216 protein-coding genes, 27 tRNA genes, 5 rRNA genes, 5 pseudogenes and 1 riboswitch (1 of these 254 running past the window's edge) are annotated in these 230,686 nt (G+C 49.9%); of the genes and pseudogenes, 46 read left to right on the plus strand and 207 right to left on the minus strand.

All coding sequences use genetic code 11. The features are described 5' to 3' along the window. On the minus strand, positions 1–436 hold the beginning of the coding sequence (locus VK70_RS18520; RefSeq protein WP_025696595.1) for an aldo/keto reductase. The gene continues 548 nt to the left of window position 1, outside the view; only the first 436 of its 984 coding nucleotides appear in the window; it begins with the start codon at positions 434–436; its stop codon lies off the left edge, out of view. Positions 437–448: 12 nt separating this feature from the next. Then, entirely contained in the window at positions 449–778 is a 330-nt protein-coding gene (locus VK70_RS18525) for a carboxymuconolactone decarboxylase family protein (protein ID WP_025696596.1), read from the minus strand. A 190-nt stretch (positions 779–968) separates the two neighbouring features. On the opposite strand from VK70_RS18525, the gene VK70_RS18530 reads away from it, so the two are divergent. Further along, complete coding sequence (locus VK70_RS18530) at positions 969–1,514, plus strand: TetR/AcrR family transcriptional regulator (RefSeq protein ID WP_025696598.1); 546 nt, start codon at positions 969–971, stop codon at positions 1,512–1,514. A gap of 132 nt (positions 1,515–1,646) precedes the next feature. Then, a complete protein-coding gene (locus VK70_RS18535) occupies positions 1,647–2,687 on the plus strand; it encodes an NAD(P)-dependent alcohol dehydrogenase (RefSeq protein WP_025696601.1) in 1,041 nt (346 codons plus the stop codon). A gap of 70 nt (positions 2,688–2,757) precedes the next feature. Here the strand turns inward: VK70_RS18535 and VK70_RS27350 are convergent, their stop codons facing one another. Both VK70_RS27350 and VK70_RS18540 read right to left on the minus strand, forming a co-directional pair. Next, on the minus strand, positions 2,758–3,138 hold the full coding sequence (locus tag VK70_RS27350; protein ID WP_233277705.1) for a cyclophilin-like fold protein: 381 nt from the start codon (positions 3,136–3,138) through the stop codon (positions 2,758–2,760). A 56-nt stretch (positions 3,139–3,194) separates the two neighbouring features. Beyond that, positions 3,195–4,367: an MFS transporter gene (locus tag VK70_RS18540; RefSeq protein WP_025696603.1), complete on the minus strand. Its 1,173-nt coding sequence runs from the start codon at positions 4,365–4,367 to the stop codon at positions 3,195–3,197. 253 nt (positions 4,368–4,620) lie between these two features. Here VK70_RS18540 and VK70_RS18545 point away from each other — a divergent pair, with 253 nt between their 5' ends. Continuing rightward, complete coding sequence (locus VK70_RS18545; protein WP_025696605.1) at positions 4,621–5,166, plus strand: TetR/AcrR family transcriptional regulator; 546 nt, start codon at positions 4,621–4,623, stop codon at positions 5,164–5,166. Between the two features lie 526 nt (positions 5,167–5,692). Here VK70_RS18545 and VK70_RS18550 read toward each other — a convergent pair. The 7 genes from VK70_RS18550 to VK70_RS18575 form a co-directional block, all read right to left on the minus strand. Next, a complete protein-coding gene (locus VK70_RS18550; protein ID WP_158454079.1) occupies positions 5,693–8,083 on the minus strand; it encodes a S8 family peptidase in 2,391 nt (796 codons plus the stop codon). A gap of 5 nt (positions 8,084–8,088) precedes the next feature. After that, entirely contained in the window at positions 8,089–9,243 is a 1,155-nt protein-coding gene (locus VK70_RS18555; RefSeq protein WP_025696608.1) for an AAA family ATPase, read from the minus strand. Positions 9,244–9,477: 234 nt separating this feature from the next. Further along, positions 9,478–9,639, minus strand: coding sequence for a hypothetical protein (locus VK70_RS28405; RefSeq protein WP_155986936.1), 162 nt, complete (start codon positions 9,637–9,639; stop codon positions 9,478–9,480). 83 nt (positions 9,640–9,722) lie between these two features. Beyond that, the gene (locus VK70_RS18560; RefSeq protein WP_025696609.1) at positions 9,723–10,475 is read right to left on the minus strand and encodes a zeta toxin family protein; all 753 of its coding nucleotides are present in this window, start codon (positions 10,473–10,475) and stop codon (positions 9,723–9,725) included. Positions 10,476–11,199: 724 nt separating this feature from the next. Then, on the minus strand, positions 11,200–11,532 hold the full coding sequence (locus tag VK70_RS29580; protein WP_081754909.1) for a helix-turn-helix domain-containing protein: 333 nt from the start codon (positions 11,530–11,532) through the stop codon (positions 11,200–11,202). A 245-nt stretch (positions 11,533–11,777) separates the two neighbouring features. Then, positions 11,778–12,566 carry a TrmH family RNA methyltransferase gene (locus VK70_RS18570; RefSeq protein ID WP_046724389.1) on the minus strand — a complete coding sequence of 263 codons (789 nt, stop codon included), beginning with the start codon at positions 12,564–12,566 and terminating at the stop codon, positions 11,778–11,780. A gap of 29 nt (positions 12,567–12,595) precedes the next feature. Further along, positions 12,596–13,276, minus strand: coding sequence for a potassium channel family protein (locus VK70_RS18575; protein WP_267885661.1), 681 nt, complete (start codon positions 13,274–13,276; stop codon positions 12,596–12,598). Positions 13,277–13,389: 113 nt separating this feature from the next. On the opposite strand from VK70_RS18575, the gene sspI reads away from it, so the two are divergent. After that, a complete protein-coding gene (sspI, locus tag VK70_RS18580; RefSeq protein WP_025695597.1) occupies positions 13,390–13,632 on the plus strand; it encodes a small acid-soluble spore protein SspI in 243 nt (80 codons plus the stop codon). A 100-nt stretch (positions 13,633–13,732) separates the two neighbouring features. Here sspI and VK70_RS18585 read toward each other — a convergent pair whose 3' ends face one another. The 12 genes from VK70_RS18585 to VK70_RS18640 all read right to left on the minus strand — a co-directional run bounded on the left by VK70_RS18585 (position 13,733) and on the right by VK70_RS18640 (position 25,239). Further along, positions 13,733–15,319, minus strand: coding sequence for a peptide chain release factor 3 (locus VK70_RS18585; RefSeq protein ID WP_025695596.1), 1,587 nt, complete (start codon positions 15,317–15,319; stop codon positions 13,733–13,735). Between the two features lie 299 nt (positions 15,320–15,618). Further along, entirely contained in the window at positions 15,619–17,169 is a 1,551-nt protein-coding gene (gene zwf / locus VK70_RS18590) for a glucose-6-phosphate dehydrogenase (RefSeq protein ID WP_025695595.1), read from the minus strand. Between the two features lie 206 nt (positions 17,170–17,375). After that, on the minus strand, positions 17,376–18,218 hold the full coding sequence (locus tag VK70_RS18595; RefSeq protein WP_025695594.1) for a YwmB family TATA-box binding protein: 843 nt from the start codon (positions 18,216–18,218) through the stop codon (positions 17,376–17,378). A gap of 297 nt (positions 18,219–18,515) precedes the next feature. Further along, on the minus strand, positions 18,516–19,169 hold the full coding sequence (locus tag VK70_RS18600; protein ID WP_025695593.1) for a response regulator: 654 nt from the start codon (positions 19,167–19,169) through the stop codon (positions 18,516–18,518). Between the two features lie 283 nt (positions 19,170–19,452). Then, positions 19,453–20,499, minus strand: coding sequence for a sensor histidine kinase (locus tag VK70_RS18605; protein ID WP_046723618.1), 1,047 nt, complete (start codon positions 20,497–20,499; stop codon positions 19,453–19,455). A gap of 24 nt (positions 20,500–20,523) precedes the next feature. After that, on the minus strand, positions 20,524–21,171 hold the full coding sequence (gene liaF / locus VK70_RS18610) for a cell wall-active antibiotics response protein LiaF (protein ID WP_025699779.1): 648 nt from the start codon (positions 21,169–21,171) through the stop codon (positions 20,524–20,526). A gap of 176 nt (positions 21,172–21,347) precedes the next feature. Then, complete coding sequence (locus VK70_RS18615; protein WP_025699781.1) at positions 21,348–22,049, minus strand: PspA/IM30 family protein; 702 nt, start codon at positions 22,047–22,049, stop codon at positions 21,348–21,350. Positions 22,050–22,052: 3 nt separating this feature from the next. Beyond that, positions 22,053–22,544: a PspC domain-containing protein gene (locus tag VK70_RS18620; RefSeq protein ID WP_046723619.1), complete on the minus strand. Its 492-nt coding sequence runs from the start codon at positions 22,542–22,544 to the stop codon at positions 22,053–22,055. 4 nt (positions 22,545–22,548) lie between these two features. Then, positions 22,549–23,223, minus strand: a complete 675-nt coding sequence (locus VK70_RS18625) for a PspA/IM30 family protein (protein ID WP_025694995.1) — start codon at positions 23,221–23,223, stop codon at positions 22,549–22,551. Between the two features lie 50 nt (positions 23,224–23,273). After that, positions 23,274–23,576, minus strand: coding sequence for a LiaF transmembrane domain-containing protein (locus VK70_RS18630; RefSeq protein WP_025690037.1), 303 nt, complete (start codon positions 23,574–23,576; stop codon positions 23,274–23,276). 232 nt (positions 23,577–23,808) lie between these two features. After that, positions 23,809–24,696 (minus strand): nitrogenase iron protein, encoded by an 888-nt coding sequence (gene nifH / locus VK70_RS18635; protein ID WP_046723620.1) that lies wholly within the window; start codon positions 24,694–24,696, stop codon positions 23,809–23,811. Between the two features lie 72 nt (positions 24,697–24,768). Then, the gene (locus VK70_RS18640) at positions 24,769–25,239 is read right to left on the minus strand and encodes a NifB/NifX family molybdenum-iron cluster-binding protein (protein WP_025697370.1); all 471 of its coding nucleotides are present in this window, start codon (positions 25,237–25,239) and stop codon (positions 24,769–24,771) included. 517 nt (positions 25,240–25,756) lie between these two features. Here VK70_RS18640 and VK70_RS18650 point away from each other — a divergent pair. Genes VK70_RS18650 through VK70_RS18660 form a run of 3 tightly spaced genes read left to right on the plus strand, consistent with a single transcriptional unit; the run spans position 25,757 to position 28,541 of the window. Then, complete coding sequence (locus tag VK70_RS18650) at positions 25,757–26,884, plus strand: glycerol dehydrogenase (RefSeq protein WP_036641551.1); 1,128 nt, start codon at positions 25,757–25,759, stop codon at positions 26,882–26,884. Next, positions 26,885–28,063 (plus strand): MFS transporter, encoded by a 1,179-nt coding sequence (locus tag VK70_RS18655; protein WP_025697377.1) that lies wholly within the window; start codon positions 26,885–26,887, stop codon positions 28,061–28,063. 13 nt (positions 28,064–28,076) lie between these two features. Continuing rightward, positions 28,077–28,541, plus strand: coding sequence for a heme-binding protein (locus VK70_RS18660; RefSeq protein ID WP_025697379.1), 465 nt, complete (start codon positions 28,077–28,079; stop codon positions 28,539–28,541). Positions 28,542–28,548: 7 nt separating this feature from the next. Here VK70_RS18660 and VK70_RS18665 read toward each other — a convergent pair whose 3' ends face one another. The 24 genes from VK70_RS18665 to VK70_RS18780 all read right to left on the minus strand — a co-directional run bounded on the left by VK70_RS18665 (position 28,549) and on the right by VK70_RS18780 (position 40,107). Then, a complete protein-coding gene (locus VK70_RS18665; RefSeq protein WP_081754937.1) occupies positions 28,549–29,295 on the minus strand; it encodes an IclR family transcriptional regulator in 747 nt (248 codons plus the stop codon). An 86-nt stretch (positions 29,296–29,381) separates the two neighbouring features. Beyond that, on the minus strand, positions 29,382–30,113 hold the full coding sequence (locus VK70_RS18670) for a LysM peptidoglycan-binding domain-containing protein (protein ID WP_233277706.1): 732 nt from the start codon (positions 30,111–30,113) through the stop codon (positions 29,382–29,384). A gap of 72 nt (positions 30,114–30,185) precedes the next feature. Then, positions 30,186–30,467, minus strand: coding sequence for a GNAT family N-acetyltransferase (locus VK70_RS18675; protein WP_025697384.1), 282 nt, complete (start codon positions 30,465–30,467; stop codon positions 30,186–30,188). Between the two features lie 2 nt (positions 30,468–30,469). After that, positions 30,470–30,715: a (4Fe-4S)-binding protein gene (locus VK70_RS18680; RefSeq protein WP_025697385.1), complete on the minus strand. Its 246-nt coding sequence runs from the start codon at positions 30,713–30,715 to the stop codon at positions 30,470–30,472. A gap of 13 nt (positions 30,716–30,728) precedes the next feature. Continuing rightward, positions 30,729–31,304: an NADPH-dependent FMN reductase gene (locus tag VK70_RS18685; protein ID WP_036641556.1), complete on the minus strand. Its 576-nt coding sequence runs from the start codon at positions 31,302–31,304 to the stop codon at positions 30,729–30,731. 25 nt (positions 31,305–31,329) lie between these two features. Continuing rightward, positions 31,330–32,424: a low temperature requirement protein A gene (locus VK70_RS18690; protein ID WP_025697389.1), complete on the minus strand. Its 1,095-nt coding sequence runs from the start codon at positions 32,422–32,424 to the stop codon at positions 31,330–31,332. Positions 32,425–32,610: 186 nt separating this feature from the next. Further along, positions 32,611–32,690: transfer RNA gene (locus VK70_RS18695), tRNA-Leu, on the minus strand. Between the two features lie 37 nt (positions 32,691–32,727). Further along, a tRNA-Cys gene (locus VK70_RS18700) sits at positions 32,728–32,801 on the minus strand. A 9-nt stretch (positions 32,802–32,810) separates the two neighbouring features. Then, positions 32,811–32,885 (minus strand) — tRNA-Gly (locus VK70_RS18705). 4 nt (positions 32,886–32,889) lie between these two features. Then, positions 32,890–32,964: transfer RNA gene (locus tag VK70_RS18710), tRNA-Gln, on the minus strand. Positions 32,965–32,985: 21 nt separating this feature from the next. Next, positions 32,986–33,061: transfer RNA gene (locus tag VK70_RS18715), tRNA-His, on the minus strand. 26 nt (positions 33,062–33,087) lie between these two features. Further along, positions 33,088–33,161: transfer RNA gene (locus VK70_RS18720), tRNA-Trp, on the minus strand. A gap of 4 nt (positions 33,162–33,165) precedes the next feature. After that, a tRNA-Tyr gene (locus VK70_RS18725) sits at positions 33,166–33,251 on the minus strand. Positions 33,252–33,258: 7 nt separating this feature from the next. Continuing rightward, a tRNA-Thr gene (locus VK70_RS18730) sits at positions 33,259–33,334 on the minus strand. Between the two features lie 20 nt (positions 33,335–33,354). Beyond that, a tRNA-Phe gene (locus tag VK70_RS18735) sits at positions 33,355–33,430 on the minus strand. A gap of 20 nt (positions 33,431–33,450) precedes the next feature. Then, positions 33,451–33,527, minus strand: a tRNA-Asp gene (locus VK70_RS18740). A gap of 31 nt (positions 33,528–33,558) precedes the next feature. Continuing rightward, positions 33,559–33,635, minus strand: a tRNA-Met gene (locus tag VK70_RS18745). Positions 33,636–33,658: 23 nt separating this feature from the next. Then, positions 33,659–33,734: transfer RNA gene (locus VK70_RS18750), tRNA-Val, on the minus strand. A 7-nt stretch (positions 33,735–33,741) separates the two neighbouring features. Further along, positions 33,742–33,816 (minus strand) — tRNA-Glu (locus VK70_RS18755). Between the two features lie 12 nt (positions 33,817–33,828). Further along, positions 33,829–33,920, minus strand: a tRNA-Ser gene (locus VK70_RS18760). 4 nt (positions 33,921–33,924) lie between these two features. After that, a tRNA-Asn gene (locus VK70_RS18765) sits at positions 33,925–34,000 on the minus strand. 134 nt (positions 34,001–34,134) lie between these two features. Next, positions 34,135–37,062, minus strand: a 23S ribosomal RNA gene (locus tag VK70_RS18770). Positions 37,063–37,273: 211 nt separating this feature from the next. After that, a 16S ribosomal RNA gene (locus tag VK70_RS18775) occupies positions 37,274–38,828 on the minus strand. The 16S and 23S rRNA genes sit together here with 15 tRNA genes alongside, the layout of an rRNA operon. Before the next feature lie 406 nt (positions 38,829–39,234). Beyond that, positions 39,235–40,107 carry a nucleotidyltransferase-like protein gene (locus VK70_RS18780; protein ID WP_025700790.1) on the minus strand — a complete coding sequence of 291 codons (873 nt, stop codon included), beginning with the start codon at positions 40,105–40,107 and terminating at the stop codon, positions 39,235–39,237. A gap of 136 nt (positions 40,108–40,243) precedes the next feature. Between VK70_RS18780 and VK70_RS18785 the strand changes: the two genes are divergently transcribed. Further along, the gene (locus VK70_RS18785) at positions 40,244–40,609 is read left to right on the plus strand and encodes a DUF2614 family zinc ribbon-containing protein (RefSeq protein ID WP_025700788.1); all 366 of its coding nucleotides are present in this window, start codon (positions 40,244–40,246) and stop codon (positions 40,607–40,609) included. Between the two features lie 108 nt (positions 40,610–40,717). On the opposite strand, the gene VK70_RS18790 is transcribed toward VK70_RS18785, so the two are convergent. The 17 genes from VK70_RS18790 to uptA form a co-directional block, all read right to left on the minus strand. Next, complete coding sequence (locus VK70_RS18790) at positions 40,718–42,430, minus strand: glycosyl hydrolase family 18 protein (protein WP_025700786.1); 1,713 nt, start codon at positions 42,428–42,430, stop codon at positions 40,718–40,720. Positions 42,431–42,703: 273 nt separating this feature from the next. Next, entirely contained in the window at positions 42,704–43,135 is a 432-nt protein-coding gene (locus VK70_RS18795; RefSeq protein WP_025690305.1) for a Fur family transcriptional regulator, read from the minus strand. 132 nt (positions 43,136–43,267) lie between these two features. Further along, on the minus strand, positions 43,268–45,184 hold the full coding sequence (locus tag VK70_RS18800) for a DUF4097 family beta strand repeat-containing protein (RefSeq protein WP_025700784.1): 1,917 nt from the start codon (positions 45,182–45,184) through the stop codon (positions 43,268–43,270). 35 nt (positions 45,185–45,219) lie between these two features. After that, positions 45,220–45,690, minus strand: a complete 471-nt coding sequence (locus VK70_RS18805; protein ID WP_036643295.1) for a GNAT family N-acetyltransferase — start codon at positions 45,688–45,690, stop codon at positions 45,220–45,222. 82 nt (positions 45,691–45,772) lie between these two features. After that, positions 45,773–47,212, minus strand: coding sequence for an Asp-tRNA(Asn)/Glu-tRNA(Gln) amidotransferase subunit GatB (gene gatB, locus VK70_RS18810; RefSeq protein ID WP_036643293.1), 1,440 nt, complete (start codon positions 47,210–47,212; stop codon positions 45,773–45,775). Between the two features lie 29 nt (positions 47,213–47,241). After that, positions 47,242–48,699 carry an Asp-tRNA(Asn)/Glu-tRNA(Gln) amidotransferase subunit GatA gene (gene gatA / locus VK70_RS18815; RefSeq protein WP_025700780.1) on the minus strand — a complete coding sequence of 486 codons (1,458 nt, stop codon included), beginning with the start codon at positions 48,697–48,699 and terminating at the stop codon, positions 47,242–47,244. A 25-nt stretch (positions 48,700–48,724) separates the two neighbouring features. Continuing rightward, on the minus strand, positions 48,725–49,012 hold the full coding sequence (gene gatC, locus VK70_RS18820; RefSeq protein WP_025700779.1) for an Asp-tRNA(Asn)/Glu-tRNA(Gln) amidotransferase subunit GatC: 288 nt from the start codon (positions 49,010–49,012) through the stop codon (positions 48,725–48,727). A gap of 232 nt (positions 49,013–49,244) precedes the next feature. Beyond that, positions 49,245–49,628, minus strand: coding sequence for a hypothetical protein (locus tag VK70_RS18825; protein ID WP_025700778.1), 384 nt, complete (start codon positions 49,626–49,628; stop codon positions 49,245–49,247). Positions 49,629–49,781: 153 nt separating this feature from the next. Then, positions 49,782–50,564 (minus strand): ABC transporter permease subunit, encoded by a 783-nt coding sequence (locus tag VK70_RS18830; protein WP_025700776.1) that lies wholly within the window; start codon positions 50,562–50,564, stop codon positions 49,782–49,784. Then, the gene (locus tag VK70_RS18835; RefSeq protein ID WP_036643291.1) at positions 50,561–51,481 is read right to left on the minus strand and encodes an ABC transporter ATP-binding protein; all 921 of its coding nucleotides are present in this window, start codon (positions 51,479–51,481) and stop codon (positions 50,561–50,563) included. The genes VK70_RS18830 and VK70_RS18835 overlap by 4 nt, the downstream gene beginning before the upstream one ends. Next, on the minus strand, positions 51,481–51,669 hold the full coding sequence (locus VK70_RS18840) for a PLD nuclease N-terminal domain-containing protein (RefSeq protein WP_025700791.1): 189 nt from the start codon (positions 51,667–51,669) through the stop codon (positions 51,481–51,483). Before VK70_RS18840 ends, VK70_RS18835 begins: the two co-directional genes overlap by 1 nt. A 22-nt stretch (positions 51,670–51,691) precedes the next feature. Then, complete coding sequence (locus tag VK70_RS18845; RefSeq protein WP_233277707.1) at positions 51,692–51,940, minus strand: hypothetical protein; 249 nt, start codon at positions 51,938–51,940, stop codon at positions 51,692–51,694. Then, on the minus strand, positions 51,931–52,338 hold the full coding sequence (locus VK70_RS18850; RefSeq protein ID WP_025700771.1) for a YxlC family protein: 408 nt from the start codon (positions 52,336–52,338) through the stop codon (positions 51,931–51,933). Before VK70_RS18850 ends, VK70_RS18845 begins: the two co-directional genes overlap by 10 nt. Further along, a complete protein-coding gene (sigY, locus tag VK70_RS18855; RefSeq protein ID WP_025700770.1) occupies positions 52,331–52,861 on the minus strand; it encodes an RNA polymerase sigma factor SigY in 531 nt (176 codons plus the stop codon). The genes VK70_RS18850 and sigY overlap by 8 nt, the downstream gene beginning before the upstream one ends. A 538-nt stretch (positions 52,862–53,399) precedes the next feature. Then, positions 53,400–54,026 carry an MBL fold metallo-hydrolase gene (locus VK70_RS18865; protein WP_025700767.1) on the minus strand — a complete coding sequence of 209 codons (627 nt, stop codon included), beginning with the start codon at positions 54,024–54,026 and terminating at the stop codon, positions 53,400–53,402. A 4-nt stretch (positions 54,027–54,030) separates the two neighbouring features. Next, complete coding sequence (locus VK70_RS18870) at positions 54,031–54,597, minus strand: thioredoxin family protein (protein WP_025700765.1); 567 nt, start codon at positions 54,595–54,597, stop codon at positions 54,031–54,033. Continuing rightward, positions 54,594–55,211 carry an undecaprenyl phosphate transporter UptA gene (gene uptA, locus VK70_RS18875; RefSeq protein ID WP_025700763.1) on the minus strand — a complete coding sequence of 206 codons (618 nt, stop codon included), beginning with the start codon at positions 55,209–55,211 and terminating at the stop codon, positions 54,594–54,596. Before uptA ends, VK70_RS18870 begins: the two co-directional genes overlap by 4 nt. A gap of 240 nt (positions 55,212–55,451) precedes the next feature. On the opposite strand from uptA, the gene VK70_RS18880 reads away from it, so the two are divergent. Together VK70_RS18880 and VK70_RS18885 are read left to right on the plus strand one after the other, a co-directional pair. Then, positions 55,452–55,748, plus strand: coding sequence for an autorepressor SdpR family transcription factor (locus VK70_RS18880; RefSeq protein WP_025700762.1), 297 nt, complete (start codon positions 55,452–55,454; stop codon positions 55,746–55,748). A gap of 53 nt (positions 55,749–55,801) precedes the next feature. Next, a complete protein-coding gene (locus tag VK70_RS18885) occupies positions 55,802–56,455 on the plus strand; it encodes an SdpI family protein (RefSeq protein WP_025700760.1) in 654 nt (217 codons plus the stop codon). Here the strand turns inward: VK70_RS18885 and VK70_RS26680 are convergent. Together VK70_RS26680 and VK70_RS18895 are read right to left on the minus strand one after the other, a co-directional pair. Next, on the minus strand, positions 56,434–58,872 hold the full coding sequence (locus VK70_RS26680) for an O-antigen ligase family protein (protein ID WP_052756017.1): 2,439 nt from the start codon (positions 58,870–58,872) through the stop codon (positions 56,434–56,436). The two genes, VK70_RS18885 and VK70_RS26680, sit on opposite strands and share 22 nt — an antisense overlap. 248 nt (positions 58,873–59,120) lie before the next feature. Continuing rightward, positions 59,121–60,314, minus strand: a complete 1,194-nt coding sequence (locus tag VK70_RS18895; RefSeq protein ID WP_025693966.1) for an NADH-dependent flavin oxidoreductase — start codon at positions 60,312–60,314, stop codon at positions 59,121–59,123. Between the two features lie 121 nt (positions 60,315–60,435). On the opposite strand from VK70_RS18895, the gene VK70_RS18900 reads away from it, so the two are divergent. Beyond that, positions 60,436–60,822, plus strand: a complete 387-nt coding sequence (locus VK70_RS18900) for a winged helix-turn-helix transcriptional regulator (RefSeq protein ID WP_046723623.1) — start codon at positions 60,436–60,438, stop codon at positions 60,820–60,822. Positions 60,823–60,851: 29 nt separating this feature from the next. On the opposite strand, the gene VK70_RS18905 is transcribed toward VK70_RS18900, so the two are convergent. From VK70_RS18905 to yyaC, 6 genes are all read right to left on the minus strand, one after another. Then, on the minus strand, positions 60,852–62,117 hold the full coding sequence (locus VK70_RS18905; protein ID WP_411431682.1) for a class I SAM-dependent methyltransferase: 1,266 nt from the start codon (positions 62,115–62,117) through the stop codon (positions 60,852–60,854). Between the two features lie 82 nt (positions 62,118–62,199). Continuing rightward, the gene (locus tag VK70_RS29020; RefSeq protein WP_324608002.1) at positions 62,200–62,496 is read right to left on the minus strand and encodes a PhzF family phenazine biosynthesis protein; all 297 of its coding nucleotides are present in this window, start codon (positions 62,494–62,496) and stop codon (positions 62,200–62,202) included. After that, positions 62,493–63,005, minus strand: a complete 513-nt coding sequence (locus tag VK70_RS29025) for a PhzF family phenazine biosynthesis protein (RefSeq protein WP_233277708.1) — start codon at positions 63,003–63,005, stop codon at positions 62,493–62,495. The genes VK70_RS29020 and VK70_RS29025 overlap by 4 nt, the downstream gene beginning before the upstream one ends. Next, positions 63,002–63,676 (minus strand): DUF6483 family protein, encoded by a 675-nt coding sequence (locus VK70_RS18915; RefSeq protein ID WP_025696781.1) that lies wholly within the window; start codon positions 63,674–63,676, stop codon positions 63,002–63,004. The genes VK70_RS29025 and VK70_RS18915 overlap by 4 nt, the downstream gene beginning before the upstream one ends. Positions 63,677–64,016: 340 nt before the next feature. After that, positions 64,017–64,808, minus strand: a complete 792-nt coding sequence (locus VK70_RS18920; protein WP_025696783.1) for an alpha/beta fold hydrolase — start codon at positions 64,806–64,808, stop codon at positions 64,017–64,019. A gap of 93 nt (positions 64,809–64,901) precedes the next feature. Beyond that, positions 64,902–65,432, minus strand: coding sequence for a spore protease YyaC (yyaC, locus tag VK70_RS18925; protein WP_046723624.1), 531 nt, complete (start codon positions 65,430–65,432; stop codon positions 64,902–64,904). A 190-nt stretch (positions 65,433–65,622) separates the two neighbouring features. On the opposite strand from yyaC, the gene VK70_RS18930 reads away from it, so the two are divergent. Next, positions 65,623–65,844 carry a DUF1128 domain-containing protein gene (locus VK70_RS18930; RefSeq protein ID WP_025690018.1) on the plus strand — a complete coding sequence of 74 codons (222 nt, stop codon included), beginning with the start codon at positions 65,623–65,625 and terminating at the stop codon, positions 65,842–65,844. A gap of 89 nt (positions 65,845–65,933) precedes the next feature. On the opposite strand, the gene VK70_RS18935 is transcribed toward VK70_RS18930, so the two are convergent. Beyond that, positions 65,934–66,935 (minus strand): asparaginase, encoded by a 1,002-nt coding sequence (locus VK70_RS18935; RefSeq protein WP_025698805.1) that lies wholly within the window; start codon positions 66,933–66,935, stop codon positions 65,934–65,936. A gap of 381 nt (positions 66,936–67,316) precedes the next feature. Here VK70_RS18935 and VK70_RS18940 point away from each other — a divergent pair, with 381 nt between their 5' ends. Further along, complete coding sequence (locus tag VK70_RS18940; protein ID WP_025698806.1) at positions 67,317–67,808, plus strand: YtxH domain-containing protein; 492 nt, start codon at positions 67,317–67,319, stop codon at positions 67,806–67,808. 146 nt (positions 67,809–67,954) lie between these two features. Then, positions 67,955–68,287, plus strand: coding sequence for a DUF5665 domain-containing protein (locus VK70_RS18945; protein WP_025698807.1), 333 nt, complete (start codon positions 67,955–67,957; stop codon positions 68,285–68,287). 78 nt (positions 68,288–68,365) lie between these two features. Here the strand turns inward: VK70_RS18945 and VK70_RS18950 are convergent, their stop codons facing one another. From VK70_RS18950 to VK70_RS18985, 8 genes are all read right to left on the minus strand, one after another. Further along, complete coding sequence (locus VK70_RS18950) at positions 68,366–69,136, minus strand: sigma-70 family RNA polymerase sigma factor (RefSeq protein ID WP_025690014.1); 771 nt, start codon at positions 69,134–69,136, stop codon at positions 68,366–68,368. Then, the gene (gene rsbW, locus VK70_RS18955) at positions 69,133–69,585 is read right to left on the minus strand and encodes an anti-sigma B factor RsbW (protein WP_025698808.1); all 453 of its coding nucleotides are present in this window, start codon (positions 69,583–69,585) and stop codon (positions 69,133–69,135) included. The genes VK70_RS18950 and rsbW overlap by 4 nt, the downstream gene beginning before the upstream one ends. A gap of 18 nt (positions 69,586–69,603) precedes the next feature. After that, the gene (locus VK70_RS18960) at positions 69,604–69,942 is read right to left on the minus strand and encodes an STAS domain-containing protein (RefSeq protein ID WP_025698810.1); all 339 of its coding nucleotides are present in this window, start codon (positions 69,940–69,942) and stop codon (positions 69,604–69,606) included. A 211-nt stretch (positions 69,943–70,153) separates the two neighbouring features. Continuing rightward, entirely contained in the window at positions 70,154–71,023 is an 870-nt protein-coding gene (locus VK70_RS18965) for a CheR family methyltransferase (RefSeq protein WP_025698812.1), read from the minus strand. Positions 71,024–71,129: 106 nt separating this feature from the next. After that, a complete protein-coding gene (locus VK70_RS18970) occupies positions 71,130–72,290 on the minus strand; it encodes a PP2C family protein-serine/threonine phosphatase (protein ID WP_025698814.1) in 1,161 nt (386 codons plus the stop codon). Between the two features lie 220 nt (positions 72,291–72,510). Continuing rightward, on the minus strand, positions 72,511–73,020 hold the full coding sequence (locus tag VK70_RS18975) for a DUF948 domain-containing protein (protein WP_025698817.1): 510 nt from the start codon (positions 73,018–73,020) through the stop codon (positions 72,511–72,513). A 235-nt stretch (positions 73,021–73,255) separates the two neighbouring features. Next, positions 73,256–73,873: a hypothetical protein gene (locus tag VK70_RS26685; protein ID WP_025698819.1), complete on the minus strand. Its 618-nt coding sequence runs from the start codon at positions 73,871–73,873 to the stop codon at positions 73,256–73,258. A gap of 185 nt (positions 73,874–74,058) precedes the next feature. Next, a complete protein-coding gene (locus VK70_RS18985; RefSeq protein WP_025698820.1) occupies positions 74,059–74,880 on the minus strand; it encodes a C40 family peptidase in 822 nt (273 codons plus the stop codon). 282 nt (positions 74,881–75,162) lie between these two features. On the opposite strand from VK70_RS18985, the gene VK70_RS18990 reads away from it, so the two are divergent. Next, positions 75,163–75,345, plus strand: a complete 183-nt coding sequence (locus VK70_RS18990) for a hypothetical protein (RefSeq protein ID WP_046723626.1) — start codon at positions 75,163–75,165, stop codon at positions 75,343–75,345. A 155-nt stretch (positions 75,346–75,500) separates the two neighbouring features. Then, a complete protein-coding gene (locus tag VK70_RS18995) occupies positions 75,501–76,118 on the plus strand; it encodes a cyclase family protein (protein WP_025694444.1) in 618 nt (205 codons plus the stop codon). Between the two features lie 105 nt (positions 76,119–76,223). Here VK70_RS18995 and VK70_RS19000 read toward each other — a convergent pair whose 3' ends face one another. Next, positions 76,224–77,849 carry an ABC-F family ATP-binding cassette domain-containing protein gene (locus VK70_RS19000; RefSeq protein WP_025694445.1) on the minus strand — a complete coding sequence of 542 codons (1,626 nt, stop codon included), beginning with the start codon at positions 77,847–77,849 and terminating at the stop codon, positions 76,224–76,226. A gap of 286 nt (positions 77,850–78,135) precedes the next feature. On the opposite strand from VK70_RS19000, the gene VK70_RS19005 reads away from it, so the two are divergent. Beyond that, positions 78,136–79,275, plus strand: a complete 1,140-nt coding sequence (locus VK70_RS19005) for a virulence factor (protein ID WP_025694446.1) — start codon at positions 78,136–78,138, stop codon at positions 79,273–79,275. A gap of 203 nt (positions 79,276–79,478) precedes the next feature. Here the strand turns inward: VK70_RS19005 and VK70_RS19010 are convergent, their stop codons facing one another. Beyond that, positions 79,479–80,603, minus strand: coding sequence for a transglutaminase domain-containing protein (locus VK70_RS19010; protein WP_025694447.1), 1,125 nt, complete (start codon positions 80,601–80,603; stop codon positions 79,479–79,481). A 312-nt stretch (positions 80,604–80,915) separates the two neighbouring features. Between VK70_RS19010 and VK70_RS19015 the strand changes: the two genes are divergently transcribed. Then, positions 80,916–81,116, plus strand: coding sequence for a hypothetical protein (locus VK70_RS19015; protein ID WP_025694448.1), 201 nt, complete (start codon positions 80,916–80,918; stop codon positions 81,114–81,116). An 85-nt stretch (positions 81,117–81,201) separates the two neighbouring features. On the opposite strand, the gene VK70_RS19020 is transcribed toward VK70_RS19015, so the two are convergent. The 9 genes from VK70_RS19020 to VK70_RS19060 all read right to left on the minus strand — a co-directional run bounded on the left by VK70_RS19020 (position 81,202) and on the right by VK70_RS19060 (position 91,575). Continuing rightward, positions 81,202–81,438: a glutaredoxin family protein gene (locus tag VK70_RS19020; RefSeq protein WP_025690422.1), complete on the minus strand. Its 237-nt coding sequence runs from the start codon at positions 81,436–81,438 to the stop codon at positions 81,202–81,204. Between the two features lie 62 nt (positions 81,439–81,500). Then, entirely contained in the window at positions 81,501–82,442 is a 942-nt protein-coding gene (gene trxB / locus VK70_RS19025) for a thioredoxin-disulfide reductase (RefSeq protein WP_025694449.1), read from the minus strand. Between the two features lie 175 nt (positions 82,443–82,617). After that, positions 82,618–84,669, minus strand: coding sequence for a heavy metal translocating P-type ATPase (locus VK70_RS19030; protein ID WP_025694450.1), 2,052 nt, complete (start codon positions 84,667–84,669; stop codon positions 82,618–82,620). Between the two features lie 582 nt (positions 84,670–85,251). Then, a complete protein-coding gene (locus VK70_RS19035; protein WP_046723628.1) occupies positions 85,252–86,223 on the minus strand; it encodes a hypothetical protein in 972 nt (323 codons plus the stop codon). A gap of 314 nt (positions 86,224–86,537) precedes the next feature. Then, a complete protein-coding gene (locus tag VK70_RS19040; protein ID WP_025700045.1) occupies positions 86,538–87,842 on the minus strand; it encodes a homocysteine synthase in 1,305 nt (434 codons plus the stop codon). 205 nt (positions 87,843–88,047) lie between these two features. After that, positions 88,048–88,725 (minus strand): deoxyribose-phosphate aldolase, encoded by a 678-nt coding sequence (gene deoC / locus VK70_RS19045; protein ID WP_025700042.1) that lies wholly within the window; start codon positions 88,723–88,725, stop codon positions 88,048–88,050. Positions 88,726–88,954: 229 nt separating this feature from the next. Beyond that, entirely contained in the window at positions 88,955–89,785 is an 831-nt protein-coding gene (locus VK70_RS19050) for a prohibitin family protein (RefSeq protein WP_025700040.1), read from the minus strand. Between the two features lie 302 nt (positions 89,786–90,087). Continuing rightward, positions 90,088–90,336, minus strand: a complete 249-nt coding sequence (locus tag VK70_RS19055; RefSeq protein WP_025700038.1) for an HPr family phosphocarrier protein — start codon at positions 90,334–90,336, stop codon at positions 90,088–90,090. A 159-nt stretch (positions 90,337–90,495) separates the two neighbouring features. Continuing rightward, complete coding sequence (locus tag VK70_RS19060) at positions 90,496–91,575, minus strand: bifunctional 3-deoxy-7-phosphoheptulonate synthase/chorismate mutase (protein WP_025700037.1); 1,080 nt, start codon at positions 91,573–91,575, stop codon at positions 90,496–90,498. A gap of 486 nt (positions 91,576–92,061) precedes the next feature. On the opposite strand from VK70_RS19060, the gene VK70_RS19065 reads away from it, so the two are divergent. Beyond that, complete coding sequence (locus tag VK70_RS19065; RefSeq protein WP_025700033.1) at positions 92,062–92,694, plus strand: LysE family translocator; 633 nt, start codon at positions 92,062–92,064, stop codon at positions 92,692–92,694. Positions 92,695–92,724: 30 nt separating this feature from the next. Here the strand turns inward: VK70_RS19065 and VK70_RS19070 are convergent, their stop codons facing one another. Further along, complete coding sequence (locus VK70_RS19070; RefSeq protein ID WP_025700031.1) at positions 92,725–94,161, minus strand: amino acid permease; 1,437 nt, start codon at positions 94,159–94,161, stop codon at positions 92,725–92,727. A gap of 128 nt (positions 94,162–94,289) precedes the next feature. Here VK70_RS19070 and VK70_RS19075 point away from each other — a divergent pair, with 128 nt between their 5' ends. Continuing rightward, the gene (locus VK70_RS19075; protein WP_025700030.1) at positions 94,290–94,922 is read left to right on the plus strand and encodes a GGDEF domain-containing protein; all 633 of its coding nucleotides are present in this window, start codon (positions 94,290–94,292) and stop codon (positions 94,920–94,922) included. 84 nt (positions 94,923–95,006) lie between these two features. Here the strand turns inward: VK70_RS19075 and VK70_RS19080 are convergent, their stop codons facing one another. The 8 genes from VK70_RS19080 to VK70_RS19110 all read right to left on the minus strand — a co-directional run bounded on the left by VK70_RS19080 (position 95,007) and on the right by VK70_RS19110 (position 103,723). After that, positions 95,007–96,413, minus strand: a complete 1,407-nt coding sequence (locus VK70_RS19080) for a nitrogenase component 1 (RefSeq protein WP_025700029.1) — start codon at positions 96,411–96,413, stop codon at positions 95,007–95,009. Position 96,414: 1 nt separating this feature from the next. Then, positions 96,415–97,818 carry a nitrogenase component 1 gene (locus tag VK70_RS19085; RefSeq protein WP_025700028.1) on the minus strand — a complete coding sequence of 468 codons (1,404 nt, stop codon included), beginning with the start codon at positions 97,816–97,818 and terminating at the stop codon, positions 96,415–96,417. Positions 97,819–97,829: 11 nt separating this feature from the next. Next, positions 97,830–98,696 (minus strand): nucleotide-binding protein, encoded by an 867-nt coding sequence (locus tag VK70_RS19090; protein ID WP_025700027.1) that lies wholly within the window; start codon positions 98,694–98,696, stop codon positions 97,830–97,832. Between the two features lie 64 nt (positions 98,697–98,760). Continuing rightward, positions 98,761–99,987, minus strand: coding sequence for a methionine adenosyltransferase (metK, locus tag VK70_RS19095; protein WP_025700025.1), 1,227 nt, complete (start codon positions 99,985–99,987; stop codon positions 98,761–98,763). A 238-nt stretch (positions 99,988–100,225) separates the two neighbouring features. Further along, positions 100,226–101,560 carry an outer membrane protein assembly factor BamB family protein gene (locus VK70_RS19100; protein ID WP_025700023.1) on the minus strand — a complete coding sequence of 445 codons (1,335 nt, stop codon included), beginning with the start codon at positions 101,558–101,560 and terminating at the stop codon, positions 100,226–100,228. Between the two features lie 66 nt (positions 101,561–101,626). Further along, positions 101,627–101,812, minus strand: coding sequence for a hypothetical protein (locus tag VK70_RS28410; RefSeq protein ID WP_155986983.1), 186 nt, complete (start codon positions 101,810–101,812; stop codon positions 101,627–101,629). Positions 101,813–102,045: 233 nt separating this feature from the next. Next, positions 102,046–102,909, minus strand: coding sequence for a fumarylacetoacetate hydrolase family protein (locus VK70_RS19105; protein ID WP_046723630.1), 864 nt, complete (start codon positions 102,907–102,909; stop codon positions 102,046–102,048). A 40-nt stretch (positions 102,910–102,949) separates the two neighbouring features. Then, the gene (locus tag VK70_RS19110) at positions 102,950–103,723 is read right to left on the minus strand and encodes a Cof-type HAD-IIB family hydrolase (RefSeq protein WP_025695982.1); all 774 of its coding nucleotides are present in this window, start codon (positions 103,721–103,723) and stop codon (positions 102,950–102,952) included. A gap of 178 nt (positions 103,724–103,901) precedes the next feature. Here VK70_RS19110 and VK70_RS19115 point away from each other — a divergent pair, with 178 nt between their 5' ends. The 3 genes from VK70_RS19115 (at position 103,902) to VK70_RS19125 (ending at position 106,592) form a co-directional block, all read left to right on the plus strand. Further along, a complete protein-coding gene (locus tag VK70_RS19115; RefSeq protein WP_046723632.1) occupies positions 103,902–104,999 on the plus strand; it encodes an LLM class flavin-dependent oxidoreductase in 1,098 nt (365 codons plus the stop codon). A gap of 25 nt (positions 105,000–105,024) precedes the next feature. Next, positions 105,025–106,230, plus strand: a complete 1,206-nt coding sequence (locus tag VK70_RS19120) for an N-acetylmuramoyl-L-alanine amidase family protein (RefSeq protein ID WP_158454080.1) — start codon at positions 105,025–105,027, stop codon at positions 106,228–106,230. Between the two features lie 158 nt (positions 106,231–106,388). Continuing rightward, complete coding sequence (locus tag VK70_RS19125) at positions 106,389–106,592, plus strand: hypothetical protein (RefSeq protein WP_025695397.1); 204 nt, start codon at positions 106,389–106,391, stop codon at positions 106,590–106,592. A gap of 110 nt (positions 106,593–106,702) precedes the next feature. Here VK70_RS19125 and VK70_RS19130 read toward each other — a convergent pair whose 3' ends face one another. The 3 genes and pseudogenes from VK70_RS19130 to VK70_RS19140 form a co-directional block, all read right to left on the minus strand. After that, positions 106,703–107,737 carry an NADH:flavin oxidoreductase/NADH oxidase gene (locus VK70_RS19130; protein ID WP_025695398.1) on the minus strand — a complete coding sequence of 345 codons (1,035 nt, stop codon included), beginning with the start codon at positions 107,735–107,737 and terminating at the stop codon, positions 106,703–106,705. A 156-nt stretch (positions 107,738–107,893) separates the two neighbouring features. After that, positions 107,894–109,030, minus strand: coding sequence for a Ger(x)C family spore germination protein (locus VK70_RS19135; protein ID WP_081754825.1), 1,137 nt, complete (start codon positions 109,028–109,030; stop codon positions 107,894–107,896). Beyond that, positions 109,027–110,570, minus strand: a pseudogene (locus VK70_RS19140) (spore germination protein). The gene VK70_RS19135 and the pseudogene VK70_RS19140 overlap by 4 nt, the downstream one beginning before the upstream one ends. Here VK70_RS19140 and VK70_RS19145 point away from each other — a divergent pair. Further along, positions 110,547–111,662, plus strand: a complete 1,116-nt coding sequence (locus VK70_RS19145) for a GerAB/ArcD/ProY family transporter (protein ID WP_025695400.1) — start codon at positions 110,547–110,549, stop codon at positions 111,660–111,662. The pseudogene VK70_RS19140 and the gene VK70_RS19145 sit on opposite strands and share 24 nt — an antisense overlap. A 63-nt stretch (positions 111,663–111,725) precedes the next feature. Here the strand turns inward: VK70_RS19145 and VK70_RS19150 are convergent, their stop codons facing one another. From VK70_RS19150 to VK70_RS19195, 13 genes are all read right to left on the minus strand, one after another. Next, on the minus strand, positions 111,726–112,316 hold the full coding sequence (locus tag VK70_RS19150) for a hypothetical protein (protein ID WP_025695401.1): 591 nt from the start codon (positions 112,314–112,316) through the stop codon (positions 111,726–111,728). Between the two features lie 107 nt (positions 112,317–112,423). Further along, positions 112,424–112,771 carry a hypothetical protein gene (locus tag VK70_RS19155; protein WP_025695402.1) on the minus strand — a complete coding sequence of 116 codons (348 nt, stop codon included), beginning with the start codon at positions 112,769–112,771 and terminating at the stop codon, positions 112,424–112,426. Between the two features lie 162 nt (positions 112,772–112,933). Beyond that, positions 112,934–113,623, minus strand: coding sequence for a hypothetical protein (locus tag VK70_RS19160; RefSeq protein ID WP_025695403.1), 690 nt, complete (start codon positions 113,621–113,623; stop codon positions 112,934–112,936). A 251-nt stretch (positions 113,624–113,874) separates the two neighbouring features. After that, positions 113,875–114,027, minus strand: a complete 153-nt coding sequence (locus VK70_RS28415; RefSeq protein ID WP_155986903.1) for a hypothetical protein — start codon at positions 114,025–114,027, stop codon at positions 113,875–113,877. A 375-nt stretch (positions 114,028–114,402) separates the two neighbouring features. After that, positions 114,403–115,332, minus strand: coding sequence for a hypothetical protein (locus VK70_RS19165; protein ID WP_025695404.1), 930 nt, complete (start codon positions 115,330–115,332; stop codon positions 114,403–114,405). A 133-nt stretch (positions 115,333–115,465) separates the two neighbouring features. Further along, positions 115,466–115,945, minus strand: a complete 480-nt coding sequence (locus VK70_RS19170; protein ID WP_025695405.1) for a hypothetical protein — start codon at positions 115,943–115,945, stop codon at positions 115,466–115,468. Between the two features lie 314 nt (positions 115,946–116,259). After that, entirely contained in the window at positions 116,260–116,511 is a 252-nt protein-coding gene (locus VK70_RS19175; protein ID WP_025695406.1) for a hypothetical protein, read from the minus strand. 50 nt (positions 116,512–116,561) lie between these two features. Beyond that, complete coding sequence (locus tag VK70_RS27355; RefSeq protein WP_081754828.1) at positions 116,562–116,897, minus strand: HYD1 signature containing ADP-ribosyltransferase family protein; 336 nt, start codon at positions 116,895–116,897, stop codon at positions 116,562–116,564. Positions 116,898–116,937: 40 nt separating this feature from the next. Further along, positions 116,938–117,393, minus strand: a complete 456-nt coding sequence (locus tag VK70_RS19180; RefSeq protein WP_158454081.1) for an RHS repeat-associated core domain-containing protein — start codon at positions 117,391–117,393, stop codon at positions 116,938–116,940. Next, positions 117,300–117,626, minus strand: coding sequence for a hypothetical protein (locus VK70_RS28645; RefSeq protein WP_162488714.1), 327 nt, complete (start codon positions 117,624–117,626; stop codon positions 117,300–117,302). Before VK70_RS28645 ends, VK70_RS19180 begins: the two co-directional genes overlap by 94 nt. A gap of 353 nt (positions 117,627–117,979) precedes the next feature. Beyond that, a complete protein-coding gene (locus VK70_RS19185) occupies positions 117,980–118,303 on the minus strand; it encodes a hypothetical protein (protein ID WP_025695328.1) in 324 nt (107 codons plus the stop codon). 34 nt (positions 118,304–118,337) lie between these two features. Then, on the minus strand, positions 118,338–124,451 hold the full coding sequence (locus tag VK70_RS28420) for a DUF6531 domain-containing protein (protein ID WP_046723637.1): 6,114 nt from the start codon (positions 124,449–124,451) through the stop codon (positions 118,338–118,340). Further along, the gene (locus VK70_RS19195) at positions 124,448–126,442 is read right to left on the minus strand and encodes an S-layer homology domain-containing protein (protein WP_046723640.1); all 1,995 of its coding nucleotides are present in this window, start codon (positions 126,440–126,442) and stop codon (positions 124,448–124,450) included. The genes VK70_RS28420 and VK70_RS19195 overlap by 4 nt, the downstream gene beginning before the upstream one ends. A gap of 44 nt (positions 126,443–126,486) precedes the next feature. Further along, positions 126,487–126,580: riboswitch (cyclic di-GMP riboswitch) on the minus strand. A gap of 222 nt (positions 126,581–126,802) precedes the next feature. Between VK70_RS19195 and VK70_RS19200 the strand changes: the two genes are divergently transcribed. Then, the gene (locus VK70_RS19200) at positions 126,803–127,828 is read left to right on the plus strand and encodes an aldo/keto reductase (protein WP_025694313.1); all 1,026 of its coding nucleotides are present in this window, start codon (positions 126,803–126,805) and stop codon (positions 127,826–127,828) included. Positions 127,829–127,886: 58 nt separating this feature from the next. Here VK70_RS19200 and VK70_RS19205 read toward each other — a convergent pair whose 3' ends face one another. Then, entirely contained in the window at positions 127,887–128,285 is a 399-nt protein-coding gene (locus VK70_RS19205) for a MerR family transcriptional regulator (RefSeq protein ID WP_051504978.1), read from the minus strand. A gap of 239 nt (positions 128,286–128,524) precedes the next feature. Continuing rightward, positions 128,525–130,159 carry a response regulator transcription factor gene (locus tag VK70_RS19210; protein WP_025694311.1) on the minus strand — a complete coding sequence of 545 codons (1,635 nt, stop codon included), beginning with the start codon at positions 130,157–130,159 and terminating at the stop codon, positions 128,525–128,527. A 616-nt stretch (positions 130,160–130,775) separates the two neighbouring features. Between VK70_RS19210 and VK70_RS19220 the strand changes: the two genes are divergently transcribed. Then, positions 130,776–133,385 carry a glycoside hydrolase family 31 protein gene (locus VK70_RS19220; RefSeq protein ID WP_025694309.1) on the plus strand — a complete coding sequence of 870 codons (2,610 nt, stop codon included), beginning with the start codon at positions 130,776–130,778 and terminating at the stop codon, positions 133,383–133,385. A 74-nt stretch (positions 133,386–133,459) separates the two neighbouring features. On the opposite strand, the gene VK70_RS19225 is transcribed toward VK70_RS19220, so the two are convergent. The 20 genes and pseudogenes from VK70_RS19225 to VK70_RS19320 form a co-directional block, all read right to left on the minus strand. Further along, on the minus strand, positions 133,460–134,734 hold the full coding sequence (locus VK70_RS19225; RefSeq protein WP_025694308.1) for an extracellular solute-binding protein: 1,275 nt from the start codon (positions 134,732–134,734) through the stop codon (positions 133,460–133,462). Next, on the minus strand, positions 134,734–136,536 hold the full coding sequence (locus tag VK70_RS19230) for a cache domain-containing sensor histidine kinase (protein ID WP_025694307.1): 1,803 nt from the start codon (positions 136,534–136,536) through the stop codon (positions 134,734–134,736). The genes VK70_RS19225 and VK70_RS19230 overlap by 1 nt, the downstream gene beginning before the upstream one ends. A 159-nt stretch (positions 136,537–136,695) precedes the next feature. Beyond that, entirely contained in the window at positions 136,696–138,120 is a 1,425-nt protein-coding gene (locus tag VK70_RS19235; protein WP_025694306.1) for an MFS transporter, read from the minus strand. 198 nt (positions 138,121–138,318) lie between these two features. Next, positions 138,319–138,729: a hypothetical protein gene (locus tag VK70_RS19240; RefSeq protein ID WP_233277710.1), complete on the minus strand. Its 411-nt coding sequence runs from the start codon at positions 138,727–138,729 to the stop codon at positions 138,319–138,321. Between the two features lie 73 nt (positions 138,730–138,802). Next, a protein-coding gene (locus VK70_RS27995) for an IS630 family transposase (protein WP_144415158.1) occupies positions 138,803–139,943 on the minus strand; the annotation gives its coding sequence in 2 pieces (ribosomal slippage) (positions 138,803–139,505 and positions 139,504–139,943; 1,143 coding nt in all). Positions 139,944–140,014: 71 nt separating this feature from the next. Beyond that, positions 140,015–140,125: pseudogene (locus tag VK70_RS28000) on the minus strand (TetR/AcrR family transcriptional regulator); the annotation flags it as partial. Between the two features lie 62 nt (positions 140,126–140,187). Beyond that, complete coding sequence (locus tag VK70_RS19255; protein WP_025700526.1) at positions 140,188–140,652, minus strand: nuclear transport factor 2 family protein; 465 nt, start codon at positions 140,650–140,652, stop codon at positions 140,188–140,190. A gap of 189 nt (positions 140,653–140,841) precedes the next feature. Continuing rightward, positions 140,842–141,261, minus strand: coding sequence for an arsenate reductase (thioredoxin) (arsC, locus tag VK70_RS19260; protein WP_025700528.1), 420 nt, complete (start codon positions 141,259–141,261; stop codon positions 140,842–140,844). 23 nt (positions 141,262–141,284) lie between these two features. Further along, positions 141,285–142,595, minus strand: coding sequence for an arsenic transporter (locus VK70_RS19265; protein WP_169733352.1), 1,311 nt, complete (start codon positions 142,593–142,595; stop codon positions 141,285–141,287). Then, a complete protein-coding gene (locus VK70_RS19270) occupies positions 142,596–142,937 on the minus strand; it encodes an ArsR/SmtB family transcription factor (protein WP_025700532.1) in 342 nt (113 codons plus the stop codon). Positions 142,938–143,213: 276 nt separating this feature from the next. Next, positions 143,214–144,113 (minus strand): dihydrodipicolinate synthase family protein, encoded by a 900-nt coding sequence (locus tag VK70_RS19275; protein WP_025699848.1) that lies wholly within the window; start codon positions 144,111–144,113, stop codon positions 143,214–143,216. A gap of 17 nt (positions 144,114–144,130) precedes the next feature. Then, positions 144,131–145,333, minus strand: a complete 1,203-nt coding sequence (locus tag VK70_RS19280; RefSeq protein WP_025699849.1) for a pyridoxal phosphate-dependent aminotransferase — start codon at positions 145,331–145,333, stop codon at positions 144,131–144,133. Positions 145,334–145,352: 19 nt separating this feature from the next. Next, complete coding sequence (locus VK70_RS19285) at positions 145,353–146,534, minus strand: M20 family metallopeptidase (RefSeq protein WP_052756018.1); 1,182 nt, start codon at positions 146,532–146,534, stop codon at positions 145,353–145,355. Next, a complete protein-coding gene (locus tag VK70_RS19290; protein ID WP_025696415.1) occupies positions 146,531–147,316 on the minus strand; it encodes an SDR family oxidoreductase in 786 nt (261 codons plus the stop codon). The genes VK70_RS19285 and VK70_RS19290 overlap by 4 nt, the downstream gene beginning before the upstream one ends. Further along, positions 147,313–148,488 (minus strand): M24 family metallopeptidase, encoded by a 1,176-nt coding sequence (locus VK70_RS19295; RefSeq protein WP_025696417.1) that lies wholly within the window; start codon positions 148,486–148,488, stop codon positions 147,313–147,315. Before VK70_RS19295 ends, VK70_RS19290 begins: the two co-directional genes overlap by 4 nt. A 33-nt stretch (positions 148,489–148,521) precedes the next feature. Next, entirely contained in the window at positions 148,522–149,322 is an 801-nt protein-coding gene (locus VK70_RS19300) for a nitrilase-related carbon-nitrogen hydrolase (protein WP_025696419.1), read from the minus strand. A gap of 63 nt (positions 149,323–149,385) precedes the next feature. Beyond that, complete coding sequence (locus VK70_RS19305; RefSeq protein ID WP_025696421.1) at positions 149,386–150,102, minus strand: amino acid ABC transporter ATP-binding protein; 717 nt, start codon at positions 150,100–150,102, stop codon at positions 149,386–149,388. Positions 150,103–150,131: 29 nt separating this feature from the next. After that, a complete protein-coding gene (locus tag VK70_RS19310) occupies positions 150,132–150,848 on the minus strand; it encodes an amino acid ABC transporter permease (protein WP_025696422.1) in 717 nt (238 codons plus the stop codon). A 94-nt stretch (positions 150,849–150,942) separates the two neighbouring features. Beyond that, entirely contained in the window at positions 150,943–151,821 is an 879-nt protein-coding gene (locus VK70_RS19315) for an ABC transporter substrate-binding protein (protein WP_025696424.1), read from the minus strand. A 15-nt stretch (positions 151,822–151,836) separates the two neighbouring features. Continuing rightward, entirely contained in the window at positions 151,837–152,508 is a 672-nt protein-coding gene (locus tag VK70_RS19320) for a GntR family transcriptional regulator (RefSeq protein ID WP_025696425.1), read from the minus strand. Between the two features lie 454 nt (positions 152,509–152,962). Here VK70_RS19320 and VK70_RS19325 point away from each other — a divergent pair, with 454 nt between their 5' ends. After that, the gene (locus VK70_RS19325; RefSeq protein ID WP_046723642.1) at positions 152,963–154,096 is read left to right on the plus strand and encodes a mandelate racemase/muconate lactonizing enzyme family protein; all 1,134 of its coding nucleotides are present in this window, start codon (positions 152,963–152,965) and stop codon (positions 154,094–154,096) included. Positions 154,097–154,194: 98 nt separating this feature from the next. On the opposite strand, the gene VK70_RS19330 is transcribed toward VK70_RS19325, so the two are convergent. Beyond that, positions 154,195–155,187, minus strand: a complete 993-nt coding sequence (locus VK70_RS19330) for a quinone oxidoreductase family protein (RefSeq protein ID WP_025699429.1) — start codon at positions 155,185–155,187, stop codon at positions 154,195–154,197. Positions 155,188–155,327: 140 nt separating this feature from the next. Next, positions 155,328–156,170: a helix-turn-helix transcriptional regulator gene (locus tag VK70_RS19335; protein ID WP_036642605.1), complete on the minus strand. Its 843-nt coding sequence runs from the start codon at positions 156,168–156,170 to the stop codon at positions 155,328–155,330. Positions 156,171–156,426: 256 nt separating this feature from the next. Here VK70_RS19335 and VK70_RS19340 point away from each other — a divergent pair, with 256 nt between their 5' ends. The 4 genes from VK70_RS19340 (at position 156,427) to VK70_RS28595 (ending at position 160,255) form a co-directional block, all read left to right on the plus strand. Further along, positions 156,427–157,152: a hypothetical protein gene (locus tag VK70_RS19340; RefSeq protein WP_233277711.1), complete on the plus strand. Its 726-nt coding sequence runs from the start codon at positions 156,427–156,429 to the stop codon at positions 157,150–157,152. A 13-nt stretch (positions 157,153–157,165) separates the two neighbouring features. Further along, positions 157,166–158,854 carry a vWA domain-containing protein gene (locus VK70_RS19345; RefSeq protein ID WP_025699422.1) on the plus strand — a complete coding sequence of 563 codons (1,689 nt, stop codon included), beginning with the start codon at positions 157,166–157,168 and terminating at the stop codon, positions 158,852–158,854. A 23-nt stretch (positions 158,855–158,877) separates the two neighbouring features. Further along, positions 158,878–160,017: a toxic anion resistance protein gene (locus tag VK70_RS19350; RefSeq protein ID WP_025699421.1), complete on the plus strand. Its 1,140-nt coding sequence runs from the start codon at positions 158,878–158,880 to the stop codon at positions 160,015–160,017. 67 nt (positions 160,018–160,084) lie between these two features. Continuing rightward, positions 160,085–160,255: a hypothetical protein gene (locus VK70_RS28595; protein ID WP_169733346.1), complete on the plus strand. Its 171-nt coding sequence runs from the start codon at positions 160,085–160,087 to the stop codon at positions 160,253–160,255. 383 nt (positions 160,256–160,638) lie between these two features. Here VK70_RS28595 and VK70_RS19355 read toward each other — a convergent pair whose 3' ends face one another. The 3 genes from VK70_RS19355 to VK70_RS19365 form a co-directional block, all read right to left on the minus strand. Then, a complete protein-coding gene (locus VK70_RS19355) occupies positions 160,639–161,622 on the minus strand; it encodes a hypothetical protein (RefSeq protein WP_025699418.1) in 984 nt (327 codons plus the stop codon). 144 nt (positions 161,623–161,766) lie between these two features. Next, entirely contained in the window at positions 161,767–162,942 is a 1,176-nt protein-coding gene (locus tag VK70_RS19360) for an abortive infection system toxin AbiGii family protein (protein ID WP_025699416.1), read from the minus strand. 4 nt (positions 162,943–162,946) lie between these two features. After that, entirely contained in the window at positions 162,947–163,795 is an 849-nt protein-coding gene (locus VK70_RS19365) for an abortive infection system antitoxin AbiGi family protein (RefSeq protein WP_025699414.1), read from the minus strand. Between the two features lie 234 nt (positions 163,796–164,029). Here VK70_RS19365 and VK70_RS27395 point away from each other — a divergent pair. Then, positions 164,030–164,137 (plus strand): annotated as a pseudogene (locus VK70_RS27395) (excalibur calcium-binding domain-containing protein); the annotation flags it as partial. A 353-nt stretch (positions 164,138–164,490) separates the two neighbouring features. On the opposite strand, the gene VK70_RS19370 reads toward VK70_RS27395, so the two are convergent. Genes VK70_RS19370 through VK70_RS19400 form a run of 7 tightly spaced genes read right to left on the minus strand, consistent with a single transcriptional unit; the run spans position 164,491 to position 171,782 of the window. Then, a complete protein-coding gene (locus VK70_RS19370) occupies positions 164,491–164,997 on the minus strand; it encodes a hypothetical protein (protein WP_025699412.1) in 507 nt (168 codons plus the stop codon). Positions 164,998–165,013: 16 nt separating this feature from the next. Further along, positions 165,014–167,488: a contractile injection system protein, VgrG/Pvc8 family gene (locus tag VK70_RS19375; protein ID WP_025699410.1), complete on the minus strand. Its 2,475-nt coding sequence runs from the start codon at positions 167,486–167,488 to the stop codon at positions 165,014–165,016. Between the two features lie 44 nt (positions 167,489–167,532). After that, a complete protein-coding gene (locus tag VK70_RS26695) occupies positions 167,533–167,973 on the minus strand; it encodes a DUF4280 domain-containing protein (RefSeq protein ID WP_025699408.1) in 441 nt (146 codons plus the stop codon). A 2-nt stretch (positions 167,974–167,975) separates the two neighbouring features. Beyond that, complete coding sequence (locus VK70_RS19385) at positions 167,976–168,497, minus strand: hypothetical protein (protein ID WP_025699407.1); 522 nt, start codon at positions 168,495–168,497, stop codon at positions 167,976–167,978. 17 nt (positions 168,498–168,514) lie between these two features. After that, complete coding sequence (locus VK70_RS19390) at positions 168,515–169,669, minus strand: pentapeptide repeat-containing protein (RefSeq protein WP_025699405.1); 1,155 nt, start codon at positions 169,667–169,669, stop codon at positions 168,515–168,517. Between the two features lie 14 nt (positions 169,670–169,683). Beyond that, a complete protein-coding gene (locus tag VK70_RS19395; protein WP_025699404.1) occupies positions 169,684–171,144 on the minus strand; it encodes a contractile injection system protein, VgrG/Pvc8 family in 1,461 nt (486 codons plus the stop codon). 20 nt (positions 171,145–171,164) lie between these two features. Next, the gene (locus VK70_RS19400) at positions 171,165–171,782 is read right to left on the minus strand and encodes a hypothetical protein (RefSeq protein WP_025699403.1); all 618 of its coding nucleotides are present in this window, start codon (positions 171,780–171,782) and stop codon (positions 171,165–171,167) included. Between the two features lie 365 nt (positions 171,783–172,147). Here VK70_RS19400 and VK70_RS19405 point away from each other — a divergent pair, with 365 nt between their 5' ends. Continuing rightward, positions 172,148–173,527 carry a helix-turn-helix domain-containing protein gene (locus VK70_RS19405; protein ID WP_025699402.1) on the plus strand — a complete coding sequence of 460 codons (1,380 nt, stop codon included), beginning with the start codon at positions 172,148–172,150 and terminating at the stop codon, positions 173,525–173,527. Between the two features lie 239 nt (positions 173,528–173,766). On the opposite strand, the gene VK70_RS19410 is transcribed toward VK70_RS19405, so the two are convergent. From VK70_RS19410 to VK70_RS19420, 3 genes are all read right to left on the minus strand, one after another. Further along, positions 173,767–174,069 carry a Dabb family protein gene (locus VK70_RS19410; protein ID WP_233277712.1) on the minus strand — a complete coding sequence of 101 codons (303 nt, stop codon included), beginning with the start codon at positions 174,067–174,069 and terminating at the stop codon, positions 173,767–173,769. A gap of 30 nt (positions 174,070–174,099) precedes the next feature. Next, positions 174,100–174,459, minus strand: coding sequence for a GNAT family N-acetyltransferase (locus tag VK70_RS19415; protein WP_036642609.1), 360 nt, complete (start codon positions 174,457–174,459; stop codon positions 174,100–174,102). 166 nt (positions 174,460–174,625) lie between these two features. After that, positions 174,626–176,098 (minus strand): protein adenylyltransferase SelO, encoded by a 1,473-nt coding sequence (locus VK70_RS19420; protein ID WP_025699396.1) that lies wholly within the window; start codon positions 176,096–176,098, stop codon positions 174,626–174,628. A gap of 170 nt (positions 176,099–176,268) precedes the next feature. Between VK70_RS19420 and VK70_RS19425 the strand changes: the two genes are divergently transcribed. Then, on the plus strand, positions 176,269–178,086 hold the full coding sequence (locus tag VK70_RS19425) for a LysM peptidoglycan-binding domain-containing protein (RefSeq protein ID WP_025699395.1): 1,818 nt from the start codon (positions 176,269–176,271) through the stop codon (positions 178,084–178,086). A gap of 302 nt (positions 178,087–178,388) precedes the next feature. Here the strand turns inward: VK70_RS19425 and VK70_RS19430 are convergent, their stop codons facing one another. Continuing rightward, the gene (locus tag VK70_RS19430) at positions 178,389–178,832 is read right to left on the minus strand and encodes an Lrp/AsnC family transcriptional regulator (RefSeq protein ID WP_036642603.1); all 444 of its coding nucleotides are present in this window, start codon (positions 178,830–178,832) and stop codon (positions 178,389–178,391) included. 149 nt (positions 178,833–178,981) lie between these two features. Here VK70_RS19430 and VK70_RS19435 point away from each other — a divergent pair, with 149 nt between their 5' ends. The 3 genes from VK70_RS19435 to VK70_RS19445 all read left to right on the plus strand — a co-directional run bounded on the left by VK70_RS19435 (position 178,982) and on the right by VK70_RS19445 (position 182,317). Continuing rightward, positions 178,982–179,986 carry an oxidoreductase gene (locus VK70_RS19435; RefSeq protein WP_025699393.1) on the plus strand — a complete coding sequence of 335 codons (1,005 nt, stop codon included), beginning with the start codon at positions 178,982–178,984 and terminating at the stop codon, positions 179,984–179,986. A 223-nt stretch (positions 179,987–180,209) separates the two neighbouring features. Further along, entirely contained in the window at positions 180,210–181,109 is a 900-nt protein-coding gene (locus VK70_RS19440; RefSeq protein ID WP_025699391.1) for a radical SAM protein, read from the plus strand. 23 nt (positions 181,110–181,132) lie between these two features. After that, positions 181,133–182,317, plus strand: coding sequence for a pyridoxal phosphate-dependent aminotransferase (locus VK70_RS19445; protein WP_025699389.1), 1,185 nt, complete (start codon positions 181,133–181,135; stop codon positions 182,315–182,317). A gap of 16 nt (positions 182,318–182,333) precedes the next feature. Here the strand turns inward: VK70_RS19445 and VK70_RS19450 are convergent, their stop codons facing one another. Both VK70_RS19450 and VK70_RS19455 read right to left on the minus strand, forming a co-directional pair. Then, a complete protein-coding gene (locus VK70_RS19450) occupies positions 182,334–183,371 on the minus strand; it encodes a threonine aldolase family protein (protein WP_025699387.1) in 1,038 nt (345 codons plus the stop codon). Continuing rightward, positions 183,372–183,815: a MarR family winged helix-turn-helix transcriptional regulator gene (locus VK70_RS19455; RefSeq protein WP_036642600.1), complete on the minus strand. Its 444-nt coding sequence runs from the start codon at positions 183,813–183,815 to the stop codon at positions 183,372–183,374. A 364-nt stretch (positions 183,816–184,179) separates the two neighbouring features. On the opposite strand from VK70_RS19455, the gene VK70_RS19460 reads away from it, so the two are divergent. Beyond that, the gene (locus tag VK70_RS19460) at positions 184,180–184,710 is read left to right on the plus strand and encodes a DinB family protein (protein WP_025699382.1); all 531 of its coding nucleotides are present in this window, start codon (positions 184,180–184,182) and stop codon (positions 184,708–184,710) included. Positions 184,711–185,011: 301 nt separating this feature from the next. On the opposite strand, the gene VK70_RS19465 is transcribed toward VK70_RS19460, so the two are convergent. Together VK70_RS19465 and VK70_RS19470 are read right to left on the minus strand one after the other, a co-directional pair. After that, positions 185,012–185,761 (minus strand): arginase family protein, encoded by a 750-nt coding sequence (locus tag VK70_RS19465; protein ID WP_233277713.1) that lies wholly within the window; start codon positions 185,759–185,761, stop codon positions 185,012–185,014. Positions 185,762–185,952: 191 nt separating this feature from the next. After that, positions 185,953–186,921: an NAD(P)H-dependent flavin oxidoreductase gene (locus VK70_RS19470; RefSeq protein WP_025700651.1), complete on the minus strand. Its 969-nt coding sequence runs from the start codon at positions 186,919–186,921 to the stop codon at positions 185,953–185,955. Between the two features lie 177 nt (positions 186,922–187,098). On the opposite strand from VK70_RS19470, the gene VK70_RS19475 reads away from it, so the two are divergent. Both VK70_RS19475 and VK70_RS19480 read left to right on the plus strand, forming a co-directional pair. Next, a complete protein-coding gene (locus VK70_RS19475) occupies positions 187,099–187,935 on the plus strand; it encodes a MerR family transcriptional regulator (RefSeq protein WP_025700649.1) in 837 nt (278 codons plus the stop codon). A 100-nt stretch (positions 187,936–188,035) separates the two neighbouring features. After that, positions 188,036–188,491 carry an AraC family transcriptional regulator gene (locus tag VK70_RS19480; protein ID WP_025700646.1) on the plus strand — a complete coding sequence of 152 codons (456 nt, stop codon included), beginning with the start codon at positions 188,036–188,038 and terminating at the stop codon, positions 188,489–188,491. A gap of 287 nt (positions 188,492–188,778) precedes the next feature. Here VK70_RS19480 and VK70_RS19485 read toward each other — a convergent pair whose 3' ends face one another. Further along, positions 188,779–189,798, minus strand: a complete 1,020-nt coding sequence (locus tag VK70_RS19485) for an aldo/keto reductase (RefSeq protein ID WP_025700644.1) — start codon at positions 189,796–189,798, stop codon at positions 188,779–188,781. Positions 189,799–190,013: 215 nt separating this feature from the next. Here VK70_RS19485 and VK70_RS19490 point away from each other — a divergent pair, with 215 nt between their 5' ends. After that, positions 190,014–190,868 (plus strand): helix-turn-helix transcriptional regulator, encoded by an 855-nt coding sequence (locus VK70_RS19490; protein ID WP_025700643.1) that lies wholly within the window; start codon positions 190,014–190,016, stop codon positions 190,866–190,868. A 176-nt stretch (positions 190,869–191,044) separates the two neighbouring features. Here the strand turns inward: VK70_RS19490 and VK70_RS19495 are convergent, their stop codons facing one another. Next, positions 191,045–191,485 carry a DMT family transporter gene (locus tag VK70_RS19495; protein WP_025700642.1) on the minus strand — a complete coding sequence of 147 codons (441 nt, stop codon included), beginning with the start codon at positions 191,483–191,485 and terminating at the stop codon, positions 191,045–191,047. Positions 191,486–191,650: 165 nt separating this feature from the next. Further along, positions 191,651–192,256 carry a TetR/AcrR family transcriptional regulator gene (locus tag VK70_RS19500; RefSeq protein ID WP_025700641.1) on the minus strand — a complete coding sequence of 202 codons (606 nt, stop codon included), beginning with the start codon at positions 192,254–192,256 and terminating at the stop codon, positions 191,651–191,653. Positions 192,257–192,421: 165 nt separating this feature from the next. On the opposite strand from VK70_RS19500, the pseudogene VK70_RS19505 reads away from it, so the two are divergent. Then, positions 192,422–193,359, plus strand: a pseudogene (locus tag VK70_RS19505) (solute symporter family protein); the annotation flags it as partial. A gap of 288 nt (positions 193,360–193,647) precedes the next feature. Here VK70_RS19505 and VK70_RS19510 read toward each other — a convergent pair. Beyond that, positions 193,648–194,502, minus strand: coding sequence for an AraC family transcriptional regulator (locus VK70_RS19510; protein WP_025700639.1), 855 nt, complete (start codon positions 194,500–194,502; stop codon positions 193,648–193,650). Positions 194,503–194,612: 110 nt separating this feature from the next. On the opposite strand from VK70_RS19510, the gene VK70_RS19515 reads away from it, so the two are divergent. Further along, positions 194,613–195,770 (plus strand): epoxide hydrolase family protein, encoded by a 1,158-nt coding sequence (locus VK70_RS19515; RefSeq protein WP_025700637.1) that lies wholly within the window; start codon positions 194,613–194,615, stop codon positions 195,768–195,770. 317 nt (positions 195,771–196,087) lie between these two features. Further along, a pseudogene (locus tag VK70_RS28005) lies at positions 196,088–196,851 on the plus strand (IS5 family transposase). A 247-nt stretch (positions 196,852–197,098) separates the two neighbouring features. Here the strand turns inward: VK70_RS28005 and VK70_RS29030 are convergent. From VK70_RS29030 to VK70_RS19665, 29 genes are all read right to left on the minus strand, one after another. Continuing rightward, positions 197,099–197,227: a DUF6254 family protein gene (locus tag VK70_RS29030; RefSeq protein WP_233277714.1), complete on the minus strand. Its 129-nt coding sequence runs from the start codon at positions 197,225–197,227 to the stop codon at positions 197,099–197,101. 800 nt (positions 197,228–198,027) lie between these two features. Further along, on the minus strand, positions 198,028–198,159 hold the full coding sequence (locus VK70_RS27400) for a helix-turn-helix domain-containing protein (protein WP_081754850.1): 132 nt from the start codon (positions 198,157–198,159) through the stop codon (positions 198,028–198,030). Between the two features lie 226 nt (positions 198,160–198,385). Then, positions 198,386–200,218, minus strand: coding sequence for a glutamine--fructose-6-phosphate transaminase (isomerizing) (gene glmS / locus VK70_RS19535; RefSeq protein ID WP_025695670.1), 1,833 nt, complete (start codon positions 200,216–200,218; stop codon positions 198,386–198,388). A gap of 678 nt (positions 200,219–200,896) precedes the next feature. Continuing rightward, positions 200,897–202,237: a phosphoglucosamine mutase gene (gene glmM / locus VK70_RS19545; RefSeq protein ID WP_025695672.1), complete on the minus strand. Its 1,341-nt coding sequence runs from the start codon at positions 202,235–202,237 to the stop codon at positions 200,897–200,899. 91 nt (positions 202,238–202,328) lie between these two features. Further along, positions 202,329–203,753, minus strand: a complete 1,425-nt coding sequence (locus VK70_RS19550) for a CdaR family protein (RefSeq protein WP_025695673.1) — start codon at positions 203,751–203,753, stop codon at positions 202,329–202,331. After that, the gene (cdaA, locus tag VK70_RS19555) at positions 203,746–204,579 is read right to left on the minus strand and encodes a diadenylate cyclase CdaA (RefSeq protein ID WP_025695674.1); all 834 of its coding nucleotides are present in this window, start codon (positions 204,577–204,579) and stop codon (positions 203,746–203,748) included. Before cdaA ends, VK70_RS19550 begins: the two co-directional genes overlap by 8 nt. A 258-nt stretch (positions 204,580–204,837) precedes the next feature. Further along, on the minus strand, positions 204,838–205,452 hold the full coding sequence (locus VK70_RS19560) for a zf-HC2 domain-containing protein (RefSeq protein WP_025695675.1): 615 nt from the start codon (positions 205,450–205,452) through the stop codon (positions 204,838–204,840). Positions 205,453–205,568: 116 nt separating this feature from the next. Continuing rightward, positions 205,569–206,135: an RNA polymerase sigma factor SigW gene (sigW, locus tag VK70_RS19565; protein WP_025695676.1), complete on the minus strand. Its 567-nt coding sequence runs from the start codon at positions 206,133–206,135 to the stop codon at positions 205,569–205,571. Between the two features lie 205 nt (positions 206,136–206,340). After that, positions 206,341–209,133 (minus strand): phosphoenolpyruvate carboxylase, encoded by a 2,793-nt coding sequence (gene ppc, locus VK70_RS19570; RefSeq protein WP_025695677.1) that lies wholly within the window; start codon positions 209,131–209,133, stop codon positions 206,341–206,343. A 300-nt stretch (positions 209,134–209,433) separates the two neighbouring features. Next, complete coding sequence (locus VK70_RS19575; RefSeq protein WP_025695678.1) at positions 209,434–210,135, minus strand: M15 family metallopeptidase; 702 nt, start codon at positions 210,133–210,135, stop codon at positions 209,434–209,436. Beyond that, positions 210,107–210,502 carry a hypothetical protein gene (locus VK70_RS19580; protein ID WP_025695679.1) on the minus strand — a complete coding sequence of 132 codons (396 nt, stop codon included), beginning with the start codon at positions 210,500–210,502 and terminating at the stop codon, positions 210,107–210,109. The genes VK70_RS19575 and VK70_RS19580 overlap by 29 nt, the downstream gene beginning before the upstream one ends. Further along, on the minus strand, positions 210,489–210,689 hold the full coding sequence (locus VK70_RS19585; RefSeq protein WP_025691969.1) for a hypothetical protein: 201 nt from the start codon (positions 210,687–210,689) through the stop codon (positions 210,489–210,491). Before VK70_RS19585 ends, VK70_RS19580 begins: the two co-directional genes overlap by 14 nt. A gap of 3 nt (positions 210,690–210,692) precedes the next feature. Next, positions 210,693–210,974, minus strand: a complete 282-nt coding sequence (locus tag VK70_RS19590) for a hypothetical protein (protein ID WP_036640606.1) — start codon at positions 210,972–210,974, stop codon at positions 210,693–210,695. A 222-nt stretch (positions 210,975–211,196) separates the two neighbouring features. After that, positions 211,197–211,301, minus strand: coding sequence for a CD1375 family protein (locus tag VK70_RS28740; protein ID WP_201778736.1), 105 nt, complete (start codon positions 211,299–211,301; stop codon positions 211,197–211,199). Then, positions 211,294–211,662 carry an XkdW family protein gene (locus VK70_RS19595; RefSeq protein ID WP_025695681.1) on the minus strand — a complete coding sequence of 123 codons (369 nt, stop codon included), beginning with the start codon at positions 211,660–211,662 and terminating at the stop codon, positions 211,294–211,296. The genes VK70_RS28740 and VK70_RS19595 overlap by 8 nt, the downstream gene beginning before the upstream one ends. A 14-nt stretch (positions 211,663–211,676) precedes the next feature. Further along, positions 211,677–212,996 carry a complement C1q domain-containing protein gene (locus tag VK70_RS19600; protein WP_025695682.1) on the minus strand — a complete coding sequence of 440 codons (1,320 nt, stop codon included), beginning with the start codon at positions 212,994–212,996 and terminating at the stop codon, positions 211,677–211,679. Between the two features lie 11 nt (positions 212,997–213,007). Beyond that, on the minus strand, positions 213,008–213,559 hold the full coding sequence (locus VK70_RS19605) for a putative phage tail protein (protein WP_025695683.1): 552 nt from the start codon (positions 213,557–213,559) through the stop codon (positions 213,008–213,010). After that, positions 213,549–214,616: a baseplate J/gp47 family protein gene (locus VK70_RS19610; RefSeq protein WP_025695684.1), complete on the minus strand. Its 1,068-nt coding sequence runs from the start codon at positions 214,614–214,616 to the stop codon at positions 213,549–213,551. Before VK70_RS19610 ends, VK70_RS19605 begins: the two co-directional genes overlap by 11 nt. Next, positions 214,609–215,028 (minus strand): DUF2634 domain-containing protein, encoded by a 420-nt coding sequence (locus tag VK70_RS19615; protein ID WP_025695685.1) that lies wholly within the window; start codon positions 215,026–215,028, stop codon positions 214,609–214,611. Before VK70_RS19615 ends, VK70_RS19610 begins: the two co-directional genes overlap by 8 nt. Then, entirely contained in the window at positions 215,025–215,321 is a 297-nt protein-coding gene (locus tag VK70_RS19620) for a DUF2577 domain-containing protein (RefSeq protein WP_025695686.1), read from the minus strand. Before VK70_RS19620 ends, VK70_RS19615 begins: the two co-directional genes overlap by 4 nt. 3 nt (positions 215,322–215,324) lie before the next feature. Further along, the gene (locus tag VK70_RS19625; RefSeq protein ID WP_025695687.1) at positions 215,325–216,287 is read right to left on the minus strand and encodes an XkdQ/YqbQ family protein; all 963 of its coding nucleotides are present in this window, start codon (positions 216,285–216,287) and stop codon (positions 215,325–215,327) included. Positions 216,288–216,326: 39 nt separating this feature from the next. Beyond that, positions 216,327–217,076, minus strand: coding sequence for a LysM peptidoglycan-binding domain-containing protein (locus VK70_RS19630; RefSeq protein WP_025695688.1), 750 nt, complete (start codon positions 217,074–217,076; stop codon positions 216,327–216,329). Further along, complete coding sequence (locus tag VK70_RS19635) at positions 217,073–218,950, minus strand: phage tail tape measure protein (RefSeq protein WP_025695689.1); 1,878 nt, start codon at positions 218,948–218,950, stop codon at positions 217,073–217,075. The genes VK70_RS19630 and VK70_RS19635 overlap by 4 nt, the downstream gene beginning before the upstream one ends. 192 nt (positions 218,951–219,142) lie before the next feature. Continuing rightward, on the minus strand, positions 219,143–219,565 hold the full coding sequence (locus VK70_RS19645; protein ID WP_025695690.1) for a phage tail assembly chaperone: 423 nt from the start codon (positions 219,563–219,565) through the stop codon (positions 219,143–219,145). A gap of 106 nt (positions 219,566–219,671) precedes the next feature. Further along, positions 219,672–220,130: a phage tail tube protein gene (locus VK70_RS19650; RefSeq protein WP_025691980.1), complete on the minus strand. Its 459-nt coding sequence runs from the start codon at positions 220,128–220,130 to the stop codon at positions 219,672–219,674. Position 220,131: 1 nt separating this feature from the next. Beyond that, positions 220,132–221,454 carry a phage tail sheath family protein gene (locus VK70_RS19655; RefSeq protein WP_025695691.1) on the minus strand — a complete coding sequence of 441 codons (1,323 nt, stop codon included), beginning with the start codon at positions 221,452–221,454 and terminating at the stop codon, positions 220,132–220,134. Then, positions 221,454–221,630, minus strand: coding sequence for a hypothetical protein (locus VK70_RS28425; RefSeq protein ID WP_155986910.1), 177 nt, complete (start codon positions 221,628–221,630; stop codon positions 221,454–221,456). Before VK70_RS28425 ends, VK70_RS19655 begins: the two co-directional genes overlap by 1 nt. Next, positions 221,627–222,040: a phage tail terminator family protein gene (locus VK70_RS19660; RefSeq protein ID WP_025695692.1), complete on the minus strand. Its 414-nt coding sequence runs from the start codon at positions 222,038–222,040 to the stop codon at positions 221,627–221,629. Before VK70_RS19660 ends, VK70_RS28425 begins: the two co-directional genes overlap by 4 nt. A 527-nt stretch (positions 222,041–222,567) precedes the next feature. After that, entirely contained in the window at positions 222,568–223,077 is a 510-nt protein-coding gene (locus VK70_RS19665; RefSeq protein WP_036640611.1) for an ArpU family phage packaging/lysis transcriptional regulator, read from the minus strand. 284 nt (positions 223,078–223,361) lie between these two features. Between VK70_RS19665 and VK70_RS19670 the strand changes: the two genes are divergently transcribed. Then, a complete protein-coding gene (locus tag VK70_RS19670; protein WP_025695694.1) occupies positions 223,362–223,802 on the plus strand; it encodes a transcriptional regulator in 441 nt (146 codons plus the stop codon). A gap of 36 nt (positions 223,803–223,838) precedes the next feature. Further along, positions 223,839–224,252: an ImmA/IrrE family metallo-endopeptidase gene (locus VK70_RS19675; protein WP_025695695.1), complete on the plus strand. Its 414-nt coding sequence runs from the start codon at positions 223,839–223,841 to the stop codon at positions 224,250–224,252. Between the two features lie 160 nt (positions 224,253–224,412). On the opposite strand, the gene VK70_RS19680 is transcribed toward VK70_RS19675, so the two are convergent. The 15 genes from VK70_RS19680 to VK70_RS19750 all read right to left on the minus strand — a co-directional run bounded on the left by VK70_RS19680 (position 224,413) and on the right by VK70_RS19750 (position 230,680). Beyond that, positions 224,413–224,486, minus strand: a tRNA-Gly gene (locus VK70_RS19680). Positions 224,487–224,497: 11 nt separating this feature from the next. Then, positions 224,498–224,571, minus strand: a tRNA-Pro gene (locus VK70_RS19685). Positions 224,572–224,580: 9 nt separating this feature from the next. Next, positions 224,581–224,657: transfer RNA gene (locus VK70_RS19690), tRNA-Arg, on the minus strand. 6 nt (positions 224,658–224,663) lie between these two features. Further along, a tRNA-Gly gene (locus VK70_RS19695) sits at positions 224,664–224,738 on the minus strand. 7 nt (positions 224,739–224,745) lie between these two features. Beyond that, positions 224,746–224,829 (minus strand) — tRNA-Leu (locus tag VK70_RS19700). A 14-nt stretch (positions 224,830–224,843) separates the two neighbouring features. After that, positions 224,844–224,916 (minus strand) — tRNA-Lys (locus VK70_RS19705). Between the two features lie 71 nt (positions 224,917–224,987). Further along, positions 224,988–225,062, minus strand: a tRNA-Gln gene (locus VK70_RS19710). Positions 225,063–225,114: 52 nt separating this feature from the next. Beyond that, positions 225,115–225,190, minus strand: a tRNA-Val gene (locus VK70_RS19715). A gap of 65 nt (positions 225,191–225,255) precedes the next feature. Continuing rightward, positions 225,256–225,330: transfer RNA gene (locus VK70_RS19720), tRNA-Glu, on the minus strand. Between the two features lie 9 nt (positions 225,331–225,339). Next, positions 225,340–225,415, minus strand: a tRNA-Thr gene (locus VK70_RS19725). 1 nt (position 225,416) lies between these two features. Then, positions 225,417–225,492: transfer RNA gene (locus VK70_RS19730), tRNA-Asn, on the minus strand. A gap of 10 nt (positions 225,493–225,502) precedes the next feature. Next, positions 225,503–225,619, minus strand: a 5S ribosomal RNA gene (gene rrf / locus VK70_RS19735). A gap of 129 nt (positions 225,620–225,748) precedes the next feature. After that, a 23S ribosomal RNA gene (locus VK70_RS19740) occupies positions 225,749–228,677 on the minus strand. A gap of 234 nt (positions 228,678–228,911) precedes the next feature. Further along, positions 228,912–228,987, minus strand: a tRNA-Ala gene (locus VK70_RS19745). A 138-nt stretch (positions 228,988–229,125) separates the two neighbouring features. Then, positions 229,126–230,680 (minus strand): 16S ribosomal RNA (locus VK70_RS19750). Positions 230,681–230,686: the final 6 nt, after the last annotated feature.

A 230,686-nucleotide genomic window follows, 5' to 3' on the forward strand; every position in this document is an offset into this window, starting at 1 on the left:
GATAAAGAATTTTCCCTTGTGCCTGAAGGTCGTCCAGCGCACGGAGCGTTTCTTCCATCGGAGTGTTCTCATCGAACATATGCACAAAGTAAAAATCGATCCGATCCGTCTTCAACCGCCGCAGACTATTTTCCACTTCAAGCAGAATATGACGGCGGGAGAGGCCACCGGCATTGATATCTTTTCCCATCGGATAGAACACTTTCGTGCTCAACACAATCTCATCCCGGCAGTCGGCGATACACTCACCCAGGATTTCTTCGGACCGCCCCCCGCTATAAACATTGGCCGTATCAAAAAAATTAATCCCCGCTTCACGGCAGCGCTTGAACATGGCTTTGGACGTTCCTTCGTCCGCGTTCCCGCCAAAAGACATCGTGCCGAAGCATAGCTTCGAGACCTGAATCCCCGTTTTTCCGACTGTGCGGTATTTCATGATAAAACCTCCCTATTTCCCTTTCAAAAACACTTCTTTGGCTACCATAATGGCAGACATGGCTTTCGGCCATCCGGCGTAAAAAGCAAGATGGATAATGACTTCTTTGAGCTCTTCCTCCGACAGACCGTTCTCTTTGGCTTTGTTCAAATGAAATCCCAGTTGTTCCGTATTCCCGCCCGCGATCAGGCTCGCTACGGTAATCAAGCTGCGTTCACGCGGAGCAAGCTCCTTCCGTTCCCAGACATCGCCGAACAGAACCTCGTCGGTAAGCTCCACAAGTTTCGGCGCGAAATCTCCGATCGCTCTTTGTGCGCCAGTCAGTTCTTTTTCATTAGACATATTTCAACCTTCCTTCCCTCATATAATAAACATAAAAACAATAATAATTCTTGATGTATTAATGAACTCACGTCTATAATTATAAACAACTGCACAACGTATTCAATTGTACGATTAGCATGATTTGTTAAGTAATGAACAATTATGCTATGGTTGTTTAATAATTTTTTTGGAAAGTAGGGCACCTTTGATGTCTAAAGTGGACCGAAGAATTCTCAAAACCCAGGAAGCGTTGAAAAAGGCTGTAATTGAATTGATGTCCGAGAAAAACTTTGATGACATTACGATACAGGATATTTCCGACAGGGCAAATGTAAGCCGGGGGACCATCTATCTTCATTACCTGGATAAGTTTGATCTGCTGGATAAGCTTATTGAGGAGCATATTAACGAACTGCGGAAGCTGTGCGAATCGGCATGTCAATTGGATTTTATCGAGGCGACGCTGATCTTCTGCGAATACTTCGAAAGTCATTATTCATTCTTTTCGCTGATGCTGGCGAGCAAAGGGGCTCCTTATTTCCGCAATCGGTTCCTGAACTTTCTTATCGAAGAGTTTGGGAAGGAAGTGGACGTAACCGGAGGAAAAAACGAGGGATTACATGAAGAGGTCATCGTTAGATTCGTTTCATCGGCTTACGTTGGTGTAGTGGAGTGGTGGTTCACGAATGAGAAACCTTTCCCCCATCATGTTTTGGCTGAACAACTGGGGACGTTATTAGACAGAAATATATAATCTGTTCATTAATCAACAAATTCTAATGATTTGACAATTGCAAGTATCATGCATAGCTTTATAATAATAAACGTATGTACATTAAAATATAAATGTTATTTATCCTCATGAGAAAGGGAGTAGAGAACAAACATGTGCCAAACTCGTGTTCTAAGTGTCCCCAGCGCAAAAGCGCCATTTGAAAAAACCACAATTGAGCGGAGAGAATTACGCCCGCACGACGTCCTGATCGATATTCAGTTTAGCGGGATTTGCCACTCCGACATCCACAGTGCATTCGACGAATGGGGCGGCGGCATTTTCCCCATGGTTCCCGGTCACGAAATCGCCGGAATTGTGGCGGCCGTAGGAACTGAGGTTACCAAATTTGCCGTTGGCGATCGTGTTGGCGTTGGCTGCTTTGTTGACTCCTGCGGGGAATGCGAATACTGCCTTAAGGGAGAGGAGCAATATTGTACGAAAGGCTTTGTCGCAACCTACAACTCCCTGGACTATGACGGCAATCCGACCTACGGCGGATACAGCCAAAAAATCGTAGTAACAGAAGGATTCGTTGTCCGTATCCCGGACCGTCTGAATCTGGATGTGGCAAGCCCGCTGCTGTGCGCAGGCATTACGACATACTCGCCGCTGAAACATTGGAACGCCGGCCCGGGCAAGAAAGTTGCCATTGTGGGAATGGGAGGTCTTGGCCACCTGGCGATCCAATATGCGCATGCCCTGGGTGCTGAAGTCACCGTCTTGAGCCGTTCTATCGGTAAAAAAGAGGAAGCCCTGAGCTTTGGCGCCGATCATTACTTTGCGACCAGTGATCCCGCCACATTCAAAACATTGGCCAGTCAATTCGACCTTATCTTAAATACCGTGTCCGCAAATCTTGACGTTGATGCCTATTTATCGCTGCTTCGCATCGATGGAACGCTTGTCAATGTCGGTGCGCCGGCTGAACCGGACAAGTACCAGGTATTTTCCCTGATCATGGGCCGCCGCAGCATCGCAGGTTCACTCGTTGGCGGAATCCGGGAAACGCAAGAGATGCTCGATTTCTCTGCAGAGCACGGCATTACCCCCAAAATCGAGGTGATTCGCGCGGACCAAGTGGACGAAGCGTATCAGCGTGTCCTCCGCAGCGATGTGCGTTATCGGTTTGTCATTGATGTAGCTACTTTGTAACTTTGCTTGGATGAAAGATGGGCCGACTCAATGAGTTGGCCCATTTTTTTCTGGAATCCCTGCACTCTTCTTACATTTTTTCAATGCTCACTGTAAAATCGCCGCGAATACTTGCAAGCTTTTCTATCCCGGATTCAATATGACCTAATTTTATAAGTCCATTTGCATAACCAAAATCCCGATAAAATATAGCCAAATTCCCCCAAGGGGAATAATAAGTGAAATCTCCAACTGAAGGATTACTGCCTGATGGTGCATCTTTTGTAGATAATCTTTTTGCCAGACTGCTAATTTTTTCGGTTCCTGCATAATCTTCTAAAGTTAAGGTTAACGGGAATAATGTTAAAAAATCTCTGCTTGTTGGATTATCATACATTTTTACAAACACTTCTTCGTTGTTAAAAGAAACTTTTATTCTAACGTCTTCTCCAATACTTGAATGATTATTCACAGTATTCCCTCCATCGGTATTAAATCTACTTTCCCTCACCGAATTCCAAAGAGCCCTCACTTCGTTGCTATACTATTGCTGGTCGCGCGGGAAAAACTAAATGATGCCGCCGCAATACATACAGCAATCGCAACGGATACAGCCCCGATCCAACTGACCGTCAGCATCGATCCGTTTCCCACGGCAATCCCCCCGATTCCGGCTGCCGCGGCTATGCTGAGCTGCAAGATGGAACCGTACAGGCTGAGCATGATTCCGGAAGCTTCCGGAGCAAGCAGGACCAGGTTATACTGCATACCCGGGCCGGACGACCATGCCGAAAAAGCCCACAGCATCAAGAGCGGAATGGTGACAATGGTTGATCCAGCGATAGTCGACAGCAGCACAAGAGCGATGACATGGACTACCATGCCGCCCACAAGCGACCTGGGGATACCGATCCGATCCGTTATGAATCCGCCGAGCTTTGAACCTATTAAGGTAGCAATGCCAAAGGCAAAGAGAGCAGCACTCACTTCCGGTTCGCTCATGGATGTAACGGCGAGCAGGAAAGGAGCAATATATGAAAAGAGCACGGCATATCCTAACTGCCAGAAGAACGTTATCACAATAGCCATTACGACTTTCGAGTTCTTCAGCAGAGCGAGCTGATTGCCCAGAGGGACGGTCTCCTCGCTATTTGTGGCTGGAATCATCCGCGCGACAGCGAAGATCGCCAGTAAGCTAAGAATACCGATGCCCCAGAAGATTACCTTCCAGTTGTATGCCGCGGCTACAACACGGCCAATGGGAACCCCGACGATGAGAGCTGCGCTAAACCCCGTAATAATGGTCGCAATCGCCCCGGCCCGGCGTTCAGGCGGCGCGAGATTTGACGCAATCGTCTTGGCGATGGTGACAAAAACCCCGCTTCCTAAAGCAAGCAGAATGCGAGAGAAGATTAGAAAGCCAAAGCCAGGAAGGGCAAATGTCAACACGCTGCCGAGCACAAGTATGGCGAGAGAAAGCATTAATAGCTTGCGCCGATCCATTTTCGCCGTCGACATCATCACAACAGGCGTGCCGATTGCATTAGCAATCGCGAATACGGTGATAAGCTGTCCAGCCGCCGATACCGATACATTCGCAGAAGCGGCTACCTTGTCAAGAATGCCTGCAATGATGAACTCCGTTGTAGCGACCATGAAGGTAATCAGGGCCAGCATGTAAATTTTCCGAGTATTCCTCATATTTTCACTATCCATTCTCTACAAATATTTCGAGCCGCCTGCCAAATCGGTCCAGCAGCCCTCCAACGATCGGACGCCAAATAGCCAAATCCAACAGGTGTAAAAAAAAATATATCGATCAATTAATATACATCTGTCTATAATTATAAAAAGAAACCGATTCCTTGCAATGGTTAAATGAACGTAATCTGTTCGATAGTGAACAAACCCTGAAAAAGTGTCAATTAAATGAGAAAGTTTGGTGATTCCTACAATGTCCAAAGTGGATCGAAGAATCCTTAAAACTCAAGATGCGATTAAAAAAGCTATGATTGAACTGATGTCTGAAAAAAACTTTGATGATATTACGATACAGAATATTTGTGATCGGGCAAACGTGAACAGAGGAACCATCTATTTTCACTACCAGGATAAATTTGATTTGCTGGACAAGATTATCGAAAGCCATATAAACGAACTTGGGGAAATGTGCGAATGGGCATGTGAAATGGATTGGAAAGATGCGACCCTGGTCTTTTTCGAATACTTTGGGCGTAATTATTTATTCTTTTCGACGATGTTAGCGAGTAAAGGAGCCCCTTTTTTTCGCAGCCGATTCCTTCAGTTTCTTATTCAAGCGTTCAAAGATGAGGTGGATTTAACAAAAGAGGAAAGTTCCAATTTAAGTGAACAAGTTATTCTTCAATTCATGGGAACGGCTTACGTAGGGGTATTGGAATGGTGGTTAACGAATGGAATGCCTTATCCGCCTCATGTCATGGCAGAACAAGTGGGGACATTATTGGATAGAAGTGTATAATCGAGTCTTCAAAAGACTTGATGTAAACCCACATAAACCAAATGGCAGCCAAGCCTTGTATTACAAGGGCTTTGATGCCATCTGGTTGTCTCGTTTTGATGTTATAAACAGTCTCAATTTACGTTATAACTAACACACATGGAGGTGTGAGTTGTATTTCAACTTGGCACAAAAAGAGCCTGTTTCCGGTGTTTTTGTAACGTAGTTTTGGCATAGTTTGTAATGACAATTGGCATAAACCGTTAAATAGTGTATTGACTTTTGACACAAATCAGCAACCTTTTAAAGATTCAGCATGTTCTACATACAATTCTTTCTACGTCATCCATAGAAAAATAAATTTCATCAACTGTAGTAACCAGTTCTCTATATTTAACACCATAAAGATTTTTCATCTTGATTTGGAATATTAAAGCCTCGATTTCCATATTTCCCAACTTGTTTGCATTGATTTAGTAATATGAATTTATCATGATTTACAGTAAAACAGAAAAGCTCCAATATCTCGGAGCTTTTTTTGCTTTTATTAACTTCTCCCCCTAGAACTGATCCGTGTAGGTTCATAACGCAATTTCACATCATTAGATTGAAAAGACATTAGGAGGGCCTTAGATACATCATTATATACGGGGGCTTCTTTCTTCGGATCACGGATTGTAATTACGATCGCAAATGGTATCTCCTTTTTTTCGCTCAAGTTACGCCAAGTGGGGTAAAGCTCCAGTCGAATATCACTTGAACCTTCCCTTCCTCGAGGGGCTTTGAATACAAACTGCTTAGCTGCCGACCATTTTAGTTCCCTAGTCATTTGATCTTTTTCCCACATAGCACTATCAGAACCTTCACCTGCGGAACTTCCTTTGGTTATTGTGTCATACCCACCTTTAGCACGAGAGGTTCGAAGTCTAAAATCCAAATTAGCTCTACAATATTCACTACCTCGTTGCGGATTCAGATGAGGTTCATAAACAACCGTAGCAAGAATTTCTCCTCTTATTTTCCCTCCATCATGTAACGATTCTGGGAAAGGAAAATCAGATATTCTAATCCAATTCCTATTCTGAGTAGGATTTAGTTTACCTTCAAATATAAGAGTGATTTCATGCTCATTCCCATAAAGCACATCATTAATTCTACGTGGTAATCCAAATCCGTATAAATAGTGATCATTCAAAGTAGTTATATATTTTTTCGTTGCAGGATGTTTACTCCCATGTAGTAGCAATGCTTTTGCCATTGTCTTTGTGAGCGTACCCGGGAATTGTTCATAGCATTCGGCCAATACCGCTGATACAAGTGGGACAGAAAAACTCGTTCCATAATCAGATACGATATGGCCGAAAGTATCAATAGAGTGTATTGGGAAATTATCTGGATTCCCACTGTAATGAACAACATCTGGTTTTATTGATAAACCTACACCAGGTCCTCTTCTTGAATAAGGAACTGCTTCCCCTTTGCTTACTAGATTGGTCGAATCATTATTGTATGCAACAGCCCCGACAGTTATAGCTCTAATTGAATCTGCTGGAAGGCTTATTCGATCCATCTCATTTAAAAATGGATCTTTTATTGGCCAAACATTTCTCATCTCCATGTAATTACCTGCTGCGATCACAAATGAAACTTTGAAGCGATCTTGAAGTTCATCTATTGAAGCAGTAAATTCGCTAATCATTCCAGAACATAATCTGCTGCTACCTAAAGAAAGATTCCACACTCGAAATTCTTTGGAATAGGTACGTAATGCATCTTCCAGTGCATCAATAAGGTCATCTTCTCGTATTGATTCATATTTTTTATTCGGTAAAACAATGACATCAAGAACTTTGACCCCAGTATCTACCACATCCTTTAAAAAAGGATTGGCAAGGTGCGCATATATGAGTAAGCCTCCAACAAATTCCCCATGATAATTATCCTGCCGATTAAATGGAACATACACTTCCTCTGATTCAATCCATGGAGCCAAGTGTGCATTACTTGACCCTATTCCGGAATCAACTAGTGCTACCTTGGGATAAGTTTTCCCTTGTTCTGGCTGAACTACATCTAAAACTTGAGTATCTTGCATTAAATTAGCATTCGTTACACGAAATCGTGTAAAACTTGATATGGACTCCACCCCAGGAAAGCTTGCCATCTGTTGAATAATTTCTTGATTCACATAAGGAATGGTATATGTAGAAAGATTGTGTGAATATTTCAACCGATTAATTTTCTGATTTTCTAAGCCTCGGTGGTGAAAATAGGATGTAAAGTTGAATAGCACTTCTCTATCCATTTGATCATCATAAGAAAAAAATCTAACTTTAAACTCTCCATCTTTCTCACAAGCCTTATAATCCTCTGCACCCATTGCTTCCAGAACTTCATTGGCTGAATAAGCCTGGATAACATCTATACAAGTTAATTCGTGTATTAAATCATATTCTCGATTTTTTTCTTTTTCAACACTTTGAACTGGAGCACCAGATTTACTTTTGCCCCAAACAATCCAATCTTCTCTTTTCTTGGGGACAATTTTTATTAATTCATCAATCATAATTATAAATTGCTTGAGATAATCTTCAGTTATAGCAACTATAATTTTCCCAAGCGCATGAACAGCAATAACTTCACTTGATAGTTCTTTTAAAATCTGGTCAGGTCTGTGAGATTTTGCGAGTTTATTCATTTTCAAAACAATTGGGTAAGCGTAGCTTCTACGACTAGTCAGTTTTGCTTTTGCAGTTGGTAAATACGTTTGGGTAATAATTTTTAATTGATAGATCAAAGACTGAAAATGCCTAACAATTTGCTCCCTAGTTTCGTACTCCCATCTTGCCGGCGCAGGAATAGGAACAGGCGTCCTTCCGTATTCGAAATCCGATGGTCTTAAACTCACTAATTTTGCCGGATATTTCTCATCACTCAATGTCATTACCTCTCATTAGTTTGAATTTTTTCCATGTCACTGCTGACCGTATTGTGATGACATCTTAACAATTCACCTATTGTTCTTCTACTCGGTTTATTCAATTTCTCCATCAAATATTTTATTTTTCCCCTTCTTGATTCATCTATATCTCCAACCTCAAAATCCATCTGAATAAAAGAGAAGTAACTTTCGACAATATCAGCTAGCTGCATTTCTCTATCTTCGATAATGGATTTGCGTATTCCTTTCTTTGTAATTTGTTCAATGTCAGATATAGACTGCCCTACAAATAATTCAGCAAGCAGATCTATTTGTTTGCCTTCAAAAAATACGTTTAGATCTGCAGAGTATTGCTTTAGTACCGTTTTAATCATGTCTTCAGTAGGCAACTTGATATGCACTCGGGTAGCAAATCTCCTCCAAATTGCCTTATCGAGTAGTTTATCATGATTCGTAGCTCCTATTAAAATACATTTGTCACCAAGATTATCTATATTCTGAAGTAAAGAATTTACTACTCGTTTTAATTCCCCCATCTCGTGTTGGTCATCCCTCAATTTAGCTACCGCATCAAACTCATCTAAGAATAAAATACATGGAGTTTGACTGGCGTATTCAAAGAGAAGACGTATATTTTTTGATGTACTACCTAAGTACGAAGAAATCAAAGTATCCAAACGTGCAATAACGAGCGGTAAAGATAAGGTTTGAGCAACATAAAAGGCGGTTTTCGTTTTTCCACACCCGGGAGGGCCAAACAGTAACAGTGTTGTTGCAACGTCTAAACCATGTGAAGCTAATTTATCTGAATAAACATATGACTTTGTGAAATCATCTATTTGTTGCTGGTTACTCTTAGACAAAATGAGTGGCTTATTTTCGATTTGATAGGGTTCATAATAGTCAGCAATTTCAAGCTTAGATTCTTGATCAAAAGGTAATTGCCTGGCCTGTTTAGAATATCTAGCTGAGCCTATGATTTGATTGTCTTGAAAAGCTATTTGGCTGCTTAATAATTTGAGTATCCGTTCTGCTTTTATTTCTTCCCCTGTAGAGCGTAACTTTTCTGCTAACAGTAATGAATAATCATAAACTTTTTTCGGGTCGTTTTTAAGGCCACCATCAATAATTTTCATAATCTCCGCATAATTTTTCAATGTTAATCCCTCCAATGCGATTATTCCATAATTCCTCCATTTTAACAACAAGAACATCCAAACTTAACCTTTTTTTATCCAATATTCCCGATAAATCTCCACATAATAAATTCCTTTATACTTAGAGTTTCTATTTTCCACGTTTGCTAAACACACACTTCTCATTTATGCGTATTAAACAACCAAGCACAAAAAAACACGCCCTTTATTAGGCGTGTTTTTAATTTATGCAATTTATTTTAACTTTGCTGCCTGAAGTGTAGTTTGTTTGTGTTGGTTCTGAATGTTCATCCGACCATCCGAGTTGTTTTTTTCCATAGCCTCTGCTGCTTTCATTCTTTCCAAAAAAGAACCTTTATTTTTCTCAATATACTCCATTGTTTCTTTAAGGCTCATTATTATCGCCTCCTATTTCCATCCTTATTGTACCACATAAAAAGCATTTTTCCAAACACAGGGGTCTGCTTATTATAAATTATTTATGGCGATGTAATACCATCAATCATTTTTAGATTTGACTTTTCTAAAAACACTTGCAGTCGAGCTTGATTCTTAAAAACTTCTCCTTCATCCACATTTTTATAGGCGAAAACGGTATAATCGTCAAATGTATCGTAGAGTAAATACTCATCGACTTGATCTTTTAGCTTCAGAAATACTTCCGCAACACGCACGTGACTATTAATAAGTTCGACTTTTGGAACAAGACGCTTTGTAGCCTTGAATCTTTCATCATTTCGACGAATTGCCTCATCTATATCAACATCAGCAATCACAATTCTGATAATATACCCATAATCTTTTAATAGTGAAATTATTCTATGGTACTTGGAATAGTTTTTCATGGTTCCATCATAGATAAGATTATGACTTTTTTGGGCTGATGAATCCAGCAATTTACTGGCAATGTCACTACTTTCATCGTGTAGAACAGACGCAGCTTGCTCCGGATATTTCTGTATTAACTCAGAATGTTCAGGAAGCAATTCTTTGATTTCATCCGCATCTATTATTAAGAACTCATTTCCGAGTTCTGATTGTTCTTCACAAATTAATTTACGCAGCCACGATTTCCCTGAAGCTGAGCCTCCTCCCATTAAAAAGGCAATCGGCTTCTCTTGTGATGGAAATCCATCTTGCTTTCCCGCTAATATGTTCTCATGCAAAAAAAGCCTCGGTTTTACGTATTCCCCCTCAACAGAAAACCTGTCTTTTGTTTTTGTGATGCGCATATCAATCATCCTTTTCCAATAACATTTCCAGTAATTTCATTATACCAATATTATGTTTTAGTGCAATAAATTCGTTATTACAAAATACCTATGTACAGAACTCTACTGTTCAACACAACTACATTTTCAGCATTTTAACTACAATAAGATAATTAATGACTTCAAGAATGGTTCCCATAATATTTTCGAATTTATGGATTATTTGAAACCGTTGATTGACTTATGTTTAGTTCTCTTGCGAGCGCTCTTTTCGTAATGATTTTCCCAGCCTTTTCGAATTCCGTAATTTTCAACTTTAGTTGATCTGCAAGCTGTACATCAGTATGCTCTCTATAGTTTTTCTTATGCTCTGCTTCTTGCTCTTTTAACCATTCTCCAAACTCAGGAAAATTTTTATATACAAATGTTTTTGTCTTGCCAATACTCTTAAAAAAATCTATTATATGTATTCCTTTGCTAGATTGCTTCTGTCTTACATATTTCGCAGCTTTCTGATAGAAATCATTTCGATAATCTCTTTTTGCCTATTTTGATACTTTTTGATCAACTGCTTTCTATTTAATATAATTTTACTATTATCCTGCTCAATTTGGTGTTGTCATACATATACTTAAAAATAGTCTTACTTTTTTTATAACTCAAGGCTTGTATATTATAAATATATTAAAGCAATTGCTTTTTTTTTGGTTTAACATTAATTTCTTGATAACCATCGAAAATCTATTTAGGAGAACTTATTTCTTTTTAGATATATTTTTGCGATCTCTAATAACTCTAGCTGCTCAATATGGTTTAGTTCTTTAATAATTTGCACTAATTCGTTTATTGTATTATTTATATTCCCAGCAGTAGAATATTCCATCCCAGTCAAAAGCCATTCATAAGAACACCCGAATACAGAGCAAATTGAAATAACCATCTCTATAGCCGGCTTACTTTTCCCAGACTCCAAATCACTAAGACTGCCTTGAGAAACACCTATTCTATTAGCAAACTCAGTTTGATTAAGATCATGAATCTGCCGTAATCGTTTAATATTTGTCCCGATAGTGGTAATTTAAACCACCTTCATACTACGATTTATGCCATACATCATTACAAGAGTTTTTGAACCTAAAATCAGCACCTGCCAATTTATCATTCTAAGAAAAACCAGTGTAACTTTAGTTAAGAATTCAAAAAAGTCCTGATACATCAAGGTTTCTTGACCATCAGGACTGAGTTTTTTGTGCCAAAACTACGTTACAAACCAGTGCCAAACTGAATTACAACTCACAATGGAGGGTGAGGAAACAATCAGCGTTACCCCCGCTGCCGCATCGACTCAAACAATAAAATCGTCGCCGCCATCGCCGCGTTCAGCGATTCGGCCCGGCCCTTCATCGGGATGATGATGCTCTTATCCACCATCTGCGCCGTCTCCGGCGAGATGCCCCGGCCCTCGCTGCCGATCAGCAGCCACTGGCTGCCGCTGCGAAAATCGTGGCTGTAGCAGGAGTCCACGCCTTGCAGCGAGGTGCTGACCAGCAGCACACCGCGCTGCCGGGCCTGCGGCAGAATCTCTGCCAGATCGCCTTCCACAACCGGCAGATGGAACATCGAGCCCATCGTGGAACGGATGGTCTTCGGATTGTACAGATCAGCGCAGCCACGTCCCAGAATGACGCCGTCCGCTCCCGCCGCGTCCGCGCTGCGGATAATAGTGCCGACATTGCCGGGGTCCTGCACGCCGTCCAGCACAACAACGAGGCTGTCCGGCTTGTCCAGCACTGCTTCCGCTCCATCCCGTTCTTTGCGGATTACCGCAAATACAGGTTGCGGCGTATTGGTGCTGCTGCATTTGGCAATGACCGCTGCCGAGACCGCGATGGTCTCCATGCCCTGAGCAGATTGCAGCAGACCGCTAAGCTCCGCAGGCATACCTTTATCGATGTCGTAAGCCAGAATTTCAACATCCGCTTCCGCCATCAACGCCTCTTGGACAAGATGAACACCCTCAACGATATATTTTCCGCTCCTGTCACGGTGTTTCTTATCAAGTAATCCGGCCCACTCTTTAACCCGCGCATTTTGCGGAGACATAATTTCCATCGAATTCAACCTTTCCGAACCATTCATTCTTATTGATAGGCCATTTCCAGCCGGGTTAGATTATCCTTGTGTCCGACAATGACCAGCACGTCGCCGCTCACCAGCCGGTCGTCCGCGTTCGGGGTAATGTTCATTTCGCCCCCCCGGCGGATCGCTATAACGTTGCAGCCATATTTGGCGCGGATATCAAGTTCTTTCAGGTTCTTACCGAACATCGCTCCGGGCACCTTCATATCCAGAATACTGTAATCCGGCGACAGCTCGATGTAATCGAGAATATTCGGCGAGGCCAGATGATACGCCACCCGCATCCCCATATCCCTTTCCGGATAAATGACCTTGTCTGCTCCGATCTTGCTCAGCACTTTACCGTGGAGTTCGCTCTTGGCCTTGACGAGAATGGCTGGCACGCCGAGATCCTTCAGAATGAGCGTGGTCAGAATACTGGACTGAATATCCTCGCCGATCGCCACCACGACCACGTCAAAATTGCGGACGCCCAGCGCGCGCAGCGCTTCCTCATCCGTCGAATCCGCCGATACGGCATGCGTTACGATTGCGGAAATTTCCTGCACCCGCTGCTCGTCCGAATCAATAGCCAGCACATCATAGCCCATACCGCTGAGCGCTTTAGCGACGCTGGAACCGAACCGGCCCATTCCGATAATGGCGAATTGCTTTTTGGCCATCTGCTCTCCCCCCGTATGCAGTCGATTGTCTCAAAACAGTATAGCACAAGGCGAATTAAACTTGAATTTTAAGCCCCGGGGCAGGGCATATTATGTTCAGCATATACACACTTTTGAAAAAAGGAGCCCTCCACATGTCCATTATGCTCGACTTACGCCAGGCGGTCATCCATAAAGTCCAGGGCCATTCCAAAGAGGAACTGCGGGAGATGATCGATGGTTCGGTTGACGGTCCGGAAACCGCGCTGCCAGGACTTGGCGTAGTATTTGAAATCATTTGGAAAGACCTTGATCCCGCCAAAAAAGATAATCTCGTTACGATGCTGCACGAACATCTGAAGTCCTCCGCTCCGGGCTCGCCTACCAGCGGCAGTTGAAGCATTGGAAAAAGCCTCCGTCTCTTCTTGCGCCAAACGCGCGAGAGATGGAGGCTTTTGTCCGCTTTCATTCCGGCAGCACATGCCGGTTATCTTAAACTTAAGGCGCCGTTTCCAGAAACTTCGCTGTCGGATTCTTCTCGATCGCCGTCCGCATCGCGTACTCGTTCTCGAACAGCACAACGAAATTCCCCTTTTTGTCCGTAACGAGCGTCGAATTGATCCGGAACTTGCTTGGGTCCGGCTTGTTCTCGTCCACAATCCAGCGCGCGAACTGATACGGCATCCGCTGAAGCTGCACATCCACGCCGTACTCGCCCTTCATCCGGTACTCGAACACTTCAAATTGCAGCTGTCCGACGACACCCAGCAGAATATCGTCAAAGCTGACCGTACGGAACACCTGAATCATACCTTCCTCCGTCAACTGATCGATTCCCTTCTGGAACTGCTTCGACTTCAGCGCATTTTTAATGCTGACCTTGGCGAAAATCTCGGGGGAGAAGGTCGGCAGCTCGTCGAACACCACATCGCCCGCTTGGCTGAGCGAATCGCCGATGCGGAAAATGCCCGGGTCGAACAGACCGATAATATCTCCCGGATACGCCTCCTCGACGATATCGCGGTCCTGGGCAAGAAACTGCTGCGGCTGGGACAGCTTGATGTCCTTGCCAACGCGCACATGCTTTACGCTCATGCCCCGCTGGAACTTGCCGGAGACGATCCGCAGAAAAGCAATCCGGTCGCGGTGAGCCGGGTTCATATTCGCCTGGATTTTGAAGACATAGCCGGTGAATTTCTCATTTGTCGGCTCCACAACCCCCGCCGTGCTGCGGCGCGGTTCCGGCTTCGGAGCGAGCTGCAGGAAGTTCTCCAGGAACGTCTGCACGCCGAAGTTATTGATCGCACTTCCGAAGAACACCGGCGTCAGCTCGCCGCGCAGTACCTTCTCGTAATCGAAGGGATCACCCGCAACATCAAGCAGCTCTAGATCCTGGCACAGCTGATCGTGCAGATAGTCGCCCGCCATCTCGCGGATGACGGGATCGCTGTAGTCTTCCACCTTCTGCACTTTGATAACCGAATGATCGTCGCCTTGGAACAGCTCCACCTGATTCTTCATGCGGTCGTAGACCCCGCACAGCTCACGCCCCGTACCGATCGGCCAGTTCATCGGCACCGAGCGGATGCCCAGCACCTGCTCCAACTCTTCCATCAGCTCAAAGGGATTACGGCCCTCGCGGTCGAGCTTGTTGATGAATGTAAAGATCGGAATGCCCCGCTTCGCGCATACCTGGAACAGCTTGATGGTCTGCGCTTCGACGCCTTTGGCGACGTCAATCAGCATGACCGCACTGTCGGCGGCAGTCAATGTGCGGTAGGTATCCTCACTGAAGTCTTGGTGACCCGGGGTATCCAGAATGTTTATCCGGTGGCCTTCATAATCGAACTGCATAACCGAGGAAGTAACGGAGATTCCGCGCTGCTTCTCGATCTCCATCCAGTCGCTTGTCGCATGCTTGCTTGCTTTGCGGGCCTTGACCGTTCCCGCCAGCCGGATCGCACCGCCGAACAGCAGCAGCTTCTCCGTGAGCGTCGTTTTACCTGCGTCAGGGTGGGAAATAATCGCGAATGTTCTGCGTTTGTCCACTTCCTGCTGCAAATTCTGATCCATCGTTTGACTCATTATACATATCCCTTCATATCTGAATTGTTCACGTTCCGTTTATCGTCTTAAGAATAACACTGTATCAAATCGGCTGAATGGCCATATTCTTAGCTCCTATCGTTAAGTTAACCGTCCTTTCCCGCTGCCTGTCAGCCCTCATCTCTTACAGCCGAAGGACATATTAAAGCGGGCATCCTTTAAAGTATATCAAAATCGGTGCGGCATTATCTACCTAAATACAAGCTCCGAGAAAAAAATCTCCCCGCCCTAGAGCTCTAGGGCAGGGAGATTTCTGAATATCTATCCGACTAACATTATTAATTGTTCACTGACCATACAACATTGCTTTCTTTCTGCCCGTTGACCGGCCACCAGTGGAAGCCGTCCTGTTCAAGCAGTTCAGTAGCTTCAACCGGACCCCAAGCGCCTGCCGGATAAGAAGCCAGATCGCTGGAATCCTCTTTCCAGGCTTTGGCGATATGGTCCACGAACGACCAGGCCGAGGATACCTCGTCCCAGCGGGTGAAGTATGTGGAATCGCCCCGCGCAGCATCATTTAGTAGGCGCTCGTAGGCTTCCGGCGAGTTGATGCCGACCAGGCAGCTTTGGCAGAAATCCATAGCCAGCGGTTGAATTTCCGATTCCGAGCCCGGCTTCTTGGCATTGATCTTCACATAAATACCTTCCATCGGGTTAACGCGAATAACGAGCAGATTAGGCTCGAGGTTATGCTTCTGACCTAAGTAGACATTGGTAGGCATCCGTTTGAACTCCACGACCACCTCTGTCGTCTTTGCCGGCAGGCGTTTGCCTGTGCGGATGTAGAACGGTACGCCCGCCCAGCGGAAATTATCCACGAATACCCGGGCCGCAAAATACGTTTCCGTGATGGATTCCGGATTCACCTTGTCTTCCTGACGGTAAGCAGGCGCGGACTTACCATTGAACAGGCCCTGTGTATACTGCCCGCGCACCACATTCTGGCGCACTTCTTCCCCGGTTGCATACGGACGAAGCGAACGCAGCACCTTGACCTTCTCGTCGCGGATATCTTCTGGCAGCAGACGGCTTGGCGGCTCCATTGCAATCATGGTCAACAATTGAAGCATATGGTTCTGAGCCATATCCCGCAGCGCACCGGCATGATCATAATAGCCGCCGCGCTCTTCGACACCGACGGTTTCAGCAAGCGTAATCTGGATGTTGGAAATATACTGCTTGTTCCAGAGCGGCTCGAAAAAGGCGTTGGCAAACCGGATCACTTCGATGTTCTGCACCATTTCCTTGCCAAGATAATGGTCGATCCGGTAAATTTCCTCTTCCTTAAACACCTGGCGGATCTGCTCGTTCAGCTTCTCGGCCGATTCCAGATCGTAGCCGAACGGCTTCTCAATCACCAGACGGTTCCAGCCCTGTCCGTCCAGCATTCCTCCGGCTTTCAGGTTGAAGGAGACGCCGCCGAACAGCTCTGGGGCGAGCGCCAGATAGAACAGCCGGTTACCCGGAATGCGGAACCGCTCTTCCAGCGCTTCCGTCTGCGCCTTCAGCTCGCGGAACCCGTCAACATTGTTGATATCGAGTGATTTATACTCAAAATGATTAACAAACTTTGCCCATTCGTTGTCGTCGGTTGCCTGATAACGGCTAAACTCGCGTATCGAGGCCTGCACATCTTCTCTGAACTCCTCCGGAGTCCGGGGACGGCGCGCCACGCCGATTACCGCAAAATCCTCAGCCAGCTTTCCCTCGCGGTACAAGCTGTAAATAGCTGGAAAAAGTTTACGCCGGGCCAAGTCGCCAGTCGCACCAAAAATAAAAAAAACAGCACCTGGTGTATTCAATTCGTCAAAGGTTTGATTTTCAGCCATGGCTCCTCATCTTTCTCTATAATATAGTTTATTAAAATCCATTCTCACGTCTATTTTTAGAAAAAGATTATAACGACGTGATGCCATTTTATCATATTCCGAAAAAGGATGCCATTACATTCCTGACAGCTTCCCTCGGATTTCGGGAAAGTTTGATTACTGTTTCTTATCATTCTCTATAATTGAGCTTATATAAGCCGAAAAAATCAAAATTCAATCGTAATCAGCGGGAACCCGAGAGTCACCCGGCTCCTGCCTTTGGCTACGTCTTTGTGAATCGCTGCCTGTAGGGCTAAGCGATGCGCTCCGCTCTGCACGGTATGCAGTATGGATGGCACCGTATAGGAGGTGCTGGCGGTTGTCTCGTCCTCATAAGTTTCGGCAGCGCTCATTCCCTGCAGCTTGCCTGCAAGCATATGCTCCGTCAGCTTCAGCGCCCGACTGGCATCCCCGTGCTCCTTGGCAGCTCCCTGCAGGGAGACATTCCAGTCGGCGGCAACGCCTGCGGATGTCACCATCATCCCGGCCTGTTGAATAGACCCGGCCAGTCCCGCAGTACGGGACAGATCGGCCGTTTCCACCGTCACGATGACGTAGCTCTCTCCCTCCCCCATTTCACTCCAGAATAATGAGGTCTTCATTTCTCCAGACTTGGAGGAGGAACGGTAAGCGGCATGGCCTTCTTCTTCCGACCCGACAACGGCTGGCAGCCCGAGCGACTTCGAGAGGGAGTTTGCGGCAGAGAATGCTTTGCCCGCATCCCCTGTATAGCTGCCCTGCCATTTAAAGACAAGCCGTATCGGTGAGTCCGGTTCTGTCACACTACGGCCGAGATCTGTTAGCAGCAGGACCGCTGCGGACGGTGTACCCGCCAATCCAGCTCGGTCCTCCGTTTCCAGTGCAGCATTTGGCTGCTGAGCTTTGGAATAGACCCCAGCTGCGGGACTGGCCTCTACTCCGTTCCGAAAGCCCGCCAGCAGCAGTACCGCACAGCACAGACCAACCATCAGCAGCGTTCCCTTGTTTGAGCTCTTTCCCCGGTTTTCCATCGTCTCTCTCCCTCTCGGTTCCGTTCTAGCAATCTACTAGACAGGATAACCGTTTTGAGAGATTTTATACGGGAATGCAAAAAGAAACGCCTGACAGCGTCCCTGAAGGACACAAGTACGTTTCTTGTAGAAATATAATCGTTCTGGCTGGCATTAACGCGTGTTACGTAAGCTTGCCCGGTACTGCGGATATCGCAGCAGTATTGATACACGTGATGAAAACGCCGGTCCGCATTGCTTCAACCGTCCGGTTAATGGCTGGCTCGCGCCAGGCCAACGGCCGCCTGTCCGGCGATATTACTCGGCCAGTCCATTCTTATAAGCATAAATGGCCGCCTGCGTGCGGTCTTCCACACCCAGCTTGGCGAGAATGTTCGTGACGTGAAACTTCACCGTCTTGATGCCGATAATGAGCTGGTCGGCAATATCCTGATTGGATTTGCCCTGCGCCAGCAGCTTCAGCACTTCCATCTCCCGGTCCGTCAGCTCCGAATGAGCTGGAGCCTCAATCCGGGCATCGCTGCGGAACCGGTTCATCATTTTGGAGGCGACCTCCGAGACCAGGACCGATTGTCCCCGGGCCGCCGCCCGGATTGCATCCGCCACTTCACTGGCGCGCGAGGTTTTGAGCAGGTAGCTGAAAGCGCCGGCCTCGATGACCGGGTACATTTTTTCATCATCCAAATAGCTTGTCAGCACAATCACCTTGCAATCGGGGTACAGCCTCATTACCTGCCTTGTTGTCTCAATGCCGTCCATTCCTTCCATCACCAGGTCCATGAGCACAACATCCGGCTTGTACTCCTGCGCCAAGCGAACGCCTTCCTCGCCGCTTCCGGCCTCCCCAACTACTTCAATTCCTTCCTCAGTCCCAAGCACTGCAGCCAGTCCGATTCTGACCATTTCGTGGTCGTCCACCAGCAGCACTTTAATCGGTTCGCCATTCTCCATGGCCAATCCCCTCCCAAAAGTTTGTGAGCACAGATATCTTCCGGGTTGCTTCAAGCAGAATTCAGCTCCGAAAAGGCAGCCTGGCAAGCCTCTAATTGGAGTGCTGTGCCTGTAACCAGAGTTCTCCCCTCTAATTCTCCTAAACTGGATGCGGCCCGTAATCTGACCGTTCATTCACCTTATACATCACAGGCAGGCTGATCCTGATTCTCTGTTACGAAAGGATCTATTAGCTGAAAATTAGACGAAAGAATTCCTGCTGTTATGAAAAAGCATGCTTGAGCTAGATCCCCTTGTCCTCGCTGAGCAGCGGCACCGTAATCTCGATACGGGTACCTTTGCCCGGCGCCGTGATGAACTGGATCGACCCTCCCGTTTCCGTAATACGCTCCTGCATATTGGAAAGGCCGTATGACGTCTGCTTGGAATCATCCATTTCAAAGCCGATGCCGTCATCGCGAATGGTCATCCGAACCGTGTCGCCACGCCGGTGGATGCGAATTTCCAGTTTCTCCGCCTTGGCATGCCTCAGCGTGTTGGAAATGGCCTCCTGAACAATGCGGAACAGGTGGTTCTCAACGCCCTTCACCAGTTGTATGCCGGAATCCATCTCGAACAGGATCTCTATCGGCACCTTCACCTTGAGCTCTTTGATCAGCTCCCGAATGCCCTGTTCCAGACCTTTTCCATCCAGATAAACTGGACGCAAATGCAGCAGCAGCGCTCTCATCTCCGACTGGGCCACGGCAGCCATCTCCTCAATCAGGGCGATCTGGCGCTGGGCCTTGTCGAAGTCCTTTTCAAGCGTCCGGCCGACCGCTGTCGCCGTCATCGAAATAGCGAACAGCTGCTGGGAGACCGCATCATGCAGTTCCCTGGCCAGACGCTGCCGCTCCTCCACAATTGCCGTCAGCCTCGCCTGTTCGGCAAGCTGGGCGTTATTCGTCGACAGCCGCTGAAGCGTCGTCACCTGATTCTCCCACTTGCCGCCGATCACGTTGAGCTGTTCCGCGAGCCTGCCCAATTCGTCCTCGCCGAGCGTCGGCATGGAGAGCGTCAGATTGCCTTTTTCCCACAGAAGCAGCGTTTCCCGCATTCGTTCAAGCCTGCGCTTAACGCGGAAGCTCTGATAGAACCCGAAGCCCACGCCAAGACCGACCGGCAGAAGCACGACCGAAGCCGTCTGCAGCCCATAGCTCCAACTTTCAAAAGGGCGCATAAATCCATATGTATACATCATATACAGGACAACCAGCAGCAGGACGAAGGAGAACAAGGCTCCCTCGCCCATACTGCGCGATATGATGTTGCCATTCTTTTTATGATCCATCCGGAGTTCTCCCCTCCTTATCCGCTATGGCATTCTTACATCCAAATCTCCCATCAGATAGGAAACGCTGACTTTCACCCGGTGTTCGCTGCTCTCATAGCCCGGCGATTTCCAGTTCAACCGGTTCAGCATGCCCGCATCGCGCTGGCTGCCGAATTCAATGGAGCCGAACAGTACGAAGGCTTCGATCTCCACGCCGTAGCCATCCGCCAGATGCAGGTCCATATCGCCAAAAATCCCATGAAACAGCATAATCGTTTCCTTATCCTCCGCCATCGCGAGCGACAGGTCCAGATCCGTTTCTCCCAGCACATGCCAGGCGCTGAGGCTATGCATCACCCAGGGCGACCGGTCCCAGTTAAAGCTTGAGGAGAAATTCTGCTTCTGAAGATGGTTTCTCCCCTGCTGCAGCCCTTTGGATTTGACAAAAAAGATGCCAAGCGAGATCAGGCAGATTCCCAGCACCAGCACCAGATGATCCAGCAGCAGCAGCACCGCGCCGATTCCCAGCAGCGTATAGCCCTGTTTGATTTTCCCCGACGTTGTCCGGTAAATGCCCAGCAGCAGAAATACAAGGGCGACAATGGAAAAAAAACCGATCCACCTGCCAAAAATCATTAAGCATCCGACAGCAATCAGTCCTATGGCTATCAAACGGTTTCGCTTCTCCATCCTCGCACCTCCTAATGTATTATAGTTCGGACACTCCCGCTCAAGCCCAGGACCAAACGGCCGGAAAAGCCATGACGGCATGGTGATCCATCCGTATGGCTTTACCCTCGCTTCAGCATATCACATCAACCTGTATTTATGGAACAGTCATTATCCTGCCAACTGTATATTCCGCCCTATTCTTCGTTGCTCACAGAAGGAGCGGCAGAGCCGTTAAGCTTGCTCTTCAGCGCGTTCAGTTGTTCCTCCACCTTCAGCTGCTTCTCGGCGTCGATCGGACTGTACGCGGCCGCGGCCGCCGGGCGATAAGGAGCGCGCAGCACATCGGCTTCGGCCTCAAGCTGCATGATCTTCTCTTCCATGCGGTGGAATCCAAGCGAAGCGCTGCCGCTTTCGATGCTGTGAACGCTGCTGATTTGCGACATTTGCTTCTTCGCTTTCGCCATTTGGGCCCGGGATACGAGCTCATTGCGCTTGTTACGCAGCTTGTAGAATTCATCCTTCATGTCGTGCAGCTGCTGAACCAATTCCTTGGCACGGGCATCCGCCTGAGTATGCAGCTCACTGTATTCGCTGTACTTTTGGTCGAAATAAATTTTCTCCTCAAGCAGCTTGCGCGCCACTTCTTCCTGGCCGTTCTTCAGGGCAAGCTCGGCTTGCGCGCCGCGCTGGCCGGACAATTTCTCGGCTTCATCCACGCGCTGCTTCATCCGGCGTTCATTGGCCATTTGCTTGGCAACCGTAACTTCCGCCTCGTGGATCTCTCCCTCCATGTCGCGCAAATACTGGTTCAGCATGACAACCGGGTCTTCCACCTTATCCAGCAGATCGTTAACGGATGCTTTGGTCATATCTTTAATTCTTTTAAAAACTCCCATGTTTTACACTTCTCCCTTCTTGTCCTCGTATTTGGCAAGCTTGCGTTTCAGCTCTTCGATTTCTTTTTGCATCGCTTTTTTCTCAATATCCTTCATCATATCGTCCAGACCGGAGTCTTGCGCGGAATAGCCTGCTGCTTTGCTGTATCGCGGATCATAATGGTCGCTGCGGCCATAAGGACGCGAGCCGGACGGACCGAATGGGCCTCGCGGACCGCAGCCCCGGCGTCCATATCCGTCTTCGCCTCTATAATGCGGACCATACCCGCCGTCCGCCATTTCAGGGCCGAAGCCGTACGGCGGATAAGGCCCCGGCTCCTTAGGAATGATCAGCGCTGCGATGAAATACACCGGGATAACAGCGCCGCCCGTAAATGGAATGCTGATTAGCAGCAGTATCCGCAGCAGCGTGGAGTCGATGCCGACCGACTCCGCCAATCCGCCGGTGAGTCCTGTAAGCACTTTGTCGCGGGTAGATCGATATAACCTCGTCATAACGCTACTCCTTTCCATCTTTGTTCAGCTTCTCCTTCAGTTTGGCCAGTTCCCGCTCCAGGACAGTAGCGACCGTCTCGCCTGCCTGAACCGCGTACTCCTGGCCCATTCGCCGCAGGTCGCGAAGACTTTTGGCTTCGAGCTCCCAGTCGGTAAGCCGGTCTTCCAAGCGTCCGAACATTTTTGGAATGTCGCCTCCGCCGTAAGCGGCGGCCCGCTGGTTCATCCGCTGCTGCAGCCGAAGCGTCTCCATCCGGGCCGCATAATACTGGCGCTTGCTGTAGACCGACTGGTACTCCATCTTCAATTCACCGAGCTGCTGCTCGAGTTCCAGCAGAGATTGCCGGCTCTGCTCCAGAAGACCGCCGTACTGCTCCAGCTTTTCCTCGTGAATGATTTTCTCCTGCAGAGCCAGCTTTGCCAGATTGTCTTCGCCCGCTTTCAGCGCCAGCAGCGCCTGCTCCTCCCGTCTATTCCTCATGGAAGTCGCCTGGTCAACCTGATGCTGAAGCTGCTTCGTATGATTCGCGTACTGCTGATACAATCTTTCGGCTTCGTTTATTTCCTCACGGGTCGTGTACAGAAATTGATCAATCAGCTTCACAGGGTCCTGACTTTGTTCAAGCTTTTCATTTAGATTGGCTACGGTAATATCCCGCATGCGACGAAAAACGCTCATAGTGTGCCGCTCCCTCCTTGCCGTTATTTTAATTTGAATTCTCTAAAGCTTTAGTAATATGTTCCTCTCTTGCCTTTAAGTACGGATATTCCCCATACGACCAGCGCAATACCCAGCAGCGGTCCGATCAGCCACGACAGCTTGGCGATCAGGGACATGACCCCGATAAACATTACGATCCAGCCGATTACCTTGCGTCCGCTCTTAATTCCGTAGTAACCAAGAACAACCAGCAATACCGGGAACAGCAGCCTGAAAATCCCGTGTATCAGCGGAAGCGCAATACCCAGCAGCATAATGGCGCCGATGATAATCAATACAACCGCAAGACCGTTTCCTCTGTTTCTTTGCATTTTTTTCACCGCCTTTCGTTGTCCTTCACCTTATGCTCTTATTGTAGGCTGAATCCAGTCCGCCCAAAACGGACCGGGGACGGTTTTTGAAACTGGACCTTAGGCGGGGCAGCTGTAAGACTGCCGTCCGAAAGAACGGTAAATAACACAAACAGGCTTGTAAAACCGCTGATCCAGCCGTTTTACAAGCCTGTTCCATTAATCGATGGACAATCGCAGATATTCTTTCCGATTAAGCGCCGGTTGCTTCTTTTTCTCCCAGTTTCTTCAGAGCTGTTTCTTCGTCCTCTACCACACCGAAATCGATCAGCAGTTGTTCCAGTTCGTCCATTTCGATCGGAGTCGGAATGTTCAGCATTTCGTTGTGCAGGATTTTGTCAGCGAGTTGCTTGTACTCGTTGGCTTGGTTGTGCTCAGGGTTGTACTGAGTAACCGTCATTCTTCTCAGCTCGGCATGTTGTACGACGTTGTCGCGAGGTACGAAGTGGATCATTTGCGTGTTCAGACGACGCGCAAGTTCCATGATCAGCTCATCTTCACGGTCCGTGTTACGGCTGTTACAGATCAGGCCGCCCAGACGAACACTGCCGCTTTGTGCATATTTCAGGATACCGCGTGCGATGTTGTTGGCTGCGTACATAGCCATCATTTCACCGGAACACACGATGTAGATCTCTTGGGCTTTGTTCTCACGGATTGGCATTGCGAAACCGCCGCATACAACGTCACCGAGTACGTCGTAGGAGATGAAGTCCATACCGTCATAAGCGCCTTGCTCTTCCAGGAAGTTGATGGAAGTGATGATACCGCGGCCTGCGCAGCCTACGCCTGGTTCCGGACCGCCGGACTCTACGCAGAGGATGTCGCCAAAGCCAGTTGCTAGTACGTCTTCGAGTTCGAGGTCTTCGACCGAACCCAATTCAGCGGCCATGTGAAGTACCGTTTGTTGAGCTTTCGTATTCAGGATCAGACGGGTGGAGTCGGCTTTAGGGTCACAGCCTACGATCATGATTTTTTGACCGAAAGTCGTTGCCAGCTGAGCCAAAGTGTTCTGGGAAGTCGTGGATTTACCGATACCGCCTTTACCGTAGAATGCGATTTGTCTTGGTTTCTTACTCATGAATAATCATCCTCCATATTAAATTTATTTAGATTATTATTAATGCAAATGAATGCAAAATTCTGACGGACATCATCTTGATAAACCCAAACTGGCATAGAACTCGGCGCTTTCCAGCAGCAGTTCTTCAATGTCTCCTTTGCCGGAAATTGCTGCTATCCCTCTCTGCAAAAGCTTACTGCGCGGAGAATCGCCAATTCCGGAACAGAGAATCGCCTGACAGTCCGCGAACAAAGCGGCCGTATCGTCAAAAATCTTCTTCTTGTCGACCGGTTCGCCGCTCTCTGCTCTCCCGGTGCAATAGGCGTCAACGTGACGGACTTCCAAAAACGTGGTTGTCTGACCCGCAACATCGTAAACCCAAAATTCACTCGCATGTCCAAAGTGGACATTAACTTTGCCGCCGCCCCGTGTCGCAACAGCTATTCTAATTCCCGGGGTCTCGGTGGTGAGATGATCGGCCGATTCATTCTTTCGCTCGGCGTCCGCATTGGCTACCTCCGTCTGATTCCGGCTTGCTCCGTCGTCACCGATTAATTCCACTCGACCGCCTCTCCTTCAAATGAGATTTGCGAATAACAGAGATACGAGTGACAAATGTTACATTTCTTAACTTTCCATGTAGATGTTGTTGTTCTTTAGAGATATATTATCCTTTCAGTTCAAATCCCGTCAATGAATGTTAAGCGCATACATTCATCGTTGACAAATCGTTCAAGATTGGCGTTAGGTTACATAACATAAAACTGCGATTTTCCACTTTTTTCACCCGAAGGTAGCGCTTCCATAAATTATTTCCAACGATTGATATATTTGCAAAGGGATTGCCATGCCTCTACACCGTTCCTAACGGGCATTAATTGTTCACAAACCTGCCTTATCCACTGCTATTTGACGGCGACGAAAAAAACGGATTGCGGCTCTTCCTCGTTTCTATTTTTGAAACTTTTCAGCAGATTTTGATATATATCGGTTGCCTGGATACCATAGAAATCAGATTCATCAGCTGCGCATTTCCAATCAAAGCCGCAGCCAATTATTAAAGAAGGGAATGAACAACATGGGACAAATTAGAACAAGCACACGCGGATTTCTGGCTCCGGCCAAGTATATTCAAGGCTACGGAGAAATAAGCAAGCTTGAGAATTACACGAATTCATTCGGCACGAAGCTCCTGGCTTACATTGATTCTTTTTTATTCGAAGCCTTATCTTCCAGACTGTACAGTGCGTACGGCACCGCCAGCATTATTTGTGAACCTTTTGAGGGTCAGGTTTCCATTGAAAATTCGGATAAGTATATCCATACAGCCCGCAGTGGAAATTATGATGCGATTATCGGCATCGGCGGAGGAAGAACGCTTGATATGACCAAGCTGGTGGCTAATACCCTGAATTTACCCTTAGTGATTATACCTACATCTGCGGCAACCGATGCGCCTACCAGCGCTTTATCGGTCATTTACTCCCCTGCGGGAGAGCATATTAACGAAATGTTTTACGACAAAGGGCCCGATCTGGTTATAGTCGATACCGAAATCATCTCGAGCGCTCCTGTTAGGCTGCTGGTGGCCGGTATGGGCGATGCGTTAGCGACCTTCTTCGAGGCTCGGGCGTGCAAGGAGTCCGACTCGCAGAATAACATCAAAGGGGAATTCAAACGAACTCTCGCCTCCTATGCCATCGCGAAGGAATGCTACAGCGTTCTATTACAAGACGGGTTAAAAGCGAAGCCGGATGCGGAAGCGGGCATTTGCTCTCCATCTATGGAAAATATTATTGAGGTCAACACTCTGCTCAGCGGCATTGGAGCCGAGAGCAACGGAGCAGCAGGCGCGCATGCTTTTCATGACGGCTTTACCGCTTTGGAGGAATGCAAGCCTTATCTTCACGGAGAGCGTGTTGCCTTTGGCGTATTGTGCCAGCTTGTGTTGGAAAATCGCGATACAAACGAGCTTGAGCAGGTGATCCGGTTCAGTCTAAGCGTCGGGCTGCCAGTAACATTGCGGGAAATCGGAGTTGCGGAGCCGACAGAGGAGAAAATACGAACGGCTGCAAAAGCGGTGCTGCAATCCCCCCTTATTTTGCGCGAGCCGCTTGATGTAACGGAAGACATGCTGTACCATGCCATCCGTTCTGCCGATTTATTGGGGAATCATTACAGGAAGAGAGGTCATCAATACATTTAAATGTCTACGAAAATCTATATTGCCTTATTTTCTCTTGCCCTTAGCGCCTTCGCCATAGGGACGACCGAGTTTGTGTTGGTCGGGTTGCTTCAAACTGTAGCGAGTGATCTCCAGATTAGCATCACGCGTGCAGGGACACTCATATCCGGTTATGCTGTCGCCATTGCCGTGGGAACTCCGCTTATCGCGATCCTTTCAGGGAAAGTGCCCAAAAGAAGATTTTTAATCATTCTGATGGCTGTATTTACCCTGGGTAATTTGCTAAGCGCGTTCTCTTATTCCTATCATCTGCTTATGCTGTCACGGGTTCTAACGGCTATTGCCCACGGAGTGTTTTTTGCGGTGGCGGCAACTGTTGCTGTGGACCTGGTTCCAGAGAATAAAAAAGGGACTGCGGTATCCATCATGTTTACAGGGCTGACCGTAGCAACCATTGCGGGAGTCCCGCTAGGAACATATATTGGCCAACATTACGGCTGGCGAGCAACCTTTGGTGTTGTGGCTGCACTTGGGCTGATCGCTCTTGTCGGCAATTTCTTGGCTATTGACAAAATTAAAGATCAATCGAGCGCCCTCCGCCTTAGAGATATTGTAAAAATAATATCGAATAGCCGAATCTTGCTGGCTTTATTGATGACTGCATTAGGTTTTGGCGGAACTTTTTCCTTGTTCACATACCTTACGCCTATTTTGGAAGACATCAGCGGATTCTCCGCAAGCTCGGTCACACTTCTGTTGTTGGTATACGGGATTGCAGTGGCTGCGGGTAATCTGGCAGGCGGAAAAATCGCTAATACTCACCCTGTCAAAAATTTAAGACTCGTATTTCTATTTCAGAGCGTTGCCTTGTTGCTGCAAATCCTGCTATTACCAAACAAGGTTCTGACGATCGCAGGACTTATTATCATGGGTTTCTTTTCCTTCATGATGTCTCCGGGTGTGCAGGCTTATATCTTGTCACTCTCAGAAAAGCTGGCGCCCTCCGCCAAAGACTTAGGATCAGCTCTGAATATTTCAGCCTTTAATATTGGCATTGCCGCCGGCTCTACACTCGGAGGCTATGCTGTTGACTACCTGGATTATCTGGATACGGCTTGGATTGGAGCAGTCATGGTGATTGCAGCCATGCTTCTAGCCATAATCAATTATCGATTGGATAAACAACAAAATCTCTTTTAGGAGCGAAATCACAATGAACCTTCAAGCATTGGAACAACTGGAAAATGAACTGGTATTGCCGCAATTCACTAACGAGGATGCCCTGGAATTGGGGCTGATGATTATTAACTACGCAAAAGAACAAGGAACCGCGGTCGCCGTCCATATTGAACGGAACCGGGTTCCTCTGTTCACCCATCTGATGGATGGCACCTCTGAAGAAAATGTCCATTGGCTGTATCGAAAAAAACGGGTAGTAGATCATTACAACAAAAGTTCCGCCTATATTGCCGCACGCTTCGAGCAAAACGGAACCACTCACGCGGAAAGCTCGCTCCTGCCGCCTGCCGAATATCAGGCTGTCGGAGGTTCGCTGCCTCTGCGGATGAAACATTCAGGCAGCATCGGTTCCGTTACGGTTGCCGGATTAACCGGCCCGCTAGACCATGATTACGCAGTAGAAGGTTTGAAAAGATTTCTGGCAGCACGCAAATCTTAATGGATGCTTACTTGTCCAGCAGGCTTGAAATTTGTGCGCTGCATGCCAGCAGCTTTTTGCTTAGAGCCCGGTCCTTCTTTTTCGTCAGACGCGCAGAGGGACCGGATAAAGCAACCGCAGCGATGGCCTCACCCTTGTGAAAAATAGGAGCGGCAATACAACGAAGCCCGATTTCCGTCTCTTCATCATCAATGGCATAACCTTGCTGCCGAATCACCTTGAGATGCTCCCGTAATAAATGCAAATCGGCAAATGTATTTTTCGTATTTTTTTGCAGCGTTATGTTGTTCAGAACGGTTTCCCGTTTGCCTTCATCCAAATGAGCCAGGATGACTTTGCCAAAAGCACTAAGATGAACATACGCATAATCGCCAACCTTGGAATGGATACGCATGGAATGGGTGCCTTCAACTACTTGGGTTGTTACCACATTGATGCCGTTCAGGATGCCGATATATAGGGTCTCCCCAACTTCTTGGCTGAGTTGATGCAGCGGAGGGACAGCGATCCAGTCCAGTCTGGGATTGGCAGAAGCAGCGGTCCCTCCGCCCACTTTTTCAGTAAGGCTGTATAAATGCTCTTCCTTCTTTACATATCCTGTAATCTCAAGTGTGTACAGCAGCCGAAATGTAGTCGATTTATTTAGGCCAAGCAGCCGCATGATGTCTGTCAGCTTCATCGGCTCCGATTGCTGCAACGCCTCCAAAATCGACAGCCCTTTTTTTAGTGTGGCCGATTCATATTGCTTCATCATTCCACCTCTTTATATGTGAAGCAATAATAAATCAAACGCAATTAAAGATCAACTATCGATAGACTGGGAAACGCTAATCATTCATTTTATTTGACGAACAAATTTGGAAACTGTTTTACTATTCCAGCCGTAAAGGCATCCGCCATTCCCAGCGCCTGCTTCTCAATCTGATCGAATATTTCGATATCCGATTTATAATTTCCGGATAGCCGGAAAACTGCTTCATCTTTGGTCAGCCGTATATGTTCATGCAGCATCTTCATCAAGACCCGCTTTGGCCAGTTTGGGTTGATACTGCTTAAGAAAGCAGCGATTTCATCCGCATTGGCATACCATTTTTTCTCCGCTTCCGAGGCTGCCTTCTTATCGCCGGCCTTGGCCGCTTTAACAAGTTGTGCCGCCAACACAAGATGTTCTTTCATTAAAGCGCTGAATCGTGCGGCAACCTCGTCACCATAGTAACGTCTCATCACGGCACCCATCTCCGAAGGATTGCGGAGAAGACGTTCAGTCACCAGCGCCTCATCCGGCAAACCCGCCGCAATGCTTATGATAAGCATTCTCGTCCATGCTATATGCTGCTCCCAGAGCATCCGCCAGACTTGGTTTAATTCAACTTCTGCCTTACTAATACACGCAGAGCTTTGCACTGGAACAGCTTCACTCCTTAAAAATGGGACTAACGGTTGCGCATAAGGAATGCCATTTATCTGCCCATAGTGAAAACTGTAGGGGTAAACTCCTGGATAGACACCCTCCGCTGGATAAAACGATGATTGATACCGCGGATCTGCCGCCCACGGCGCTGAGTAGAACATGGTTGTTTCCTCCCCGACATAGTTATTTGCCTAATATCTATATGTGAGGGAGGGGTTGTTGGGCACTGACTTTTATTTATTGAGAACATCCACGTATTCGGAGTAATGCTCAAATCTTCCCTTGGCAAACGGACATAAGGGTATAATCTTAATACCGTTTTCCCGCGCGTATTCCACCATTGCTATGAAAAGCTTGTCACCAAGCCCCTGTCCCCGGTAAGCATTGTCCACCAAAGTATGATCAACAATATAAAGTTCCGGACTTGAGGGGACATACGTCATTTCGGCAGCAATTGCGCCGTTATCTCGAATAAGAAATCTTTTATTAGCTGTTTCATGATCTACAATATACATATTTATTCCTCTTTCTTTAGTGAATTTTCGGTGTCCAGACGTTTATACGTCAGTGCTCCGCTTGGACATTTATCAATATGCCGGGCGATTTCCTCTGCAGGGGCGGCATCAGGATTAACCCACGGGCGTTTGCTTAAATCAAAAACGGCAGGAAACCCCTTTACGCAAATACCGGAATGCGTGCATATCTCCGAATTAAACATTACCTCAATATCTTTACCGTAGTACAATTTCTGTTGACTCATCATTCCTGCACACCTTTCACTTTTGAGATTGTTTAAAGATTAAGATCCATTGTTCGAAAGCTATCAGAAATTTTTCCAAATGGCGAAGCGTTGCTTCATCGTCCAACTCCCCGGTAGTTTCATTCAGCTTTTCGTGAACGCTGCCAATGAGAACTTTCGGCCCCGGCATCGTATAGGCATTCATAGCTAGCAGCGTCTGCCTAACCTGTGCTTGTGACTGTGCTGTTCCCCCGCTCCCCGGTGTCGCTCCTGCAATCGCAAAAGGTTTTTGAATCAGCACGGAGCTTTTAACCGGACGCGAGGCCCAATCCAAAGCGTTTTTCAAAACGCCCGGAATTCCCATGTTATACTCGGGAGTCACGATCAACACTCCGTCCGCTCTTCGAATGCTTTCTTTAAATTGGGCAACCGAGTGAGGATCGCCTTGACTTTCGATATCCGCATTGTACAGTGGAATCGCAGATATATCGGCGTGATGAATTTCCCAATGCTTTGGTGCAAGCCCTTCCATAGCCTTTAGCACTCTCCGATTGAAAGAACCTTCACGAAGACTTCCACATATAGCTGTGATAGTAAGTTTGTTTTCGCTCATCTTGCTCTCCTCTTCTTGGTTTAGTCTAGGTCGTTGTTAATTTAGCATAGACGGTAAAAAACAGAGTTAATTGGGCCAGGATTATGATGTTTGGAACGACTAGAATTAGATTGATCGCTAGAAAAGCGGCTAAAATCGCTGTGAACAGCCCGAGATGATTGATCCTTAACCGTTGGTGCTCATACCTGTATTTATGGAAGACAAGGGAAGTAGCAATGAAATAAATAAACACTGAACCAAATAAATAGTACAGGATAAATGAATAATGGACCTCCTGCAAGTACAATAACTGTATAGACGAGGCAATCATGCTCAAGGACATTAAAATAAACAGATGCCCGTAAATAACAGTTTGGCCGGCGGTTTGGACCGACTTGTCCACTTTCTTCTCCACATTATCGTAATACTGCCACCAGATAGAGACAATCAGCGTAAATGCTAGGATCGAAAACGAGATCGAATCCCAGTCCCCCTTTTGCGGCTGCAGCACTGAAAGTGTACTGACGACTGACTCGCCAAAAAGAATTAGAGTCAATAAACCAAAGCGTTCCAACAAGTGCCCCGTATGGGTCGGCGATTTCATCAAATGCTTGCGTCCCGCAAGAGGTACAATCATTTCAACAATAATACCTGCGTACAGCGCAGCATATCGAATCCATGAATCAAAAAAGAGGGAAGATACGGAAATAAGGATTCCAAACCAAAAGCGCGTCCCTAAATAGTGTGCTGTGTTTCTTCGACTTCCTTTTTCTTCTGACCTCAAAACAACGAGATATTGGACCGCTGTCATGACTCTAAGTCCAACATAACCAGTAAGGAAGGGGATATAGTATTGATCAAAATCTACCGACAGGCTGGATGTCATGATAAGTACAAATAACATTTGTAAAATCAAAAACATCCGCTGATGCCAAAAGTCCTCTCCAAAGCGATTAATAAACATCGTTTGTCCAACCCAGGCCCACCAAATCGGGATAAAAATTAAGATAAATTTTAATAAATACTCTAAATGAATATACCCCGCTTCAACATGAAGCAAAACATGCGTTGATTTCGAAAAAGCGGCCACAAATATCAGATCATAAAAGAGCTCTAGCCATGTAACTTTCTTTTCTCCCAAGCTACAACTCCTTTCTTATTTCGTATATGACTATTATATAATAATTTAAATCATCTGTATTTGCATCTGCAAATTCTAGCTGTACTAACCCTCTTTCACTTCCGCGTCATGAGCAGCTGCTTGAGAGTATAGAAAAACAGACTTATAAAACTGCATAAAAGCAATTTTATAAGTCTGTTTTAGTGATGCCGGTGAGAGGACTCGAACCTCCACGGTTTCCCTCACGATTTTGAGTCGCGCGCGTCTGCCAGTTCCGCCACACCGGCGCAGAATAAATTAGAAACATATGCTTATTAAAAGCAATGGAGGCGCCACCCAGATTCGAACTGGGGATAGAGCTTTTGCAGAGCTGTGCCTTACCACTTGGCTATGGCGCCGTATTAAGATGGAGCGGACGACGGGAATCGAACCCGCGACCCTCGCCTTGGCAAGGCGATGCTCTACCGCTGAGCCACGTCCGCAAAATGGCTGGGGATATAGGATTCGAACCTATGCGTGACGGAGTCAAAGTCCGTTGCCTTACCGCTTGGCTAATCCCCAATGCACTCCAATTTGAAAATATGGGGCGATCGATGGGACTTGAACCCACGAATGCCGGAGCCACAATCCGGTGCGTTAACCCCTTCGCCACGACCGCCATATAATATAAATGCTAAATTACATTGGCAGGGGCAGCAGGAATTGAACCCACACTAACGGTTTTGGAGACCGCTGTTCTACCTTTAAACTATGCCCCTAAACTGGTGGAGGATGATGGATTCGAACCACCGAACTCGTAAGAGAACAGATTTACAGTCTGCTGCGTTTGGCCACTTCGCTAATCCTCCAAGAAAATGGTGCCGGCGAGAGGACTTGAACCCCCAACCTACTGATTACAAGTCAGTTGCTCTACCAATTGAGCTACACCGGCGTATTCAGTTGTTATACTCATGGTGGCTCGGGACGGAATCGAACCGCCGACACGAGGATTTTCAGTCCTCTGCTCTACCGACTGAGCTACCGAGCCAAACATTGAAATCATCAAAATGGCGGAACCGACGGGATTCGAACCCGCGATCTCCTGCGTGACAGGCAGGCATGTTAGGCCTCTACACCACGGTTCCACGAGGCACTTCTTATTCTTTTAAGAAGATTTGGTTGCGGGGGCAGGATTTGAACCTGCGACCTTCGGGTTATGAGCCCGACGAGCTACCGAGCTGCTCCACCCCGCGTCAGTAATAAGAGTATTGATTTATGGTGGAGGCTGAGGGGATCGAACCCCCGACCCTCTGCTTGTAAGGCAGATGCTCTCCCAGCTGAGCTAAGCCTCCATATAGTTGGTGACCCGTAGGGGATTCGAACCCCTGTTACCTCCGTGAAAGGGAGGTGTCTTAACCCCTTGACCAACGGGCCACATTTAAATGATGGCGGAGAGAGAGGGATTCGAACCCTCGAGACGCTTTTGACGCCTACACGATTTCCAATCGTGCTCCTTCGGCCAACTCGGACACCTCTCCATAATGGCTCCCCGAACAGGACTCGAACCTGTGACAACTCGATTAACAGTCGAGTGCTCTACCAACTGAGCTATCAGGGAACAATATTCAATTCAGGCTTGATCGCCTGAAAACTGGATTCGAAACGAAACATTGCGTTTCCCCCTGTGCCCGGGGTCCCCGAAAAGTATTCGGCATACTCTTCGAAGCCTCCGCTTCACTTTTTGGGGTGAATTTGGATAAGCCCTCGACCGATTAGTATTGGTCAGCTCCACACGTTGCCGTGCTTCCACCTCCAACCTATCTACCTCGTCGTCTTCAAGGGGTCTTACATACTGGGAAATCTCATCTTGAGGGGGGCTTCACGCTTAGATGCTTTCAGCGCTTATCCCGTCCGTACGTAGCTACCCAGCCATGCTCCTGGCGGAACAACTGGTGCACCAGCGGTACGTCCATCCCGGTCCTCTCGTACTAAGGACAGCTCCTCTCAAATTTCCTACGCCCACGACAGATAGGGACCGAACTGTCTCACGACGTTCTGAACCCAGCTCGCGTACCGCTTTAATGGGCGAACAGCCCAACCCTTGGGACCTACTTCAGCCCCAGGATGCGATGAGCCGACATCGAGGTGCCAAACCTCCCCGTCGATGTGGACTCTTGGGGGAGATAAGCCTGTTATCCCCAGGGTAGCTTTTATCCGTTGAGCGATGGCCCTTCCATGCGGTACCACCGGATCACTAAGCCCGACTTTCGTCCCTGCTCGACTTGTAGGTCTCGCAGTCAAGCTCCCTTCTGCCTTTGCACTCTTCGAATGATTTCCAACCATTCTGAGGGAACCTTGGGACGCCTCCGTTACTCTTTAGGAGGCGACCGCCCCAGTCAAACTGCCCGCCTGACACGGTCCCCGTACCCGCTTAGGGTACCAGGTTAGAACCTAGATACGATCAGGGTGGTATCCCAACGGCGCCTCCACCGAAGCTGGCGCTCCGGCTTCCAAGGCTCCCACCTATCCTGTACAGATCGTACCCAAGTTCAATATCAAGCTGCAGTAAAGCTCCATGGGGTCTTTCCGTCTTGTCGCGGGTAACCTGCATCTTCACAGGTATTAAAATTTCACCGGATCTCTCGTTGAGACAGCGCCCAAGTCGTTACGCCATTCGTGCGGGTCAGAATTTACCTGACAAGGAATTTCGCTACCTTAGGACCGTTATAGTTACGGCCGCCGTTTACTGGGGCTTCGGTTCACAGCTTCGGGTTACCCCTAACCGCTCCCCTTAACCTTCCAGCACCGGGCAGGCGTCAGCCCGTATACTTCGCCTTGCGGCTTCGCACAGACCTGTGTTTTTGCTAAACAGTCGCTTGGGCCTTTTCACTGCGGCCCCCTCGGGCTATTCACCCTACCGAGGCACCCCTTCTCCCGAAGTTACGGGGTCATTTTGCCGAGTTCCTTAACGAGAGTTCTTCCGCGCGCCTTAGAATTCTCTTCTCGCCTACCTGTGTCGGTTTGCGGTACGGGCACCTTCTCCTGGCTAGAGGCTTTTCTTGGCAGTGTGAGATCATGACCTTCGCTACTGTAATTTTCGCTCCCCATCACAGCCTGGCCTTAAAGTGTGCGGATTTACCTACACACCAGCCTCACTGCTTGGACGGACATCCATCAGTCCGCGTCACTACCCTCCTGCGTCCCCCCATCGCTCGATAGCGGATTACGGTGGTACAGGAATATCAACCTGTTGTCCTTCGACTACGCCTGTCGGCCTCGCCTTAGGTCCCGACTTACCCTGAGCGGACGAGCCTTCCTCAGGAAACCTTGGGCTTTCGGCGGATCAGATTCTCACTGATCTTTTCGTTACTCATACCGGCATTCTCACTTGTATGCAGTCCAGCTGTCCTTACAGTCAACCTTCAATCCGCATACAACGCTCCCCTACCCCTGATGCAAGCATCAAGCCATAGCTTCGGTGGTGTGTTTAGCCCCGTTACATTTTCGGCGCAGAGTCACTCGACCAGTGAGCTATTACGCACTCTTTCAATGGTGGCTGCTTCTAAGCCAACATCCTGGTTGTCTGTGCAACTCCACATCCTTTCCCACTTAACACACACTTGGGGACCTTAGCTGATGGTCTGGGCTGTTTCCCTTTTGACAATGGATCTTAGCACTCACTGTCTGACTCCCGGCGACAAGTAGATGGCATTCGGAGTTTGACTGAGCTTGGTAACCCTTGCGGGCCCCGCACCCAATCAGTGCTCTACCTCCATTACTCTCATTCACCGAGGCTAGCCCTAAAGCTATTTCGGGGAGAACCAGCTATCTCCGAGTTCGATTGGAATTTCTCCGCTACCCCCACCTCATCCCCGAACTTTTCAACGTTCGTGGGTTCGGGCCTCCAGTGCGTGTTACCGCACCTTCACCCTGGACAGGGGTAGATCACCCGGTTTCGGGTCTACGCCCACGTACTTAAGCGCCCTATTCAGACTCGCTTTCGCTGCGGCTCCGGCTCCTCGCCTTAACCTTGCACGTTAAACGTAACTCGCCGGTTCATTCTACAAAAGGCACGCCATCACCCCTAAAATGGGCTCTGACTTCTTGTAAGCACACGGTTTCAGGCACTGTTTCACTCCCCTTCCGGGGTGCTTTTCACCTTTCCCTCACGGTACTGTTTCACTATCGGTCGCCAGGGAGTATTTAGCCTTGGCAGATGGTCCTGCCGGATTCATACGGGGTTTCACGTGCCCCGCACTACTCGGGATCCGTCTTGGAGGGAATAGACTTTCAATTACAGGGCTGTTACCTTCTCTGGCGGGCCTTTCCAGACCTCTTCGTTTACCCTATTCCTTTGTAACTCCATGTAAGACGTCCCACAACCCCGAAGAGCAAGCTCCTCGGTTTAGGCTGTTCCGCGTTCGCTCGCCGCTACTGACGGAATCACTCTTGTTTTCTCTTCCTCAGGGTACTTAGATGTTTCAGTTCCCCTGGTCTGCCTCTATCCATCCTATGTATTCAGATGGAAGTGACTGTGCATTACCACAGCCGGGTTTCCCCATTCGGACACCCCCGGATCAAAGCTTGCTTACAGCTCCCCGAGGCCTTTTCGTTGTTCGCCACGTCCTTCGTCGGCTCCTGGCGCCTAGGCATCCTCCGTGTGCTCTTAGTAGCTTAACCAACTAAGCACTCTTACTTCACTTGATCAATCGCTTGACACAAGTTTCAGCTAAAAGATGTTCTAAAACGCAATTTTCGTTTCGGTATCCAGTTTTCAAGGATCAAGACTTGAGAGATTGAACTCTCAAAACTGAGCAACGAGTGAGCAACTAGCCAATCCGGCTAGATTTAAGATTTGAATGTTTCCGCTGCGGGAAACGATTCTCCATAGAAAGGAGGTGATCCAGCCGCACCTTCCGATACGGCTACCTTGTTACGACTTCACCCCAATCATCTACCCCACCTTCGGCGGCTGGCTCCCTTACGGGTTACCCCACCGACTTCGGGTGTTGTAAACTCTCGTGGTGTGACGGGCGGTGTGTACAAGACCCGGGAACGTATTCACCGCGGCATGCTGATCCGCGATTACTAGCAATTCCGACTTCATGCAGGCGAGTTGCAGCCTGCAATCCGAACTGAGACCGGCTTTATAAGATTGGCTCCGCCTCGCGGCTTCGCTTCCCGTTGTACCGGCCATTGTAGTACGTGTGTAGCCCAGGTCATAAGGGGCATGATGATTTGACGTCATCCCCACCTTCCTCCGGTTTGTCACCGGCAGTCACTCTAGAGTGCCCAGCTTGACCTGCTGGCAACTAAAGTCAAGGGTTGCGCTCGTTGCGGGACTTAACCCAACATCTCACGACACGAGCTGACGACAACCATGCACCACCTGTCTCCTCTGTCCCGAAGGCCTACGCTATCTCTAACGTATTCAGAGGGATGTCAAGACCTGGTAAGGTTCTTCGCGTTGCTTCGAATTAAACCACATACTCCACTGCTTGTGCGGGTCCCCGTCAATTCCTTTGAGTTTCAGTCTTGCGACCGTACTCCCCAGGCGGAGTGCTTACTGTGTTAACTTCGGCACCAAGGGTATCGAAACCCCTAACACCTAGCACTCATCGTTTACGGCGTGGACTACCAGGGTATCTAATCCTGTTTGCTCCCCACGCTTTCGCGCCTCAGCGTCAGTTACAGCCCAGAAAGTCGCCTTCGCCACTGGTGTTCCTCCACATCTCTACGCATTTCACCGCTACACGTGGAATTCCACTTTCCTCTTCTGCACTCAAGCTGTCCAGTTTCCAGTGCGACCACAGGTTGAGCCCATGGTTTAAACACCAGACTTAAACAGCCGCCTGCGCGCGCTTTACGCCCAATAATTCCGGACAACGCTTGCCCCCTACGTATTACCGCGGCTGCTGGCACGTAGTTAGCCGGGGCTTTCTTCTCAGGTACCGTCACTTCTCTAGCAGTTACTCTAGAGAACGTTCTTCCCTGGCAACAGAGCTTTACGATCCGAAAACCTTCATCACTCACGCGGCGTTGCTCCGTCAGGCTTTCGCCCATTGCGGAAGATTCCCTACTGCTGCCTCCCGTAGGAGTCTGGGCCGTGTCTCAGTCCCAGTGTGGCCGTTCACCCTCTCAGGTCGGCTACGCATCGTCGCCTTGGTGAGCCGTTACCCCACCAACTAGCTAATGCGCCGCAGGCCCATCCCTTGGTGACAGATTGCTCCGCCTTTCAGCCTCCTAGCAGGAGCTAAGAGGAATTATCCGGTATTAGCTACCGTTTCCGGTAGTTATCCCAGTCCAAGGGGCAGGTTGCCTACGTGTTACTCACCCGTCCGCCGCTAAGTTGATTAGGAGCAAGCTCCATCACAACTCCGCTCGACTTGCATGTATTAGGCACGCCGCCAGCGTTCGTCCTGAGCCAGGATCAAACTCTCCAATAAAGTATTGAAAGAGCGATTCGCTCAATTTGAAACATCTGACGAGAATTTCTTCTCTTCATTTTGGAACTCGCCAAGCGAATTCCTACTCACTCGTTGTTCAGTTTTCAAAGATCAATGTCTCTCTCAGTGCATCATCGCGTCTCACGCGGCGACCTTTATAATATATCACGTCGCCCCTGAATTAGTCAACCTTTTTTTTGAATTAATTTTATTTCGGTTGCTTCTTCAAACGTTGTATCGCTGTTCATTCCCGAGGGACGAGTTATAATGTATCACATGAACGACTAGGCAGTCAACAATAAATATTATTGTCACCCTTTCCCATTTCCGCAATAAAATGAAAAAAAGAGAGCGCTACGCCTCTCCAGTTCAAAAACAAGCTCGATATTCAAGATTAGAGAATGGACTACAAAGTATATCGCACCTGATATCCGCCGCCTGCGTCGCTCCACGACACGATTTCCCGAATCAGTGACCGGGATGCCAGCTTGCGAAGAACAAACGGCAGTTCCGCTTCAACATATTTTAATTCGGAAAGTTCGAGAAGCTCCTCTATACTCCACGATCCCTTCCGCTCCTTCAGGAGGTCAAGGAACCATTTGCAGCAGTCGCCCATTTTGGACACAAGGGAAAACTCACAAGCAAGCTGAACAAGCTGAATTCTCTGATCCATCGTTTCACCGCTGATTGTCAGCTCCTCGTACAGCTTATATACCGAGTTGTTCAGACTCTTCACCTGTTCCCATACCGCCGGTGTCGGATAGTGACCAGCCTCGCCGACCTCCATTCGCGCCCAATGATACAGAGCCATTAGAATGCAATTGTACGAATCCATTATACAACCGGCCTGCAAATAACGTTTCGACTTCACATACATATGCAAAAACCGGGCAAACTCTATAAACAATATCCGCTCCCTTAGCGGCTGCTCAAAGGAATTCACATCTGCTCGAAGCTGCTCCAGAACTTCCTGAGGGTCCCAAATAATCTCGCCTTCCAGCAGACAGGTAATAAGCTCATTATTGTCTCCTGTTATAATGGAGCGCTTTAACATCGAAAGCCCGACTCTAAGAGTTTGGGTCCGCAACTCGCCTGTAATCATGCTGCCAACAAGCGGATTCTCTTCCCCATCCTCGCGCAGAAGCATTACAACCCTATCGAACTCATAAAGAAGGGCGCTCTGAAAAGGAGCCTTGCCTTGGGAATCCAAAGCAATCGCTCCAAGGGCGTTCTCGTCAAAAATATCTCCATTTAATAATGTCAGATTGGATAATTCCATTATCGTCCTCCATCAAATTTGGCGATTTTGCGTCAATTCAGTTATAATTCTCTTATCTTATCATCTAATTATTCTACATCCCCATGTTAGTTCCTTCCGGACGACCGAACTATATTTTAGCTGGGAGAAATGACTCATGACCTTTAAATCCGCTAAGATTAACGCTTTTCGCACATGGGGCCTGCTGCTGACGATGCTCGGCATGGGGCTCATGATACTGGGAACAGCCGGCATTGTATTTTGGGGTCAGACAGGCAAAATTTTCGCGGCATTCGGGCTTGTGGTTGGTTTGGTTTCCATGATGGCTAGTCTTGCGATTTATTTTTGGGCAGGCATGCTGTCTACAAGCGCCGTTCAGATTGAATGCCCGGAATGCGGCAAGCTGACTAAAATGCTCGGAAAAACGGATCGCTGTATGTTCTGTCATACGATTCTTACATTGGACCAGCAGCAGGCGACCATAACCTCCGAACAGCTAGAAAGCGAACAACTCAAACAATAACCCCAGAATCCGGCGCACAAAGGGAACAAAATCTGCAGTAGGGTCAGTACCGGCTGTAACAGAAAAAGAGGCCCCCGCTCCGGGAAGCCTCTTTTGTTATTTGCATTATTATTGATGAATTCCGCTCAGTGTTTCCCATGTCCCGTCTCCCGCAAAGCTGCGGTTCCAGGCCGCAATACCTCCCAAGTTCAAAGACTTGGCCAGCTTCACTCTCGACTGCAGCGACACCTTGTCCTCAATCCAAATTTTACGGAGAACTCCTTCTTCCTTGTATTCCACATAGTTTTGTCCAGTATCTTTGGAAAGGACGGGTGCCAGCTTCTTGGAGCGGATAATATCAGCTACAGCATCCATGCTGACCGCTTTGGAGCTTACTTCCGTCTTCCCTCCGGCCATTTTTTCTGTCCAAATACGGGTATACAGCGGAACGCCCAAAACAAGCTTCTTCGCTGGCACCGCGTCTTCTTCAAGAATGCGCTCCACCGAGTTCCGCGACCAGGAGAGCGATGCCACCGAACCGGCCTCGGGGCTGGAAGCCCAATGCTCATCATAGGCCATCACAATCATAAAATCAGCCAATGCTCCCAGCGAGCGCCGGTCGAGAAAGAGCGACCACATTTCGCTGTTCGATTTGGGAGTGACGTCGATGGATAAAATGAGATTTTTCGCTTGGGCCATTGGCTTCAGTTCGCGCATAAACTGCGTTACATTATCGCCATCCTTCGTATATACATTTTCAAAATCGATATTAATGCCGTCCAGATTGTAAAGATCGCAGTATTCCAGCATTTGTACGATCGTTCGCATCCGCTTTTCATAGGTGGCCAAAGCTTGTGTAGTCAAGTCGGGATCGAAGTCATTGCTTAGTAGTCCCCACACTTCCATCCCCTTGCCATGCGCCCATTTCACATAGGCCTGATTTGCTTGGCTGCGCACGTTTCCTTCGCTATCCACGATTTTGAACCATGTAGGGCTCACAACATTAACACCGTTCAGCTTGCCGATGGAACCAGGATTCGGACTCCTGTCGTAGACGGCTTCCCAGGTCAAGCTCACGGCTTTGCCGTCCCAACTGCGCTCGGCCCGGGTTGGTTCGGTTGCTGTCTTCTCCACCGTCTTAACTCCGGTCTCCGTGATATCCGCCGCCTGTACATAACCGGCAAGTCCGTTATTCATTTGAGCGTACAGCCACTCCCCGTGCCGGCTCCAGATTCTCACCTTCGTCCCGGGCGTCATGTCGGCTAGGGCAGGCGCGTGAATCGTCGCCTCGGTGCGCAGTGCGACCTTATCTTCCTTCACTTCTCCGAGCGGCACCGTTTCGCCGGCGGTCATTAACAGAACTGCTCCCGTATCCGCGTTCTCCTGCACATCAAGGCCATATAAGCTTTTAAGCGGTTCGGCCGGCAAATAGGTGACTCCATCCCGTTCTTCGGGAGCCAGCCGAAGCTGAATCGGCTTATTGTTAAGGCTGGCCGTCGTCTTGTCCGCCTGCATATATAGAAGCTTGCTGTCCGTCGAAAGAATGACCGACTTCGTCCCAGATTCGTACCGGATAGAGGAATCTACCGATTTCTCCAACAGCGGAAGAGGCAGCAGCAAGTTCTCTCCGGTTCCAGAAGCGGAAAATCCGGTATATTGGCCTTTGACGAAAATAGGCTTGTCCGCCCCCTTCCACTCCGGATCGACGTGAAGAGGATTTGGCAGCACAAAAAAGATTAGTGCACATACCGCCGCCGCAACGATTAACAATCCTGAAAGTCTGCGAAGAACACCGCTCCGCTGGGCGGCGCGTCCCCGTCCATGCTTCTGTCTTCTGTTCAAAATAGGTCCTCCATACTCTGCTGAATTTAAAGTAAGGAAAATGCTGCCAAGAAGAAACGCCTAACGGCGTCCTTGAAGAACGCAAGTACGTTTCTCGTAGAAATATAAGGCCATTGATAAGCTTGAAACTTATAAATTTAATATTTTAAAAAAAGAAAACGTGAGTTATCCGCTGTATTTTCGGACTCCGCACGTTCTCGTTACTTTTTGGCAAAAGCGTCTTCCGCCTTCCAAGACAGCGGGAGTCTTACGCTATGCATTATTAATTCTACATCAATGCCGCTTACCCGCACAGCAGCTGCAAATACCGTAGAGTTCCATGCGCAATCCGTTCACGATGAAACCGGTAGTTAACTCCGCCTGGCGTTCAACCTCATGCAGCGGCGGATAACTAAAATCCTCGATTTTGCCGCAATCCTGGCATATGATATGGTAATGATCGGTTACATTAGCATCGAAGCGGCTGGAATTGTCGCCATAGGTTAGTTCGCGAACCATTCCGGCTTCCATGAACATTTTCAAGTTATTGTAAACGGTCGCCACGCTCATGCTCGGAAACTTCGGCTCCAGCGCACGATAAATCTCATCTGCGGTAGGATGATTCATCGATTCCATCAAATAAGTTAAAATCGCATGACGCTGAGGCGTAATACGGACACCGGTTGTCTTCAATTGTTCCAATGCGTGCTGTACGCCGCTTCCCATCCCTGTCACCGCCTTTACATGTCGATCTTGTAGTAAGTAAACGCTCTTGTATTTATTGTAAGACCGACCTTTCAATGTTGTCAACGCAGTCAGTTAATTATATTGATTATTATTTAATAAAAATTAGTTTGTTCAATTTTCTATCACATTTAAGTTGCTGTTCCCTTCAACCTCCACCTTATATTCACCAATTCCCACTTTGCCGGAGATCGTTTTTTTGTCAATGACGAGCCCGGGTATGTCGGAAATGATGTCGCCATAGCTGCTGGAACCCTTCAAGGAATAGCTCCCCTCCGCAGGCAGGTGGAGATTGATATCGCCAACCGCGCTGTAAATATTCCAGTCACCCTGTACATAAGGAGAACGGATGTCAATGATTCCATTTAGAGACTGAGCGGTAACTGACGATCTGGCCTCGTTCACTGCCACATTCCCGTTCTTGGTGGAGACATCGATATCGGTTCCGCTGCGATCAGCGCTGATATTGCCGACGGCCGTTGAAAGCTTCAGAGCCCCCGTAACGTCCCAAGCCCGCATATCGCCTCCGTTCGTGGAAAGATCCACATCGCCCTCAATTTCTCTGACTTTTACTTCTCCATTGTGGGTCTTCCCTTTGATATTGCCGAACACCTTATGCAAAATGATCGATCCATTGCCGGTTTCCAGTGAAATGTCCTGGATCGCCTCCGTATTTTGCAGCGTAATACCGCCATTCATTGTTCTGATTTCCAGATTGAAACGGCGGTTCTCCGGAAGGGCTATATCCAAATCGACACGCGGCTGGCGCTTGCCCGATTCACCATAGGCTTTGCCCTTGGTCGTCAGGTTTATGGTCGCCCCTTCGGTAACTTCAATGAACGATTGATCCGAGATGGCTTCCGCTCTTGCCCCTTCCAACTGGTCAACCCACACGGTAGATGTAACCTCTATTTGATCAATCGGACTTCGGTGCACCACGATATCCCCGTTGATCGCGTCAACGGCAAGCTTGGCGGATTTCAATTCCACCGGAACCGTCAGCACAGGCTTCTGAAATTTACTGCCTTTCGCCTCCCCGTAGTCAACGGCGGCTGCAGTCAAATTCAGGCTGACCTTATTCCACAGATGCAGGTAATGCTCCTGCTCCGATACGATAAACACGCTTGCGCTAAGCAGGATGGCAGGCAGAAGACCCCGAAAATCCAGACGGAATCTTGAACCGGTTGCGGCTGTGCCGGACCACCGGGAAATAAAGAAATGAGATAGGTACTCCAAACCCCACAATACAGGGAGCGCCGGCCACCATTTTAACAGCAGCAGCAGATTGTCGGTTCCCCATTGCCAGTCCCGGAACAGCAAAATGCCGACTCCAATCAGCAGGAAGGAAGCGGTATACCGTCCGATCCGGTCTTCTTGCCGCCTGCGGAATATTTTTATGCCAATCTCCCTTGCCGCAAGGAACACTCCTCCCGCGATCAAGAGAATTCCCACGGCCGCGCCTGCCTGATGCTCGATAAAGTACCGCAGCCAGACTGGTCTTTGCCGGAAAAAGAACAGCATGATTCCTCCGAGCAGCAGGAGCAGACCAAATGAGATCCCCGGTTCGCTGATGAAACGCCGGCGCCGCTCCTGAGCGGAATCCATGGCGGTGTCCGCAGCCCCAGGCATTTTGCGGAGACGAATCAACCGGTCGGCCGATTGCAGAGCATTATATACATTATAGAAATAGACAGCCGGAATAAACAGGGCCAGCAAAATAAGAAGAGGCACATTGATCTGCATGCCGATGGAGGAAAAATACAGCAGCGCCGCTATATCCAGCACAATCACAAAGGGAAAGGAAATCCCTTTCCGAAGAAGGCCCAAATACAAATGACCGGTCCCGGGGACTATCGCTGCCAGCAGACCGGCTATGAATTTGCGCTTGATCGGACGCTGCTTTTTGCGGGGAGGAATAACTTCTGCGCCGCCGCTCTCTTCTACAATGACAAGCTGCTTGTCACCGCGCTCCATTGCGGAATAACTTTCCTGTTGCTTCGCTGGCAACGGTATACGCGATTCATTTTTCATACGGGCCTTCTCCTTTCTTGTGTAGATTCGCCGAATCAACGTTTGCCGTTCCTGTTAAATTCGATCAGTTCGACGCCGGGGGCTACTTCCGAGGAAGTTATCGGGACAAAACCATGCTTGCGGTATAAAGAGACCGCCGGCACATTCTTTTTGCCCGTGGATACGATAAAACGCTCCTTATTCGGATAAAGCGCAAATACATGCTCCAGCAGCCGGCCGGCAATTCCTTTACGGAAATGATCCGGACTGACCATCATACGTGTAATCGTTAAGCTACCCGGACGCTCTTCTGCCGTGGCTACAGCACCCGACAGTTCCCCGTCTTCACTCAGGCAGCCGTAAAAATCCTCGCCGCAATTTCTGAGTGTATCCCGAGTCTCAAGCAGCGGAGGAATGGCGCTAAACCCGATCCACTCCGCTTCCAGGCGGTAAGCTTTATGCTGAAGGCTCCACAGGTCACTAAGCGTTCCCTCGTCCAGGAGGTCCAGCTTTACTATTTTGCTCATACCGGGTATCTCCTTATATTGCAGAAGGCCTGCCGCTGCCGACAAGCCTTCAGTATTAATTACCCATTTATTTCATCTTATGTCAACCGTTCAACACTTCGCCTAAAAGCTTGTTAACCAGCCCCGGATTCGCTTTGCCTTTGCTTTCCTTCATGACTTGGCCGACAAGGAAGCCGATCGCTTTCTGCTTGCCTGCCTTGTAGTCCTCTACGGATTGCGGGTTGGCTGCCACGACCGCTTCCACGATTCCCTTGATCGCGCCTTCGTCGCTGATCTGTACAAGCCCCTTCTCTTCCACAATCTGTGCCGGAAGCTTGCCGGATTCGAGCATTTCTTTGAATACGGTCTTGGCAATCTTGCTGCTGATGGTCCCCTTGGCGATAAGCCCGATCATTTCACCAAGTCCCTGCGGCGTGATCTTGACCTGGGACAGTTCCAGATTGTTTCCGTTCAGGTAGGCGAGCAGGTCGCCCATAATCCAGTTGGCAACAGCCTTGGCATCGCCCGTGAAATTCAAGCTGCCTTCAAAGAAATCAGCGACCGGCTTGGATGCGGTAAGTACCCCTGCGTCGTATGCGGGCAGGCCGTACTCTTCGCTGTAGCGGACCCGCCGCGCATCCGGAAGCTCAGGAATGGAAGACCGGATGGCTTCCTTCCAAGCGTCATCAATATGCAGTACAATCAGGTCCGGATCGGGAAAATACCGGTAGTCATGGGCTTCTTCCTTACCACGCATGGAAAAAGTCTTGCCCTGAGCGTCATCCCAGCGGCGGGTTTCCTGCACGACTTCGCCGCCTCCATCGAGAATGTCCGCCTGGCGGAACTCCTCATACTCCAGACCACGCTGCACGCCGCGGAAGGAGTTCATGTTCTTCAGCTCGGCACGGGTGCCGAACTCCTGTTGGCCCACAGGCCGCAGGCTGATGTTCGCGTCGCAGCGCATGGAGCCTTCTTCCATCTTGACGTCGGATACGTCGCAATACTGAATAATCGCCCGCATCTTCTCCAGATAAGCGCGGGCTTCTTCAGGGGAGCGCAGATCCGGCTCGGAGACGATTTCAATCAGCGGAGTTCCTCCCCGGTTGAAGTCAACAAGCGTGCCGAATCCACCGTCCACATGCGTAAGCTTGCTGGCATCCTCTTCCAAATGCAGCCGGGTAATACCGATTCGCTTCGTTTCGCCGTTCACTTCGATATCGATCCACCCGTTCAGGCCGATCGGCTGGTCATACTGCGAAATCTGGTAAGCCTTCGGCAAGTCGGGATAGAAATAGTTCTTGCGGTCAAACTTGCTGACGTCGCTGATCGTGCAGTTTAGCGCCATGGCGGCTTTCATCGCATATTCCACCGCCTGGCGGTTTAATACGGGCAATACTCCAGGATGTCCCAGACAGACGGGACAGGTATGCGTATTGGGCGGCGCGCCGAATTCCGTGGAGCAGCCGCAGAAAATTTTGGACTTCGTGTGAAGCTCGACGTGAACCTCCAGTCCAATGACTGTTTCATACTTGGATGATGGCATGGTAATCTCTTTCCCTCCTTATCGGCCGTTTACAGCTGCGGACGCTGCTTATGGTAATCGGTATGCTGTTCATAGGCGTGCGCGACGCGCAGCACCGTGCTCTCATCAAATTCTTTGCCGATAATCTGCAGCCCGACAGGCAGTCCTTCGGCAAAACCGCAAGGAATGCTAACGGCTGGAATACCCGCCAGATTAACCGGAATAGTCAAAATATCGTTCAAATACATGGTAAGCGGGTCCTCGGTCTGAGAGCCGAGCTTGAACGCCGTTGTCGGGGCGGTCGGTCCAATTACCACGTCATACTTCTTAAATACTTCATCAAAATCCTGCTTGATCAGTGTCCGTACCTTCTGCGCCTTCAAATAGTAAGCATCGTAATAACCCGAGCTTAGCGCATACGTTCCAAGCATAATCCGGCGCTTGACTTCCGGGCCGAAGCCCCGGCTGCGCGAATTAAGATACAGATCGAGCAGACCGCCGCCCTCGTCGACACGCACGCCGTAGCGCACCCCGTCGAAGCGGGCCAGATTAGAGGAAGCCTCCGAGGAAGCCAGCAGATAGTAAGTCGCTACCGCATATTCCGTATGCGGCAGGGAAACCTCTTCCCAGACCGCGCCGAGCTCTTCCAGCACTTTAAGCGCAGACAGCACGGTCTCGCGGACGGAAGCATCCACGCCCTCGCCCAGATATTCCTTAGGCACGGCAATGCGAAGACCTTTGATGTCTCCGGTAAGGGCGCTCAAATAATCGGGAATGTCGACCTTGGCGGACGTGGAGTCCTGGGCGTCATAACCGGCAATCGCCTGCAGAACGTAGGCGGAATCCTCAACGGTCCGCGTTAGCGGCCCGATCTGATCAAGCGAGGAGGCAAACGCCACGAGGCCGTAACGGGAGACAAGGCCGTAGGTCGGCTTCAGGCCGACAACGCCGCAGTACGAAGCGGGCTGGCGGATCGAGCCGCCGGTGTCGGAGCCAAGAGCAAAGAACACCTCGCCCGCAGCCACCGCCGCGGCAGAGCCGCCGCTGGAGCCGCCCGGGACGCGTTCCAAATCCCAAGGATTTCGGACCGGCCCGTAGGCCGAGTTCTCATTCGAGCCGCCCATGGCGAACTCGTCCATATTCAGCTTGCCGATTGTTACGGCGTCCGCCTGGCGCAGCTTGGCGGCAACGGTCGCGTCATAAATCGGCTGGTAATTATCAAGAAAACGGCTCGCGCAGGTCGTGCGCAGCCCTTTGGTCACAATATTGTCCTTAACGCCGACAGGCAGCCCGAAGAGCAGCCCCCGGGACGCTCCCGAAGCGAGCTTGTCGTCCAGGGCACGGGCATCAGCGCGGGCGCCTTCTTCATTCAGCGTAAGAAAGGCGTTCACCTTATCGTCCAGCCGCGCAATAGCGGACAGCGATTCCTCGGTCAGCTCGCTGACCGAGGCTTGCCCCGCATGCAGCATATTATGTAATTCGGACAACCGATATTGAAACAGGCTCAAAATGTCATCTCCCTACCTATTTAGATTATTCCAAAACCGCCGGAACTTTGAACTGTCCGTCTTCTTCTTCCGGCGCGTTAAGCAGTGCTTCCTCAAGCGAAAGGCTCTCCTTCACGACATCCTCGCGCATTACATTGCTGACATGCAGCACATGAGTCGTCGGCTGAACGCCTTCCGTATTAAGTCCGCTCAATTTCTCCGCATATTGTAAAATGGCGTTCATCTGCTCCGTAAACATAGCCTCTTCCTCCGGGCTTAAATGTAGACGGGCCAGACGGGCCACATGCTGCACATCCTTGACGGTAATGCTCATTTTGGGAATCCCTCCTGTTTAAAGGGCTAAAGCGCCCGGATAACGTTACTAATTATATTGTAGAAACGTGGACAATTCAATGCGGTTATACCAGCAGATGTAGGGAACAACCCCTCACAGAAACCGATGAAAACAAGAAAAGCACCGATGGGTGCTTTGGTAAAAGGCTGCTGAATCCCTCTATAGCCAAGACTCTGATATTACAAAAAAAACCGGCTTGCGCCGGCTTTCTTTAAATCCAGGCCCGAAGATTCACCTGCTTGATGAATTCCGCCTGGGACATGTTCTCCTTGGGACTGGTCTCTGCATCTTCCGTCTGCTCGGCCTCACCGTTCATCAATTGGTAAAACAATTTCTCGTTGTGCGTGGACAATGCAAAATCAATCAATGCTTCTTGCGTAGTTCTCTCCGCTTCCTCAGTGAGCAGATCCGCTTCCGTCTCAACGTCTTCCGCCGTGACGTAAAAGTTCCGGTTCGCCTGAGGGATGCGAATGACATAATCAAACGCATTATCAGGATTACGGTCGTAAGCAATCACGTATCCATAGTCCCCGATAGGAAGATTCTGCTCGAAAGCGTCCGCGACAATGACAACCTTTTCTCCTAAACGCAGCATCGCCCTACCTCCTGAGCCAATATCTTTCGTGTTGTGCTTTTTCACAGTCTACTAAAAAAAGATAGACATGTCTACAGGAAGAAACGGCGCAAAATTGAAAATATACGTAAAAATATGAAATTGAAAAAAAGTTGTTACATTTTGCAGCGGGGCCTAGAACCGGGGCAGTTTGTTACGGCCAAAGAGAAGCGAAGCACCCAAAAAGCAAAGAACAATCAGCGCGATCCCCGACAGTACCGGAAAAACCCAAGCATACGCAGCGGCCCCCTGCTGCATAAGCGCCTCCGCGGACAGCTGCGGCAGAGCGGCGGGCGACCAGCGCAGCGGCCGGGGAAGCAGCGTATGCAGCAGCGCCAAACCCGCTGCGGCCGCGAGCGATAGAAAGGCAGCCGCCGGAGCGCGGAGACAGGCGCTGAACAGCAGCGTAAAAGAAACCACGCACAGAAGCCATAATCCGTACAGCGCCGATGCCGCCAGCACCGCACTCCAGGAGAGGCCGCCGATTAATCGGACGGTATAATAGCCTGCACATGCGGCGCCCAGCCCCAAAGACAACGCGAGCAGGGTCAATTGCGCCAGCCATTTAGCGGAAGCGGCGGCAAGCGGAGTCAGCGGCCTGGCCAGCACCAGTTCTGCGGTTCCGCCCTCCCGCTCGCCAGCAAAGCTGTTCATTGCCGAAAGCGCGAGCACCAGCAGGCCAACCATGCCGTACTGCCCGAGCGATTTGACCATGGTCTCCGCCGCGCCCGGCAGCTTATACAGTTCCAGCATCCCCGGAGGCACATCACCAGACATTTTCAGAATCTCGGGCATATAGTAAGCCGAAATCGGCTGCATGATGCCAAGGATAATGAATACGACCGGTATCCACAGCAGCTTGTAGCTCCGGGTCATCTCCAGCATTTCTTTACGGTAAAAAAACCAAGCGCTTCTCATCCTCCCACCGCCTCCATAAATACATCCTCCAGCGACAAGGAACCGGCTTCGAAACGCAGCAGCGGAATTCCGCGCTCCGCCGCCTCACGGAGAATCACGGACCTTGCCGACTCCATGTCTTCCACCTTTAGAAGCACGGAGCCGTCAGCTTCCCTACGGCCCTCAAGGATGAAAGAACGGGTGTGGAGTGACTCCAGCCACTGCAAGGCTGCCTCCCGTTCTTCTACGCGCAGAGTAATAACCGGCCTATTGTACTTCAATCGAAGGGAAGACAGCGTTCCGTGTTCGGCAATCCTTCCCCGGTTCATCATGATAATGTCGTCGCATACTTCTTCGGCATCATGCAGCACATGTGTAGAAAAAATCACGCTCGTCTCTCTGCCGATTTCCCGCAGCAGATCCATAATCTCGCGGCGGCCGATGGGATCTAGCGCCGATACCGGCTCATCCAGCAGCAGCAGGCGCGGAGCGTGGACAAGCGCCTGCGCAAGCCCCAGGCGCTGCTTCATGCCTCCGGAGTAGCCGCCGATCCGCCTTTTTGCGGCATCTTCAAGCCCCATCCGCTCAAGCATGACGGCAGCCCGGCCCGCTGCCTCTTTCCCGCCCATGCCGCTAAGTCTTGAGGCAAAGTGCATATATTCTTCCCCGGTCATCCAGTTATAAAAAGAAGGCGACTGGGGAAGATACCCAATCTGCTTGCGGTAATCCTTTCCAATCGGCTTACCGTCGAACAAAATACTGCCCCGGCTGGGGTCCAACAGGCCCGCAAGCATGCGCAGCGTGGTCGTCTTCCCTGCGCCATTGGGTCCAAGCAGGGCGACACAGCGCCCCTGCTCCATATCAAAGCTGATTCCGTCCACAGAAGTTTGCCCGTGGAAAACCTTGTGAAGCCCCGAAACTTGCAGCAGCGGCGGCATTATTCTTTCCTCCCTATCGTAAAATAGACAAGGCTGCCAAGCAGATTGCCAAGCAAAATAATAATTGCCCACATCCACTTCGGTCCGCGTACACTACGCGCCCTGGCCAGTGACACGAGTCCGATGACGGCCAGCAATCCCTGCAGCGCAAAAAGCGGCCATAACAACGACAGATCGAGTGTCTTCATACCGTATTCCACCCTTGACCCTTTATTTTCTGATCTTCTTATCCTGTTCCGTGATTTCCTTCTGTTTCCGGCGGTATTCAGGAAATACAACAAGCAATAAGTAGAGAATCGTCGGCAGCGGAAACGTTGTCATCCCCCATAGGCCCCAGAACCAACGCCATCTCCCAAGGTCGCGGGCGGTGCGGAACAACAGCGTACCCTGGGACATCAGCAGTACAGCCAGGACGGTCCAAGCCCAAAGCGGCAGATTGGAATGCTCTTTCATCTCCATTCACCGCGCCCTTTCCGTCCAAGACGTATTACGAGCGCTATTATGCCTGCGATGGGAACAAGCCCCTGGATCATCCAGTACAGCGGCGGCGCAGAAGTAATCGCCAGCAGCGACAACCCCAGAAGAAACAGAGAGATAAGCCAGAACAACAGCCACTCCTTCAACATGCGGCGCCTATGTCTTTCGGACGCGGCAATCAGCTGCGCCTGAAGCTCGCCAAGCGAAGGCGGTGCAGCTTCATTGGCATATACACGGTCCAGTTGTTCCAATCCCGCTATAAGCTCCGGCAGCGCAAATTCAGAGGATGCGTGATCCTCCGCCGCCCTTGCCTTGCCGTCCTTGTCAGGTGTTTCCCCCCATTGGCTGCCGTTATCCGGCCCGGTATTATCCTTAGTCATCCTCTTTCAACTCCTCTCGCAGCTGCCGCAGTCCATACGCCGCGCGCGACTTGGCCGTCCCTTCGGGAATTCCCAAAATCCTGCCGATCTCCCCGTAGCTGTAGCCGTAATAATGTTTAAGCAGTAGCGCTATCCGCTGCGGCAAGGGAACTCGGGACAGGGCATCCAGCACATCGCTCCACTCTTCGCCCTGAGCTTCGAACCGCCAGCGGATCGACCGGATGCCCTTTTCACGCCGAATCCATTCTTCTTCCCGGCTTCGCCGCCTCATCCTGTCGATATACAGCCGGGTCGCGATCGTAATCATCCAGGAAGAGAAAGAAGACGAGCCGTTGTATAACGCGATCTTTTCCATACATCTGACTATCGTATCCTGGGTAACATCTTCCGCCAGCGCGGGGTCCATCGTCAGCTTCAGCAAATACTTATACATAAAGGAATAATGATTCTGAAGCAGCTGCGCCAGTGCTTGACGGTCACCTCGCTGCGCCTTGCGGATGATTTGAGATTCCTCGTCGCTCATCGGTTCTCCCGCCGTTTATTTTTTTCATATGTAATACGTCTGGCCTGAACGAATCGTTCAAAGGCTTCATGAAAAAATTATAACTGGTCTCTCTGGTGCTCCCACAACCTGCTCCGCCACGGCTGCCTGACTCCTCTTCCTTGCGGGAAGCTCCAGAATAAAGAGAGGGTTGGCTGTGGTGTAACGGATTCACTGTCATCCCCCGTGCTATCATAGGCTTCCGCTTCCTCCCGGATACTGCCCGGCTCGTTAGATACCGCATGCTTACCAATACATTTATTTTCTTCATCACCTGAAAGTGGGGGGTTACCGCAGTATTCCCCGTAATCAAGAAGATGGCGTATTCTGCTCTTCAACAAAAGCTCCTCCGTTCGATCTTCACCTTAAAAAAGACAAAAAAAGAACGCAAACCGGGATGATTCCGCAGTCTGCGTGCTTCGCTTAGGTAAATGTTACATTTAATTAACGTCATTGTAGCAAGTTTGTATCCTTTTGTCTAGCCTATTTCTCGCTTTTTGTCGATCACCGTTGTCTTCTGTCAAGACACATAAGGATTGTTCGCCCGTTCGAAACCGATCCTTGTGCGCGGGCCGTGTCCCGGATGTACAGTGACATCGTCATCCAGCTTGAACAGCTTGCCCTGAATCGAATCCAGCAGATCGCGCTCTCTTCCGCCCGGTAGGTCAGTCCGCCCAACCCCAAGTCTGAAGAGCACATCGCCGGCGAACAAGTCGCTTCCGCACAAAAAGCTTACGCTGCCCGGAGAATGTCCCGGGGTGTGGAAGGCGCGGAACGTATTCCCTATCAGCTCAAGCGTCTGTCCTTCGTCCAGATCGAACTCGGCGGGGTCCGTCGTAATCGGAGGCGACACGTTCGGCCACATAAGCGAGCCGTTCAGTTTGGCGCTTGTCAGCCAGTCGCTCTCCAAGGCATGGAGATAGACCGGGCAGTTCTTCAGCTTGCGAATTTCGTCAACGCCGCCGATATGATCAAAATGCGCATGCGTCAGCAGAATCGCCTCGATCTCCATATCCTGAATGGCCCGCACAAGCGGGGCCGGGTTCATGCCGGGGTCGATAATAATGCCTTTGGCAGGGTTCGCTCCCGTCAGCAAATAGGCATTGGTCTGCAAAGGACCAAGACTAAAACTCCGAATGTTCAACATCGCATTAAAACCCGGAAATCAGTTCGCGCAGTTCCTTGGCGATCACTGCCTGATATTCCGTTCCTTCCCCGTAGGCTTGGCCCATCGCCTTGCGGACCTCCGCGATTTTACCTTCGTAGTCCGGAGCCTCTCGGTCCGGATTCTCTTTTTTGAAATCGTTCATCAGCTTCTGCACATGCTGCGGGCGCGGACCCCAATGTCCCAGAACATGCCCGCCCGTATCCGCGATAATAACAATCGGCACGGCGCGTCCGCCCATCGTCAGATAATCGTCCATCACATCCTGATTATCTTCCAGAATAAGCACTTCCGCCCGGATGCCCGCCGTCTCAAAAATCCGGAATACCGCAGGCACATTGCGGACGACGTCGCCGCACCAGTCGGCGGCCAAAATAAGCGAGCGCAGATCGTCGCGGTGGTTAAGGCTTTCAAAAAACTCCCGGTCGCTCTCGTCCTGCCAGGAAAAAGCTTCATACCATGATTCAAATGCCTGCTGATTCTTCGTCATGCCCTCCACAAATTGACGGGGCGTCAGACCCTGTCCGAATTTGGAAGCCAGATTTTGCTTCATGCCGCATTCCCTCTTTTCTTTTTGGATTGGAGCCACTTGAACAGAAAATAAACGACGATCAGCGCGATGGCGCCGATGATGATTTCATGCGTATACGCAGCGGCTTTTTCGTCAATATTCTTCCAATTTTCACCCAGGCTCATGCCGAGATAGACAAACAATACGCTCCAGGGAATAACGGCCAGCGTTGTGAGCACAATAAACCGCCAAAGCGGCATACGGGAAATTCCCGCAGGGACGGAAATGGCGTGCCGGACCACCGGTATAAACCGCGCCGTAAAAATAACGCCCGTGCCGTACTTCTCAAACCAGGCTTCCGCGTGGTCGATATGATGCTTTCTGATTAAAATGTATTTGCCGTACCGCTCCAGCACCGGCCTGCCGCCGTAACGTCCGATCCAGTACACGAAAATCTGCGCGATAACCCCGCCTATCGTACCGAAGAGAACAGCCCCGAAGAAATTAATCTCTCCCAGATGAACCAAATAACCGCCGTAGGCCAGGACGATTTCGCTGGGGATAACTTCAATCATAAGTCCAATCATAATACCGAAGTAACCTAGACTCTGAATCCATTCGAACAGCTGCGAGACAAAATCAGAAATGACATGCAACTCTCGTTCCTCCTCCCGTTTTTTTCGGAATGCTATCCGCTCGCCCAATGTATAACCCCGGCTCCCGCTCGCACCCTTGTCTATGCAGTAGGTTTCTACTATTAATTTATTCTAGCATAGGGATGCTTACGACTTCTAGTTTGGTGGGTGAGAAGGCATGGAAACGATTGACAAATGGGAACGTTAATAATTATTATATATTTAAGCAATTATCTAAATATCGAAAGGTTATTGAAAGTGATGAACGAATCCTTTAAAGCACTGGCCGACCCTACACGTCGGCAAATCATCCGCCTGCTGCGTGACAAGGATCGAACCGCCGGGGAAATCGCTGAATACTTCAACATGTCCAAACCGAGCATTTCCCATCATCTGAACGCCCTTAAAACTGCGGGACTCGTACAGGACGAGCGGCAGGGACAGTTCATCCGGTACACGCTCAATACCACCGTTCTGGAAGAGGTGCTCGGCTGGCTGCTGGAGCTTACGGGCGGCGTTCAGGGCAGAAACGGGAAACAGAAAAAGCGAGGAAATTAAAATCGGCAAAACCGGAAGACGGATCTTCCGCCCGCTCTTAGGAGGATGAAGCGATGAAAGATTTTAAATGGAAATGGCAGGATACCTTTGCCGTTGCGGTGGGTCTGCTTACGGTCGGCTTCGCGCTGGTCAACTATCACCGGCTGCCCGCGCAGCTCCCGGCCCATATCGGTATATCGGGAGAATTCGACGGATTTCAGAGCAAAGGCTCGGCAATTTTGCTGTTTGGCGGACTTGGAGTTCTGCTGCCGGTGTTGATGCAGATTACGCGTCCTCTTGATCCGAAAAAAGAACGTTACGCCAAATTCGAAAATGCTTATGCGATGATCCGTCTGGCCATATCCCTGATCTTCGACTCCGCGCTTGCCGCTTCCGTATTATACGGGCTTGGCTTCTCCTTGCCGAGCTCCAGAATTGCGATTGCCGTGTTGGGAGCGGCCTTTATTGTCATCGGCAATTACATGCCGCAGGTCAAGGACAACTACTTCCTCGGCGTGAAGACGCCATGGACGCTGGCCAGTCCCGAAGTGTGGCGCAGGACCCACCGTCTCGCCGGAGTACTCTGGGCAATTGCGGGCATCATTATGATCATTAGCGCGTTTCTTCCTGGAAAATGGTTCACCTATACGATGATCGCCGCGCTGCTGTTTGCGGTTGTACTCCCTTGTGTATATTCATGGCTGGATTACCGCCGTTTAAAAGCATAGGCTTCGGCCACCGTGCGTTGTTCCTTCAGCCCTGAGGCCTCCCGCTTCAGGGTTTCCATTCGATCGTGAAGGGCGCGGGCTTCGGCTGTGAACCGGAAATTCCGGTCGTTATGCCAGGCTGTTCCCGCCGTTTCAGCCGCAAGCAAAAAATACTGCCTCAGCAGTTCTTGCCCCATCTCCGCGCAGCGCAGCGCTTCTCCCCCGTCTCCCTCCGCCAGATGACGCTCACCCAACGTCAACATTCGTCCTACGGCTTCTGTCCGTTTAATGTAATTAAAGACGTCAAGCTGCTGGCTGCGGCGGAGCCAGTATAATGCTTGGCCCGAAGGTCCTTCCTCCGAGACGGCTTCGGCCATCGCCCAGCTCAGCGCCGGATTTGCCGGGGAATAACGAAGGGCTGCTGTTAATATCCGCTTCCTCTGCCCCGGTTCAAGAAAAGAGGACAGAGCTAAAGCGCTCTTCGGAGACAGCGGGTTCCAGGAGAGCGACCGTTCCAGCAGCGCAAGCGTCTCCTGCGGCTGGCGGGCCGATGCCGCAGCGCGGTACAGCGCTTCTCCCTGGTATGCCCGGAAAGACAGCAGGCTGAGTGTAAGCAGCAGACAGCAGGCTGCCGCCGCCGGCAGTTTCCTTATAGTGGATTCCGGGTTATGGGGGCGGATATCGGCCGGGCGCTCCGCAGCAAAATGATCCCCAGACGGAAATCCTGGAGTTAAACATTTAGCAGGTAAAGGATCTGTGAGCAGAGGCTTCGGGATTAAATATTTACCAGCAGATGAACTTTGACCGGAAAGCCTTCTGGCCCTGACGGCCTCGGCTCTGGCCAGCGCGGGCAGCCAGAACAGCAGCAGCCAGAACAGGCCGTAGCTCCAGTCGAAATCGACGGCGCCGTGCAGGATGATGACGAGAAACGGAGGCAAGAGCCGCCGCGAGTGCGTCTTGATCAGCCAACCCGCCGCCGCGAGGCTTAAGGCGGCGGCCGCTGCTCCGATCACTCCGACATTCAGGAGGAGATCGAGGTATCCGCTGTGCACCTGGCTGCCCACATAGGGGCGGGACTGGACAGCGAGGTAGGCGCTGCGCCAGGTCTCCCCGCCCCGGCCCAGCCAGGGCGCCTCCGCCGCGAACCGCAGAGCGTCGCGGTACATCAGTCCGCGCGCGGCGACCGTCGAGGACGGTCCCGTTCCCCGCGCGCGCACAAGCGTCAGGACGGCGGCTCCGCCCGCCGTCCAGGCCAGCGCCGCCAGCGTGAGCGCGGCGGCGCGCCCCCGGCCGGCCGCATGCTGCGCGCGGCGGCCCAGCCACAGGCCGGCGGCCAGCGCGCCGGCCCAGAGCCCGGCCAGCAGCAGGCCGGGCAGCGGAGCCGCGGGCAGGGCAGCCAGTCCGCGGTAGAGCAGCGCCGCCGCCGCTAGGGGGGCGGCGCCAGCGGCGAGCAGCGGCAGGGCAAGCCGCCGCTGCAGGGGCAGGGCGGCGGCGGCAGCGCAGGCCGCCGCGAGCCACGCGCCGCGCGACTCGCTGAGCAGCAGCGCGGCGGCGTAGGGGAACAGCGGCGCCAGGCGAAGCAGCTCGCCGCGCAGCGACCCTTTGGCCGGGACGCGGCGGCTAACAGGCCCCGGCTGGGCCATCCTCCGCCCCACGCCCTTTCCGCTGTAACCCACACTGCCTGCCTCTTCACCCTCCCGGCCGGGCCGCTCGCTATTCTCATCGGCATAGCTCTGAGCGGCCGCGAACAGACGCTCCAGCAGAAATACAGCCATCGCCGCGCCGAAGGCGTTCGGATACTGCAGCAATCCTCCAAGCCTTGCACCCGAGGCGCTGACTTCGGGCGAGGCGCTGTGAAGCACCGCATACGGGATCGGAAGCGCCCCGCAAAAGGACAGCAGCCCGCTCAGACATAAAAGCATGCCCGCCGCGTGCCAGGCTGCCGAGAGCATCCGGCCTGCGTTGGCACCGGACGCTGCCTTCCAGGCCAGTATGGCGAAGCTGCCGCAGCCGCTCCAGCGCAGCAGTTCATTCACAGTTCCCTGTACCGACAGGGGACCTCTCAGCCATGCGGCGGCATACAATGCAGCCATGATCACCGGACCGCCCAGCATGACCGTCCGAGCCCAGCTCTTTTTTCCCGCAAGCTTGCTCTCCTTTCCCCGTTCTAAATCTCCTGCCAGACTACACTCCACCCTCTGCGCCTTGCCCAGACCCCCTATCCCTCCGGGCCGCCGCTCATCCCCCTTATGGAGACGGCTTGCCGCAACAGCTCCGCAGAGCAAGAACCAGACGGTCAGAACAGGATACCAATCCTCGGAGAAAAACAGGCCACGCTTCAGCCAAGCCGCAGCCCCAAGTCCCGCGGCCATGACCGCGCATATATCCGTCAACTGCAGCTTTGCAGCCCGCCTTCCGTACCCGCCGCTCTTTCGCATCGCATTGTCTCCCAAATGGTTGATAGCTTCATTGTTTCCGGTTTTCCCCCTTGGGAAACAACATAACGCTGTACCCGCTCGAAAGGCCCTGAAACCGAAGTTCCGCGGCTATTCCAATAAGCTTAGCGAGTGGAAGGAAGCGGGCAATCAACCTCAACGAACGGCATAAAAAGAAGAAACGGCTGCGCCGTCCTCGCAGGAGAAGGTTGCCCGTTTCTCTTAGAAATATAAGGCCAGATATATGACAATTATAATTTTTTCTCGAAGCCTTCCATTGGTGCAAGCTCTGTTTCATAACTCGTCTGGGGGTCACCGTCTGTAGTGAAGCGCATTACTTCTCGAAACGAATCTTTGAGATACATCTGCATAGCTAGCGGAATACGCAGCTCGTCCAGTTCAAACGGCGAAAGCTCGTAGCGAATACTTTTTAAATCACCGGCTTGCACTTTTTGCACCCATTTCGGTTCACGGATAAGCTCTCTGCCTATTCCTACCAGGGTTGCCCCGCTTTGAATTACAGCTTCCGCGTCCTCCGGCCGTTCAACCGAGCCTCCTCCGATCAACGGTTTGCTATGCTGCAATGCCTTTACAAATTTTTCAAGGACAGGTTCTTTATCTGACGTTTCATTCAAGGAGGTACGCTTGTAGCTTCCGATTGACAAATGAATGTAGTCAACAGGGGTGCTTACCAGAGCTTGGGCAAAGGCTAATGTATCTTCGAGCCGAATCCCGGGGGTTTCCAATTCTTCGGGAGAAAGACGGTATCCCAGGATAAAGGGTCTGTCGGCATGGGCCTCAATGACAGAGGAAACCTCATGGATAACCCTTAGCGGAAACCTCATGCGGTTTTCAAAGCTGCCTCCCCACTGATCTTGCCGCCGATTGGAATGCTCAGAGAAGAATTGCTGTAAAAGATACGTATTGGCCCCGTGCAGTTCAACTCCGTCAAACCCCGCTTGAATAGCGCGCAATGTTGCCTTGCCGAAATCCTGAGTGATGCTTTCGATTTCATCGTGGCTTAACTCGCGAGGCGTCTCCGAATCTTTGGGATACTCCGCAGCAACCGGACTTGCGCTTACAGGTTGTGAGCCTCTCAGAACCCTGGAATTTGCCTTGCGGCCAGCGTGGAAAATTTGGATTATGGCCTTGGTGCCATCCTTTTGAATGGCTTTCGCAATTTTGGACAATCCTTGGACATTGCTATCATGGGCAATGGACAGTTCGCCTTCAAAGCCTTTGCCGCCCTCTGTAACGTAAGCCACGCCTGTAATAATCATGCCTGGTCCGCCCGCTCTTGCAGCGTAATACTCCACTTCATCTTGGGTGATGGAGCCGTCAAAAAAGCTGGACATGGTGGTCATTGGTGCCATGACGATACGGTTTTTCAATGCAAGGCCTTTGGCCGAGAAAAGATAAGGTTCCAGAAAATGCTGTGCACTCATATTGGCTCTCCTTGTTATAGGGAATTTCCCCGTGATTGGTTTTCGGGATGATTATATTACCTTTGTATGTTATAAAGAAAGTATGCACTTTAAAGGTAGATACTATCAAAAAGGAGAGTAAATGATGATAAAAGAGGAAAATACGGTAGATGTTAGACCGTTTGCTTTTGCGATGTCATTAATCGAGGGAAAATGGAACATGTATATTTTGTTTTGGCTATGGAAACGGGAAGTCATGCGATATGGAGAATTGAAAAGGGAACTCGGTAAGATTACACATAAAATGTTAAGCACTCAATTAAAACACCTGGAAAACAACAATCTTATTGTCCGCAAGGAATATCCGCAAGTACCGCCTAAAGTAGAATATTTTCTTTCACCTAAAGGTTTAACCTTGATGCCTGTGTTGGAGTCACTGTGTGCATGGGGGAAGGAGCATACTACGGACAAACAACAAGAAGAAACGGCTGCGCCGTCCTCGCAGGAGAAGGGCACCCGTTTCTCGTAGAAATATAAGGCCAGCGATAAGCGCGAAGCTTATAAAAAACAGCCTCCCACACAGAAGGCTGCCCGTTTCCCAACCGGGATCGGCGTATATCCTTTACGGAAATTTTCAATGGATCTTCGGGACGGCTGCTTCCCCCGGAAGCAGGTCGGTACACGCGCGCTCCAGATAAGGCTTCGCTCCCAAAAAATCGCGGAATGCCGTATACTCGCGCCATTTGGCGCCTGCATCGCCGCTCTGCTTTTTACCGCGCGGATCAATATATTTTTGGGCGTGTGCTCCATGTCGATAAATTCGAGCAGTTGGGTGCGGTAGCCCATGAGGTCAAGCAGCTTCGCCCGGATTGCGTCGGTCGCCAGAGCGGAAAAGCGCTCCTTGAGAATGCCATGCGACAGCAGCGGCTCCATGACTTCATTCTCAATCTGGGCAAACAGCTCATGCTGGCAGCAGGGAACCGACAGGATCACCGAGGCGCCCCAGCGTACCGCTTTTTCCAGCGCGGCATCGGTCGCGGTATCGCAGGCATGCAGCGTCACAACCATATCCACCCGGTCCAGCTCGTTGTACTCAGCAATGTCGCCGACAAGAAAACGAAGCTTATCATAGCCCAGCTTGTCCGCAAGAGCGCCGCAGTGAGCAATGACATCGGCTTTGAGATCGAGTCCGACAATGTTCAGCTCCCGCTTTTCCCGGACGGCCAAATAGTGATACAGCGCAAACGTCAGATACGATTTGCCGCAGCCAAAATCGACGATCGTCAGCGGCCTGCCCGCCGGGAGAGAAGGCAGCACGTCCTCCACCATCTCAAGAAAGCGGTTGATCTGGCGGAACTTGTCATATTTCTTGGCATGTACCTTTCCGCTGTCGTTCATTATGCCAAGCTCGATGAGAAACGGCACTGGCTCGCCCTCCTCCAGCACATAGCGCTTGCGCCGGTTATGGGAGAGGTCGTCGGCCGCTTTTTTCGTCGGCGGTTTGGTCAGGATCGTTACTTTTTGCTTTTTGCTGATCAGCACCTGGTAATCCGCTTCCTCTGTGCAGAGCAGTCCCTGGCGGAAAATATCGCCCAGCAGCGATTCCAGCTCATCCGCCGCGGAATCAGCGGGGATATTTCTATGCTCCACCTGGGTGCCGGTATAGTAAGCAAACTGGTAATGCAGTCCATTTTTTAGCTGCACGGGCTTGACGACTACCTTGGTGTAAGTGGCGCCTTCCTTGTTACGAAGCTGGCTCAGGGTCCCCGTAATCAGGGAACGGCCAGCGATTATACGTTCAATCAGAGTATTCAGGGATTCCACAATCATAACCCGCTTTCAAGTTTTTAAAATGGAGCCAGGAGCATATTCGCGGCTGACGGATTGATCCCTCTTGGATTCCTCATTAGGGCCGGGCATGAAACAATCCGCTGACAACCGTCACCGCGTGTCCGGACAGGAAGACTTTGTCTTCGGTTAATCTAAGCCGGAGTGTCCCGCCTCGGCGGGACGCCTGGTAAGCGGTCAACTCTGTACGCTTCAGCCTGTCCGCCCAGAAGGGAGCCAGAGCCGTATGCGCGGAGCCGGTTACGGGGTCTTCGTTCACGCCGATGCCGGGCGCAAAGAAACGGGAGACAAAGTCGATCCCCTCCCCGCCGCTTTCGGCGGTTACCGCAATGGCACGGGGCGGCAGACTTTTCAGTGCGGCAAAATCCGACTTAAGGTTCGAAGCACAGCTTCATCCCGGAGGCGGACCAGCGCATTATCGGCATAGAAAAATACTTCCTTAATATCTCTCTCTTCCACTCCGAGCGCGGCGGCCAGACCCGGTAAAGGCTCCGCCGGGACCAGCTTGTATGCGGGGAAGCATAGCGTTATGAGGTCGCCTTCCCGCTCCGCCGTAAGCACACCGCTCAGGGTGTAAAATTCCGCTCTCTTGTCACGCGGAAGGCGTCCAGTCTCCCATAGTGTATGGGCGCTGGCGAGCGTGGCGTGCCCGCACAGCTTCACCTCGGCCGCCGGCGTAAACCAGCGCAGCCGGTAGCCTCCGTTCTCCGGCCACAGAAACGCCGTTTCCGACAGATTCATTTCCGCCGCCGTCTGCGACATGAATGGTTCGGAGGCGGGCTGCTCCAGCAGGCATACCGCAGCCGGATTGCCGGCAAAGGGATGCTCGGTAAAAGCATCGACGATATAAATGGGAACGCTCATTGGATACCTGCCTCCTTCGTCTCTCTATTCAGCTTCAACCATTCCTGCCGTCCTTGTCTTACTTCTTCCAGAGGGAGATTGCCCCGTTCCAGCTCGGCGGGATCTTTGTCAAGCAGCCGATCATACAGCTCCTCGCCTTCCTTCGCGACCGGCTCGCCCTGCTCCTTCAGACGGTAGAGCGAATCCTCCGCCTTTCCATAACGGCCGATGGATTCCATGTAGGACATGAGAAGCCGCTCGGTCTTCGCCGGAAGGCGGTACGCTTCCACATTCTTCAGACAATCGTCAATCTCCTCCGGCAGGCCCAGAAGCTCGCGGTCTGCGCCGTGAAGCGCGGCATACAGATACAGGTGCAGCGCCTTCATCATCCTCGGCAGCGCTTCGGGGATCTGATCCGCTGCGGCATAAATGCTTCCTTCCTCATAAAGCAGGCGGGCCATCCCCTGCAGCTTGTCGACTTCTATTCCTCCGCCGAGGCGGAATATTTCGATAATATCCTCTACGGACAGCGAATTCAGCAAGCGGGAGTTCAGTCTGAAATGCTTGTTCAGCAGCTCGTCAACCTCCCATAACGCTTCCGTGGTCTTGCGCTGCTGTTTCAGATCGAATACCTTGGCGATCATCGCCGTCATGTCCTCAATCATCCGAACGATATAATCTCTGCGGAACATCCGCTTTTCCTCCCTCCACAGCATAGCTTCACACGCCTTATCTTAAACGATTCCCCTGCGTAATTCCACCATCCACCGGCGCCCGGAATTTGAAACGGAGAGGCCGATTCCCAGACCTTTTGCGAAGGGCTTGATTTGGGATGATTGCCTGCAATGACAAATTGGAGGAGGCAGCGGATTTTCCTGCCCGGCATGAAAGCTAAAGGGATTTTAAAGAGCATAGCTGAAGTGGGGCGGATTCGAGGACCAGATGTACTGTGGAATGATCAGGGCAGATGTTGAACAAACAGAAGGCATGCGAAAAAAGAGGGCCTCTCGCCCTCTTCTTAAACAACAGCCGTCATCTTACCAGGACAGCGGCAAAATCTTTAATCACATCGGCAAGCTGCTCCGGCTCTTCAAACAGGCTCATATGGCCTGCGCCGGAAATGACCGCCTTCGTTACGTTCCGCTTGTCCGAGGTGAAGGTCCTCTCCACCGGTACAAGACCGTCCTTCTCCCCTGCCACAAGCAGCACCGGCAGCTCGCTGGCCGATATCACATCGCGCCGGTCGGGACGCTCGCGCATAGCCAGGGCAGCTCCAATCGCCCCTTGGGGCGGCGTCTTAAAGCCGATTTCCCGGGCGCGCTGCAGCAGCTCAGGCGAGGACTCCGTCGTCTCCGGCGCGAACAGTCCGGGTACGAATCCATCCACAAAATCGGTGATTCCCTGGGACCCGATCGCAGCGACCGCCTTGAGCCGCTTCTCCTTCGCCTCGATGCTGTCCGGGTAGGCTGTGGAATGAATCAGTCCAAAGGCAGTCAGGCGCGAGGCATAACGCTGAGCGAACGAAAGTGTAATATACCCGCCTAATGAATGGCCCAGCAGCGTAACCTTAGGAATGTCAAGAGCATCCAGCAGCGAAAGCACGTCATCGGCCATTTGCTCAATCGTATAGGCGCCAAGCGGCGCATCGGAAGAACCATGCCCCCGCAGGTCGGGCGCAATGACGCGGTAGCTTCCGCTCAAAATCGGGATAACCTTCTCCCAGTATTCCGCGCTGCCGCAGAAACCGTGAAGCAGAACAATAACTTCACCCTGCCCTTGATCACTGTAACTAATGTGTACTCCTTCACGACGCACTGTTTCCATGACAGCCTCCTTCTTTCTTCTTAAATAATTACCCAATGATCTACCTAATTGGGTAGTATTTATTTAAGCCAAACGAGTGAAATTGAAACGCCTTCAGCGTAACAGCCCGAATCCCTCAGCCGCTGCGGCGGCAATGGTTCCCGCCATGCCTATCACACGGTGCAGCGGCGTAGTCTGAAGCGTCCGGTACGGCTTCGGTCCGCTAGCGTCAACGACGGCGGCCAGGCTGTAATGCCCTACTGCGGGCAGGGCCAGCCCTACGGATTTAGCCGGATGCAGCGGTTCCATGGAGGCGTAATAATAACCTACGGCCGCGTGCGGACCAAGGCAGGCATCGACGGCGATCACGATATGCGCCGAAGGAATTTCAGCCATCCTTTTTGTCAGATTATCCGCATCGCATGGGAACGGAAGCGTGCCGATCACATGGGGAAATCCGTATTCCAGCAGCCGGGTTCCCGTTAACGGTCCAAGCGAGTCTCCGGTGGAACGGTCGGTGCCAACGCACAGGAAGGTAATCTCTTCCGGCTTATGCAGCCCTTCGATTTCGCGAAAGAAAGCAGTCAAGCCTTCGGCATCCACCTTTCTTTTGCCGCTCCCCTGCCCCTGTTCCCTGATTGCCATGCCTGTGTTCCCCCCTTTGGTAGTGTTCTTATGGAAGCATGCCACCGTCACCGCGTCACCGTTCTAGCAGATAGCCGCTTTTTCCATCCATTCTACATTAAATTAATTTCATCGACAAAATATGGTGTCCCCAGCGTTAACCATGGTAAAATACATAGATTAACGCGCAGAAAGGAAGAACGTGAACTTTATGGATCTATCGACCCCGAGCCAGAGCAATGTGGAATATATGATCGAAAGCATTAAGACCAAACTGAAAATGGCCAGCGCCGCCGCCATGCAGTCCTCCGCCTTCTCGCTGGACAAATATGAAGACATCCGGGATATTTACGAAGTCGTTATGGATAGCGACAGACTCAGCATCTCGCAGGTGGAGGCTCTCGTCTCCGAACTGGGACGCTTGCGGAAATAAAAACGGCGCACCCAGCGAACAGGCCCCTCGCCATCGATCCGTGAAAATAAGGTTCGACGGGAGGGGCCTGTGTCTTGTGCTTGGAACAATCAAATTAACTCCAGTTTGAATACCGTCTCCGCATGACCGACACGCATTCCTTCATCATTCTCGATATAGCCCGGGAAAGCCGCCGTAAGCTTACTTAATGTCGACCGGTTCGCATATCCGATCTGCTCCAGAATACCGCGTACAATCAGACCCCATTCTTCTTCGGAGCCGTCAAGTATCTTAAAGGCAAACCCGAGACGTTCATTCCGCAGCCCGAAGCAGTACACGCCCTTGAAGCCGCCTTTGGACACAATATTGTAGTCTTCCAGCAGTATGGAGTCCAGCCGTCCGTATCCGGCTACCATCTCCGGATGAGCATGCATGGCCGATGTGATGACCTTTACCGCTTCTCTCGTCGCCTTATCTTCGATCAGCTCGGGACAGGCCAGCTTCAAATAGGCGTGGGCCAATCCGGTTAGAGGGAGAGCGAACACCGGCAGGCCGCAGCCGTCCGTTCCCAGGCTGATATCCTTCGGCGCCAGGCCGGCCATATAGGCGACCGTCTGGAGAATCTCCTGCTGAACCGGATGGTCCGGCTGCGCGTATCCTTCCAGCGGCAGTGCCTTCGATTTACTGTAAGACAGCAGCCCCAGATGCTTGCCGGAGCAGTTATGGTACAGCTTTCGCCTGCCTGTGCCGCGGATTGCCTCCTCGCGGCTTCCTTCGTCAAGCGGATAGCTGGAAGCGCAGATCATGCAGCTTTCCGTTACACCCGTCTTGGCCGCAATGCTCTCCAAGGCCTGAAGATGGTAGCTCTCCCCGCGGTGCGAAGCGGTCATAAGGGCGATTTCGGCCGCACTCAGGCCGTATTTATCCATAATTCCGCCGCGAATGCCCGGAATCGCCTGCAGCGGCTTCGCCGAAGAACGGGTAAAGGAAACAAAGCCAGGGTCCCCCGCATATCCTTTTAACACGCCATTCTCCCCTACTATGGCAATATGCCCGCTGTGGGCGCATTCCATCAGATTGGCCCGATACTCCTTTACCAAAACCGTCTCCATGTTGCTCTCTCCCTTATCCTCTATGTGTTTTTCTATAATATAGAAACTGTTTAAATCATCTAGTTTTGAAAGAACTATATAATCTAGCAGTCAAGTGATGTATTTTGTAAAGGATCAAAAAAGACGATTTACTCTATACTTTCGCATCCGTTCTTCTCTTTCAGCAGCTATACTCCACCAGTCTTTCCCATACGTCCTTGCTGTTTCAGGGCATACGCCAAAGTTTATATACGAAGTAAGAAGTTTAGTTAAATTCATCGTAATACCGACTTCCAAACGATGGAGACGATTCGTTATGGGGAATCGGGTCTAGTCCCCAGACTCATGCGACGCGCCGCCTGACTTTGGATTCACTTTATTTTTCCTGAGGAGTGATTTGTGATGAGTAAAGAAGAACTGGAATATCCTGCGCAAAACGGAACAACCTTCGCGAAGGGTCTTCTTATTGGCGGTCTGATCGGAGCGGCGGCGGCCCTCCTCTTCGCACCCAAGCCGGGACGCGAAATGCGCAGCGACCTCTCCAATAAGCTGAGCATAGCAACCGACAAGACCAAAGAATTCTCCGGTACGGTTACCGATAAGACGAAATCTCTTGCTACGGCAGTCGGTGGAAAAGTGGCTGATTTGGCCGGCACCGTATCCAGCAAGGTCTCCGATTTGGCTAGTACTGTATCGTCCAAAGCCTCCGACATTAGGACAAGCGTCAGCGACAGCAAGCAGGAAATTGCCGCTACCTTGCAGGAAACCGGGAAGAAAATCTCGGATACGGTCGAAGCGGCTTCCACAGAAGTAAGCGATGATGTTAAGGATGCTTCCAAGGATATCTCCGAAGCAGCAAAGAACGCTTCGGACGAGGTCAAAGCTGGCTATTAAGCGGCTTGCCTGAAAGCACGGTTGATTTAAGCTTTATTCTTCCTCCAGCCGGCAGCCAGCAGCAATCAGCTGGCTGCCGGTATGCACGACGCCTGATTCCCAGAGCAGCCAGGGCCCGTTCAGCTATAAGAAAGCAGGAGGACTTTATGGGAAAGCTGACAGGAAAGACAAGGGACTACGAAGTGAACGATCACCCGTTCGAGCTCCGCCATGAAGTGAAGCGGCTCAATACCCGGCTGGACCAAATCGCCGAATCACTGGAGAAATCAGAGATTAAGGATATACTCGAGAATTATACCGATCCCAAGAAGCGGATCATGACCAATCTCATGGCCGGTATTTCCCGGGGGGTCGGCCTATCTCTCGGCACCTTCATTGTGCTGGGCATACTGGGTTATATCGTTAGTCTGTTTATTAACGTGCCGGTCATCGGCGAGTATCTTGCCGAAATTAAGAAGTACATTGACGCCAACAGTTGAAGGGCGTACCGAATAAAGGGCATGGTTCCGCTCCTGCGGTTCCATGCCCTATTGTATTTTATAAGAGAAGTTTGTCTATCAATAAGCCGAATTAGACATAATCTGTTTCAGCTTCTCGGTAGCCCGTTTCTGGATTCGCGATACGCTCATCTGCGATACACCGAGCTTCTGGGCGATCGCCCGCTGAGACTGCCCTTCCTGGAATGCCAGCAGCAGCACCTTCTGCTCCTGCTCCTTCAATTGTCCAAGCGCCTGCTGAAGGTCCATGCGCCGCTCTACGGTATCGTAGTCGTTCGCATCCGAGCTGATCAGTTCGCCCAGCGTAGCGCCGGTCTCTTCCTGAGACAGCGGGGAATCGAGCGATACGTAATGGTAACATTCCCTTCCAGCAAGAACTTCCACCGCTTCCTCCACAGACAGATCAAGGTAACTCGCGATTTCGCCTACATCGGGTGAACGTTCCAGCTTGACGGTCAGTTCGTCAATCGCCTGCTGGACCAATGCGCCTTTTTCTTTAATGCGTCTGGGAACCTGTATGTACCAGGATTTATCGCGGAGAAAATTCTTCATGTGCCCGATCATGCTCTTCATGGCATAGGGTTCAAAGGGAATGCCAAGGCTGATATCGTATTGCTGCAGAAGGCGGATCAGAGCCATCTGACCGACCTGATAGAGGTCTTCATAAAGATCGGGGCGGTTGCGGGCAATCTTGCCTGCGGCCATCTTGACCATCGGCTCGTATCTATGAATCAATACGGTGGCAATATCGTTATCTTTGGTCTGCTGATATTCCCAAATAAGAGAGACGGATTCGTCCAAGGACTCTGGGGGAGTCACTCTCTCATTCATACTCTCTCCTCGCTGAGATGAAGCTTTTTAGTCAAAGTTACGACTGTCCCCTTCCCGGACTCGCTTATGACGTTAACCTCATCCATAAGCGCCTGCATCAGATAGAAGCCGAGCCCCCCGACTTGAACATCGCTTAGTTCCTTGTCATGCAGGGTCATGCGCTCTCCGGATGCTTTTACATTGTCAAAGCTCTCCCCCTCGTCTTTGACGGTGATCGACAGGGCAAAAGGACTTACTTCAAAGATGACGTCGACTAATCCATCCTCCTGCTCGTAGGCGTAGAGAACTGAATTGTTACAAGCCTCGGAAACCGCTACTTTCATATCTTCTATATCTTCGTACGAAAAGCCCATTTTCGAGGCAATTCCGTATAAATTGAGTCTCACAATATCGACATATTCTGCACTGGCAGGCAACTGGATTATCACTTTTTGTATATCATCACTCATTCTTTGTTCGGTCCTTTCCTAGTGGGAGTTCTCTTGGGAGGTGAAAAATTTGGCGATACCGGTCATATCGAACAGCTTCTGTATATGCGGCGGAACTTCCTCCACGGTGAATTTGACATCCAAGCCGTGTCTTGCCTTGAGGATCGATAAAAGAATTCCGATGCCCGTGCTGTCAATATATTTCAATTCTTTCATATTAATGGCTAGATTTAGCGCTGTATCCCCCACAAGCGGCTCCATCACCAACCGAAAATCGTCAGCAACCGACAAATCGAGCTCGCCTCTCAAGTAGACTGTGCAAACGCCATCCTCGGTTTTTGTCGTTGCATGAAACTTTTCGCTCTTATGTGTATTCATAGACAATCTCTCCTGATTCATGTTTTCTTTACCAATAACCCTAAAGTCACGCTCATGAAACAAAAAACCGGACTTCATACTCTGGAAATTGCTAGGTTAAGCGGCTCTTCCTTGCAAAGTGAGGAACCGGTTCCCTTCTCCGGAAGGCTGCTTTCGGCCTGAAGCGCAGGGCCTCTTAGCCGGAATATGCTTTAATTAAATGTTAAACACATCATTTGATTTTGCGATAGATCTTTTCCACTCTGTCGAGTGGCTCGTAACTGTCGCTGTACCTGTTGAAATGAATGGACTCTTTGGTTCCGAGAACAAGCAATCCGAATCGGCTGAGGCTTTCGAAAAACAGGCTGTGGACATGCTCTCGAAGCTCATCGTTAAAGTAAATCATGACATTCCGGCAAAATATAACATGGAACTCGTTGAATGAAGTATCGGTCGCCAGGTTATGCTCGGCAAAGGTAATATTTTTGCGTAATTCCGGCTGCAAAATGACCGAATTAGACTTCGCTGTATAATATTCCGAAAAGGCGCGCTTACCCCCCGCCTCCATGTGGTTTTGGCTGTACTGCTGCATTTTACTGATTTCGTACACGCCTTCCTTGGCCTGCTGAAGCGATCTGTTGTTGATATCGGTGGCGTAAATACGCGCTTTGTCGTACAAGCCCTCCTCCTTTAGCAGAATCGCCATGGAGTACACCTCTTCGCCAGTAGAGCAGCCGGCATGCCAGATCCGGATAGACGGGCAGTTCCTCAGAAGCGGCACGGCCTTCTGGCGGAAAGTCCGGAACATGCTGGGGTCCCGAAACATCTCCGTGACCGGTATGGAAAGGCTGTAAATCAGACGTTCGAAGCAGGCCCGGTCATGAAGCACCTTCTCCTGCAGCGCGGAGATGCTGGACAGGTTCTCCCCATGAACACGATGCCAGATTCGTCTCCTTAGGGAAGGTAGCGAGTAGTTTCGGAAATCGTATCCGTATAGGCGATGAATACCGCAGAGCAGAAGCTCGATTTCGATATTTTCCAGCTCGTTCTTATCGGTTCCTGCAAGGGGCTGCTCATCGCTTCCTCGTCCTGTTGCAGTCATTGATTCCAAGCTCCCTTGCGGCGCCGTCTTCTTAGCAAACGGCTGATTATTTTGCCTGTAAGACTATTACCCTAAATCCGGAATTACGAATACAGGCATATCCGCATTAATAAGTTCTCAGTGAAATCCACACCAGACACTTGTCGTCATCACGCTCTCCCGGGGCCTTGTTATCGAAGAAAGCGGCCTTCATCGGCTCTTCGCGCCACTCATGCTCCCCCGCAAGCTCGCCGATCAGGAATTTCAGTTGTTCCTCCTGATCTCCCTCCACCATCTCCAGAAGCCCGTCGGTATACATCGCCAAATGGCCTTCCTGCTCATAAGTGAGCGTTTGAGGCGAAGCCTCGATTCGGTCGAACACTCCTACCGGATGACAGTTGCTCTCCAGCAGCACCGGTTCGGCGGCGTTCCCTTCAAAGAACAGGGCAGGGGGATGGCCTGCATTCACATAGTCAATGCGCTGCAATTTGGTATCAATGACAAGATAAATGGCTGTAAAATAGTATTGTACAAGCTGTTTTTCGATATAGAGCTGGTTGAAGCGCCGGTTCAGTTCCTGAATGACTTTCTCCGGCTCGACATAAGTCGTGACCGTGTCCTTGAGCACGGAAGCAATGAACATGCAGAACAGAGAGGATGAAATGCCGTGTCCCATCATATCCAGCAAAATGACCCCATAACGCCCGTCTCCCAGCGCGTACCAGGCATACAAATCCCCGGCTAGCTCAAATGAAGGCTGATAAATGGCATGTACCTCGAACAGTTCCTCTTTCAGCGGCAGGCTGAGCACTGCATTTTGCACGAGTGCCGCCAGCTTCAATTCGTACTGAATGCGCTGATCCCTTTCCTTATGCCAATCCTTCTCGGCCTTCAGCCGCAGAGCCAAGCGGATTCGCGCCATCAGCTCGACCTTGTTGATCGGCTTGGTTACATAATCGACCGCGCCGGCATCCAGCGCTTCCGCCAATTTCTTGGAGTCGCCGACGGCGGTTACCATGATAATCGGAATATCCTTCAAATTCGCGTACTGCTGCACGATCCGGCAAGCCTCGATACCGTCCATTTCGGGCATCATCATATCGAGAAGAATCAGATCGACATCGGGATGCTTTGGCCTAAGTTCGCTATTCTCGCCGCGGGCTCCGAGCAGCTCCAGCATTTCAATTGCGGAAGCCGCCGTAATCACATTGCGATAAGCCTCTTTTTTTAGGATTTCACGGATGATGATAATATTGGTAGGATTGTCGTCAACAATTAGTATTTTCATTACTTCACCTCACCGTCTCATAATTCGACCGAAAAATCCAAAATGCGCATATTATTATGATACGATATTTAGCTGGGTATTTTCCATCCGCAACATTTGCAGGCATCGCCTTTTCTTTCCTTGGATTGACAAAAAGGCATATTCCCATTAAAAGTAACCCCCAGCCATAGTGGAACTGGAGGTTGCGTTAATGACGATTTCTCATCAGGAGGCCTGGGCGCTACTTCCGGTATCTCTGCCAGAGACCGGCGGCGACATCGACTCCTTTGAGGACGGCGTCCAATCTCCCCTTCTTGCTGTTTACCGCATTAACCGCATTATAGGAATTTACCGTCCGCTCCTCAGCAGGGGTCGCCTTGACGTTGTTGACCGATACAAGCTCCGCTTTCTCTTTCAGCTCCCGGTTTTTGCGGAATCTCTCAATGACTGTTACCGATACCTGCTTCACGGTCATTGTCAGCTCGCTGAGCACCTCGCCCAGATTCTGGACCGAGTCCATAATAGGATCGATTTTCTCTATTTTACCCTGCACATCCGCCGTAATCTTGTTGGCGTGTCTTACCGTAGCTTTCACTTCATAAGTGAGCTCATCGACTGTCTTCTGTACCTCCTGAAGCGTCTGGCTCACTTTGTCGAGAGAAGCCTTGGCGGAATTCAGAGTCTTAATCAAAAAGAACACGAGAACTGCGAATGCGACAGCTATAAGCGCCACGCTGAGGCTAATGATCATGGGTATAAACTCCTTCCGATTCGTAATATTATCGGCCTCAAGTCTGCCTTAATATTGCATAGTTACCCCTGGGGTCTACAGCCGAAACAACCGTTCGGTCAGGCGTCTGGCGCAAGGGCGGTCAATATAATTGTATGATCGTATGCTGAAAAAAAGGGCATAGGGCTGCCCGGCAAACTAAAATAAGCTGAAGCAAGTCCGGGCGCCCTCCCTCGTAAAGGGCGGATTCCCGGGCTTATTTCAGCTTTATTAGCGAACGGAGCAGATTGCTCCAATCTACAGCAAAGGAGACGCGCATTCCGCTCTCCAGCAGTTCAATCTTGCGGACCTCCACCATAAACGGCATATGCTCCCGCAAGCGGACCGAAATCGGCGGAAAGGACAGCACGCCTTTCGGCACCTTCCGATTCCGGATCGATGTATAGTCGTGATGCAGCTTAATCATTCCGCCCGAATCCGGCGAAACCTCCATGATCATGCCGACTTCCGCACCGAACGGCACCGGACCCGCCAGCCCGTTAATATCCGCAGTCAGCCGGTCTCCGCTCTGCCGGAACCGGGCTCCGGTAATCCAGACAAAGGATGAAGGATGCTCAGACAGATAGTCGTTCAATCCTTTTTTAAAGAGGTTGTTCAGCTCGTCTTCGGTCAACGTCAGCACGGGGCTTCTGTCTCTGACCATTTGGAGCAGCTTCGGATCAAAATCTACCCGGTCATAAGACAGATCCAGCTTATTCACCGGCGCGGCGTACCAGGCGGCGGCCGCTCCGGCAAGGAGCAGGAGCAGCACAATTCCGGCAAACGTCCGGAAAAGGATTTTGCCCGGCGTACTCTTTTTATTGTGATGAGGCATATCTTCTCTTCCCTTCGTTGTCCTGCAACGATTCTAATAACTATCTCTAAGTATACCGGGCTGCCTGCCCCCAGCGCAAAAAGGGCATCCCCATTAGCACCTGCCGCTGGAAACACCCTTTTTTCATGTACTGCACCCGTCACAAACTGTACTACTGTCGCTTCCGCACTAGGCAAGCTGTATAATCAGTGGATAACCGAGCCTCCGAAGAGGAATCGGTTGGTCCAAGAAGCGCTTAATTTATCTACTCTGACACCCCCGGAAGATACGGAATACGTATGCAAAATCTGTCCGTCTCCCAAATATAGAGCGACATGCGTAATCCTTTCCGCAGACTTGTCAATCCCGGCATAAGCGGCGGCTGAGCTTCCTTTGTAGCTCATAAAGAACATCAGATCGCCCCGTTTGAGACCCGATATATCCGTTACGGCTGAACGGCTCTCCCTGACCCATTTCCCCTGCTGTCTGGAATCAGCCGGCAGCTTAATATTCGCCGCTTCAAGATAAATCTGCCGGACAAAATCCGAGCAATCGAAGGTGGATATGTCGCTGCGGCTTGACCCGAATTCATAAGGTGTGCCGAGATAGGACATCCCTCTAGCAATGACCTGCTCGATACTCGCTGTAGCTGTGCTTGCCGCAGGAGCAGCCGGTACAGGCTGTGGAGCCGCTTCGGCCGCTGTCAGAGCGATATACTTGTCCTGAGAGCTGCAATAGCCGATTTCTCCGTTCGCCGTGCGGACCTTGTAGAAATAGGCATTCGTCTTTTCCAGAATCAGCACCTTCTCCCCTTCTTTTACATAGGAGAGCACCTTGCTGCCTGCGGAAGGCGCGCTGCGGAGCCGGACTGTTGACTGAATGACGGCCGATTGCGAGGCGGCACTGGACAGTACAGCGGCCGAATTCTTAGCCGCATGGACAGAATTAGCCCCGAACCCGCCCGAAGAAGCGCAAACTGCGGTTGACAATAATAACGCGGCAAGTAGCTGCTTGGTTAATTGGTTCATACCGTCCCCCGAATGGATATGATTAGAACTCAACAATGGTGGCGCCGCCGTTATTGTTTTCTGCAATAATTATAGGCTTCCCCCGGATATGGGAACATGCACCAAATTTCACAAATCGGAATACCAATTCATGGTAAAGGACGGGTCTATAGTCTTGATTTCTACTTGGATTTGGCGGGAATTGTTAATATTTAGGTTTCACCGCCTCAAAGTATCCCTTGTCGGCGTTTTCAAAAACCATTAAAATATTCTCATTACAAGCTTCAAGGAGGATTAACGCAAATGACCGAGAGCAGTGACAAGCCCAAAATCAACCTCGCCGATGCCATCCGGCAAAAGCTGGAGCAGAAGAAGCAGCAGAACAACTCCAAACCGGGCGCTTTTCAAGCGGGTGCAGCCAAAACGTTTAAAACCCAGAACAACAAGAAACCGAATAACCAGCGCCGCCGCACCGGCGGGTCCTGACCCGTGCAGCTCACTGCAAGTTTACGCAGGCGCAGCCTGCTAAGGGGTTAGAAAACCGAACGAGGTCGTCCTAAACGCAGCTTGCTTAAGCTCCCGCTGCTTTCAGAACTGCCTCGTTTTTATTTTGATTCCAAAGTAAAGGAGCCCAAAAAGCCATGATCATCGATCTGACCCACCCCATCCGGGACGGGCTGCCGGTCTATCCGGGAGATCAGCCAACGCAGCTTGCAAGATCCGCCGAATTCGCCCGGGATGGCTATAACAATCATCGCCTGACCATTAACATGCATTCAGGAACGCATATCGACGGGCATATGCACATGACGGACTGCACGGAGTATTTGAACGGGTATCCGCTGAGCACGTTTATCGGGGAGGGCTGCTTGCTGGATGTCCGGGGAGCCGGAGCAATTGGATATAAACCCGAATACGAACAGCTCATTCACGAAGGGCAGATCGTAATCCTGTACACCGGACATAGCGATTTGTTCGGAGAACCCGCCTATTTTGCCGATTTTCCGGTTCTGACACCGGAGCTTGCGGATCTTCTGATTCGAAAAAAAATTAAAATGGTCGGCATGGACACTCCATCGCCGGACAGACATCCTTTCGATATACACCGGATGCTGTTCAGCCGCCGCATTCCAATCATCGAGAATCTGACGGATCTTGCGGCGCTGCTTCCCTTATCCCGGTTTGAAGTGACCGCCCTTCCGCTGAATATCAACGCCGATTCCTCCATAGCCCGGGTGATTGCCCGCACTTTCCAGTAACTTAAAGAGCCGGCCGGATACCCATCCGGTCGGCTCTAATAAGCATATGCCCGCCCCGTGCGCGGCAGAGACTTTCCCCGTCCCGCGCCTGCTTACGGCTTTATTTTACACTTCCACCGGATACATCCGCTGGCGCAGTTCCTTGACTTCGTCGCTTTCGAGGTACTCATCATAGCTCATCACGCGATCGATAATGCCATTTGGCGTAATCTCGATGATCCGGTTCGCAATCGTCTGAATGAACTGATGGTCATGCGATGTGAACAGAATCGTGCCGTCGAAGTCGATCAGCCCGTTGTTCAGCGCCGTGATGGACTCGAGGTCCAAGTGGTTCGTCGGCTCGTCGAAGACGAGGACGTTCGCGCCGTTCAGCATCATCTTCGCCAGCATGCAGCGCACCTTCTCGCCCCCGGACAATACGCTCGCCTTCTTCAGCGCTTCCTCGCCGGAGAACAGCATGCGTCCCAGGAAGCCGCGCAGGAACGTCTCGTCCTGGTCCTTCGAGTATTGGCGTAGCCATTCCACCAGATTCAGCTCCACGCCATCGAAATAATTGGAGTTATCTTTCGGGAAGTAAGCTTGGGATGTCGTAACGCCCCAGGTGTATTCGCCCGATTCCACTTCCGTTTCGCCCATGATGACATCGAACAGCGTTGATTTGGGCAGCCCGTTCGGACCGACAAAAGCAATCTTGTCGCCTTTATTCACGACAAAGCCGACTTCGTCCAGCACCTTCTCGCCTTCAATGCTCTTGGTCAGATTGCTGATCGTCAGCAATTGCTTCCCGGCTTCGCGCTCCGGCTTGAAGTTCAGGAACGGATATTTCCGGTTGGACGGGCGAATGTCGTCGAGCGTGATCTTGTCGAGCTGCTTCTTCCGCGACGTCGCCTGCTTCGACTTGGAGGCGTTAGCCGAGAAGCGCTGAATGAACGCCTGCAGCTCCTTGATCTTCTCTTCCTTCTTCTTGTTCGATTCCCGCTGAAGCTGGAGAGCGAGTTGACTGGACTCGTACCAGAAGTCATAGTTGCCGACATACATCTGGATTTTGCCGAAGTCGATGTCCGCGATGTGCGTACATACTTTGTTCAGGAAGTGACGGTCATGGGATACGACGATAACGGTGCCTTCATAGTCCATGAGGAAGTTCTCCAGCCACTGAATGGATTCGAGGTCCAAGTGGTTGGTAGGTTCGTCAAGGAGCAGGTTGTTCGGACGGCCGAACAGCGCCTGGGCAAGCAGTACCCGGACCTTCTCGTTGCCGCTTAGCTCCGCCATCTTTTTGTCGTGCAGATCACGCGGAATGCCGAGGCCGATCAGGAGCGCGGCGGCGTCCGGTTCAGCGTCCCAGCCGTTCAGTTCGGCGAATTCGCCTTCCAGCTCGCCGGCCCGCAGACCGTCGGCTTCGGAGAAGTCGGACTTGGCGTACAGCGCGTCCTTCTCCTTCATAATGTCATACAGGCGCGCGTGGCCCATAATGACCGTTTCCAGCACCGGGTTTTCGTCATATTCGAAGTGGTTCTGCTTCAATATGGCCATGCGTTCGCCGGGCGTGATATGAACTTCGCCGGAGTTGGCTTCGATCTCACCGGACAGAATTTTCAGAAACGTCGATTTGCCGGCGCCGTTGGCCCCGATCAGGCCGTAGCAGTTGCCGGGAGTAAACTTTATATTTACATCTTCAAAAAGTGCGCGCTTTCCGTAACGGAGTGTCACGCCGCTTGTACTGATCATTTTTGCATACCATCCTTTACACATAGGTTTCCGGCATATTATAGCACAAAAATGGACCGAAAAGCCCGTAAACTCCTTGATTTGCCGCGAAAAGGGCAAAAATGGGCAGACAACGGCAATGAGATTCCGGCGCTTGACGCCGCCAGCGGGCCGGAACGTGCCGACTGTTTGTGTATTTTCAATCAAATTTGATGTAAAATGCGAGTAAACGCCCCTTGCTGACCTATACCCTTGCTGACCTATATAAGTAAATGCGGCGGCTGCCGTCCTAAGGAGGTTTACCCGAATGAAGATTACATTTATAGAACCGACCCCGAGTCCGCATACGATGAAGCTTCATCTGGATGAAAGTCTGGAGCCGGGAATACGCCGAACCTATACCCTGGAAAGTCAGCACGCTGCGCCAGCCTGGGCGCGGGAGATGCTGACCATTCCGGGAGTGGAAAATATCTTTCATACCGCCGACTTCGCGGCGCTAGAGCGGAGGCCCTCCGCAGACTGGGCGGAGATATTCCGCGAGCTGAAGTCCCGCTTCGGCGGCGAAGCGGCCGGAGCGCAGGACTGGGCGCTAACAGACGAGAACGACGGTGCGCATTTCGGTGAGGCGCAGGTGTTCGTCCAAATGTTCCGCGCCATCCCGATGCAGATTCGGGTGAAGAGCGGAGCGCGCGAGGAACGCATCGCGCTGTCGCCGCGATTCACCGAGGCGGTGACGAATGTAGCGAGCGCGGTCCTGATCAAAGAGCGCAAGCTGACGGATTACGGCGTACGCTACGGCGAGCTACCCGAGATCGCGCGCGAAGTTGAGCAGGAGTTGGAGGCCGCGTATCCGCAGGAGCGCCTTGATTCGCTGGTGCAGCAGGCTATCGCGCACGGAACGGCCGGCGGCGAATTCATCGAGCATCGCAGCAAGCGCGGTCAGGACGAGCTGCTGCGAGACCTGACGAGCGAAAACTGGCGGGTACGCTACGCGGCGCTTGAAGATTTGACGCCTACGCCCGAGCTGCTCCCGCAAATATCAGCGGCGCTGCGAGACCCGAAGCTGCTGATCCGGCGGTTAGCCGTCGTCTATCTGGGCGATCTCCGCACCCCCGAAGCGAAGGAACTGCTGTACGAGGCAATGAGAGACAACGCTCCCGCCGTGCGGCGCACCGCCGGGGATACCCTGTCCGATATCGGCGATCCCGCCGCCACGCCGGTCATGACCCGGGCGCTGAAGGACAGCAGCAAAATCGTCCGCTGGCGCGCCGCCCGGTTTCTGTACGAGGTCGGCACAGCTGAAGCGCGGAACGCGCTGGAAGCCGCGGTGAACGATCCCGAGTTCGAAGTCGGGCTTCAGGCGCGCATGGCGCTGGAGCGCATTGAGTCCGGCGAGGAAGCGGCCGGAACGGTCTGGCAGCAGATGGCGGGACGCGGACGCAGCTGAGGCTGCGGCATAAATAACGGCATCCTACGTTAGGTGCCCGGCCCCCCGCCGCTCCGCAAGAGCAGGATCGCGCCGAGGGCCGAATTCGGCCTCACTCCGTATCCGGAGTGGCACATGCACTTTCGGTCCATTTCTATGAATAAAGATCGCCCTCCCCGTCCTTTCGAACGGATGGAAGAGCGATCTTTTTCACGTCATCGTTATTACTGCCAGTAGAGTTCCACTTTCAAATCCCCTGTATTCTCAAACGAAGATGTCTTATAGCTCAAGCCCTTAAAGCCTTTCTCGTACAGCTGCTGCAGGTCGCGCACCAGCCTGCTCTCGCTTCCGTTATAGCGGAACAGCAGCGAAGCTTCTCCCTTCTTCCGCGCCTGCTGCGCTAGTGTGGTCAGCTCGGCCGCGTTATCGACGATTCCGCTCTCCTCGTATAGGTCGTACCGGAGCGCCTGCTGCAGCTTCTGATAGGCCGTCTGCTTCTCTCCTTTGACGCTTGCCAGTTCGCTGAGCGTACGGGAGTACTCCACAGCCGCTGCCGGATAGGAACGGGTCCAAGTGTGATCCCGGCGCATCTGGCTGTCTGTGCGCAGATAATAGGTCGTGCTGACGGCCCCCGCTTTATCCGGAGAGGGATCGTCCCAAGTCGTATCCAGATGGTACCAGCGTCCGTTCAGCTGAACCAGATTCCACGCGTGCGATTGGCCCGAGCCGTCCTGCCACGCGGTGCCTTCCACGATTTTATTCGGAATTCCCGCGCCCTTCAGCAGCTTGTAGGTCAGCAGGGAATAGCCCTGGCAGACGGCGCTGCCGCTTTTCAGCCCTTCGTAAGCCGTATATTTGGTGTAGGTCGTGTCATATTTCAGGTTCAGCACCACCCAATCGTGGACCGCCTTTACCTTTTCATCGCCTGTCATCCCCGGGGTTATAATTTCGTTCAAAATCGTCTTGACCCGCCCGTTGACATAAGCGGTCTGCTGAAGCGACTCACGGTAGGAAAGCTTGACGCTTACCGCCGCCGAGCGGGAACCGCCCCGGTAGGAAAAGCTGTAGCTGCTCACAATATAGTTCAAGTAAGGATCGTTCGACATCGCCTGGTCCAGCGCGGTCTGCAGCTGCGACTTCAAGCGTGAGGTATTTCCTTCATATGTAAAAGCAACACTCTCTCTGCGGTTATTCATCGCTGCCGTCAACTGCTGGGTCATGTCGCTGACGGAACGTATGGAGGTTCCCTTCACCCCGGCGTAGGCATAATCCATCCCCCAATGCACAGCCGGCGGCACAGCGGCGGCAACCAGCATTCCCAATACTATCGCCTTCGTTAACTTCCCCATCCTTGCTTTAGCCCCCTTGGCGCGAGTTTGCCTGCTCAACGGTTGAATCCTGGTTTACACTTCCATATATTAGATGCGTCCAACAACATTTCCAATACTGCTTAAGTGCTAAAATTCACAAAAAAATATGCCTTTGTTTCTCTATTATCGGATAGGATTGATATTTCCATAAGTGCTCAAATGTATTGAACATGCTGAAGCGGCGCTTCGCATCTCGCGGTCCTAAAGTGAAAATGCTATATTTAGCATATAATTGAATTCAGCAAAAGAGCAAGCCCAATCCTATTTACATACAAAATGGAGTGAGCCTTCATGACCTATGTGGATACTTCCGATGTTTCAGTCCGGATGTTTATCACCGTACTGCTCGTTCTGCTCATCATCGCACCAATGATCAGCCTCGGCGTGCTGCGTCTGTTCCAGTCCAGACAAAAGGCGGGGCTCCTGCTAATCGGCGGCGGCATCGCCGTGTACGCGGTATTTCGGATCGCAATGTCCCTTATCCCGGCCTAGCTGAACCTCATCTCCCGTTTAATCTCACGCTAAAAAGGGCGCCCCCGCTGCCGGAGACGCCCATCCCTTTGACCAATAGCCGTAATTATTGTGCAGCCGCCAATACTTTGTCGAACTGCGTTTTGTTCATGCCCACGATTTTATGTTCGCCGATCACGGTAACCGGAACAGCGCGCATGCCCATATCCCATACCTGCTGCGCGAACTCTTCGTTCTGCTCGATATTGCGCTCCTCGAAAGAAATTCCCTTCTCATTCAAAAAGCTTTTGACCTGACGGCAGTGCGGACAGTTAGTCGATGTATATACCACAACATTTTCCATAGTTGATTCCCTCCTAGTAATTTTTGCTTAATATTATATCACTTGCGGCGTTTCGATGAAACTTACAGCGCAACCGCGCTGTGCTCCAGGCTCTCAATGTATTTCTCAGCGTCCATGGCAGCCTTGCAGCCGCTGCCCGCCGCCGTAATCGCCTGTCTGTACCGGGTATCCTGAACATCGCCGCAGGCGAATACGCCCGGAATGTTCGTCTCGGAAGTGCCCGGATTCGTTACGATATAACCGTTCGAATCGACGGTAATCTGACCGCCAAGGAAAGCCGTATTCGGGTGATGACCGATCGCCACGAACACGCCGCCCGCTTCAATGAATTCTTCTTGGCCGGTCTCGTTGTTCAGCACCTTCAGACCGGTAACGCCATTATCGCCTGCCACCACTTCAAGCGGTGTACGGTCCAGCGCCCATTCCACTTTCTCATTGGCGCGTACCCGATCTTGCATAATCTTGGAAGCGCGCAGTTCATTCCGGCGATGCACCAGTGTCACCTTCGAAGCGAAGCGGGTCAGGAAGCCGGCTTCCTCCAGCGCCGAATCCCCGCCGCCCACAACGATAATTTCCTTGTTACGGAAAAAGAAGCCGTCGCAGGTCGCGCAGGTGCTGACGCCCCGGCCCACATTGTCCTGCTCTCCCGGGATGCCCAGGTACTTCGCGGTAGCGCCGGTGGAAATGATCAGCGTATCGGTCTCAAGCGTGCCCATGTCTTCAACGTTTAGCTTGAACGGACGCTCTCCCAGCTCCACGCTGTTCACCCAGCCGGTAACGAATTTCGCTCCGAAACGCTCCGCCTGTGCGCGCATATTGTCCATCAGCTCCGAACCGAGAATTCCTTCCGGGAATCCCGGGAAGTTCTCGATCTCGGTGGTCGTGGTAAGCTGGCCTCCCGGCTGCGGGCCTTCAATAACCAGCGGATTCATATTGGCCCGGGCCAAATAGATAGCGGCAGTCAGACCCGCAGGTCCGGTACCGACAATGATTGATTTATACATAATTACATCCTCCTCTTTATGGACTACCACATATGTGAAATCTTAATTAGAATTATTCTAAAGTAACTCCATTATGCTCTTCAAGGATGAAAATGTCAATATGCCAGACTCCATAGTCCGGGGACTATTTTGTGAACAATTTAATTTTTAAAAACTTTCAGTAAAAACGTCCCAACTACCGCAGCAGCCGCAATCCGTTCAGGATCACGAGAATGGTGCTGCCTTCATGGCCGATGACGCCAAAGGGAAGCGCGATGCCATTGATAAAATTACTTGCAATGAGCAGGACGATGACGCTTATGGCAAAAGTCATATTCTGCTTCACAATTCGCTGGCAGCGGCGGGCGAGCGAGATGGTCGAAGCAATCTCCCCGATATTGTCATTCATCAGCACCACATCGGCGACTTCAAGCGCCGCGCCGCTGCCCTTCATGCCCATTCCCATGCCTACCGTCGCCTGCGCGAGCGCGGGCGCATCGTTGACGCCATCGCCAACCATGATCGTATGACCGTACTGCTCCCGCAGCGCGGCGATATGCTTCACTTTATCTTCCGGGAGCAGGTCGGAAAAGACGAGATCGACCCCCGTCTTCGCGCCGATCGCCTGCGCCGTGGCTGCCCGGTCCCCGGTCAGCATTGCCACCTTGATGCCCAGCTCCTGCAGCTTCCGCACCGCGTCCTCCGCCTCCGGGCGCACCGTATCCTGAAGCGCGATCATGCCCGCCACTGTATCTCCGTCCAGAATAACGGATACGGTCTTGCCATCCTTCTCCAGGCTCGTGCGCTGCTCTCGCCAGAACGCCAGATCTTCGCTGCGCAGTGCTGCCGGTTCGCCGTCTGTCATGCCGCTGTCAGATCCGGTTCCGTCAGCGGCGGCGGTATCCGCTGCTGTCTCTGCGCGCTGAACCGGAATTTTTCCATCATCCAAAATGTTGGATTTGCCGATCCTCCACAGCTTGCCGCTCACTTGGCCTTCCACTCCCCAGCCGGTCAAAGAACGGGAATCCTGCACATTCCACAGCTCCAGGCATTCGTCTTCGGCTTTGCGGACAATCGCTTCGGCCAGCGGATGGCGCGACATACTCTCAATCGATGCGCTGACCGTCAGCAGCTCAAGCCGGTTATAACCTTTGCCGATGATGAAATCGGTCACCTCGGGCGTCCCTGCCGTCAAGGTTCCCGTCTTGTCAAAGGCGACGACGGCGGTACGCGCCATATTTTCCAGATGCGCTCCGCCCTTGAACAGAATGCCTTTGCGCGCGCTCCTCGAAATCGCAGACAGCATCGCGGGCATGATGGACGACATCAGGGCGCATGGAGAGGCGACAACGAGGAAGACCATCGCTTTATAAAACGTAGTGCCCCAAGACCAGCCCAGCACAAATGGAGGCAGGACAACGAGAACAAGCGTCAGAGCGACCACAGCCCGGGCGTAAATCGCCTCGAACCGCTTGATAAAGCGCTGGGATTCCGGAACCTCGGCTTCCGCGTCCTCCACCATTTTGACGATTTTGGCAAACAGCGAGTTCTCCGCCGATTTCGTCACCTCAATGTACAGCGCGCCTTCACCGTTCAGCGTGCCCGCGAATACTTCATCCCCGTAAACCTTCTCGACCGGCACCGATTCGCCGGTAATCGAGGCCTGATCGACCGACGATTCCCCCCGGTACACGGTTCCGTCGGCAGGAATCAGCTCGCCAGGACGCACCAGCAACAGATCGCCGATGACCAGCTTGTCGATCGTCACCTCGTTCATGGCTCCCTGCTCGATGCGCAGCGCCGTCGCCGGCTTGAGCGCCATCAGTGAAGAGATGTCCTTGCGGCTGCGGTCCATCGTATAGCTCTCCAGCGCTCCGCTGAGGGAAAAAATAAAGATCAGCATCGCCCCTTCGTTCCAGTAGCCGATCGACGCCGCTCCAAGCGCCGCCGCGATCATCAGCAGGTTGACATCGAGATCATGCTCCTTGACGAGTGTCTCCACTCCCTCTTTGGCTTTGATCCACCCTCCAACCGTATACGCGGCCGTATAGACGATGACCGACAGCACCGGCAGCCAGCCGCTTAGTCCCCAGGCCAGAAGCATAAGCAGCCCGCTTCCAAGCGCAGCCTGCATTTCCGTATTTTGAATCATCGCTTTTGGATCGAATTTTCTTCCTTTGGGCGCTCCGGGTTTCTTCGCTTGCCCATTCAAAGAAGAGATACGCGGCAGTTGTTTCGCATCTTGCATTGAAAATCACCCTCCTCAAAGTTTGATGTTGGAACAGGTCCATTCGGACGGTTTCGGAAACATAATTGAAATTCATCCCCTGCTGATAATGAAAGCCATTCTTAGAGCCCTTAAAATGACACATGCTGCCCCGGCTACGCCGGGACAGCATGATAAATGAGAATGAAATTCATTGTTTCATTAGTACAAAATGTTTTCCTTAGTGCAACACATAATTATAATATACCCCTATCCGCCGATTGTAAACCGGTGTACAGGCCTGAATTTTACAGATATTGGAGAATGATTCTCTATCTCGCTCCCGTCCGTCGGCAGCCCTTCCGATTGGTATAAGATATGCTGCTTGTATAATGCCTGATTTTTCGATTCCCATTATGGGGAACCGTACCTAATGAATACAAAGAGGGAGCGTTGCAATTCGGCGCTCCCTCTTTGTATTCATGCATCCTCCCGTTGATCCGGCCAATGCCGGACAGACTTCCCTGCTCGCCCTGTGCAAATTGATTCGTCCCAAACTTTACGTTAGCGGCGAATCAGCGTCTGGATCGGCTAACCGTAGAACGGCGCTTCTCTCGTGCGCCGTTACAGCCAGCCTGTAGCCGTGTCCGCGCTTTCGTGGCGGTCCATCCAGACCAGGCAGGCTGCCCGAAGCAGAGCCTCTGTCCGGTGCTCGGCGCCGCAAAAGATCCCGTTCAGGCCGATCCGGTACAGATCGGCCAGCGCAGCCGCCGCCGAGCCGCCGGCGGCGAACACGACCGCCGCCGGCTTCACGCCCCGCACGGCGGCGAGAATGCTCTCCGCCGCGGAGACCAGGTCCGCGGCGGCGCTTTCCTCCGGCGCGGACCCGTCCGCCGCGCCGTCCAGCACGAGGAAATCGGCGATGCGCCCGATTTCCTCTGCGGCGGCGGGACTGATATCGGGGGCGAACAGCGCCCCGATACGGCACGCCGCCGCGAAGCGGTGGCCGAGAGTCTGTTCGGCCACCGTCTCGATGAATTCGCGCGCAGCAGCGAATTCATGCGCGCTGGCGGGATGGGGCGCCAGCAGATCCAGGCGGCAGTCGCCGCCCTCGCGCTGCCGCTCCGCCAGCGCGTTAAAAAGCGCTTCCAATAATATGTCCTGAAGCTCGGCAAGCCGATCAGGGCGGGAGTCAAGCTCCGGAACGGCCGGCAGGCTCACTGCGGCCCACTCTCCGTCCGCCGATCCGAGCAGCGCGGACGCTTCGTCGCGCAGCCGGTAATAAATCCGGCGCAGCGCCAGATCCGCCTCCGGTCCATCCCCGGTTGCAAGCCAGGCGGTAAATAGCGGGTCCGCCTGTTTCAGCCAGTCTTCACTTCTAACCAGGCAGGGTCCTGCCGCAGCGGTGCCCGGTTCGCGGACAGACGGACGGTTCTCGCGGCCTTCCGGCAGCACTAGAAAAACCGGACGCAACGCACGGGAAGAATCATGCAGATACGGACTCTCCGTGTCTGCTGGTTTTTCCGCCGCCGTTCCGGATGTAAACGGATATTCTCTGCCAGTTCTTACGTTATCCTGCCCAAGTTTATCCCTCATCTTCGCACCCACCTTTTTCGGTTATGAGTTGCCGCCGGGCGCTTTCTGCCCTGCTTCCCGCCGGCTGTTATTTTACGGCCTCTCTAATGCATACGGAGCCGGATCATGAAATATGCGGGTACGGGCATCCCTTTATCCAAGAGAATACTTTCCTCCCCCGCAGCCTTCTCCCGCGCCCAAGCCTGGATGAGCCCAGGAAGCGGCGCGGACACGCCATTCCGAGGAGTAACGTCCGCGCCATACGAGCTTAACGATTGCCGGATACTGATATAGCCCGGCTACATGATAGCCGGGCGGATAAGAGAAGGGCCTATTTATTGGGCGGTTACTCCCTGACTGGCCGCAATGGCCTGGCGCAAATCATCCAATATATCTGCGATCGCCTCCGTACCGATCGACAGGCGGATCAGCTCGGGCGTTACACCCGCAGACCGCTGTTCATCTTCCGACAGCTGCTGATGGGTTGTGCTGGCCGGATGAATGATCAGCGACTTGGAATCGCCGACATTCGCCAGATGTGAGAACAGCTTCACGTTCTCGATAACCTTGCGGCCCGCCTCGCTTCCTCCCTTGATGCCAAAGGTCAGGATCGCTCCCTGCCCTTTCGGCAAATACTTCTGCGCGAGCTGGTAGGATGGATGGCTCGGCAGCCCCGGATAGCTTACCCATTCCACATCTTCATGGGCTTCCAGAAATTCCGCCACCTTCTGCGCATTCTGGCTGTGGCGCTCCACCCGCAGATGCAGCGTTTCAAGCCCCTGCAGCAGCAGCCAGGAGTTAAACGGCGAGATCGACGCGCCAATATCGCGGAGCAGCTGAACGCGGGCCTTAATAATGTAGGCGATCGTTCCTAGTGCTTCGGTATAGACCAGGCCGTGGTAGCTGGGGTCGGGCTCCGTCAGGCCCGGAAACTTGCCGCTGGCCTTCCAGTCAAATTTGCCCCCGTCCACAATCACTCCGCCGATAGAGGTGCCGTGGCCCCCGATGAATTTGGTCGCCGAATGGACGACAATGTCGGCTCCGTGCTCAATCGGACGGAGCAGATATGGGCTCGGAAACGTATTGTCGACAATAAGCGGGATACCATGCTCATGCGCGATGGCAGCCACCGCCTCGATGTCCAGCACATTCCCCTGCGGATTGCCGATCGTTTCCGCGAACAGCGCCTTGGTATTCTCGGTAATAGCGCTGCGGAAATTCTCCGGATTATCCGAGTCCACGAAATGGACCTTAATGCCAAGCTTAGGCAGTGTAGTGGAGAACAGATTGTATGTGCCCCCGTACAGGCTTGCCGAGGATACAATTTCATCTCCGGCTCCGGCAATATTCAGAATAGAGAAGGAAATAGCCGCCGCGCCAGAAGCTGTCGCCAGCGCTGCCGCCCCGCCTTCCAGCGCCGCAATCCGCTGCTCGAACACATCGGTCGTCGGATTCGTCAAACGTGTATAAATGTTCCCAAACTCTTTCAATCCGAACAGATTGGCCGCATGCTCCGCATCCCTGAATCCGTAAGAAGTGGTCTGATAAAGCGGAACGGCGCGGGCGAACGTAGCCGGATCGATTTGCTGTCCGGCATGGACGGCGAGCGTTTCAAACGACAGGTTGGCTTGTTCTGACATAGTTATTTCCTCCCTAATTTCAATTAGAAAAAAATGGTTAGAAGTAAGAGTTGCACCTATTCTCTCACAAAGAATGTCATTTGAAAAGACTTATTCTTATTATTCCACTAAGAATTATAAGAAAGAATGAAAAAATTCAAAAAAACAAGCTGCGGCCGAGACGGTTTCCCGCTTCAGCCGCAGCTTGTTTGGTCCAAAATATCATTTAATAACCGGAAATATTCCGCTCCCCTTTGGCAATCGCCACACCGCCGCTGGTGCCGATCCGCGTTGCGCCCGCGCCGATCATAACCAGAGCGTCCTCCACGCTGCGCACGCCGCCGGAGGCTTTGACGCCAATATCCGGCCCTACTACACTTCGCATTAACGCAATATCTTCTTTGGTTGCCCCGCCGGTAGAGAAGCCTGTCGAGGTCTTCACATAATCGGCCCCGGCTTCCACCGCCAGCTTGCAGGCCCGAATCTTCTCTTCTTCCGTAAGCAGGCTAGTCTCAATAATAACCTTGGTCAGCGCCTTCCCGCGCGCCTCTTCCACCACGATGGCGATATCGCGCTTCACCAGTTCGTCGTTACCGTCTTTTAGAGCGCCGATGTTGATGACCATATCGACTTCTTCCGCGCCGTTTCGGATCGCGTTCACCGTTTCAAAAGCCTTTGTCTCCGGCGTCGTAGCACCCAGCGGAAAGCCGATTACCGTGCATACCTTTACCTCCGGCGTGTCCTTTAACACCTCATGGGCAACGGAAACCCACCCAGGGTTAACGCATACGGAGGCGAATTTATAGCTTTTGGCTTCTTCCGCCAGTTTTACGATGTCTTCTTTTCGAGCATCCGCTTTCAGCAGCGTATGATCGATCATTCGGGTTAGATTGATTTCGCTCATTTGCACGTTCCTCCAGAATAAATATGACTTCTTGCACTTCTATTAATCATACCAATTAGGTAACTTTTTGCAAAGCGAACAGCCTTCAAAAGTCCTACGGATAGACATTTTATCCTAAATCAGCCGATCACATTGGAACACTAAGAGAACCTCCGATTCAGCTCTCGCTGCTCTGAGGTTCTCTTGTGTTTCAAGCTTGGTTCAACCCACGCCGGTGATGAGGATGAGCTTATTTGGCGGCCAAAGAATTGAGGTCGATAAACGGAGTCGCGCCGCCGGTAACGGCCGGCAGCTTCCCATCCCATTTGTCCAGCGCCTTCTCCTGAACCTCGATCTGCTTCAGCTGTACCAGCTCCGGCGTCACTTCCTGTTTCTTCAGTTTGAGCGACTGGGCTTCCGCCTGCGCCTGTGCAACCTTCTGCTTCGCCTCGATTTCAATCCGCTTCAGATCGTTCTCCGCTTTCAGCGCCTGCTGCTGAGCCACCTGCTTCGCTTCAATCGAATCGTTAAATGCTTCGGAGAATTTGAAATTTACAATATTAATATCATTTACAATCAAATCGTATTTAGCTAGCCGGTTCTTCAAATGATCGCTAATCTCGCTGGCAACCACATCTCGGCGGGCAATGAGATCCTCCGCGGGATACCTTGCCGTAACTTCCTTGACGATTTCCTGGATAGCGGGATTAATGATGACCGAATCGAAGCTTCCGCCGATATTATTCATCAGGTTGTACGCCGACTCCTTGTTCACGGAAAAGTTAACCGCCACATGCGTGGATACGGGCTGAAGATCTTTCGACGAAGCCGATGTGTCGGTTTCCGCCTTGGTCACCTGCGTGTTGACCTGGATGATGGACTGAATGAAGGGTATTTTATAATGGATACCCGGCGACAATACATTGTCATTCAGCTTCCCGAATGTCTTGTACAGCCCCACATGTCCGTATTCCACTGTCGAAAAAGCATTTCCCCCGATCAGCAGCACGATGAGTATGGCAGCAACCGTGCTGATTATTTTTCCGGAACGAAACGACCTTTGCTTTGGATTGATTTCCATATTCACAAACATTCCCCCTAAATAATTTGCGGGAAGCCCTTGCCGGGATATTGCGCCCTAATACCCAAAGTCATTATTGTCCCAGCCTGCCGGCCTTCCGCTATAACCAAGTATACGGCCGGCCCGCGTAAAAGGTGGCACGCCCGCAAGAAAAAAGGCTCGGCATTCATAAACGAAGCGCAAAGGCCGCTTATCAATTACGGTCCGGCTGCCCCGGCTCCAATCCCCACATGACAAAAAAGCGCAAGATCAAGGGCTGTATAGCCCATGAGCCTGCGCTTTCCGGTTCACTAAGCACCGCTTTAGCGGGAATCCATAATCTCGCACATAAAGTCCAGCGCTTCTTCTTCATCCTTGCCTTTTGTGCGGATGGTGATGACAAAGCCTTTTTTGAGCGGATACAGCATCATTCCCAGCAAGCTTTTCACATCGATGACCGCATCCGGCTTGAGCAGAATAATCTCGGAAAGGTAACGTCCCGCTTTCATGGATATGCACTTGAGGTCATCGGAGGAAAAGTCGCGGGTCAAAGTAATATCGTGAACGCGCATAAAGAGATCCCTCCCAAGGTTGTTACCCCAAATTTTAGCACTGGCTGCAGCAGCTTGAAAGGTCGTCCGGCCTATTAATCATGACAAAATCGGGACATTGCGCTTTCTGTCGGCTTCGGGTGAAGCTGTAAGACAGCCCCGCTGCACTTTTACGGACGATTATTGACGGTACAGGCCCGACGCCTTTACTTCGTCGAAGAACGTGTTGAACTCATCGATGTTAAGCTGCTGCGCCGCATCGGACAGCGCCGTCGCCGGATCGGGATGAACCTCGACCATAATGCCGTCGGCTCCCGCCGCAAGCGCAGCCTTCGCGCATGGAACGAGAATATCCTTGCGGCCGGTAGAGTGGGTTACGTCGACCAGCACCGGCAGATGGCTCTCCTGCTTCAGAATCGGCACGGCGGAAATATCGAGCGTGTTGCGCGTCCATTTCTCGTAGGTGCGGATGCCGCGTTCAATCAGCATGACCTGCGTATTGCCGCGGGACATAATGTACTCCGCCGCATGCAGGAACTCCTCCATCGTCGCCGCAAGTCCGCGTTTCAGTAGCACCGGCTTGTTCACTTCTCCGGCAGCCTTCAGCAGCTCGAAGTTCTGCATGTTGCGCGCGCCGATCTGGATGATATCGACATAATCGAGCGATGGCTCGATGTGCGCCGGGTCCACGATTTCGCTGATGGTCAGAAGGCCGTATTCATCCGCGGCTTCACGTAGAATACGCAGTCCGTCCATGCCGAGCCCTTGGAAATCGTAAGGCGAGGTGCGAGGCTTGAACGCGCCGCCACGCATGACGCGAACGCCCGCCTTTTGCAGCGCTGCGGCTACCGCCCGGGTCTGCTTCTCACTCTCGATCGAGCAGGGACCGGCCACCATCAGCGAAGCTCTGCCGCCCACCACTACATCCTGAGGAAGAAGGATAACGGTGTCTTCCTTGCGGGTCTTGCGGCTTACAAGCAGGCTCTTCTTGTGCTCAGCGCTTTGCAGGTCAAGCGATGCCTTGAAGATCTGCTTGAACAGCGTGCGGATTGTGCTTTCGGTGAAGGGTCCCTTGTTTTCGGCAACGAGCTTCTCTAGCATCTTCTTTTCACGCTCGGGATCGAATTTCGGCACTCCCTGCTTCTCCTTGACAACTCCGATGTCTCTTACAACCGTCGCCCGTTCGGAAATCAGCGCGAGCAGTTCGCTGTTGATCTCATCCAGCCTGTTTCTTAATTGTTCCAATTCCGCATTACTCATATTGTGCTGCACTCCCTCTTCTTTTTTTATATCAACGCAAAAAAAGCTCTCCGTCAAGGGACGAGGAGCCGTGGTACCACCCTTATTTAGAGCCGTTCTTCAAAGGCGGAAGAATTAGCTCTGTCTTAAACCCGGTAACGCGGGGCGCGGGCTTCCCTACCCATACCCTGCAAAGGGCACTTCAGGAACCGACTACGAAGTGAACTTCGGCGGCAGTCGTCTCAGAGGCAGCTCTCAGTCTTCGGCATGCCTTCCCTGTTCAGATCCGGAATTTGCGCTTACTCTCTTCATCAACGTCTTTACGGTTATTTCTTCTGGTATCTTAATGGATATTATATTTTGTTGCAATAGATTTAATCAACGCGTTAAAGTGCCGAATGATTGGTCATGGCTAAAAATCCTGTTTTCCCAAAAAATGTAGTACCTGTCCATCGCGCTGAATACGATAAAATATACCATCCATTCGGCTGACGAGGAGACGTGACCGTGGAAATCTTTATCGGCTACATTATTCTTGGTCTATCGCTTTCCGCCCCCATAGGACCCATTAACGCCGCACAATTGGACAAAGGCATACGCAGCGGCTTTTGGCACGCCTGGTTTGTCGGGCTTGGCGCCATTTGCGCGGATATTTTATATATGCTGCTTGTCTATTTAGGCGTCATTCATCTGCTGGAGTCCCCTTATATCAAGGCTTTCCTTTGGCTGTTCGGCTTTCTTGTGCTGACCTACACCGGCGTTGAAAGTATTAAGGATGCCGGACATATTTCATTATCGGATTCAAGACGGGAGGAGAACCGGCTCAGTAAGTCCCTGCTGTCCGGATTTCTAATGTCCCTGTTCAATCCGCTGTCGATCCTGTTCTGGCTGGGCATATACGGCTCCGTATTGGCCAAGGCAGCCGAAGAATATCCCATGCGGCAGCTGCTTCTTTACAGCAGCGGTATAGTTCTGGGCATTCTTCTATGGGACATCAGCATGGCCGGCGCCGCCAGCTTTTTCCGTAAACTCTTGACGAATCGTGTGTTAAAAGGTCTGTCCGTATTATCCGGGCTGTCGCTGGTCGGCTTCGGTCTTTACTTTGGCTTGGAAGCGGCCCGGCTGCTCTTTCCCCGCTAAGTCGCACAGGTCCGGGTGCAGCCCGCATGTTTAAGAGCGCGATTTGCGCAGACGGATCGCCTTAACGCGAAGACCGCCGGCCAAGCTTCCGTCCAGGGGTACATTGACCGGCGTCTGCTGCTCATCCGCTTCCTCCCGCTCGCTGCTCCGTTTTTTACGCACATGCTGGACAATCGCGTCACAGCTGGCAATCAGCGCCACAAGCAGCAGGCTGATGAATAACCCGGGCCGGCTCTCATGGTGAAATAACGTTCCGGCGGCCGCAGCGAAGATCAGTATCAGCCCGCACCAGCGTTTGACTCTGCCGAGCTTGGCGGGCTTCAGCAGCTTGGCGGAAGACAGCAATATAAACGTCCAGTTGTACAGCAGCATCAGACCAGCCGCCGTGGTGATGTATTCATATACTTTTCCCGGCATCAGAAGAGACATAACGATGGTAGCCGAAAGACCAGCCGCGATCAGCCCGAGCGCAGACAGCGGATATTTGCCTTTCAGCTTCCTCGAGAATGCCCCTGGAGCGTCGCCTTCCTGCGCAAGGGTGATGATCATGGAAGTAACGGCATACAGCGAAGCGGTCATCGTTGAGAAGCCGGCAACGATCAGCACCCCGTTAAAGACATGGGGAACAAAAGCCAGGTTGTCGCTGCTTAAAGCCAGTACAAACGGGCTCTCTTTCGAGTTGAATTTGGAATACGGTACCATCGTGACGGCCAGGGCGATCGACAGGGCATACACCACGGCCAGGGCCAGCAGCATGATCTTCCCCGCTTTGGGAGCTTCCTCCGGCTTGCGGAGCCGGTAAGACATGATGCCAAGCACCTCAATGCCTCCATAAGCGTAAAAGGCAAAAATAAAGGACGACCACAACCCCGCTGCGCCCCTTGGGAAAATCTCGGCAGCTGTCAGCGGCACATTCGGCTTATACCGCCCGCCGTCGATCCAGCCTGTAAGAAGTCCTATCGCAATAATCAGAAACATGAGTATCGCGGCGATTTTGATGACGGCAAGCACATTCTCAACCCTATCAAACCCCTTGTTCCCAAAAAAAACGATAATCAGGCTGAGCAAACCGAAACCGGCGGCGAATATCCACATCGGAACAGATGAAAACCAGAACCGCGAGAAGATGGACAAGGCTGTAAGCTGGCTGCCCATAATAAGCAGTTCGGAGCACAAGTATACATATCCGCTCCCGAATCCCGCCCATCCCCCGAACGCCTTCTGCGCATAGGAACGGAACGAGCCCTGCTCCGGGTGATCCGCCGTCATCCGCGCCAGTGCGTCAAAGACAACATAGGTTCCGGCCGCAGCCAGAAGATAAGCGATCAGTACAGACGGTCCTCCGATCATAATCGCCAGACCCGACCCCAAAAAATAGCCGGTTCCAATCGTTCCCGCGACTCCCAGCAAAGACAGCTGCCACCACTTGAGTTTCCCGCTGTCTTTCGCAGCCGAGTGTTTTCCCATATTCCTTTCCTCGCTTGAAGTCATTTTCATGATTTTTTTATCATGCCATTATTTCAAATAATAATTCGTTGAACAGTATGATATACTTACTAAAATAGGTCTATCAGCCTACTTATGAGGTGCTTTATATGAAATATACAGGAAGGATTCTAGCCATAAGCATTTATCTCACGGCGCACAGCTTCTACCTCCTTTACTACATTCTTAGCGGCAGAGGCATCACAATGCTGGATTGGCTAGGGTATCCCCTATTTACGGTGATATGCTACCTGGCGGGTCTTCAATTCGACCGGGCCGTTTTTAATTCCGAGAGAGATCCTTTGACCGGGCTATTTAACCGCAGAAATATGGAAGCCCGAATCGCCAAAATGATGGCAGCCGCAGACCGCAACGGGCATAAAGTATTTGTCCTCGCCATCGACTGTGATAATTTCAAGTGGATCAATGATACGCTGAATCATGGGACCGGAGACACCGTACTTATTGAAATCAGCAAGATCCTGCTGCTGGAGAGGGGCAAGCGCACAATTGCCATCCGCTGGGGAGGAGATGAGTTTCTGCTGTGCGGGCTATGCTCCGGTCCATCCGAGGTGGAGGAGATTAAGCTCCGGATCCAGAATGGCATCAGCCGCTTGTCCGGCAAGATGAATCTGCCCGTCAATATCTCCATTGGCTCCGCCCTCTATCCCGACGACGACAAGACCGTATCCGCGCTGATTAATCTCGCCGATCTCAATATGTACACCCAGAAAAAATCATGAAAATAGCTGTCTCATCCGTAGAATAGTCTACTTTTGAGACAGCCTGCTTTAGATCCGGCTTATATTCGAGACTTTCGCTCAATTTCATTTTCCCTGAAACTGAATCTCTCCGCCCACTCCTGAAAAAGCCGGCTTCAGATTTGTTCCCTGCCCGTCCCTGTCACTCCCCGCATTGCCTAGAATGGCGTCTCCGACATCCTCAAGCAGCGTGAATGCGCCGTCAAAGCCGGCATATCCTTTCGTAAGCACGATTCTCTCTGCAAGCGGAAACGATACAGGAATAAACGGAATCCCTTTAAGTTCCGCCGCGCGGCGCTCAATCGAGCTTCCGAGCAGCAGCTCAATTTCTTCTGCGATCAGCAGTTCTTCAATGATTTTCGCGTCGCTCTCAAATACAATTCCCGCATCGGAATCCGGCTGCCATTCCTTCCATTGCCGGACAATCGAATCGCGAACCTGCTGCGGGAGATCATCGGTAACGACAATCAGGGAAGGCAGCAGGCCGAGCGGATCGGTCAGAAAGCGGGCCGGTCCGAGAACGGCAGCGCTGTCGCCAACGAGGGCGAACCTTTTCTGGAAGCCATACTTGTAGTAAGCATCCAGAAACTGCAGGATGTAGTATCTCTCGCTATTTTCCTTGCGGGCGATCCAAGCCTCGACCTTCTCTTGCTCCAGATCCAGCTGCTTCCCGACGCATCTTAACAGTTCCCCGGTCTGCTGTGCACCTACCGGATATCCGTCGAAGTGAACATAGGGAATGCCCGCGTTGCTTTCCAGCCATTCGCAGACATCCAGACTGTGCGCGGAGAAAGAGACATTCAGTGCCGCGTTAAAAATGGTTGTCCACTCCTGAACGTCCGCTTCCGGTCCAAACAGCACATTTGCGTCGGCGCCGATCCCCTTCAGGCTATCCTTGAGTCCCTTCAGATTTCCGCGCCAGAACACATCCTGCTCGGGAATGATGCCAAGCAGATTCACAAGCCGGTCATTTTTCCGGATAGGCCGCTGCTCTCCGTCCGTGCGGGCGATCTTGTCGAACTGGCGCAGCAGGCCGGTCAACGCAGCCGTATAACCGTTATGGACGCTTCCCTTAAAGCCCGGAGTACTGATATGAATAGCTTTGTACTGCTGCTCCTGCAGCTCCTTGGTCATCGCCGGCACATCGTCGCCGACAAGCTCGGGCGTACAGCCGGTCAGCACCACGTAGAAGTCGCCGTCCTTGATCTTCACCGTATTTTTGAGCTGCTCTCTGAGTCTTGAGCTTCCGCCGAACACGACCTGTCTTTCCAGAAAATTGGTTGACGGGATACCAAGCCCGCCCGTGTAGCCGGAACCGCCGTTTCCGCTTAGGCTGCTGACCCCGGCATACTGCTGAACGCCGCAGCCCGAGGTGGAATGGATGATCGGCACAGCGCCTTCAATCGACTTGATCGTCTGGACCGCTCCATGCAGCAAGCAGCTGTTCCGGTTTCCCGCCGTCGTCGTTCCCATCCTATTTCACCTCCTGCTTAATATGCCAGTTCGCGCTTTTACTCAGCCAGCCCGCCCGGTAAGAGGAGCCTCCGGCACTTAAATAACGGCTAAGCGCAGAGTTGCGCAGCGCTTTGGCAAACAGCGGGGCAAGCTCCTGAACGCCCCCGAAGCCGTATAAATCCACCGAATCGACAGCGGCAGCGGCGATCCCCGCTCTTGCCGCCCATACGGCGGCCTCGCCCTTCCCGATATACAGAGCGGGCTTCAATTTCCCCAGCGCGTTGGTCTTCTCAAAAGGCTGACCCGGCTGAATGTATACCTGCGGATTACTCCGGCTGGCCCATTCCCTGAGTCTTGGGCCATGCGAAATGTCGGCGTGAGTCAAACTTAACGCCACCACAACTCCCCCCAGCTCTTCCACGAATTCCGCTATCCCGAACGCTTGCTCCGGAGGGAGGTCGACAATGACGGAGACTCCATCCAGCCGCTGCCGCTCCAAAGCTTGCGCCGCCGCAGCTTTCTCCTCTTCAATATAAGCCCGCGCCTGTCCGGTTGAGCCTCCGGCTCCGGCGGCGGCGAGCAGCCACCGCTCCGTTCCGGCAAGTCCGATCGGCGCGGTCTCCTCCAAATGAACGACGCCATGCGCCGCTTCCAGCCATTCCAGCAGGAAACGGGCGTCGTCCTGATCAATGGCAATGGATGCGGAGGCGCCCAGCGATTGCTGTAATGCAGAAATTGATATACTCCCTAATACGTTGTTATACGAAACTCCTGCTCCATTTAGATCTTTGATAATATTACCCGTTCTTGTTTCGGCTGCACCGATTAAGTTAACAGCCGGAATGGGGGATGCGCCAGGGTCACCCTTCAATACGTATTTGGCCAGCGCATGAAAGACCAGATCATAGCCGTACACAGCAGTCCTGGAGCGGAAGCCTGCGGCAAATACCGGTACTACCGGAATGTTATAGAGGTCTTCCTTTTCCGTCGCTGCGGACAGAATATCGTCATTGTTAATAGCCACCACGGGCGTTGTAAGGATAAAAATAATTTCAGGACGCCATGTCCGGTACGCAAGGTCCACCGCTTCCCTGAGCTTGTCATCGGCGCCCAGGATCGAGTCATTCTCTTCAATATTCGTAATCAGCCAAGGACTGCCGCCTGCCTTAAGCTCATCTTCAAGCTTGATTGCACCGCAGCCCGGCGGACTGTGAATAATGGTGACACTGCCGCGGATTCGGCCCAGCAGCCGAATGGCGAAGGTAACCTCGTCAGCGTCCGTTTCCGAATACGTGCGGATTCTTTGCCTTGGCTCTTCCTGCTCCAGTTCATCCGCCAGGGCTGCGCAGTCGCCGTAGTAAGCCGTCAGCGCTCCCCTGCGCTTTTCCCTAGTACGGGGAAGCCGTTGTCTGATCTCGTTCATTGTTCTTCTCCTTACCGTGCCGAGGCGGAGAAAGAAGCCGCCTCCTGGTTGATGGCGTCTCCCCAGCTTCTGGCCCAATCGCGAAGGTCGGTGACATTCAGCGGATTCGGAACGGACAGATTCTCGTTGCCGGCTACATGCGCGGCCAGCTTCCGGTACACATCGGCCTGCTCCGAGCCAGGGCTCGCTTCAATCACCGTCTTGCCATAGAGCTCGCTCTGGGCAACCACGGGTGAACGGGGCACGAACCCGGCTACGGCTGCGCCTGTCCGCTCCGCGAAATCCGTAATCAGCGATTCCGGGTAACCGGGCAGAATACTGTTTCCAATGATGCCGCCGAGCTTCGCTCCTCCGGACGGAGCATATTTGCCGATCGCCTTGAACAGATTGTTGGCGGCGTAGATCGCCATGAAGTCCGAGGAGCTGACCACATAGGCTCTGTCGGTAATTCCGTCGCGGATCGGTACGGCGAAGCCGCCGCACACCACATCTCCCAGGACGTCATACAGCACATAATCGGCTTCGTATTCTTCAAAGACATTAAGCTCTTGAAGCAGGCTGACGGCGGCGTTGATGCCGCGCCCCGCGCAGCCCACGCCTGGCACCGGTCCGCCCGCTTCGATGCAGAGCACACCCTTAAACCCGATCGCCGACACATCCTGCAGCTTCACTTTGGAGCTGTCTCTCAGGCTGTCAATCACCGTCGGCAAATAGTCGCCGCCTCTTAGCGTATTGGTGGAATCGCTTTTGGGATCGCATCCGATCTGGATCACCCGATAGCCCGCTTCTGCGAGAGCGGCGCTAATATTGGATGTCGTAGTCGACTTCCCGATGCCGCCCTTGCCGTAGATTGCAATATGCTTTGTTGCTTTCGCCATCCTTATATCCTCCTGTCTGCATATCCTTCTGGTCTGCCGCCATTACTCCGGTTCAGCTTTGTGACTATTTGGCGGAGGATGATTCGCCCGCGCCAATAACTTGCTTGGCGGCTGCGACTTTTAACGCCTCCGCCTTATCTGTACGCTCCCAAGGCAAACTCAGATCGCTTCTTCCAAAATGTCCGTAGGCCGCCGTCTGTCTGTAGATCGGCTGTCTGAGATCAAGCGCCTTAATGATGGCTCCCGGTCTCAGGTCGAACGTCGCCTTCACGATTTCCGAGATCCGGTCATCCGGAATAATTCCGGTTCCGAAGCTGTTCACCGTAACGGAAACCGGACTCGCCACTCCAATCGCATAGGCGAGCTGGATTTCGGCTCTGCGCGCCAGACCGGCCGCCACGATATTCTTGGCTACATAACGCGCGGCGTATGCAGCGCTTCTGTCCACCTTCGTCGGGTCCTTCCCGCTGAACGCGCCACCGCCATGCCGGGCGTAGCCGCCGTAGGTATCGACGATGATTTTTCTGCCGGTCAGTCCGGCGTCACCGTTCGGCCCGCCCACAACAAAGCGTCCCGTCGGATTGATATAGTATTTGGTGTTCTCGTCCAGCAGCTCCTCCGGAACCGTCGGCTCCACCACATGCTGAACAATATCCTTCCAGATTTGATCAAGTCCAATTTCAGGGGCATGCTGCGTCGAAACAACGATCGTATCCACCCGTACCGCACGGTCTCCATCGTATTCCACGGTCACCTGCGTCTTGCCGTCCGGCCGCAGATAGGGCAGCAGTCCGCTCTTTCTTGCCTCCGCCAGCCTTCTCGCCAGCTGGTGGGCCAGTGAAATCGGCAGCGGGAACAGCTCCGGCGTCTCATCCGTCGCGTAGCCGAACATCAGGCCCTGATCGCCGGCCCCGATTTCGCCGTCGTTCTCTTCCGCGTTCTCAAGCTGTCTGGTTTCCAGCGCATTGTCCACGCCTCTGGCGATATCGGCGGATTGCTCATCGAGCGAGCTGAGAATAGCGCAGGTATTGCCGTCGAAGCCAAGAGAGGAATGGTCATAACCGATCCGTACGATCGTCTCCCGGGCAATTGCCGGAATATTGACGGTCGCAGAAGTCGAAATTTCTCCTGCGATCAGCACCAGGCCCGTAGTCACCGCCACCTCGCAAGCCACCCGGCCGTTTGTGTCCTGCTCCAGAATCGCATCCAAAATCGCATCCGATATTTGGTCGCAAATTTTATCCGGATGTCCTTCCGTTACAGACTCCGATGTGAACAGATACTTAGTCATTGCATCTACCCCGTTTCATTGTGATATTATTCACTTCTGTAGACGACAAGGATGTCTATGCCTCCGGATTAAAACAAGAAAGGCCCTGAAAATTACAGCAACTATACGCATAAGTGCAGTGCTGTTCTTTCAGAGCCTCCGGTTATCCGGTCAACTTTTATCCAACTAAGTTTATAGGATTAATAAACATATTTTACGATTGCCAGGCAAAGTTTGTCAATAGAATAATTCGTGTTCCCTATTTCATTTTGAGACTGTCCGGCTCTTTGAAAGCCTGCACCTTTCCTTTGCTCTGCACAATAATCATTCCGTCCACGGAGAGGCTAGGACCAAATACATTGCCGCCCGTCTTCAACTGCACAACCGGCATGGCCGTGCGGAGATGCATCGCGATCAGCCTGCCGTCGGTCTGAATAATATATATGCCATGACCGATCAGATCAAAGCGGGCAATGTCGTTTCGGAGCCCTCCGTAATATACCGTCGATTTATCGGTGGTTTTAACGCCGTACAACCCGGAATTATTCGTAAAAAGAATCCGCTCATCATAGGGTCCGGCCGCATACCTCAAGTCCTTGAAACCGACGCTCTCAACGGAATACGTATCTCTGGTCGCCTTGGCGGGATCGGCATCCGCCGGATAGCTGTATAATTTGTTTCCGGCGTTCAGATAAACCCTGTTGCCGCTATACCAGGCGGGGAAGTCCCCTGCCCCAGGCCCTTGATCCTTAAGGTTCATATTCTGCGGATTATAGATCACCGTCTTGAGCACTTTACCGGTCTTGCCGTCCAGAATATCGAGCGTGGTCAAGTCCACCGCCTCCACCAAAGTGCCTTCTCTTTGGGAAATGACCGTCCCGTCTTTGACCACGGCGGGAAGATCATGGTTACCCTCCTTCCACAACTGCTTGCCCGTCACCGCATCATAAGCATGCAAAATATCGTATGTATAGGCTCCGGACACCGAATTTTGGCCCAGTACCAGGCCGCCATCCGCTACAATCGGCTGGATGAAGCCATTTTCTTCATGGACACGCCACAGCAGCTTTCCGTCCTTTAAATCATAAGCCTGAATATCTCCGTTGTTCACCAGCAACCGTTCCCCGTCCGCCACAAGCTGCACGGCGCCCTGGCTGGCCGCTTGGGAACCCCACACCTTTTTGCCGTTCGAGGCATTGACCGCATATACCGCTCCCGTCTTCGATGCCGCATACAGCACGCCACTCCGGTAGAGCAGCGGAGCCTGAAGTCCTGAGCCGAATTTCCATGCCCGCGCTCCGGTCTGCACATTGAGGGCCGCCAGTTGTCCGGATTGAATAATAAACACCTTTCCCCCGCCGGCCGCCACAACGCCCTTGCCCATGGCATAATCGTCGGATACCGTATCCATTGCCGTCGTCCACTGCGCCTTGATTTCTTTCGCCGGGATGGATGCCGAGGACGTATCATAATTATTTCCCACGTACGAGGTACGCGGATCGCTTTGAGCCGACACTGCCGTACCGGCTGCGGCCAGCAGGCATAGAGATACCACGGCCGCTGATAGGCGGATTTTCCATGTAAAAGTTTCCATTACTTAGTTCCCTCCCAATCGTTTCATTAATGTTTGCCTGATATCGGTTAATCCTCTCCGCTAAAATCAGTCAGTCAAGCCCGTCATCCCAAAAGCCGTCCAGCGCCCATACACTTGCGGTGGACCTCCAGCCAGGTCGCCAGACAGGAACAGCAGATCCCAGTAAGGATGATAGGTGAATGAAGCTACAGCCCGATCCGTGTAGGCCCGGAAGACGCTGAATTTCATGGACTGGAACGGGAATGCCGCCAAGTCCGGCGATCCATTTCAGCGTAAATAAAAAAGGAAAACGGCCTTTCAATGCTTAAAGACCTGAGTTCCAGGATCAACCGCATTCAGGCCGCTAAATCTTAATACCGTTAACACTTCACTTCGTTAGTAGCACACAAAAATACCACTACCCGCTGCGCATCCGGCGATACGAGGGTGAGCGCGGATTCCCGCGCCCGATAAGCGGCATGAGCGTCACGAATAATATGCAATCGTTAGCCAAGCCGGTTCTCCAGCGTACCCAGTCCTTCAATCGTAACCGCAAGCTCATCGCCGGCCCGAAGCCATACCCGCTTTTCCTCGGGATATCCAAGAATGACGCCTTCCGGCGTGCCTGTAAAGATCAGGTCTCCCGGTTCAAGTGTTATGTATGCCGAAATATAACTGACCAGCTCCGCGCAGTCAAAGATCATATCCCGCGTATTCGCCGACTGCCGCAGTTCCCCGTTGACCCGGCACTCGATGTTCAGGCTTCCGGGATCGACTTCATCGGTGGTAACGACGCAGGGGCCGACCGGGGCAAAGCCGTCCAGCGATTTGCCGACCAGCCACTGGCTTGTGCGGAACTGCAAATCTCTTGCCGACAAATCGTTGCCGACCGTATATCCGAATACGCAGGAAAGAGCCTCCTCCTTCGTCACCCCGGACGTCCGCTTTCCGATGACCAGCACAAGCTCCGCTTCGTAATCAATCTGGACCGGGCCATCCGGCAGGGCGATCGTCTCACGGTGAGCGGCCAGACTGTTGTTAAATTTGCTGAACAGCACCGGAACAGAAGGCGCCGCAAGCCCCGATTCAGCCGCATGGCTTCTGTAATTCAGTCCTACGCAGATGATTTTCTGCGGGCGCGTGACGCAGGGTGCATACCGAATCTCCTCTTCCTCCACCCGCTGCGGATCACCGGCCAGCAGCTCTTGAAGCCGGGGAATGGCCGCCGCGCTGTCCCGAATGACTTCTTCCATAGAAAAAGAAAGCTCCAGCCCGCTGCGCCGGGCCGTTAATTCCACATCCATAATTCCTTCTGCGGTCTTCACTCCAAGTCTTGCCTGTCCGTCCTTCATAAATTGGAGCAGCTTCATTGTCCTTCCTCCTCGCTTTTGCCCGGAACCAGTGCCCCGGTTAAATCAAACCCGCTTTCACCAGGCCGTTATAGATGCCGCCTTCGTCCACATGGCTGGTTACGTAATCCGCATAGGGAATCAGCTCTTCATGCGCGTTCCCCATGGCAATGCCCATACCGACCAGCTCCAGCATCTCCTTATCGTTCAAGCCGTCGCCGAATGCGACCGACTCCTCGGTGCTTATGCCAAGCATGTCCAGCATGGCTTCGATACCCTTGGCCTTGGAGCTTCCTGGCGGCAGCACATCCATGGCAAGCGGATGCCAGCGGATCAGCCGAAGCTGGGACAGCAGTTCTTCGTACAGCGCTTCCTCATGGCTCTCACAGTGGAGGAACATCTGATAAATCTCGTTGTTTTTCCAGAATTCAGGGTCATGTCCCGGCTGATCTACCTTAAGCGTATTGACGGACTCGGTTACGAACGGATGGTTCTCGCTGTCCGCAAAATAGGTATGTTCGCCTTCGAACACCAGCGCATGCCGATGCCGGGCCGCCAGCGTAATCAGCGCCTGAATCGTCTCCTTGGACAAAGGCCGCTTGTACAGCGTCTTCCCTTTATACACGACATAAGCTCCGTTCAGGCATACATAAGAGTCGATGCCCAGCGCTTCCGCCAAAGGCTTGATAAAATAAGGCGCACGCCCCGTGGCGATTACCGGTTCCACACCATTATTCTTTAGCTCGGAAACCGCTTTAAGCGTATCCTGCGGAATCTCCTTCTCCTCATTGACCAATGTTCCGTCGATATCAAAAAACACAATTTTATAAGCCATTCTTCCTGCTCCTATCCCTTCGCCGAGCGGGAAATGCCGGCGGTTTCTTATTCCTCTCGCAATCCCTAACTTACCATGATTTATTTCCCAAGGGCAAGAAATTGAAGGCGTTTCATCTGGAAACTGTTATAATAATCACAACCAATCAAGTTCACAGACCGCAAAAGGAGCCATCTTTATGACAATTCAAAATAATGCAGCGGCACTTCCCGGCAGCTTCGAATTTGGTGTGTATACCTTGGGAGATATCGTCCCGGACCCCGTAACAGGACAGGCCGTTAGCCAGCAGCGCCGTCTCCAGAATATTGTAGCCGCCGCCAAGCTGGCCGATGAGGCCGGACTTGACGTATTCGGCGTGGGAGAGCATCACCGGCTGGATTTTGCCGTTTCCTCGGTTCCCGTCGTGCTTGCGGCCATTTCCCAGGTGACGAGCCGGATCAAGCTGGCCAGCACAACGATGGTGCTTGGCACTATCGACCCCGTTAGGCTGTTCGAGGATTTCGCCACGCTGGACCTTCTGTCGGAAGGACGTGCGGAAATCATGGCCGGACGCGGCGCATTCACGGAATCCTTCCCTCTATTCGGCTACGACCTGAATGACTACCAGCAGCTGTTCGCCGAGAATCTCGCTCTCCTGCAGCAGCTTGGCGAGCATGAGACCGTGAACTGGCAGGGCTCGTACCGTCCGCCGCTCAAGGATGCCGAGATTTCTCCCCGTCCCCTGCAGCCAAGGCTCCCGCTCTGGATCGGCGTAGGCGGCACTCCGGCGAGTGCGGAAAGAGCTGGAAGACTTGGAACCGGTATGGCGATCGCCATCCTCTCCGGCCGCCCGGAAAGGTTCAGGCATCTGGCGGAACTGTACCGGCAAACCGCCGCCGAAGCCGGACGCTCGCCGGAGAGCCTCAAGATTGCCGTCACCAGTCACGGGTATATCGCCAAGTCCTCCAAGCAGGCGCTTGATGATTTCTACCCTTACTATTTGAATTATCTTAACGGCATCATGGCCCGGCCGGGTACTGAATTCCGGTTCACGCGCGAAGACTTCGAAGGCTACACTCAGCCTGGCGAAGCGCTGGCCGTCGGCAGTCCGCAGCAGATCATTGAGAAAATTCTGTACCAGCATGAGCTGTTCGGACATACCCGCTTCATGGCCCAGATGGATGTCGGCGGCATGCCTTTCTCCAAGGTCGCTTCAGCCATCGAGCTGCTTGCGGCGGAAGTTGCGCCGGTCGTTCGCCGGGAAATTGCCCGCAAGAAGAGTTCTTCCCTGTCTTAAAATTCAACATAAAGCGAGGCTAAAGATGAATAAACAAATCTATCATTTTCTTAGGCCAAATGCGGTCAAGCAGTTGGCCCGACCTGGCCGTCCAGCGCTGTTCAAGCGAATGGCCGCAGCGGCGGCGATAACCCTTCTTAGTCTTATGCTTACTTCACATACTGCACAGGCGGACAGCTATACCGCCAAGGTATACGCAACTTCGCTTAATGTGCGCAGCGAGCCAGCGGGCGGCGCGGCGGTCACGGGGGCGGTCAAAGGAGGGGCGCTTGTTACCGTCACGGACGAGCAGCATGGCTGGCTCAAGATTCGGACCGGAAATACAACCGGGTGGGTAGCGGGTTATTATCTCAAAAAGGCTGGTGGGACAGCCGCTTCAAGCCAAGCAACCGTTACTGCGGTGAAGAAGAGTGCTGCCCCACGCTCTTCCACGGCAATCGTTACGGCAGGCTCGCTGCGTATCCGCAGCGGACCCGGCACCGGCTATGACGTTATCGGTTCGCTGGCGGCCCGCGACGCCGTTACCGTCCTCTCCCGCAGGTCCGGGTGGCTGAACATACGGACCGAGGGCGGCGCCATCGGCTGGGTAGCGGAGCCGTATGTGACCGCCGGAGCATCGGCCGCCCCCGCTGCCGGCATAAGACGGACAAGCAGCAGCGCCGCCGCCAGCAGACCCGCGTCAGCAAGTCTTCGCGGCAAGCGGATTGTCGTCGATCCCGGCCATGGCGGAGACGATCCGGGGATGATCGGCACAACCTACGGCACGATGGAAAAAGACCTGAATCTGCAGACGGCGCTGTACCTGCACGATGATTTGGAAGCCGCAGGCGCACGGGTGACCATGACGCGGACACGGGACGATGAGCGGCCTTCGCTGTCTGCCCGGTCAGAGCTTGCCCAGTCGGTTTCTGCGGACGCTTTTATCAGCATTCATTTCAATTCCTCACCGAAAAAAATATCGGGGACGCTGACATTTTTTTATTCGGAGTCCGATGACCTGAAGCTGGCCCGCGCCATTGAGAACCGACTTGGCGAGGGCATCGCCCTAAAAAGCAACGGGGTGTCCTTCGGCGATTACCATATTCTGAGAACCAATGAAACGCCGGCGGCTTTGGTCGAACTAGGGTTTCTGACCAACCCAGACGACGAGTCCATCGTCCGCAGAGCTTCGTACCAGAGGAAAGCGGCTCAGGCAATCGCGGAGGGCATCGCCGATTATTTGTCCCAATAGGCTTTTTTTCATCCATCCATAGAAAACAATCGAAAAATCTATTGACTAAATTTATAAGATCGATTAAAGTTGCTTTATCGCCTAAAAGCGCAAAAGCATAAAAGCTTAAAAGCGCCAAAGAAAGATTTTATCAAATCCGGGAAAGGGAGGTTTCAGTGATGATGATCGTTGCATCCAGCCAACAGGAAGAACTTCAGGCCATTATTAGCATTCTTGAAAGTGAGGGTCTGAAGGTCTATACGCAGCCTGAAACCCACCGGACGCTTATCGGCATGGTCGGCAGCATCAAGCCCCGCCTGGCTGATCTGCTGCATCAGATGAAGGGCGTAGAGAACGTCATCGCCAACAGCTTCGCCAACTAGACCCATACATCACATAAAATAACCCCGCTTCAAGACGCTCGTCTTGAAACGGGGTTTTCGGTTTATTACCCGGGTTTATTACCGGCTTAACGGAAGCAGCGCAGCCGCTCTTATCTAGACAAGGCAAAGCCGCGCTCATACTGTTTTGGAATAACCGTCTCTTTATGCAGCTCGGCAGCTGCCGTCAGCGCCCAATAAGGGTTCTTCAGCATGCCGCGTCCCACGGCAACCAGATCGGCTTCCTCGTTGCCGATGACCGCATTGGCAAGCGCAGAATCATCCAGACGGCCAACCGCGATGACCGGAACGTTCAGCCCCTCTTTGATGGCTCTCGCAAGCGGAACCTGGTATGCGGCATGCGTACCCGGGCGTCCGTCCGCAGCGATCGGGCCTTCGCCTCCGGCGCTGATATGGAACATGTCTACGCCGGCTTCCTTAAATACCTTGCTGAATTTCAAGCTATCCTCGATACCATAACCGCCTTCAACGTACTCCTGAGCGGAAATACGCAGAATAAGCGGCATGTCTTCCGGCATTTCGCCCTTAACCGCGGCGATCACTTCACAGCCGAATCTCGTCAAATCCTTCCCGTACTCGTCACTTCTCCGGTTGGTAAGGGGTGAGGTGAACTGGTGGATCAAATACCCGTGAGCGCCATGCAGCTCAATGGTGTCAAATCCCGCCTGAATCGCCCGGCGCGCCGCCAGCCGGAACTTCTCCACCATCTCTTTCACTTCATCGGTCGACAGCTCGCGCGGAGTCTTCGACTGCTCGTTGAACGGAACCGGTGATGAGGAGACAGGAACCGGCGCATCTTGGGCTTTGCGGCCGGCGTGTGCGATTTGAATGCCGACCTTCGCGCCATACCGGTGGCAGTCCTCCACAATGCGGGCCAGTGCCGGGATTTGTTCGTCGGACCACAGCCCCAGGTCATAGTCCGTAATCCGCCCGTCCGGCTCGACATCGGTCATTTCGATAATAATTAGTCCCGTCCCGCCAACCGCCCGGCTTACATAGTGGGTATGATGCCACTCGCCTGCTATGCCATCTTTATTCGTCACCGAATACTGGCACATCGGAGGCAGGACAATCCGGTTCTTGAGTTCCAATCCTTTAAGCTTGTACGGAGTAAATAAATCGGTCAATGGAATCTCTCCTTATTATGTAAAATGCATGCTCATGCATATGGTATCGCAAGAAGACAGCGAAAGTCAACTTGCCTTCCGGCAGTCTTCCCCCGCATCCACAAGCGGCGATAGATCAGCGCTGAATAACGGACGCTGCGGCGAATACGCCTTTCTTTAGGTTGCGTCCCTAACCGCAGATGTCCCGGTAATATTCACCTTAAAATCGATTTGCAGTTCCGTATTTTCAATAATGTTTTTCCTTTTGTCGGCTGGATATTTGCGTTCAAACTTCTCCTGAACTTCAAAAATATCAACCTTTTTATTCTTCCATTCCTGGAACATCTTCTGGCAGTTCCGCTCCAGCTTTTCCTCCATCGTTTCCTCCATTTTGGCAATCGCTTCGTCCGTCAGTTCGAGCCTGCCTTGGATAGCGGATATTTCTGTGCTGAGCTTTACTTTGACTTTTAGCTTCAAGACATCGTTTTCAAGCTTAACCTCCGACTTATAGCGCTTATTATTTTGCAGCATCAGAGATACGGTCTTCGTCTCATCTTCGGGATTCTTCGTGTTGATATTACCCGATACCTCTTTGCCCACCAAAAAGTTATAGTAACCGGTCTCTTCGCTGTTCAATTTGCCGATGAGCTTATAATTCTTAATCAGTCCCAGACCATCCAGATAATATTGGCCTTCAGTTACCTCATCTTTGGACACATTGATAATCGGGACGGTGTTAATGTGACTTCCAAGGTATTTTTGGCTCATGAATTCCTTAATATTGATCTTAACCCCATTCGACGTCACGGATTGCATATCGCCGAGCATGTCGTACAGGTACAGTCCTGTCATCATTTCGTCCTGATGGTTCGGCTTAACATAGAAATCGGGATCCCCCACGAAAATCCCCAGCAGGGTGCGCGCACTGGAGTCCTGCCATCTTTCGAACAGCTCAAAGGCCTGATCAAGGCCGCCCCGGGCAAATCTCTCCGTAAACATCAGCACTTTATTATGAGCCAGGGTGATGGGCGCGCTAGTATAAGTTTCCAGATCGTTAAGCGCATCGCCGGGGTTCTGGATTCCGATTTTATAGATAATTCTCCTCTCCTTATTCGCTTCCATGGAAGAACTGCGGATGGAGTTAAGGGTTTCAAAATAGAACACGATATTATTCTCATCATCCCGGTCAAGCAGAATGGAGGTTACAAACACGACATGATCCAAATCCCTGTATCCAAGGCACGAGGTCAGCAAACACGACGGTATCAATAGAACCAGCAGGAGTGCCGTTACTTTCTTTATGTACTTCATCATTTTCTGCCCCTGTAAACAAAGGATTTCGATATCTTTCTGAGAGGGCCGCGTACAAATACATCCTTATTCGCAGCACGAAACGACTTCTCGGTCCCAAGCGGAAATAAATAGGGATAGTCACAGCTTCTAAGCGAAGCCAGATGAGCGACCAGCAGAATGAAGCCCAGATAAAATCCGTGCAGTCCGAAGCAAGCCGACATAATGATTGAGAAAATCGACCACACAGACACCGCAGAGGTGAATCTGGGGTTGATAAAAGAGGTTATGGCATAAATCCCGGTGACCACAACGGTCGTTTGTGAAGTAAGCCCCGCGCCTACGGCGGCATCTCCCAGAATCAACGCGCCGACAATACTGAGCGACTGTCCAATTTGGCTCGGAAGCCGCCGTCCGGTTCTCTGGAGAGCTCGAAGAACAGAAACATCAAGATAACCTCAACGACGGTCGGAAAGGGAACACCTGAGCGGGACACCGCCAGCTTAAAGACAAAAGCCGAGGGGATGAGCGAAAAATGATGGGTCGTCAGCGCGACATAAAACCCCGGCAGCAGCAGCGAAATCATAACGGACCCCAGTCTGACGAAACGCAGCAAGGAGGCAAAGAGCATATTCGTGGAATAGTCGTCCTGAGCCTGAAGGTTCTCAAAAAAAAAGCACGGCGCGGTCAGCGCAAACGGAGTGCCGTTTACCATAACTGAAATTCTTCCCTCAAAAAGCTTGGCGACCACGGAGTCCGGCTTGTCCGAAAACCCTATTGTGTCAAATAAAGTGCCCCCCGGACTTAGCGCTTCCGCCACATAATGAATATCCAGCACAATCTCATTGTCCATGTCCTGCAGCTTTTTCCGTACCGTTGCCACAAGATCATCGGGCGCTGACCCTTCAACATACAACAGCACCGCCTGCGTCTTTGATTGCTTGCCCAGAGGATAGGCTTCCAACTTGAGCTTGTCTGTGGCCATTCTTTTTCTGATTAAGCTGATATTGTCGGCCAATAACTCGTTGAAGCTTTCATTTGAACCCACCAGGGAGGATTCATATTGTGATTTTTCGATGGCTCGGGTTTCAATCTTTTTGGCGTCACAGGAAATGGCATAATCCATGGCTTCAAAAATGACCACAGGGCTCCCTGACAGAATACTCTCAAAAGCCTGCTTGGTATCCGATACTTCATCATATTTAGAGACGCGAATAGCCGTGGTGATCTCTTCTTTGGCCACAGGGTACTCCTGCAATTGAGCTAAAGGATCGATGATATATTGGCTGATATAGGTTGAATCGCAAATGGTCTCGATATAGAACAAGATGATCTTACTCTGCTTAACATAAATTTCCCGCTTAATAAAATCGAAACAACCGTTTAACCGGGCTGTTATTTCAGCTTCCTTTACTGCCATCATCCTCCCCGCCCTTCTCTGCCTTTTGCTGTAGTATGCCAAGAATCCGGAATAATATTCCTGATTATTGACAATACTGGGAGCGAGAAGTATCTCTATTTCCGAAAGTAGGCGTTTTATATGGGAAGCATGAATTCCAAACATTTATTTTTTATTATTACCAGTCTGGCCGTTGTAACATTGAAAACATTTCCTACTGCTTTTATCAAGCTTGGCGGGAGAGACACCTGGATTGCGATGATTCTGGCGTCCCTGCTAATCCTTCTGTATGTTTGGCTGATTCTGAAGATCCATAAAAAAACAGGGAATTATAATCTGCTGGATATTTATTCAAAAACGCTGGGGAAGTGGGTCGGGGCTTTTTTCGCATGCTTATTTCTGCTGACCATTCTATTAACTATATTTGAAAGCGCCGGAGCGGAGGCCATTGTCATTCATACGGGCTTTCAGCTGCTTACTCCGGTATGGGTGTATGTCGCCGTTACTGCCCTGTCCGGGGTTTATATTGTCAAAAAGGGGATTGCCTCCGTGACCATTACGACGATGGTTGTCATCTTTTTCATCAGCATATCCGGTATTACACTGGGATTCCTTACGCATAAGTATAAAGAAATAAAGCATATCTATCCCATTCTGGAGCATGGAATGACCGCCGGTTTTCTTCTGTCCACCATCAAAATTTTGGGCGCGCTCAGCTGCGTCATTATTTTTATTCCCTATCTTGACAGTGTCCGGGACAAAACCAAACTCATTAAGCACAGCACCATCGCTCTCTTATTCATCATCCAGATGCTGATCTTCTCCATGCTGGGGGTGATTACGACTTTTGGACCCGAGCGGGCGGAAGACCTTCTCTTTCCCAAACTGACCCAGACGCAGATTATCAGCGCTTTCGGTTTTTTGGAAGCCGGTGAGCTGTTTGTCATGCTGCAGGTTGTCGCGGGCTGGTATATCCGGTATGTCGTCTGCTTATTTGCGTTCATGGAGCTAATCAGGCTGTCGGGAATGAAGATAAGATTTAAAGAGTATTATGTCTGCGGACTAACGATCGTCTTCTCTTATCTATTTTCCAAAAATCTGTTCGATATGTTCCACATTCTTGATTACCTGCTGTATGTGCAGTTGATCAATTTCTTCGTGATCCCGCTGATCATCTACATTCTTTACTATTTCAAGAAGACTTGGGCCTCCGAAAGCTTAAACCCAAACAAAAAGAAACGGCTGCCCGCTCCTTAGAAGAGTGGCATCCGTTTCTCTTAGCCCGCTAATGGCGCATCGACAGTCTGCACCTTTTTTGTGCTAAAATGTGCTTTTGCCGGATTTATAATATTTCTGCTTGTACTCGTCAAACGTAATATTCTCCGTCTTGCCTTCAGCGTACGATTCATGAACGAACTTCCAATAGGATACGAGATCCGCATGTCTGCCCTGGTAGTCCGCCGGAATTTTGTATAAATATTCGAGTGACTTCTCATCGTCCCCGTCCTGCCCGTAAATATTGTACATGGCAAAGTTATACATGGCGGTGAGGTCCTCGCTTGGATTGGGAACTTTCTCAAATTCCGCCGCAATGGATCGGTAATCTTCACTTTCGAGCTCTTTATCCAGTTTCGCCCAAAACTCCGCACTCTCCCCAGCCGCTGGTGGAGCTAGCGTCGGGACCGCCGATGGGGCTACTACCCTAGGATCTGCCGTTCCGATTGCTGCCGGAGATGCCGATGGGATAGCCGTTGGAGCCGCTGATGGGATTGCTGCCGGAGCTGCCGATTCGATTGCATTTAGAGCCGCCGTCCCGTTTGGACTCTGCTTTGACGCTGAAGTGGTACCGTTACCGCATCCGGACGAAATAAGAAGGATAATGAGAATCGAAACGCATTTCAGTAGTTTCATAGCAATGACCCCTAGCTTGTTCTTTTACTTTATCCTGATAGGAAAACAAAAACCAGCCATGCACTCTGCCTGCGCATTGACCGGTTGCTTGTCCTGAATCCCTTTTTTTAAAATGCCAGCTCTACCGAACCGTCCTCGTAAATATCGACCCGCTGGGCGCACAGCAGCATGCCCAAACCGTTCGCAAAGCCCTTCTCCTTAATATCTCTTTCTCTGCGTTCCCATCTCTCGCGGTCATGAATAATGTCGTATAGGTAGTAGAATTCTGTTTCATTCGCCGCTTTCGTCTTCTCTACAAAGATGAAGTCGTCCCCGAACAGCTCCTTGAACCAGTTAGCCGCCTCCTCATGTGCCGAAAACTTAGGGAGATCCGCCTGAAATTGTTTTGTCAGAAAATTCTGCTGCAGTCTGCCCTTCTTCTCATAATAGCTTTCAAGCGTCTGTTGATTAATCATCAAGATGCCTCCTCTATAACATTGCTACTGTGGTTTCCATCAAAAACCATCAATTTTTATGAAAATTTTATCGTATTTCTGAAAATGATGATGTGACATTGCGCATGCAGGGCGGTCTTCGGAATATCTTCTCCCGGTTGGTTAATAAGCTGAAAACAATTTTTAATCTAAATCATAAATCTTGAAAGGTTCTAAAGACGCACCATTGATAACACGTGATAAGACAGCAACTATTTTACCGTCTTTATCCTCAATCTCTATAGCCCATTTTTGATCTGGACTCATCTCCATTTTGATTATTTTGTTCCCTTTTATATTTGAGGAGTTCGAATGCTGCATCCTTTTCATCATTATATTTAACAATACTTCGTCTAACACGACTGGTTTTCCATTATTCACGATATGATTATCTTTAATTTCTATTGTTTCCAATCCTATCTCAGTTAAAATTTGAAATTTCCCGTTTAGTACATACTCTCTGGGTTCAAAAATTTTTTGAATTAAATAGGCTATCCAATCTAAAATATAATCGGAGTCATCAGGCCCCTCCCATATTAAACTGCAACCATCATTAGCGGGTATCCAAAACAGCCATAGGTCAGGTTGGCAACCCGGAGGGGTATTGTAATCCAGTATAGAATCATCTATTTTTTGACCATTATTACTGAAATCATTGGGCTCAAAATAAAACTCTCCTTCTACACCATAATTCGCCTCGATATCCCCCTGTACGTACAGCATACTAACGTCTCTCTTCATTCTACGCGTACGTGCTAAACCAGTGATAAGAGCATAAGTTTCAGTGTCTAAGCGTTTATTAAGGACCAGTTCTTTCTTATACTTATCCTTCAACAGAATCCAACTCCTTACCAAATATTACGACTCGTACACTTGATAAATGTCTCCCATTATAATGACCTAATACGGCAGGCTATTCTATATTACATTTTATATTTTACGGGCCCACTACTAATTTCGGTATTTTCCTTCGCTCTTTTATCCAGTCTTGAAAGGTTTGCTTGAAGACACTAATCTTTTCAGCTACTTCTTTGTACTCCATGTGAAATGTATCTGCTATATTTCAACCAGACATACTCAGGATGTCAAATGTTTTTTATTAAGAAAAAACCACTCAGTTGACTTTCTAGTTTTGATTCTTCTTCGCCTTTGTTTTTAGAAGTAACTATATATATATTTTCTTTTATAATTTCAACAACATCACCATCGAAATAATTTTTTTTGAATTTCTTATTCAATGTTTCTCGATCTTTCTCTAATGCTTTCTTATCATTGTATTCATAAATGAATATTAGATTTAAAGTGGGAGTAACAATAACAATCCGGTAGTTGCTAACTGACTTTTCATTGTATTAGAATTTGGATTACGTGTCTCTCTGAATGGAAAATTGTTCTCAATTAACTTATTCAACACTTCATCTAAATTCATCGTAGGACGAATCCCTTTTTTATCGTTTGGGGCACAAGATATTAAGCAAAAAATTATAATCATAAATAACACGAATTTTTTGAAAAATGAACGGTGACTGTTTCCAATCTCCGTCCATCAGATTATATCATTCAACCTTATTGTGTATCGAAAATAAGCCATATCGGATAACTAACCTATTTTGCTACTCAAGCCTAAAAGATCTACTTGTAATCTCCACATCAGGATTTAGTTCCTTCAATTGCAATCCATAGTCTTTTTTCATCTGTGAGATATGCAGTGATTCTATATTCGGAAAGTTCTCTTTCAGGTTGATTAAATCGACCTTCACATTACATAAAATGAAATCTATATGCTTGACGTATTTCAACCCCCTGATCTCTGTAAGATTCATTTCCTTGGTACAGCTATTTACAATTAACACTTCAATTCCCTCGAAAGTTTTTAGCGTACTTAAATCCAGCTTTTTGCTGCCATCCAAAACCAGCCGTTTGATGTTGCTGTTATCTCCTGTGAAACGTTCCAGGCTGCGACAACCCAGTACACTGATATCATCTAAGCCTGAGATCGCAGCTATATTTCCCAATTCTTTGAATTTGCAGCTTTTAAATGACAGACTTTCAAACCGAACATCTTTCCATTCCTCTAAATCAGGCTCCATCGAGTGATAAATATCTACGGTTTTAAGATCCTTGCACCTTGCAAGAGCCGTGAAATCTTCTTTTCGTTCTACAAAAAGATCAATGTTTTTTACTTTTGTATTCGAAAGCTGAGAGAGATCTCTGCGCCGGTTGCGGTGGGTTTGAATTTTAATATATTCACCTTTACTAAATGATTCTATCCCATCCAATGATTGAATATGATGTCCATAGATAAATAAAGACTTCAGATTAGTAAATGCGCTTAATATACTAATATTTTCCAAAGAGGAGTTATAGTCGATTATCAATTTTTCAATTTTATCTATGCCTTTTATCCGTTTCAGATGCGTAATTAAAGCCTCGACATCTACTTGTATTTCCGACGGATTGCTTATGCTCAAACTCTCATATTGCGGTTCTATGGTTGTGAGTTCTGTGAATTTAGACTCATCTACGATTAGCTCTTCTGACAATATATTCATCCTTCCTAATCAAAGTTATTTGGTAGTACGGGGTTTAATAATCCTGGAACAAAAATTTCCCATGCATCCAAATATCCCTAAAGCTCTTTCTCCCTCAGCCTTCCAGAAATTATACTCTTCCTTATCATAATTTATTTCCTTGAGACGGACCTGACTGATAGGTTTTATGATATTTAGTTTTGGAGAACCAGCCTTCTTTCGAGTATCCAATATCGTCCTGCATATAATAAGGAGCGTATATAAATTGTGATTTTCTCAAATCCATAGCTGTTTTATAAATATCGAATACTCCAATAGCAGAGTTTATTCGATTACCACCTTTTAAAGCCAATTTTGAAGATCTAATATCGAATTTAACCGAATGACGAGGTTTCCAGGTGCTCATATTTTCTTTAGTAGCGGCATTATCTACATTTAGTAAGTTTATCTTCTGTTGTTTATATTTATTGATGACTTCTTGCTCGGCGGCCCTTAATGCTTCATTTCTAGCACTAAAATATGTGCCTTTACCCGACACTTTTATATCAAGGTCAGCGTTTACTTCAATAGCTTTTACGGTGGTATCAGGATGTTGAACTATCTCTTTCCATTTGTGATTCCCCATCCGTTTCTTAAAAAACTGGAGCCATACCACTCGGATCTACATAAAAGAGTGAATTATTTTGCACATACGTATAAAGATTCTGGCTCTGTGGATTCTAAGCATTTCCTTTATACGAATCCTCACTTACAAACCTGTCAATCTCAGGCTCGTAGTAACGCGGTCGGGATACGAATTTGTCGTAGTGGTGATACGATCTATTTTCCATGTTCTACATCAGCCCGTACATATACTGCTAGATTTCTTTATTGCAAATGCATCAACGCAAGAGAGAAAAACCACAAGCGAGTGTAAGTCGCTTGTGGTTTTGTAATTAGTTAGGTAATTGATCTATAAACTAATTCCTCCAAATAGTAGATAGTCATAAATGCATCTTCATTAAATGCGAATTTTCTTTCCTTGACTAAATACTCTTTTTCAAAAATCTCAATATTATCATCTGTAATAAGTGTGGGGATAGGGAATTTAGTTTCTTGTTCGTATACTAATTTTTTACTTTTATTATCAAAGAATCTAGTTATAAAGACACTGATTGGAGAAAATTCAGGCTCATATTTTAAGAACTCCATAGTTTTTCCATCTCCTTCAATGATATTGTTATTCCACTTCTATGTGACATTTATGGTTTTATATTTGGGGCAGTTGTTCCTCGATTGTAACCTGCATTGACAAGTCGATCACTTATATCAAGTGGCGTTTGTGATAAGTAAATATATACGTTATCCCTTCCGTATTTAATTATAAGATCGGTGATATCAATGGCAATAAAATAATAGGTCTTATTAGTTTGATTTCTATTATTATAGAGTTTCTGTGATAGATCTTGGTATGACATTGTATTTGGAGCAATATCAGTTAGATAAACCCCATCTCCATATCGTGCATCCTTTGGTCTTACAGATTTAAGTGAAGGATTTATCTGACGACTGCTTAATATACCTTCATATCCCTTCATATCCCTTCATATCCCTTTTTATCAGTATAATGATAGAGTATTACTCTATTTTTATCATTCCTGTCCTCATCCTTATTAGGTTGAACTTTTGGTGTAGGTACCTGTCGAGTCTGATTTTTATTATTAGAGTTCTTCCCCCCTCTATTACTGTAAGCTTGGGTTTATCCGTTCCAGGTACTTCTACTGGAGCAGCATTTGAATGATTCCATATAATTATGCTTGAAGCCCCTATTACAAATATGCCCCCCTCAACTAATGCCGCAGCCGCAGTTCCCTCTAAGATACAAGCATCCCAAAAACAATTACCCGAAGGATCAGTATATTTAGGAGGATTATTCCCCACATACGTATACAAATTCAAACTCTGCGGATCATCAATCTGCCCTCTATACGTATCCTCACTTACAAACCTGCCGATCTCAGGCTCGTAGTAACGCGCTCTGGCATACGTATTGCTGCTGGTAAAATCATAACCCAGTCCCGTGTAACCGAACAAGTTATCCGGCCCCGGCCAGTTAAGATCGAACTTCTTCGCGTCCTGCGGCACGCCGAATTCGCGTAATGGTAGCGGGAGGATACACGCCCATCCTTCTCCACAAGTCCCAAGGTGCTGCCAAGCGCATCTTGCATGTACCATAGCGTCTTCGGCTGCACACCCGGTTCAGCTCCGCCAGCTCCAGACGTCGGTTCCCAGCCGTTGTTATCATCGTAAGCTGGCAGGTAGGTCATGCTGAGGCGCTCTCCCCCGGCTCCATAGACATAGGACTGTTTCCATTTACTGCTGTCATAGTGAACTACCTGTTTTATTTGGCTAATACTTGTTACTCTCTATGACCGGCGAATACCGTTTTGCTTTACGAAAATTGCGTTTAAGACATTTTGCCGTTTGTCTTAGTCCCAGTTTAACTCGCTACATGTTACATGTATCTTGTAAGAAATTAATAAATTGATTACGTTTTGTAATTTTATTATGATTTATCGTTTCATCATGTATTAAATAAAGAAAAAACAAACCACAGGGAATAAAAAATTCGCATGTAGTTTGTTTTAGAGGAAACTAATCAATAATTTTAAACCATTTTTTATGCCCCTTCATTCTGTAAAGCTTTCCCAAATATATTCCTCATCTTTTCTCTCATTTTACTAATATAAGGAGTGAATCTTTTTTTATCTTCTTCTGGTACATATCTTGATTGAGTACCTAATTGTGTATAAATCAAAAATAAAATAGCTACTAGATCTTTTTCAACTTTTTTCTCATTGCGAAGCAAATCCTGTAACTCATCCATTATTTCATACAGTTTATTGAACGCAGGTTCATTTATGATTTTACTTCTTAATGGGACAATGATCTCAGTAGCAATTGAATCAAGCAAAATCATTATTTCTTCCATTCTCTCATCCATGTATTTTCCTCCTTATTTCTTAGAGTGTTTATCATTAGTTAGAAAATATAACACCAACAATTGCACTTTGAGGGATACTATATTTAATTAAAATCTCTTTATCTTCATAAGCTAATTTGTAAGCTCTAGTACCAGGCTTTAAATTTAATATGGAGAAATACAGTTTATTGCTTTGTATTTTACTAAGATCTATCACTATAACGCCATTTCGATTACCATTATATTTATTAAATGCAACTGTTGGATCTGCTGTGGTTGAAAGCCATGGATCATTTACCCATGCCTCTTCGTCACTCCCATAAAGTATATGTTCTTCAGCAGACCAAGTTCCCATAGGGTCTTTTGCTATAATCCCCTTCCCAGCTGCTATCATATCTATATCCACATCATTAATCGACCTATATGCATAAAAACCACCATTATTTTTGTTTAATTTCTCGAGTTGTTCAGGACTAATCAACGGCAGATTCAATCTTTCTGCTTTATTCTGATTTATTGATTGCTGGCTTTCACCTGCTGGAGTAGCATTTAAGAATAATGCTCCGATAATCCCTCCAACAATAGTTCCCAAAGCACCACCTTTCTTACCTTGTTTAGCTCCTTTACCTGCACCCCCAATTATAAGCCTAAACTCTTTCATTGCCTCTTCAACAGACTTTTCTAATGCTTGATGGCCTGTTGGGTCCACATATCTTAGAGGATTGTTATTAACATAATTATACAAATTCAAACTCTGCGGATTCCAAATATCCCCTCTATACGTATCCTCACTTACAAACCTGCCAAACTCAGGCTTATAGTATCGTGCTCTGGCATACGTATTGCTGCTGGTAAAATCATAACCCAGTCCCGTGTAACCGAACAAGTTATCCGGCCCCGGCCAGTTGAGATCGAATTTCTTCGCGTCCTGCGGTACGCCGAATTCGTCGTAGTGGTAGCGTGAGGATACACGTCCGTCTTTCTCCACAAGTCCAAGAGTGCTGCCAAGCGCATCTTGCATGTACCATAGCGTCTTCGGCTGCACACCCGGTTCAGCTCCACCAGCTCCAGGCGTCGGTTCCCAGCCGTTGTTATCATCGTAAGCTGGCAGGTAGGTCATGCTGAGGCGCTCGCCCCCGGCTCCGTATACATAGGACTCTTTCCATTTACTGCTGTCTGCTTCCGTAACCTGGAGAGGCTCAGGCAGCGCCAGACTGACGTCATTGGTGAAGTTCAGTTCCCAGTGCTCTTTCTTGTACTGCTTCTCCCATCCGTCCCGCGGTCCGCCCGGATGCAGATCCGGATATTCTTCATCCGTCTGACCGCACTTCTTGGCAAGTCCCGGTGGAATGAAGCCCGGCGGCACGACTTTGCAGTTATCCCACCCATTTCCGTTACCGTTACCATTGTTACCATTACCATTACCATTACCATTACCATTACCATTTCCATTGCCGTTACCATTGTTACCATTACCGTTTCCATTGCCGTTTCCGTTGCCATTCCCTTTTCCGCCATGGGCATAGTCGATGGTCATCTTCATCCGGTTTCCATCGCCGTCGTAGGCATAGCGGGTAATATCGCCTTTGGCATTGGTTTGCTGGATTAGCCGGTTGGCTCCGTTCCATACATATTGCTCGATGGATTCCGGCTCCGACCATGACTCAGCGTCCTTAGCGGCAAGAAGCGGGGCAGTACCCGTCACCTCAGCAGCCTTGTCAGATGGCGCTTCATAAACGTCATCGGTTACCGAAGGATGTTCATCATCTTCTTCTACCTCCGGCAGCTGCAGGCGCTTCTGCAGGACTTCCAGCAAATTGCCACGAGGGTCATACAGGTAGTCATTAATCTCGTCATCGGTCGCCAACTCCGTCAGATGATCCGCTTCATCATAGGTGTAGGACTCCTTTTGCGCCAATTCGCCCCACTGGCTCGTTTTCTGCATCCGGTTCCCCACAGCATCATACTTATAGCGAGTGATTGCAGGCTGATCAGCGGACTGCGGATTCTGTGTCTGTACCTCTACCAGTTGGTTCAACGCATCATACGCATAATCCGTTACGATTCGTTCCTCACTGTCATTTTCGTCCGAATCCTCTTCATCGTTGCCGTCTGATTTCCGTTCACTGCGTATACGGTTGCCGACAGGATCGTACGAATAGGTCAACTGCTCCAAGATCTTCTGGAACTGATTGCTGTGTGTCAGCTGAAGCAGTTGGCCAGCGTCGTCATAGGTGTAGGTGCTCTCTCCCAGAGTCGGAAGCTTCTTGGAAACAAGCAATCCCCGGGCATCGTAGTCATAGGTCGTCGTCCGGCCCTCGGCATCGGTTACTCCGGTCATTCTGTCCAGCAGATCATACTGGTAAGAGACGGAAGTGCCATCCGGATATTCGATCCGGCTGCGCTGACCGGTTGCCGTCCAGTCATACTTAATCGTTCTCTGATTAGAATCTGTAACCTGCGTAAGACGGTTCAGGGCATCGTAAGCATACGTTGTCGTTCCCAATTCATCCGTCATCCGTGTTCTGCGGCCGGCAGCGTCATACTCGTAACCGACTTCTTTTCCATCCGGGTATGCGATACCCGTCAATCTGCTCAGTTTGTCATAAGCATAACTGGTCAGCTTACCATCCGGCGCTGTCATACCAGTCATGTTGCCCATACTATCGTAGGCAAGTTCCGTTATACGTCCCAGCGGACCCGCCTCACGAATCAGTTCACTGCGGCGATTATAACCATATGTCGTAACCCGACCCAAAGCATCCGTTTTAGATGTAATATTGCCTAGCGCGTCATATTTGTAGGCTGTCGTATGGCCAAGCGCATTCGTTACCTCCAGCAGGCGGCCCAGCGCATCATAGTCATACCGGGTCGACTGCCCTTTGGCATCCTTAAGACCTGTCAGTTGTCCACGGGCATCATAGGTGAGCTCCGTCACATGTCCCAGCGGATCAACGAGTCTTGTTACCCTGCCAAGCGCGTCATACTCATAAGACGTTACCTTGCCGGCCTCATCAGCCAGTCCGGTTACTTGACCCAATGCGTCACGATTCATTGTCGACGTCTGGCCCAAAGGATCGGTAACCTTCACCAGCATGCCCCGGGCATCGTAATCCAGCTTCCACTCCGCACCGTTCGGCTTCACGGTTCGGACCAACTGGCCGGCTTCGTCATATCCATAGGACGTGACTTGGCCCAGCGCGTCCTTCTCCTCGGTCAGCCTTCCTAATGCGTCGTAAGCATAGTGCACTCCGTGACCGAGCGGGTCTATCTCCTGCGTCAGCTGGCCTGCCGCATCGTAGCTGAAGGTGGTTACTCCGCCAGCCGCATCGGTCATCTTCACAGGCAGATTTCGTTTGTCATATTCAATCCGGATCGTGCTGTCATTAGGCTGATTTACGACGATTACGTTCCCGTTGCCATCGTACTCATATGTGCTGACATTCCCTTCCGGATCTGTCATGGACGCGATCCGGTTGCTCGAATCATACTCATAAACTGTCTTCGAGCCTGCCGCATCCGTCTGTTCGATCATATTTCCGACCTTATCATACGAATAACTGGTCGTGTTGCCCAGGGCATCGGTCTCGGACGACAGTCTGGCATAGCTATCGTAGCCGTATGCGGTTCGGGAACCGCCAGTATCGGTATAGCCGATAAGATTGCTGTCCTTATCATATTCATATCGTTCCGTATGTCCCAGCGCATCAATCCGCGCCGTAACCCGGTCCCTCGGATCGTATTGGAGCTTCGTCCGGTGCCCGAGCGCATCCACGATCTCTGTGACTCGGTGAAGCGGATCACGCACCAACTCCTGCCGGTTGCCAAGCGGGTCCGTAAACAGACTGGCGAATCCGTGCGGATCGTTCTGAATCGATGTCGTCTCGCCCTTGGCGTTAATGGTTGATTCCGGAACTCCCTTATCATTGACTGTGATCTTGGAAACTCCGCCGAGCGCATCGGTGATGGCGGTGAGATTTCCTTTGCCGTCATAGCTCAGTACCGTCTTGCGTCCAAGCGGGTCTGTGATCTCCTCCGGAAGATTGAAGTCATTGTATCTGATTTCCGTCTGATAGCCTTCCGGGTCCTGCGCCCGAATGAGATTGCCGTTTCCATCATACTGATAATCCCATTCCGAACCGTTGCGGTCGGTCATCCGGGTCATGTTATCATTCTTGTCGTATTGGAACCGCTCGGTCGTGCCATCGTCATAGGTTACCGCTGTTTTACGGTACCGCTCGTCATACTCGTACACGGTCTTTCGGCCAAGCGCATCCGTCGTTACCGTCTTTTTGGAATCAGGAATATATTCAATGTCTCCCCAGACGCCGGCGAAATCCCGCTGCCGTACAACCCGGTCCTGATCGTCGTACTCGTTAAGCAGCTCCGACGTTTCATTCGGGTTTTTAATGCCCGTCATGCGATGCTTCTCATCGTAGGTATAGGCGATTCTGGCGCCGTCCGGTAAAATCATCGCCGTCAGATCATGATTTACGGCATCGTACTCATAGTCTGCGTGCCGGCCCGTATTATCGGTTACCCGGACGATTTTACCGCCTGATCCGTAAGTGAGCGTAAGCTTCGCGCCCTCCGTGGCGATCTCGGTGAGCAGGCTGCCATAATAAGACAACTGAATTCGGTTCCCGTTGCTATCATCGATTCGGTACAGCTTTCCGTCTCTGCGATAGGTATAGGTAAGCCTATCCGGCGTTTGCTGCGTATAGGTACCGTCGCTATTGCGGACAAGGGTATCGTACAAGCCGTCCGGTCCTTCGTAACGGCCGTCTCCGGCCGGGTCGAAGCGATGTCTTGCTCCTTCCGGCGATATGACATACAGCACACCGTTCTCCCGGAATTCGAGCTTACGCTCAAAGGAATGATGCCAGCCTACCCCAAAGTCACCGTCATAACGGTCCCTGCTGTGGTAGGTAAGCGTCATGTCAAGCGGCATGACCGCTTGTACGCTGAGGTTCGTCTGTGTAAAAACAAAGTCGCCTGTTGCCAAATTAATCGGGTCAAACGCATCAGAGATTGGATATCCGTTTCGGTTTGCAAACTCTTCTTTTATTCGCTCATCGTCTTTACGCCCGATCTCCCCCGCCTGCTGCGGGTTCATGATCAACAGGTTAACGCCCTCATCAATTGGACCGTAGCAGATCTGATCGTTGCAGTCCTCAACCGGGAAGCCGTTGAAGCTGGCAATCTCGCCGATTTTTCCCACGATGGCATCTTTCTCGATTACATTATAATAATAGCTAGCTACAACGGCCCAGTTGATACCCCAGGAAGGAGCGGGATAACGAAGCACACGAAGCGTCTCCGATCCTGCTGACCGTTTGTGGTCAAAATCCCTTGTAGCAAAGGCCTGAATCTCCGCAATTTCGTATGCGGGAAGCTTGACCTCTATTTCCCACTCCCCGATATATTTTGAGGCCGGGTTGTCCGTCCGTTCCGGGAACACACCATCACCAAAGTAGGTCTGGTCAGCAGATATATCCAGCGCCCAGGAAGACGTTCGGGGCTTAACCTCAACTCCCGAAACCAAGGTCTCTACCCGGCCGTCATCAAAGGTCGTATTATCGCCTACCCGCCGAATCCGCTTCATTTTAAGCTCAATTTTGGTGCCGATCTCCGCAATGCCGCGGATAATGTGCTTCTCACTTGCCGGGTTTGGAATAACCTGCAAGCCTTTGGGCGCGGGTGGTTTCGGATTGACAACCTCAACCCTCCCTGAATTGCCGTTATTGGGAAACCGGGTGGGCGCTACTCGAATCGTATAGCTGCCTTCCGGTGCGGGCTCGCCGCTTATCTTGCCGTTCCATACAAAGGTGTTATTCGTCTCGGTCGGATAGCTGCCGGAATTTAATGTAGCCACCGTAGAACCGCTACGCTCAAGTTTAATAACCGTATCATGAGATGTCTGCGTTGGATCCGTCGGATCAGGATTATCAAAGCGGAAATTTACCGCAGCCTGTCCGCCATACACCGAACTAAAGCTGGCAGGGTTAATCTGTAGCGAAGTGTCCGCGTAGGCTCTCGGCAGGTCTTGATTCGGCAGCAGAGGCAATCCCGTCAGTACGATAATAACGGATAGAAAATATCTCATTGCCGGTCCAAGCCGCTTGCCCCACCTTTGTAATAGGCTTCTTCCATACCTTCTCTTAATCATTGAAACACTTCCCCTTTCTTACCCAGCCATCTGTAAATAACGGCCGCAGCCTCTGCTCTTGTGCAGGTAGCTCTTGGATTCAAACGGTCGCCGCTGCCTTGAATGAGTCCGCTCTTGATTGCAGCCAATACGGACGGCTGGGCCCATGAATGGACCTTGGCGGCATCGGCGTAGGCGTTCAACGCCTCGCTTGGCTCTTCCTTCCGAAGTGACGCAGCATTCGTCAGCATGACCATCATTTCCTCACGGGTGATGGAGGCGTTCGGTTTAAACAAACTTCCTTCGTAGCCTTTGATCCAGCCCGCCGCTGCCGCTTGTTCCACGGCATCCGAAGCCCAGTGGCCCGCAGGAACATCCTTAAATGAAGATGTCCCCTGCTTCGGGCCTCTGAGACCCGCAGCTTCAACCAGCATCTTGGCAAACTGGGCACGCGTAACCGATTGGCCGGGCTCGAAGCGTCCTGTATTCATGCCATTCACGATCCATCTGGATGCCAGCACTTCAACCTCGTCTTTTGCCCAATGGGTCTTCATATCCGTGAATGAAGGCTCGTATAGGAACAGAGCGTACAAACCAGGCTCTTGAACTTGGGTCCGAATGTTCCGCCAAGAGACGTCGAATGTTCCGCCGACGTAAATCCACTTTCCGGTATCCTCGTTATAACGGTAAATGCCTGTCCGGTTAGCACGGTCAGCCGTTGCAGCGGCTTGCTCTAATTCAAAGGTAAGCAGGGCAGGCTTTTCAAGCTTCGCTTCGGACGTCCATGTCCAGGCCACTCCAAGCCATGTCATTGCTTTATTAGGCGCTGTGACCGCTCTGCTTGGCTTCAATACGACTCGTGTATCCTTGCCGAAGGTTCCCGGTTCGAACACGAGCCGTACGGCTTGTCCACTCGCTGCCACTCCGCCACCCGGGCCGATAAGATCGCCTTCCGGCTGAAGCGCAGCGCCCCCAGCGGTCGAAGCAGCCGATTCGCTCCGAACGATTTCCCGGCTAGCCAGCTTGCCGCCCGCAACCAGAGCAAGCTCTTCTCCATTGAAGCCGATGAATTGCGAAGGTGTGATAACGCCCAAGCTGTACAGGTTCCCGGTCGCTAAATCCGCGCTCCGTACTATAGCCTTGTCGCCGCTGGCCTCCAGCCAGGCTGCCGTTCCGCCAGAAATACTCATTTCCGCGTATTCGGTTTTGCCTGGCGGAACCGGCTGGGTCAAATCCACCGGCTGCGGATTACTTACTCCCAGATCAAGAAACGTATACTTCCCATTTCCGTCCAGGTCACGCTGCTTCCATAAAATTTCTTCGCCATTGAATACGAACCGCTCTACATAAGAGGTGCCCGGCAGGTCAAGAAGCTTCCGGCTTGTCCCGGACGAAATCTCATATTCATACAGATCGCCATCCAAAGCCCCTTTGTAGACAATGCGTCCTTTCCCAACGATCGGGTCTCGCCCTTCTCCCAGATCCTTCAAGGTGCCATTCGCCAGGTCATATAAGTACATTTCGTATTGAGGATTTGTCTGCCAGACAACATAATTGCCGTCTATGGAAGGTATGCGATGCTGGCCGACATCCGTATTTAGTTTGGACTCGGTTCTTGTCTTGACATTGTAGCTGTAGATATCCCAGTTCAGATTGCCGGCGCCGGCGTTTTGGTCTCTTTTGTCAGCCCATACGACGATCGGCTCCCCTTTTCCATTAACGCCGACGACAGGCGTATCGGTTGGTTTGCCATGGCTCGTTATCTCTAGCTTTTGACCGGTATCCGTGTTGCCATAATAGATTTGTCCGGCATAATTTGCGGCTCTGGACCGCCAGACCACATGTGTCCCCGATATTCGGACATTGCTTCCCTCAACAGTGAACGAGGACAATTTATCCTTGTAGGTGTAGACCGTCTCAGCGGATACCGGCTGCCCGGAGGATACTGTCCCTGCCGCTAGTAATCCCGTGACTAATAATCCCACCATGCATTTCTTCAATACGCTCCTCATAAATCTCCAATCCCCCCACTAATGACAACAAAAAACCAAGCCTCTTGAGCAACCCGGCTGCCAGGTCATGATTGGATCATGACGGTAGGCCCGTGGCTTTGCGCCCCCGACTTTCGAACGGGTTTGCCTTTGTTCAAGCACTTGGTTTCTTTATAACTAGTGCTTTATATGTAGTCAAAAAGTTTTACTTTCCCCAAAATTGTACAATAGGTTGCAAATTTCTGCCATGCTATTTTTCCCAAATACTACTTTGTTCCCAATAAGAATAATCGCCAAAATACAAGTCTTGACCTAGAGTAAACTCTAGGTATTATGATGATTTTGCTAGGACATAATCAATCAGCAAGGGAGAGATGAAGCATGAAATACAAACAGCTAGGCGGCACGGGTCTGATGGTATCGGAATTCTGTCTCGGCACGATGACGTTCGGCGGCAAAAATGATCCGATGAGTTCTGTAATGGGGGCTCTTGATGAGCAGGCGGCTGGGCAGCTTGTGAATAAAGCGCTCGAAGCAGGCCTTAATTTTTTTGATACCGCTAATGTGTACGGCGTGGGTGAGTCGGAAGAGATTTTGGGGCGTTCGCTCAAAGGCAAGCGGCATGAAGCGGTGATCGCGACCAAGGTAAGATTCCGAATGGGGCCGGGTCCGAACCAGGTAGGATTATCGAGAGGCCATATTATCCAGCAAGCGGAAGAAAGCCTCAAGCGTCTTGGAACAGATTACATCGACCTTTATCAGATTCATGCCCCCGACCCGCTTACGGACTGGGAAGAGACCTTGCGCGCGCTGGACGATCTCGTTCGCAGCGGTAAAGTAAGATATATCGGCTGCTCCAACCTGCAGGGCTGGCAGATGATGAAGGCGAACGGCGTTTCCCGTCAACTGGGCCTGCATGCCTTCCAAACGACCCAATCTTATTATTCGCTCGCCGGACGCGACGTTGAGCGGGATATCATCCCTGTGCTTCAGGATCAGAAGATGGGCCTGCTTGTGTGGAGTCCGTTGGCCGGTGGATTTCTGTCGGGCAAGTATACGCGGGACAACCAAGGCGGGGCGGATGACCGGCGCAACAAATTCGATTTTCCTCCGGTTGACCGGGAGAAGGGTTATGTCCTGATTGACGTCTTGCAGGAGATCGCCAAGACGCGGGAAACCTCGGTCGCCAGAATCGCACTGGCCTGGCTGCTGAATCAACCGGCCGTCACAAGCGTGATTGTCGGAGCCAAACGTCCTGACCAGCTTCAGGACAATCTTGGAGCATCCGGTATTGTTTTGAACGAGGATGAATTGTCCCGTCTTGATCAAGTCAGCCGTCTGCAGCCGGAGTATCCATTATGGAACCCAAGCGTTTATATTGAAGATCGTTACCCAATTCAGAAATAAGCAGCATAAAAAAGGGATGAGCCGAAACACTTCGGTTCGTCCCTTTTGTATAGGATTTTTACTCTGGTTGTCCGGTGCTCTTGATCCCGTCTTTTTCTTTGGAATACCTATCGATCTTGAAGTCAATCATCCCGATATAGGACATCAGGGTGTTGACCTGGTCTTGAACGGTTTTCTTCTGCAGCTCAAGCATTTGTATACGCTCTTCGATGGTTGCGTCGCCCTGCACGGTAAGCTCGACAAATTCCTTCAGCTGTGATATGGACATGCCCGTATCGCGGAGGCAGCATATGAATTTAAGCCACTCGATATGCTCATCTTCATAAATGCGGATGCCACTCTCGTTTCGTTTGATGAACGGCAGGATGCCCTCTTTTTCATAATATCTTAAGGTGTGGATCGACAAATTGGACTTCTCTGCCACTTGGCCAATCGTATACTGTATGTTGAGGCTCATAGGGTTTGACCTCCGCCTTATTTTAGGTGAACCTTGGATTCAGGTACGTTATCTTCATTATAGGCCCTAGAGCAAGATCGAAGTCAAGTGCAGCGGGATTCGCTTGCCGACAGAATGCCGGACAATAAGAGTAGAACAAGAGTAACTCTCATCGTTCCGCTAAACGACCAAAAACTCCAAGCTGCAGCTTGCCAGAACAAGCGGACTTGGAGTTCACATGAATTCGTGTATGATCTGGTTTACTTCACTTCCAACGACACTTCATTCACAGCCGTCTTTTCACTAATTTGTTTAGTCACCTGCTCCAACTGCGAATCTGTTCCCTGATGTCTTTCCCTGTATTCCAAAGGGGTCAAACCGGTCATTTTTTTAAAAAGTTTTCTGAAATAATTCACATCATTGAACCCTGCGATTTCAGAGATATCAGTTATGCGGACGTCCTCCTCAGCCAAAAGGCGCTTTGCTTCCCGAATCCGCAGCTCAATCAGATAATCGATAAAGTTTTGACCCGTTTGTTTTTTGAAAAGGAGACTGAAATAATTTTTACTGAGATGCACAGTATCCGCTACGATCTGCAGCGTCAAGTTCTCGCTATAATGATTGGTTATATATTCCAGCGCCTTCGTGATGAGTTGCCCTCCGTTTCCTTTATCGGCCAGTTTCGGAATAAAGGTCTTCCCGATATCTTCGAGTCCGCGTTTCAGAAGCGATAAGATTTGATCCAGCGTCTCCGTCCGTTCAAGCAAATCAAGCAGTTCGGAAAGTGGTGGTCCTGCGTCTGCCTGCAGTTCATAAATATCCGTGAGAAGATCGTTAGCCTCGTGCTTTACTTGTTCCGGATTCGACCCCATGCCTTTCCAACGTTCCACTGCATTCTCCATCGCAGAGGAAATCGGATCCCCGTTGCGGATGATTTCAAAAAAAGACTTCCAATCAGGCGGTTCCGATTCAGTCGTCGACACTTGTGCTATTCCCTTGTTTTCTGTTGATTCTTCCCACACATTTATGCCGCCCAGGCCTTCCAAAAATCTTCTTTGGCAGGCCATGCGGCTGCCGACAAATCCATTCGGAATTCGGCAGATTCCTTGCTCAATAGTGAAGCCGGCAGATATGGAAATTTCCAATTCCGTTTCCACGAATTGCTTCCAATAACGGAGTCGAAGCTCAGCGTCCCCGACGTTGTTCGGAAATACAAGAAACATGCCGCTTTCCCCCATCAGCATTGCGGCTCCCTCATCCACCTGCACATAAAACAACTCCTGCAAATCCTCCATCAGTAATTGCACATTCAAACATCCACAATTTTCCTTTAATTCCTCTGCTCCATCCAGTATAAGATAGACACAAGCATAGCGTTGTTCGAACCATGCGGGAGCCCAATCGATTAAAGAAAGCAGGTCCTGTTCTTGAACGATCAGCCTTTTGATTTCCTGTTCGATAGATTTCCGTTCCCGGTAGATGACCCCCTGTTGGAATTCCGTTTCCTTCCGGCGTTCTTCATTCAGCATGGAGATACATCTATGAAGGACGGCAAGAAGCTCTCCCGGTTTCAATGCCGACTTCAGCAAGTAATCGACGGCGCCTAGTTTGAGACCCTCTTTTACATATTCAAAATCACTGTAACTGCTGATCATGATCACTTTAAGCCAAGGGTAAAGCTCGAACGCTTGCTTCATTAGTTCAATGCCGCTCATTAAAGGCATTTGGATATCCGTGATGAGAATATCGACGGGACGGTTCTCCAGAGCAGTCAGAGCCACTGTCCCGTTGGCACAAATGGCTTCCACCGACAACCCCTCATTTTCCCAATCGATAAAGGCTTCAATTCCGTTGCGGATGATCGGCTCATCATCCACGATTAGAACTCGGTACATTGCATTCCCCCCAGATCTGCTAATTTCAAGAAGCTTATTCCCGTAGTTTGATGGTATTCCTTACCATTAAGTTTACATAATGGGGTGAATAGTACAACCAACTGGAATATTTGGTGCTGGCATGCGAGGTTTTTACACTTTACTGTTTTATTGTATATTAAGTTAATTTTGTCGGCGCAATGCAAAATATTACTCAAATTATATTGATATAGTAAAGCAGCACAAAATTCTTTATCATCCATTCCCGAATTTCCCACATTCTAAAGAACTACTGAATCCCATATTTCTCCATTCAAAAGAGTAGAGAATAAATTTTTTTCGGCAGCATTCCATATTTCATTAAGCTGTACAAATCCGCTATGTACCAACATTTACGTCACCTCACCCAAACCAAAACAAATTTACTAACAAGCGCTTCCAATTCACTCTGACGTCCTCAGATACTTTTTTGGTACGAACTCTCCATTGTATCGGTTGAGTTTAACATCTACCCTTTTATTAGCCCCACTTTCAGGGGTAATTCCCGGACGGAGAGAGGGGAGAATTTAAACAATCAATTTATTTTAAGTCAACGTTTATCATACTTATTAAATTTAATGACAAGGAGAGAAGTCAAATGAAGCTAACGAAGAAATTGTCGCCAATAATTTTGGCAACTACAGTTTTACTCTCAGGTAGTACCCTTTCACAGCTCTATCTTGCCCAACCGGTGTATGCGGACATGCAGCCGCACGATGAAAGGCCCCTCGTTAAAAGCAATCTGCAAAAACCGATGACAGTACAAAGTGTAGAGAAGTTGGAAAATGGCGTGAAGCTGAATTTAGGTGAACAGGAAGCTTACATCCGGATGCTCACATCCGATATGTCCAAGGTGTCCCTCTTACCTAAAGGAGAGAAGGAATATACCTCCGTTGGGATTGCTAAGAAAGATTGGCCTACTCCGAAAAAGTTAAAAGTGGTGGAAAACAATGAAAATATCGTTATCACCACCGACAGCTTAACGGTAGACATCAAGAAAAGCCCGTTCGGCGTCAAATATATGGATAAAGACGGGAATGTGATTAACGAGGACGCGGAGCAAGGCGTTGGTTACGAAAACGGGAAGCCGTACGTGTTCAAGAAAACCGATAACAGCGAAAACTTTTACGGTTTCGGCGAGAAAGCCTCCGGCTTGAACCACCGCGGTGACGAAATCGGCGTATGGCATCAGGACCCGTACCCGTATGAGTCGAAATACGGTTACTCCTCCATTCCGTTCTTTATCGGTTTGAAAGACAAAAAGGCGTACGGTATTTTATTCGATAATACATGGCGCTCTTATTATAACTTGGCAAAAGAAAGCGACGATTACTATTACTTCTACGCCGATGGCGGGAAATTGACTTATTATTTCTTCAATGGGCCGGAGATCAAAGACGTCGTTGACCGTTATACTGATTTGACAGGCAAAATCGAAATGCCTCCAGAGTGGGCGTTGGGCTTTCACCAGGCAAGCTGGGGTTATCATCAGTCCGACGTTGAGGAGGTAGCCAGAACATACCGCGAAAAGAAAATACCGGCGGATAATCTTTTTCTGGATATCGAATGGATGAACGACTATAAAAATTTTGAATGGGGAGAAAATTTCCCCAATCCCGACGGGCTGAACAAACTGATGGATGAGTTGAATTTCCATCACACCACGATCATAGATCCGGCTATCAGGGTACCTGACCCGGGACAACCTGAATACCGTCCTTATACGGAAGGGACCCAGAAAGATCTCTGGGTTAAAAATCCCGACGGCAGCAACTTTTTGGGTAAAGTTTGGCCGTGGGGCGTCCCGTCTAAATCCGTTTTCCCTAATTTCCTGAAAAAAGAAACACGCGATTGGTGGGCGTTGCAGCAAAAAGCGATGTTTGACAAAGGCGTGGATGGCATTTGGAACGACATGAATGAACCGGTCAATTTCAGTGAAGAAGACCACTGGACGTTGCCGCTGGATAAAATCTTTGAAGCTGACGACGGCAGCAAAAAAACGCATGAAGAAGTTCATAACATTTATGCGCATCTGGAGGACGAAGCGACACACGACGCATTCAAGCTCCTTAAACCGAATGTCCGACCGTTTGTGCTATCGCGGGCTGTATTTACGGGAACACAGCGGTATACTGCAACCTGGACCGGCGATAACCACAGCACTTGGGAACATCTCAAATTGACAATGTCGCAGAATGCCAATAGTGGATTGGCAGGTTACCCGTTCATCGGCAACGATATTGGCGGTTTTTCGAAAAATGCATATTTAGGTGAAAAAGCTACTCCGGAATTGTTTGCACGCTGGGTTGAACTCGGTGCCTTCACGCCGCTCGCTCGCGACCATTATAATAATGACGGTAAGAGCCCCGCGACGACAGAGTCTTACATGCAAAGGCAAGAACCGTGGCAATTCGGCAAGGAAGTAGAGGATATCAGCCGTAAATATATTTCTTTACGGTATGAACTGATGCCATATCTGTACAACGCATTCAAACGTGCGCATGATACCGGTAATCTCATTCAGCAGCCGCTTGTGTTTCAATTCCAGGATGACCCGAACACCTATAACATCGAAGACCAAGTTATGTTCGGTGACTCGATTATGATCGCTCCGGTGGTTACTCAAGGCGCAACGTCCCGCAGCGTTTACTTCCCGGCCGGCGCTAGATGGGTGGATTACTGGACCGGCGAAGAGTTTGAAGGCGGCCAATCGATTATGAAACAAGCCGACCTTGGAACGCTTCCGATCTACGTAAAGCAAGACTCGATCATCCCACGCCGCGAAGTTCAGCAGTACACCGGGGAGAAAAAGCTGACGAATCTGACGCTGGACACCTATCTTAACAACGATGCATCTTATAGCTTTTATGAGGACGATGCAAGCACAGAGGATTACACAAGAGGCGAGTTCAATGTTACCGACTTCCATGTGGAAAAGAAGGGCAACCATATCGAATTCGAGCAGTACAAAAAAGCTCAAAACTTCGCATCCGACATTCAGTCCTACACGTTAAAGCTGCATGGGGCAGAAGAGCCGAAAAAAGTGCAGGCAGCTGAAAACAAATACTCGAGAGCAGGCAGTATCGAGGAACTGAACCAACAAGAAAGAGCATACTATTTCGATGCTAAAGAAAACGTACTGTATGTCAAAATCCCTGTAAACGAGAACCACAAAGTGAACATTCAAACGAATTTCGGAAACAATTAATACGAACCGCAGGCATAAGCCTGACACAGAAAACGGGTTGGAGACGCTTGATCTCCAACCCGTTTTTTATGCAATCACTCATAACCGGGAACGGACAACAACCGGTCGATTTCTTCTGCGGCACGCGTCAGTCCATCCTTCACTGAGATTTCACCCCCGAATATTTGACGCATATAGAGGGTGTAGACCTCATCGATTTCACCCCAATTTTTTATCGACGGCCTCTGGAAAGCATAGTCCAGAGCCTCTTGATAGGGATAGATGTACGAATCCCGATCCTTTTTCATCGATTTGGAAGCTTCCAAATTAGTCGGGAAAAGCCCGGTTCTCGACATCGTTAACTGAGCTTCTTTGCCGGTCATCCATTTCAGAAATGTCCAAGCAGCCTCCGGTTGCTTGCTTCCCTTCATGATGACCAAATCTTCGCCTGCTATAATAGGAGAAGGCCCTTTGTCATGGGGAAAAGGTATAGGGATTGTACAATTCAAAGCCCTATGCAATTCCGTATCGGTCCAAATGTTATAAAACCAAGGACCCTCGCCCGTTATCAGCACGTTGCCACTTTTTACGCCCTCCCAGTTGTCGCCGCCTTCTTCCCCCACCGTCCGGTCAATCAGCCCTTCCTTATAAAGGAACCGCAGTTTCTCTACGGCCCGGACCGTCGCTTCTCCGTTTAAATAACCGGTTGCCTTGCTGAACGTGGCGTCAGTCAGTGAACCTCCAAGGCTGTATATGAAAGGGAGCGTTCTCCAAGTATCCAGTCCCCCGAGTCCGATGATATAGCGCTTTTGCCTGGCCAACTCCAGAATTTCCTCCATTGTCCGAGGGGGCTCCGAATATCCCGACCGCTTCAAGAGTTCCCGGTTAAAGATGGCCGCCTGTACATACATATCCATGGGGAGGGAATAAATCTGATTCTGATGAAAGCCTGCCGATATAGCCTTACGGTTGTTAAGCGCTTCGCTGACTTTCCGGAAATCAGGAAATTTATTTAAACGCATAAGCAACTTGTTTTGATAAAAATCAGGAACCCATTCCATGTGCATCCGGACCACATCAGGTACCCGATTGGAAGAAGCACGGGCAATCAATGTGTTTTTCAACCCATTGTTATACGCTTGACGTACAGATATTATTTTAATGTCGGGAAATTGGCGTTCAAAAGAAGGAATCAGCTCCCGATCCAAAATCCGATTTTCTTTGTCGCTATAAGTATGCCAAAACTCGATCACCCGCACTTTATTCCCGTGAAGGGTTTGAACCTCATCCGGATTGGTGATGACCTTCCAACTTCCGCACCCGGAGACAAGAATTACGATCAGTAAAATGGATATCCATCGTCTTGCCATTATGACTCTCTCCTTCCAAGCAGGATGCGGATGGTTGTCCCTTGCCCGGGCTCACTCGTGATCGACCACTCCGAGCATCCGGCATAATAGAATCGGAGCGTATCGTAAACATGCCGCAGACCGATCCCCATTTCCCCTTTGGCTATAGCTGTCTCAGGTTCGGCCAATAACTTCAGCTTCTCTTCCCCGATACCCAGGCCATCGTCCGTCACGAAAAATTCTGTATGTACGCCCCATGTACGAATCCGGATCGAAATGCGGCCGTCCGCATCTTTAGGAACGATTCCATGGAAAATGGCGTTTTCCACCAATGGCTGCAGCAGCATACGGGGAATGATGAGTTTCTCCGCACCCTGTTCCACGTCTAAATCCAGCGTGAAGGTCTTTTCGTATCGCAGCTCCAATATGGCGATATATTTCTGCAGGAAGTCCAGTTCCTCCTCCAACGTGATCATGATCCCGCTTTTCCCCATATGCGCTTCCAACAGGCGTATTAATGCCGACAGGCCTTGAGAAAGACGATCATTCTGATTCGATTGGATCAGCCACCAGAACATACTCAGCGTATTTAACAGGAAGTGGGGATGAATCCGGTGCATGAAGGCCCGCAGCTCCGCCTGAAGCTTCTGGCCCTGCTCTTCCTCAACCTGATGCATGAGCTGTTCGATTTCCTGAAGCATACTGTTGAACTGCCTGCTCAAGAGACCAATTTCATCAGTAGACTTAACGTCCGTCCTCACCTTTAAATCACCCTGCTGTACCTTCCGCATATCCAGGGTTAGCTGCTTGATGGGCTTCGTTACCCTGCCGACGATCAGCAGGCCGATGCCTATTGCAAGTATGGCGAGAAACCCGGAGGAGAATAAGATGAAGGTTTGCAGCCGATCCAACTGTCCAACGACTTCACGAACGGGCACTGTCCCCACGATCATCCATCCGTTGCTCAGCAGCTGCTTAACCCCATAATACGGGACTCCCTTTAAGACATATTCGAATTCCACATCATCGTTCCCCACAATTTGTTTGAGTAAATCGGGGTTTTCCACCCGCTTGTTGATTAGGCTGAGATCGGAATCGATCATAATTTTGCCTTTCGAATCCACTACGAAAAACTTCCCCGTCTCCCCAAGCTTTAGCTGCTCGATGATGTTTAAGATAGAACGCCCGTTCAAATTTACCAGCATAAACCCTACACGATTCATATTCTTAAAGTCTTTGAGAACTCTCCCGACAGGAAGAATCAGGTCCGTATCGCCGCCCCCCCCTGCCAACCGGTCATACTGCAGCCCCTGCCATACCAGATCGCCGTCCTTCCGTTCAGCTTCCTTAATCCATTCCTGATCGGACATGCGTATCCGCATCAGCTTGTACATGGACGGATTATACACGTATGGAGAAAATGTGCCGCTCCCCCAGCCGCTGCTCTCTTCCTTCATCACATAAATAATTTTGACGAAGGAGTTCGAGGAGATGGCTTGGTTCAACATGGTGTTCATTTTTTGAAAAATTCGACCCTGCTCTTCAGGCAGGCTGCTGTCTATCTTGACGATCGCGCTCTGAATGTCCGGGTTGCTAAAAATAAAATCCGATGTGTCGCTTCCTGCGTTAAAAATAAAGGAGAGAGAATCCGCAGTCTGTTTGCTGATTTGAAGGGCAGATTCGCGAACGTTTTTCTTTACGACGGAAGCGGATTTCATATTAAAAGCCACACTTAGAAAAAAGGTTGGAAATAAAATCACGAATAAAAAGGCCAGTACTATTTTAAAAGCAAAGCGGTTCGAAAACAGGAAATATCGAATCATAGATGAGTTCCACCTTATCCTTTTCTCTCCTATAAGTGTACCTGATATACAAGACGAATCATATGTACCGCCAGTCCCACATCTTGCAAGTTGATCGTTGGAACCAAAAAATCCTACCCATGAAGGGCAGGAAGGTCTTAACATTCCGAATTTTGAACTCTACTCGCGCAGCGACTTCGCTTGCATAACAGCGGCATTTTTTTGCTTAAACGCTATGAACGATACGAGAATGCCCAGAAGCGCAATAACCGCGTCAATGATGAATGCCATGCGAATCGATCCGGTTAAATCCGAAGGCTCCATCGTTTCCAGAGTAGCGTTAGAACCGAGGGTTGCGGAGATAATAGCCATAATGACAGCTAAGCCGACCGCTCCGCCAATTTGCTGCCCGGTAGAAACGATTGCGGATGCAACACCCTGTTCTTTCATATCAATTCCCGAGCTTGCCGCGATAAACATCGTCGTAAAAATAAAGGCCTGACCAATACCTATGATAACGGTACCCGGAATAATCCCCCATGCCGATCCGTGTTCGGAGAGCTGGGTAAGCAGCATAAAACCAATCGCGCCAAGTCCCATACCGCTTGCTATTGTACCGGCTGCACCGACGGTTGCCAGCATTTTGTTAATCAACTTCGCCCCTACAAAAGCGCTAATGGTCAGCGGCAGGAAGCTTAATCCGGATTGAATGGCAGAGTAATGCAGCACCTCTTGCGTGTATAGCGTGAGGAAATAGTATAATGTACCGAATGATGCGGAGAACAATGCTGCGGTAATCGCGGCCCCAGTCAAACTCAGTATCCGAAACAGTCTGAAGGGGATCAAAGGATCTTTCGTGCGATTTTCAATGACTACGAACAACAGGAGCAGAATAGCGCCGATAATGCCAGGAATTATAGCTGTTGGATGAAGCCAGCCAACGACCGGGGCTTGAATAAGATAATTTACAAGCAAGATCATACCGGTCGTTACGGAAATCGCGCCTGCTATGTCAAAATGGCGTTTTGACGATGCCGCCTTGCTCTCCAAAAGCGTGATCGGAGCGAGGATAATAACGAAGACGGCTATTGGAACATTGACAAAAAAGGTGGCTTCCCATCCGATAAAGCTTGTTAACACACCGCCAAGCAATAACCCGACGGACATGCCCACCCCGCCCATTGCCGCCCAAGTGCCTAATGCACGGTTACGTTCCGGGCCTTCTTCAAAATTGGACATAATCAGTGACAGTGTAGCCGGTGACAGCAGCGCTCCGCCTAGACCTTGGAGTCCCCTTGCAATAATGAGGAATAGCTGAGAGTCTGCGATACCGCCAAGCAGAGAACCTAAACCGAAGATCCCCATGGCAATGATGAACATCCGCCGTCTGCCCAGCAAATCGGACAATCTTCCACCGATAAGCAGGAAACCTCCAAAGGCCAGGGAGAACGCGCTGATGACCCATTGCAGTTGGTTCGCACTAAAGCCCAAGTCTGCTGCAAGGGAAGGCAGTGCCACGAAGATAATCGTGTAATCAAGAGCCAAAATTAATTGGGATAAAGCGAGGATCGTCAATGCCAATCCTTTGTGTCTAGTCGAATTCATAAAATCCGCTCCTTTTCTTTATCAGATCTTTCAGTCTAAAAAATAGATAAAAAATTTCTTCCTATTTAATACAGTGGGAATAGGGCCAACAAATGGTCGACTCTACCCCCCGAATTCTACTCACATAAGAGCCTATCACATTCTAGACCATTCGATCTAAAAATCCGAAAATATAATGAAGCGTCCATCAGCGCTCCATTAATTGTCCAGCTTAGAAAGAGTAACAGCAGCAATATCATCCAAAACTTTAGGGTCCGTGGTTAATTTAGCCACTTGGGTCAGCGAATATCTTTCATGGTACAAATACCGTGCAAGAGCAAGCAAATCACGGTCTCCACTCAGTTCACCTTGATTTCGTGCGCGAACCAGTGCTTCATAAAAGGCTTGTATCAAACGCGTCATATCCCGTTCAAAAAACGCCGCAATTTCCGGATCATGAGGAACTTGATCAATGGCGCTGTGCATAATGAAGCATTCGTTACGGCGCAGATCATCTTGCAGAACGGCCACAATTTCATGAAAAATATCAGCAATAGCTTTCTTAACTGAGTCTGAACGCTCCAAATACGAAATGACCGCATCCGATTTCTCATTTACATAATGTTTCACAGCCTTGATGAAGAGATCCCGCTTGGTACCGTAGGTGTCGTACAGACTTTGGCGCGCTATGCCTAGTACTTCATCAGTCTTTAAATTGTGGATATAAGCGTTTCAGTTTGATTCGGGCGTCTTCCGTGGTGAATTGCCAGTCTACTCCCTTTTGAGACGCATTGCGTCCCGCTTCCCATGCGGTAAGTTCATGGGCCAAATCTTCTAAAGAAGGAATCCGGCGTCCCAGACACTGGCGGGTCATGACACTGAGTTCGATTTCGGCCACATTAAGCCAACTACCGTGTTTTGGTGTGTAATGGATTTCCAGGCGTTTCGCCAGACGCAAAGCCACTTCCGGTTCGAATGCCTGGTACAGGGAGGCGATAGAATGCGTGTTCAGGTTATCCATCACGAGGCGCACTTTCGGAGCCTCCGGGTAATGAACATCCAACAGATCGCGGACTTGTTCCGCCCATTCCACCCGCGTGCGCTGTGGACGAACACTCACATGTCGCCAGCCCGCAAGTGGTTCCGTAAAAATGAAAATGCTGCACGTTCCATTGCGCACGTACTCCGCATCTTCTCGCAGCGGTTTAGCGGGTTTCATCGGAATGGGCACCCGGGTTTCATCCAGAAGCTGGTACGGTTTTTCGTCCATGCAGATGACGGGACAAGCCGGATCGTAAGGCAGTCGATACACTTCCAATACATCTTCCATGGTGGCAACGAACGCGGCATTTTGCTTTGGCGGAATGCACCAGCATTTACGAAGATGAGGCTTGAGCTCGTTTTTTTAAAATTTTATCTACCGTGTCATAGGAAAGACTTTCGATGTAGTTCAGTTCAACGGCTTTGTCGGCCAGCATCCGCAAGGACCAGCGGCTCTTTCCTTCGGGCGGTGGACTGCAACTGAGTGCAATGATTTGGGCTTCCAGTTCGCCTGTAACTTTGGGAGGATTCGGTGGGGTTAACCGCTTTTTTCGCTCAAGCGTGGCCTGAAGGCCTTGCTCGGCAAACCGTTTTCGAACGAGATGGACCGTGTTGGTATGCACGTTTGAGCGTTCGGCGATTTCCACATCCGAAAGTTTACCGCCTGGCCGATTTTCATCGGCCCACAGCAGAATTTGGGCTCGCCGCAACGCGCGCGCCGTCGACTTTCCTTGGCTACACATACGTTTCAGTTCCTCTTGTTGTTCAGCGTTTAGACTTACGATATAGTCTCGTTTTTTCATCGGCTCGACCTCTTTTACTTTGACTATATCATAGATTCCATGATTTAACTGCTTTTAGACTGATGAAGTACTAGCCCATCGAGTAAATTTTGCAGCGAAGTGCCTTCGTAACCGTAATGCCCGAAGACCTCCATAGCCTTGTGCAGAACAAGCGTTGTATCGAATTCTTTACTTCTTGCCATTGTTGACGAGCACTCCTCCCTTGTGACATTTATATTATCTTTTCCAGATTATTCAGTCAACATTACTTTTGAGGCCCAGAGAATTGAATAACCTCATTCATGCTGCCAGTCGATTCAATCGCCACTAGCGGATTCCAGAAGTCCCGGTAGCGCGTAATGAGGCCGTCTTTCGTTTCAACGACACTGATGTACGTCTGATTGTAAGGGTTCCCGGTTTCTCTGTGCTTCCCGGTCGATTTGAATTCTGCAATCACAAGCTCGGGGTCGACAGCCGGATGGAACTCAAGATCTGTAAATTGCACTTCGAAGTGTTTCGGAAAGTTCAGCATATATTCGTACATATCGGCTTTCCCTTGTTTGTATTCAGGAAATCCTGCCGGGCCGTATGGGAATTCCAGGATTCCGTCTTCGTGCCAAAGACCGATCCACGCTTCAATATCGCCACCCGACAAATATTTCAAATGATTCCGAAACGCCTCCTGTGCTCGCTCGCGAATGGCTCCTGCTGTAAGTTTGTTGTTGTTCATTTTATTTTCCTCCTTTTAATTTAGACTGTTTAGTCTGTAATGTTCAAAAAAATAACATCTTCCATTAAGTATTAAAGTTTCCCTCCTGCGATTATTGTTGACCACCTCCTTGTTGATTACATCTTACCTTTTGTAGATCGTTTAGTCAAGAATTATTTTTAAAAAAGCCGGGGGATTCCCCCGACTGAATTATTCGCCGGTTTCGGCGAATTGTTTAATGCGTGCTCCAACCTGATCACGGACCCGCTGGAACACCGCCCATTTCTCTTCTTCCGTTCCTTGCGCCTTGGCCGGATCATCAAATCCCCAATGTTCGCGCTTCACCTTCGGAGGGGTAACCGGGCATTTGTCCGCGGCATCTCCGCATAACGTGATGACCAGATCGGCGTTATTCAGCAGCTCAGGATCAATAATATCGGAGGTCTGCCCCGAGATATCAATGCCCACTTCACTCATGGCTTGCACAGCTTTGGGATTAAGGCCATGCGCTTCAATACCGGCGCTGTAAATATTCCAGCCATCACTGAGGTATTTTTTTGCCCAGCCTTCCGCCATCTGGCTTCGACAGGAGTTTCCTGTACATAGAAAGTAAATGGTTTTCTTGTCCATCCGCGTAATCATCTCCTTTAAATTTAAAATAGGACTAGCCTTAAATACAGTCCCAAAAGGGTGATAAACAGGGTGGGAATGGTCAGAATGATCCCTGTTCTAAAATACGTTCCCCAAGAGATCTTCACCCCTTTGGCCGAAAGCACATGCAGCCACAACAGGGTAGCGAGCGAACCAATCGGCGTAATCTTCGGCCCTAAATCCGAACCAATGACATTTGCGTAAATCAAAGCTTCCTTAATAAGCCCCGTGGTATGCGCGGCGTCGATGGCCAGTGCGTCAATCATAACCGTAGGCATGTTATTCATCACCGATGAAATGACCGCTGCAATAAAGCCCATCCCCATCGTCGCGGCGAATAGACCTTGATTGGCAGCCGCCTGAATCACATCCGCCAGAATATCCGTGAGACCGGCATTTCGCAGCCCGTACACCACGACATACATCCCGATGGAAAAGAATACAATCGCCCAAGGCGCCCCTTTGACCACTTCCATTGCAGGTACGAAAGGACTCTTTTTTGCCATAAGCAGAAAAAAGATCGCAATCACCCCGGCTATAACGGAAACGGGAATGTTCAGGAACTCACTAACGAAGTACCCGGCCAGCAGAACCGCAAGGACTATCCAGGATAGCTTGAACATGTTCTTGTCCTTGATGGCCTCTTCGGGATTTTTTAGCTGTGAGCCGTCAAACTTTCTTGGGATGCTTTTGCGGAAAAAGAGGTACAGAACCAAGATACTGGCCGCCAATGAAAACAGGGTAGGCATAATCATATGCCCCGCATATTCCATAAAGGTCACGCCGAAGAAATCAGCGGACACAATGTTGACCAGATTGCTGACGACGAGGGGCAGCGAGGTTGTATCGGCAATAAACCCGCTGGCGATGATGAACGGAAATACCTTTTTCTCGTCAAAATGGAGCGCACGCACCATAGCCAGCACAATCGGAGTCAGGATAAGCGCCGCGCCGTCGTTGGCAAAAAATGCGGCCACAACCGCACCAAGAATAGTAACATAGATGAACATCCGAATTCCGTTCCCGCGCGCGGATCTAGCCATATGTAGGGCAGCCCATTCGAAAAAGCCGATTTTGTCGAGAATTAAGGAAATGAGAATAATCGCAATAAAAGCTAACGTGGCATTCCACACAATCAGGGTCACATGGAGCACATCATTAAAACTCACAACACCCGCAAGCAGAGCCAAAACAGCCCCGCCGCAGGCCGACCATCCAATTGATAAATTTCGAGGCTGCCAAATAACAAAGATTAAAGTAACAACAAAAATAAAACCCGCTAACAATACCGAAACCAATCCGCTAACCTCCATTTATTCACATGAAATCACGCCTTTCTTACTTAGCTCTTCCATTGCATGATCTTGTGAAGGAACGAAGGCAATCAATTTTTGAATGAACTCATACTGAGCACTGCTTGGATTGACCGAATAAAAAATCCACTGGCCCCTCCGGTTCTCCTTAACCAGCCCCGCATCTTTCAGTTTCCGCAAATGCTGGCTGATTGACGGCTGACTCATCTTAAAAAATTCAACAAGCTCGCATACACAGCGTTCCTGGTTCTCCAGCAGCTTCATAATCGTCAGCCTTGTCTTATCTCCCAACAACTTCAAGATCTGGGATAATTTGTCCAAATCCTTCAGATCAAAGCTCATGCTCCGCCTCCTTTCACCACATCATTATATAACTATATGCTTATATAAACAATCGCTAATATATTAACTGCTTCCGACATAGTTTAATTGCAATCGGCCGGGGTAAAGTTTGGCTTTAACAGGGAAAGCAAGGTTTGAGTATCCGGCAATTCAAGGCCTCGGTTTCTCGTAAAAATATAAGGCAAATGATAAGCGCGAAGCTTATACTTTCTTATATTTCCAAAAAAACCTCGCCGAAAGCTCGAATGGCTTTCCGCGAGGTTCGCATGCTGATGCTTATGCTATGATGCCGGTCTGCTGCAGGGTGCGTGCGATATCCGCTCTGGCTTCTTCCCCCAGCGTGCGGAAAGGCGCCCGGACCGGTCCCGAAGGCAGACCGATAATATCCAGCGCGGCCTTGACCATCGCGGGCTGTCCGTACTTGCGGGCCAGATCCCGGATCGGCTGCCAGCGGTAGTAACGCTCAATGGCACGGGCATTTTCGCCCTGCTGGAATTCGTTGTAGAGCGCGACAAATTCGGAAGTCATGAAGTTGGCGTTCGTAGATGTGCAGCCGGGCAAGCCGGAGGCCAGCCCGCCCAGGATGAGGCCGTCCGAGCCGCACATAACCGAGATGTCTTTACCAGCGTAGGCGACGGTCCGCACCAGCGCATGCAAGTCCGTGGCACCCTGCTTAACTCCGGCGACGTTGTCCAGCTTGGCCAGCTCGGCGATTTCTTCCGGCGACAGATGGACGCCGATGCTCGCGCTGTTGTAGATGAAAATCGGCAATTCCGCCGCTTCGTTCAGCAGCTGGAAATGATACAGAATATCCTGCGGCCGCACCTCGGATACATACGGAGGCGTTGCCATTACGCCGTCGGCTCCGGCCAGCTTGGCTGCATGCGACAGCTCGCTGGCTTCGTCGGTGCCGCTGGCCGCCGTGCAGCACAGCAGCGGAACCCGGCCGGCTACCGCGTCCGCAGCGGCGGTGAACAGCTGCTTCCGTTCGTCTAACGTCAGGCTCGGATACTCCGCGTAGGTGCCCCCGACAATAACGCCGTGAGCGCCCGAGGCGATGTAGTGGTCGATATTCCGGCGCAGTGCAGCCGGATCGAAGGCGAGCGTATCCGTCATCGGAGTGATGGCGAGCACGTAAATTCCTTTAAGCTTATCTTTCAAATCAGTTGTGGACATGTCTTGAACTTCCTCCTTTATTTTCTCCCTAGAAGCGACTCCATGGCCTTGATTCCGCTCTCCATCTCGTCCCGGGAAACGGCATAAGACAGCCGGATATGATACGGGCTGCCGAATCCGGTTCCCGGCATCACCGCGACTCCAGCCTTCGTCAGCAGGATATCCGCCAGGTCGTCGGCGGTGGATATGATTCGTCCCTCCAAGGTTTGGCCGCGCCATGCGGAGGCGTCCACCCATACATAGAAAGCGCCGTCCGGCACGCTGCACTCCAGCCCCTTGATCCGGCGGACCCCTTCGACCAGAACCCCGCGGCGCGCCGCGTATTCATTCCGGATTTCCGTCAGATCGTCTTGGGGGCCGTCAATCGCGGCCAGCGCCGCCTGCTGAGCGATGGATGACGGGTTGCTCGTCGTATGGGACTGCAGACGAAGCATCGCCCCGGTAACAGCCGCCGGTGCGGCCGAATAACCGATTCTCCAGCCGGTCATCCCGTATGACTTAGACACCGCGTTGATCACGACGGTCCGCTCCCGCATGCCGGGAAATGATGCGATGCTCGTATAGCCTTCCGGCTTAAACACAAACGCCGAATACACCTCGTCGCTGATGACCCAAAGATCCCGCTCCCGGCAGAACTCGGCCAGCTTCGACAGCTCCTCCGCGCTGTATACCGCGCCGGAAGGGTTGTTCGGCTGGTTCAGAATCAGCAGACGGGTCGACTCGTTCACCAAGGGTGCGAGTGTCCCCGGCGTCACTTTATAACCGGAGGCAGCGCCGGTCTGAACGAAGACCGGCTTGGCTCCGGCGAATTTAACCTGCTCGGGAAACGACACCCAATACGGCACCGGGATCAGCACTTCGTCCCCTGGTCGGCACAGCGTGCAAATCGCGTTGAACAGCGCATGCTTGCCTCCAACCGTAACTACAATCTCCCCGGGCTCGTAGCTGAGCCCTATATCCCGGAGAAGCGCTCTGCATATCGCTTCCCGCAGCGGCAGGATGCCGCTCGTATCGGTGTATCCCGTGAAATTATCTTGAATCGCCTGAATCGCAGCCGCTTTGGCCCGGTCAGGCGTTGGAAAGTCCGGCTGCCCGAGGCCCAAGCGGTACACGGTTCGTCCTTCCCGCTGATACTGCGCCACCGTGGACTCCAGCATTGCAGTCGGGGACGGCAGGACGCGCTCCACCCAATCCGCCAACTGAACATGTTGGTTCAACAACGTCCATCACCTCTTCTGTTTATCTATAAGAGCCAGCGACTTCCACCGCAATGGAGGCGTAGACCCGTGTTGCATTCTCCAGTTCTGACAATGTCACCCACTCGTCGATTTTATGAGCCACGCTGAAATCGCCCGGCCCGTAGATGACAGACGGAATTCCCCGCTTGACAAAGTGAGTCATATCGCAGTTGGCCGTAAGGCCCGTAAGCTCCGGCTTACGTCCGTATACCCGTTCGATCGCGGCGGAAGCCAGCTCGACCATCGGGTGATCGGGACGGGTTGCCGACGCCACTCCGGTCGTCGGAACGAGCCGGTCGATGCGGACCCGGCCGTCCAGCGCGGGCAGACCGGCAATGATCTGCTCGATCTCCCGCAGAGCGGCATCCTCCGCTTCGCCGGGAATAAGCCGGCGGTCGATCAGCGCCTCGCAGCGGTCCGGGATCATCGACTCCTTGATTCCCCCGTTAATAACCGTGACGGACAGGGTCGACTGTCCCGTCAACGGATGAATCCGCTTCGTCAGCTCCTGCTCGGCGAAGTCTTCAAGCGCCACCAGCGTCCGCGCCATCAGGGACACGGCATTGACGCCAAGATGAGGCGTTGACGAATGGGCGGAAACTCCCTCGGCCACCAGCACCGGGCGTATGCTGCCCCGGTGCGCGATTGCCAGGCTGCCGTCAGTAGCTTCGCCGATCACCGCCAGATCGCCGTGCAGCTCGTCCGGGAGCCTGCGGGCTCCCAGGCTCGCGGCTTCTTCATCCACGACCGCCGCAAGCACAATGTCCCCCGGCAGCTGCGCGCCAGATGCGGCAATCGCTTCGATGGCGGCCATCATGGCGGCCAAAGGCCCCTTCGCATCCATAACGCCCCGGCCGTAGACCCGGTCACCCTTGCGGAGCATGGTGAACGGATCGGAGCTCCAGCCCTCGCCGGCCGGAACAACATCCATATGCGTATTCAGAATAATCGTCTTCCCGCCGCCCGTACCCTTCAGACGCGCGATCACATTCGGCCGTCCCGGCTCGATCTCCTGAAGCTCGACATCACAGCCCGCTTCCCGCATGACTTGGGCGACATATGCAGCCGCTTCTCCCTCTGTACCGCTGGGGTTCACGCTCTGAAAGCGGATCAGATCGGCCAGTATCTCAACCGTTCGCTCGGGGCGGATCACCGGTGCTGCCGTGCGGAGATCTTCGCTCATAGCGATTTCACCATCCCGCCGTCGACCAGCAGCGTCTGGCCCGTTACATAGCTTGCTCCGTCCGAGCAGAGGAACGCCACCACACGGGCGAATTCATCCGGCTGCCCGTAACGCCCGAGCGGAATCTGCTTCTCGCTCTGCGCCTTGATCGCTTCCGGCGTAACCCCGGCCTTATCCGCCCGAATCCGGTCCAGGGAACGGACCCGGTCCGTGTCGATCCGGCCCGGAGCCACCGTATTGACCCGGATGCCGTACGGGGCAAGCTCCTCCGCCAGCGTCTTGCCGAGTCCGGCTACGCCGGTCCGCATCACATTGGAGAGGGTCAGCCCGGGGATAGGCTGCTTGACCGAGGACGAAGCCAGATTGACGATGGCGCCGCCCTGCTCCTTCAGATGCGGAAGCGCGCCCTGAACAAGACGGACTACGCTCAGGACGTTAAGCTCATAGGCGTACTGCCAGTCTTCTTCTTTGAGCGACTCGAAGTTGCCTGCGGGAGGACCGCCCGCATTGGTGACCAGAACGTGCAGCCCGCCAAAAGCGGAGACCGTTTCTTCTACGCAGCGGGACAGGTCCGATGCGGAGCAGACGTCGGCCTTAAGGCCGAGCGCGGGCATTCCCGTCTCGGCGGTGATTTCCGCAGCCACTTCTTTAGCCTCCGCGCCATTTCGGCTGAACAGCGCGACCTTCGCTCCGCCGTGCGCCAGCTCGAACGCCACGGCGCGGCCGAGCCCCTTGCTTGCCGCCGCTACCAGCGCGGTCTTCCCTGCGAATTGTCCGCTCATGCGTTAACCCCCTTCGCCAGGGTCAACTCACGCGGCAGCTTGGTGAGCACTTCGCAGCCGGTTTCCGTCACCAAAATCGTCTCGCTGAATCCGACGCCGTAGCGGTTCGGAACGCGAAGCGCCGGCGGGATGTGGAACACCATGCCCGGCAGTAGTACACGCGAATCGTCCCGCTGGAGGCTCATAATATGGCCTTCGCCCCAGTCCGGCGCAAAAGCGACGCCAATCGAGTAGCCGGTGCGCTTGCGGAACTGCTCGTACAGTCCAGCACGCTCAATCGTTCCCCGGCAGGCTTCGTCAACCTCTCCGGCGGTAACGCCCGGACGGATGGCTTCGAGCGCGGCGTTCAAGGAGGCGATACACACCTCGGTCACCCGTTTGATTTCATCGGTTGGCGTGCCGGTATAGGCAGCCCGCATCAGCGCGCCGTGGTACCGGTTGCGTGCGCCCGCCACTTCCAGCAGAAGCGTCTCTCCGTCGCCGATAACCTTGTGCCCCCATGCGGCATGCATGTTGCCCGAACGGTAACCGGAGGAGATGAACGGCTCCATCCCCAAATACTCGCCCCCGGCCAAGATCATGCCGGAGAACATAGCTGCGGCAGCCTCGTCTTCATTCACTCCCGCCCGGATCGCATCAAGCCCCGCCTGCATCGAGCTGTCGGCCACGGCACAGGCTTCGCGGATGTATGCAATTTCCGCCGGAGATTTGATGACCCGGAACGCTTCAACCGTCCCTTGGGCATCCATGAGCCGGAAATCGCCAAGCATTTTCTCAAGCTTCTGGTAATTGCGGACGGGCAGGAACCAGGAGCCCGTCTCCAGGCCAATCGTACCGGGAGCGATGCCGATCTCTCTGACCGTATCGGCAGTCAGGGCGACCGGATCATTCGTATCGTCATACGTTCTGACCTGGCTTTCGGGCAGCCAGCTGTAGGTCTGAACGTTGGAAAGCTCGCCCCTGCGAAGCACGAGCACCGGATCGCCGTAAGCCGGCACGACCAGGCATTGGTACATATAATAGCCCGGACTTTGGTAGCCGGTCAGATAAAAAATATTTTCAGGGGTGTGAATCAGCATCCCGTTCAGCCCCTTTAGTCCGAGCTCGCGTTGTACATTTTGAAGACGGGTATTAAATTCATCCCTGGAAAATACCAATGATGTGGCGCTCAATAGTGTCTACCCCTTTCCCTGAACTCATCGTTTTCAAGCCTGATAGCCGTAAGTATCCATTCTTAAATCCCTTAAATATGGTGTGAGCTTGGAGCATTCGTCCGCTTCATCCAGATCGATCTCCAGCACCTGCATGTCCTCTTCATTCAAATGGCCGCTGACGATGAGCTCGCCTTTTGGATTCGCCAGCTTGTTGTTGCCGAACAGCCGCAGACCGCCGCCCACGCCGTTGATGCCTGCCACAAAGCAGGTATTTTCTAGCGCCCTTGCCGGAAAATAAATATCCCATCTGTGCTTGTCTTCAATCGAAAAAGCGGATGGAGTCACGATCAGCTTCACCCCTTGCAGAGCAAGGGTGCGCGCCGCCTCCGGGAACCCCGCATCGTAACAAATGAGGACGCCGAGCTTGCCAAAATCGAGCTGATACGGTGAACAAACGTCACCGGGTTCAAAATATTTTCGCTCGTCCTCCCAGAGATGAACCTTGCTGTACGTACCCGCGACGGCTCCACTTCGGTCAATAATAACGGCACCATTGGCGATCCCGCCTTCACTCCGTTTAAGGGCCATCGGGAGCACGATGTTGATGCTATGCTTCTCGGCGGCTCCCCGGAATGCCCGAACGGTTGAACCACCGGTATCCTCGGCCAGCTCATGATAACGGTCGCCGATGACGTCGGTATCGTACCCGGTGACGAACAGTTCCGGGAACACGATCAGATCGGCGCCCTGCCGCGAGGCCTGTTCAACGAACTCCAGACCTTTCCGGACATTCGCGGCAACATCCATCAGCGCGCTTTCGAACTGCACCAGCGCCAGTTTAACGGTTGCCAAGCGTCTTCCCCCTTTAAGCGTGAATTCCTCAGTTCAAACCGCTGATACACAGCCCTTGTCCCGTCAGTACTGCGTAATCTGGTTAAGGAACTGCGTCAGGCGGGGATGCTTGCCGGCTTCCTCCATCTTCGATGAAGGGAGGTCTTCGACAACCTTTCCCTGATCCATAAAGATGATACGGTCGCCTACCCGGCGGGCGAATTCCATTTCATGCGTAACGATGACGACGGTCATCCCGTCTCTGGCGAGATCCGAGATCACGTCCAGGACCTCCGCCGTCATCTCGGGATCAAGCGCCGAGGTCGGCTCGTCGAACAGCATCAGCTTCGGATTCATGGCCAGCGCCCGCGCAATGGCGATGCGCTGCTGCTGCCCTCCAGACAGCTGCTCCGGATAATGCTCCGCCCGGTCTTTCAGACGTACCCGCTCCAGCAATTGAACCGCGCGCGCCCGGACCACATGTTCTTTTTCCCCGCGCACCACTTTCGGAGCCAGCATAATATTCTGGATCGCGTTCAGGTGCTGGAACAGATCGAATGATTGAAAAACCATCCCGATCTCCGCCCGCGCATGCCGCGATCCGTTAACATCCTGTCCGTTGTACAGGATCTGTCCCCCCTCGATGGACTCAAGCCCCGCCATGCATCTCAGCAGCGTAGACTTGCCGGAGCCGGAAGGTCCGATAATAACCACTCGCTCGCCCTCACGGATATCGAGGGAGACCTCTTTTAGGATCGGATCACCATGGTATTGCTTGGACACCTGCTCGATTTGCAACACAATGTTCGACCTCCTTTCCGTTTTTCAAGCTATAGGATTGACTTCCCGCGGTTGACCAGCGAGGACAGCAGGGGCTTGCGGGTCCGCGAACGGGTAATATCCATCCGCCGCTCCAGGTAAGACTGTACAAGCGTGAACAGCGCCGTGAAGGCAAGGTAATAAATGACGGCCGCGATCAGCGTATCGACATAATCAAAGTTGGCGCTGGCGGTCTGCTGAGCGGTCAGCAGCAGATCGGTATAGCCTACGACCGAGGCCATCGCCGAGGTCTTCAGCATGCCGATGAACTGGTTGGCCGTCGGCGGTACGATGACGCGAAAAGCCTGGGGAAGCACGACGTATCTCATCCGCTGCCAGCTGTTCATTCCGAGGGCGTTAGCCGCCCGATGCTGGCCTTTGCCGACCGATGCGAGGCCGGAACGAACGATTTCCGCCATGTAAGCCGCTTCATTAAGTGCGAGTGCGACAAATGCCGATTGAAACCCGGTCAGCCTGATCCCGAACTGGGGCAGCGCCGTGTACACAAAGATCAACTGCACCAATACGGGAATCCCGCGAAAAATCCATATATACGAAGCCGCCAAACCCCGCAGAAGCTTCCACTTTGACATTTTGGCAAGCGCAATGATGAACCCAAGAAGGACGGCGACAATCTGCGACACCAGCGTTAGCTTCATCGTGTTTATGGCTCCATCCAGAAAAGCACGGGAACCGAGATACGCCCAAACGCCTTCCAAAAATTCCATTCTTAAACCTCCTTTTTACAGCTTCCGTCAGATTCGGTGGGAACAAATCCACTCACGCGAATCTGACGGCTATGATTATCTTAGGTGACGGATATTACTTGAAATAGCTCATTTCAGCCGGCAGATGGTATTTTTCCATCAATTGCTTATAGGTTCCGTTCTCAACGACTTTCTTCAGCGCCGCTTCGATTGCGGTCTTCGTTTCCGTGTCGCCCTTGCGAACGGCAATTCCGATCTTCGTATCCGCACCGAACGAGCCCGCAATTTCAAATACGCCCGGTTTCTCCTCTTGCAGATAAGCGGCTCCCGGAGAAGAGTGAAGGAATGCGTCGGCACGGCCCTGTTCGGTCGCAAGAACGGCGTCGTTGGCTGTCGGGAGCGCCAAAATTTTAATTTCCGGCTTGCCCGCTTGCTTCAGCTTTTCGTTATGTTCGCGAACGTTGATTTCCTCGACAGCTCCGCGTGTGACGGCGACCGTGAGATTGGACAGATCATCCATGCTTTTGACGCCTTTCGGGTTGCCGCTCTTCACGACGATCGAATCAGCGAGACCCATATAAGGGATGAAGTCAACTTGCTCTTCCCGCTCGGGCTTGATATACATGGCGGAATTGATGATGTCGATCCGCTTGCCCTGCAAAGCCGGAATCAGGCCGTCGAAGTTCATCGACTGAATCTTGACCTCTACGCCCATTTCCTTGGCAATCGCTTGTCCCAGCTCAATATCGAAGCCGGTGAATTCATTGTTCACCATGTATTCGAAAGGAGGAAACGTAGCGGCCGTGCCATAGGTCAGGAACCCTTTTTCAACTAAAAAAGATGGAGCTGCTGCGGCTGCCGTCTCTTGCGGCTTGCTGCTTTCAGCCGGTGCAGAAGCCTGTCCTCCGTTTGTGCTGTTTGTTCCGCATGCGCTTAACACAGCAACCACCAATACCAACATCGTACAAACAAGCATCTTGGTGTTCTTCATCATCACGTTAATCTCTCCTCATCCGTTCTGGTTGTTGTGCATTACACTCAGTACAACTTGCTGGGTCTTCCGATTGTGTTCGACTAGATAACGGCTGGCTTCCTCTGCCTTCTGGAGGGTCATGAGCTCCACCAGCCGGCGATGCTCGTTAAGGGAACCGTCAACCATTCCGGGCTGGATTAAAAGAATGCGGCGGTACCGCTCGCTCTGCTCCCATAACCGTTCAATGATCGACAGCAGCACAGGACGCTGGGCAAGACTGTAAATGAACATATGAAACTCGCGGTTGGCGGCCAGAATGGCTTCGGTGTCGAGGCTGTGGTGATTGGCCAACTCCTCCTGCTTCTGAATCATGCCGTTAAGAACGACAGCATCCTCCGGCTTTAACAGCTCTGTCGCAAGCTGTACAGCTAATCCTTCCAGATTACAACGAACCAGATAAATATCTTCGAGATGCTCCGCCGACAATGGGGTGACCGTTACGCCCCTGTGTGAATGCAGCAGAACCAGGTCCTGGGCTGCCAGCTTGTCCAGCGCGCTGCGGACGGGCATTTTGCTTACCCCGAGACGGGCGGCGACAGCGTCTTGGTCGATTTTCTCGCCAGGAGCCAATTCGCCGGATAACACCCACTGCTTGAGAACGGAGTATACATGCTCCGACGCGGTAACAAAGGTTGGGATTCTACTCAATCATTCAGCATCTCCTTTCTAAAATTTCAAGATCGGATATTTGATCAAATATCAACGATCAATGATTGCCTGTGATATAGGTCACATTGTAAGGGGCGATTCGACAAACTGTCAATAAAAATATCTCAAATTGTAAATTTTCCTGTCATAAGGTCGAAATATCTGACATGAAGTCGAAAATACAGATATTTTGTCGATATTTCAGTTGCAAAATAAGATTTTATGTGACTATAATTACTGTGATATTTGATCAAATATCAATTTTCTATCTAATTCCGCATCAAAATCTTTAATTGCGTTAGATTTCATGACATAATTTTCTTCGCTACCGAACAAGAAGAAGCGGCTGCGCCATCCTCACATGAGGAGGGCATCCGTTTCTCGTAGAAATATAAGACCATTTATTAACGTGAAACTTATAAACCGTTATATTTTGAAAAAACGAGGTGCAGGTATGCTTATTTCGCAAATTGATGTGTTCCGATGTGACCTCCCGCTCTCCCCTCCATTCACTCATTCTTCGTCCGGGACCGTCACGCATCTAAAAGAAATCTATCTGCGCATTACGGCAGATTCCGGCGTCACCGGCTGGAGCGAAGTTCGCGGAAACTGCGAATACGTTACCGGCGATACGCCCGAACGGGTGGCGGCCGTTCTTACGCATACACTTGGCCCCGCACTGCTCGGAAAGCCCGTGATGAACAGAAATAGGATCAATGCCCAGCTTGATAGGCTGATTAACGGAAACAGCGCAGCCCGCGCTGCGGTGGATATTGCCCTGCTCGATCTTATGGGCAAGGAATTGAAAGTGTCTGTCGCCGAGCTGCTGGGGGGACGGCTGCGGGATTCCATCCCAAGCGATGCCACGATCGCCTTCGGCACGCCGGAGGAAGCCGAGGAGGAAGCGGCCCGGTATCTGCAGGCCGGCTTCCGGACCATTAAGGTGAGAGTCGGCCCTGACCGGACCGCCGACCTTGAACGGGTGCGGCGGGCCAGAGCCGTCATTGACTCGCTCGGGCTAGAAGCAGAAGTTCTTCTGTGTGTCGATGCCAATCAGGGATGGACGCCCAAGCAAGCGTCCCTTCGCTTGAGGGAACTCGAAGCGCTCGGCGTGGAATGGGTGGAGCAGCCCGTACCCGCTGACGATTTCTCCGGTCTGAAACAGGTCCGGCAGCAGACACGGGCCGCCGTTGTGGCCGATGAGAGCTGCCGCACCTGCGCGGACGTCGCCCGGATTGCCGCCGAGGGCGCAGCCGACATCGTCCACTTGAAGCTCGTTAAGGCGGGGTCTGTCGCCAATCTGCTGCGGATGATAGCGGTCGCCGAATCCTTCGGCATCCCGTATATGCTCGGGCAGATGGACGAGGGAAGGCTGGCTACTGCCGCGCTGCTGCAAATCGCGGCGGCTTCGCGCGCCAGCCACTTTGAAGTGTGGGGATTCCAGCGGGTCCGTCCCGAAGACGATCCCGCCGGCGCGCTTACGGTATCAAGCGGAGCCGTATCCGTTCCGGAAGGCTTCGGATTGGGCGTCACCGTCGATGAATCCCGCTTGACTAAGGTCTCCAGCCTGTCCGCAGGCGCAATGTAGGCCGCCTCCAGAGTTGCGAATATCTTATAGAAGCAAAACAGCAAGCCTCCGATATCCGGAAGCTTGCTGTTTGTATTTTTCGACTCCTGGCAGCTTGCTTATTGAATCTTCAAAACAATCTTTCCGACAGTGTTCTTCTTCTCTAAAAGGAGATGTGTCTCCACTGCCTGTTCCAATGGATAGACACCTGACACCTCGGAGTGAAGCTCTCCGCGCGCCAGCATGCCGAGCGCTTCCTGCGCCGCTGCTCCTACCTTATCCGGGGCGGTCTCGGCATACCCGCCGAGCGAAAAACCGGCAATCGCTTGATTATTGATCCATAAATGGTTGGTTGATTGAAGCAGGTCCGGTTCACCGCTCGCATTCCCCACAACGACCAATTGTCCGAGCGGGCTAAGCACACGGAGACTACGGGAGCGCGCTTCTCCTCCCACAGGATCGAAGACGGCATCAACGCCTGCTCCTCCTGTCGCGTGAAGAACACGTTCAACAAATTCATCCCGGAGAAAGAGCTCATCATAACCAAGAGATTCGGCTAGTTTCAATTTCCCGGCACTGCCGACCGTACCCATCACATGCTTTGCTCCCAGCCGCTTGGCCACTTGACCGAGAAAGCTTCCAAGCCCTCCGGCAGCAGCGTGAATGAGCACGGTACTCCCCGCCTGCATCCGGTTCACGTCTTTTATCACCATGTAGGCGGTTGTCAAATTAACGATGGATGCGGCTGCTGTTGCCAGGTCAAGCTCCGAACCGAGCGCATCCAGCGGTACGGTCAGCGAAGCTCTTACATTCGCCATTGTCGCGTAGCCCCCAAGATTCAGCAGCGTCATCGATGCAACGGGCTGACCGACATAAAAGCCTTCTACTCCTTCCCCAATCGCTCGAACATATCCGGACACTTCGAGTCCAGGTACAAGCGGCATTGAGAATGCAGAACCGAATTCGCCCTGGCGCAACAATATGTCCGCGTATCCAACGCCTGCATAAGCCACGTCAATCGTGAGATTCCCGGGAGCCGGCCTGAGATCGGGTAATTCCATAAGCCGTAATTTTTCTACGCCGCCAAATCCGTCTATAATCATTGCTTTCATTACCTATTGCCTCCTTCAAATCTACCGGTTGAAACTATCTTAATTTGCGCGGAGGAAGGTAAACAGTGTTTATTTATACAGGTATATAATTTGATAGGATAACGAAAAAGACGCTGCTGCAAGAGTGAATCAACGGCCTGTTAAAGCATGGATTGCCCGGCAAACTCCAACATACGCTGTTCAGTCAATGTACCCTCTACCGGGGTGTAGACACAGAGGTGGATATCGGAATTGCCGTTTATATGACTGAAAGAATTCAATGTAAAGGTTAACGGCCCTGCCCCGGGATGATTTAATTCAAATCGGATGGCCTTCTTATCCTGCACATCATGCAGCTTCCATAACTTGGCGAATGATTCACTATCGGCCAATAATCTTTTCACAAAAGCTTCGAGCACAGGATCATCCGGATGCTGGTCATAATGAGAGCGGAAGATCGCTAAGCCGTACCTGGCAAACTCGTCCCAGTTGGTTATGTTCTGACGCAAAGAAGAATCGGTGAATACAAGACGTGTCATATTGCATGCTTCCTTGGGAAGAGAATCGAAATCCGTTAAAAATATGGAGGCCATACGGTTCCAAACCAGTACATCCGTCCGGAATGTGGCGATAATGGCAGGATAACTAATCTGTTCGACAATCTGCCGCAGCCCCGTGTCTATTCCATTAATTGGTGACGCGCTGGGGTCAGTCATCCGATCATAATCCGCCAGCCGTTGGAGGTGCAGGTGCTCTTCCGGCGACAGCAGCAAAGCTCTTCCTATTCTTTCGATAACATCTCTGGATACACGCACTTCCCGCCCCTGCTCCAACCACGTATACCAGGTCGTGCTCACTTCAGCTAACTCGGCAACCTCTTCCCGGCGAAGCCCCGGAGTTCTTCTGCGGCCATACTTCCCGCTGATACCAACCATGGCGGGCTGTATCCGCTCCCGGCGCGATCTCAGAAACTGGCCTAGCGCTTTAAGCTTCCGTACTTCCATTGACACGGCACATCCCCCCATTTTAAGTTATTCCAATACTGCAACCATTCCTAATCTTAGGATAACACAATCATATTTCCCACCGGAAAAATCCAATCCTTTTTATCACATGCTCTTACTCAAGGGGGAAAATTATGCATCTATCTGAAATCACTGGCGTATTCAATGGTATACCTTTAATGAAATCATAGCCCTAAATATTGGAGATAAGTTATCATATATAAAGGAGGTGTGTCTTTTGAACAGCTCAAGATTGATGAAGCTGCTGGGGCTGATTGCCGGAGTTGCAGTCCTGGATATTGTAATTTTATCACCGGGTTTATTAGGAGTGGAAATTGGAGGTGAAAATGCTCTTGAGACGGCTTCGGGCGTAACCTTGCTGGTTATTAGTTTCCTTGTGCTGCTGTACGGGAGTTATGCTTTACTGTTCAAACCTTCTGCTCTAGCGCCTGTAAAAAACATAAAAACGCATGAGGATTATATAGCCGCGCTTAACCATTACAGAAATGCAAAGGGGTTAAAGAAGGATATTGCTCTCGCACTGGATCAGTTGGATCGACTGGAGAAGAAGAAATACACCTTGTCAGATGTCCTAGGCCAAAGATTTGATCAGGCGGAGCTAAGCTACAAGAAGTTCCATTCTGTCATTGATGCGGTCGAACAACTTTTTTACCTGAATATCAGGGGAATCCTGAATAGGCTTAGCGTATTCGATGCTTCAGAGGTCTCCGCTTTCACCAGCGAGCAGAAACCCACGCAGTTGTCCAACAAACTGGTTCAAGAAAAAACAGCTTTACACAATGAGTACTTAACCTCCATAACGGGGTACCTTGGCGCCAATGAAGAAATTCTGCTGAAGCTAGACAAGCTGCTGCTGGAGATCTCTCAATTGGACAGCACAGATTATCAAAATATTGAGGATATGCCGGGCATGCAGGAAATGGATGCCTTGATCAAGCAGACGAAGTTCTATAAGCAATGAAAGGGAGATGAGCATGGCTAGAAAGGGTAGAGCTTTTGTGGTATTAGGAGTTATTGCAGTGGCCGTTTTTGCTCTTGTATATTTTGGGATCAACTTAACCTCCAATTTAGGTAAAAGTCAGACACAGGTTACCACAGAAGACGCAGCCAAGCAGTTGGATAAACTGTACAAAGGCATTTCTGTAACTTCCGCTGAACCCATAAAGGGTCAGATCGACCTTGATCCTGCGTCTGTCGGCGATTCATTGCCCGATATCTCCAAGTTCCCTATTTCCGTAGCCAACACAACGGACAGCTTCGCAGAGATTTTCTCTTCTACGGAGAAGTCAGGAACCGGTGTAGACGGGTGGTTGAATGAAGTAGCGGCAGATTTCAATAAGTCCAACATCGTCGTGAATGGGAAGCCCGTTTCTGTCAAAATCCGCAATATTGCCTCGGGAACAGCCGCAGATTACATAAAATCGGGCAAGTATGTTCCGGACGCCTTCACTCCTTCCAATGAGCTGTGGGGAGAAATGGTCAAAGCGCAAGGCATCCAGACTCAGCTTATATCGAAGCGGCTTGCCGGTAATGTGGCCGGTATTGTAACAACCAAGAAAAAGTATGATGAGCTGGTAGGTAAGTACGGCTCCTTAAACATCAAGACGGTTACAGACGCTATAGCAAATAACGAGCTGGCTATGGGGTATACCGATCCGTTCGCCAGTTCCACCGGCCTCAACTTTCTGGTGACCGCCCTTCAGACGTTTGACAGTACGGATTTGCTTGGGGAAAAAGCGGTTCAAGGTTTTGAGCGATTCCAAGCCAATGTCCCTTTTACCGCGTCCACAACTTTACAAATGCGTGATGCGGCCAAGTCGGGCATGCTTGACGCTTTTGTCCTGGAGTACCAAACGTATGTCAATGCGCCGGATCTGAAGAGCGGCTATGTGTTCACTCCTTTTGGGGTAAGGCATGACAGTCCGCTGTACGCCTTGGGCAATTTGCCGCAGGATAAGCTGGACATTATTAAGAAGTTTGCGGAGTTCGCTACGCAGGATAAGTATCAGAAATTAGCTGCGGACAAAGGATTCAATGGTCTTCCGGATTACCATTCGGAGCTTAACGCGGTTGACGGCACCCTCCTGTCCTCCGCCCAGAAGCTGTGGAAGGAGAAGAAGAACGGGAATAAGCCGATCGCGGCGGTATTTGTGGCCGATGTATCAGGGAGTATGGACGGCGAGCCTCTCAACCGGTTAAAAGAGTCATTGTTAAAAGGTCAAAAATACCTGGGCAGAGACAACAGCATTGGTTTAGTTTCTTACTCCAGTGAAGTTTCTATCCAGCTTCCGATTGGAAAGTACGACACGAATCAGCAATCGATGTTTGTCGGAGCAGTCAACAGCCTGCAGGCCGGCGGCGGCACAGCTACTTTTGACGGGATTGTGGTGGCCATGAAAATGCTTCAGGATGAGCTGAAGGTTAACCCTGATGTGAAACCTGTAATCTTCGTCTTAAGCGACGGGGAAACGAATGAAGGGCATTCGCTCGATGATATCAGAGGGTTAATTGAAACTTATAAAATTCCGGTATACACGATTGGCTATAATGCGAATATCAAAGCGCTGCAAAGCATTTCAGGTATCAATGAGGCGGCCAGCATCAACGCGGATACGGACGATGTGGTGTATAAGATCGGTAATTTGCTCAACGTTCAAATGTGATTATTTTTTAGGGAGGGATTGCCATGGCATTTTCAATGGAAGTCGTCAATCCGGAGAAGATTAAGTCGGCTATTGAAGAGCAGGTTAAGCCTGTACCGGAGGAAGTAGCCCAGCTAAAGGAGCTAGCGGTAAACAATGTCTCCACGATCCTGGAGCTGGATATCGATTCATTGGAGAAGCGGAAAGAGATACTCCAGTCCATCGATCAATTCGGGATGAATACGATGCGGTCATCGTCGGAGAAAAATTCTCTTTTGCAGGTGTCTGTAGGGAACCTGTCCAGAACGGGCGATGAAGGCGGCCAAGTCGCCAAAGGGTTAACCGAGCTGCAGCTTCAGTTGAAGGATTTGGACCCGAGTGTAGTGGATTTTGCCAAGAGCGGTCTTCTCGGAAAGTTCTTTAACCCGCTGCGCAGCTACTTTGCCAAGTATCAGAAGGCGGACGCTGTCATTTCGGATATTATTACTTCTTTGGATAAAGGCAAGGCTGTATTAAAAAATGATAACACGACTTTGGAGTTTGAACAGCAGGCGCTGCGGGAGCTTACCAAAAAGCTGCAAAAGGAAATCCAGCTTGGCATGCTGATGGATGAAGAAATTGAGTCTCAGATTGAAGCGGCAAAATCACGCAATGAGTCGGAGGATAAAATCCGGTTCATTACCGAAGAGGTGCTCTTTCCGCTGCGTCAGCGCGTCATGGATTTACAGCAGATGCAGGTCGTTAATCAGCAGGGGATCATGGCGATCGAAGTCGTCATCCGAAACAACAAAGAGCTGATCCGCGGGGTGGACAGAGCCCGAAATGTGACGATTTCCGCCCTCAAAATCTCCGTCACCGTAGCCAGCGCGCTTTACAATCAACGGATTGTCTTGAAAAAGATTGAGCTGCTAAATCAAACCACCAACGATCTAATAAGCGGCACCTCCAAAATGCTGAAAGATCAAGGCGCGGCGATCCATAAGCAGTCTCTGGAAACGAGTATTTCGGTAGACACTTTAAAACAGGCTTTTACGGACGTGCTGTCCGCTCTGGATTCCATCAGCACTTACAAGCAGGAGGCCCTTCCCAAAATGCGTGAAACCATTAATCAGTTCAGAGAGCTGGCGGATACCGGAGAACAGCAAATACAGCGCCTGGAGAAGGGACAGAAGTTGGGTCTGTAGGAGACCGCTTGGAATAAAATGCAAGCCCCCTCCTCATACTAGGTGTGAGCAGATGGAGGTGAATGTCATGCCCAAAAATAGCGCCGATCCCAAATACGACCGCGCAGATAATCGTGCGGATAAGAAACATAATCAACAGAATAACGATCATTTCACCGAAGAACCTCAGACACTTAGGGACCATAAAGCTGCCGATTATGTCCCAAGTTTAAATGGTATCTCCAAAAATGAAAGTTAAATAGCAGCAAGGCTGCTCTCACGTCGAATGACGGGAGGGCAGCCTGCCACTCCAGCGTTCTTCGCACACTGGCGCGATTACGTGTACTCCGGCCGTCCGCATTGTCTCCAGAATTTTAACGATCATACGCCCGTTTCCAGTATATCGGTTCCGTTTATCCATGGCTTAATTCTATCTTGTTTTTTCCGTTTCCATGTCTCAGCCTATGGGAGCATAATAATCCCCCTTGTGTTTACCGCTTTTACGTACGCACATCTTGGGTCAGTAAAAAGAAAACAAAATTTTTTCCCTGTCCTCGGTTTTTAGCTACACCAATATTTCAGTTGCGCGATCTCACCATAGTTTTAATAATAATGAGGATGATTTAAGAATAGCGCTTTGAATTAAATATAGTTATAATAGAGTGATCTACTTATTTCACTGTTAATTAGTTCAGTATCCATATTATATGTTTTGTTAGTTAAAAACTTCTTCTCTAAACTAGATATCTTAACTCCACTAATTTGAGAAACAAGTGCTAAATTTGCACCGTTCTTAATAAGACTATTTAATGCAGAGTTCATAATAACTTCAAGTTGGAAAGAACTCAAGTCAATATCAATAGCTTCAGTTCTCATCAAAAAAGTTTTGAAAAAGTCATTTAACAACTCTACCTTAAATTTTTTCAAGTACAAGAAATCAAACAACAAATTCTCGTTCTTAAACTCAGCTAACTTAATAGCAGATATAGTATTCACTGATGAGATAATATCTCTTCTAAGACCATTTGGTATCCTTATTTTTGTAGCATTAATCATCACTGATCTAAAATCATCATCAAAATCTTCTCTCTTTAATGAGCATATAATGGCTTTTTTCGCCGGAGCTATCAAAGTAAGTTTGATAAATATTCTTAGTATTAAGAATTTTATATACCTTTTTTTCTCATTAACCCTCAAGTTATTATCATATGAAATTACATCGAAATACGTATCTAAATGTTCTAGTAACTTAATAATATCTTCTTCTTCTCTAAAACCTCTAGACTGAAGAGCTGGTAAATCAAACTTATGAGCAATCATATTTTTAAATTCTTTGTATGAAGCTAAATTATTGAATAGATCATTTGTATAATGTTTTGACACCATAAATTTATAAAAATCCTTAACCGCTTCTAAATGATTATGCATACTTGATCTTGTTCTAATGGATCCTAAAAAATGGTATTTTTCAATACTTCCTATTAGGTCGTCTCTAGTAATATTTTCTGGTTGATCGGATTTTCCAATCTCATCAATGTATGCAACAAATTTATTAACATGGTTACTGTAAGTATCATCATTATTTAGATATTTATCTCTCCATTGAATTAATAATTTCTCATTCAATCTAATACTCCCCACTTCTCGACTGATTTTAAAATCGCCTTTATATCCTAAATAATAAGTATTAATTTCTTTAAATCAAATTCATTTAATTAAGAAGAGTAAGGGATTCAAATGTCAAACAATACTTCGGCTATTAAAACTCACTTAAAAATTCAATAATTCAGCCTTCTGGAGTTCTCTAAACGAAGATTGATAGTCTTGAGCACTAGCGAGATTATCAAATAGTTTTGTAGATTGATATATTCCTTCACTATTAAAAGGTTCAACAAATACATCAAATTTATTTGATTTATCATCTTTTGGTATAGTGTCTTTTATCGCCATATTAAAGAAAGCTGCTGCTTCATAAAGTGAAAGTTCAGTTCCCATAAGAACCAATTTGAATTCATTGATGAAAGATATAGATAATTCGCTTCTTTCCTTATCCTTTACTTTTTCAAACATCTCAACATCAGTAACTGTAAAATTTGATAATTTTATATACTCTTTATAAGGTCTTTCTTTAATAAAAGATCTATATAACTTCTCAAACCAACGAGCATCTTCAAATGAAACCGGGATATTTGGACTGAAAGTTACTCCTAGACGTTTTTCAAGTTCAATTACTTTTTCCCAAAATTTAATTGTCTCATTAATTCCTTTGTCTGTAACTTCTGGAGGTGCTGCTGGTAACTCATTTCCAAATAGTTTTATTTTTCCCTTTTGACCAGCATCGAATAAAATTAAGCTTTCAATAATTTCCTTAATAGTCTTAGCCTTTTCTAAATTGATGTTAAAGGTTAATTTTAAGCTGCTCTCTTTTTCATTTATAATATATGAAATCGTAAATGCACCAGCATCTACACTCTCAAATAAACTTTTGTTCATATCAGCCAAAGGTTTCCTCTGTACAATAATTTCTTTAGCTATCCCGCCCCCTTCAATCTGAATAGCAAAAGGCGGTTGAAATGGTTCAGGTGATAGTATGAATTCAGAATTTAATAAATTTTGCGTGCTTAATGGGAATTTTATTAAATCCGATACTTTAAACTCTATACCATTAATAATAATTTCTTCTCCTTGAATTGGAACTTCTTGCTGAGTTCGATATAAGTATTCCAAAAGATCAGCAGAAGTTTTTATTTCTTCGTTTGGATACTTAATTTTGATAGCAATATTCATATCAGTTATGTCTTGTGGCATTAATATCACTGCACCATGACTGGCTCGAGTATATTGAAAATTTTCAGGCAACTGCTCACTTAAATAAGAAATAATTTCTTTAGGTACTTTAATGTCATGATCCTTTCTTTTAAAGGCATTATTGAAACTTGCAAACATAAAGCTACCAATCCTCCTTCAATTTATCAAAAACTAAAATTTTCGAGATTAAATTCAATTTTTCAGAATTATCTGCCTCAATATCGCTCATAGTAAAAGAAATTAAGTCATCTCGGTCATTTTCATTCTCAACGATTATATACTTAATATAATCATATTCTATTTTTAACCAAAGATCGGGGTTGCGGCTAAGTCCTTCAGAATATAAGTTTATTGTTTGCGGAATAAGCTGCTCTTGAGGAATTAGAAGAGGCAATTCAGTTAAAACAGGCCTAAAATCAGGTATAAATCTCCATTCTTTCTCATCATGAAAATTTTTTGTTTCATATTTAGCATTCCTATACATTGTTCCACTTATTGGCTTCATGAACAATAAACTGCTCAAAAGATAATCATTATAATTTTCGTAATTATTATTTTCTCCTACTTCGATTAATTTTCTAGCATAGCTAAAAATAGATGAGAAATCTTTTGCAAGATAGGAAGCTTTATTTATATACTGTAAGGGTTGGATTCCTTGTAGAATTCCCCACTCCTTATCAATACCAATACCATAAGAACCGTAAAATTTCATGTGAGGTATCAATTTATTCATGTGTATGTCACAAAAGCACTTCATTGGAAAGGCTATTTTAGGTAAGCCATCAATATTTAGATAACTAATATCCTCCTCATAATATCGAGGAATCATAGCACTTTTCTTAAGTATAGTTTTTAGATAGTCTAATTTGGTCATAAAATTAAAGAGTACATTCGCACTTTGTTTCGGTGGTAAATAAACCTCTTGGGTTTGAGTATCTATGGGTTTTTCCAAATGATATATTATTGACTTTTCAGTATTCGTCGTATTCAAATTACAAAACTCCTTCACGGCTAGAGACTATGTTCCGTACTCCTTTTTATGTTTCAACACAATCATAAATAGGCTATAACTTGGCAAATGTATTAAGAAAAATACTGAGATTTATTAGAAAGGACTGCATCGCAAGCTTTTATAAGACAACTAAAAACACCCCACCGCAACGAAAAAGCCTACGGGCTACTAAAAACCAGCATTTGCAACTGAACCAGTTGAAGAAGTTAATTAAAAAACTATACTGCTGTTAGAGCAGCTGGAGCGGCCCCTCGTTATGTAGGTGAACCTGGTTATTCTCGAAAGCTTGATCGTGATGGGGATGGAGTCGCTTGTGAATAAATAGTTAAAAGCTCCGAGGTTCCCTTGGAACTTTTTTACTATTCATTTCGTTTCCGAAACTCAAATTGTTTTTTGCCCAATCTAAATCTGTAAAGCCATATTCAGGTCTATCATATGCAGTGCCTTTATTTGGTGAATATCAAAATGCTGCATCATTATTAGGATGTATTTGATCTTGTACATTAGGCTTATAGGCTTAAACTTTAATAAAGGTATTCCTTCACCCGTTTTCCCAACACCAGTTTTTACCCGGCCCCTTAAGTGTAATCTGAAACTTGGGAATAAAGAAGAGACTCCCCTTCTGTCGATAGACTTCCGGGGTAGCCTCATCCATTTGAATAAGATTACACAAACTATATTTTTTCTTTATCTACCCTATCTAGAATAGAATCACTAATATCTTTAATTGGAATGTTTAAATCACGCCAATAATTTAGGGGATAAGCCGAAGTACCAACAACCATTTCTCCTTGACGTATACTAAAACTACCACCTCTTTCAAAGAGCTTAATCATTGGGTCATATAGATCCACATATTTTAATGCTTCACTGACTCCCTCATCGGCTAATGCAGAAATTTCTAAGTAACAGTAACACAATGCTTTTATATATAGATTATTTACCTCTTCCAGTTTAGGATAAACTTTAGAAATATCTACGTGAAGAGTTTTTCCAAGAACACTAGCTACACTAAATATAGGGTACTTATCAACTGGAACAGATAGTGTATCTATAAATGCATTGGCTCTTCTAAAATATTCACTAATCAAAATATGGTGTGATTCACGCAACTTATCCCCAATACTCTCAAAATGAATTGATGATAAGCGCTCAATAGCTTGATTAAGTATTTCTCCCATATAGTTACACCCTTACTTATTTAAACATATTTTTGAAATAGTATTCTTCATATCCTGGAAAGGACGTATTTGGTTGGGATGGTGCGTTCTCATGAGCACCAGGTGGATAACCGTCAAATGTCCCTTTTTCACCATTCCATGATTCGCGAGTACGATATTTTTGACCTTCTGCCATTAATTTCCGTTCTGTTAGCTCGTGTTCAGCCAGTTGCTTGAACCATTCTTTTTGTTCAGCAGATAGATCTCTCTTTTGGGCTGTTTTCCAAGCAAAAGCTATCTCGTCGTCAGGTGCAAAACGTTCAAGCTTAAATTCTAATCCTCCGGGTTGAGGTATTTCATGCTTACCAAAGAATAAATGTTTTTTCATAGTTCTTATTTCGTCAACACTGAGACCTGTATTACGAGCCACGTCCTCAATGTCATTCATCTTCAAGTTCCTTATTGATTCATATTCTGCTTCTGCCACTTTATCATAATCCTTCATGCCCGCACCAGTAAACCTTTTATCTTGTCCCGTCCCCCCAGAAGATACACTTGCCCCACCTCTTTGTGAAGTTTGCGGTTTTTGACTACTATTCATGCGATTCATCATCCTGCCTGTACCCAGGACGGACGACAATACCAAGTAGGGGGCCACAAATTCTGCGGCTAGCCCGCCGGTGATCATGGCAATATCCACGGACATCCGGTAGGCTTCTTCGTTTCCTTTAAACAGCGTATCTCTTACAAAGTTAGAGGCATGGGATTTCGTGTCTCCCTTGCTTCCATAATAATAGTCTTGCGCACCCTCCGCTATGTCGGCTACTCCCGATGCTGCCGTATACGCTCCTGCGGCGATAGCCACTGCTCCCGCTCCGGCAAGTACGAGCCCCACACCTGTCCAGCCCAAAGCAACACCTACTCCGACTGCAGCCACTCCCGCTGCAACGGTAACCGCACCGACGATGGTATTCATCAGGCCGCCGATCATATTCAGTGCGCCTTTGGATTTCCGTTCTTCGCTCAGCTTATATTGCTCCAGCTTTTGCGCCGCTTGCTGTGCCTGATGCTGACCTTCGGAAACGATTAGGGGATAGGCGACCGTTTCGGTGGACGTTCCTTCGATATAGGTTTTGTTGGACAGCATTTTATGAAGGTCTTCAATTTCCAGACCTGTAAAGCCTGCTTGCATGAAGCTCAGGCTTTTCCCCGCCTTCACGGTAATGAGGGGAGTGGGGGCAGACTCCGTATCAGGCAAGGGAAGCCCTAACGACAACTCTTCACTGGGTTTCACCACAATTTTAGCCGGGCTATCCAATTTCACACCCTGTTCGTCCATTATAATAGACACAGGTCCTGTCGTGAAAGAGATGTTCCGTTCCGCCAGTTCCATCGTTTTGCCGCTGTCGTTTACAAACGATTTTACATTCGGATTACTCATCTTGGGATGACTTTGCATCGTTTCTCCGGAACCCCGTGTGGAACTGGTAGCAAAGGCATGATTTTCATTGGGGTCGGGAAAATAGAGTTGGACTCTTCCTCCGGCCTTCGGCATGCTGTACCAGGCATTATTTCCTTCCCCCGAATAGGGAAACCAACTGGTGCTTTCCGGCGGTTCTTCTGCATCAATATCCAGGTGGATCTGGACCATTTTTCGGTGTACGGCGATGACCCTTCCGTCCAGAGATAACCCGGTTAACAACGAATTATATCGTTTGGGTTGGTGCCGTCCTGTCGGTGAGGTCAGCGTATAATGCTTACGCACGATTCCTTTATCCAGTTCAATGACCGATCCGGCAACCACCATCTGCTGGTCATTGAACCGGACAAGCTGGCCTAGCGGCAACAGTTGTTTACTCTCTACCTCATAGATCTTATCCATATGGCGGTTCCTGCTTGTCCTGTAAGAGGTCGCATCCAGTTCCATCACAGGGTCCAGTTCAGGTATACCGAACCAGAAAGCTGGCCGGGGTAAGGTCACATCAGGCACAAGTACAGCTCCAGTATGAGAGGCCAAGCGCTGAATAAATTGCCAGTCGGTTTCCTCGTATTGCATCAGAAACTCTCCTACGGTCTGACTCCCATGCGCCATATCAATATAATCGCTTCCGGGATACGGAGCAATTACCTGACGGATGATATGGTCATACGTAGAACTTCGATTTTGATAACTGCGAGAGCTGCGCCGGATATCCAGGTCAAAGGTGTGGGAGATCCCTTCCACTTCCGCTACATATGTATCTCTCACGACATGAATGGTTATGTTCGACACTATGCCGCTAAAAATGGGGGTATCCCGTGATCCGCTTATCTGAAACGCTTGTATCGAGTCTTGAGAATTAACGGTTTCAATGTACTTCTCAGGATATGCATCAGAGATAACAGCAGTAAATCGGATACGCGCATGCTCATTCAACTGCCGAATGACTTGAAATGAAGTTACGGTTTCCAGTTCGTACGGCCAGACCAGCTTGATCTCCTGACTGGCCAAGGTGAGTTCAAAGGTGCTCATTTGCATCCCCCTTTCTATCAGCGCTCATGAGATTCAAGACAAGGTTACTTTTTTTCAATGGTAATGATGCCGCCGTTGCTACAGATCAAGGTTGCACAGTCTAGTAAAGCAGGTTCTTTATTGATGAGCACTTTTTCCTGAAGCTGAATCCAGTGTGGCTGCGCTCCCTCAATACGAGGAGTACAGGCCAGCATTCCAGTCGCGGCTTTATCAATCACTTTCGTTTCCGAAAAGAAAATCCATTTTTGTTCCTTGACCTCTTCTTTTGCTGCTGGATTCTTTGAGCTGCTACAGGATCCGAATGACATAATGTTTTTACTGACGATACAGTCCGTGACCTTCAAGATGGGAGCATCGCCTACATACACGTGATGACTGAACGGCAAGTTCAGGACATCCTTAGCACTCCCGCAAGAACACTGAATGGGTGTTCCTCTGACGACATACCTCCCATCTTGTTGACCCGAGTCTTGAATTTGCGCCATGTTTAATGTTCTCCTCTCACTATAGCTACAGGCTGTAATTGAAATCCGCATACACCACGCCGTAACAGGCTCTCCGCCAAATCCAAGCGCATAATGGTAAAACGCTGTTGCCCATGAACCGCCCGGAATAACGGCTGATTCGGTATTTCCCTTGCGTCTAGGATCAGTTGGGTAATGAATTCAAGCTTGTTGCGCTTACTCTCCTCAGATATACATGCACTGTTGCCTTCCATATTCTCCAAAGACCAGTACAACCTCTGATCCCCATTGTTTTGATCTATGAATACAGCCGATCCGAGCTTCACGGTAGAGTCGTACTTCTTGACCATTCGGTAAACAGAATCGGAGATGAACACGGCTGGCCGTTCAATATAATCACTGTACTCGGCCATCTCCGTGCTTCGCACATAAAAGGCAGCGGGAGTTTCAGACTTTAGTTTTCCTAACCATTCCCGATTGGGCATGTCTATAAAAGACAAGCCGTCTGTTTCTTTTTGATTCTGTGTTAACATGAAATATTCCACTGTTTGAACTTCACCTCTTAACTGGTTGAGGGTTCATCGGATACCCACTCAATTTCCTTGCGTTGCTGCTCATTCCAATTTCCGTACTCCGCCGCGCTAGCCGAGAACATGGCCCCCTTGAGTGCAGCCCCGGTGAAATCCGTCCCATCCAATTGAGCGCCTATAAAATTAGCCCCCTCCAGCCCGGCATCCCGGAAACAGGCTCTTGACAAGTCCGATCCCGAAAAATCCACTCCTTCGATACCATAAAACTGGCAGAGCCGTTCATCCCATGTATGTTGATTGCCAAGGGTCTCCGAAAAGTCAACTCCCCGTAGATTACAACGGGAAAAAACAGCGTCGTACAGGATGCTGCCTCGAACAGTCGCAGCTTCAAGGTTACACTGCTCAAATCGTATACCCATCCATAGGCTTGCACCCATATCGCTTCTACTAAAGTCCACCTTTGTAAAGTGCGTGTAACGGAAATCCATGCCAGTGTAACAGCCTTGAGAACAGTCGGCGGATGAGATCGAACGGTAAACATAGTCCCGTTCTTTTTTTTGCTCCATCCAACGCCGGACTGTCTTTTTTTCCGTTGGTAGAGGTTCCTGCACATAAACTGTCTCGCTGATGTCCAGATATTCGCCTACCCGGATTTCAAAATGTTCTTCTTTTCTAAGCCGGATAAATTCCTCCTGCTGAATGAGCCGGGGCATAACCTTACGAAATAAATGAAATACATACCGATGGTACAGAGAAGCTGATTGTAAGGCCAATTGCTCAATTTGCTGCGGATGAACAGCCCCTTGATATTCAGGTCTTCTGGCGTGCATGGCACTCACACATTTTTCCAAATGATGGAAGACCCAACGGGTATCATACAGACTGGAGCATGGGGTGGTATCTAAAAACCAGGAGCCGTCATAGGCATCCAAACGATTCGTGTACGTGCCAAGATGTATGGAAGTGCGCAGCATGGAGCAAATGACATAACCGATGGCGCCTTTGTCACCGTGAAGTTGTGCTGACGCAATCTCACTCCACAGCGGCCTGAACGCTTCCAGCAGTTCTTCTCCCAGTTCATCCCGGTGTTGCACATAATAATGATGCAGCTTTTGCACATGCTCTGCTATGAGAGGGGCGGCTACATGTTCTTTAAAATGGACCCAAGCTTCCTTTTTTCTCGTCATAGCGTTAACCTCACTCAGTTCATCTTCATTTGTGCACCACGGATGTTGATATCGCTGTTGCTGATTTCAATGGTGCTTCCCTGACAAGTCAGAGAGATCATCCGCTCCGCTTCCATTTGGATCGTTGGAGCCTCCATGTGAATTTCTTCGCCAGCGGAAAGTTGAATTTTTTGGCTGCTGGATATGGTAATCATGCCATCATCCGATAGATGGATGGAGGAGCCCTCGCTAGAAATAATATCAATACCCTGTTGTGTGAATTTAATGATTTGTCCGAACTTGGTTTTTAGATACGGGATATCCGGATTACACATTGGGTCAACAGGTTCGGCCACCATGGACATTCCTTCGCCCCCGGCTCCTGTTTGCTGAGGTGGATTTTCTCTACGAATGGAGCTAATTGCTATCGCCTTTTCTTCGTACTGATTCGGAAAATAAATACGAATGCTGTCCCCGGCTTCAGGCATACAGTACCAGCCCGTATTATCTTCTGACGCATAGGTTGTAGAATAAGGGAACGAGAACGCTTTGGCTTCATCTTGCGTGTTGTCGATTTCCAAATGAACCTTAACCCGGTCACGATGAACGCTGAGCACCTTCCCTTGTAAAGATAATCCGATGATCGCCATATTGTATGTCGGAGCAAAGGTTAGACCTGCTTGGGGAGTAAGGATATAGCGAAGCTTTAAAATGCTGTTTTGCATGGTCATCGATGCCTCGCGTACCCATAATTCCTTTCCACGGAAGGTGACTTGTGACCCTAGTTCCAGTAACTGATCGCTGTAAACCTCATATTCAATCGAATCCATCGCCTGTAGCCCCTGGACATGATTTTCTGTCAGATACCGGAATTCGCTCAACGGTTTACGGACGGTAAATGAAGAAACATGGATTTCCCCGCCCGATTTTTCTTGCGGTACGCCAAAATAAAAGGTAGGAGCCGAAAAATAGGGAGCAGGCAGGAGACAGGATTGAAAACGTGAGGCCATTCGCTGGAGAAACTGCCAGTCCGTCTCCTGATATTGAAGAACATAATTGCCCAGGCGGGGATTGGAGGAAAGCATATTCATATAACGACTGTCAGGATAAGAAGCGATGGTCTGTGCAATCAATTCATTGTAGGTCATGTCCGAATGCTGAAAGGAGGTGTTCTTCTTTTGGATATCCAGCAGATAAGTCCACGACAGGGCCTGGACGGTCATGGAATGCACGCCTTTGACGACCTCTAAATGAATATCTGTCACGATTCCGCTGAACAACGTTACCGTATCATCAGCGACACGTTGTTTAAGCTCAATAGGTTGGAACTCATAATCGCTATTCATATAGCTTTCTTGCAGCTTTTCCGGAATTCTCCCAGTCAAGGTCAGTTTGGCATGCTCGTTCAATTTCTGTTCCAAACCAATATGAATCAGTTGGCTAAATTCAAAAGGGGTAACTTCCAACTGATCATACGTAATGGGTTTTGCGCTCATGATTATGATCTCCTCTCGGATCAGGATTCAAGAATTTGCAGGTTTTCCATCATGCCATAAGCTAATGGCTTCCAAATTCGTCGTTCCTTCTCATTACAGTTGAAGTTACAAAGCAACAGTTGATCTCGCAGCGCAGTGAAGTACATGAACGTATAGATGCGGCCCCCTAGGCCGGGACCTACAAAGCTGAGATAGCCTACGCTCTGACCATGTACGTCAATCACCCCATTTGATATCCAATCAGCAGAGGGCTGCACGCTTTTAATCATGTCGATCATGGCATCCTTCATCTCCGGAACCTGATCATCTTTAAGTGGTTGAGCGGTGTAATTAAAACCTAAACTGGTATCGAAAGCAGGGTCCGAATACATATATTGGGGCCGGGCTTCTACCGGGTATTTCACTTTGGCGATATGCTCGGGGAGTATTGAAAATCCCTTTGGAATCATCGTGGTCACTCCATATTCAGCAAGGACGAGCGGCTCAAATTCCATCGTGCCTTGAAATAGCTCAACTGAACCCGCAGCTATCGACAAGGTTACTTGTTCTTGGGAAAGCGTTGGTGAAGACACGGAGGCTTGGGAATTCCTTTGGGCTTGATGTTTTAAGTGGAGGATTCGTTCATCTAAATATTCCAAGTTTTTAACATCCTTCCTTTGTATATAATCTTTTTTTAAAAATAGTCCAATATATGTATGTATCGGATAAAAGAGAGAGTTGGTTTACAGAATGATGCATTTGTTGGGATTATATGGTTTTTTCATGAAATGAGAGGAACGAAAAGGATTCTCAAGATCCCTATTAAGGGTAAGGTGAAGGTTTCTGAGAGGGCGGTGAAAAACGGTGTAAGCAACTCGTTATTATTTATCATTAGCTCACCAACACACAAATTGTGGATAATTTCCAAAAATATTCAATCCAGTATGGAATTCCTGATATTGACCAGTGTAATATTGAGTCATTGAGAATACACAATTTGGAAATATGGTGGTGAAGGGTTATTGTGTGTACGGAAGGGACATCCATTTTAAACGTTTTAAAAGATTACTTACTTGAGAAAAAACTAACGATCACCCAATTTGCAGAGGGTTCTGGTTTGAATTCCAGTACACTCAGCAATCTGGTACATGGCCATCGTCCGATCACCATTCATCATCTCGACATAATTACGATGGGAATGCATAAGAAAGCAGGTATTTTCTATGATCAGTACATCAACGATTACATTCTGAATATGCGGCCGAACTGGCGGCGAGTGAGACCCTTACTACATCGTTGTGCTAAACGGGAAAAGCTTGATTGCATGAAGCGTATTGTTTTATTCCTTACGGAGAATTTAATGTATCTGCCAATGTTATTCGAGATGGCTGAGACCTTTCTTGCTTTAGGCTTCAAAGATGCAGCGGTATTGCTTTATGAAAGCGTAGCTGAAGGAGAGCGGCTTCAGCATTCAGAACGTCTCGCTTTATGTCAATACCGATTGTTTACGCTCGGCCTTGGAGATGATCAGGATATAAATCTACAGGTTGCCCATCGGTTCGAGCCTTTTGTGGACCGGCTTGACGACGCCGATCAGCTAGATGCTCTAAAGAGACTCGCAGATGTATATGCTTCTTTACATCGCTGGGAGAAGGTCGTAAATTTAGCGGATAAAATGGAGGAGAAAGCTAAGATGTATCTGGAGTATCGGTTGGACAGGTATCCAGAACGGCCACTGATATATTATATTTTTTATGCATATTTGCTCAAAGCAGCAGTGCACGATGAGCGTGGGGAGTATAAACAGGCTCTTTACTATACATCTCTTTATAGCAACATTGGAGAGTCTTCTTATAGCGAATATACCGAAGATGAACAAAGAGTAGTTAGCCAGTTCCAGGAATGGGGCAACGCCAATATGTATGTATATCGCCTGATGTCTGGAGAGGTGGAGGTTCTGACGGAGTATGTGGACTATATAGAAATACGGCCAGATGAGATACCGACAGCCTTATACAAAATTGTGCAAGCGGCAAATGTGCATCAAATTGATATAGACGATGTTTTGCTGCGATTTCAAAGAAGATTGGACTATTATGAGCAGCGAAGTCGATTGGGAAAGGTAAATCAACAAATAACGAAGGATCGTTATGCGTGTTTCCAAATTGAGTTGGCGACTTATTATTTGCGAACAAATAGGTGGCAATTCGGACTGGATTACATTCTAAGAAGCTTGCAATTTTCTGTTAAAATTAGGAGTGAGCACAATATTTTGAATTGTATTGGGCTATTTGAGCAGTACCGGTACGTGGCATCAACAACTCAACAAAAAGAGTATAAGAGATTAATAAGGGAGGTGCAGAAGGGTGAGAAAGAAGCTGACCATGTGGCTGATCGTCGGTAGTTTGTTGCTTCTTACTTCGGCTCTTGTTGTTGACCCTAACAACGTATTACTTGAGCCATTAACGCATGGATTGGGAGGTTAGAAAGCCAATCTGAATAGTTGATAGAACGGCCGCGTACCCACAGCGCGGCTTTTTTGAACGTTAATTTGGGCGAATCTTGCGGAAATCCAGATAATACACCTCCAGAAATTCTTGGACTTGCTCTCCCATTGGACTCATATTCCCATCTCTCATCCCCCTAAACCTTCGGGTAATCGGCCACGATAACATTTTCCAACAGACCATCCAGTGATTTTATAAATTCCTGATGAACGGGATGCGGTCCATAGGAGCGCAGCGACTCCAGGTTATCGAATGTGACCCGCAGTCCGAGCGTGTAGCCGTGAATGTTCTCCGTTTCTTCCGTTACGTTGATTCCTGCACTCATGTCGGATATGCCCGGGATACGATCCCGAAACGAGAGCAAAGTATCAAGCAGCTCCTGTTTTTTAATGGGCGTAATGTTTGTACCCAATTTAAATAAGACAAGATGTTCGTACATCGCCAACCTCTCCTTTAGGTATGCAATTTTTCAGGAAGCCTCGAAGAACCGTTCCATCACAATATAATCCTTACCGCCTTTAGCAAAGGTCTGTTCTGTTACAGTAAATCCAAATTTCTCATAAAACGAAGCTTTGCCGCTCCTGGCATTGCAGTAAATCCGCTTCACGCCCGAGCGCTCCGCTTCCCCAAGCATATAGGTCAGAAGTCTGCTCCCATACCCCCTATTTTGGTGAGAAGTTAACGTCGCAAATTTCCGGAACTGCGCTTCTTCTCCATTAACAAAAAGGGACACCACCGCAATCAGTTGCTCCCCCTCAAAAAGCCCAAAGTGAGTCCCTTCATCATCATCTTTAAGCTTTACATAATCGAGATCCATTTCCGGCCACATGACCTCATGACGCAGCTGCCAGGCCTGCTCTTTTTGAATCACCTTAATATCCAAAGCGTATCATCCTCCATTTTAAAAAAGACCAAAGAAAAAAGGGCCAACTTGTCCGCCCTCTTCTATAACATGATTATAAAGTTTTCTTATTCGTTGGTCTAATGCTTCGGTATCAGGTGCCGCAAAAGGTTCGGTAAGGACAGGCGGACGGCGCAGGCGGCGCCGAGTAATCAGCCTGTTCGGGAGAATGCGCGAAGGGTCTAGCAAGAACATCAAGCAGCCGCTCCATCACGCTGTAGTCTCCTTGCACCGCAGCCTCCAACGCCTCTTCCACCCGGTGGTTACGCGGGATTAGCGCCGGATTGCTGCTTCGCATCAGCTGCTGCGAGGAGGTTTTGGGTTCCTGCTGTCTGCCCAGTCTCGTCTGCCACCGCTCATGCCACTGCGCAAATTCCGTGGTGCCGTGCAGGACCGTATCCTCCAGCTTATCAAAAGTTAATACGCGGAAGGTATTGGTGTAGTCTGCACGATTCTCCCGCATCATAGCGAGGAGGTCTTCAATCAGGGATTCATCCTCCGGCTCTTCGTTAAAAATCCCCAGCTTTGCCCTCATTCCCGCGAGCCAATTCCGTTGATACAATTCGGAAAAATTTGAAATCGCGTCCTCCGCCAGTTTGACAGCCTCTCCTTCGTCCTCATGCAGCAGCGGCAAAAGCGTCTCGGCAAATCTCGCGAGATTCCACGCGGCAATATGCGGCTGATTGCCATAGGCATAGCGGCCATGAAGGTCAATCGAACTGAATACCGTTCCCGGGTCATACGCATCCATGAAGGCGCAAGGACCATAATCTATGGTTTCTCCGCTAAGAGCCATGTTGTCGGTGTTCATCACCCCGTGAATAAAGCCAACGAGCTGCCATTTGGCGATCAGAGCGGCCTGACGCTTGATTACTTCCTGAAGCAGGCCCAGATAACGGTTCTCATCTGCGTCCGCTTCCGGGAAATGTCTTTGCAGCGTGTAATCGGCCAGGGCCTTGAGGTCCTCGGGAGAGCCCCATTTTGAAGCGTATTGAAAAGTACCGACACGCAAATGACTGGCCGCCACGCGGGTCAGGATTGCACCGGGAAGCAAGGTTTCGCGCACGATGGACTCGCCGGTTGTCACCACGGCCAGGCTCCGGGTGGTCGGAATGCCCAGCGCATGCATTGCTTCGCTGATGATGTATTCGCGCAGCATCGGCCCAAGGGCCGCCCGTCCATCGCCCCGGCGGGAGTATCGCGTTCTCCCCGAACCCTTAAGCTGAATATCCACCCGCTCGCCGCCGGGAGTAATCTGTTCGCCAAGCAGCAGAGCCCGGCCGTCCCCTAGCATGGTAAAATGCCCGAACTGATGCCCTGCGTAAGCTTGAGCAAGAGGCTCAGCGCCTTCGGGAATCTCGTTCCCGGCAAACACCGCTGCTCCATCATGGCTTTGCAGCGCTTGAACGTTTAACCCCATGGAGGCTGCCAACGGATCATTAAGGATGACCAACTGCGGCGAGCGTACAGGGTTTAGATCTTGTCTGGTAAAAAATGATTCCGGCAGACGGGCATAACTGTTGTCGAAGTTCCATCCTGTTTTTATGATTGTTTTTTTCTCTGTCATCTTATCTCCCATTTTTCATTAGGATGTTTAGTTATCTACTTATTATATAACCCACGAGACTGCTCCTTTATTGTTTGCTTCAGCCGATTTATTATACCCCTTCCGTTCTTCTGCACAGTTCTTCCGCTGAATACACTTGTTACAAAAGCTTTAAGGAGGAGGTCAGCCTCGTGCAGACGTTCTATACCGTGAGACCCGGCGACTCCGTGTCGGCCATCGCCAAAAGGTGGGAAGTGCCTGTCCCTGCGCTCATCGCGGCGAGCAACCTCTCATCTCCCTATACGATCTACCCCGGGCAGCAGCTCTCGGTTCCGTCCGGCGTAACAACCGTTCAGGTTAAATCTGGTGACTCCGTCTACTCCCTTGCCCAAATGTACGGCGTCCCTATGGCTGTTATTATAGAAGCCAATCGGCTGAGTCCGCCATACACAATCTATATTGATCAAATGCTGACCATCCCGCCGGGCGTCCCTTACTACGTGGTGCAGCCCGGAGATACATTATACGAATTGGCTGGCAGATACAATGTAGCAACGGGCGGCGTTCGAAGACCGGAGCTGATCCGCCAAGCGAACAAGCTGCCTTCTGACTTGATCAACATTGGCATGCGCCTTATTATCCCTTATGCTCCTCCGGGCGGAACCGGAAGGCTGGCCTATGTTTCAAACTTTGGCGGCGCATACGATGTCTGGCTATATGATCCAATGAGCGGTACATCCACAGCGGTTGGGAAACAGCAGGCCGATGCCCATTCCGTGCCCTATTGGTCGCCGGACAATCGCCGGATTGCTTTTATCGGAAAGCAAGGGGTTCTCTTCGTCCTGGACGTGCTGCAAGGCACCTTGATGCAGATCGATCAAATAGAGCCTTATACCACTCTCACTTGGTCCCCGGACAATACGCAGATCGGCTATACGAAGCAGGGTCGGATCGTTCTCTATGAGCTGGCAACCTTTTTCGCCAGAACGCTGCCTGTTTCCGGCGCCAAGCATGTGCAGTGGTTTCCCTTCGGCGATAAGCTGTTATTTGCGGCTCCGGATAACACGGGTGCAGATCAGCTTTATGAGATTCGTGCCGACGGAACCGGTCAGCGCCAAATTACGCACGATACGCTCAGTCCTAAGAATGATGTAAAGCTCTCCCCGAACGGCTTCTATGCCCTTTTCACCTCTCCCGGCGCAAGCATCTCCATCATTTATGTCGTGGAAATCAATACAGGGAACGTATTCGAGCTCACAGGAGGGCCATTAGCGAAAAATTATTACCCGGCCTGGGCGCCAAACAGCGCCATCATCGCGTACAGCGCAACCGATTTCGCCGAACGCAAAGGCTACTTCTCGACCATCCGAACCGAGCGTCCGCAAGGCGGGGACCAACAAATTCTGGCCGTCTCCGATTGCTTTGGGACTCCCGTTACCTGGTCCCCTGGCAGCGAAGCCATCGCCTACTTGTCCGGCTGCCGAGGAACGGGCCTTTCCAATGAGATTTGGATCGTCGATATCCGTCATCCCGCACCGATCCGCGTTATTTCCGGGACAGGCGCCATCACCTCCATACAATTGTCCCATGGACCCATTCCGATGGAAGCCTACGCCCAGTTCCGCAGCGATGTATACCGCGTCAGCTTCCCCTACCCCGCCGCGTGGCGCGCGGTGAGCGAGACTCGGTACGAGGGAGCCGACGGTTTCTTCCAAATCTCCGCCCTGGCCAGCGAGCTGCCGTTTCCAGAACTGTGCCGCACCGAAGCTTATCACCGCTTAATGCCATACGGCTCTTCGCCGCAGATCGTCCCGGGACGAGTGCAGAATCAGGAAGCCTGCTATATTTTCCCTTCCCCGGATCAAGCGCCGGAGTTTCGGCGGCAATCCGCACTCATCGCCGTATATCCGCAGCCTGTTGTGATTAACGGCAGCACCTATCCGTACTTCATCCTCTGGGCGGATCAGGATCATCTTCAAGTGATCGTGAATGGACTCCGGTTTCTTTGATGGGAAGAGTGTAACAGAGACCACAAGAGCCAACCGCGCTGCCATGACCGGATGCATAGTCAGCGGTTGAACGGAAGAAGAAAACAAACGCATGAGCAAAGAATACAAGACGAATCAGTTCCGACGCCCAAAAACCATGAATATGAATAGACTGCTATGGGTCTCTTGCGTTAATTTTCAAAAAAAACCGTCACTTCACAGTAAAGAAGTGGCGGTTTTTTTCTAATTACGGAGTATTCTGCTGTTCAGTCGATTCATATCCAACCACGACCGTCTCACATCCCCCTGACGATTTGTGCTGGCTAGCCCTGTGAAAATAAATCTGCTACAAGACTTTTACCCTCGAATGTTGTCGAGAGAACCATTAAGGGCAGCGAAAATCCGAATGGATTGCAAGCATCAAGGAATTTGGCCAGCGATTCGGTCGTTTCGGCCAACACCTTCATCAAAAAATTATACTCTCCGCTGATTCTGTAAAGTTCGATAACCTCAGGGGACGTTTCGCTGAAAGCAATGAAATCCTTGCAATTATTAGTTTTAAACAAAACGAATGCAATTGTATGCTTGCCTAGCTTATTCGGCGAAAGCTCCGCCCGATAACCCTTTATGACTCCTTGCTCCTCCAGCTTCCGAACTCTTTCCGTTACAGCCGGCTGCGACATTGCGATCATTCGGCTCAACTCGGAAATGGGGATTCGAGCGTTATGTCCCAGAAATGACAATATTTTATAATCAATCTGGTCCATAAATTAATCACCTCATTTTCCAAAAGTTATTGGCCATAAACAAATAAATAATTAATATTTTCAACCCAATACTCCTTAATAATCTTATGTAAATTATACGTTGTCTTTAATAAAATGTCATTAACAAAACGGTAAAGGAGTATGAGAAAATGACAATGAGATTAACCGACCCTATAGCGATAGGCGGGTTAAGATTAAAAAACCGGCTCATCATGGCGCCGTTGCAGCAGTACATGGGTACTCCCGAAGGTTTTGCCACGAACCATCATGTCCAATTTTACAGCCGAAGGGCGAGGCATGTAGCCTTGGTAATGGTGGAATCGACCGCCGTCTCCCCTAATGGCAGACTGTTTCACAACGACATCGGCATTTTTACCGATCACCATGTGGAGTCCTTGCGGAAAATAACGGACGCCGTTCATGCGCAGGATACTCCTATCTTCGTCCAGCTGTCGCATGGCGGAAGGAAATCTTCACCCGATGTAACGAAGCAGTTGGTCGCACCGAGTGCTATTGCTTTCGATGATCATTACGGGACCCCCGAATCGCTGTCTCTTGCCGGCATTGAGAGCGTCATCCAGGAATACCGTCTGGCGGCAAAACGGAGCGTACAAGCTGGATTTGATGGAATCGAGATTCATGCGGCGCACGGCTTTCTAATCCATCAATTTATTTCACCTTTGTCCAACAAGCGAACGGATGCCTATGGCCGCACCCCCGAAAACAGAGCACGAATTTTGAAAGACGTGCTCCTGGCGATTAGAGAAGAAGTGGGGAGGGATTATCCGGTTATCGTTCGCGTTTCTGCCACCGATTATAACGAAGCGGGGCTAACCCCTGAGGATTGGGCGCGAATGTTAAAGCCGCTTGAGTCCGAATTGGATGCTATCCATGTCTCTACAGGCGGGCTGCTCCCGATACAACCTAGTGATGTATATACTGCCTATCAGCTGCCTCATGCGGCTGCGATCAAACAACATTTCAATATTCCGGTCATTGCCGTCGGAAAGATTTACACCCGCAGTCTCGCAGACCGTATCCTCGAGGATCGATTAGCTGATATGATCGCCATCGGCCGCCCTATCTTGGAGGAACCGGATTATGCGAAACATTTGTTACTGCCTAAGGAGCACGCTAACGACGGTGTATTTTAATAATTAACTCCGCTTCGCCCGCAACGGCAGCTCCATAACGACGTACAACCAGCCGACCCTTAATAGGATCGGTTGGTTGTACGTTATGGAGCCAAGGGGGACCCTCCTCCAGACCTCGACGTCTTGTTATCGATACGTACTTTAAAGTGCGTACTACCTTAAATATTTTTGCCGCTGTAAACTTATAGAAATAAATTCTATGTACAAAAAAGGAGAAGTGAAAATGAAATATACCGGCCCCGTTTACCGTCCGCCTTTTGAAGCAAACTCCCTACTATTACAAGTGACTGTGGGATGCAGCCATAATGAGTGCAGCTTCTGCACCATGTATAGCGATGTTCCTTTTCATGTCGAAACGATGGAACAAATTGAACAAGATTTGCGGGAAGCGAGACTAATGTACCCTAGAGTAAACCGTATTTTTTTAGTCAATGCCGACCCTTTTGCTCTAAGTGCGGACCGCCTGAAATCCATTGCTGTTAAAATCAATGAAATCCTCCCCGAAGTTGAGACTATCGCGATGTATGCCTCCGTTAATAACATCATAAATAAAACAGATGAAGAGCTTAAAGAATTAAGAGCCTTAAAGATTAATGACCTCAATATTGGCCTGGAATCCGGGATGCCGGAGGTCGTGGAGCATTTTAACAAAGGCTTTACCGTGGATGATGCGAAAGTGCAGTTACAGCGTTTGACCGATGCCGGAATAGACTTCAGTGTTAATATTATCATCGGGGGAGCCGGCAGCGAGCAAACACGTGAAAATGCAATAGCAAACAGCAAACTGCTAAATGAAGTTAAACCGAAGCTGATCTTTATTGCCACTTTGCACGTGGATCCCGGCAGCCCGCTTGATGAAGAAGTAAATGAAGGGCTTTTTATAGAAAATACCTTGCGCCAAAATATTGAAGAGGAAATTGAAATGTTAAGCGGACTGGACTTAAATCATACGTATTTCTTTGGTCTCCATACCTCCAATGTAATCCCCGTTCACGGTATGCTGCCAGACAAGAAAGATGAACTGATTGCGGCACTAAAAGAAGGCTTGGACTCCATCGGGGTCGAATATTTAGACGGTCACCTGAAAAAAGGTGTGGAAGGAGCGGTTTCAATCCCTCGATAAAGGGTGGCGGAAGGAGATAGTTAATGAAAGAATTATCGTCAAAGATCGCAAACATCGAACCGGCTAAAATCAGAAAAATGTACGATATGGCACAAGGCTTGGACAATGTGATTAGTTTTGTCATAGGTGAACCTGAATTTGATACTCCACAGAATATTATAGACGCTGCAAAAAAAGCGATGGATCTCGGGCATACGCATTACACTCCCAATTCCGGTATTCTTCCTCTGCGTGAAGCGGTAAGCGCACATTTCAGAGATTTTGATAAAGTCAGTTACAATCCGCTTGATGAAATAATGATTACCGTTGGGGGAATGCAAGGGCTTTACCTGTCCCTGTTGGTCCTTACGAATCCCGGAGATGAGGTCATTGTAAGTGATCCGTGCTACACGAATTACTATGGAATGATCGAAATGAATCATGCCGTTCCGGTAACGGTTCCGGTGTACGAAGAAGAAGGGTTCAACTTTACGGAGAAAGGTTTAAGAGCAGCGCTAACCTCAAAATCCAAAGCCATCCTATTGAATACTCCATCCAATCCAACGGGAGCCGTGGCTGACCAGGCAACGATAGAAATGATCGCGCGGATAGCTGTTGAACATGATTTATATGTGATTTTTGACGAGGTGTACAAGCATCTTACCTATGATGATGAAGCTTTTTTCAATATCGCCCGCATTCCCGGCATGAAAGAACGAACCATAATCGTTGATTCCGTATCCAAATCCTACGCTATGACCGGGTGGAGAGTTGGATTCTGTCTGGGTCCGGAACCTGTCATCTCTCAAATGCAAAAAATCCAGGAATTTATGTTATCCTGCGTGAACACTCCGGCCCAATATGCAGCGATCGAAGCCCTGACGGGACCCCAAGACGCTCTTACATATATGAATGAGCAATATAAACAGCGCAGAAGAATTATGGTCGACCGGATTAACAGCATCGATACCTTGTCCTGCCTAATGCCCAAGGGCGCATTTTACGTATTCATGAATATCAAAGAAACGGGCCTGACCTCAGACGAATTTGCAATCCAGCTTCTCAAGGATCAGCATGTTGTTGTATCTCCTGGAGATTGCTTTGGAGCTATGGGCGAAGGTTATGTGAGACTGTCGTATGCCACCTCAGTGGAAAATATTAATGAAGGCTTCGATCGAATCGAGAAATTCGTGAAAAAGGTAAGCGAGCGAAGAGTTCCTGCCAAATAGCGGCCCCCAGGGGGCCCTATTCCAATTCCTTAATATCCTTAATTAGCATTTCAACATTCTCTTTTTTTGTAGCCCAACTGGTACAGAATCTCACAACACTGTGATTAGCATCGGCTTTTTCCCAGAAGGAAAAAGAATACTTTTCTCCCAATTTCATTAACACCTCATTCGGCAAAATGGGAAACTGTTGATTGGTTTTGGAATCATATCGTAATGAGAAGCCTTTTTCCACAAATGCCTCTCGAATCCTCATCGCCATTTCTACGGCATGACTGGAAATTTCATAGTATAAGCCATCTTCAAATAAGGTTTCAAACTGGATTCCGAGTAATCTCCCCTTAGCCAGTAATCCTCCCTTTTGCTTGATCAAATACCGAAAATCTTTTTTCAGCTCATCCTTTAGGATCACTGCTGCTTCCCCAAACAACGCACCGATTTTCGTTCCCCCGATGTAGAACACATCACAAAGCCTTGCAATATCCGCCAGGGATAAATCGCTGTCGTTTGAAGCCAGACCATAGCCTAACCTCGCGCCATCCATAAACAATGGCAACCCGCATTCCCGGCAGACTTCGCTTAATTCTTCCAATTCGGATTTACTGTAAGTCGTTCCGTTCTCAGTAGGGTGGGATATGTAAACCAAGCCAGGCTGCACCATATGCTCATGAGTGACATCATTCCAGTGGGCTTCATAACATTCTCTTACCTGTTTGGCTTGAATTTTTCCATCATCGCTCGGCAAAGTCAGCACTTTATGGCCAGTAGCTTCAATCGCTCCCGATTCATGAACCGCAATATGCCCCGTAATCGCAGCAACCGCGCCTTGATGCGGACGTAAAATGGAAGCGATAATCGTAGTATTCGTCTGCGTTCCGCCAACTAAAAAGTGCACATCCGCATTCTCGGCACCGCACGCTTTTCTGATATAGGCTCTGGCTTGTTCACAATGTTCGTCCGTACCATACCCGGGTGTCTGCTCTTCATTGGTTTCCACGATCCGTTTCAAAATACGCTCATGGGCGCCTTCTGTATAATCATTTTCAAATCGTATCATTCAAATTCCCTCCGCCTTTTCTAATTTCTTCTGAATCGTCAACATCGAAGTATGTAATTCTTTAATTTCTTTTTGGGATAAACGTTGCAGCAATCTCACGATTTGTTCATCAGATTTTTCATTCAGCTGGTTAAAAAGAGCGGTCCCTTCGGCTGTCAATCGAATCAGACTCGTTCTGCTGTCCAAGGCCGAATTTTCCTTAATAATCAGGCCATCTTTACTGAGCTTGGCTAGGATTCTGCTCATGTAGCTGCGATCAATATCCAGTTTTTCGACTAAATGGTTGGCGATACACTGTTCCAGGAAACCAATCTCTAAAATTACCCGCGCCTCCGTAAAAGAATATCCGGTATTCAATACGTGCTTATCCAATAAGCCGAGTATATTCGTATAAAACCGGTTAAATTGCCGTATATCAGCTACGATATTATCATCCAGATTCATTGCAGGCTCCCCGCTTTTTGTGGACTATGTCAACAAATAATTTAATCTATTTAGTGGACTATGTCAACTTTTTTAAAAAAATTAGCGAAGCCGCTGATCATTTCCAAGACAGTCTTAAAAACAGACCTGGAGCAGGCCGCCGTGGCGCCTGCTCCAGGTTTTTAGCTGATTTGTTCTACTAACCTGCCCGTTGAGTCACTACTGCACTTATTTGTGTATGTTCTTGTCCCTCGACAACGACTCCATCCATCGATTCAATCATGACGACACAAATTTAGTTCGAATGGCATAAATCGGTTTACAAATTAATATTCATTGGTAAGACTGGGTTCGGTATTCATACCATATTTTGGGAGGGTCCCGCATGACTCATATCAAATCGCTGATCCAAAACCAGGATGGCTGGAAATGGAGCATCAACCCGTCCATCCCTGCTTGTCTTCAACCCCTTGTCTCCAATCTTGACCATTGCCGGATATTGATGTACCAAAGCGTTGAAGGTTTGCCGGCTGAGTATGTTTGGAAACGTATCTCCCCCACAACCCTATCCATCGGAAACATTTTGATGCATGTATGCGGATCAGAGCACCAATGGATCGGAAACAAACTGGGGGGCATCACCTTGGAACGTGACCGGGACCTGGAAATGTCCGCAACACGCGGGAAGGATGTAGCGGAGCTCCTCCATGCATGGAGTATCGTTCAAGCCCAAAGTATAGACGTACTTAGCCAGTTCAACGAATCGGATCTAGACCGGCTGTTTACAGAAGACCGGTTGACCATCCCGTTTGTGCTGCATTATTGCGCGCAGCATCTTGCCTTTCATGCCGGACAGCTGGTTTTACTGCGAAAATGGTTCGAACCGTCCTTCCAGTTGTACAAGGACCACGTTTAATTGACAAGCTATTCTGTCCGCTATATAAGCTGAACTTGAATTTTTTACATCAGATATCAGTCGTAACTACGAGGAATGTTTGGACTTCCGGCCGCTGTTGTCCTCAGATTTCTTCATTAAAACCGCTATTCGCGGATGAAATCCGGTGACAAAGGCGATCGCTATCGCTCCTACAGTTCCAAACTTCCCCTTCGTTACTCCTTACCCTGATGCTATTTTTGCAAGTTCATCCTATATAGACGAGGAAAGGCTGCCGGTTCGTCACGCGGCAGCCTCATGATTTCCTAATTGCGCTAAAGTTTTAAAGATTATTAAATGCGAGGCGTTCTTTATTATGGATATCGCCAATCAGAGGTAGGCGGGACAGCATGTTCTGTAGGAATAAAGAGTCCCAAGGGAAATGTTCAGTGATACCTAAGCCGACTACTTCATATGATTTGGCTGCATCTTGTAATACTCGAATAATGGTTTCCATACTCGAACCTTGGGGAAACCTCTTCTTGTATTCCTCATACGTTCCGGGATAAGCAACCAAAAGGGAACGGAACTCTTTCATATCCAATACATCCAGGTCAAAATGAATCATAATTTTTGAAGGTTTTCGCTCTTCCAACCATTGGAGCACCCTAGAGCTATCCTGTTTAATTTCATCCGGACCGACACGAGCTAATTTCATATGACGCAAAGGTTCGGAGTTTAGAGGTTCCAACATATCATTCAATCCTACAAACAGCACTTGTTCAGGATTAAAAAAACGAGGGACCTCAGCAACAAATTCCCGATCACCTACCCCCAGCAAATTGGCAAGGACATGGGCGTGATGGTGTTCAAAATCTTCGGGGATGGAGACATCAGGGTGCGCATCAACCCATAACAACGCTGTATCACCATTATATTTTTCATTCAAATATGCAAAAGGAGCAAGTTCCACGCTGCAATCTCCTCCTAGAACGACAATACGCTCAGGGTTATGTTTGTGAATGAGTCCTTTGGCAGAACGAGCCTGTTGCAGTAAGGTGTTTCGGGCCACTATTCCATCTTCTTTTTCCAAGTTGGGATTTAGATCCACCGGTACTTCTTCAAAAGGACCATCTGACTTGGAGCAAGCCAGTTTAACAGCTGAGCCCCCAGCACGTATGGAGGATTGTTGCCTCCTTGCCACTGGGGAAAAAGCAAACGCAACGTTTGTTTATTGTGAATTCCGACCATAAGTAAGACCCTTTCCATACTATGAGTGAATTTTTACTTTATAAAATCAGCCATCAATTCATGGATGATTTCTTTACAGCTCTTTACTTCAGTAATTAGGTCTATCGCTGTGTTCACCGAAATGATTCCCTCATCAAGTTTTCCTAGCAGCATCCCGGGAAGAAGACCACCTTGCTCGCCTATTTTCTTTTCAATTTTGTGGGATGGCTCACCATTTCTATACATGGCCTCTAATTCACGAGCAAGTTTATGTGGCGTGGACCGTTGCAGAGACGACACTAGAAGCAGATCTGCAGCTTTAGAATGAATAATATCTTGTTTCGTGGCATCTGCAGCCGGGCATTCTTCGGATACAATGAAACGCGTTCCTACATAAACTCCTTCAGCTCCAAGAGCAAAAGCTGCTCTCACGCCGCGGATATCATTAATGCCGCCTGTAGCTAAAACCGGGATATTTACGGCATCTACGATCGTTGGAACGATGGAGAACGTGCCGATTCGATTCTGAGGGATCCATCCACCTTCATCATAGCCGGTCGCAATAATGATATCTGCACCATACCCCTCCGCCATTTTTGCACCTTCGACAGTAGGAGTCAATTCACGAAAAAGTAAAATACCGTTATGGTTCTTGATTTCTTCAATCATCGTTTTATTGACTTCACCAACAGCGACAAAATATTTAACGTCTTCTTCAAGGGCCACCTCGAAAGTGGTCTTTGAATATATATTCGAGTCTTCTTTTGGCATATATAGGTTTACAGCAAAAGGTTTATCGGTCAATTCTTTTATTTTGCGGATCTCATTACGAAGCCTTTCACCAACTTCAGTTGGACCACCAGATGGAGCCACATTGTAACCGCCATGGGGACCTAAAACACCCATTCCTCCTGCATTGGATACGGCTGCGACCATTTTTGCGTCTGTAATCCAAGACATTGCTGCTTGCACAATCGGATATTTTATACCAAGTATACTTGTGATCCTGTTGTTGTTTTCCATAACATTCACCCTTCTTATCTGTTTCAAATGGATTGTAGAATTTTTACATTCAATATTCAGCAGGACCGCTTAATAGAATGCGTGCTACTGGTTGTGCTTCATACTTTCAAATGCAATAATAAACTCTATAGTTACTATATAGTCAAGACGATAAATTTACTTAAAAGGAGTAAGAGCGTGACATATTTATCTATAAGTGAGATGGCAAAGTTTAATAATGTATCCATTCAAACTCTTCGTTTTTATGATAAAGTCGACATTTTTAAACCAGAATATGTTAATCCTGATAACCGGTATCGTTATTATAGTGTGAAGCAAATTTGTGACCTAGACATAATTAAGTACTTAAAGCACATTGGTGTGTCTCTTGAAGAAATCCGCCGCATAATAAAACTGCCGCCTGAGTCCATGTGTGAGTTCTTGGATAAACAGGAGCTCATTATAGACGAGCAAATCCAAAAACTAAAGAATACTAAAAAGCTGCTTGCTCACCACAAAAACCAGCTCCAAGAGCAAACGCGTCTACTCGATCAGGAACTTGGTGTCGTCTATACCCGCAAAATAGATGAACGATCCGTGTTAAAAGTAGATTGCAAAAACATAGTGACTCCACTTGATCAACATAATTTAAATTTCAGAGGACTCGCTATAGCACTTGAAAAAGAAGGAACTGCCATGGCTCCTTTATGTGGCTGCGTTTATCCTTTAAAAGATTATGATTCGACAGAAAAGATACATTACAGTAGTCTTTATACTTCTACTTCTAAAACGGATTTAACTTCCTTACCATTAGATGTTTATGTTGATTCGATTCCAGAAGGTACGTATATGTGCATCGCCTTTAAGTGGTCTAAAACAGAATATTACGATCATTTTTGCAAATTAAAAAAAGCCTACGATTTATTAGGCTCTTCAAACGAAAATAATGTATACGAAGTTTCACTTCCAAATAATTATGCTTCTGCAAACGATGAAGACTTTATTACCGAACTCCAAATACAAATAAAAGTTTAGATAGTTTGAGACGCGCTCAAAAAAAATGAATGAATATATTTTTATATCATGTTAGCATTCGAAATGTATTGAATCTGAACAGAGAAAGGAACAAGAAACCATGAATATTAAAGTCGAAACTCTTCCAAATTATCGCATCGCCTATGTGCGGCAAGTTGGTCCCTATGGTCCTGCTAATACTCAAGCCATGGAAAAATTAAAAAAATGGGCGGCGGAGAAAAATCTGCTTACTGAATCAGCAATAATTCTCGGCATTCCACAAGATAACCCTGAAATAACACTTCCTGAACACTGTAGATATGATGTATGTATCGTCATTTCAAAAGATTATCCGATGGATGATTCTATTCCCGTAAGTGAACTTCCCGGGGGAAAATATGTTGTTTTCAAAGTCAAACATACAGCGGAGGATATTCAAAAAGCATGGGCGGAATTTTTTCCAGCCTTACAAAATAGCGGGTATCAAATGGACAACAAACCGATTATGGAAAGATACGCGGGTGACATGATTAACCATCATTTTTGCGAAATATGTGTTCCTGTAAAACCGTTATAGTCATTGGAGGACGTATCGAGAAAAAACCTGATTTGAACACTCCCCTCCCTACGCTGATGCTTAGACAAATGAGATTCTTGGTTACGGACAGACAAGTCTTCTATGGCAATCATGTCGTGGTTTTTGACATAGTAAAGTGGTCCCGAAATATATTTCATCTCAGGGACCATCTAAGGTGCGCTTCACTAACTATAATGTCACTGAATACAATCTCATGAGAAAATAAAGTATTAGACGCTCATGCCGCTGACGCGGCACCATCAGAGGATGAAATAAAGTTATTTTGCTTATTTCAGCGCCTCCACAATGCGGGCATCCAGTGTCATCGTTGTAAACCAGTTCGGATATAGCGGAGTCGGGCGCGTCAATTGATCCAGTGCCGCGAGCTGTTCCGCCGACAAATTCAGCTCGACGGTGCGCAAATTATCTTCCAATTGGGGGATTTTGCTCGAGCCTACTAGCACGCTGCTGACTTGAGGTTGGGCAAGCAGCCAAGCGAGCGAAACTTGTGCCGGCGTTACGTCATGTTCCTGAGCAATATCTCGAATCGAATCCAGAACTGTAAAGCCCCACTCCTTGTCATGCGGGAGAAAATCGAAGCCGCTCAGCCGATTATTCGGATCGTTCAGATTGTCTCGGGTATATTTGCCACTTAAGAAACCGCCGGCCAAGGGGCTCCAAACCGTCAGCCCGACGCCGTTGTTTTTCATGAATGGTATCGTATCGTGCTCAATATCACGGCCGACTAAAGAATAGTACATTTGTCCGTTAATAAAAGTAGCCCACCCGCGTTCACGCTGCATCTGAATGGCTTGAGCGGCCATCCATGCCGGCCAATTGGAATAGCCGATGTAGCGAACCTTGCCCTGCCGGACCAGATCGTTAAGTGCCTCAAGCGTTTCTTCGAGAGGGGTAAACGGATCGGTTTTGTGGACGATGTACAAGTCGATATAATCGGTGTTTAACCGGGCTAAGCTCGCCTCGCACGCGTCGAACAAGTGTTTACGGGATAACCCGGTTTGCAAAAGACCGGGACCGACACGATTGCCGGCTTTGGTAGCGATGATCGTTTCTTTCCGGCGCGTGCCGAGCAGCCTTCCCAGCATTTCTTCGCTTTGTCCGTCCGCATAAGCGTCCGCCGTGTCGAAGAAATTGATCCCGGCGGCGAGTGCCCGGTCCACCAGCTCCTGCGCCTGATCTTGCCCTACTTTATACACGCTCGGAATGTTCCCTGAGCCGAATGTCATTGCCCCGAACGCCAGCTTCGATACGATAAGTCCGGAATTTCCCAATCGCACATATTTCATTTTTCTCAGCCTCCAAGACGGATTGTTTGTTTTCTTGACCTAAGTGTATCGCATGGCAGCTCCTTTTTTCTTGAATAAAAAAATCAGGATATTGGATAAAATGCTCATTCCGGGACGTGCAGCATATTGCTCAACCTCTAAAAATTGGGATACACTTATAAAAACAGCCGATGAGCGACTTGCACTTTGTTTAGATGAAGGGAGGCTTAAGCTCCGTGCCTGATTCACCTGTAGTGACCAGCGACGCCCTGGGTTGGTCCGAGTTAAAATTCTCAGGCTGGGAAGGCGTTTCACCGCAAGCAGCATACGAACCGGCTTTGTCCGACCACCTGATTGTGATCCATACGACTCCCGAGCCGGTACGGGTGTTCGAGCGGGCGGACGGATATAGCGGAGAAGGGATAGCGATACCGGGCGACATCAATCTATTCTCTGCGGGGGATACGTCGTTCTGCAGGTGGGAAGGTGCTCTTTCCTTTCTGCGCCTGGATTTGTCGCCGGCGTTAACCGATAAAGTCGCGGCTGAGCTGGAACTCCCTCTCGGCGGCGGTAGCGCCATCGATTTCGGCAGACATATACGGTTGAACGACGACCGTGTTTGGCAGGTAGCGCAGTGGCTGTCCGAAGATTTGAGGAACGGCGGGCCGGGCGGCAGACTCTATGCCGATTCGCTCATCCGGATGCTGTCCGTTCATTTGCTTCATCGTTATGGCATGGCTTCCGGACGGAAGTCCGCTTTACCGCGGCGGATGGCGCGGAAGCAGTTGGATGGCGCCTTGCAATTCATTCATGCGTTTCTCGAGCAGGACATCTCCTTGGACGATATTGCGGCTGCGGCGCATGTCAGCTCGTCTCATCTGGTTCGTCTCTTCAAAGAAGCTACAGGACTCCCCCCTCACCAATATGTCATTCAAGAAAGAATTCGCAAAGCGCAGAAGCTGCTGAGCGAAGGGCAGGCCGTGACTGAAGTAGCGGCCATGCTCGGTTTCAACGATCAGAGCCATTTGCACCGCCATTTCAAGCGCTTTGTTGGCGTCACCCCGCGCGAGTTTGTACAAAGTATCCGATAATTGCGGTGTTCAATCGTAAATAACGATGTGAATCAAGATGGACGTTCTCCCCCTGTGGGAGGGATTGGCCAACGCTTAAGGCAAATGTTGACTGGAAGCCTATCATCAACCTGCTAAGGAAGCTCTTCTTAACTCTCAGAATCATGCCACTTACGCTACAAGCTAGTCATCATAATTCAAAATTTTTGAACTATGATGACCCCTCCAATAACCAAAAGCGCTCCAAATAATCGGGGAATGTTTAATGTATGCGCATTTGCACCAATTAAACCAAAGTGATCAATTACAATGGAGGCTACTACTTGCCCTGCCAAAATATATCCAACTGTGGCAGCCGCGCCTATTCTAGGCATAAGTATAGTAGTTGCTAACACATAGGAAGCGCCTAATAATCCCCCTGTCCACATCCACCAAGGTGCTTCAAACCATTCTTTCTTAATAGAAATTCCTTTTCCAAATAACGATACGATTATTAAAGCCGCAGCTCCAACCGTAAATGAAATGGCAGAAGCTATAATAGGTGAGCCTACTACGGTTCTCAATTGCGCATTAACACTAAATTGGGTGGGGAGAGCCATGCCTGCCAATACTGCAAATATCATTAATATAATAGCCATACAAATCTCCTTTAAAAAAATTTATGTATCATGCTTAATTAAACAATAATTATTCTGACTGGTCAATATGTCATATTATCATAAAAAGGAGTTGGGCAGGTTTATTATTCCGCTCAACTCCCTCTTTCTTTCTGATTACTATGCTTTCTTGCAGCTGAACCCTAATCAATCGCTAATTCGATTGGTTAGATAACCTAGTATGGTTTGATAACAGGTATCACGATAAAATTGATGCAATTCAATGCTTTCATCATCTCTCATTAACCACTGTATTAACGAACCGTCAATCATTGCACGTATGGCAGCGGCAGCCTGATCTACATCAACCACCGAAAAAACGCCCTCTTGGTTGCCTAATAATACGATCTCTCTACCTAGAGACCAGCAGTTTTCATAAAATTTTAGGTTAATCTCACGTAAGCGGGTATTTCGGCTCGCCCTTGAAAGGAAATCAAGATAAACTCTAAAAAATCGTTTATTCGCTTTTGGACTGGTAAAGGCGTCGTTTACGTAGGCTTTCAATTTATTGACAGCTGAAGTTTCTTTTTCAATAGCTTCATGTTCATTTTGATAAATTTTCTCCGTCAGCCACTCAAAAAGGTGATAGAACACATCATCCTTATTTTCAAAGTAATAATTGGTTACTCCTTTGCTTACATCAGCATAATCGGCAATATCCTGTAAAGTAACGGCATCATATCCCTTATCCGCAATAGCGTTAAGAGTTGCCCTCAATATCTGGTTTTTTCGTTGTTCCGCAACACGTCCCATCACATCGTACTCCTCAATTTATTATTCCCATCAGAGTTTAATGGTTTTGTCCGCATAATCTATAACAAATCATTAATATGATACCCAATTTATATTGCCCGGTCAAACTTGCATTATCCAGCAGGTACGGAGTTCGGTGAATTTCGGCTCGCCCACAATCTGTCCATGAATATGACTGTTTTATTGCTTTTTTCTCTAATTGTTGCAGTTACTTTGGTGATTACCTATATCGCGTCCAAGAAAAATAAAACAACGAGTGAGTTCTATACAGCCGGGGGCGGGCTAACAGGTTGGCAGAACGGCTTTGCTATTGCTGGAGATTATATGTCCGCAGGCGCTTTCCTGGGAGTTACAGGCATGATTTCTTTAAATGGTTTCGACGGTTTTTTCTACCCAATAGGGTTTTTGGTCGGATTTCTTGTCGTCATCTATTTCGTTGCGGAACCTTTCCGCAATTTAGGGAAATATACTGTAGCCGACATGATTGCCTCCCGATTTAAGAGTACAAAAATTCGCGGCATTGTTGCTCTTAACGCCATTACCATCTCTATTTTTTACATGATCGCTCAGTTGGTTGGAGCTGGAGCTCTTTTTAAAATGCTCTTGGGTTTGGACTATACTACCTCCGTCATCCTTGTAGGTATTTTAATGACTGTGTATGTCTTATTCGGCGGAATGACAGCCACTAGTTGGGTTCAAATCATAAAAGCCGTACTCCTGTTAGGGACAACAATAGTCCTATCCTTGATGGTATTTGCCAAATTCGATTTAGTATCATTAAAATGTTTGAATATATGAAAACCGCTACCTCTCTCGGAGAAAAATTCTTAAATCCCGGTGTGAAATACAAAAATGGGCTCGATACCTTATCTTTGAGTCTCGCTCTTGTATTAGGCACAGCCGGCCTCCCTCACATCCTGATTCGATTTTTAACAGTAAGAGATGCAGCAACGGCGAGGAAGTCGATCATTTATGCAACCTGGCTGATTGGATTATTCTTTGTCTTAACGATATTTTTAGGATTTGGCGCAACTACCTTTGTTGGTTACGACAATATATTAACCGCTAATGCCGCAGGAAATATGGCAGCACCGTTACTTGCGTAAATTCTTGGAGGAGATCTATTCTTCGCTTTTGTTTCTGCCGTCGCTTTCAGCTGATTCCATAGTAACTCTAATTAGCCGGCTCCAGTATGATGCTCTCTAGCAGCGCCGCAAGGATGTATTCGATAAGTTCAACATATTTGTCCCTTGGGATCAAGGAGAAGGAATTAGGCGATTAATGCCCAGAACAGCCGCCCTCGCTGGGATCAGACAGCTTTAGATTACCAAGGCCGTAGTCCTGAACGTAAGAGCTTAAGCGCTCTAATATTAGTCGCAGGGCAGCCAGATTTATTGAATGACAGCGAATTGACGGGATAACCTCCGGTACATGGTCGGGGACATTCCTTTTTTGGCGTTAAACTGTTTGATCAAATAGGTGTCATACTCAAATCCAGTCGCCTGCGCAATGTCACTCAGACTCATATCCGTATGCGTCAGCAACTCGCTTGCAACCTTCAAGCGATGCGATTGCAAATAACTAATCGCTGTTTTCCCGCACCTATCCTGAAACAGCTTATTCAGCGTCATACGGTTCAAATGGGCACAGACCGTCAAATCCTCCAGCGAAATTTTTCTCGCGTAGTTCGTGTGAATATAATCCAGTACCGCCTCTACGGGCGAGTGCTCCCGGCTTTGATTCAGCTCCTCCAGCAGCCCCATAATTTGAATGAGGTACTTTTTGATCCGGCATACCCAGAGGTCGTCGCTTTGCGCCTGCACCTCGGTGCCCATAATAAAGAACCATTCAAATAATAACGGATACGCTTTTTCGCTTATGCGAGGCACGCCATGATGCGTATATCCGCGCTCAAACAGCGATAGACCAGTTTGTATTCTGGGAGCTGCAGGAAAATGCGCCTCAGTTTCGGTCAGCCTGATCGTGTTCAGAAACTCGGCATGAAAGCTAAAGGACTGGGCGGATACATCATTCTTTTCCATTACCTGCATCTGATCATCCTCGGTCAGACAAAGGATGCCAGGAGCGCTAATGGTTATGGGCCTCTGGTTCAACATCCCCTTCAAGCTGCCGGATGTAATAAACACCAGTGTAGACCGTTCGGGATAGGGTAGAAGCTTAAGCTCCTCCACTGCAACAAATTCGATATTCACGATACGCTTCTTGTGCCGATCCCATTGCGGCATCTTCATCACCTATCAAATAGTATAGTTAATTGCTGCACATATACCAGTGTAACATACACACCTCAAGGATATAATATCGTTGTGAACCAGCTAAGAAGGGGGATTGCCTCATGACAGTTGAACGCTTTCGCATTCATGTCTCCGATAATATTCTTGACGATCTGAAAGAACGGCTCCATCGCGTCCGCTGGCCTGATCAATTAGAAGGCTCAGAATGGGAGCTAGGAACAGATTTATATGAATTGCAATCACTTGTCTCCTATTGGAGAGATCAGTACGATTGGCGCGCGCAGGAAGCCGAGTTGAACCGCTTTTCCCAGTATCGCTGCACGATTGACGGCATTGACGTGCATTTCGTCCATGAGCGCGGCAAAGGGCCAAACCCTATCCCTATTATTCTTACCCATGGATGGCCAGATAGTTATCTTCGTTATCACAAAATCATTCCACTGCTGACGGATCCGGCGAGTTACGGCGGTCGTCCGGAGGACGCATTTGATGTCATTGTCCCTTCGCTTCCGGGCTTTGGCTTCTCCGGCCGTCCAACCCAGCCTGGCTTCAACAATTTGACCGTTTCCGAAATGTGGGCAAAGCTCATGACATCCGTATTAGGCTACAGCCGCTTTGTCGCTGCAGGCGGGGATGTTGGCTCGGGGGTTACCCGCTATCTGGCTGCCAATCATCCAGAGCTTCTATACGGCATCCATTTAACGGATGTTGGCATTATTAGAGATCTCTTGTCTGCTCATAATGAGGATGCGCTTACGGAAGAAGAACGGCAGTATAAAATCAGTGCTTCCAGATGGATTGCGCAGGAGGGAGGCTATATGTCGCTTCAGTCGACGAAGCCTCAGACGCTTGCTTATGGACTTTCAGATTCTCCTGCAGGCTTGGCCGGCTGGATTCTCGAGAAATTTCGCGCATGGAGCGACTGTAAGGATAACCTTCTACAGAAGTTTAGCGAGGATGATCTGCTGACTGCGATTATGATCTATTGGGTGACGAACACGATTGGATCGTCCACGCGCATCTATTATGAGAATTCCCATACGCTGCCGCCGCTAGGACGAATAGAGGTCCCTGCCGGCATCGCCATTTTCCCTGCAGATATCGCGCTTCCGCCTAAGTCATGGATCATGCGCAATCTGAATGTGACTCGCTGGACGGAAATGCCTTCCGGCGGCCATTTCACGGCGATGGAAGAGCCTGAGCGGATGGCCGATGACATTCGCGGGTTTTGCAGGCCCTTCAGGGCGGAAAACAACTAATAACACGTCTTTCTATTTAACGGCGGGGCTGCTGCATCCCACGCATTTCTGAGGAGCAGCCCTACTTGATTTACATTGCGTTTATTTTGAACGCTGAATTTCGCGTATGGTTGCAGCAATTCCTTCCTCTAATGGTTTAGCCGCAATATGAGGAAACGCTTCCTCTTTCAGCCTCTTTCCCATTCTCGTCATCTCTCCCTTGTCTCCAGTTTAAATTATTGGGTGGGAGGACTCCAGTTTAATTAGGGAGCCTAAGAGTTTTCCTAGGGCCTGTACGCAAACTGTACAACTCGTAGAAATCTAGTAAAATAAGGAACATGAGACGAAGATACGAGTTAACGGATGAAGAATGGAATATACTTGAACCCCTGTTGCCCCCGGCCCGAAAAAAACAAGGAGGACGTCCGCCTAAGGATCGGCGCCAGATGCTCAATGCGGTGCTCTGGGTAGCTCGAACGGGAGCGCCATGGCGAGATTTACCGGGTTATTATGGCCCTTGGTCTTCCGCCTACAGTTTTTTCTGGCGATTGCAGAAAGCAAACCTTTGGGATGAAATATTGAAGCATGTCGCCATCGAACCGGATTGGGAGCAAGTGATGGTCGATGCCACCATCGTCCGCGTCCATCAACATGGAGCGGGCGCAAAAGGGGGCAGGACCGGCAGGCCATCGGGCGTTCGAGCGGAGGATTAACCACTAAAATTCATGCGATGGTGGACGCGCTCGGCTATCCGCTGCGTTTCGAATTGACGCCAGGACAAGACCACGATTCGGTCACCGGCTATCGACTTCTTCATGAATTGGACTTCTGCCCGGGCGAAGTGTTGGCTGATCGCGCCTACGATACGAACGCCATTCTGGAGCTTTTGCAAAGCCGAGCGATCACTCCGGTGATCCCAAGCAAACGCAATCGGCGGGTAAAGCGTCCGTTAGATTCTGAAGCGTATAAAGAGCGACACTTAATCGAATGCTTTTTCAACAAAGTGAAAAACTATCGAAGACTGGCGACCCGCTATGAAAAAACAGCGAATATGTTCATCGCTTTTTTGACGTTGCTTTCCATTCGTTTATGGCTCAAATAGGTTTGCGTACAGGCCCTAGTCTACAACTATATTTTTCAGTCTACTACTTTATTTTCTTTGAATAATATCTTGCACTGCCGTATCATGACAACAAAACTTTCTTACATTAATGACTCACATTAATCACGATGATATTAATTAGCCCAACATATTATTTAGTTTTTGTTGTACGGGAATTCCATTCCTGTAACGACTGATTTAAACAAGAAGGACTGCCGGCAAATTTCTCCGACAGTCTTTCTCTTCCTTATAAAGTAGTATGCTTCTCTTCATATTCGCTGGACAATTCCTTGAGCGATTTGATTTTACCATGGGGATGCTGTTCTTGCTTTCGTGACTTCCAGGCAGCTTCGTTCCTTCTCTTCTGGTGAGCCATAAAAGATATCCTCCTCTGGAAACTGAGATGTATACTACTTCCTTATGTTGTCATTCCTGGGCTCCGTTCATTCATATAATTAATTCGTGTGAACAGAAATGGATAGATTATCACAATTATTTCTTTGTATAAGACATGGGGTTTTGGTATGGCTGTGTGATATCACTGTCCTTTTTTCCGCTCCCTTTCCTCCCCATACCGTCTATCCCCCCAAGCATTTCGCCAAGAGGCTCCCAGCTAGGAAGGTTCGCCCGATTCCAAACACTCTGTTTTGGGTACATCATCAGGCTTCTCGGATCATTCATTTTGTTTTCGTAGACTCACCTTGCATTCAATCTGGATAATAATTATCTACTCTGAAATTCTACTCGTTATTCGTATGTGTGAGAAAGCAGAACTTTGGATTTCAAAATTGATAATCATTGGGTGTCATCTTCTGGAGCGTCATCAATCTTATAGCTGAATTTGTTTTTACTTCATTCAAAAAATAAAGCCGTCCATAATGCAGGACGGCCCATGTTATCAAAATTGTAGTTTTAGTTATAGAACAAATCTTTATTGTAATGAATCAATAGGATCGTTCCAGATCCACAATTAGTAAAATCTATATTTCCATTAGTGTTTTAAAAACTCCTATATTACCTCAATAAATGGAAGATAGCATGACCAACAACTCTCAATTTTCTCCAACACGGTTAAAATAAAACCGATCCAACAAAGTGACTTTTAATAAGTGAGATTAATTATCTTCGTCAAATAACCAATTTAGGTCAAATTTCTTAATTCTTTAAGCGTTTCAGCTAATGGTTTGGCCTTTCCTGCTCAATTTCACTAAGCCTACCTTGAGAAATCCCTATTTTTTCTGCAAAAGCAATTTGGTTTAAATTGTATTTTAAGCGAACTGCTTTCACCTTATCTCCAATGGTTTCCATCAATTTCACCCCATTATAAAAAAATGAGCCGTCCTGCAAATTCAGGACAGCTCATGATGTCTGCATTTTGGTTCCAGACTTTTTTTACTGGTTCCACACTTTTTTATCACCAGACAGTTACACACTTTAAAGCTCAGTTACAAGCTTTATTTATTAGTTACATTATTTATTTTCCAGTTACAAAGTATATTTAACGAATTCAACAACTGTAATTAATCCCTTTCCCTTACTCCACCGTCACACTCTTCGCCAGGTTTCTTGGCTTATCGACATCATGGCCGAGGGCCAGGGAGGCGTAGTAAGCCAGCAATTGGAGGACGACCACGGACAGGGCCGGAGTCAGCATCGGCAAGGTCTTCGGAATGGCAAAGGCCTGGTCGACGGATTTTAGTAGGTCGGTGACATGCTCTTCATGCGTGATCGCCAGCACGTCAGCGCCGCGGGCTTTCACTTCCTTGATATTGCTGACGGTCTTCTCCAGAACGGATTCCTGGGTCGCCACAGCGATAACCGGAACGCCTTCCTCGATCAATGCCAGCGTTCCGTGCTTTAATTCACCTGCCGCATAGGCTTCGGAATGAATGTAAGAGATCTCTTTAAGCTTGAGCGAGCCTTCCTGGGCAACTGCGTAGTCCACACCGCGGCCAAGGTAGAACAAGTGATCATGCTTCGCGATTTGCTCGGCATATGCTTTGATGGCGTCTTTCTTCTCCAGGATGGCTTCCACCTGCTCCGGCAATGACTGCATAGCCGCCAAAATGTGCGCTATTTCCGCTTCGGACTGCGTACCGCGCACTTCAGCCAGGTACAGAGCTAACAAGCCGAAGGCGATAATCTGTGAAGTGTACGCTTTAGTTGAAGCTACAGCGATTTCCGGTCCCGCCAGGGTTACGAGCACATCATCCGCTTCGCGGGCAATGGAGCTGCCGACTACGTTCGTTATCGCAAGCACATGAGCGCCATTAGCGTGACCTTCGCGCAGGGCTGCCAGCGTATCCGCCGTTTCACCCGATTGGCTGACTACGATAACCAGCGTCTCCGGCGATACGATCGGGGAACGATAACGGTATTCCGATGCGATATCATTCTCAACCGGAATGCGGACCAGTGATTCGATCAGATTTCGTCCGACGAGTCCGGCGTTATACGCGGTGCCGCAGGCTACGATCTGAATGTTCTTGATGTTCTTGATTTGCTCATTTGTAAGCTTCAGCTCCGGCAGAATCACCTTGGTTCCTTCGGGGCTCATACGGCCGAGCATTGTATCGCGGTAAGCCTTCGGCTGTTCATAAATTTCTTTCAGCATGAAATGCTCAAATCCGCCTTTTTCCGCGGTTACGGCATCCCAATCGACAGTAATCATTTCCCGAGAAATAAAATTCCCCTCGATGGTCATCAATTCGACAGCATCTCTTGTAAGTACGGCCATTTCGCCGTCGTTCAAAATATATACGTTACGGGTGTATTCTAGCAGAGCCGGAATATCGGACCCGATAAAGTTCTCTCCTTCGCCAAGACCGATAATGAGCGGGCTTGCCTGACGTACAGCAACCAGTTTATCCGGTTCGTATTCGGTCAGAACTCCCAGCGCAAACGCGCCGCGCATGAATTTGATCGCTTTTTGCACAGCTTTGACGATATCGCCTTCATACTCGCGCGCGATGAGGTGTGAAATGACCTCAGTGTCGGTTTCGGAAGAAAACTGGCATCCTCCGGCCATCAGTTCCTCTTTCAGTTCCAGATAATTCTCGACAATGCCGTTATGAACGACCGAGAATTTATGGCTCTCATCCGTATGCGGATGGGAATTGGCATCCGACGGCTTGCCGTGCGTCGCCCAACGAGTATGACCGATGCCGGCGCTGCCGACAAGCGGAGAATCCTCCAGTTTAGACTCCAGGTTTGCCAAACGGCCAAGTGCCTTCACGATTTGCAGACCGTCTTTGGTGAACACAGCAATGCCTGCTGAATCATACCCCCGGTACTCCAGCTTTTTCAAGCCCTCGACCAAGATTCCCTGAGAATTCTGATTGCCGATATATCCCACGATACCACACATAAATAATTTCCTCCGTCCATTGGATTATAATTTAGGCGGCATGAGGAAAGAAACGTGCTTGTGCGGCATGCTTGAGAAAAAGCAAATATTCTGTTGTCCGATTCTCAACAAAATAACCTGTCACATTGACTTATTTCAGGAAATGCACAGTCTTTTCCTCTGCCACGAGCAGATTTGTTCCGTTCCTTATTAGATGCACACCCATGAATAAGTTCTTTTTGAGTTGCGCCCACAAAGACGTTGTCTGAACGGTTGCCCTGTTCGATTTCCGTTTCTGTTTACGGCTCTGGCGCTTCACCGGGAGGTCCCCGCCGAACATTTCGAACACCTCCACCTCGTCAGCTTGAGTTTGCCGTGATCGGGATCAGCTCTGGCCTATATAGGCGTAAATAACTGTTCCTTCTCCCCCACGCAGGTTCAAGCTCTGGCGCTTATAATGCGTAACCTCACGACCCCCGCTTTCCTTCTTGAATAATGAATATAGTCTATTATATGCAGGCTAATGCACTTTTGCAAATGAATTAACCAATCAGCCATAATGAAGATTCCGATGAAATTTACAGAAAAATCCGCCTCTGCACAATGTATGCCGCAAAGGCGAATTTAATTATACAAAGTCGTTGTTGGCAAAAATCTCTAATCAAACGCTGCCTCAATTCACCCGTTCATAGGCCGGTATTATACCAGCTCTCGCTGCACAACTTCCACGATCTGTCCCACAAACAGATCCAGATCTTCCTTGACCGGGCCTTCCGCCATCACACGAATCAGCGGCTCGGTTCCAGACGGACGAACAAGCACTCGGCCGTTACTGCCCAGCTTGTCTTCGATCTCCATGATCGCCGCTTCAATGGCGGAATTATTCGGATAATTTCTCTTATCCTGCACGCGCACATTGACAAGAACCTGAGGGTATTTAGTCATCATTGACTTCAACTCGCTGAGCTTTTTGCCCGAAGCCACCAATGTATCCACCAACTGAATGGCAGTCAAAATACCGTCGCCGGTAGTATTATAGTCGAGAAAAATAACATGGCCCGACTGCTCGCCGCCCAGATTGTAGCCGCCGCGGCGCATTTCTTCCATAACGTAGCGGTCACCCACCGCCGTCTTCGCCGTCTTGAGGGACAGCTTCTCAGCAGCCTTGTAAAAGCCGATGTTGCTCATCACCGTCGAAACGATCGTTCCATCCTTCAGCTTGCCCGCACGGTTCATCGCGTCGCCGCAAATGCACAGAATATAGTCGCCGTCTACTTCTTCGCCCCGGTCGTCAATAGCGATCAGGCGGTCGGCATCGCCATCAAAGGCAAGTCCCAAATCCGCGCCTAGACGCAGCATTTCCTCGCGCAATTTCTGGGGATGCGTGGAGCCGAAGCCGTCATTAATATTCAGACCGTCCGGTTCCGCACCGATCGCAATCACTTCGGCGCCAAGCTCCCGGAACAGCTTCGGAGCCAGTTCGTATGCCGCGCCGTGCGCGCAGTCCAGCACAACCTTAAGCCCCTTGAAGCTGTGCGAAACAGTCGTCTTTAAGTAATCTAAATAAACATATTTGGACTCCAAATCCTCTCTCACTGTTCCGAGACCCGAGCCTACAGGCCGCGGGAGCTCATCGGTCTCGGCGTCCATCAATTCTTCGATGCGCAGCTCCGTCTCATCCGACAGTTTAAAGCCATCGCCGCCGAAGAACTTAATTCCGTTATCCTCCACCGGATTATGAGAAGCGGAAATCATAACGCCCGCATCAGCCTTCAAGAGGCGCGTAATATAGGCAACGGCAGGCGTCGTCACAACGCCAAGGCGGATAACCTCCGCACCGATTGACAGCATACCGGCTACGAGCGCCGACTCGAGCAGCGGACCCGAGATCCGCGTATCCATTCCGATAACCACCTTAGGCTTCTCCACGTTGGCGGTAAGCACATATCCTCCGCAGCGGCCAATGCTGTAGGCCATCTCTGCTGTCAATTCACGATTGGCGACTCCGCGCACACCGTCAGTTCCAAAATACTTTCCCATTTCTTTTCTCCTTTTGCTATGCTGCTGCAGCTTAATATTCATACTATATGATTTCGGGTTTCTCTGTGTTCTAGCACACTAAATCAGGGCTTTACTGCGCTGGCGGCTCGCTAACTCCGCTTGGACTATCGCCGCCATCCGGCGAAGCAGTCGGTGTCGGTTCCTCCGAGACCCCATTATCGGCGCTCGCAGCCGGTTCATCCACGCTTCCGCCGCCGGATACAGGCTCCGTACTCGGTTCCGGTGTAGCTGTAGGCCCGATGACCGGAGTGGCTGATGGAGAAGCCGAGGAAGCTGGATTGTACAGTTGAACGGTCACTGTCGTCCTTGAATTATTGCTCAGCTCAATAAAGCTCGGAAGCGATACTTGCAACGGCACCACGTGGTTCCCCGCGCTAAGACCGCTTAAATCCGCGACCGCTTTAATATCGTCCTTATTCAACTGGTTCAACAGTGAGCGTGCCCCGGACAGCGTAAGGGAAATAGTTCTCTCCGCAGGACTTGTAACCGAAGCCGATAGTCCGCTTCGTACTCCCTCCAGCGTTATGGGAATATTCTGTAACGTCCGTTCCGCCATTTCAGATGCCACAACCGTGACATTGACGGATTTCGGAGCGATATCCTGGATGCCGTCCGGAGGCTTCAGATCCAGCTTGAGCGTTGACGTTCCGGCGCCAATGGAACTAAGATCAATTGTGGCTTCATATGAAGCCACAGACGCCAGCGCAGCTTCCTGCCCATAGATTACAACCTTGTCCACCTCCGGCGTTACCTTTGACAGCACAAGCGAATCCGGCAGGTTGCCGGTATATCCGATTTTCAGTGGTACGCTTTTGTAGGGAAGCGTGACCGGAATTTCTACAGACACAGATGCAGGCTCAATCACCGCATCTTTAATCTCTTTGCCGTTTGCGTCGTAGGCCGCAAGCTTCATCCTTTTTTCCGTCACGGTCTCATTCTCGCCATTCAGTTCAATCGTTCCCTGAACCTTCGCCATACGGGCCATCTCGCCCGCAGCAAGCGTAACCTTGACCGCCCCGGGCTCTGCCACCGGTGTTCCGAGCTGATAGCCTTGCGCAGGCGTCCCTTTGGCGACAACCGTTACAGGAAATGATTTTGTGACCCGCTGTTCAATATGGACATGAACTTCCTTAGGGGTAATTGAAATCAGCTCCACCCCGCGAGGGAGCGAGTATTTCAGCGGTATTTCACTCGTTCCCGGCTCCGCTTTGCTCAAATCGATCGTTACTTTATAAGCGTCGGAGAACATATAGGTGATATCGCTTCTTTTCCCCATGACTTCCATCCGCACGCTATCCGCGTCCATGGAATATTCATATTTATCATTATCCTGCCCCGTCATCTGAATAGGGATGTTCTCGATGATCTTCGATTCCAGACGGGCGGTCGACTGAGCGGTAGGGGCACTGTCAATATGGACCATCGCCCACAGAATGATGCTAAAGGCAAGAGCAAGAATCTTGTTGAAATTGTTGTTGTTCATCCATTTATCCATTCGTCCCGCCGCCCCCCTTCCATTTCCAGAAGACGTTGCGCTTATCCGAGAGAGCCGAATGGGTTCGCAGCTCTTCGTAAAGCTTGGAAATCAGCGACTCTTCTTTAATGTCCCTAACCACCTGGCCGTTGATCGCTAGTGAAATCTGGCCTGTCTCCTCCGAGACGATGACGGACACCGCGTCCGTCACTTCGGTAATTCCAATGCCCGCACGGTGCCGGGTTCCGAGCTCTTTGCTGATAAACGGATTCTCGGACAAGGGCAGGTAACAGGCGGCCGCCGCAATCTGATTGCTCTGCATAATAAGCGCGCCGTCATGCAGCGGTGTGTTGGGTATAAAAATATTGATCAGCAGCTCGGAACTTACGATGGAGTTCATCTGAATTCCGGATTCTTTATATTCATTAAGGCCCGTTGCCCGCTCGAAAACAATTAATGCCCCAATTCTTCTGCGTGCTAAATAATTTACGGCTTTAATCACTTCGCCGATTAATTTGCTCACTTCCTCATCGTTCTCCGCCGCCCGGCCAAAGAACTTTCCCCTTCCCAGCTGTTCCAGACCGCGCCGCAGCTCCGGCTGAAAGATAATAAATACAGCCAGCACACCGAAGGTGAACATTTGATTCATCAGCCATTTCAGCGTATACAGATCAAACAGCGTGCTGAACGCCCAGATGACAATGAGTACCAGAATCCCTTTCAGGAGCTGAATCGCACGGGTGCCGCGAACCATGTTGAGCACTTTATATATAATATAACTGACGATCAGTATATCGATAATATCTTTAATAGAATCTTTCCAGGTAAGGTCCGTAAAATAACTCATTGCAATAAAACCCCCGTCAGTTCATATTAGCTGGGTTTATGTAAATTATCTGTTAATTCTGTAATACATCTAGGTTATAACGTTCACGCCCATGTTGCAAGTTTACGCTAAAACAGGCCGAATAACCCGCGATTTATCAGAAAAAATTCGGAGTTTCACGCACAGTTTCAACTTTATGGGATAAACACACTAAAAAAGCGCCGTCTTTTCCGAGAAAAAGAGGCGCGGCAGTCCGTCATGTCCAGGCCGCCTTTCGTATTAGCGGTAGGCAACGTCGGAGAACATATTGGTGACTTTATACCAGAACCAGCTTAATGCCTGGTCGATGCTTTTGACTTGCCCCGAAATGTGGGCGGTCGATGCCTGGTACAGTGAACCGTCAATAACGGTCACATTCCCGTTCACTTCCCCGTACACTTGAGTCTTACCGTTCTCTACCGTAAGGTCGCCGGAAACCCGTTTGCCAGAAGGAACGGTAACGGTATCTCCCTTGATCACTACCTGATCGAGATCAGAGCCTTTCACGACAAGCTGTCCATCCTGTTTCCACAAGGTGACAGAGCTCATCAGCATAACCAGCAGAAACACCGAGGCCGCGGTAAGCGCGGGATGCTTCTTTATCCAGGCAATAAACCGTCTTTCCTTCTTGGAAGGCGGCAGCGAGCCCATAATGCGTCCCACAAGTTCATCGGAAACAACGGGACTCTGGTGCATAAGGGAAAAAAGCAGCATATCCGTTTGTTCCAATTCCTTGAATTTCGCTCGGCAGTCCGGACAGGATAGAAGATGCTCCTTCAAGTCCCGCTGCTGCTGTCCGGGCAAGTCGTCATCCAAGTAATCATGCATCATAGAGACGGCCAGTTTGCATTCCATAGGAGCCAATCCTTTCATCAGTGCTATTTAATTCCCCAACAAAATCGGGTACACAACGCTTGCTAAATTACATACGTGCCAAGTCAACATGCGTTTCACAAAAATAATCGGTTTCTTTATAATCTCGGGCCCAATTTTTTGCGCAAAAATTCCCGGCCCCTATGTACCCGGGTCTTAATCGTCGTAACGGGCATATTCAGCACATCGCTGATTTCCTGAAGCGACAAATCCTGCAAATACCTTAAGATCATGACCGAGCGGTATTTCACAGGCAGTTCGTCAATCGCCTGATAGATCGTTCTCTGCGTCTCGGAGAGAAGGAGCTCGCTTTCGGGCGTTACATTGTCGCTTGGAATAAGAGAATAGCCGTCAGTTCCCTCCTGATCGCTAAGTTCAGCATCCAGCGAATACGTCGGCCTGCGCTTGCGCAAGCGGTCGATGCAAAGATTGGTCGCAATCCGGTAAATCCATGTCGAAAATTTCTGGTTATCGTCGTATCGGTCCAGATTCCGGTAGACGCGCAAAAACGTCTCCTGGACAATATCCTCCGCTTCATGGCGGTTATTCAGCATCCGGTAGCCCAGATGATAGATTCTGTCTTTATATAATTCGACAAGTTCGGCAAATGCTCTTTGGTCGCCCTTTAAGGCGAGCTTTGTCAACCTGCCTTCCAAATTCTCCACCAGTTAACTCCCCCAGACTTGCCGCCCTTGGTATGTCATAATCCACTATATTCACGGTACAAGCATTTAAATCGTAATTCAACAACGGTTAAAAATCAAGGCTTTATCTCAGCATTTCCAGGTTTAGGCAGTATGCAAAAAAGCCTGTCTTCCACGCAAGGGAAGACAGGCTGGAATCATTTAAGAAATGAACCGGACCCCGGTATCAGCCGGTATTGCGAAGACCGGCGGCAATTCCGTTGATCGTAAGGAGCACTTCACGCAGCAGCTCAGGGTCGTCCTGATCCTTATCCCGCAGCGCTCTTAGCTCGGTCAACAGCTGCACCTGCAAATAGCTGAGCGGATCAACATAAGGGTTGCGCAGCCGGATGGACTCCTGAATGACCGGTACATTATCCAAAATATCCTGCTGGCCGGTTATCTTCAGGATAAGATCCGAGGTCAGACGGAATTCTTCCTCGATCTGTCCGTAAATCCGGTTGTGGGCCTCCTTATTCTTGCCCATCTCCGCGTACTCTCTTGCGATAGTGAGATCCGCTTTGGCAATCGCCATTTGCAGCGTATCGATCAGGCTCGTAAAGAAGGAGAAATTCCCGTACATGTGCTGAAGGATTTTCAAATTCTCTTCCTTGCCTTGATAGAAGCTTTGCAGCCCTGTTCCCGCCGCATACCAAGCTGGCAGCAGGAAACGGCTCTGGGTCCAGGCGAATACCCACGGAATCGCCCGCAGATCCTCGAACCGGTCGCTGTTCTTGCGCTTGGACGGACGGGAGCCGATGTTGAGCTCTCCGATTTCCGGCAGCGGTGTGGACTCCTTGAAGAAGCTCAGGAAATCCGGGTCGCGGAAGATCAAATCCTGATATTTGTTCAGCGAAACCTCCGAAATCTCTCGGCAGATCTCTTCCCATTTGCTAACGTAAAGATCGCTGTGCGGCGTTCTTGCGTTGATTGCCGCAATCACGAGTGCGGAAGTCGCCTGTTCCAGACTGCGGTAGGCAATCCCCTTCATGGAATACCGGGAGGAAAGAACCTCTCCCTGCTCCGTAATCTTGATGCCGCCTCCGATGGTGGAGGCCGGCTGAGCCAAAATGCTGCGATTCAGCGGCATACCGCCTCTGCCGAGCGCTCCGCCGCGGCCGTGGAAGAACTTCAGCTTGACGCCGTATTCGTCGGCCATAGCCGTGAGCCCCTTCAGCGCCACGCGCAGCTCCCAGTTGGCAGTTACCACACCGCCGTCTTTGTTGCTGTCGGAGTAACCAAGCATGATCTCCTGCAGATCACTCATTGCCGCAACCGCTTGACGGTAGATCGGCATATTGAAGATTGTGCGCATGATATCCGGCGCCTCGTGAAGATCATCGATCGTCTCGAACAGCGGCACCGCCTGCAATGTACAGACAACGGTGCCGTCCGCGTCGCGGCGGAACAGTCCCACTTCCTTGGCGAATACCATAACCTCCAGAATATCGCTTGCCGCCTCAGCCATACTGATCAGATAGCTGGTAATACACTGCTTGCCGTACTCCGCCTGTGCTTTATATACCGTCCGGTACACTTCCAGGCATTCCTCGGTTCCTTCGCTGTACTCTTGATAAGGGGAAGTCAGCGGCCGCGGATCGTTGAGCAGCTTCTCCAGAAGCTCAATCTTCTCTTGCTCGGACAGCTTGGAATAATCCGGCGTAATGTCCATCTTGGCCAGAATTTCCGTCATGGCGTTCTCATGCTCTTTGCTGTGCTGGCGGATATCGAGCGTCGCCGTATGGAAGCCGAACAACTCCACCTGGCGGATCAGCTTCTTAATGTATGTGTCCGCAACATAATCAGCGAAGTGATGCCGCAGGCTTCGGTCGATGATATTCAGGTCCTGTATGAGCTCTGCCGGTGAAGTATAGTACTCCGACGTTCCTCTTTTTTCCTCGTCCAGCACGTTCTGCGTCTTCGAAATCATGTAGCTGAGCTTGATCCGATACGGTTCGTTATCGTTGCGCCAAGCGTCGAGGCGGTCCAGTTTAATTGACGCCCGGTCTTTGGCGATGGACTCCAGCAGTTCCGGCGTTACTTTTACAATGCTTGTGTTGAAGCTTAAATACTGCATCAGCTCGCGCATAATCCGCTGATATTCCCGTACCGCCAGTATGCGCTGCATCTTCAGCGTCTGGAGGGTAACCGAAGACGTAACCGAAGGATTACCGTCGCGGTCCCCGCCGATCCAAGAGCCGAACCGCAGATAAGTCGGAACATGCCAATTCTGTCCCGGATAATACTTGCTAAGGCACCGTTCAAGCTCCTGATAGACATCAGGCAGCACGTGAAAAATCGTCTCGTGAAAATAGTACATTCCATTGCGCACTTCATCGAGCACCGTAGGCTTGCGGTCGCGCAGTTCATCCGTCTGCCACAGGGTAATAACCTCGTTCAACAGCTTCTCCCGAAGCTGCTCGCGTTCCCTAAAGGTCAGTGTCGGGTTATCGAGGCCCGTAACATCGTCGGCAATCCGCTTGTGGATGTCAAGAATGGCGCGGCGCATCGCCTCTGTCGGGTGGGCAGTCATGACGAGCTCCAGCGACAGGCCGTTAACAATCTCCCACACTTCCTTAGGAGAGAAGTCCCGTTCTCTCAGCTCCTGAATAGCGCTCTCTATAGAACCAGGCTGTACGGTCTCACCCGCCGAGCGCTCATAGTCTCTTTTGCGACGTATCCGGTGATTCTGTTCGGCGATATTCACCAATTGAAAATAAATGGCAAACGCCCGAATTACCTGATGCCGATTCTCCGGATCCAGGGAGTCGATTAACTCCTTAAATTCGCTGTGCAGTTCAGGCAAACAAACTGAGCGCAATGACTTACTGGTCTCGCGAATCTTCTCCACAATCTCCAGCAATTCATTACCGCCTTGATGAACCAAGACTTCGCCCAAAATGTTCCCCAGGAACCGTACGTCTCTCCGCAGCAGATTATTGGAATTGACTTTGCCTGCGGTAGTCGTAAGTTCGGTCATGCTGTTCCCCCCATCCTTCTTCCGTATGAATGTCTCATCACAGGTCATGTTAGAGCTTTCCTCATATCATACAATAAAATAAATCGAAAATCTCCAACTATCTTTCACGGTGAAGCGACATAGTCTTTTAAGATTATACATCAAAATGATTATTTATACAGGTATATTTTTTTACATTTTTATTAAATTATCGAGAAAATAGCTGGTATCGTTCTAAAATGCATATGAAATACGGAAGATAGGGCTTACATTAGAGGGGAGCTTATTCATCGAGAAGACTGAAATTCGTTTGAAAAAAATTTAGTTTTTTTCGCCGGGGAGCGTAATGTTTACCGTTCTCGTTTTCGGATCATAGCTTATCTTAGCTCCCATCGCCTCCGCCAGCATACGTGCCGGAACATAGGTAATGCCTTTATCAAGCACACCGTCGGCCGCCTTGACGCCGTTAACATGAACCGCCACGACAGTTTTATCATCCTTTATTGGGGTTTCATTCTTCTTCAAAAGATCGTTTACAGCTGCCATAGCAGCCTCGGAAGGCCGTTCTCCGGCACGCAGCCGATCCAAAGCCAGTCCAAACGTCATTTGCAAATGGGAAAAATCTTTAAAACCACTCCAGTCGCCGCCCCACTCGAGGCCAAATGTTTTGGCGATTTGGACAACCTGACCCCAGTCCGCAAGCCGGTCTTCATTGCCGTCGCGCAGCATGTCCCACGAGACATTTTTTCCATCCGGAAGCAGTAGAGCAAAATCAACAGCCAGCCCGTAATTGTGGTAGCTGTATCCTCCGCGCGCGTTCGTGACAACGGCCCCCGGCTTGGTTCGTCCCTGAGCGTATAACGCCTCTTGCTCGGCCATCGTTCGCAGCCCTTGGGTAATGAGGATGGGGATGCCGCAGGCATAGCAGCGCCCGATCAGCGCTTCAGCCGCCGCATGCACAGCCGGATTTAGCCCGGCCAGTTTGGCCGATGATTTATTTTGAACCTGTGTCAGAGTCAGCATTCCCTTCTCCTTTCCGGTCAATCCGTCTGAAATAGACAAATTGGTCGTACCTACCTGAATGCGTCAGCGCGGCCAGGGTAATTAATCCCGCAGTCGTTCCGAACTGGGCGAGCGTCCAGCCATACAGCAGCCAGGTTTCAAGCTCCGGAGTGGAGAGTCCGTATATGTCCGCAAAATAGGCCGCCAGTACAATCAGCATTTTGACCGTATACGCCACAAGAAAAAAGAGCATCGCCAGCATGAACACGCTGACCACGCCCTTTCGGAAACGCTCATGATAATAAGCCTTATGGCGGTGAATGATATACAGCGAACAGCCGATGGCGGTGCTGTACAATAAGAGCAGAATGATATCAATTCCTTTCATGGGCATCCCCTCGATCATAAATCAAGTATTGGGCGAACCGGTTGCGCCTGATCTCTTCCTGTATCTCCCGCGATGTGTCACAGTAGCGGCTGATAGCAAGCGTCACACGGGTGGACGCCTGCCGCAGCTCCCTTTCTTTTTCCGCATGCAGGGGGAGAAAAAAACGCCAAATCCATGGAAACCGCATGCTTTAAGCCCCCCTGTCTTCCGTTTGATCGACTTTCAATTTTTTGAGCACATCGAGCGTCGGCTGCATGAAATCGGAACGTTCCTTATCGAGAATCGCCTGCAGCCGGTCGCGATCCTCCTCAGCCTTGTCCAGCAGCTCCCGGGGCACCAAGCTTCCTTTGGCGATCGCCCGCAGCAGCATAATAACCACAATCATCAGAATCAACGCCACAACATAAGCGAGCCCGTATTTGTCCGCCAGCGGCAGCAGTTTCTCCAACTGCGCAATGTCTCCCTGTTCCATTTTCCCGTCCCTTTCTTTCATTTAATTCAAGAAGAAACGCCTGACGGCGTCCCCAAAGACGCATGTGCGTTTCTCGTAGAAATATAAGGCCATTTATTAGCGTGAAACTTATAAATCCTTATATTTTAAAAAACCCCCGTCCAGCGGGGGCGAATAACGCTTATGCAAATTATGCGATGCATGCTTTAAGCCATGAATGATTCATGCCGTAAAAGTAATACTTCACGCCATTACAATGATTTGGCGCACTTCCTCTTGTAATGCTGCTGGGACTTCATCTACCGTCTTTAGTCCCTTACGGATCAAGTCCGCGTATACTTTAGCCATTAGGGTTCCCCTCCTTCAGCGCCAGCAGTTGCTCATACATCTCGGCCAAGGCGAGCTGCACATTCGTTGTCTCCTCCCCGGCGGTTTTCAGCTTGCCGTTCGCATCTTCCAGGGCAGCCTTGGTATCCGCGAGTTCCTTACGCAGCTGTTCGAGTTCGTCCGGCTCCGCCGGCGGCTTGTTCGCCTCGGCTTCCAGGCACGCTTCCCAGGCGGCTTGCAGTTCCTCTTCGGTCGGCCGTGGGGCATCCAGGTTCCAGACGGCGATATACGGGCCTTTGCCGTCCGACTTATCAAGTAGCACAAAATCTTTATCCACCTGGACAGATGGAAAGATATGTTTTATCGCAAGGTATAGGTCCACGTTTCATCCTCCTTTTAAGCAATCTTTATAACTTGCATATACGTGTAATATCCGTCCGGGTTTGTTGTTGTTCCGCCCCGGCTAGATGTTACCCACATGGCTAGTTTAGCATTTGCAGATGCTACAATGATGGCGGAGCCAGACAATTGTTGGTAACCTGATGATCCGGGCCTTTGATGGTCGACATTAAGCAAAACGGCAGCATCCGAACCTACAGCAAGCTTGAGTTCGTCCCCTGTAACTGCGTTTGACACTTCGGCAGCCGCATTAACTAGATACATCCCCGCTGTTGGACAAGTGAATAATCCGGTTGATGTATCATAGTTACCTAGATTGTCATTCGACTCCGCGCCGCAAATAACTCTTAGCCAAGAGTTGGCAGAACTTATTGTTTGTTGCGACGTATGGCTGGCGGATACAAAAGGCCGGGAACCAGTTGTATTATCTCCCCATGGATTGAGGACTCCATAGGAAGAAACGGAACCTCCGTTTTGTGAAGCTGTCGGTATAGTTCCGGTTAAAGCATTACCATTCAGCACAACCGAGCCAGCTTCCGCTCCCATAATGCCAACTGCATTGCCCGAACCAACACAGCTCCACGCGAAAACCTCGCTGTTCTGTCCCCCATAAATTCCCACATATTTATTGGAGAAACTACATGTATAGCAGTACACTTTCGAGCTTGTGGAAACCAGTCCGTGATATTGTGTCGTAGAGGCGCTGGCAGAACAGTATAAGAACTCCGCATTTGTGCAGCTTATCGCTGTGAAAGCCGTTCGTGCCGCTGTCAGAGCGTTGAATCCTTTAACGGAGACCTTTACTGAACAACCAGAAATGTCGAATGATTGAATATTACATGACTGTGAGAGGTCATTAATTGACGGATTAAACGAGATGACACCAGATCCGGATATTCCTCCCATTCCTAGGTTTTCATTATAAGTCCCGGCGGCAACGTTAATGGTGATGGAATGATTAACGACTGGCGGAATCATACTAATCGCCTTACCAATCGTCCTAAACGCCCCCGCCGCCGTATTCGCCAGCCCGTTATTACCGTCATTCCCATCTGTACGCACATAATAAGTAATATCCGCCGTAGTTGCTTGTACGGCAGTTCCCGGAAGTTGCCCAGCAGGCAGCTTCGCCGAAGCGTCCAGCGTGGCTACGCCGTTCGCCGCTCCCTTCTGGGTTAGGGGGACCGAGGCGGCTGTCTGGTCCTGCAGGCTCTTCACCGCAGAATCCAGCGTATCCATATTGCCGTTAAGATCGGCAATGTCTACAATGTCGGTTCCCTCCGGTTTTTTCAAACCAAGGTTATTAGTCGTTCGCATTAGTCACACTCCTATTCATATACTCGCAAGTCCTCCCAGGTCTTGGCGTGCGCCGCGTTCCAGGTCAGCGCCTTAAGCGCGGTCCACCAGGTGAAGGTATACTGGAAGCGATAGGTCAGATGAGCCGGCTTGATCTCCTCGATGATTTGAATGAGGTCGTCCAGATTGGCCGGAATTCCGAGCGTGCCGACGAATCGGACTTCGAAGCTGTACTCGCCTGGAACCTCCGTCACCTCAACCTCTCCCCCGGAAAAAGCAGAAGCTGTCCGCCGGATCATGTCCGGCGTCGTCGTTCCCGTACCTCTCAGCTTCGCCGTGATTCGCTCCCTGCGGGCAGCGTAAGTCTTGGTCCGGTCGACGTTCAGCCCCAGCTCATTCTCCCACCGGTCCAGCATCCAGGTTGCCGTATCTACATTCAGCTGGCCGCGATGATCTTCCAGCGTAGACCAGGCGTCCCCGCACTCTGCGGTATGAACGCCTTGCATCGTCTCCATCTCCAGGATGCCACGATAATAATCCGGCAAATAATCCATGAGGTCAGTAAACAACTCATTAGCTGCCATCCTGCACCTCCAACATCACGGCGCCGAATAGCGGCACCTCTTCGGCTCCAAGTGTTACGTTACCCACGCCGCCATTCAGCAGCAGGTTCGCATAATCCGCAACCCCCTCGGTGCCTAGCAGCAGAGCGCCGATGACGGATTGGCTGATATATGTCGCGGTAAATCCTTTTTCCTTGCGGTAGTTCTCAAGAGCCGCTTGAAATCGCTCCTTCACCTCTTGCAGCTCATATCCGGAAGCCAGCGTGACCACTGCGGAGACCGTTATGGTCTTGCCCTGAACCGAAGCTGCCGTAACCACCGCTCCAACGGGCGCCTGTCCTTCTCCTTGTCCCGGAGCGGGGTCGATATATTGCTGCACCTGATCCACAAGCGGCTGGGAGGCCGGTTTTATCTCCGCATCGGCAATCGTTACCTTCACCGTCTTCGGACCATTCCACAGCGGAAATACGCGCGCGCCGCCCACGCCTGGAATTTGCAGCGCCCATTCCGCATAATGGGCCTTGTTGCCGCTTGTCGCCGGACGTCTGGCCGAATCGAAATAACGCTGCCGCAGCGTCTCGTCGTCTTCTGCATCCTCTCCGGGAATCAGCAGGCGAACCGCCTCGCCCCGCGACAGCTGCGGAATGTAGTCGATGGGCAGGAGCGCGCCGGAATTACGGTTTCCCAACGCTCCGGCCGTTTCGCAGGTGAGCCGGTAATTGCCGGGAGACAGCTTCTCCGCCGCCGTATAGTTCAATTGATCGAGCGAAAAGCGGCTGCCGATCGGAATATCCAGCCCTCCGCCGCCGTCCGCATAGAACGTCCCTTGAATTTCGGCCGGGCTTGCCGGACGTCTTGTGATGCCCGACCATGCGATGCTCCGCTCCAGAAACTCGCCGGTCGCCGTATCGGCAAAGAACAGATTCGTATTCAGCTCAAGCTCGACATACATCTGGGCCAATTCCGCCGCAGCAGGGGCCAAGGCATCATAAATGATGCTGCCTTCTCTTTTGTCCAGCTCTTCCGGTACACGATCCAGCATCCGCTCCAGAATCGCCCCGAATGATTGGTCAGCCATTGGCATTCAGCTCCTTTCTGATTTGGATATCTCCATAGCGTGACCTCGCCGTAATGTCAATTGTTACAGTCTCCCCGTTAAACGAAACCTCCAGCTGCTCCACTCCCTCAACCCGGTCGTCCTGAAGCAGCGCTTCCGTCACAACCCGCCGAATCTCCGGTCTAGCCAGCAGCCGATCCTGACCCAGCACCAGATTCCACTCCGTTCCATAATTGGAGCTGTAAATAAGCTGTTCATACCGGAGCGTGCGCAGCGTCTTATCCACTGCCTGCTTTAGAGCATCCAGACCGTCTACATAGCCGGTAATCCGCCCCTTTTTCCAGTCGATGCCGTAGGTTAAGCTCGGGGATTCAGCGGCTTCCCCCTCTACCTGTTCTGTAATGTAACCGGACTGTCCCGCTTCGGGAATCATGGCGACTTCACCAGCCTGTCCAGCACGACATAGCTCTGGCCGCCCTGCATGCGCAGCAGCAGAACACGGTCGCCCGCTTCAAGCCCCCGCCGCAGCACAACTTCCCCGCCATCCAGCGGGATTTTGCTCTCCATGACCGATTCGGGCAGAACGAGCGCGTTTCCGGGCAAAATAAATTTTTGATCAATCTGGATTTGCAGCGGCGCTCCCGCAATTACCGTTCCATAAAAAAAAGCCACCGGATTGCTGCTGTCCACCGCTCCGAGGCTTGCTTTTTTAATAATATCCAACACGGTTTACACCACCTTGATATCAAGAGACATGGTATGCTCTTCCCCGGACAGATTGTGGGTACACTGATCGACCAGAAACAGCTGCACCTTAAGCTCATCCAGCAGCACATAAATGAAGCTGCCTGCGCGCACGCGCAAATCGCCGATGGCCTGTACCGAAAGACTGATCTTTTCCCGGTTATGCAGCTTCAGCAGCTGCTTCGCCTTCTCCCGGATTTGCGCCGCGTTCGCATTGTCATCCGCCTTCTGGGACAAGTGCAAAATCCCCCACCGTTTGACATTCTCCTTATCACTGGCCGGGTAGAAATCGCGTTTCCCTGTCTCTTCATTGTTTTTGTACAAAATAATTGTGTTATACGTCTCGTCGTCGATGCTCGTTTTGAGTGAATAGTCATATAGAAGGCTGCCCGCTCCGAGCGCCACATTCAGCAGCATGGATTGCGGACCGCGCAGCGTCAGCTTGCCAAAATCATCGTAAAAAGCCAGCAGCCGCCCCTTCTGCCGAAGCTCGGATTCGATCGCCCCCATTATGATATCGAGCAGCTTCTTATCGTCTTGAATTAATGACGGCTGAACGTACTCCGTCTCTTCCAGCACGCCGGTCCTGAGTCCGTAATCTGCCGCGATTTTGCGAATGACGCTGGTTGCCGTTACGTTCTCCAAGGCATAGCTGCCGTTGCCAAGCATATACCGGATCTGGTCGTAGGCCGTCAGCTTGAGCTGCCGATCCTGGCCGGTCTCCAGACTGAACACAAATCCGTAAAAAACATTAACCCCATCCTTACGGAACTGCACAATATCGCCGTTGGTAATTGCAAATTTCGGATGCTGGTAAATCCCTCCGTTCAGGAGCGTGAGTTCCAGTGTAGAAGGCTTCCCGGAGCGGACCGTTTTCCAGGAAATGTCCGAGACAATCCCGGCGATATCCCATATCCTGCCTTCTTTGTTCTTGACCAGCAGTTCCATGGCTTCCTCCTCTCCTACCGGTAAAATAGCGGGGCCACGTCAAGGCAGCTTGATCGTCTTGCCAACCGGAAGCTTCCTCAGCTCACTGTCGGGAATGGCGTTAAGCTTCTGGATTTCCTTCCACCTGCTGCCGTCGCTCAGTTCCTTTTGCGCGATTTTCCACAGATTGTCGCCCGCTTTCAGCTTATAGACAGCCGGGGCTTTCCGGTCGCCTGCTCTCTTCTGCTGCGTCTTGGCCGCTCCCTTGACAACTTTTACCGGGGCCGCCTGGTAGAACACATACTTTTTGAGCGAGAGCGAATATTCGATATCTCCTGAAGTACCGGCGCTGAGCTTCCAGTTGAAGCTCTCAATGCTCATGGCCATGCTCAAGGGTAAATCATTGGAATAAGTGGAATTTTCACTATACCGCGAAGCGTTCAGCCAGCTTGTCGGTGTCGCCTTCGGTTCCTTGATTTCCAGACCGGAAAAAACAAAACGGATCGGCCTGCGGCTCGTCATCCATTTTTTGATCATCTCCACATATTCAAAAGGTTTAAGCAACCGGTTCTTCCCTGTCTCCGGCACGAGGACGAACGGATAGCGCTGCGCCGGAAAGATGCTTTCCAGCGTAATCTCGGTCAGCTTGGGATAGGAAATAGCGTTGATTTCACCCAAATCGATAATGGTATAGCTTTTGCCTTCACCCGCTTCCTTGATCTCCAGCGTCTCGGGATTGACCGGCAGGCGGAAGATATCCTCCATATTGTTATAGCTGAGAAAAAAACCGTACTCCTGATGCGTGTTCATGTATATACCCCCTGTGCGGTCGACACGAACTCCTCGCTCAGCTTTTGATTAATTTTGTTGATAATCGAGTCGATATCTCCGGCGTTGTTAATATTTCCGGTTGTTACCTGCACCGTTGGCGTCAGCTCAACAAAATTTTGAATCGCCTGGATTTCGGCCAGGTCGCGCAGCATAGCCAAATCATCGCTGGAAATATCCACGTTATCTTTGACGGAGCCGACCTCTCCTACACGGGCGACGTTGTTGATGTTACCCATGTTGTTCATGTTGCCCAGGCTGTTCCTATTGCCCTGCCCCGGATTTTGAAGCATTTTCTGCTGCTTCTGGATTTTGGTATCGTCTTTTAATTCCTTTACCTTGGTGTTGAATTTGTCCACCGTATCTTTTCCTACCTGGCCGTACTGCTTGGCGGCAATGGAAGGATCGACAAAAGCCTTCTTCTGGCTGTTTATAACTGGCTTATCGCTTACTGGCTCCGGTATCATCTTCCGCACGTTATCAATCATGCCGCTGAACACATGCGGGTCTTCCGGGTCAAGCAGATTGACTTTTACATTGGCTAGATTTTCAAATCCGGGGATATTGCTCAGAAAATCCGTTACGGCCTTGAATTTGGTTAATACTTTGTTCACCGCCGAAGCGATTACCTTCACAAACCCGCCGGCAAAGTTCTCCACACCTAGCGCCATTTGATAAATGAAGTTCAGAAAATTCATCGCCAGATCATAGAATAATTTCTTCACGGCAAAGCTGGGGTCAATGAACAGATTACGGAAGAAGTCCGCAAAAATAATAAAGGTGTTATACAGGCCAATAACAATGTTCTCAATAAAACCCTTCAGCCAGCCGAAGCCCTCAGCAATGGCGACGACAACTTCTCCCACGGTGACACCCGACTGCATCAGGATATAAATCAGCAGCGCGACCGCGGCGACGATCAGCAGAATCGGCCAATTGGCTACAAGCCAAGCGGCCGCGAGCGAATACACCTGAACAATCATGGCAGCCAGATAGACAAAGGCGATTGCCGCCAAGATCGGACCGATAACCGACCAGTTCTGCTGGATAACGCCGCCCATATAGATCAGGCCTTCCACTACCATCGAGATGGCGGTTGCCGCGACTAAGAAGAGATTCGCCATGAGATTAATTGCAGCCGTCATCTGATCCGATTTAAAGGCATTATTCAGGGCATCAAGCGCGGGTCGCAGCGCCACAAGCGCCTTTTGCCCTATCAATGCATAAGCTCCGTTTATATTATCCTGGAGCGTTTTCCAATTGTTCTCGTCTACATCCGTTTTATCACCTTTTGCCGCACCCTTGATCGCTTTCTCGCCCAGCGATTTCGCCTTGTCAAAGACAGAAGCAACATCCAAGCCCTTCAAAGCGCTGACCGTTTTGGACAGAAAATCACCCTTTTTCTCCGGACCATTCGACGTGACCGCTCCTCCGGCTGTTGCAGCGCCTCCCCCGGCTTCACCCGCTGATGCCCCCGAAGCAGCCTGCTTTCTGGAAAAAAGCCGGGCTACGGCCTTTTCGCCAAAATATTTAGCTACTTCAAACGTATTAATGTTTAGGACATCCAGTACATAGCCGAGCTTGTCCATAAAGCTTTTTTTCGCCTTCTCAGCGTCGCCGTCCGCGCTAGACGATTGTTCAGAGAGCTTACGCGCCGCTTCCTGGGCCTGCATAAAGCCTTCCACTAAGGACTTGTTCTTTTCTTCGATCTGCTCCAGTATTTTCTGAAGGTCGTTCAGCGTATTAGCGGCTATTTCTAAGTTCTGATTGAACCGTTCGCATTCCGCATTCACATTGCGCCAGACCGTTAGCGCGCGTACCGGTACTGATGCGCTGCTTGTTTCCCCGTTATTCATTTATCCACCCCCTTCATCTCTTTCTTCCCTTGCCTCTTGAGCGCTCCCGCTTTTCCTTATCCACTCGGACGGCGATCATCGCGTAGATGGCGGCCCGTTCGCGGACGGAGAGCGCCATAAGCTCATGGGGCAAAATATGCAGCTCATGGAGGGCGTAGTAGGCCAGATTGGCCTCTCCGTCGCCCTCGTTAATCAGTTTTTTACTTCGTCCACCAATTCGTTCATATCGGTGCCGAAGCCATTAAGCGCCTGCACCCGCTCGCCGAGCGCGGCGAATTCGCCGGGCAGAAGCATTTTGCGCAGCAGCGCCTCCGCGCCCAGTACGCTGTAAGAGCGCTGCAGCTCCGCATTTTTCAGATCGGGATATACGACGCTCGCCGTCATCAGCTTGGCCATATAATCATTGGCGTCAATTTCCGGCGTGTAGACACCGTTCTTGCCTTTGATCTTCCGAGTCGCCGCCTTTCGGCATTCCTGATTCTCGTCCTCCGTCATGCTGCGCAGCTTCCAGGCCGCAGGCTTACCGTCCTTATCTTTAAAGCGCGTGGATACGATAAATTCCTCGGTCGTGTCGCAGTCTACATTTTGTGCAAAAAACAAACTAAATTCACTCATTTTCCAATCCTCCTATGATTATTGTGGCCCACAGAGGGCAGGAGCCAGCGCCATAGACGCCGTCCTCCCCCGCGAGCGAATTCACATGATGCGTATAAATTCCGGCTTAAGACGCCGAACCGAACGGCTTGCCAATCTCTACATCCTCGAACGTGAAGCTGACCTCTTCCTCCAGCGCATCCGACTCGGTATCAAGCGAAGCCATAATGACGCTGTCGAGGTTGACGCCCTTCAGATTGACCCGCTGGGCGCCGATGCTGGACGAAGGGTCCTCGTTGATGACTTCGATATCGAAATACTGGTCAACCCCCGTATTCATGTAATCGAGCATCATTTGACGGAAACGGCTGGTCATATAAAAAATAGTCATCGAACCGCTTCCCGACCACCCCGTCGCTTTATGCTGGACGCCGCGGCGGCCCAGCGTTTTGACTTCCGCTTTTTGCTTCTCGACCGTAGCCTCCAGCTTTTTCACATAGAACATCTCTTCGATTTGGGTGCCAATCACCGCATAAGCGCGGCCTTCCTGACCGGAAATCGTGTCGCTAGCTTTCAAGAACGCCATCTTAAACCACCTTCACTTTCAGATATACTTTTTCTACCGAATCCACCGGTTTTACAGCCGTTTCCAGTACTACGCTATCGCTGTCGACGCCGGCAACGACGGAAATATCCGTCTGCGCGTTGAAGTTCTCAATGGCTCCGATATCCTGGAGATCGTTCATATAGGCAGCGCACTGCGACCAGAACAGCGCACGTCCGTCCTCATTATTGGATACTTTGCCCACAAAGTAAGTTTCAAAAATACGCTTCAGATCAACCGCGATACCGTCCAGCACACGGAGAACCCGGTTCTTCGAGAAAGCCTTGTCTTTTGCCGGTGTGAACGCCGTAAGCGTATTGATATCCTGCTCGACCACCGCCTTTGTGCCGTTGTAAGTAAAGAGCAGTTCACCATTGAGGAGCGCCGCCGTCGTCTCGGAATGGCTTAAGCGGACATCGGCATCCACCGCATCGTCATAGGCCTGATAGGTCAGCGATTCGTTCACTGCGGCCGCTGCGGTCGCTCCCGCTGTCCATGCCACCGCATTCGTCTTGTCCACAACGGTTCCATCGCTTAGGATAACACCGTTTTTCACGCTGATGACTCCTTCGTAACCGGCGGTAGCGTAATCGGACACAACAGCCTGCACCTTCTTACCCTCGGAATCGCGCAGCCGTTTCACATAAGAGGTGTAGAGGGCTTTAAGCGAGTTGTCCTGCGAGATCAGGCCGACCGTTTGAAAATCCTGCACCTCCAGCGCGGTCAGAAAATCACTGTGGTTCTGATTGGTCACCGTCCCGTTGCTTCCGCCCGTAAGCGGAATTCCGGCAGACGCTGTCAGTCCCTCCGACCCGTTCGCCGCGAACGTAACATAGACGTTATCCAGCAAATCGGCTGCGGTCGCGACCGTCTGTCTGTCCACTTCCGTTCCGTCAAGCAGCGTCTTTACATCGAACTTGGCCGGGTCCTCGATATTGCTTGCAATCACGACCGACAGATCATTGCCGCGTTCTCCGCCATATTGAGCGGTTGTCTTCAACCCGCTGGCTGTTGCCTCTGCTTTGACGCCGGTATTCAGGCGGTACAGCAGCAGCTTACCCGCACGCTTGAGCGTTTCGCGCACCGGAAGCAGCGCCTCATGCGTCCAGTCATATCCGAGCAGCTTCGCGATATCTGCCTGAGGCGTAATGCTGATGATTTCACCGGCAGGCCCCCAAGAGAGCGCCAGAGCCAGTGCGGCGGTGCCGCGTTCTCCCATTTTTCCGATTGCGCCCGATTGGGATGACACATTCACATACACCCCGGGACGCACCTTGTTTTGCGTTGTCCATGTTCCTCCAGCCATTAGATAACCTCCTTCGTTAAAAAGAGCTCCAGCTCTTGTCTAGCCTGTTCCAGCGTATAGCTTTGATCCTGCTGCAAAATCACGTCAAGCACATCCTTTTCCCTTGGCGTAAAAATCGCCGACTCCAGGATCTGGGTTTTGCCGAATACGATATTGTTCTCAATCATTGCGCTCATTTTAATCTTCCTTCCTCTGTGAATTGACCCATTCTCACTGCTTCAGGACGCTCGCTTTGCAGGTACAGCGAATACTCTGCCGTGAACAGAGCCGCTTCTGCTGCCGCTCCGGCCGTCCAGGTCTGCCGTACACTGCGGTAGCTCACCCCGTCTCCTTCTACGAGGGTAAGAGCATCGCGCAAAGCGTCCGCCATAACCTCCGCCTCCGATACCGGAACACCTTCATAGCGGACACCGAACCGGTACACCGCCGCATATCGGTCTTCCCGCTGCCGGTCATACGCCGCCGAAACCAGAAACAGCCGAAAGCCCGGCGTCTGCGGCGGATCGTCACTCGAAATAACGGGAATGTCCGCAAAACGCTGCTCCAGCGCAGCCGTAATGCAGCTCCGCAAATGCTGTACAGACATTAGTGCCTTCCTTTCTTGAACCCGGCCGTCAGCCGGTTATTGCCGATCTTTTTCTGCACCCCTATACTTACCTGTGCCTTCATCCCCTCCCGTCTATCCCGATAGGCAAAACGGACATCATCCCTATGGATGACATCCGTTTGTTTAGGCAATGACCGAAAGAAACTTTCACCGCTATCTTGGCTCTACAGGTGTATCTGCGGCTTTGGCTGAAGCATTCATGCTCCTGCGGTGTTCTTTCGCTTCATTTGCCATGGTATAATCATATCTCCTTTTTTAGCGCATGAAGACGGCGTTCAGGCGAAGTTCGGAAGAAGATTGAGATGAAAAAAGACGCTTTTTCGGCGGCGAATAAATCTCTTCTTATTGAACCCTTCAAAGGGTTCAGATCGTCACGAGACAGTTCTGTCCCTATCTGTCGTGGGCGCAGTCATTTGAAAGGAGCACACGGTAAGACAAAAAGGAGACCGCCCTTTCGGGCAATCTCCTTCCGCTTACTATTAATTATGGTGACTTGTCTTGGCCTATTATCGGATATTCGACAGTACGCCGGTGTTTGCCTTTTTCGTTTTGGACGCCGCTTTAAGCATCGGGCCCAGCGACAGCATGTTCAGCTCCTTGAAAGCGAGAGCCATTTTATAAAAAGCGCGCGTCCGGATTTTTACATAAGTATCCTTGCTAATGGGCGGGTCGAATACATGATTGTACACCGTATAATCGAATACCTCATCCCTTCGCAAATACCTTTCGCGAACCAGCTGCTGTTCCCGGCTGTCCAGTCTCTCTACCACCGATTCCACAGCGGCACAGTACGCCCTCCGGGCGGCAGGCACGTCCACATTATGCGCAGCGAGCGAAGCGGTCGGATCTGCAATAACATGCGTCGGTCCATGAAAACGTTCCGTGTAAGAATACGTAGTGGAAGCCTCTCTGGCCTCAAAAGTAATCGTTTTGAAAATCCGGTATTTCTCCAGCATGCTTTCAATCGCTATTTGAGTTTGGCGCCGGTCAAGTTCAGGCAAGGAAGATAGATTCATCATCGTGTAGCGCTCCTTTAACGGTTTTCTAGAAATTTGTTTCAGATGCAAAAGAAAAATGTGGTAGAATATTCTGTGTTCGCATCTTGTTCGTATTTTTCTATAATATACCACCTCGCATTGGGTTTCGTAAAATCCGGTTTTCAGCCATTTCGCACCGATAATCGCATAATAACTCCCATTTCCTTGTCTTATGGCAAAATGTCCATTACTTTATTTACCTTTTGGCAAAATTAGATTATAGTAATATTAGCAGACAATTGAATGCCAAGGAGTGTTACGGGATGGAACATGAGTTTGGATTATATTTAAAACGGCTGCGCGAGAGCAAAGGTCTTACCCTTAGCCAATTGGCTGTGGCGGCCGGCATCAGCGGTTCACAGATCTCACGGATCGAGAACGGGCTGCGCGGCGTACCTAAGCCGGCAACCTTGCGCAGACTGGCAGAAGCCATGAATGCCTCCTACGAAGAGCTTATGGAACGGGCAGGATACTTACAGGAATATGAGCAGATGGCTGAAGCGATACCGGAATGGGCGACCAGCAAAGACAAGCGCGATTTTAAAAAGATGCTGGAGGATGACGGAGAGCTGATGTTTGACGGAATTCCGCTTAACAAAGAGGACAGACAACGAATAAAAGACGTGCTGACAGGCTTATTCTGGGAAGCCAAGCAGATGAACAAACGAAAGCCAACTCCCAAACCAGACAAATCGGATAATTAATGCCCTTAAACAATACCTATGCTGCAGGTGAAGAAAATGGATGAACTGGTCAAAAAGCTAATTAAAAAATATAAAACCAACTGTCCGTTTGAGCTATGCCGGGCTCTAGGTATCCATGTCCGATTTATGAACCTGGGCGAAGGAACCAAAGGGTTATACTATCGCAAGCTTCGCAGACGATTTATTGTCATTCATAATGAGCTGTCTTTGGAATGGCAGCGATTTGTTTGCGCGCATGAATTGGGCCATGACCGGCTGCATAAAGGCATTAACCGGTTCTTTTTGGAGGAGAGCTCTTATTTCGCCCCGGGCAAGCTGGAACGTCAGGCTAATCGGTTTGCCGTTCTCTTGTTAAGCGCCGCGGCCTCTCCCGAGCAGGATGAATCTTTGGAGAGTTATTATTCACGTTTAGGCATCCCGCCGGAAGTCGGCCTTTTTTTAGAGCCTTAAACCAAACATATATTCTCATCATATTAATTACCTCTGAAATAAATAGACACCCTTGCTGCTGTTAACAGCACTATGCAGCTTAGGCAAAAACAAAAAAACTCTTACCAAAGTAAGAGTGTCTGTTCTACATGAATAGTTGCTTATGTAGTTATTTTAAAACTGGAGCGGGTGATGGGAATCGAACCCACGCTATCAGCTTGGAAGGCTGAAGTTCTACCATTGAACTACACCCGCAAAGGTGAAAATCGGGATGACACGATTCGAACATGCGACCCCCTGGTCCCAAACCAGGTGCTCTACCAAGCTGAGCTACATCCCGTTAATATAATGGCGCGCCCTGAGAGATTCGAACTCCCGACCTTTTGATTCGTAGTCAAACGCTCTATCCAGCTGAGCTAAGGGCGCAAAATATGGAGCGGACGACGGGAATCGAACCCGCGACCCTCGCCTTGGCAAGGCGATGCTCTACCGCTGAGCCACGTCCGCATTTAAATGGTGCGCGTGGAGGGACTTGAACCCCCACGTCAAAGACGCTAGATCCTAAGTCTAGTGCGTCTGCCAATTCCGCCACACGCGCAAGTTACTTAAAAGTGAGCCATGAAGGACTCGAACCTTCGACACCCTGATTAAAAGTCAGGTGCTCTACCAACTGAGCTAATGGCTCGCGTAAGATGGGGTCCCCGAAATGTACTCGGAATCATCATCTAAGCTTCACTTCACTTTTTGAGGGTGAAGTGGCTGGGGATATAGGATTCGAACCTATGCATGACGGAGTCAAAGTCCGTTGCCTTACCGCTTGGCTAATCCCCAATAATGGATACCTATATAATGCCCATATAATCCTCAAATATTAAGAAGGATATGGTGGAGGCTGAGGGGATCGAACCCCCGACCCTCTGCTTGTAAGGCAGATGCTCTCCCAGCTGAGCTAAGCCTCCATATGTGGCAATCCACTTGAGTTAATTAAACCTGCGGGGCTCTCAACCCCAAAAACTAATGATAATGGTGACCCGTAGGGGATTCGAACCCCTGTTACCTCCGTGAAAGGGAGGTGTCTTAACCCCTTGACCAACGGGCCGAGCAGATATGGAGCTCTCAACCGGGATCGAACCGGTGACCTCATCCTTACCATGGATGCACTCTACCTACTGAGCTATGAGAGCATGGCTCCCCGAACAGGACTCGAACCTGTGACAACTCGATTAACAGTCGAGTGCTCTACCAACTGAGCTATCAGGGAATGGTTGTCCGCTTGGCAGCGTCCTACTCTCCCAGGACCCTTCGGTCCAAGTACCATCGGCGCTGGAGGGCTTAACGGTCGTGTTCGGGATGGGTACGCGTGGAACCCCTCCGCCATCGCCACCAAACGGCAGGCCTCAATCGCCTGAAAACTGGATCGAAACGAAACATTGCGTCTTACCCCTTCAGTTCCCGGGGTCCCCGAAAAGTATTCGGCATACTCTTCGAAGCCTCCGCTTCACTTTTTGGGGTGTTTTTTGGATAAGCCCTCGACCGATTAGTATTGGTCAGCTCCACACGTTGCCGTGCTTCCACCTCCAACCTATCTACCTCGTCGTCTTCAAGGGGTCTTACTAACTGGGAAATCTCATCTTGAGGGGGGCTTCACGCTTAGATGCTTTCAGCGCTTATCCCGTCCGTACGTAGCTACCCAGCCATGCTCCTGGCGGAACAACTGGTGCACCAGCGGTACGTCCATCCCGGTCCTCTCGTACTAAGGACAGCTCCTCTCAAATTTCCTACGCCCACGACAGATAGGGACCGAACTGTCTCACGACGTTCTGAACCCAGCTCGCGTACCGCTTTAATGGGCGAACAGCCCAACCCTTGGGACCTACTTCAGCCCCAGGATGCGATGAGCCGACATCGAGGTGCCAAACCTCCCCGTCGATGTGGACTCTTGGGGGAGATAAGCCTGTTATCCCCAGGGTAGCTTTTATCCGTTGAGCGATGGCCCTTCCATGCGGTACCACCGGATCACTAAGCCCGACTTTCGTCCCTGCTCGACTTGTAGGTCTCGCAGTCAAGCTCCCTTCTGCCTTTGCACTCTTCGAATGATTTCCAACCATTCTGAGGGAACCTTGGGACGCCTCCGTTACGCTTTAGGAGGCGACCGCCCCAGTCAAACTGCCCGCCTGACACGGTCCCCGTACCCGCTTAGGGTACCAGGTTAGAACCTAGATACGATCAGGGTGGTATCCCAACGGCGCCTCCACCGAAGCTGGCGCTCCGGCTTCCAAGGCTCCCACCTATCCTGTACAGATCGTACCCAAGTTCAATATCAAGCTGCAGTAAAGCTCCATGGGGTCTTTCCGTCTTGTCGCGGGTAACCTGCATCTTCACAGGTATTAAAATTTCACCGGATCTCTCGTTGAGACAGCGCCCAAGTCGTTACGCCATTCGTGCGGGTCAGAATTTACCTGACAAGGAATTTCGCTACCTTAGGACCGTTATAGTTACGGCCGCCGTTTACTGGGGCTTCGGTTCACAGCTTCGGGTTACCCCTAACCGCTCCCCTTAACCTTCCAGCACCGGGCAGGCGTCAGCCCGTATACTTCGCCTTGCGGCTTCGCACAGACCTGTGTTTTTGCTAAACAGTCGCTTGGGCCTTTTCACTGCGGCCCCCTCGGGCTATTCACCCTACCGAGGCACCCCTTCTCCCGAAGTTACGGGGTCATTTTGCCGAGTTCCTTAACGAGAGTTCTTCCGCGCGCCTTAGAATTCTCTTCTCGCCTACCTGTGTCGGTTTGCGGTACGGGCACCTTCTCCTGGCTAGAGGCTTTTCTTGGCAGTGTGAGATCATGACCTTCGCTACTACAATTTTCGCTCCCCATCACAGCCTGGCCTTGCGATGCGCGGATTTGCCTACACATCAGCCTCACTGCTTGGACGGACATCCATCAGTCCGCGTCACTACCCTCCTGCGTCCCCCCATTGCTCGATAACGGATTACGGTGGTACAGGAATATCAACCTGTTGTCCTTCGACTACGCCTGTCGGCCTCGCCTTAGGTCCCGACTGACCCTGAGCGGACGAGCCTTCCTCAGGAAACCTTGGGCTTTCGGCGGATCAGATTCTCACTGATCTTTTCGTTACTCATACCGGCATTCTCACTTGTGTACGCTCCAGCTGTCCTTGACAGTCAACCTTCAATGTATACACAACGCTCCCCTACCCCTGATGCAAGCATCAAGCCATAGCTTCGGTGGTGTGTTTAGCCCCGTTACATTTTCGGCGCAGAGTCACTCGACCAGTGAGCTATTACGCACTCTTTCAATGGTGGCTGCTTCTAAGCCAACATCCTGGTTGTCTGTGCAACTCCACATCCTTTCCCACTTAACACACACTTGGGGACCTTAGCTGATGGTCTGGGCTGTTTCCCTTTTGACAATGGATCTTAGCACTCACTGTCTGACTCCCGGCGACAAGTAGATGGCATTCGGAGTTTGACTGAGCTTGGTAACCCTTGCGGGCCCCGCACCCAATCAGTGCTCTACCTCCATTACTCTTAATCACCGAGGCTAGCCCTAAAGCTATTTCGGGGAGAACCAGCTATCTCCGAGTTCGATTGGAATTTCTCCGCTACCCCCACCTCATCCCCGAACTTTTCAACGTTCGTGGGTTCGGGCCTCCAGTGCGTGTTACCGCACCTTCACCCTGGACAGGGGTAGATCACCCGGTTTCGGGTCTACGCCCACGTACTTAAGCGCCCTATTCAGACTCGCTTTCGCTGCGGCTCCGGCTCCTCGCCTTAACCTTGCACGTTAAACGTAACTCGCCGGTTCATTCTACAAAAGGCACGCCATCACCCCTAAAATGGGCTCTGACTTCTTGTAAGCACACGGTTTCAGGCACTGTTTCACTCCCCTTCCGGGGTGCTTTTCACCTTTCCCTCACGGTACTGTTTCACTATCGGTCGCCAGGGAGTATTTAGCCTTGGCAGATGGTCCTGCCGGATTCATACGGGGTTTCACGTGCCCCGCACTACTCGGGATCCGTCTTGGAGGGAACGACTTTTCAGCTACAGGGCTTTTACCTCTTCTAGCGGGCCTTTCCAGACCTCTTCGCTTAAACCGTTCCTTTGTAACTCCATGTAAGACGTCCCACAACCCCGAAGAGCAAGCTCTTCGGTTTAGGCTGTTCCGCGTTCGCTCGCCGCTACTGACGGAATCACTCTTGTTTTCTCTTCCTCAGGGTACTTAGATGTTTCAGTTCCCCTGGTCTGCCTCTATCCACCCTATGTATTCAGATGGAAGTGACTGTGCATTACCACAGCCGGGTTTCCCCATTCGGACACCCCCGGATCAAAGCTTGCTTACAGCTCCCCGAGGCCTTTTCGTTGTTCGCCACGTCCTTCGTCGGCTCCTGGCGCCTAGGCATCCTCCGTGTGCTCTTAGTAGCTTAACCAACGCTCCGATTTTCGTTTGTTTGCTCATCTTGTTTGAATGGCCGCTTCCGGATGACTCCGTTCGCTTTCGCCCTTCAAGCCAAAAGTCGCTGCACAAACCGAAAATCTTCGCTTTCAGTTAGCTCATTCAACTTGTTTGACACAAGTTTCAGCTAAAAGATGTTCTAAAACGCAATTTTCGTTTCGGTATCCAGTTTTCAAGGATCAAGACATAACAAATAGATGAAGTTTGTTGGTGGAGCCAAGGAGGATCGAACTCCTGACCTCCTGCTTGCAAGGCAGGCGCTCTCCCAGCTGAGCTATGGCCCCGCAAATTCCATCAAAACCGAACAAATGGGAACACGTTAGTTCAAAGCTTTGCGAAGCAAAGCTGCTTCGAAAGCATAGGCTTAGAAGCTTACACTTCCGTATTTGAATGTTTCCGCTGCGGGAAACGATTCTCCATAGAAAGGAGGTGATCCAGCCGCACCTTCCGATACGGCTACCTTGTTACGACTTCACCCCAATCATCTACCCCACCTTCGGCGGCTGGCTCCCTTACGGGTTACCCCACCGACTTCGGGTGTTGTAAACTCTCGTGGTGTGACGGGCGGTGTGTACAAGACCCGGGAACGTATTCACCGCGGCATGCTGATCCGCGATTACTAGCAATTCCGACTTCATGCAGGCGAGTTGCAGCCTGCAATCCGAACTGAGACCGGCTTTATAAGATTGGCTCCGCCTCGCGGCTTCGCTTCCCGTTGTACCGGCCATTGTAGTACGTGTGTAGCCCAGGTCATAAGGGGCATGATGATTTGACGTCATCCCCACCTTCCTCCGGTTTGTCACCGGCAGTCACTCTAGAGTGCCCAGCCTTACCTGCTGGCAACTAAAGTCAAGGGTTGCGCTCGTTGCGGGACTTAACCCAACATCTCACGACACGAGCTGACGACAACCATGCACCACCTGTCTCCTCTGTCCCGAAGGCCTACGCTATCTCTAACGTATTCAGAGGGATGTCAAGACCTGGTAAGGTTCTTCGCGTTGCTTCGAATTAAACCACATACTCCACTGCTTGTGCGGGTCCCCGTCAATTCCTTTGAGTTTCAGTCTTGCGACCGTACTCCCCAGGCGGAGTGCTTACTGTGTTAACTTCGGCACCAAGGGTATCGAAACCCCTAACACCTAGCACTCATCGTTTACGGCGTGGACTACCAGGGTATCTAATCCTGTTTGCTCCCCACGCTTTCGCGCCTCAGCGTCAGTTACAGCCCAGAAAGTCGCCTTCGCCACTGGTGTTCCTCCACATCTCTACGCATTTCACCGCTACACGTGGAATTCCACTTTCCTCTTCTGCACTCAAGCTGTCCAGTTTCCAGTGCGACCACAGGTTGAGCCCATGGTTTAAACACCAGACTTAAACAGCCGCCTGCGCGCGCTTTACGCCCAATAATTCCGGACAACGCTTGCCCCCTACGTATTACCGCGGCTGCTGGCACGTAGTTAGCCGGGGCTTTCTTCTCAGGTACCGTCACTCCTTAAGCAGTTACTCTTAAGGATGTTCTTCCCTGGCAACAGAGCTTTACGATCCGAAAACCTTCATCACTCACGCGGCGTTGCTCCGTCAGGCTTTCGCCCATTGCGGAAGATTCCCTACTGCTGCCTCCCGTAGGAGTCTGGGCCGTGTCTCAGTCCCAGTGTGGCCGTTCACCCTCTCAGGTCGGCTACGCATCGTCGCCTTGGTGAGCCGTTACCCCACCAACTAGCTAATGCGCCGCAGGCCCATCCCTTGGTGACAGATTGCTCCGCCTTTCAGCCTCCTAGCAGGAGCTAAGAGGAATTATCCGGTATTAGCTACCGTTTCCGGTAGTTATCCCAGTCCAAGGGGCAGGTTGCCTACGTGTTACTCACCCGTCCGCCGCTAAGTTGATCAGGAGCAAGCTCCATCACAACTCCGCTCGACTTGCATGTATTAGGCACGCCGCCAGCGTTCGTCCTGAGCCAGGATCAAACTCTCCAATAAAGATGC

The sequence above is a fragment of the Paenibacillus durus ATCC 35681 genome (genome assembly GCF_000993825.1).
Classification (GTDB): domain Bacteria; phylum Bacillota; class Bacilli; order Paenibacillales; family Paenibacillaceae; genus Paenibacillus_AQ; species Paenibacillus_AQ durus_B.

What these genes read in the sequence shown, in the direction of transcription:
- VK70_RS19170 (WP_025695405.1), bottom strand. Translation starts at nt 115,945, where the DNA reads ATGGGGAATCACAAATGGAAAGAGATAGTTCAACATCCTGATACCACC.
- VK70_RS18560 (WP_025696609.1), bottom strand. Translation starts at nt 10,475, where the DNA reads ATGCGCATCACAAAAACAAAAGACAGGTTTTCTGTTGAGGGGGAATAC.
- VK70_RS27400 (WP_081754850.1), bottom strand. Translation starts at nt 198,159, where the DNA reads ATGGAAACCATTGGAGATAAGGTGAAAGCAGTTCGCTTAAAATACAAT.
- VK70_RS19560 (WP_025695675.1), bottom strand. Translation starts at nt 205,452, where the DNA reads ATGGAATGCAAACTGGCCGTCTCTATGATGCATGATTACTTGGATGAC.
- arsC (WP_025700528.1), bottom strand. Translation starts at nt 141,261, where the DNA reads ATGGACAAGAAAACCATTTACTTTCTATGTACAGGAAACTCCTGTCGA.
- trxB (WP_025694449.1), bottom strand. Translation starts at nt 82,442, where the DNA reads ATGTATAAATCAATCATTGTCGGTACCGGACCTGCGGGTCTGACTGCC.
- VK70_RS19650 (WP_025691980.1), bottom strand. Translation starts at nt 220,130, where the DNA reads ATGGCGTTCTTGAAAGCTAGCGACACGATTTCCGGTCAGGAAGGCCGC.
- VK70_RS18935 (WP_025698805.1), bottom strand. Translation starts at nt 66,935, where the DNA reads ATGGAGACGGTTTTGGTAAAGGAGTATCGGGCCAATCTGATGGAATGC.
- VK70_RS18850 (WP_025700771.1), bottom strand. Translation starts at nt 52,338, where the DNA reads ATGACTAAGGATAATACCGGGCCGGATAACGGCAGCCAATGGGGGGAA.
- yyaC (WP_046723624.1), bottom strand. Translation starts at nt 65,432, where the DNA reads ATGGCAATCAGGGAACAGGGGCAGGGGAGCGGCAAAAGAAAGGTGGAT.
- VK70_RS28740 (WP_201778736.1), bottom strand. Translation starts at nt 211,301, where the DNA reads ATGGCTAAAGTATACGCGGACTTGATCCGTAAGGGACTAAAGACGGTA.
- VK70_RS19000 (WP_025694445.1), bottom strand. Translation starts at nt 77,849, where the DNA reads ATGATCAGTACAAGCGGCGTGACACTCCGTTACGGAAAGCGCGCACTT.
- VK70_RS19655 (WP_025695691.1), bottom strand. Translation starts at nt 221,454, where the DNA reads ATGGCTGGAGGAACATGGACAACGCAAAACAAGGTGCGTCCCGGGGTG.
- VK70_RS19375 (WP_025699410.1), bottom strand. Translation starts at nt 167,488, where the DNA reads ATGAGCACCTTTGAACTCACCTTGGCCAGTCAGGAGATCAAGCTGGTC.
- VK70_RS18880 (WP_025700762.1), top strand. Translation starts at nt 55,452, where the DNA reads ATGAACGAATCCTTTAAAGCACTGGCCGACCCTACACGTCGGCAAATC.
- VK70_RS19275 (WP_025699848.1), bottom strand. Translation starts at nt 144,113, where the DNA reads ATGTCCACAACTGATTTGAAAGATAAGCTTAAAGGAATTTACGTGCTC.
- VK70_RS19290 (WP_025696415.1), bottom strand. Translation starts at nt 147,316, where the DNA reads ATGAGCGGACAATTCGCAGGGAAGACCGCGCTGGTAGCGGCGGCAAGC.
- VK70_RS19175 (WP_025695406.1), bottom strand. Translation starts at nt 116,511, where the DNA reads ATGGAGTTCTTAAAATATGAGCCTGAATTTTCTCCAATCAGTGTCTTT.
- VK70_RS19470 (WP_025700651.1), bottom strand. Translation starts at nt 186,921, where the DNA reads ATGGAAAACAACAACAGGATCACAAGTATACTTGGTATAAAATATCCG.
- gatB (WP_036643293.1), bottom strand. Translation starts at nt 47,212, where the DNA reads ATGCCATCATCCAAGTATGAAACAGTCATTGGACTGGAGGTTCACGTC.
- cdaA (WP_025695674.1), bottom strand. Translation starts at nt 204,579, where the DNA reads ATGAGTTATTTTACGGACCTTACCTGGAAAGATTCTATTAAAGATATT.
- nifH (WP_046723620.1), bottom strand. Translation starts at nt 24,696, where the DNA reads ATGAGTAAGAAACCAAGACAAATCGCATTCTACGGTAAAGGCGGTATC.
- VK70_RS19515 (WP_025700637.1), top strand. Translation starts at nt 194,613, where the DNA reads ATGACAGTTGAACGCTTTCGCATTCATGTCTCCGATAATATTCTTGAC.
- VK70_RS19120 (WP_158454080.1), top strand. Translation starts at nt 105,025, where the DNA reads ATGAATAAACAAATCTATCATTTTCTTAGGCCAAATGCGGTCAAGCAG.
- VK70_RS18660 (WP_025697379.1), top strand. Translation starts at nt 28,077, where the DNA reads ATGAACCTTCAAGCATTGGAACAACTGGAAAATGAACTGGTATTGCCG.
- VK70_RS18655 (WP_025697377.1), top strand. Translation starts at nt 26,885, where the DNA reads ATGTCTACGAAAATCTATATTGCCTTATTTTCTCTTGCCCTTAGCGCC.
- VK70_RS19010 (WP_025694447.1), bottom strand. Translation starts at nt 80,603, where the DNA reads ATGGGGAAGTTAACGAAGGCGATAGTATTGGGAATGCTGGTTGCCGCC.
- VK70_RS19510 (WP_025700639.1), bottom strand. Translation starts at nt 194,502, where the DNA reads ATGCCGCAATGGGATCGGCACAAGAAGCGTATCGTGAATATCGAATTT.
- VK70_RS18630 (WP_025690037.1), bottom strand. Translation starts at nt 23,576, where the DNA reads ATGCAAAGAAACAGAGGAAACGGTCTTGCGGTTGTATTGATTATCATC.
- VK70_RS18670 (WP_233277706.1), bottom strand. Translation starts at nt 30,113, where the DNA reads ATGTTCTACTCAGCGCCGTGGGCGGCAGATCCGCGGTATCAATCATCG.
- VK70_RS19070 (WP_025700031.1), bottom strand. Translation starts at nt 94,161, where the DNA reads ATGGGAAAACACTCGGCTGCGAAAGACAGCGGGAAACTCAAGTGGTGG.
- VK70_RS19035 (WP_046723628.1), bottom strand. Translation starts at nt 86,223, where the DNA reads ATGAGGGATAAACTTGGGCAGGATAACGTAAGAACTGGCAGAGAATAT.
- VK70_RS18570 (WP_046724389.1), bottom strand. Translation starts at nt 12,566, where the DNA reads ATGGAAATTATGTCTCCGCAAAATGCGCGGGTTAAAGAGTGGGCCGGA.
- VK70_RS18675 (WP_025697384.1), bottom strand. Translation starts at nt 30,467, where the DNA reads ATGTATATTGTAGATCATGAAACAGCTAATAAAAGATTTCTTATTCGA.
- glmM (WP_025695672.1), bottom strand. Translation starts at nt 202,237, where the DNA reads ATGGGAAAGTATTTTGGAACTGACGGTGTGCGCGGAGTCGCCAATCGT.
- VK70_RS19660 (WP_025695692.1), bottom strand. Translation starts at nt 222,040, where the DNA reads ATGTCTGTACAGCATTTGCGGAGCTGCATTACGGCTGCGCTGGAGCAG.
- VK70_RS18830 (WP_025700776.1), bottom strand. Translation starts at nt 50,564, where the DNA reads ATGAGAAGCGCTTGGTTTTTTTACCGTAAAGAAATGCTGGAGATGACC.
- VK70_RS26680 (WP_052756017.1), bottom strand. Translation starts at nt 58,872, where the DNA reads ATGCGAAAGAGCGGCGGGTACGGAAGGCGGGCTGCAAAGCTGCAGTTG.
- VK70_RS19360 (WP_025699416.1), bottom strand. Translation starts at nt 162,942, where the DNA reads ATGTTTGCAAGTTTCAATAATGCCTTTAAAAGAAAGGATCATGACATT.
- VK70_RS18985 (WP_025698820.1), bottom strand. Translation starts at nt 74,880, where the DNA reads ATGAACCAATTAACCAAGCAGCTACTTGCCGCGTTATTATTGTCAACC.
- VK70_RS18965 (WP_025698812.1), bottom strand. Translation starts at nt 71,023, where the DNA reads ATGACTGCAACAGGACGAGGAAGCGATGAGCAGCCCCTTGCAGGAACC.
- VK70_RS18870 (WP_025700765.1), bottom strand. Translation starts at nt 54,597, where the DNA reads ATGAAGCAAAATCTGGCTTCCAAATTCGGACAGGGTCTGACGCCCCGT.
- VK70_RS19255 (WP_025700526.1), bottom strand. Translation starts at nt 140,652, where the DNA reads ATGAACAACAACAAACTTACAGCAGGAGCCATTCGCGAGCGAGCACAG.
- sigY (WP_025700770.1), bottom strand. Translation starts at nt 52,861, where the DNA reads ATGAGCGACGAGGAATCTCAAATCATCCGCAAGGCGCAGCGAGGTGAC.
- VK70_RS18835 (WP_036643291.1), bottom strand. Translation starts at nt 51,481, where the DNA reads ATGCCGCCGCTGCTGCAAGTTTCGGGGCTTCACAAGGTTTTCCACGGG.
- VK70_RS19315 (WP_025696424.1), bottom strand. Translation starts at nt 151,821, where the DNA reads ATGATGAAGAACACCAAGATGCTTGTTTGTACGATGTTGGTATTGGTG.
- VK70_RS19550 (WP_025695673.1), bottom strand. Translation starts at nt 203,753, where the DNA reads ATGGATAAATGGATGAACAACAACAATTTCAACAAGATTCTTGCTCTT.
- VK70_RS18900 (WP_046723623.1), top strand. Translation starts at nt 60,436, where the DNA reads ATGATGATAAAAGAGGAAAATACGGTAGATGTTAGACCGTTTGCTTTT.
- VK70_RS19020 (WP_025690422.1), bottom strand. Translation starts at nt 81,438, where the DNA reads ATGGAAAATGTTGTGGTATATACATCGACTAACTGTCCGCACTGCCGT.
- VK70_RS18975 (WP_025698817.1), bottom strand. Translation starts at nt 73,020, where the DNA reads ATGATCATTAGCCTCAGCGTGGCGCTTATAGCTGTCGCATTCGCAGTT.
- VK70_RS18535 (WP_025696601.1), top strand. Translation starts at nt 1,647, where the DNA reads ATGTGCCAAACTCGTGTTCTAAGTGTCCCCAGCGCAAAAGCGCCATTT.
- deoC (WP_025700042.1), bottom strand. Translation starts at nt 88,725, where the DNA reads ATGAGCGAAATCAATCTAACCCGAATGATCGATCATACGCTGCTGAAA.
- VK70_RS18865 (WP_025700767.1), bottom strand. Translation starts at nt 54,026, where the DNA reads ATGTTGAACATTCGGAGTTTTAGTCTTGGTCCTTTGCAGACCAATGCC.
- VK70_RS19415 (WP_036642609.1), bottom strand. Translation starts at nt 174,459, where the DNA reads ATGTGGCCGGAAATGGATCTCGATTATGTAAAGCTTAAAGATGATGAT.
- VK70_RS19585 (WP_025691969.1), bottom strand. Translation starts at nt 210,689, where the DNA reads ATGCGGTTTCCATGGATTTGGCGTTTTTTTCTCCCCCTGCATGCGGAA.
- VK70_RS19635 (WP_025695689.1), bottom strand. Translation starts at nt 218,950, where the DNA reads ATGAATAACGGGGAAACAAGCAGCGCATCAGTACCGGTACGCGCGCTA.
- VK70_RS18840 (WP_025700791.1), bottom strand. Translation starts at nt 51,669, where the DNA reads ATGAAGACACTCGATCTGTCGTTGTTATGGCCGCTTTTTGCGCTGCAG.
- VK70_RS19270 (WP_025700532.1), bottom strand. Translation starts at nt 142,937, where the DNA reads ATGAGCTTTGATCTGAAGGATTTGGACAAATTATCCCAGATCTTGAAG.
- VK70_RS19645 (WP_025695690.1), bottom strand. Translation starts at nt 219,565, where the DNA reads ATGAGTGAATTTAGTTTGTTTTTTGCACAAAATGTAGACTGCGACACG.
- VK70_RS19390 (WP_025699405.1), bottom strand. Translation starts at nt 169,669, where the DNA reads ATGACGAGAAAAAAGGAAGCTTGGGTCCATTTTAAAGAACATGTAGCC.
- VK70_RS19445 (WP_025699389.1), top strand. Translation starts at nt 181,133, where the DNA reads ATGAAAGAATTATCGTCAAAGATCGCAAACATCGAACCGGCTAAAATC.
- VK70_RS19030 (WP_025694450.1), bottom strand. Translation starts at nt 84,669, where the DNA reads ATGCAAGATGCGAAACAACTGCCGCGTATCTCTTCTTTGAATGGGCAA.
- VK70_RS19080 (WP_025700029.1), bottom strand. Translation starts at nt 96,413, where the DNA reads ATGGGAACGACGACGGCGGGAAACCGGAACAGCTGCTTGCTGCATGGA.
- VK70_RS18970 (WP_025698814.1), bottom strand. Translation starts at nt 72,290, where the DNA reads ATGAAAATACTAATTGTTGACGACAATCCTACCAATATTATCATCATC.
- VK70_RS19265 (WP_169733352.1), bottom strand. Translation starts at nt 142,595, where the DNA reads ATGGAGGTTAGCGGATTGGTTTCGGTATTGTTAGCGGGTTTTATTTTT.
- VK70_RS19330 (WP_025699429.1), bottom strand. Translation starts at nt 155,187, where the DNA reads ATGAAAGCAATGATTATAGACGGATTTGGCGGCGTAGAAAAATTACGG.
- VK70_RS18845 (WP_233277707.1), bottom strand. Translation starts at nt 51,940, where the DNA reads ATGGAGATGAAAGAGCATTCCAATCTGCCGCTTTGGGCTTGGACCGTC.
- VK70_RS26695 (WP_025699408.1), bottom strand. Translation starts at nt 167,973, where the DNA reads ATGGCGCAAATTCAAGACTCGGGTCAACAAGATGGGAGGTATGTCGTC.
- VK70_RS18995 (WP_025694444.1), top strand. Translation starts at nt 75,501, where the DNA reads ATGATCATCGATCTGACCCACCCCATCCGGGACGGGCTGCCGGTCTAT.
- VK70_RS18990 (WP_046723626.1), top strand. Translation starts at nt 75,163, where the DNA reads ATGACCGAGAGCAGTGACAAGCCCAAAATCAACCTCGCCGATGCCATC.
- VK70_RS19420 (WP_025699396.1), bottom strand. Translation starts at nt 176,098, where the DNA reads ATGACAGAGAAAAAAACAATCATAAAAACAGGATGGAACTTCGACAAC.
- VK70_RS19495 (WP_025700642.1), bottom strand. Translation starts at nt 191,485, where the DNA reads ATGGCTATTATATTAATGATATTTGCAGTATTGGCAGGCATGGCTCTC.
- VK70_RS18895 (WP_025693966.1), bottom strand. Translation starts at nt 60,314, where the DNA reads ATGAGTGCACAGCATTTTCTGGAACCTTATCTTTTCTCGGCCAAAGGC.
- VK70_RS19125 (WP_025695397.1), top strand. Translation starts at nt 106,389, where the DNA reads ATGATGATCGTTGCATCCAGCCAACAGGAAGAACTTCAGGCCATTATT.
- VK70_RS29030 (WP_233277714.1), bottom strand. Translation starts at nt 197,227, where the DNA reads ATGGCTCACCAGAAGAGAAGGAACGAAGCTGCCTGGAAGTCACGAAAG.
- VK70_RS19185 (WP_025695328.1), bottom strand. Translation starts at nt 118,303, where the DNA reads ATGGATGAGAGAATGGAAGAAATAATGATTTTGCTTGATTCAATTGCT.
- VK70_RS19015 (WP_025694448.1), top strand. Translation starts at nt 80,916, where the DNA reads ATGACCTATGTGGATACTTCCGATGTTTCAGTCCGGATGTTTATCACC.
- VK70_RS19580 (WP_025695679.1), bottom strand. Translation starts at nt 210,502, where the DNA reads ATGAAAGGAATTGATATCATTCTGCTCTTATTGTACAGCACCGCCATC.
- VK70_RS19075 (WP_025700030.1), top strand. Translation starts at nt 94,290, where the DNA reads ATGAAATATACAGGAAGGATTCTAGCCATAAGCATTTATCTCACGGCG.
- VK70_RS19575 (WP_025695678.1), bottom strand. Translation starts at nt 210,135, where the DNA reads ATGCTGACTCTGACACAGGTTCAAAATAAATCATCGGCCAAACTGGCC.
- VK70_RS19455 (WP_036642600.1), bottom strand. Translation starts at nt 183,815, where the DNA reads ATGAATCTGGATGATAATATCGTAGCTGATATACGGCAATTTAACCGG.
- VK70_RS26685 (WP_025698819.1), bottom strand. Translation starts at nt 73,873, where the DNA reads ATGCCTCATCACAATAAAAAGAGTACGCCGGGCAAAATCCTTTTCCGG.
- VK70_RS19200 (WP_025694313.1), top strand. Translation starts at nt 126,803, where the DNA reads ATGAAATACAAACAGCTAGGCGGCACGGGTCTGATGGTATCGGAATTC.
- VK70_RS19060 (WP_025700037.1), bottom strand. Translation starts at nt 91,575, where the DNA reads ATGAGTAATGCGGAATTGGAACAATTAAGAAACAGGCTGGATGAGATC.
- VK70_RS19615 (WP_025695685.1), bottom strand. Translation starts at nt 215,028, where the DNA reads ATGATTCCCGAAGCGGGACAGTCCGGTTACATTACAGAACAGGTAGAG.
- VK70_RS18605 (WP_046723618.1), bottom strand. Translation starts at nt 20,499, where the DNA reads ATGGATCATAAAAAGAATGGCAACATCATATCGCGCAGTATGGGCGAG.
- VK70_RS18625 (WP_025694995.1), bottom strand. Translation starts at nt 23,223, where the DNA reads ATGAGCGTTTTTCGTCGCATGCGGGATATTACCGTAGCCAATCTAAAT.
- VK70_RS19450 (WP_025699387.1), bottom strand. Translation starts at nt 183,371, where the DNA reads ATGATACGATTTGAAAATGATTATACAGAAGGCGCCCATGAGCGTATT.
- VK70_RS18600 (WP_025695593.1), bottom strand. Translation starts at nt 19,169, where the DNA reads ATGGAGAATGGCGAACCGATTAAAGTGCTGCTGGTGGACGACCACGAA.
- VK70_RS19440 (WP_025699391.1), top strand. Translation starts at nt 180,210, where the DNA reads ATGAAATATACCGGCCCCGTTTACCGTCCGCCTTTTGAAGCAAACTCC.
- VK70_RS18950 (WP_025690014.1), bottom strand. Translation starts at nt 69,136, where the DNA reads ATGAATGAGAGAGTGACTCCCCCAGAGTCCTTGGACGAATCCGTCTCT.
- VK70_RS19205 (WP_051504978.1), bottom strand. Translation starts at nt 128,285, where the DNA reads ATGAGCCTCAACATACAGTATACGATTGGCCAAGTGGCAGAGAAGTCC.
- VK70_RS19055 (WP_025700038.1), bottom strand. Translation starts at nt 90,336, where the DNA reads ATGCGCGTTCACGATATTACTTTGACCCGCGACTTTTCCTCCGATGAC.
- VK70_RS28425 (WP_155986910.1), bottom strand. Translation starts at nt 221,630, where the DNA reads ATGAGCGCAATGATTGAGAACAATATCGTATTCGGCAAAACCCAGATC.
- VK70_RS19195 (WP_046723640.1), bottom strand. Translation starts at nt 126,442, where the DNA reads ATGAGGAGCGTATTGAAGAAATGCATGGTGGGATTATTAGTCACGGGA.
- VK70_RS18800 (WP_025700784.1), bottom strand. Translation starts at nt 45,184, where the DNA reads ATGAAAAATGAATCGCGTATACCGTTGCCAGCGAAGCAACAGGAAAGT.
- VK70_RS19610 (WP_025695684.1), bottom strand. Translation starts at nt 214,616, where the DNA reads ATGGCTGACCAATCATTCGGGGCGATTCTGGAGCGGATGCTGGATCGT.
- VK70_RS19110 (WP_025695982.1), bottom strand. Translation starts at nt 103,723, where the DNA reads ATGGCTTATAAAATTGTGTTTTTTGATATCGACGGAACATTGGTCAAT.
- VK70_RS18665 (WP_081754937.1), bottom strand. Translation starts at nt 29,295, where the DNA reads ATGATGAAGCAATATGAATCGGCCACACTAAAAAAAGGGCTGTCGATT.
- VK70_RS19100 (WP_025700023.1), bottom strand. Translation starts at nt 101,560, where the DNA reads ATGGAAACTTTTACATGGAAAATCCGCCTATCAGCGGCCGTGGTATCT.
- rsbW (WP_025698808.1), bottom strand. Translation starts at nt 69,585, where the DNA reads ATGAGTGATGATATACAAAAAGTGATAATCCAGTTGCCTGCCAGTGCA.
- VK70_RS18960 (WP_025698810.1), bottom strand. Translation starts at nt 69,942, where the DNA reads ATGAATACACATAAGAGCGAAAAGTTTCATGCAACGACAAAAACCGAG.
- ppc (WP_025695677.1), bottom strand. Translation starts at nt 209,133, where the DNA reads ATGACCGAACTTACGACTACCGCAGGCAAAGTCAATTCCAATAATCTG.
- VK70_RS18525 (WP_025696596.1), bottom strand. Translation starts at nt 778, where the DNA reads ATGTCTAATGAAAAAGAACTGACTGGCGCACAAAGAGCGATCGGAGAT.
- gatC (WP_025700779.1), bottom strand. Translation starts at nt 49,012, where the DNA reads ATGAGCATTACCGTCAAGGATGTGCAGCATGTGGCCCGTCTGGCCCGT.
- VK70_RS19630 (WP_025695688.1), bottom strand. Translation starts at nt 217,076, where the DNA reads ATGAACACGCATCAGGAGTACGGTTTTTTTCTCAGCTATAACAATATG.
- VK70_RS19670 (WP_025695694.1), top strand. Translation starts at nt 223,362, where the DNA reads ATGGAACATGAGTTTGGATTATATTTAAAACGGCTGCGCGAGAGCAAA.
- VK70_RS19345 (WP_025699422.1), top strand. Translation starts at nt 157,166, where the DNA reads ATGGCTAGAAAGGGTAGAGCTTTTGTGGTATTAGGAGTTATTGCAGTG.
- VK70_RS28595 (WP_169733346.1), top strand. Translation starts at nt 160,085, where the DNA reads ATGCCCAAAAATAGCGCCGATCCCAAATACGACCGCGCAGATAATCGT.
- VK70_RS19605 (WP_025695683.1), bottom strand. Translation starts at nt 213,559, where the DNA reads ATGGCAGCTAATGAGTTGTTTACTGACCTCATGGATTATTTGCCGGAT.
- VK70_RS18940 (WP_025698806.1), top strand. Translation starts at nt 67,317, where the DNA reads ATGAGTAAAGAAGAACTGGAATATCCTGCGCAAAACGGAACAACCTTC.
- VK70_RS28420 (WP_046723637.1), bottom strand. Translation starts at nt 124,451, where the DNA reads ATGATTAAGAGAAGGTATGGAAGAAGCCTATTACAAAGGTGGGGCAAG.
- VK70_RS19210 (WP_025694311.1), bottom strand. Translation starts at nt 130,159, where the DNA reads ATGTACCGAGTTCTAATCGTGGATGATGAGCCGATCATCCGCAACGGA.
- VK70_RS19230 (WP_025694307.1), bottom strand. Translation starts at nt 136,536, where the DNA reads ATGATTCGATATTTCCTGTTTTCGAACCGCTTTGCTTTTAAAATAGTA.
- VK70_RS19665 (WP_036640611.1), bottom strand. Translation starts at nt 223,077, where the DNA reads ATGAATCTATCTTCCTTGCCTGAACTTGACCGGCGCCAAACTCAAATA.
- VK70_RS18585 (WP_025695596.1), bottom strand. Translation starts at nt 15,319, where the DNA reads ATGAGTCAAACGATGGATCAGAATTTGCAGCAGGAAGTGGACAAACGC.
- VK70_RS19430 (WP_036642603.1), bottom strand. Translation starts at nt 178,832, where the DNA reads ATGGACCAGATTGATTATAAAATATTGTCATTTCTGGGACATAACGCT.
- VK70_RS19085 (WP_025700028.1), bottom strand. Translation starts at nt 97,818, where the DNA reads ATGAACGAGATCAGACAACGGCTTCCCCGTACTAGGGAAAAGCGCAGG.
- metK (WP_025700025.1), bottom strand. Translation starts at nt 99,987, where the DNA reads ATGACTAAGTATCTGTTCACATCGGAGTCTGTAACGGAAGGACATCCG.
- zwf (WP_025695595.1), bottom strand. Translation starts at nt 17,169, where the DNA reads ATGGCTGAAAATCAAACCTTTGACGAATTGAATACACCAGGTGCTGTT.
- VK70_RS18530 (WP_025696598.1), top strand. Translation starts at nt 969, where the DNA reads ATGTCTAAAGTGGACCGAAGAATTCTCAAAACCCAGGAAGCGTTGAAA.
- VK70_RS18825 (WP_025700778.1), bottom strand. Translation starts at nt 49,628, where the DNA reads ATGCTGCGTTTAGGAGAAAAGGTTGTCATTGTCGCGGACGCTTTCGAG.
- VK70_RS18920 (WP_025696783.1), bottom strand. Translation starts at nt 64,808, where the DNA reads ATGGAAACAGTGCGTCGTGAAGGAGTACACATTAGTTACAGTGATCAA.
- VK70_RS19335 (WP_036642605.1), bottom strand. Translation starts at nt 156,170, where the DNA reads ATGGAAGTACGGAAGCTTAAAGCGCTAGGCCAGTTTCTGAGATCGCGC.
- VK70_RS18930 (WP_025690018.1), top strand. Translation starts at nt 65,623, where the DNA reads ATGGATCTATCGACCCCGAGCCAGAGCAATGTGGAATATATGATCGAA.
- VK70_RS28405 (WP_155986936.1), bottom strand. Translation starts at nt 9,639, where the DNA reads ATGAGCCTTAAAGAAACAATGGAGTATATTGAGAAAAATAAAGGTTCT.
- VK70_RS19135 (WP_081754825.1), bottom strand. Translation starts at nt 109,030, where the DNA reads ATGATGAAGTACATAAAGAAAGTAACGGCACTCCTGCTGGTTCTATTG.
- VK70_RS18545 (WP_025696605.1), top strand. Translation starts at nt 4,621, where the DNA reads ATGTCCAAAGTGGATCGAAGAATCCTTAAAACTCAAGATGCGATTAAA.
- VK70_RS19590 (WP_036640606.1), bottom strand. Translation starts at nt 210,974, where the DNA reads ATGGAACAGGGAGACATTGCGCAGTTGGAGAAACTGCTGCCGCTGGCG.
- VK70_RS19005 (WP_025694446.1), top strand. Translation starts at nt 78,136, where the DNA reads ATGAAGATTACATTTATAGAACCGACCCCGAGTCCGCATACGATGAAG.
- VK70_RS18650 (WP_036641551.1), top strand. Translation starts at nt 25,757, where the DNA reads ATGGGACAAATTAGAACAAGCACACGCGGATTTCTGGCTCCGGCCAAG.
- liaF (WP_025699779.1), bottom strand. Translation starts at nt 21,171, where the DNA reads ATGGAGAAGCGAAACCGTTTGATAGCCATAGGACTGATTGCTGTCGGA.
- VK70_RS18945 (WP_025698807.1), top strand. Translation starts at nt 67,955, where the DNA reads ATGGGAAAGCTGACAGGAAAGACAAGGGACTACGAAGTGAACGATCAC.
- VK70_RS18795 (WP_025690305.1), bottom strand. Translation starts at nt 43,135, where the DNA reads ATGGGAAGCGGCGTACAGCACGCATTGGAACAATTGAAGACAACCGGT.
- VK70_RS19435 (WP_025699393.1), top strand. Translation starts at nt 178,982, where the DNA reads ATGACAATGAGATTAACCGACCCTATAGCGATAGGCGGGTTAAGATTA.
- VK70_RS19225 (WP_025694308.1), bottom strand. Translation starts at nt 134,734, where the DNA reads ATGGCAAGACGATGGATATCCATTTTACTGATCGTAATTCTTGTCTCC.
- VK70_RS19155 (WP_025695402.1), bottom strand. Translation starts at nt 112,771, where the DNA reads ATGATTAATCAACAGACGCTTGAAAGCTATTATGAGAAGAAGGGCAGA.
- VK70_RS19340 (WP_233277711.1), top strand. Translation starts at nt 156,427, where the DNA reads ATGAAGCTGCTGGGGCTGATTGCCGGAGTTGCAGTCCTGGATATTGTA.
- VK70_RS19410 (WP_233277712.1), bottom strand. Translation starts at nt 174,069, where the DNA reads ATGTACGAACATCTTGTCTTATTTAAATTGGGTACAAACATTACGCCC.
- VK70_RS19050 (WP_025700040.1), bottom strand. Translation starts at nt 89,785, where the DNA reads ATGGAAATCAATCCAAAGCAAAGGTCGTTTCGTTCCGGAAAAATAATC.
- VK70_RS18915 (WP_025696781.1), bottom strand. Translation starts at nt 63,676, where the DNA reads ATGTTCCGCAGAGATTATATCGTTCGGATGATTGAGGACATGACGGCG.
- VK70_RS19370 (WP_025699412.1), bottom strand. Translation starts at nt 164,997, where the DNA reads ATGGGAGAAATACTTAATCAAGCTATTGAGCGCTTATCATCAATTCAT.
- VK70_RS19395 (WP_025699404.1), bottom strand. Translation starts at nt 171,144, where the DNA reads ATGAGCGCAAAACCCATTACGTATGATCAGTTGGAAGTTACCCCTTTT.
- VK70_RS19285 (WP_052756018.1), bottom strand. Translation starts at nt 146,534, where the DNA reads ATGAGCGAAGATCTCCGCACGGCAGCACCGGTGATCCGCCCCGAGCGA.
- VK70_RS19220 (WP_025694309.1), top strand. Translation starts at nt 130,776, where the DNA reads ATGAAGCTAACGAAGAAATTGTCGCCAATAATTTTGGCAACTACAGTT.
- VK70_RS18595 (WP_025695594.1), bottom strand. Translation starts at nt 18,218, where the DNA reads ATGGAAAACCGGGGAAAGAGCTCAAACAAGGGAACGCTGCTGATGGTT.
- VK70_RS19625 (WP_025695687.1), bottom strand. Translation starts at nt 216,287, where the DNA reads ATGGAACTGCTGGTCAAGAACAAAGAAGGCAGGATATGGGATATCGCC.
- glmS (WP_025695670.1), bottom strand. Translation starts at nt 200,218, where the DNA reads ATGTGTGGTATCGTGGGATATATCGGCAATCAGAATTCTCAGGGAATC.
- VK70_RS18680 (WP_025697385.1), bottom strand. Translation starts at nt 30,715, where the DNA reads ATGATGAGTCAACAGAAATTGTACTACGGTAAAGATATTGAGGTAATG.
- VK70_RS19040 (WP_025700045.1), bottom strand. Translation starts at nt 87,842, where the DNA reads ATGTCAGAACAAGCCAACCTGTCGTTTGAAACGCTCGCCGTCCATGCC.
- VK70_RS19115 (WP_046723632.1), top strand. Translation starts at nt 103,902, where the DNA reads ATGACAATTCAAAATAATGCAGCGGCACTTCCCGGCAGCTTCGAATTT.
- VK70_RS19500 (WP_025700641.1), bottom strand. Translation starts at nt 192,256, where the DNA reads ATGGGACGTGTTGCGGAACAACGAAAAAACCAGATATTGAGGGCAACT.
- VK70_RS18685 (WP_036641556.1), bottom strand. Translation starts at nt 31,304, where the DNA reads ATGAGCGAAAACAAACTTACTATCACAGCTATATGTGGAAGTCTTCGT.
- VK70_RS19480 (WP_025700646.1), top strand. Translation starts at nt 188,036, where the DNA reads ATGAATATTAAAGTCGAAACTCTTCCAAATTATCGCATCGCCTATGTG.
- VK70_RS29025 (WP_233277708.1), bottom strand. Translation starts at nt 63,005, where the DNA reads ATGAGCGTTCCCATTTATATCGTCGATGCTTTTACCGAGCATCCCTTT.
- VK70_RS18785 (WP_025700788.1), top strand. Translation starts at nt 40,244, where the DNA reads ATGACCTTTAAATCCGCTAAGATTAACGCTTTTCGCACATGGGGCCTG.
- VK70_RS18615 (WP_025699781.1), bottom strand. Translation starts at nt 22,049, where the DNA reads ATGGGAGTTTTTAAAAGAATTAAAGATATGACCAAAGCATCCGTTAAC.
- VK70_RS19150 (WP_025695401.1), bottom strand. Translation starts at nt 112,316, where the DNA reads ATGAAACTACTGAAATGCGTTTCGATTCTCATTATCCTTCTTATTTCG.
- VK70_RS19600 (WP_025695682.1), bottom strand. Translation starts at nt 212,996, where the DNA reads ATGCGAACGACTAATAACCTTGGTTTGAAAAAACCGGAGGGAACCGAC.
- VK70_RS19325 (WP_046723642.1), top strand. Translation starts at nt 152,963, where the DNA reads ATGCTTATTTCGCAAATTGATGTGTTCCGATGTGACCTCCCGCTCTCC.
- VK70_RS19310 (WP_025696422.1), bottom strand. Translation starts at nt 150,848, where the DNA reads ATGGAATTTTTGGAAGGCGTTTGGGCGTATCTCGGTTCCCGTGCTTTT.
- VK70_RS18885 (WP_025700760.1), top strand. Translation starts at nt 55,802, where the DNA reads ATGAAAGATTTTAAATGGAAATGGCAGGATACCTTTGCCGTTGCGGTG.
- VK70_RS28645 (WP_162488714.1), bottom strand. Translation starts at nt 117,626, where the DNA reads ATGACCTACCTGCCAGCTTACGATGATAACAACGGCTGGGAACCGACG.
- VK70_RS18805 (WP_036643295.1), bottom strand. Translation starts at nt 45,690, where the DNA reads ATGAGCAAAATAGTAAAGCTGGACCTCCTGGACGAGGGAACGCTTAGT.
- VK70_RS19675 (WP_025695695.1), top strand. Translation starts at nt 223,839, where the DNA reads ATGGATGAACTGGTCAAAAAGCTAATTAAAAAATATAAAACCAACTGT.
- VK70_RS19235 (WP_025694306.1), bottom strand. Translation starts at nt 138,120, where the DNA reads ATGAATTCGACTAGACACAAAGGATTGGCATTGACGATCCTCGCTTTA.
- VK70_RS18540 (WP_025696603.1), bottom strand. Translation starts at nt 4,367, where the DNA reads ATGAGGAATACTCGGAAAATTTACATGCTGGCCCTGATTACCTTCATG.
- VK70_RS19145 (WP_025695400.1), top strand. Translation starts at nt 110,547, where the DNA reads ATGGGAAGCATGAATTCCAAACATTTATTTTTTATTATTACCAGTCTG.
- VK70_RS19485 (WP_025700644.1), bottom strand. Translation starts at nt 189,798, where the DNA reads ATGAAATATGTGCGATTGGGAAATTCCGGACTTATCGTATCGAAGCTG.
- VK70_RS18620 (WP_046723619.1), bottom strand. Translation starts at nt 22,544, where the DNA reads ATGACGAGGTTATATCGATCTACCCGCGACAAAGTGCTTACAGGACTC.
- sspI (WP_025695597.1), top strand. Translation starts at nt 13,390, where the DNA reads ATGTCCATTATGCTCGACTTACGCCAGGCGGTCATCCATAAAGTCCAG.
- VK70_RS19460 (WP_025699382.1), top strand. Translation starts at nt 184,180, where the DNA reads ATGACTCATATCAAATCGCTGATCCAAAACCAGGATGGCTGGAAATGG.
- VK70_RS19350 (WP_025699421.1), top strand. Translation starts at nt 158,878, where the DNA reads ATGGCATTTTCAATGGAAGTCGTCAATCCGGAGAAGATTAAGTCGGCT.
- VK70_RS19105 (WP_046723630.1), bottom strand. Translation starts at nt 102,909, where the DNA reads ATGAAGCTGCTCCAATTTATGAAGGACGGACAGGCAAGACTTGGAGTG.
- VK70_RS18780 (WP_025700790.1), bottom strand. Translation starts at nt 40,107, where the DNA reads ATGGAATTATCCAATCTGACATTATTAAATGGAGATATTTTTGACGAG.
- VK70_RS27355 (WP_081754828.1), bottom strand. Translation starts at nt 116,897, where the DNA reads ATGAAGGGATATGAAGGTATATTAAGCAGTCGTCAGATAAATCCTTCA.
- VK70_RS19090 (WP_025700027.1), bottom strand. Translation starts at nt 98,696, where the DNA reads ATGGCGAAAGCAACAAAGCATATTGCAATCTACGGCAAGGGCGGCATC.